Source organism: Rhodococcus sp. IEGM 1241 (assembly GCF_033142365.1).
Lineage (GTDB): Bacteria > Actinomycetota > Actinomycetes > Mycobacteriales > Mycobacteriaceae > Rhodococcus_F > Rhodococcus_F erythropolis.
Window position 1 is genome coordinate 480581 of sequence record NZ_JAWLSE010000001.1, and the last position, 166245, is coordinate 646825.

Annotated in this window: 173 protein-coding genes; 82 read left to right on the forward strand and 91 right to left on the reverse strand. The window is 61.5% G+C overall.

What is annotated here, in order from left to right:
- Positions 1–144: 144 nt before the first annotated feature.
- Positions 145–1521, reverse strand: coding sequence for a spinster family MFS transporter (locus tag R4P70_RS02205; protein WP_020971108.1), 1377 nt, complete (start codon positions 1519–1521; stop codon positions 145–147).
- A gap of 52 nt (positions 1522–1573) precedes the next feature.
- Positions 1574–2449 (reverse strand): SGNH/GDSL hydrolase family protein, encoded by an 876-nt coding sequence (locus R4P70_RS02210; RefSeq protein WP_053062030.1) that lies wholly within the window; start codon positions 2447–2449, stop codon positions 1574–1576.
- A gap of 137 nt (positions 2450–2586) precedes the next feature.
- Here R4P70_RS02210 and R4P70_RS02215 point away from each other — a divergent pair, with 137 nt between their 5' ends.
- Positions 2587–3870: a helix-turn-helix domain-containing protein gene (locus tag R4P70_RS02215; RefSeq protein WP_317830326.1), complete on the forward strand. Its 1284-nt coding sequence runs from the start codon at positions 2587–2589 to the stop codon at positions 3868–3870.
- A 465-nt stretch (positions 3871–4335) separates the two neighbouring features.
- Entirely contained in the window at positions 4336–4974 is a 639-nt protein-coding gene (locus R4P70_RS02220) for a YdcF family protein (protein ID WP_256063925.1), read from the forward strand.
- A 74-nt stretch (positions 4975–5048) separates the two neighbouring features.
- Here the strand turns inward: R4P70_RS02220 and R4P70_RS02225 are convergent, their stop codons facing one another.
- The 4 genes from R4P70_RS02225 to R4P70_RS02240 all read right to left on the reverse strand — a co-directional run bounded on the left by R4P70_RS02225 (position 5049) and on the right by R4P70_RS02240 (position 8537).
- Positions 5049–6713: a DHA2 family efflux MFS transporter permease subunit gene (locus tag R4P70_RS02225; RefSeq protein WP_411742455.1), complete on the reverse strand. Its 1665-nt coding sequence runs from the start codon at positions 6711–6713 to the stop codon at positions 5049–5051.
- Positions 6714–6761: 48 nt separating this feature from the next.
- A complete protein-coding gene (locus R4P70_RS02230) occupies positions 6762–7220 on the reverse strand; it encodes a MarR family winged helix-turn-helix transcriptional regulator (protein ID WP_317830327.1) in 459 nt (152 codons plus the stop codon).
- Positions 7221–7291: 71 nt separating this feature from the next.
- On the reverse strand, positions 7292–7723 hold the full coding sequence (locus R4P70_RS02235; protein WP_019745731.1) for a MarR family winged helix-turn-helix transcriptional regulator: 432 nt from the start codon (positions 7721–7723) through the stop codon (positions 7292–7294).
- Positions 7724–7868: 145 nt separating this feature from the next.
- Entirely contained in the window at positions 7869–8537 is a 669-nt protein-coding gene (locus tag R4P70_RS02240) for a DsbA family protein (RefSeq protein ID WP_317830328.1), read from the reverse strand.
- Positions 8538–8676: 139 nt separating this feature from the next.
- Between R4P70_RS02240 and R4P70_RS02245 the strand changes: the two genes are divergently transcribed.
- Positions 8677–9504, forward strand: a complete 828-nt coding sequence (locus R4P70_RS02245) for a helix-turn-helix domain-containing protein (RefSeq protein WP_020971101.1) — start codon at positions 8677–8679, stop codon at positions 9502–9504.
- Here the strand turns inward: R4P70_RS02245 and R4P70_RS02250 are convergent.
- On the reverse strand, positions 9491–10486 hold the full coding sequence (locus R4P70_RS02250; RefSeq protein WP_317559192.1) for an ABC transporter substrate-binding protein: 996 nt from the start codon (positions 10484–10486) through the stop codon (positions 9491–9493). The genes R4P70_RS02245 and R4P70_RS02250 overlap by 14 nt on opposite strands.
- 6 nt (positions 10487–10492) lie before the next feature.
- Entirely contained in the window at positions 10493–11887 is a 1395-nt protein-coding gene (locus R4P70_RS02255; protein ID WP_020971099.1) for an MFS transporter, read from the reverse strand.
- A gap of 119 nt (positions 11888–12006) precedes the next feature.
- Here R4P70_RS02255 and R4P70_RS02260 point away from each other — a divergent pair, with 119 nt between their 5' ends.
- Positions 12007–12669 (forward strand): TetR/AcrR family transcriptional regulator, encoded by a 663-nt coding sequence (locus tag R4P70_RS02260; protein ID WP_283384238.1) that lies wholly within the window; start codon positions 12007–12009, stop codon positions 12667–12669.
- Between the two features lie 6 nt (positions 12670–12675).
- On the opposite strand, the gene R4P70_RS02265 is transcribed toward R4P70_RS02260, so the two are convergent.
- On the reverse strand, positions 12676–13896 hold the full coding sequence (locus R4P70_RS02265) for an SfnB family sulfur acquisition oxidoreductase (protein WP_317830329.1): 1221 nt from the start codon (positions 13894–13896) through the stop codon (positions 12676–12678).
- Positions 13897–13994: 98 nt separating this feature from the next.
- Between R4P70_RS02265 and sfnG the strand changes: the two genes are divergently transcribed.
- On the forward strand, positions 13995–15119 hold the full coding sequence (sfnG, locus tag R4P70_RS02270) for a dimethylsulfone monooxygenase SfnG (RefSeq protein WP_020909446.1): 1125 nt from the start codon (positions 13995–13997) through the stop codon (positions 15117–15119).
- A 12-nt stretch (positions 15120–15131) separates the two neighbouring features.
- On the opposite strand, the gene R4P70_RS02275 is transcribed toward sfnG, so the two are convergent.
- Positions 15132–16658, reverse strand: coding sequence for an aldehyde dehydrogenase family protein (locus tag R4P70_RS02275; RefSeq protein WP_166655073.1), 1527 nt, complete (start codon positions 16656–16658; stop codon positions 15132–15134).
- Between the two features lie 127 nt (positions 16659–16785).
- Here R4P70_RS02275 and R4P70_RS02280 point away from each other — a divergent pair, with 127 nt between their 5' ends.
- Entirely contained in the window at positions 16786–17928 is a 1143-nt protein-coding gene (locus tag R4P70_RS02280) for an acyl-CoA dehydrogenase family protein (protein WP_007730792.1), read from the forward strand.
- A gap of 9 nt (positions 17929–17937) precedes the next feature.
- Positions 17938–18630: a GntR family transcriptional regulator gene (locus tag R4P70_RS02285; RefSeq protein WP_019745722.1), complete on the forward strand. Its 693-nt coding sequence runs from the start codon at positions 17938–17940 to the stop codon at positions 18628–18630.
- A gap of 9 nt (positions 18631–18639) precedes the next feature.
- Here R4P70_RS02285 and R4P70_RS02290 read toward each other — a convergent pair whose 3' ends face one another.
- Positions 18640–19260, reverse strand: a complete 621-nt coding sequence (locus R4P70_RS02290; protein ID WP_019745721.1) for a TetR/AcrR family transcriptional regulator — start codon at positions 19258–19260, stop codon at positions 18640–18642.
- Between the two features lie 116 nt (positions 19261–19376).
- On the opposite strand from R4P70_RS02290, the gene R4P70_RS02295 reads away from it, so the two are divergent.
- The 3 genes from R4P70_RS02295 (at position 19377) to R4P70_RS02305 (ending at position 22822) form a co-directional block, all read left to right on the forward strand.
- Positions 19377–20246, forward strand: coding sequence for an oxygenase MpaB family protein (locus tag R4P70_RS02295; RefSeq protein WP_317830732.1), 870 nt, complete (start codon positions 19377–19379; stop codon positions 20244–20246).
- Positions 20247–20350: 104 nt separating this feature from the next.
- Positions 20351–21490 carry a serine hydrolase domain-containing protein gene (locus R4P70_RS02300; RefSeq protein WP_020971091.1) on the forward strand — a complete coding sequence of 380 codons (1140 nt, stop codon included), beginning with the start codon at positions 20351–20353 and terminating at the stop codon, positions 21488–21490.
- A gap of 237 nt (positions 21491–21727) precedes the next feature.
- The gene (locus R4P70_RS02305) at positions 21728–22822 is read left to right on the forward strand and encodes a GGDEF domain-containing protein (RefSeq protein WP_021331750.1); all 1095 of its coding nucleotides are present in this window, start codon (positions 21728–21730) and stop codon (positions 22820–22822) included.
- A gap of 9 nt (positions 22823–22831) precedes the next feature.
- Here R4P70_RS02305 and R4P70_RS02310 read toward each other — a convergent pair whose 3' ends face one another.
- Together R4P70_RS02310 and R4P70_RS02315 are read right to left on the reverse strand one after the other, a co-directional pair.
- Complete coding sequence (locus R4P70_RS02310) at positions 22832–23044, reverse strand: hypothetical protein (protein ID WP_020971089.1); 213 nt, start codon at positions 23042–23044, stop codon at positions 22832–22834.
- A 32-nt stretch (positions 23045–23076) separates the two neighbouring features.
- A complete protein-coding gene (locus R4P70_RS02315; protein WP_317830330.1) occupies positions 23077–24507 on the reverse strand; it encodes an MFS transporter in 1431 nt (476 codons plus the stop codon).
- A 63-nt stretch (positions 24508–24570) separates the two neighbouring features.
- Here R4P70_RS02315 and soxR point away from each other — a divergent pair, with 63 nt between their 5' ends.
- Entirely contained in the window at positions 24571–25011 is a 441-nt protein-coding gene (gene soxR / locus R4P70_RS02320; protein ID WP_317830331.1) for a redox-sensitive transcriptional activator SoxR, read from the forward strand.
- Positions 25012–25023: 12 nt separating this feature from the next.
- Here the strand turns inward: soxR and R4P70_RS02325 are convergent, their stop codons facing one another.
- The 15 genes from R4P70_RS02325 to R4P70_RS02390 all read right to left on the reverse strand — a co-directional run bounded on the left by R4P70_RS02325 (position 25024) and on the right by R4P70_RS02390 (position 39013).
- Positions 25024–25830, reverse strand: coding sequence for an ABC transporter ATP-binding protein (locus tag R4P70_RS02325; protein WP_020909438.1), 807 nt, complete (start codon positions 25828–25830; stop codon positions 25024–25026).
- 15 nt (positions 25831–25845) lie between these two features.
- Positions 25846–26550, reverse strand: coding sequence for a FadR/GntR family transcriptional regulator (locus R4P70_RS02330; RefSeq protein ID WP_019745713.1), 705 nt, complete (start codon positions 26548–26550; stop codon positions 25846–25848).
- 86 nt (positions 26551–26636) lie between these two features.
- Positions 26637–27713, reverse strand: a complete 1077-nt coding sequence (locus R4P70_RS02335; protein WP_182261934.1) for an alcohol dehydrogenase catalytic domain-containing protein — start codon at positions 27711–27713, stop codon at positions 26637–26639.
- A 1-nt stretch (position 27714) separates the two neighbouring features.
- Positions 27715–29235 (reverse strand): aldehyde dehydrogenase family protein, encoded by a 1521-nt coding sequence (locus R4P70_RS02340; RefSeq protein ID WP_283567231.1) that lies wholly within the window; start codon positions 29233–29235, stop codon positions 27715–27717.
- A 2-nt stretch (positions 29236–29237) separates the two neighbouring features.
- Positions 29238–30038: an alpha/beta fold hydrolase gene (locus R4P70_RS02345; RefSeq protein WP_182261932.1), complete on the reverse strand. Its 801-nt coding sequence runs from the start codon at positions 30036–30038 to the stop codon at positions 29238–29240.
- Positions 30035–30757 carry an alpha/beta hydrolase gene (locus R4P70_RS02350; RefSeq protein ID WP_317830332.1) on the reverse strand — a complete coding sequence of 241 codons (723 nt, stop codon included), beginning with the start codon at positions 30755–30757 and terminating at the stop codon, positions 30035–30037. The genes R4P70_RS02345 and R4P70_RS02350 overlap by 4 nt, the downstream gene beginning before the upstream one ends.
- On the reverse strand, positions 30754–32259 hold the full coding sequence (locus tag R4P70_RS02355) for a carotenoid oxygenase family protein (RefSeq protein WP_182261930.1): 1506 nt from the start codon (positions 32257–32259) through the stop codon (positions 30754–30756). Before R4P70_RS02355 ends, R4P70_RS02350 begins: the two co-directional genes overlap by 4 nt.
- Positions 32252–33337, reverse strand: a complete 1086-nt coding sequence (locus R4P70_RS02360; RefSeq protein ID WP_182261929.1) for a branched-chain amino acid ABC transporter permease — start codon at positions 33335–33337, stop codon at positions 32252–32254. The genes R4P70_RS02355 and R4P70_RS02360 overlap by 8 nt, the downstream gene beginning before the upstream one ends.
- Positions 33334–34278: a branched-chain amino acid ABC transporter permease gene (locus R4P70_RS02365; protein WP_051730416.1), complete on the reverse strand. Its 945-nt coding sequence runs from the start codon at positions 34276–34278 to the stop codon at positions 33334–33336. Before R4P70_RS02365 ends, R4P70_RS02360 begins: the two co-directional genes overlap by 4 nt.
- Before the next feature lies 1 nt (position 34279).
- Complete coding sequence (locus R4P70_RS02370; RefSeq protein WP_317830333.1) at positions 34280–34993, reverse strand: ABC transporter ATP-binding protein; 714 nt, start codon at positions 34991–34993, stop codon at positions 34280–34282.
- Complete coding sequence (locus R4P70_RS02375; RefSeq protein ID WP_042446319.1) at positions 34990–35763, reverse strand: ABC transporter ATP-binding protein; 774 nt, start codon at positions 35761–35763, stop codon at positions 34990–34992. Before R4P70_RS02375 ends, R4P70_RS02370 begins: the two co-directional genes overlap by 4 nt.
- Before the next feature lie 25 nt (positions 35764–35788).
- The gene (locus tag R4P70_RS02380) at positions 35789–37129 is read right to left on the reverse strand and encodes an ABC transporter substrate-binding protein (protein ID WP_317830334.1); all 1341 of its coding nucleotides are present in this window, start codon (positions 37127–37129) and stop codon (positions 35789–35791) included.
- A 243-nt stretch (positions 37130–37372) separates the two neighbouring features.
- The gene (locus R4P70_RS02385; protein WP_051730415.1) at positions 37373–38074 is read right to left on the reverse strand and encodes a FadR/GntR family transcriptional regulator; all 702 of its coding nucleotides are present in this window, start codon (positions 38072–38074) and stop codon (positions 37373–37375) included.
- Positions 38075–38288: 214 nt separating this feature from the next.
- Positions 38289–38555, reverse strand: coding sequence for a helix-turn-helix domain-containing protein (locus tag R4P70_RS32675; protein WP_411742462.1), 267 nt, complete (start codon positions 38553–38555; stop codon positions 38289–38291).
- On the reverse strand, positions 38453–39013 hold the full coding sequence (locus R4P70_RS02390) for a QsdR family transcriptional regulator (protein WP_003943195.1): 561 nt from the start codon (positions 39011–39013) through the stop codon (positions 38453–38455). The genes R4P70_RS32675 and R4P70_RS02390 overlap by 103 nt, the downstream gene beginning before the upstream one ends.
- Positions 39014–39171: 158 nt before the next feature.
- Here R4P70_RS02390 and R4P70_RS02395 point away from each other — a divergent pair, with 158 nt between their 5' ends.
- From R4P70_RS02395 to R4P70_RS02420, 6 genes are all read left to right on the forward strand, one after another.
- The gene (locus R4P70_RS02395; RefSeq protein ID WP_317830335.1) at positions 39172–40143 is read left to right on the forward strand and encodes a phosphotriesterase-related protein; all 972 of its coding nucleotides are present in this window, start codon (positions 39172–39174) and stop codon (positions 40141–40143) included.
- 3 nt (positions 40144–40146) lie between these two features.
- Entirely contained in the window at positions 40147–41802 is a 1656-nt protein-coding gene (locus R4P70_RS02400; protein WP_317830336.1) for an AMP-binding protein, read from the forward strand.
- Between the two features lie 250 nt (positions 41803–42052).
- On the forward strand, positions 42053–43444 hold the full coding sequence (locus tag R4P70_RS02405) for an MFS transporter (protein WP_019745709.1): 1392 nt from the start codon (positions 42053–42055) through the stop codon (positions 43442–43444).
- A gap of 68 nt (positions 43445–43512) precedes the next feature.
- Entirely contained in the window at positions 43513–44187 is a 675-nt protein-coding gene (locus R4P70_RS02410) for a TetR/AcrR family transcriptional regulator (protein WP_019745708.1), read from the forward strand.
- Positions 44188–44225: 38 nt separating this feature from the next.
- On the forward strand, positions 44226–44858 hold the full coding sequence (locus R4P70_RS02415; protein ID WP_030243853.1) for an HAD family hydrolase: 633 nt from the start codon (positions 44226–44228) through the stop codon (positions 44856–44858).
- 56 nt (positions 44859–44914) lie between these two features.
- Positions 44915–45202, forward strand: a complete 288-nt coding sequence (locus R4P70_RS02420) for a putative quinol monooxygenase (RefSeq protein ID WP_019745706.1) — start codon at positions 44915–44917, stop codon at positions 45200–45202.
- Between the two features lie 52 nt (positions 45203–45254).
- Here R4P70_RS02420 and R4P70_RS02425 read toward each other — a convergent pair whose 3' ends face one another.
- Positions 45255–46775: an AMP-binding protein gene (locus R4P70_RS02425; RefSeq protein ID WP_019745705.1), complete on the reverse strand. Its 1521-nt coding sequence runs from the start codon at positions 46773–46775 to the stop codon at positions 45255–45257.
- A gap of 104 nt (positions 46776–46879) precedes the next feature.
- Here R4P70_RS02425 and R4P70_RS02430 point away from each other — a divergent pair, with 104 nt between their 5' ends.
- The gene (locus R4P70_RS02430) at positions 46880–47593 is read left to right on the forward strand and encodes a TetR/AcrR family transcriptional regulator (RefSeq protein ID WP_019745704.1); all 714 of its coding nucleotides are present in this window, start codon (positions 46880–46882) and stop codon (positions 47591–47593) included.
- A 90-nt stretch (positions 47594–47683) separates the two neighbouring features.
- Here the strand turns inward: R4P70_RS02430 and R4P70_RS02435 are convergent, their stop codons facing one another.
- On the reverse strand, positions 47684–48160 hold the full coding sequence (locus tag R4P70_RS02435) for a MaoC family dehydratase (RefSeq protein ID WP_097386738.1): 477 nt from the start codon (positions 48158–48160) through the stop codon (positions 47684–47686).
- A 158-nt stretch (positions 48161–48318) separates the two neighbouring features.
- Between R4P70_RS02435 and R4P70_RS02440 the strand changes: the two genes are divergently transcribed.
- The 12 genes from R4P70_RS02440 to R4P70_RS02495 all read left to right on the forward strand — a co-directional run bounded on the left by R4P70_RS02440 (position 48319) and on the right by R4P70_RS02495 (position 60531).
- Positions 48319–49140 (forward strand): SDR family oxidoreductase, encoded by an 822-nt coding sequence (locus R4P70_RS02440; protein WP_317830337.1) that lies wholly within the window; start codon positions 48319–48321, stop codon positions 49138–49140.
- On the forward strand, positions 49137–49940 hold the full coding sequence (locus R4P70_RS02445; RefSeq protein WP_019745702.1) for an enoyl-CoA hydratase-related protein: 804 nt from the start codon (positions 49137–49139) through the stop codon (positions 49938–49940). Before R4P70_RS02440 ends, R4P70_RS02445 begins: the two co-directional genes overlap by 4 nt.
- Positions 49927–51147 carry an acyl-CoA dehydrogenase family protein gene (locus R4P70_RS02450; protein WP_019745701.1) on the forward strand — a complete coding sequence of 407 codons (1221 nt, stop codon included), beginning with the start codon at positions 49927–49929 and terminating at the stop codon, positions 51145–51147. Before R4P70_RS02445 ends, R4P70_RS02450 begins: the two co-directional genes overlap by 14 nt.
- 1 nt (position 51148) lies before the next feature.
- Entirely contained in the window at positions 51149–51931 is a 783-nt protein-coding gene (locus R4P70_RS02455) for an SDR family oxidoreductase (protein ID WP_019745700.1), read from the forward strand.
- Positions 51924–52958, forward strand: a complete 1035-nt coding sequence (locus R4P70_RS02460) for a phosphotransferase family protein (protein WP_084325450.1) — start codon at positions 51924–51926, stop codon at positions 52956–52958. The genes R4P70_RS02455 and R4P70_RS02460 overlap by 8 nt, the downstream gene beginning before the upstream one ends.
- Positions 52959–53003: 45 nt before the next feature.
- Positions 53004–53762, forward strand: a complete 759-nt coding sequence (gene fabG / locus R4P70_RS02465; RefSeq protein WP_020909429.1) for a 3-oxoacyl-ACP reductase FabG — start codon at positions 53004–53006, stop codon at positions 53760–53762.
- A 34-nt stretch (positions 53763–53796) separates the two neighbouring features.
- Positions 53797–54990 carry an acyl-CoA dehydrogenase family protein gene (locus R4P70_RS02470; RefSeq protein WP_317830338.1) on the forward strand — a complete coding sequence of 398 codons (1194 nt, stop codon included), beginning with the start codon at positions 53797–53799 and terminating at the stop codon, positions 54988–54990.
- Positions 54987–56084 carry an acyl-CoA dehydrogenase family protein gene (locus R4P70_RS02475; RefSeq protein WP_317830339.1) on the forward strand — a complete coding sequence of 366 codons (1098 nt, stop codon included), beginning with the start codon at positions 54987–54989 and terminating at the stop codon, positions 56082–56084. Before R4P70_RS02470 ends, R4P70_RS02475 begins: the two co-directional genes overlap by 4 nt.
- Before the next feature lie 31 nt (positions 56085–56115).
- Positions 56116–57099 (forward strand): NADPH:quinone oxidoreductase family protein, encoded by a 984-nt coding sequence (locus tag R4P70_RS02480; protein ID WP_317830340.1) that lies wholly within the window; start codon positions 56116–56118, stop codon positions 57097–57099.
- Positions 57100–57179: 80 nt separating this feature from the next.
- Positions 57180–58379 (forward strand): acetyl-CoA C-acyltransferase, encoded by a 1200-nt coding sequence (locus R4P70_RS02485; RefSeq protein ID WP_029256469.1) that lies wholly within the window; start codon positions 57180–57182, stop codon positions 58377–58379.
- On the forward strand, positions 58376–59161 hold the full coding sequence (locus R4P70_RS02490) for a RhlG family 3-oxoacyl-ACP reductase (protein WP_020909426.1): 786 nt from the start codon (positions 58376–58378) through the stop codon (positions 59159–59161). The genes R4P70_RS02485 and R4P70_RS02490 overlap by 4 nt, the downstream gene beginning before the upstream one ends.
- Positions 59162–59331: 170 nt before the next feature.
- Positions 59332–60531, forward strand: coding sequence for a DUF4185 domain-containing protein (locus tag R4P70_RS02495; RefSeq protein ID WP_317830341.1), 1200 nt, complete (start codon positions 59332–59334; stop codon positions 60529–60531).
- A gap of 22 nt (positions 60532–60553) precedes the next feature.
- On the opposite strand, the gene R4P70_RS02500 is transcribed toward R4P70_RS02495, so the two are convergent.
- The 6 genes from R4P70_RS02500 to R4P70_RS02525 all read right to left on the reverse strand — a co-directional run bounded on the left by R4P70_RS02500 (position 60554) and on the right by R4P70_RS02525 (position 65889).
- A complete protein-coding gene (locus R4P70_RS02500) occupies positions 60554–62593 on the reverse strand; it encodes a YhgE/Pip domain-containing protein (protein WP_317830342.1) in 2040 nt (679 codons plus the stop codon).
- Between the two features lie 133 nt (positions 62594–62726).
- The gene (locus tag R4P70_RS02505; RefSeq protein WP_317830343.1) at positions 62727–63323 is read right to left on the reverse strand and encodes an SRPBCC domain-containing protein; all 597 of its coding nucleotides are present in this window, start codon (positions 63321–63323) and stop codon (positions 62727–62729) included.
- Positions 63320–63697, reverse strand: coding sequence for an ArsR/SmtB family transcription factor (locus tag R4P70_RS02510; protein WP_019745690.1), 378 nt, complete (start codon positions 63695–63697; stop codon positions 63320–63322). The genes R4P70_RS02505 and R4P70_RS02510 overlap by 4 nt, the downstream gene beginning before the upstream one ends.
- A gap of 62 nt (positions 63698–63759) precedes the next feature.
- On the reverse strand, positions 63760–64443 hold the full coding sequence (locus R4P70_RS02515) for a GntR family transcriptional regulator (RefSeq protein WP_019745689.1): 684 nt from the start codon (positions 64441–64443) through the stop codon (positions 63760–63762).
- Positions 64444–64479: 36 nt separating this feature from the next.
- Positions 64480–65256, reverse strand: a complete 777-nt coding sequence (locus R4P70_RS02520; RefSeq protein ID WP_317830344.1) for an aspartate/glutamate racemase family protein — start codon at positions 65254–65256, stop codon at positions 64480–64482.
- 129 nt (positions 65257–65385) lie between these two features.
- Positions 65386–65889: a PASTA domain-containing protein gene (locus R4P70_RS02525; protein WP_019745687.1), complete on the reverse strand. Its 504-nt coding sequence runs from the start codon at positions 65887–65889 to the stop codon at positions 65386–65388.
- Between the two features lie 130 nt (positions 65890–66019).
- On the opposite strand from R4P70_RS02525, the gene R4P70_RS02530 reads away from it, so the two are divergent.
- From R4P70_RS02530 to R4P70_RS02550, 5 genes are all read left to right on the forward strand, one after another.
- Positions 66020–66724 carry a type 1 glutamine amidotransferase gene (locus R4P70_RS02530; RefSeq protein ID WP_256063910.1) on the forward strand — a complete coding sequence of 235 codons (705 nt, stop codon included), beginning with the start codon at positions 66020–66022 and terminating at the stop codon, positions 66722–66724.
- A 119-nt stretch (positions 66725–66843) separates the two neighbouring features.
- A complete protein-coding gene (locus R4P70_RS02535; RefSeq protein WP_133727237.1) occupies positions 66844–68013 on the forward strand; it encodes a DUF4185 domain-containing protein in 1170 nt (389 codons plus the stop codon).
- A 22-nt stretch (positions 68014–68035) separates the two neighbouring features.
- Positions 68036–69298, forward strand: coding sequence for a response regulator transcription factor family protein (locus tag R4P70_RS02540; RefSeq protein WP_317830345.1), 1263 nt, complete (start codon positions 68036–68038; stop codon positions 69296–69298).
- Between the two features lie 148 nt (positions 69299–69446).
- Positions 69447–70535 (forward strand): S-(hydroxymethyl)mycothiol dehydrogenase, encoded by a 1089-nt coding sequence (locus R4P70_RS02545; protein WP_007730860.1) that lies wholly within the window; start codon positions 69447–69449, stop codon positions 70533–70535.
- On the forward strand, positions 70532–71158 hold the full coding sequence (locus tag R4P70_RS02550) for an MBL fold metallo-hydrolase (protein ID WP_060937852.1): 627 nt from the start codon (positions 70532–70534) through the stop codon (positions 71156–71158). The genes R4P70_RS02545 and R4P70_RS02550 overlap by 4 nt, the downstream gene beginning before the upstream one ends.
- Before the next feature lie 49 nt (positions 71159–71207).
- Here R4P70_RS02550 and R4P70_RS02555 read toward each other — a convergent pair whose 3' ends face one another.
- The 3 genes from R4P70_RS02555 to R4P70_RS02565 all read right to left on the reverse strand — a co-directional run bounded on the left by R4P70_RS02555 (position 71208) and on the right by R4P70_RS02565 (position 73224).
- Positions 71208–72200 (reverse strand): phosphotransferase enzyme family protein, encoded by a 993-nt coding sequence (locus R4P70_RS02555; protein WP_317830346.1) that lies wholly within the window; start codon positions 72198–72200, stop codon positions 71208–71210.
- Between the two features lie 34 nt (positions 72201–72234).
- On the reverse strand, positions 72235–72549 hold the full coding sequence (locus R4P70_RS02560; protein ID WP_139120551.1) for a hypothetical protein: 315 nt from the start codon (positions 72547–72549) through the stop codon (positions 72235–72237).
- 183 nt (positions 72550–72732) lie between these two features.
- Complete coding sequence (locus R4P70_RS02565; RefSeq protein ID WP_007730865.1) at positions 72733–73224, reverse strand: Lrp/AsnC family transcriptional regulator; 492 nt, start codon at positions 73222–73224, stop codon at positions 72733–72735.
- Between the two features lie 137 nt (positions 73225–73361).
- On the opposite strand from R4P70_RS02565, the gene kynB reads away from it, so the two are divergent.
- From kynB to R4P70_RS02580, 3 genes are read left to right on the forward strand one after another with little or no spacing between them, the layout of a single operon-like run.
- Positions 73362–74093, forward strand: coding sequence for an arylformamidase (kynB, locus tag R4P70_RS02570; protein ID WP_317830347.1), 732 nt, complete (start codon positions 73362–73364; stop codon positions 74091–74093).
- Entirely contained in the window at positions 74090–75355 is a 1266-nt protein-coding gene (gene kynU, locus R4P70_RS02575) for a kynureninase (RefSeq protein WP_317830348.1), read from the forward strand. The genes kynB and kynU overlap by 4 nt, the downstream gene beginning before the upstream one ends.
- A 52-nt stretch (positions 75356–75407) precedes the next feature.
- Positions 75408–76841 carry an amino acid permease gene (locus R4P70_RS02580; RefSeq protein ID WP_308371344.1) on the forward strand — a complete coding sequence of 478 codons (1434 nt, stop codon included), beginning with the start codon at positions 75408–75410 and terminating at the stop codon, positions 76839–76841.
- Between the two features lie 13 nt (positions 76842–76854).
- Here R4P70_RS02580 and R4P70_RS02585 read toward each other — a convergent pair whose 3' ends face one another.
- Positions 76855–77541, reverse strand: coding sequence for a dienelactone hydrolase family protein (locus R4P70_RS02585; RefSeq protein ID WP_317830349.1), 687 nt, complete (start codon positions 77539–77541; stop codon positions 76855–76857).
- Between the two features lie 73 nt (positions 77542–77614).
- On the opposite strand from R4P70_RS02585, the gene R4P70_RS02590 reads away from it, so the two are divergent.
- From R4P70_RS02590 to R4P70_RS02605, 4 genes are all read left to right on the forward strand, one after another.
- Positions 77615–78559, forward strand: coding sequence for a D-cysteine desulfhydrase family protein (locus R4P70_RS02590; protein ID WP_046379441.1), 945 nt, complete (start codon positions 77615–77617; stop codon positions 78557–78559).
- Positions 78556–79413 (forward strand): helix-turn-helix transcriptional regulator, encoded by an 858-nt coding sequence (locus R4P70_RS02595; protein ID WP_021331765.1) that lies wholly within the window; start codon positions 78556–78558, stop codon positions 79411–79413. The genes R4P70_RS02590 and R4P70_RS02595 overlap by 4 nt, the downstream gene beginning before the upstream one ends.
- 95 nt (positions 79414–79508) lie before the next feature.
- The gene (locus R4P70_RS02600; RefSeq protein WP_317830350.1) at positions 79509–80492 is read left to right on the forward strand and encodes an ABC transporter substrate-binding protein; all 984 of its coding nucleotides are present in this window, start codon (positions 79509–79511) and stop codon (positions 80490–80492) included.
- Positions 80493–80913: 421 nt separating this feature from the next.
- A complete protein-coding gene (locus R4P70_RS02605; protein WP_020971065.1) occupies positions 80914–82080 on the forward strand; it encodes an alkane 1-monooxygenase in 1167 nt (388 codons plus the stop codon).
- Positions 82081–82118: 38 nt separating this feature from the next.
- Here the strand turns inward: R4P70_RS02605 and R4P70_RS02610 are convergent, their stop codons facing one another.
- Both R4P70_RS02610 and R4P70_RS02615 read right to left on the reverse strand, forming a co-directional pair.
- Positions 82119–83066 carry a nuclear transport factor 2 family protein gene (locus R4P70_RS02610; RefSeq protein WP_317830351.1) on the reverse strand — a complete coding sequence of 316 codons (948 nt, stop codon included), beginning with the start codon at positions 83064–83066 and terminating at the stop codon, positions 82119–82121.
- A 2-nt stretch (positions 83067–83068) separates the two neighbouring features.
- Positions 83069–83707 (reverse strand): NAD(P)-dependent oxidoreductase, encoded by a 639-nt coding sequence (locus tag R4P70_RS02615; protein WP_113682681.1) that lies wholly within the window; start codon positions 83705–83707, stop codon positions 83069–83071.
- A gap of 167 nt (positions 83708–83874) precedes the next feature.
- On the opposite strand from R4P70_RS02615, the gene R4P70_RS02620 reads away from it, so the two are divergent.
- The 3 genes from R4P70_RS02620 to R4P70_RS02630 all read left to right on the forward strand — a co-directional run bounded on the left by R4P70_RS02620 (position 83875) and on the right by R4P70_RS02630 (position 86204).
- Entirely contained in the window at positions 83875–84846 is a 972-nt protein-coding gene (locus R4P70_RS02620; RefSeq protein ID WP_020909411.1) for a serine/threonine dehydratase, read from the forward strand.
- A 58-nt stretch (positions 84847–84904) separates the two neighbouring features.
- Positions 84905–85306 carry a hypothetical protein gene (locus R4P70_RS02625; protein ID WP_020971062.1) on the forward strand — a complete coding sequence of 134 codons (402 nt, stop codon included), beginning with the start codon at positions 84905–84907 and terminating at the stop codon, positions 85304–85306.
- A 61-nt stretch (positions 85307–85367) separates the two neighbouring features.
- The gene (locus tag R4P70_RS02630) at positions 85368–86204 is read left to right on the forward strand and encodes a DUF1206 domain-containing protein (protein WP_019745667.1); all 837 of its coding nucleotides are present in this window, start codon (positions 85368–85370) and stop codon (positions 86202–86204) included.
- 19 nt (positions 86205–86223) lie between these two features.
- On the opposite strand, the gene R4P70_RS02635 is transcribed toward R4P70_RS02630, so the two are convergent.
- From R4P70_RS02635 to R4P70_RS02645, 3 genes are all read right to left on the reverse strand, one after another.
- Positions 86224–87531 carry a serine hydrolase domain-containing protein gene (locus tag R4P70_RS02635; RefSeq protein ID WP_317830352.1) on the reverse strand — a complete coding sequence of 436 codons (1308 nt, stop codon included), beginning with the start codon at positions 87529–87531 and terminating at the stop codon, positions 86224–86226.
- Between the two features lie 82 nt (positions 87532–87613).
- Entirely contained in the window at positions 87614–88351 is a 738-nt protein-coding gene (locus R4P70_RS02640) for an SDR family oxidoreductase (protein ID WP_113682678.1), read from the reverse strand.
- On the reverse strand, positions 88344–89051 hold the full coding sequence (locus tag R4P70_RS02645; protein ID WP_113682677.1) for a TetR/AcrR family transcriptional regulator: 708 nt from the start codon (positions 89049–89051) through the stop codon (positions 88344–88346). The genes R4P70_RS02640 and R4P70_RS02645 overlap by 8 nt, the downstream gene beginning before the upstream one ends.
- Positions 89052–89226: 175 nt before the next feature.
- On the opposite strand from R4P70_RS02645, the gene R4P70_RS02650 reads away from it, so the two are divergent.
- Positions 89227–90000 carry a DUF4190 domain-containing protein gene (locus R4P70_RS02650; protein ID WP_317830353.1) on the forward strand — a complete coding sequence of 258 codons (774 nt, stop codon included), beginning with the start codon at positions 89227–89229 and terminating at the stop codon, positions 89998–90000.
- Between the two features lie 13 nt (positions 90001–90013).
- On the opposite strand, the gene R4P70_RS02655 is transcribed toward R4P70_RS02650, so the two are convergent.
- From R4P70_RS02655 to R4P70_RS02710, 12 genes are all read right to left on the reverse strand, one after another.
- Complete coding sequence (locus tag R4P70_RS02655; protein WP_024487502.1) at positions 90014–90490, reverse strand: hypothetical protein; 477 nt, start codon at positions 90488–90490, stop codon at positions 90014–90016.
- A 161-nt stretch (positions 90491–90651) separates the two neighbouring features.
- A complete protein-coding gene (locus R4P70_RS02660; protein WP_019745661.1) occupies positions 90652–91752 on the reverse strand; it encodes an alcohol dehydrogenase catalytic domain-containing protein in 1101 nt (366 codons plus the stop codon).
- 10 nt (positions 91753–91762) lie between these two features.
- Positions 91763–92725 carry an ROK family protein gene (locus R4P70_RS02665; protein WP_317830354.1) on the reverse strand — a complete coding sequence of 321 codons (963 nt, stop codon included), beginning with the start codon at positions 92723–92725 and terminating at the stop codon, positions 91763–91765.
- The gene (locus tag R4P70_RS02670) at positions 92722–93390 is read right to left on the reverse strand and encodes an HAD-IA family hydrolase (RefSeq protein WP_019745659.1); all 669 of its coding nucleotides are present in this window, start codon (positions 93388–93390) and stop codon (positions 92722–92724) included. Before R4P70_RS02670 ends, R4P70_RS02665 begins: the two co-directional genes overlap by 4 nt.
- Positions 93387–94271: a TIGR03619 family F420-dependent LLM class oxidoreductase gene (locus tag R4P70_RS02675; protein ID WP_020971055.1), complete on the reverse strand. Its 885-nt coding sequence runs from the start codon at positions 94269–94271 to the stop codon at positions 93387–93389. The genes R4P70_RS02670 and R4P70_RS02675 overlap by 4 nt, the downstream gene beginning before the upstream one ends.
- A complete protein-coding gene (locus R4P70_RS02680; protein ID WP_019745657.1) occupies positions 94268–95065 on the reverse strand; it encodes a VOC family protein in 798 nt (265 codons plus the stop codon). The genes R4P70_RS02675 and R4P70_RS02680 overlap by 4 nt, the downstream gene beginning before the upstream one ends.
- Positions 95062–95961 (reverse strand): NADP-dependent oxidoreductase, encoded by a 900-nt coding sequence (locus R4P70_RS02685; protein WP_317830355.1) that lies wholly within the window; start codon positions 95959–95961, stop codon positions 95062–95064. The genes R4P70_RS02680 and R4P70_RS02685 overlap by 4 nt, the downstream gene beginning before the upstream one ends.
- Complete coding sequence (locus R4P70_RS02690; protein WP_019745655.1) at positions 95958–96779, reverse strand: SDR family oxidoreductase; 822 nt, start codon at positions 96777–96779, stop codon at positions 95958–95960. The genes R4P70_RS02685 and R4P70_RS02690 overlap by 4 nt, the downstream gene beginning before the upstream one ends.
- The gene (locus tag R4P70_RS02695; protein WP_317830733.1) at positions 96772–97767 is read right to left on the reverse strand and encodes a zinc-dependent alcohol dehydrogenase; all 996 of its coding nucleotides are present in this window, start codon (positions 97765–97767) and stop codon (positions 96772–96774) included. The genes R4P70_RS02690 and R4P70_RS02695 overlap by 8 nt, the downstream gene beginning before the upstream one ends.
- A gap of 5 nt (positions 97768–97772) precedes the next feature.
- On the reverse strand, positions 97773–98975 hold the full coding sequence (locus R4P70_RS02700) for an MFS transporter (RefSeq protein ID WP_020971053.1): 1203 nt from the start codon (positions 98973–98975) through the stop codon (positions 97773–97775).
- A gap of 3 nt (positions 98976–98978) precedes the next feature.
- Positions 98979–100007 (reverse strand): 3-oxoacyl-ACP synthase III family protein, encoded by a 1029-nt coding sequence (locus tag R4P70_RS02705; protein ID WP_020971052.1) that lies wholly within the window; start codon positions 100005–100007, stop codon positions 98979–98981.
- Positions 100004–101239 (reverse strand): sedoheptulose 7-phosphate cyclase, encoded by a 1236-nt coding sequence (locus R4P70_RS02710; RefSeq protein ID WP_021345782.1) that lies wholly within the window; start codon positions 101237–101239, stop codon positions 100004–100006. The genes R4P70_RS02705 and R4P70_RS02710 overlap by 4 nt, the downstream gene beginning before the upstream one ends.
- 176 nt (positions 101240–101415) lie before the next feature.
- Here R4P70_RS02710 and R4P70_RS02715 point away from each other — a divergent pair, with 176 nt between their 5' ends.
- Positions 101416–102030: a TetR/AcrR family transcriptional regulator gene (locus tag R4P70_RS02715; RefSeq protein WP_020909395.1), complete on the forward strand. Its 615-nt coding sequence runs from the start codon at positions 101416–101418 to the stop codon at positions 102028–102030.
- A 93-nt stretch (positions 102031–102123) separates the two neighbouring features.
- Here R4P70_RS02715 and R4P70_RS02720 read toward each other — a convergent pair whose 3' ends face one another.
- From R4P70_RS02720 to R4P70_RS02735, 4 genes are all read right to left on the reverse strand, one after another.
- Entirely contained in the window at positions 102124–102567 is a 444-nt protein-coding gene (locus tag R4P70_RS02720; protein WP_020909394.1) for a hypothetical protein, read from the reverse strand.
- Positions 102568–102588: 21 nt separating this feature from the next.
- Positions 102589–103257 carry a FadR/GntR family transcriptional regulator gene (locus R4P70_RS02725; RefSeq protein ID WP_133727227.1) on the reverse strand — a complete coding sequence of 223 codons (669 nt, stop codon included), beginning with the start codon at positions 103255–103257 and terminating at the stop codon, positions 102589–102591.
- A gap of 102 nt (positions 103258–103359) precedes the next feature.
- Positions 103360–104568 carry an MFS transporter gene (locus R4P70_RS02730; RefSeq protein ID WP_020971048.1) on the reverse strand — a complete coding sequence of 403 codons (1209 nt, stop codon included), beginning with the start codon at positions 104566–104568 and terminating at the stop codon, positions 103360–103362.
- A 121-nt stretch (positions 104569–104689) separates the two neighbouring features.
- A complete protein-coding gene (locus tag R4P70_RS02735; protein ID WP_133727225.1) occupies positions 104690–105688 on the reverse strand; it encodes a helix-turn-helix transcriptional regulator in 999 nt (332 codons plus the stop codon).
- Positions 105689–105790: 102 nt separating this feature from the next.
- On the opposite strand from R4P70_RS02735, the gene R4P70_RS02740 reads away from it, so the two are divergent.
- Positions 105791–106258 carry a VOC family protein gene (locus R4P70_RS02740; protein WP_259118475.1) on the forward strand — a complete coding sequence of 156 codons (468 nt, stop codon included), beginning with the start codon at positions 105791–105793 and terminating at the stop codon, positions 106256–106258.
- Positions 106259–106643: 385 nt separating this feature from the next.
- Here the strand turns inward: R4P70_RS02740 and aztD are convergent, their stop codons facing one another.
- From aztD to R4P70_RS02755, 3 genes are all read right to left on the reverse strand, one after another.
- Positions 106644–107891: a zinc metallochaperone AztD gene (gene aztD, locus R4P70_RS02745; protein WP_317830356.1), complete on the reverse strand. Its 1248-nt coding sequence runs from the start codon at positions 107889–107891 to the stop codon at positions 106644–106646.
- 688 nt (positions 107892–108579) lie between these two features.
- Positions 108580–110037 (reverse strand): APC family permease, encoded by a 1458-nt coding sequence (locus tag R4P70_RS02750; protein WP_037136700.1) that lies wholly within the window; start codon positions 110035–110037, stop codon positions 108580–108582.
- 273 nt (positions 110038–110310) lie between these two features.
- Positions 110311–110904, reverse strand: a complete 594-nt coding sequence (locus R4P70_RS02755; protein ID WP_317830357.1) for a TetR/AcrR family transcriptional regulator — start codon at positions 110902–110904, stop codon at positions 110311–110313.
- A gap of 341 nt (positions 110905–111245) precedes the next feature.
- On the opposite strand from R4P70_RS02755, the gene R4P70_RS02760 reads away from it, so the two are divergent.
- Genes R4P70_RS02760 through R4P70_RS02800 form a run of 9 tightly spaced genes read left to right on the forward strand, consistent with a single transcriptional unit; the run spans position 111246 to position 121371 of the window.
- On the forward strand, positions 111246–111920 hold the full coding sequence (locus R4P70_RS02760) for a hypothetical protein (protein WP_019745641.1): 675 nt from the start codon (positions 111246–111248) through the stop codon (positions 111918–111920).
- Positions 111913–113292, forward strand: coding sequence for a glutamine synthetase family protein (locus R4P70_RS02765; protein WP_019745640.1), 1380 nt, complete (start codon positions 111913–111915; stop codon positions 113290–113292). The genes R4P70_RS02760 and R4P70_RS02765 overlap by 8 nt, the downstream gene beginning before the upstream one ends.
- 20 nt (positions 113293–113312) lie before the next feature.
- Positions 113313–114398 (forward strand): Zn-dependent alcohol dehydrogenase, encoded by a 1086-nt coding sequence (locus tag R4P70_RS02770; protein WP_019745639.1) that lies wholly within the window; start codon positions 113313–113315, stop codon positions 114396–114398.
- Complete coding sequence (locus R4P70_RS02775) at positions 114376–115134, forward strand: gamma-glutamyl-gamma-aminobutyrate hydrolase family protein (protein ID WP_029256441.1); 759 nt, start codon at positions 114376–114378, stop codon at positions 115132–115134. The genes R4P70_RS02770 and R4P70_RS02775 overlap by 23 nt, the downstream gene beginning before the upstream one ends.
- Positions 115121–116611 carry an amidase gene (locus R4P70_RS02780; protein WP_317830358.1) on the forward strand — a complete coding sequence of 497 codons (1491 nt, stop codon included), beginning with the start codon at positions 115121–115123 and terminating at the stop codon, positions 116609–116611. The genes R4P70_RS02775 and R4P70_RS02780 overlap by 14 nt, the downstream gene beginning before the upstream one ends.
- Entirely contained in the window at positions 116608–118092 is a 1485-nt protein-coding gene (locus R4P70_RS02785; RefSeq protein ID WP_317830359.1) for an aldehyde dehydrogenase family protein, read from the forward strand. Before R4P70_RS02780 ends, R4P70_RS02785 begins: the two co-directional genes overlap by 4 nt.
- Before the next feature lie 15 nt (positions 118093–118107).
- Positions 118108–119589, forward strand: a complete 1482-nt coding sequence (locus R4P70_RS02790; protein ID WP_029256439.1) for a flavin-containing monooxygenase — start codon at positions 118108–118110, stop codon at positions 119587–119589.
- Between the two features lie 5 nt (positions 119590–119594).
- The gene (locus tag R4P70_RS02795) at positions 119595–120470 is read left to right on the forward strand and encodes an NAD(P)-dependent oxidoreductase (RefSeq protein WP_037120596.1); all 876 of its coding nucleotides are present in this window, start codon (positions 119595–119597) and stop codon (positions 120468–120470) included.
- A 10-nt stretch (positions 120471–120480) separates the two neighbouring features.
- On the forward strand, positions 120481–121371 hold the full coding sequence (locus tag R4P70_RS02800; protein WP_020971037.1) for a phytanoyl-CoA dioxygenase family protein: 891 nt from the start codon (positions 120481–120483) through the stop codon (positions 121369–121371).
- 186 nt (positions 121372–121557) lie between these two features.
- Here R4P70_RS02800 and R4P70_RS02805 read toward each other — a convergent pair whose 3' ends face one another.
- Together R4P70_RS02805 and R4P70_RS02810 are read right to left on the reverse strand one after the other, a co-directional pair.
- Positions 121558–123186, reverse strand: coding sequence for a 4-hydroxyphenylacetate 3-hydroxylase family protein (locus R4P70_RS02805; protein WP_020971036.1), 1629 nt, complete (start codon positions 123184–123186; stop codon positions 121558–121560).
- An 11-nt stretch (positions 123187–123197) separates the two neighbouring features.
- Positions 123198–123767 carry a flavin reductase family protein gene (locus tag R4P70_RS02810; protein WP_019745631.1) on the reverse strand — a complete coding sequence of 190 codons (570 nt, stop codon included), beginning with the start codon at positions 123765–123767 and terminating at the stop codon, positions 123198–123200.
- 275 nt (positions 123768–124042) lie between these two features.
- On the opposite strand from R4P70_RS02810, the gene R4P70_RS02815 reads away from it, so the two are divergent.
- Positions 124043–124981, forward strand: coding sequence for an AraC family transcriptional regulator (locus R4P70_RS02815; RefSeq protein ID WP_317830360.1), 939 nt, complete (start codon positions 124043–124045; stop codon positions 124979–124981).
- Here R4P70_RS02815 and R4P70_RS02820 read toward each other — a convergent pair.
- Entirely contained in the window at positions 124978–125748 is a 771-nt protein-coding gene (locus R4P70_RS02820) for an IclR family transcriptional regulator (protein WP_317830362.1), read from the reverse strand. The two genes, R4P70_RS02815 and R4P70_RS02820, sit on opposite strands and share 4 nt — an antisense overlap.
- Positions 125749–125946: 198 nt before the next feature.
- Between R4P70_RS02820 and catA the strand changes: the two genes are divergently transcribed.
- From catA to catC, 3 genes are read left to right on the forward strand one after another with little or no spacing between them, the layout of a single operon-like run.
- Complete coding sequence (catA, locus tag R4P70_RS02825; RefSeq protein WP_029256437.1) at positions 125947–126786, forward strand: catechol 1,2-dioxygenase; 840 nt, start codon at positions 125947–125949, stop codon at positions 126784–126786.
- Positions 126787–126815: 29 nt separating this feature from the next.
- Positions 126816–127937 (forward strand): muconate/chloromuconate family cycloisomerase, encoded by a 1122-nt coding sequence (locus R4P70_RS02830; RefSeq protein ID WP_029256436.1) that lies wholly within the window; start codon positions 126816–126818, stop codon positions 127935–127937.
- Between the two features lie 13 nt (positions 127938–127950).
- On the forward strand, positions 127951–128232 hold the full coding sequence (gene catC, locus R4P70_RS02835) for a muconolactone Delta-isomerase (RefSeq protein WP_195790857.1): 282 nt from the start codon (positions 127951–127953) through the stop codon (positions 128230–128232).
- Between the two features lie 20 nt (positions 128233–128252).
- Here the strand turns inward: catC and R4P70_RS02840 are convergent, their stop codons facing one another.
- Together R4P70_RS02840 and R4P70_RS02845 are read right to left on the reverse strand one after the other, a co-directional pair.
- Positions 128253–128882 (reverse strand): response regulator, encoded by a 630-nt coding sequence (locus R4P70_RS02840; protein WP_007729766.1) that lies wholly within the window; start codon positions 128880–128882, stop codon positions 128253–128255.
- The gene (locus R4P70_RS02845) at positions 128879–130048 is read right to left on the reverse strand and encodes a sensor histidine kinase (RefSeq protein WP_195791041.1); all 1170 of its coding nucleotides are present in this window, start codon (positions 130046–130048) and stop codon (positions 128879–128881) included. Before R4P70_RS02845 ends, R4P70_RS02840 begins: the two co-directional genes overlap by 4 nt.
- Before the next feature lie 184 nt (positions 130049–130232).
- Between R4P70_RS02845 and R4P70_RS02850 the strand changes: the two genes are divergently transcribed.
- Complete coding sequence (locus R4P70_RS02850) at positions 130233–130823, forward strand: heme-binding protein (RefSeq protein ID WP_317830364.1); 591 nt, start codon at positions 130233–130235, stop codon at positions 130821–130823.
- 201 nt (positions 130824–131024) lie between these two features.
- Positions 131025–132020, forward strand: coding sequence for an alpha/beta hydrolase family protein (locus tag R4P70_RS02855; RefSeq protein ID WP_317830365.1), 996 nt, complete (start codon positions 131025–131027; stop codon positions 132018–132020).
- A 57-nt stretch (positions 132021–132077) separates the two neighbouring features.
- On the opposite strand, the gene R4P70_RS02860 is transcribed toward R4P70_RS02855, so the two are convergent.
- The 3 genes from R4P70_RS02860 to R4P70_RS02870 form a co-directional block, all read right to left on the reverse strand.
- Positions 132078–133193, reverse strand: a complete 1116-nt coding sequence (locus tag R4P70_RS02860) for an NDMA-dependent alcohol dehydrogenase (RefSeq protein ID WP_182262429.1) — start codon at positions 133191–133193, stop codon at positions 132078–132080.
- A 79-nt stretch (positions 133194–133272) separates the two neighbouring features.
- Positions 133273–135000 (reverse strand): PucR family transcriptional regulator, encoded by a 1728-nt coding sequence (locus R4P70_RS02865; RefSeq protein WP_317830366.1) that lies wholly within the window; start codon positions 134998–135000, stop codon positions 133273–133275.
- A gap of 77 nt (positions 135001–135077) precedes the next feature.
- Complete coding sequence (locus R4P70_RS02870) at positions 135078–136487, reverse strand: ABC1 kinase family protein (protein WP_019745620.1); 1410 nt, start codon at positions 136485–136487, stop codon at positions 135078–135080.
- Between the two features lie 132 nt (positions 136488–136619).
- On the opposite strand from R4P70_RS02870, the gene R4P70_RS02875 reads away from it, so the two are divergent.
- From R4P70_RS02875 to R4P70_RS02895, 5 genes are read left to right on the forward strand one after another with little or no spacing between them, the layout of a single operon-like run.
- A complete protein-coding gene (locus R4P70_RS02875) occupies positions 136620–137039 on the forward strand; it encodes a MerR family transcriptional regulator (protein WP_007729752.1) in 420 nt (139 codons plus the stop codon).
- A gap of 46 nt (positions 137040–137085) precedes the next feature.
- Complete coding sequence (locus R4P70_RS02880) at positions 137086–138462, forward strand: MFS transporter (protein WP_317830367.1); 1377 nt, start codon at positions 137086–137088, stop codon at positions 138460–138462.
- Positions 138459–139478, forward strand: coding sequence for an ABC transporter substrate-binding protein (locus R4P70_RS02885; RefSeq protein WP_019745618.1), 1020 nt, complete (start codon positions 138459–138461; stop codon positions 139476–139478). Before R4P70_RS02880 ends, R4P70_RS02885 begins: the two co-directional genes overlap by 4 nt.
- Positions 139479–139499: 21 nt before the next feature.
- Positions 139500–140219 (forward strand): 2OG-Fe(II) oxygenase, encoded by a 720-nt coding sequence (locus R4P70_RS02890; RefSeq protein WP_317830368.1) that lies wholly within the window; start codon positions 139500–139502, stop codon positions 140217–140219.
- Positions 140209–140502 carry an Ada metal-binding domain-containing protein gene (locus tag R4P70_RS02895; protein ID WP_020971022.1) on the forward strand — a complete coding sequence of 98 codons (294 nt, stop codon included), beginning with the start codon at positions 140209–140211 and terminating at the stop codon, positions 140500–140502. Before R4P70_RS02890 ends, R4P70_RS02895 begins: the two co-directional genes overlap by 11 nt.
- On the opposite strand, the gene R4P70_RS02900 is transcribed toward R4P70_RS02895, so the two are convergent.
- Genes R4P70_RS02900 through R4P70_RS02910 form a run of 3 tightly spaced genes read right to left on the reverse strand, consistent with a single transcriptional unit; the run spans position 140465 to position 141763 of the window.
- On the reverse strand, positions 140465–140893 hold the full coding sequence (locus tag R4P70_RS02900) for a VOC family protein (RefSeq protein ID WP_283308054.1): 429 nt from the start codon (positions 140891–140893) through the stop codon (positions 140465–140467). The two genes, R4P70_RS02895 and R4P70_RS02900, sit on opposite strands and share 38 nt — an antisense overlap.
- Positions 140894–140933: 40 nt before the next feature.
- A complete protein-coding gene (locus R4P70_RS02905) occupies positions 140934–141416 on the reverse strand; it encodes an SRPBCC family protein (protein ID WP_019745615.1) in 483 nt (160 codons plus the stop codon).
- A 2-nt stretch (positions 141417–141418) separates the two neighbouring features.
- Positions 141419–141763, reverse strand: a complete 345-nt coding sequence (locus R4P70_RS02910) for an ArsR/SmtB family transcription factor (protein ID WP_021331798.1) — start codon at positions 141761–141763, stop codon at positions 141419–141421.
- Between the two features lie 94 nt (positions 141764–141857).
- Between R4P70_RS02910 and R4P70_RS02915 the strand changes: the two genes are divergently transcribed.
- The gene (locus tag R4P70_RS02915) at positions 141858–142514 is read left to right on the forward strand and encodes an alpha-ketoglutarate-dependent dioxygenase AlkB family protein (RefSeq protein WP_031333828.1); all 657 of its coding nucleotides are present in this window, start codon (positions 141858–141860) and stop codon (positions 142512–142514) included.
- Positions 142515–142786: 272 nt separating this feature from the next.
- Positions 142787–143239, forward strand: coding sequence for a hypothetical protein (locus R4P70_RS02920; RefSeq protein WP_317830734.1), 453 nt, complete (start codon positions 142787–142789; stop codon positions 143237–143239).
- A gap of 217 nt (positions 143240–143456) precedes the next feature.
- Here the strand turns inward: R4P70_RS02920 and R4P70_RS02925 are convergent, their stop codons facing one another.
- Positions 143457–144299 carry an NAD-dependent epimerase/dehydratase family protein gene (locus tag R4P70_RS02925; RefSeq protein WP_283384205.1) on the reverse strand — a complete coding sequence of 281 codons (843 nt, stop codon included), beginning with the start codon at positions 144297–144299 and terminating at the stop codon, positions 143457–143459.
- Positions 144300–144385: 86 nt separating this feature from the next.
- Between R4P70_RS02925 and R4P70_RS02930 the strand changes: the two genes are divergently transcribed.
- Positions 144386–145030 (forward strand): ScbR family autoregulator-binding transcription factor, encoded by a 645-nt coding sequence (locus R4P70_RS02930; protein ID WP_003940238.1) that lies wholly within the window; start codon positions 144386–144388, stop codon positions 145028–145030.
- A 38-nt stretch (positions 145031–145068) separates the two neighbouring features.
- Here the strand turns inward: R4P70_RS02930 and R4P70_RS02935 are convergent, their stop codons facing one another.
- Together R4P70_RS02935 and R4P70_RS02940 are read right to left on the reverse strand one after the other, a co-directional pair.
- The gene (locus R4P70_RS02935) at positions 145069–145956 is read right to left on the reverse strand and encodes a ScbA/BarX family gamma-butyrolactone biosynthesis protein (RefSeq protein ID WP_317830369.1); all 888 of its coding nucleotides are present in this window, start codon (positions 145954–145956) and stop codon (positions 145069–145071) included.
- 167 nt (positions 145957–146123) lie between these two features.
- Positions 146124–146783 (reverse strand): helix-turn-helix transcriptional regulator, encoded by a 660-nt coding sequence (locus R4P70_RS02940; protein ID WP_029537113.1) that lies wholly within the window; start codon positions 146781–146783, stop codon positions 146124–146126.
- A gap of 578 nt (positions 146784–147361) precedes the next feature.
- Here R4P70_RS02940 and R4P70_RS02945 point away from each other — a divergent pair.
- Positions 147362–148861, forward strand: a complete 1500-nt coding sequence (locus R4P70_RS02945; protein WP_279217800.1) for a flavin-containing monooxygenase — start codon at positions 147362–147364, stop codon at positions 148859–148861.
- Between the two features lie 85 nt (positions 148862–148946).
- Here the strand turns inward: R4P70_RS02945 and R4P70_RS02950 are convergent, their stop codons facing one another.
- Positions 148947–149417: a hypothetical protein gene (locus tag R4P70_RS02950; RefSeq protein WP_070385227.1), complete on the reverse strand. Its 471-nt coding sequence runs from the start codon at positions 149415–149417 to the stop codon at positions 148947–148949.
- Between the two features lie 77 nt (positions 149418–149494).
- Here R4P70_RS02950 and lexA point away from each other — a divergent pair, with 77 nt between their 5' ends.
- Positions 149495–150184 carry a transcriptional repressor LexA gene (lexA, locus tag R4P70_RS02955; protein ID WP_211918713.1) on the forward strand — a complete coding sequence of 230 codons (690 nt, stop codon included), beginning with the start codon at positions 149495–149497 and terminating at the stop codon, positions 150182–150184.
- Between the two features lie 13 nt (positions 150185–150197).
- Here the strand turns inward: lexA and R4P70_RS02960 are convergent, their stop codons facing one another.
- The 4 genes from R4P70_RS02960 to R4P70_RS02975 are packed head-to-tail and all read right to left on the reverse strand — an operon-like array spanning position 150198 to position 153554.
- Entirely contained in the window at positions 150198–150611 is a 414-nt protein-coding gene (locus tag R4P70_RS02960; RefSeq protein ID WP_211918715.1) for a cupin domain-containing protein, read from the reverse strand.
- Positions 150612–150640: 29 nt separating this feature from the next.
- A complete protein-coding gene (locus R4P70_RS02965) occupies positions 150641–151027 on the reverse strand; it encodes a DUF2255 family protein (protein WP_020971008.1) in 387 nt (128 codons plus the stop codon).
- Positions 151002–152474 (reverse strand): MFS transporter, encoded by a 1473-nt coding sequence (locus tag R4P70_RS02970; protein ID WP_317830370.1) that lies wholly within the window; start codon positions 152472–152474, stop codon positions 151002–151004. The genes R4P70_RS02965 and R4P70_RS02970 overlap by 26 nt, the downstream gene beginning before the upstream one ends.
- 42 nt (positions 152475–152516) lie before the next feature.
- Complete coding sequence (locus tag R4P70_RS02975) at positions 152517–153554, reverse strand: zinc-dependent alcohol dehydrogenase family protein (protein WP_308371308.1); 1038 nt, start codon at positions 153552–153554, stop codon at positions 152517–152519.
- Between the two features lie 167 nt (positions 153555–153721).
- On the opposite strand from R4P70_RS02975, the gene R4P70_RS02980 reads away from it, so the two are divergent.
- A complete protein-coding gene (locus R4P70_RS02980) occupies positions 153722–154606 on the forward strand; it encodes a helix-turn-helix transcriptional regulator (protein WP_007729733.1) in 885 nt (294 codons plus the stop codon).
- Between the two features lie 26 nt (positions 154607–154632).
- Here R4P70_RS02980 and R4P70_RS02985 read toward each other — a convergent pair whose 3' ends face one another.
- The 5 genes from R4P70_RS02985 to R4P70_RS03005 form a co-directional block, all read right to left on the reverse strand.
- The gene (locus tag R4P70_RS02985) at positions 154633–155775 is read right to left on the reverse strand and encodes a sensor domain-containing diguanylate cyclase (RefSeq protein WP_020909360.1); all 1143 of its coding nucleotides are present in this window, start codon (positions 155773–155775) and stop codon (positions 154633–154635) included.
- Between the two features lie 118 nt (positions 155776–155893).
- The gene (locus R4P70_RS02990; protein ID WP_020909359.1) at positions 155894–156358 is read right to left on the reverse strand and encodes an RrF2 family transcriptional regulator; all 465 of its coding nucleotides are present in this window, start codon (positions 156356–156358) and stop codon (positions 155894–155896) included.
- Between the two features lie 62 nt (positions 156359–156420).
- Positions 156421–157170, reverse strand: a complete 750-nt coding sequence (locus tag R4P70_RS02995; protein WP_317830371.1) for an SDR family oxidoreductase — start codon at positions 157168–157170, stop codon at positions 156421–156423.
- A 75-nt stretch (positions 157171–157245) separates the two neighbouring features.
- Positions 157246–158094, reverse strand: coding sequence for an LLM class F420-dependent oxidoreductase (locus R4P70_RS03000; protein ID WP_024487511.1), 849 nt, complete (start codon positions 158092–158094; stop codon positions 157246–157248).
- A gap of 44 nt (positions 158095–158138) precedes the next feature.
- Entirely contained in the window at positions 158139–158459 is a 321-nt protein-coding gene (locus tag R4P70_RS03005; protein ID WP_007729728.1) for a GYD domain-containing protein, read from the reverse strand.
- An 81-nt stretch (positions 158460–158540) separates the two neighbouring features.
- On the opposite strand from R4P70_RS03005, the gene R4P70_RS03010 reads away from it, so the two are divergent.
- The 4 genes from R4P70_RS03010 (at position 158541) to R4P70_RS03025 (ending at position 160667) form a co-directional block, all read left to right on the forward strand.
- Entirely contained in the window at positions 158541–158723 is a 183-nt protein-coding gene (locus R4P70_RS03010; protein ID WP_007729726.1) for a hypothetical protein, read from the forward strand.
- Positions 158724–158767: 44 nt separating this feature from the next.
- On the forward strand, positions 158768–159583 hold the full coding sequence (locus R4P70_RS03015; RefSeq protein ID WP_153211492.1) for a DUF72 domain-containing protein: 816 nt from the start codon (positions 158768–158770) through the stop codon (positions 159581–159583).
- A 70-nt stretch (positions 159584–159653) separates the two neighbouring features.
- Positions 159654–160178, forward strand: a complete 525-nt coding sequence (locus tag R4P70_RS03020; protein ID WP_041815334.1) for a hypothetical protein — start codon at positions 159654–159656, stop codon at positions 160176–160178.
- A gap of 33 nt (positions 160179–160211) precedes the next feature.
- Positions 160212–160667 carry a PPOX class F420-dependent oxidoreductase gene (locus R4P70_RS03025; RefSeq protein WP_007729721.1) on the forward strand — a complete coding sequence of 152 codons (456 nt, stop codon included), beginning with the start codon at positions 160212–160214 and terminating at the stop codon, positions 160665–160667.
- Positions 160668–160669: 2 nt separating this feature from the next.
- Here R4P70_RS03025 and R4P70_RS03030 read toward each other — a convergent pair whose 3' ends face one another.
- Positions 160670–161113 carry a winged helix-turn-helix transcriptional regulator gene (locus R4P70_RS03030; RefSeq protein WP_084325423.1) on the reverse strand — a complete coding sequence of 148 codons (444 nt, stop codon included), beginning with the start codon at positions 161111–161113 and terminating at the stop codon, positions 160670–160672.
- 117 nt (positions 161114–161230) lie between these two features.
- Here R4P70_RS03030 and R4P70_RS03035 point away from each other — a divergent pair, with 117 nt between their 5' ends.
- Positions 161231–161635, forward strand: coding sequence for a PaaI family thioesterase (locus tag R4P70_RS03035; RefSeq protein WP_019745591.1), 405 nt, complete (start codon positions 161231–161233; stop codon positions 161633–161635).
- Between the two features lies 1 nt (position 161636).
- Here R4P70_RS03035 and R4P70_RS03040 read toward each other — a convergent pair whose 3' ends face one another.
- The gene (locus tag R4P70_RS03040; protein ID WP_019745590.1) at positions 161637–162152 is read right to left on the reverse strand and encodes a MarR family winged helix-turn-helix transcriptional regulator; all 516 of its coding nucleotides are present in this window, start codon (positions 162150–162152) and stop codon (positions 161637–161639) included.
- A gap of 58 nt (positions 162153–162210) precedes the next feature.
- Between R4P70_RS03040 and R4P70_RS03045 the strand changes: the two genes are divergently transcribed.
- Both R4P70_RS03045 and R4P70_RS03050 read left to right on the forward strand, forming a co-directional pair.
- A complete protein-coding gene (locus R4P70_RS03045) occupies positions 162211–163644 on the forward strand; it encodes an FUSC family protein (protein WP_019745589.1) in 1434 nt (477 codons plus the stop codon).
- Positions 163645–163685: 41 nt separating this feature from the next.
- Positions 163686–164285 carry a TetR/AcrR family transcriptional regulator gene (locus R4P70_RS03050; RefSeq protein WP_020970999.1) on the forward strand — a complete coding sequence of 200 codons (600 nt, stop codon included), beginning with the start codon at positions 163686–163688 and terminating at the stop codon, positions 164283–164285.
- A 21-nt stretch (positions 164286–164306) separates the two neighbouring features.
- Here R4P70_RS03050 and R4P70_RS03055 read toward each other — a convergent pair whose 3' ends face one another.
- The gene (locus R4P70_RS03055; protein ID WP_317830372.1) at positions 164307–164747 is read right to left on the reverse strand and encodes a VOC family protein; all 441 of its coding nucleotides are present in this window, start codon (positions 164745–164747) and stop codon (positions 164307–164309) included.
- A gap of 175 nt (positions 164748–164922) precedes the next feature.
- On the opposite strand from R4P70_RS03055, the gene R4P70_RS03060 reads away from it, so the two are divergent.
- A complete protein-coding gene (locus tag R4P70_RS03060; RefSeq protein WP_007729711.1) occupies positions 164923–166086 on the forward strand; it encodes an alpha/beta hydrolase family protein in 1164 nt (387 codons plus the stop codon).
- Positions 166087–166245: the final 159 nt, after the last annotated feature.

Genomic DNA, 166245 nt, shown 5'->3' on the forward strand with positions numbered 1-166245 from the left:
TGTTGTGGGGTGCTCTCTTTGTTGTGTGGGTGGGGGGGTGGGGGTTTGTGGGGGGTGGCGGTGGTGCGGCGGTCTGCCCGGGGGCGGGGGGGGGGGGGGGGGGGGGGGGCCCCCCCCCCCCCCCCACCGCCGTGAACTCCTGGGTCAGGCCTGGCTCAGCTCCGCTTGCATACGCGCGGCGTCCTTGCCGACAGTGCGAGTGGCCAGATAGATGAATACCGCAGTGAGCGCCAACATGATCGGCACGAGATACATGGCCGAGTTCAACCCGTCGCCGGCGTACTGAGCCAACTTCCCGGTACCGGCATCGGCAAGCGCACGCTTGGCGAACCAGTCCGAAATCGCGCCCACGGCAACTGGTCCCGAGAATCCGCCGAGAAGATACATGGCAGCGAAGAACAACGCCGTCGCAGTGCCTCGGAGCCTGGGAACCACGACGTCGTGAATGGCAGGGTAGACGCTGATGTAAAAGCCGTAGGCCAACAACCACCCGGCCGAGAACAAGAGCGTGAACATCACGACGTTCCCGCCGTGCTGCAACAGTGCCAGTGCCGTCAAAGGTGCTGCCAATGCCGAGGTTCCGACACCGATCATCAACCGTGCGCGCGGTGAGCGTGCGCTGGCCTTGTCAGCGTAGCGAGCGCCGAGAAGCAATCCGATCAGGCCCGTGATTCCGACGATGATGCCGGTGACCGATGCCGCAGCAGTCAGTTTCAGGTGGTACTGGCGCATCAGAAGCGGGACGACAAACGAATTCACTGCGTAGGCGGCGAAGTTGAACGTCAGTCCGGCAAGGATGAGCCAACGAAGCGTGGGAATTGCGAGCAGACGACGGATCGGACGGGTGATCGGTGCCTGTGAAACAGCGGCTGCGCGGGCCTCCGGACTTTCGGAACCACCACGAACCGGATCTGCCATGCGGTAGAGCACGACTGCCAGCAGGACACCGGGAATCGCCGCGAGGAAGAACGGTGCACGCCAGCTGTCGAATGCCTCGGCGATCTTGCCGACGGTGAAGTAGGCGAGCATGAGGCCAATCGGCAAACCGAGCATGAAGACACCAAGTGCGCGTGAGCGTCGTTCTGCCGGGTAGATATCACCGATCATCGAGTTGGCTGCGGGTGTAAAGGTCGCTTCGCCCACACCGACGCCTAGACGCGCGAGGATGAACAGCACATAGCTGCCGGCGGCACCGGTTGCTGCCGTCAGTCCGCTCCACACCAGGAGTCCGATTCCGATGATCTTGGGACGGTTCTTCGTGTCGGCCAACCGGCCCAGAGGCAGCCCTGCGACTGCGTAGACGAGGGTGAATGCAGAGGTGATCAATCCCAATTGCAAGTCGCTGAGCGAAAACTCGTTCTTGATCGGCTCGGCAACGACCGAGGGGATCGCCCGGTCGAAAAAGTTGAGCATGTTTGCGAGAAACAGTGCGACGAGTGTGCCGCCCAGAAGTTTGTCGCGTGTTCCGACAGGGGCGCCGTCGATGGACGGCAGCGGCGGAGCGTCTCGTTGAATTGACATGATTGTTCCACCCTTTTCGCGAGTGCTGAATGAATTGTGTTGGGGGAGAGGCTCAGGACAGAGCGTCGGCGACGGTTTTGCCGATCGCCTGCATCCCGGCCGCAGTGGGATGCAGTGGAACCGCCGGCTGGGTAGGGACGATTCCGGTGTAGTAAGCAGTGGCAGGGTCAGTGCAGATGTCATGCCCGGCAGTGGCTTCGGTGATGTCGATGTACTCGACGCCGTGACGGGCCGCCGTTGCTGCCATGACCGTGTTGCCGTAGTCGATCACACTCTGGAGATAGTCGGCGTCGCGCGGCCAGAACGGCTGGGTGCCGGGGCATCCGTCAGCGGCGATGTATGTTCCGTATCCGATCACGACGATGCGCGCCGAGGGCGCTCGGTCGCGAACCGATTCGAGCATGGAACTCCAACCTGCGGAGGCATTTTCGACCAACTGTCGCTGTTGGTCGACGCCGCCTGCGGTGAACTTGTCACGGCAGGACGTTCCGGTGGGTTCGGGGAGAGGATTTACGCAGCTCAGAACTGTCGGGAACAACGAGATGTCGTTGGCGCCGATTGTGATGGTGACGAGGTCGGTATCGGGCCCCAATGCTGTTTCCTGCGGCGGTACTTGACCGGAGAACGTCGTTTGTGCGGTGTCCGTGACGTTGGCGGATCGCGCCGACGAGCAGGTCACATCCGTGAGGTGAGCGCCGAGTCTTTGCGCCACCACGGAAGGGTAGTTGCCTAGTGATCGTAGGCAGCCCGGCGCCGATGAATCTTGTTCTGTGACCAGCGGGCCGGCCGCCGCGGAATCGCCGAGAGCGACGTATTGGATGGGGCTGGCATGCGTTTCGGCATGTGACACACCGGTCCCGAGTGCCGCGATCGAACCGGCAGCCACGACGCCTGCCAGAATGGCTGCGCTGTGCGTTTTCCACGTCACTCGAGGCTCCTATTTGGTCGAAGGTGGGACTTCCAGGTACGCCGCTGATTGTGAATTCGAGAGTGGCGTGGGTTACATAGTGATAGGAAAAAGGCAGGTCGGCCTTGTGGTGGCAATTCAATTCTGTGGAGGGTTTTGTGTCAGGAAACAAAGATCTGCCGTTCGAACCGATAGTGGTTGGCGGCAGATCTCTAGCCGACCGATTGGCGCAACGCACCCATCCGCTGGTCAATGCGACGGTCGATCTGGTCCACCGCGACGTCACCTTCTACCGGTTGCTTCCGGACGAGGCGTTGCGTAACGACGTGACGACCATCGTGAGGCGAAATTTGGAACTGTTCATTTCGATGCTCCGGACGGGCGCAGATCTGGCGCCCGAATTGCTCGCCGACATCAGCGAATCGGCTCGTCAACGGGCGCAGGAGTTGGTTCCGCTCAGTGAGGTACTGCGCGCATATCACCTGGCAGCAGGGTTGTGGTGGGAGACGATCAGCGAATGGGCGGTCCCGGAAGACGGTGTTGCACTTGCCCGCACCGGACGACTCCTGAATGCATACACCGCGGCCTCCACGTCCGCGGTTCTTGCCGGCTACGGTTCCGACCACGCCACCCAGACGGACGAGGATTCGGCGCGAAGGTCCCTGTTCGTAGCACTTTCGACGGGTGTCGACGTGGATCGGGTCTCCGACGAGGTGGGGATCAGGTTGGCGCGCCTGTACTGGGTGGTGGCTCTGCACGTCGAGCGGAATGACGACGAGTCCTCGACCGAGGTGGACACTGCCGTCGCCGAGCGGAGGAAGGTGCGCCACCTGCAACGAGAGCTCGATCAGGTGGGGCGTGACAAAGCCCTTGGGGTGCTCGGGAGCAGCGGCGGAGCCGTACTGATTCCCATTGTGGAATCGGAACCCGCAGAGGGAAACTGGGCGTCGAGTCCGCAGTATTGGTCATTGTGTCGACGTTTGGGTGATCTCGAGAAGGTCATCGGTGCATCGACGGTAGCCGCCGTACATGTCGCGGCACCGGCCGCAGTACCCGTAGCGGTCACGCAGGCGCGCGAGGTCCTGAACGTTGCCCGAAAGTACGGACGTACCAGTGGAGTCGTCCGTCTCGCGGACGTTGCGGTCGAGTATCAACTGACCCGCCCGAGCGCTGCGTTACCGATCCTCGCAGATGTGTTGTTGCCGTTGGAGTCCGATACTGCGGTGCTGGAGACACTCGAATCTTTCATCGACTCCGGATTCGATCGAGCCGCCACCGCCCGGCAGCTACACGTGCATCCGAACACAGTTGTGTATCGCCTACGTAAGGTGAGTTCCCTGACGGGACTTGACCTGTCGTCTCCGAAGGATCTTGTGCAAGTCACCATGGCGCTGGGTGCGCGTCGCGCAATCGGAATGGAGGCGGACTCTTCCCAAACGTGATGCGTCTGTGGTTCTCGGTGAACGAGCCGGAGGGCTGGCGATCCGGCCGGGAGACATGGCCAGGCGCCGTATGTCGGGCCACCCACACACGGTTCGGGTGGTCCGCTCGTCGACGACCCGGCAGAGCGGGTCGGTTTCGCGAACCCTGAATTGATCTTGACACCTTGGTCGGGACGGGGCGGGCGGGAACACCTAGATGCAACATCGTGATCTGTAACAACGAATTGTTGCCGTTCAGCGTTGTCAACCTTCTCGGTGACTCTGCTGCTCAGATAGGTAATGCGGCGGGCGCGTCGATTCGAGATGCTGGTAGATGAAGGTTTCGAAGCCGAATCGTTGTCAAAACTTCATGTTTAGTCTGTGTGACGGTAAGTCAACAGTAAAAGTCGCCCAAATCACACAATTCAGACAAAACGTTCGTTACCGTGTGCTGGACAACCGACGATTTTTTGGGGGTTCTGCCACATGGCAAATGTTCGCAGGTCTGTGACGAAGGGATTGATTGCTGCTTCGGTGATCGCCGCAGCTGGCGTGGGCATCTCGCCGGCGACAGCGAGCGCCGACATCACACCGACCACGGTCGTCAACGGTATCTTGTCGACTGTCGGCGGCTGCCAGACGCCGGTGCGGTCTCTCATCCTTGCGTGCACGGGTGCTGAGACGCTGACTCGCCAGTCGCCCGTGCTGCTCGACCTCAACCCGGTGGGTACAAACATCGTCGTCTTGGGCGCCGGCCTCTTCGACGACGGCACGATGCGTCCGATGCTGGTCGACCGACTTCAGGCGGCGCTGCAGCTGGCTCGTCAGTACCCGCAGTCTCCGATCATCACGAGCGGTGGGGCCCCGAAGGCCGGAGTGACGGAAGCCAGGGCGATGCGCGAATGGCTCGTCGCCAACGGCGTCGACCCGGGCCGGATCACCGAAGAAGGAACGTCGTGGTCCACGGTGGAGAACGCGCTCAACTCTGCGCGGATTCTCGCCGATCGAGGAGCAACGGGCGTGGTTGTGGTTTCGAGCGCCAATCACGTGGAACGCGCGATGGTGGACTTCCGGGTTGCAGTTCTCGGCCGGATCCCGGTCGCAGGCGTGATCGCTGCGACCTGACGCACCCAGCTGCCCATACAGTTCCGCGTACCGCCGGAATCACCCGGACGGTACGCGGAACTGTTTCTGGGTTGCTACTTTCGTCGTTGCAACTCGTCGTCACCTTCGGTCAGAAGCGCAAGTTCGGCATCGACGGTGTCGGAATCGATCTCACCGGGAACGGCGATCTTCGCCAGGAGTTGCTCGTCACCACTTTCCGTCCGAAGCGCCTTCTCCCTGATGAAGGCGATCGCGATCAGACTCAACAGAGCCAGGATTCCGGCGATGAGGAAGACCCGTGCGGTGGCATCGCCGTACGCAGCGCGGACCACATCCTGGATCGCTTCGGGTAGTTCGTTGAGGTTCGACAGCCCTGCGCCGGACCCTCCGGAGGCACTCAGATCGACCCCGATTGCGCTGAGGCCCTTGGTCGTCAGATCTGCAACGTGAGTAGAGAGCACTGCGCCGAGGACGGACACGCCTGCCGCGCCGCCGAGTGAGCGGAAGAACGAGACCGTCGAACTTGCGGTGCCGAGATCGCTAGGCGCGACGGTGTTCTGAACTGCGAGAACAAGATTCTGCATCACCATGCCCATCCCGGCGCCGAGCACGAAGAGGAACAGTCCGACCCAGAACATCGGCGTCGCGTGATCGATGGTCGATAGGAGGAAGAAGCCTGCCGACATTGCGACGGCACCGGCGATCAGGAAGCCCTTCCAGCGCCCGAACTTCGTGATCATTGCCCCGGACAGGCCGGCGGAGAGCATGGAACCGATCACCATGGGCAGTGTCAGAAGACCTGCGGCAGTGGGAGAGTAGCCGCGGGCAATCTGGAAGTACTGACCCAAGAACACTGCTCCGCCGAACATTGCGACGCCGACGGCGATGCTTGCCAGCGTCGCCAGCGTGGTAGTCCGATCTCGGAAGAGGCGGAGCGGAATGATGGGTTCCTTGACCTTGCTTTCCACCCACAGCGCTGCGGCGAGCAGCACCACGCCGAGTCCGACGAGGAAGAACGACATCGCAGAAGCCCACTCGAAGTTCTTACCTGCCAAAGTGACCCAGATCAAAAGAGTGCTGACACCGGTGGCAATGAGGGTTGCACCGACGTAGTCGATGCTGACGTCCTTCTTGACGATCGGGAGGTTCAACGTACGCTGCACGACGATCAATGCGATGACTGCCAGCGGCACGCCGACGAAGAACGTCCAGCGCCAGCCGAGCCAACTAGTGTCCACGATCAGGCCGCCGATCAGTGGGCCGGCGACTGTCGCGACGGACATGACGGCTGCGATCGGTCCCTGGTATCGGCCACGCTCACGCGGGCTGAACATCGCCGCGATCACGATGATCACGAGGGCTTGCAAGCCGCCGAGGCCCAGTCCCTGAACAGCGCGGAAACCGATCAGCATGCCGACCGATTGCGACATGCCCGCAAGGATCGAGCCGATCGTGAACAGCGTGATGGACAGCTGGACCAACAGCTTCTTACTCACCAGATCCGAGAACTTGCCCCAAATGGGAGTTGTTGCGGTGGAAGCCAACAGCGTTGCCGTCACGACCCAGGTGTACTGATCCTGGGTGCCGTGTAGTTCGGTGATGATGGTGGGGAGTGCATTCGAGACGATCGTCGATGACAGGAATGCGACGAACATGCCGAGTAGGAGCCCGACAAGTGCCTCGATCTTCTGCTTGTGGGTCATCGGCGCATCGGTCGATGACTGAGATGGTGGAACGTCGGTAGACGTGAAAGAACTCATGAATGTCCTTGCATCGGAGAATGATTCGATCTGATCGTGCAGCGTCGGTCAGTGCACCGCGTGGGACTCTGGGCAGGTCGATCGGCGTAGTCGATCGAGTGCGCATGCGACGTCGATGGCGTCGTCTTCGGTCCATCCGTCGAGATGGTCGATGAGTCGCTGCGCCTGGGCGCGGCGATGGAAGACCAGGGTCTGGACGCCGAGTGGAGTCAAGGACAGGAGCGATGCCCGTCCGTCGTCCGGGTCCGGTCGCCGCTGAATGTATCCACAAGATTCGGCGTGAGTGATCTGTCTGCTCAGCGTCGAGACTGTCACTCTCAACTTTTCCGCCAGATCCGTCGATCTCGTGGAATCTGCGGCCGACAGCTGCGAGAGGAGGGCGCCCAGTGGGTCCGGCAACATGTCGGGGGACGGTTGACGTGAGCCGGTCGACGAAACCTCGCGGTGGCGCCGGACGAGGGCGCGAAGGTTGTCGAGGATTGCCTCGGCACTGTCGTGAGTGATCACGGCCACCCCCTCGAATAGTTGATATTTGCAACTATAGATCAAGTTGGTTGCACTGCACAACTACTTTGTTGTCAGTCCTCGGAACTGCCCAGTCGGTGCAGCAAGGCCGTCAGCGTGGTGATGTCGTCAGTTTCCCATTTTGCGAGTCGGGCGCGCCAACGATCGATCTGATGATTGCGGATCGTCGTGAGCTTCGTCCGAGCCTCAGGGGTCAGGGTCACCAGCTTCGCGCGAGCGTCGTCGGGGTCGGGGATCCGTTCCACCAGGCCGAGCCGAGCTGCGGCATCAATTTGCCTGGTCAGGGTGGACTTCTCGATATCGAGCGTGGAGATCAGGTCGGACATCCGCACGGCATCGGAACGGTTCAGGATGACAAGAACCGGGTAGAGCGCCGGATCGAGTTTGGGATGAATTGCACGCGCATAGGTGCGCGCCTGGGCGCGTCCTCGTTGCCACATGTCGGCAAGTTCCATCTCCAGGCCCGTGATCGGATCTGAAACCACTGTCGTTCCCCTTTGGTGCGATTCGTTCGGTGTTCATCAAACCAGAAGGGGGGCCGGAGTGATTTGGGTGAAGTCACGCTGAGCGAAAGGTACGTTCGGCGTACTGAAGGCGCTGAACGTACCTTTCGCTCGGAAAGTGGGTGGGTCAAGCCACCGCATACGCCCGCACGCACGTGTTCAGGTCGCGGGTGAGATCGGCCGCTGTACTGGTCGGAGAACCGAATTTCACGACGGACCCGTCGCTCCCGTGGAACAACAGCGTCGGAAACGAAGTGGCGCCGAGCCTGCGTGCCCGGACGAAATCGGCGTGGGCGGCGTCCTTCGAATCTGCGGTGAACAGGGAAGACACTGCGGCAGATGGGTCGAGCCCGAGCGATTTCGCTATGGCGCGGTAGGTCTCGGGATCGGAGAGGCTGCGACCGTCTCGGTAGAACGCGGTCTGCATGGCCCCCGCGATGTCGAGTGCGCGAGTCGGATCTTGTGTGCGAAGCGCGGCGAGTCCGATCGCAGCATCCGTCGAATCCATGACGAACCGCCCGTCAGACACCAGTTGTGAATATCCGTCACCGAAAACGGCGCCGGTCTGGGCTGCGATGGTGGCGTTGGCCGATTTCAGGTACGGAGCCGAAGACATGGGTGCGACGCGTTCACCGGTGAACAGCCCGCCGCTGACCACGGACAAGTTGATGGAATCGGCATTTTGACGGACGAACTCCGTCAAAGCAGGGCCGAAGCCGAAACACCACCCGCAATAGGCGTCGAAGACGTAGGTGAGTTGCGTCGTGCCTGCTGTTTTCGAGCCTGTCGATTGCACTGTTGATTCCTATCCGAGCGCGAACTGATTGATACTCTGACGGTATGTCGCATTCGGGTATTCGGTCACGGTGAAGATGAGTCCCGAACTAGTGAAAAACAGACAAGTACCCGTCCGGGACGTCGGGTACGCGTCTTCGGTGGCTGACGCGACCGAGATCGAAGTACTCAGCCTGGACACCATTCGCATCAACGGGGGTAGTGCAGAGTTCGTCGGCCCCCAACGCCCGCAGTTTCACTTACTCGCGCTGGTGACCGAGGGCTCGGCGCTACACACCATCGACTTCGTCAACTACGCGGTGAGCCCGGGGACCGTGTTCTGGGTCAGACCGGGGCAGGTGCAACAGTGGGGGCGAATCCAGGATTTCGAGGCGATGGTTGTTCTGTTCACACCCTCGTCGCTCGATGCCGTCAGCCAGCAGTTGTTGGACGGGAACGCTCACAGTCGGCAGGCAGCGTGGCAGTTGTCCGGCGAGAACCTCGAGACCATCAGCGCAGGTATGAAACACCTGAACTTGAATTACGGTTGTCCGGATACTTCTGCGCCGGTCGTTCGCGCGGCCATTCTGCGGCACACGTTGACGGCAATTCTGTTGAAACTGACCCACCTCGGTGGACAGGAACAGAGTTCCGTGCTGGCACACAATGACGTGTTCGAAAGGTTTCATGCCGTTGTCGAACGTGACTTCGCCACGGTCCGTTCGGTTTCGGAGTACGCCAACAAGATCGGGTATTCCGAGAAGACTGTATTGCGAGCTACCCGAGCTGCTGCCGGAATGACGGCAAAGCAGTACATCGATCAGCGTGTGGTGCTCGAAGCGAAACGTCTGCTGTCTTTCGGCACGGACACGGTCACCCAGGTGGCGTCGAAGCTGGGGTTCGACGATTCTGCGAACTTCACAAAATTCTTCGCCACCCGGGTGGGTGTTTCTCCGCTGACCTTCCGTCAGGACGTCAGAGCGCGCTGAACGCCGCCCATCGTGCGTCGGCGCTGTCGAGGGTTCCGATGCTGTTCTGCCCCTTGCCATGTGCGATGCCGTCCAGATCCTGGATGATCCAGTAGATGGCAAAAGGATGGCTGCCGAACCAGAGATCACCGCTGACGTCCAGAGCGTGCGCCGGGTCGGGTGTCAGGTTGTCGAACAGTGGAGTGTTTCGCACGATGGATGCGTCGTACTGCTGCCCGGAAAGTACGGCGACGGTCTGCGCCGCATGCTCGGGTAGGAGTTCAGGTGAGACGGGCGAAATCGTGCCGGTGTCTTGATTGTTGGTCGCGTTGACTTCCGATGCCGGCCTGGTGAATCCGGCCTCGGTGACCAGTGTGGAGATGGGAGTGGTCGGTGGCACGGTGAACAGGTTTCCGCTGTAGCCGAGAAGGATCGCAAGGCTCTGGCCGGCAGCCGCGGACTTGACGTCTTCGAGGCCGGATTCCAGCTTTCCGATCATGGCGGTTGCTTCGCTGCCTCGATCGAGCTGTGCCCCAGCTTGTTCGAGCACATCACGCCACGGCGCCGAGTACGGGAGAACCAAGGTTGGCGCCACGGAATTGATCTGCGCGAACAGGCTCGGTAGTGGACCGGCATTGCTCATCAGGATCTCATCGGGTTCGACGGACGCGATCTCTTCGACTGCGGGGTTGGCGAAGAAAGTCGGCTTGTCGAGAACTTCGACGCCCTGCTCGCGCAGAATCGACTTGGCGACGTCCGATCGCAGGGTGCTGTAGACGACGGTGGGCTTCACGCCGAGTGCGAGTGCACTCAGCCCCGCGTACTCGTCGAGCGCGAGAATGCGCTGCGGTGAGGCCGGAACTTCGACGGTGCCGAGTTCGTGTGTGACGGAGCGAGTTGCAGAAGCGGTTTCGGACTCGGCGGAGCTGCTGCACGCGCTTGCGCCGGCAACGGTGAGGAGAAGCGCCGAGACGATGCCGAATGCGGTTCGGGTGGTGAACATCTGAGGTCAACGATCCATTCGTGGGAAGAAGAAGGACAGGAGGGTGCCGGCCAGCAGTAGGCCGGAGCAGACGAAGAGGGCTTGGGAGTATCCGGAAACCAGTGCTTCGGTCGGTGCGCTGTCCGAATGCGCCGTCGAGGAAGCGGCGACGCTCACGAGAACGGCTAGTCCGAGTGAACCGCCGATCTGACGCGATGTGCTCAGTAGCCCTGATGCCATGCCGACTTCTTCGGGGGGAGCGTCGGCGGTGGCGACGTTACTGAGCGGCATGAACGACAGACCGATGCCGATGCTTGCCAGAAGCGAAGGCACCAGGATGACGGCCCAGAAGGGACTGTCGAGGTTCATGGTCGAAAACATGAAGGTCCCGATTGCGGCGACTGCTGTTCCGACTACGAGCAGCGGTCGAACTCCGTAGCGCGGAAGGAGTTTGGTGGACGCGAGGATGCCGATCACCAGGCCGAAGCAGAAAGGCAGGAAAGCCAGACCGGTGGTGGTCGGTGAATAGCCCAGCCCGCGTTGCAGGAAGAGTGAGACGAAGAAGAACGCGCTGAACTGGGCCGCACACACCAGGCACATGATGGCGTTGGCCAGTCCGATTCGGGGTCGAAGCAGGGTGGACAGTCGTACCAGTGGTGTGGCGCAGCGGCTTTCGACTACGACAAAGGCAGTCAGCAGGACGACCGTGAGTGCGAATCCACCCAGCACGTAACCCGAAGTCCAGGAATGTGATTCCGTGGCGATCACTGTGCCGACAAGGGCGGTGATTCCGGCCGTCGCCAAGATGGCTCCGGGGAGATCGAGGGAGCCACCTCGGGCGGCTTGGCCGGCCGGCAGGCCACGGGCACCGGCGACCGCGGCGATCAGGGCCACCGGTGCGCCGGCGAACATCACCCATCGCCAACTGAGCCCTTCGGTCAAAATGCCGCTCAGGACGACACCGAGTGCGCCGCCCAGTGCTGACGACATTGCGCCGATGCCGAATGCCTTGGCTCTGGCGCGTCCGGTGGGAAAGGCCTGACTGAGGGCGGCGAGCCCGGCCGGCGCGATCAGTGCAGCGCCGACGCCTTGAAGCGCCCGAGCTCCGACAAGCATTTCGGCGGACACGGAGAAGGTGCCGACGATGCTGACGAGGGCGAACAGCAGAAGCCCGGAAACCAGAACTCGACGAGTGCCCATCACGTCGCACAGACGACCGCCGAGAAGCAGCAGTCCACCGAAGGCGAGGGCGTACGCGTTGACGACCCAGGACAACCCGGCGTCGGAAAAGTTCAGCGATTCCTGGATGTCTGGCAGCGCGACGTTGATGACCGACATGTCGAAGGCCACCAGGAACTGCGCTGCCGCGGCGGCTGTGAGGACCAAAGCCGGTGCGGCTACCGCTCGAGTTGTTGTTGTCATTGCAGGTACCTAATTTGTATACGCGTTCTCATAAGTAGTTAGGTTTACCTTGCTGACGACTGAGATGCAAGGGGTTCCCCGGGCGAGAGCGTCGTAGCAGGGGCGCGCACAATCGACACATGGCCGAAAAGATGGAACCGAGATCACCGCGGCTCGGACGTCCCCCGACGATCACGTCGGAGCAGATAGTCGACGAGGCGAAACGGCAACTCCAGTCCGGCGGCGCCGACGCGTTGAGCATGCGAGCGTTGGCGAAGTCGCTCGGCACCACGCCGATGGCGCTGTACCGGCACGTGGGCGACAAGGAACAGCTGATCAGCGCGGTTCTCGATGTGTACTCACAAGATCTCGGCGCGCTGGTCCTGCCGCAGGATCAGGTCGAACGGCTTCGCACGATCTTCACCGCGATCTTCGAAACGCTGGCATCGGAGCGCTGGATCATCGAGTTGCTTCAGCGAGGTGGGCGCGGCGGGAGCGGCGCTGTGGTCTTGGTCGATCGGGCCATGGCCGCGTGTGTCGAACTCGGGATGTCGCCGCGCCGCGCACTGTTGGTCTATCGAGCGCTGTGGAACTACACACTCGGTGCACTGCTCAACATCTACGACACCACCACACGACCGGAAGGCAGTGTGTCACCTCTCGCGGTGAAGATCCGAGAAATCGGTCCCGAGAAACTGCCGGTACTCAGTGAGGTGCTCGAGGACTGGCCGGGAGGGACGACGACTGAGAGTTACCTGGAAGGTCTCGAGGTCTTGATCAGTGGATACACAAATTCCGACTGAGAGTGTTTACAACAGCCCGTGCCTCGGTGGGATTGTCCCCGACAGCGTCCAGCGGCCGATGTGTTGGACCTTCCACCTCGTCGGATCGTGCAGAGTATGCGTGCGTGCGTCACGCCAGAATCGCGAGAGGTTCGCTGATTCGCCCGCGCTTCTCGTGCCACCGATCTCGAACAGCGTGCTCGTGGCCGCCAATGACGCCCTGGCACCGACCACTTTGGCAGTTGCAGCGTCGATGGATGCTCGGGCCGTGGAGTCCTCGGTGGGATTACGACGCGCCACGTCGATCGATCGCGCCGCTTCCGCCAAGAGGGATCTGGCAGCGCGAACCTCGATTGCCGCTTCGCCGGCGAGTTGAACGAGCAGTGGATCCTCCACCGCTGTATCGACTTTCGCCTCGAAGAAGGGCCGCGCCTTTGCCGCGAGTTTCACGGATTCATGCAATGCGGCCGACGCTATGCCCGTGTCGATCGCGGCGTGCAGAATCTGGGCCTGTGCCCCGTAGGTGGTCGGGTGAGTGAACAATGATGTGAAGGGTACGACGTTGAACCGCGGCACCGACACGGATTCGAGTGTCACGGTTCCGCTCGCAGTTGTCTTCTGCCCCATGCCGTCCCAGTCGTCGACGATCGACAGTCCGGGAGTATTCCGGGGTAGGTAGACCGCGGATTTCACCTGTGCGCCGGTCTCGGTGAACTGATCCGCATTGGCGGCACGCACCACGATCCAATCTGCGAAAAGCGCTCCTGTGCAATAGAATTTTCGACCTTCGAGCACAAAGTCTTCCCCGTCGGGTGTGAGAGTCGTGCCGTCGATGTCGATGGTCTTGTTGCCGCGCTCGCTCTGGGCGTTGGCGAACTGCTTACCCGACAACGCCTCGGCGTAGAAGAACTGCTTCTGCTCGTTAGACCCCTGGTACCGGAGCGCTTCCAGGAAAGTGAAGTGGCTGTGCGGAATCTGCGCGATGCTGGGATCGCCCTCGGCGAGTAGGCGGAAGACCTCGGCCAACGTCTCGGTGCTCGCGTCGATGCCACCGAACTCCTTCGGCACCGAGAGCCCCAGCAGACCGGACTGCGCCAGGGTGCGAACCTCGTCGTGGGGAAGGAGGCGCTGCGCATCGCGGACGCCGGCACCTGCCGCGAACTCGTCGGACAGCTGTGACGCTACCGAGAGCGCCTCGTCTTCACTGGTGATGCGGTGCGCGATCTCCTGAATGTCCACAGCAGTCATGCTGCCACCGTTTCACAGTCGCAGCACCCACCCAACACTTACAACCTGTGTGATCGCTACCCTGGAAACCCCCGGGAACTGCATGTTTGCTGGATTTCATGTCTACTGAACGTATCGCCGACGAGATCAAGTTCGCCTACTGGGTGCCCAATGTCAGTGGTGGTCTGGTCACCTCCGACATCGAGCAGCGGACCAGCTGGGACTACGAGTACAACAAGAAGTTGGCGCAGACCGCCGAGAACAACGGCTTCGAGTACGCCCTGAGTCAGGTTCGTTACGAGGCAAGTTACGGGGCCGAGTTCCAGCACGAATCCACGAGCTTCAGCCTTGCGCTTCTCTTGGCCACCGAGAAGCTCAAGGTCATCGCCGCCGTGCATCCCGGACTCTGGCAGCCGGCAGTGTTGGCAAAATTGGGCGCTACCGCTGACCACCTGTCGAACGGTCGATTCGCCGTCAACGTCGTCAGTGGTTGGTTCAAGGACGAGTTCACTCATCTGGGCGAGCCGTGGCTCGAGCACGACGAGCGCTATCGGCGTAGCGCCGAGTTCCTTCAGGTTCTTCGGAAGATCTGGACCGAGGACGACGTCGATTTCCGCGGCGACTTCTATCGCATTCACGACTTCACGTTGAAGCCTAAGCCTCTGAACACTCCGGAGCGCCCCAATCCCGAACTGTTCCAAGGCGGTAACTCGGCGGCAGCCCGTGTGAACGCCGGTCGCTATTCGGATTGGTACTTCAGTAACGGCAAGGACTACGACGGCGTCACCGAACAGTTGGTCGACGTCCGCCGTGTTGCTCGCGAGAACGATCGGGAGGTCAAGTTCGGACTCAACGGGTTCATCATCGCCCGCGACACCGAGGCCGAAGCAAAAGACACGCTGCGCGAGATCATCGCCAAGGCGAACCGTCCCGCAGTCGAGGGTTTCAAGAATGCAGTCCAACAAGCCGGCGCGTCGACCTCGTCCAAGGACGGGATGTGGGCAGATTCGACGTTCGAGGACTTGGTTCAGTACAACGACGGCTTCCGCTCACAACTGATCGGCACGCCGGAACAGATCGCCCATCGGATCGTCGAATATCGCCGTCGCGGTGTCGATCTGATTCTCGGCGGATTCCTGCACTTCCAGGAAGAGATCGAGTACTTCGGGGCCAAGGTGCTCCCGCTGGTTCGTGAACTCGAAGCAGCCGACAGTGACGAGCAGGTGCTCGTCACCGCCGGCTGATCGCCTGGCCTCTCAGGACTTTGCGTGGCGCTTCGCCAGCATCCAACGAGAGATCTTCATGTCCCGAGCTTTTCGTTCGATGGTCAGCAGGTCCAACGGAGCGCTGAATTTCTGAACGGCCAGTGATTTCACACTGCTGAACTCACGCAGCCCATCGGCTCCGTGGATACGCCCGAACCCGGAATCGCCGACCCCGCCGAACGGCAGGGCGGCGATTCCGGCGAATCCGAGAACCGAATTGACCGTGACGACGCCGCATTCGAGCTTCTCGGCAATCGCTCGACCCTTCGACGAACTCTTGGTGAACACCGAGGCGCCCAAGCCGTACTTCGACGCATTGGCACGCTCGATCCCCTCGTTCATGTCGGCGACCTTGTTCACCACGACGCTCGGGCCGAACGTTTCCTCGGTGATCGCCGTGGAATCCTCCGGAACATCCGTCAGGATGATCGGATCGATGAACGGACCGTTGAACGAATCAAGTCCGCCGAGTACAGCTTTCGCGCCGCGACCGAGAGCGTCTTCGATCTGGCCTCGGACTATCGCAGTCTGCTTTCCCAGCGTCATCGGCCCGTAGGTCGAGCTGTCGGTGGCGCCGGCGTGGGCGTCCTGAAGCGCGGCGGTGAGCTTGGACAAGAAGGCGTCGTACACGGGCGCTGCGACGTAGATTCGTTCGACGCCGGCACAGGTTTGTCCGCCGTTGCCCACTGCCCCGAATGCAGCGAAGCTCACGGCCGCATCGAGGTTGGCGTCGGAGTCCACCAGCATGGCGTCCTTGCCGCCGCATTCGGCGACCAGGGGAGTGAGGGTGTCCGCGCAGGCGGCCATCACGCGCTTTGCGGTAGCCGTCGAGCCGGTGAATGCGATCTTGTCGACACCGGACGAACACAGAAGTGCACCGGTTTTTCCGTCACCGGTAATGGTCTGCAGGACAGGGTGTCCGGGCGCGGCGATGTTCCACAGCCGGGCCAATTCGACGCCGACGCCTGGTGAGAGTTCGCTCGGTTTGAAGACGACGGCGTTGCCGGCGGCCAATGCGTAGCCGATCGACCCCATCGGTGTGTACAGCGGATAGTTCCAGGGGCCGATCACACCGACGACGCCCATCGGCCGGTAGCCGACGGATGCAGACTGGTTGGCGCTGATCAGTCCTGCACCGACGCGTCTGCGGCGCAACACTTTCTGTGCGTTGCGTGCCGCCCAGTCGAGATGTTCGACGGCCAGCATGACTTCGAGAAGGGCGTCGTCGCTGGGTTTTCCGGTCTCGGCGGAAATGATCGCCGCCATCGATTCGGCGTGAGTGGCGATCGCGGCGCGAAAATTACCGAGCACCTTCCGGCGGCCTTGGAATCCGAGTTGATCCCACCACTTCGACGCCGTGCGTGCTGAGGCGACCGCTTTCTCGATCTCTTGCTGATCTGCAATGGGGTGCTGCGCGACCACGGAATCGTTGCGAGGGTCGAGGCTCGCGAAGGTGTGATCGTCCGATTTCGGATCTGTCGACGTGGACGTGCTCTGGCGGCCGAGCTGTTCTGTCATGTTCTTCAGATCCTCCACATGTCGGTGCATCACATATATGTGATGTGATTTACTGTGCTGGTAGTCACAGTATGCGTCGGACCGAGCTCCGACAAGCCTCCAGCCTCATCTCACTCGGGAGTTTTCGATGTACATGGATTTCACGCAGGAGCAGTCTGATTTCGCCAAGTCGGTAGCGTCGTTCTGCAAGAAGGAAAGTGGTACCCGTGAGCAGCGAGACCTGCTGACCGATCATGGCGCCCATAACCACAACCAGGCGTTCTACGAGAAGATGGCGGAATTGGGTTGGCTCGGGCTGACTGTCCCGGAGGAATACGGCGGATCTGCCGGAAGTACGGTCGACCTGTGCATCTTCCTGGAGGAAGCAGCCAAGGGCATGGCGCCGATCGGTGGACTGGGCCCGACCGTCATCACCGGGGCTGCATACGAGAAGTTCGGCAGTCCGGCCCAGAAGGAGGCAGTGCTCGGCGGGATCGTCCGTGGCGCGTCGCAGTCGATCTCGATGTCCGAACCCGAAGCAGGCTCCGACGTGGGAAATTTGAGTTGCCGCGCCGAGAAGGTCGACGGTGGGTGGCTGATCAACGGCCAGAAGACGTGGTGTTCCAACGCGCACTTCGCCGAGAACATCCTTCTGGTGGCTCGCACATCCCGAGGTGAAGGCAAGCATGAGGGCCTGACGATGTTCCATGTCCCGGCCGACATCTCCGGATTGAAGATCAGTGGAATCGACACCATGGGCGGCAAGGAGGTCAACGATCTCTACTTCACCGACACATTCCTGCCCGAGGACGCGGTGGTTGGGGAAGTCGGCAACGGCTGGCGTCAACTCATGGCCGGACTCAACATCGAACGCCTCATCCTCGCGGCGATGATGCTCGGGACCGCGCAGCGCGCTTTCGACGACACCCTCGAATTCGTCACCACGCGTAAGCAGTTCGGCCGTCCGGTCGGATCGTTTCAGGCGCTTCGCCACCGGATCGCGGATCTCGCCACGGAGATCGAATGCGGCCGTCTGCTGGTCTACAGCGTTGCCCGAATGGTCGACGCCAACCCGACCAAGATGTTCCCGCGGGAAGCGTCGATGGCCAAGCTGAAGCTGACCGAGACCGCCAAGAAGGTCGCGCTCGAGGGGATGCAGATGATGGGTGGGTACGGTTACGCGACTGAGTTCGACATGGAGCACCATGTGCGAAAGACTCTTGTGTCCTCCATTTATGGTGGTACCAACGAGATTCAGCGAGACATCATCGGCAAAACGTACGGACTGTGAGGATCGGTTGTGGCAACGTCTGCACGCACTCGGAGGGCGACATCTGAGCTGAGGAGACGGCCACAGTTGTCGGAGGACGTGGCCAACCACGTTCGTAACCTGATCATGTCCGGCGCTGTGCGTCCGGGCGAGTTCGTCAGATTGGACGAAACCGCAGCCGACCTCGGTGTCAGCGTGACGCCGGTGCGAGAAGCCCTCGTCGCATTGCGCGGCGAGGGAATGGTCGAGTTGGTTCCGCATCGCGGCTATCTCGTCTCGCCCCTCAGTCGCCAAGACATCGAAGACATCTTCTGGTTGCAGGGGCAGATCGCAGTCAAGCTGGCTTTGCGGGCGATGGACACCATCACAGCTGATCAACTGGTGGAACTCACGGAACTCAACGCCGATTTGCGAGCGGCGGTGGACGCCTCGGATGCAGCTGCGATCGAGCAGTGCGAATTCGAATTCCACCGCTTGATCAATCGCGCTGCGGGTGGTGCGAAGCTGGCATGGTTCCTGTTCGGCGCGATTCGGTACACCCCTGCTCGTCTCTACGCGACGGATCCAGGCTGGGGTGAGCTTGCGGTATCGAGCCACGACGCTTTGATCGAGGCGTTCGAGAAGCACGATCGAGAACAGGTGGACGCGCAGATGAGTCTGCAGTTCTCCGACGGCGCTGCTCGACTTCTCGCTCACCTCGACAACATCGGGATCTGGGACTGAATCAGGAGCTCAAGACGGAGGTAGGGCGGGAGCGAGCAGGATCGCTGCACATTCGGCGACCAGTTCTTCTTCCGTCACGTCGATGTATCCGTCCAGCCATGCACTGAGGGTCTGCGCCAGGCCGCCGACCAGGAAGGTTGCCGTCAGCGTCAAGTGGCCGCTGTCGTTCAATCGGTAGAAGGTCTTGGCGTTGGCGGCCAGGAGACCGATGAATATCGTCGTCGACGCTCGTCGTTTCTCGGCCAGGACAGGGCTCGTCAGGGCGCTGGAGAACAGTAGACGTCCGCGACGGGGATCCTGCGCGATCGTGCGGACGATGTTCGCGATTCCGGCGAGCGCCTTGCCTCGTTCGGTCTCGGCGGCGTCCACCGCGGCCTGGGTTGAAACGGCGATGTCCGTGATGACGGTGTCGTAGACGGCCGACATCAGAGCATCACGATCGGTGAAGCTCTCGTAGAAGTACCGCGCCGCGACACCGGCCTTCTTGCACACTCCGCGGACCGTGAGTTCGGGCTCGGCGGAGCCCATGAGTTCCAGACCGGCCTCGATCAGCGTCTCTCGTCGTTGGGCTACGCGGAGCGCGCCGTCGACGCCACCGTACGAACGCGGTTGGTCATTCATGAAGACCATCTTTGCATCCCGAGATTGCTTGACATCTCGGCATTTCGGCGTTTCACTAATCTGAGAACATGCGTTCGCAGATGTCGACTCGAAGGGGTTCTGCCATGACGGTGAGTAGGGATTCGATGGACGGGCGCGAGGAAGCGGTGGCAGGCGGCATCGGAGCGGTCGGCGTCCAGGCGGTCGACATCGACGCCGAGGTCGAAAAGGCGATGTCCGGGCTCGGACTGTTGGCCGCAGGCGCCAACGTCATCATGCAGTTGGCGCACCCGGCGGTGGGGTACGGCGTGTACGAGAGCAAGGTCGAGACGGGTCGGTTGGATCGGCATCCGGTGAAGCGAACCCGGACGACGCTGACGTATCTCGCCGTCGCGAGCCTGGCGACGGACGAAGAAAAGAAGCTGTACCGACGCGCAGTCAACGGCTCTCACAAGCACGTTCGCTCCGATGAGAACAGCGCGGTCGAATACAACGCGTTCGATCCCGAGCTGCAGTTGTGGGTAGCCGCCTGCCTGTACCGAGGCTTCGAGGACGTCTACAGAATCTTGTACGGGGATCTCGATCCGGTCACCCAGGATGCGTTCTATCAGCGAAGCGCCACGTTCGGTACAACCCTTCAGATGCGACGCGACATGTGGCCGGCGGACCGGGATGCGTTCGAGGTCTACTGGAACGAGAACCTCGGCAAGGTGGCGATCGACGAGACGATTCGTGAGCATCTCTACGGGATCGCGTCGGCGACCTTCACGCCGAAGCTGTTGCATCCCGTGGTCGGTCCGCTCAACCGATTTGTCACCACCGGGTTCCTGCCCCAGGCCTTTCGTGACGAAATGCGGCTCCCGTGGTCAGCGCGTCAGCAGCGTAACTTCGACCGATCCATGCGCGTCGCCGCGCTGGTCAATCGGTTCAGCCCGAAGATTCTGCGGATGTTCCCCTATAACTTCTATCTCTGGGATCTGCGTCGGCGCATCGCCAAGGGAATCCCGTTGGTCTGAGCCGACTCTGACACTTGAAGTGATTGACACCACAGGTGAATCGGACACATACTCAACATAGTTGAAGTTGACGTCAAGTTTTAACTTTCCTGTGGAGGCTGTCAGTGGCGAACATCGAAGGCGTATGTGACCAGCGATTCTCTGGCTTGAAGGAGGCTCTGGCACGCAATCTCGATTCCGGCGAGGACGTCGGGGCAGCGATCGCACTGACGATCGACGGCGAATCCGTCGTCGACATGTGGGGCGGTTGGGTCGACGTCGAGCACACTGCTCCTTGGGCCCGCGACACCGTCACCAACGTCTGGTCCTGCAGTAAGACCGTGACCGCACTGGCCGCGCTCATGCTCGTCGACCGCGGGTTGCTGGATCTCGATGCCCCGGTCGCGCAGTACTGGCCCGAGTTCGCAGCAGCGGGCAAGGACCGTATTCAGGTCCGGCAACTGCTGTCGCACACATCAGGCGTTTCGGGGTGGGATCAACCGTTCACCTTGGAGAACATTTGCGACGACGCGTACGCCACAGCCCGGTTGGCGACGCAGGCTCCGTGGTGGGAGCCGGGTACTGCATCCGGATATCACGCCCTCAACTACGGCCACCTGATCGGCGAGGTCGTCAGGCGCATCGACGGTCGAACCCTCGGCCGCTTCATCGACGAGGAAATAGCCGGTCCGCTCGATGCTGATTTCCGCCTGGGCTTGCCGAAGTCGGAATACGGGCGAGTCTCGAATGTGATTGCGCCACCGCCTTTGCCGATCGACATCGCGGCACTCGGGATGGACAACATCATGGTGAAGACCTTCACCGCACCGCCGGCCGACGCGACAGGTTCGTGGACCGACGGGTGGCGAGCCGCCGAGATCGGTGCGGCCAACGGTCATTCGAATGCGAGGGCACTCGCAAGGATCCAATCGGTGATCGCGTGCGGTGGCAAGGTCGGTGACGTTCGCCTGCTGTCGGAGGAAACGATCGACAAGATCTTCGAGGAGCAGTCGTACGGGGTCGACCTCGTCCTCGGTGTGCCGGTCCGCTTCGGCGTCGGATTCGGATTGCCGACGCCGGAGTCCGTCCCGTTCATTCCGGAGGGGCGAATCTGCTTCTGGGGAGGTTGGGGTGGCTCGCAGATCATCATCGACACCGAGAAGCGCATGACCTTCTCGTACGTGATGAACAAGATGGGGCCGGGCCTGCTCGGTTCCGAGAGATCGGCGCAGTACGTATCGGCTGCCTACGACGCACTGAGCTGATCGATGTGACTGCGTTTGATCGATATGACAGGGAGGGCGAAGCGCTACTCAAATCCTTGCTGAGTAGTAGCCGACGGGGCTGGGTGTAGGCCCGATCGCTAATCCGGCGGAACGGTTGGTTTGTCTGCTGCAGCTGACTATGCTGCCGGATATGCCAGTGTGCTCCGGGGGGAAATCAGCTTGTCCGCTACGTCGAAGTGTGCCCGAAAGTTGCAGACCTGCATCGGCTGACCGGCGATGAAGGGTTTCGTCGAAGTTGTCATGCGCTGGTGGCAGTTGCCGGACCAGTTCCATAGTTTCAGCAGGTACCTCGAAGACCGCGGGTTCTTGACTTCCTGCCGGGCGCTGGTCGGCGGAACGGCACTCTGGATGGGGTTGGTGTTGCTGTCGGCGCGATTCAGTGACGTCGGTCCGCAAGGTACGTTCTGGCGAGCGGTCAATCTCATGGTCATCGTCCTGTGCGTCGGCGCGGCCCTGATCTGGTGGTTGTTTCCGCCGACGCCGCTGTGGTCGTACACCTTTGTCGTGGGTTCCGACGTTGCGATTGCGGCGGCCGCCGCAACCGACTCGGAACCGATGGGACGGCTCATCGCGTGCGTCGTGTTTGCGTCGATCGGCGGCTATATTGCGTTCTTCCACAATCCGAAACTCCAAGTCGGTCACTTGGTCTTCGCCTCGATTGTCACGGTGCTTTCGGGGTGGACTTTGTTGTTCGGACCAGCAGCGGACGTCGGCTTGGGGTTGGCGAAAATCGCGGTCGTGATGGCCACCATCATTGTGATTCCCGTGGTGTCCCAAATGGTTCTGGCAGTTCTGGGATCCGACGCCACTACTTCCGACATCGACCCGTTGACCGGTCTGCTCAACCGTCGCGGACTTTCGCGTCGTGTGAAGGATCTGATGGGGCCTCCGGTGACCGAGGCCGACGCGGTTCTCGTAGTGGTGATCGATCTCGACCGATTCAAGACGATCAACGACGTTTACGGCCACGACGTTGGGGACAGCACGATCCTGCGAACGGCGCTGCGTATTCGCCTGTGGACAACCAAAGCTGCACTGACCGCCCGTGTGGGCGGTGACGAGTTCGTCGTGGTCGAGCGGGTGCCGGTCAGCGTGATAGCGAGGCTGGAAGGACAGATCCGCTCGGCAATGGACGGGGCGACCGATGATCCACCGACGAGCGCGAGCATCGGAATGGCGGTCCGCACCGCGCCCCGGCATCCGGGTGAGTCCGTCGACGAAGCCTTTGCCGAACTCTTCCGCGTCGCGGACACGGTGATGTACGAAGCGAAGCGCGAAGGTGGCAACCAGGTTCGGGCGAGCCTGGTCTGATGTGAGAGCTCAGTCGGCGAAGCTCAGGCCGCGTTCGGCGAGTGCTTCACGCAGAATCCTCAGAGCCTTCGGTCCCATCCCGTGCAGAGCGCCGAGTTCCTTCTCGGACACGGACGTCAATTGCGCGAGGTGGGTGTAGCCCGCTCCGATCAGCGCGCGCTGTGCGGGAGCTCCCGTTTTCGGGAAGTCGGTTTCCACTGTGCCCGGATCCGGTTCTGTCACTGGCCAACTCCTCCGTGTGGGTTTTCCACAGTTTAGCGAGCGTCGTGAACGATTTCGGGGCTGTCGATTTTGTCGGGTGTTCGCGGAAGCGCGCGAGCTGCCACGACAATGCCGATGATCGCGATAGCGGCGAAGGTGAAGAGAAGCAATTGCGCAGAACGAAGCGTCGACGGTTCGCCGATGTTCACCAGCACTCCGGCCAGGGCTGCGCCGAAGGCATTGGCGATCAGCTGAACGGTGTTGATGGCAGCGGAGGCACGCGCACCTTCTCCGGGATCGGTGACCGCGGTCATCGCACCGACTGCAAGATGAGGCCAGGCGAGGCCGATTCCGACGCCGGCGACCAGCAGTCCGATCACCCACGCGACCATCGCACCGGCGCCGGCGTGTTCGGTGAGAAATGCTGCCATGATGCCCAACCCGATCGCGACGAGGATCGGACCGCTGACAACGATTCGTCGCACGATACGAGGGGTAGTCGCCGAGGCGCTCGGGATTTCGCCGAGAGTCCAGCCGAGAGCGAGTGCGGCCCCGAGGAATCCGGCCGCGAGCGGTGCCAGTCCGGCAAGTCGTTGGCCGAAGAGTGGAATGAACGTCTCGACGGTCGACGCAACAGCGAGGACGACGATGGTCAGGTACACCCACTTGAGGGACGACGCGTTGAACGTCGACGGCGGTAGTACGCCGTGGCGCGAGCGACGGTCAGCGGCGACAAAGGCGATCAGTAGCAGCACAGCGGCGAGAACCATTGCTGCGGTCACTGCGAGGTTGGACAGAATTCCGGCAACGCTGACCAGCAAAGCTGCCGCAGTCAGCAATGCCAGTGAGAGGACCGGCACCGGGCTACTGGTGGTGCTGCCCGGTTCATGTGCCGGTAGCGCGCTGGGGACGAGAGCTGCGACTGCGATCGTCGCGATGACCAGAACGCCGAAAGCCCATCGCCAGGCTCCGAATTGAGCAAAGACGCCGCCGATTGCAGGGCCGGCGAAGGTGCCGACTCCCCACATTGCCGAAACCAGCGCGGCCCCGCGGGTCCACAGATGTCTGGGGAGCGCGGCATTGATGACGGCGTAACCGAGACCAGCCAGCAGGCCACCTCCCGAACCCTGGATCGTGCGGCCGACCAACAGCAATTCCATGGTCGGGCTGACCGCACAGACGACGGTGCCGAGCGCGAAGATCGCGAGGCCGATCAGGTAGGCCCCGCGCGGTCCCCTGGCGGCGAGGACGTTGGTGACCAACATCGAGGAGATGACGGAAGCGATGAGGAAGACCGTCGCGGTCCAGGCGTAGTACTGCTGACCGCCGATGTCGTCGATGGCAGTCGGAAGCAGGCTGGTCGTCAGGTAGACGTTGGTCGCGTACAGCGCGACGCCGCCTGCGAGGACGGTAGCGGTGCCGAGGTATCGACCGCTCAGGAGCTGCCGCCAGGTTCCGGCGGGAGCATCGGTGGGGGAGTGCATGTTGTCGAAGGTAGAATCTCAAGTGCGCTTCAGGTCAATGTCGCGCAGCCATTGGGAGGCAGAATGATCCGTAAGAGTGACGAACTTCTCTCGATCGGTGAGGTATCGGCGCGCACCGGCGTCGCCGTGTCGGCGGTGCGCTACTACGAAACACTCGGTCTGGTTCCTGCAGAGCGGACGGCAGGAAATATGAGGAAGTTCCCGCGGCACTCGATCCGGCGGGTGTCGCTCATCCAGTTGGCAGTCAGGTTCGGGATACCTCTGGCCGAAGTTGCCGAAGTATTCGGGTCGTTGCCGCAGGGACGAACTCCGACGAAGAAGGACTGGCGCAAGATTTCGACGGAGTGGAATCAGCGCCTCGAGGATCGCAAGCAGGCCATCGGCCGGATGCAGGACGAACTGACGGGCTGTATCGGCTGTGGGTGTCTGTCACTCAAGACATGCAACCTGCTCAACCCTGGAGACGAACTGGGCCGGGAGGGACCCGGCGCCAGACGTCTCTGAAACTACTGTCGGTCACACTCTTTCGCGTGGCCGCGACTGAGCATTCCACCGACCACCACGACGCTCGATCTCGATGGGATGCGAGAAGCACTCGCTGATGTTCTGGGTGGTGATCACATTCTCGGCGAGGCCGCTGGCGGTCACGACGCCGTCCTTGATCAGGAGAGCATGTGTGGTGGTGCTCGGAATCTCTTCGATGTGATGCGTCACGAGGATGCTGGCAAGTGACGGGTTCTGATTGCGGAGATCGTCCAGAGCCGTCAAGAGCTGTTCGCGCGCAGCAAGATCGAGCCCGGTCGCCGGTTCGTCGAGCAGGAGCAGGCGTGGTTCCACCATGAGTGCACGGGCGATCAGGGCTCGCCCCCGTTCGCCCTGGGACAAGTTGGGCCACAGTGCGTCCGAACGCGGACTCATCCCGAGTAGATCGATCAGTGCGTCGGCATGAGCCTCTTGCTCCGGCGTCGGTGACCACCGCGGCATTACCTCGGTGGTGTTGGTGAGGCCGGTGATCACGACGTTGCGGACGGTGATCGGAATTCCGATCGTGTGACGCGGGTTCACGTGCCCGATGTCCATCCGCAGTTCCCTCATGTCGACTCGGCCCAGCTTGTGCCCGAGGACGTAGACGGAACCGCGAGTGGGGTGGGCGGTTGCTCCGAGAAGGCTCAGTAGGGTGCTCTTGCCTGCACCGTTCGCGCCGAGGAGTACCCAGTGTTGCCCGGGTTCGATCGAAATGTTGATGTCTTTCAACAAGTATCGGCCGTCGCGGACGAGATCCACGTGTTCGGTCGACAGAACGGTGCCATTGGGGTGTTGCACGAGAACTAACCTCTCTTAGGCGTCGAGCACACGCAACCGCCGTAAGACGGTGTCGATATTTGCTCGGGTTGCCGCTACCGCGGCTTCTGGGTCGGCGTCTTGAAGGGCCTCGACCAACTGATCATGGGCATGTGAGGTGTCGGGGACGCCGGCTTCGTGGGCCATCATCTCGACGAGGGATTCACGAAGGAGTGGACGCACCGACGTGAACAGCGAGAGCAGAACCGCGTTTCCGGACAACCGAACGACTTCGGTGTGGAAGTCGAGGTCGACGTCGACGAACTTTTCAACGTCACCCTCGAAATGACTGTGTCGCATGGTCAGTCGCCGCCGCAGGCCGTCGAGGTCCTCGGGTTGTACCCGCTCCGCGGCCAGTCTGGCGGCCTCGATCTCGAGTGCGCGACGGACTTCGAAGACCTCCAGGATGCGTGAGCGTCGAAGTAGCTTGGTGAATTCGTCGACGTGCTCGAGTTCGGACGCGGCAGCCACGAAGGTGCCGACGCCGTGTCTGACTTCGAGTAGTCCGTCGCGAGCGAGGAGGCGGATTGCCTCGCGAATCGAGGAACGCCCGACGCCGAGTTCGACGGCAAGGGCCGCCTCGCTCGGTATGCGCTCGGACGGCGCCCACGTTCCTTGCCTGATTCGCCCGCGAAGCAACTGTTCGAGTTGCGGCACCAGCGGACCACTGCGAAGTGTGAATCCTGTGTGGTCGTCGGACACGGCTCGCCTCTCGTGGGGGTACCGACAGCGTAACAACTCATCAGACGTCTGAAGACTAACCCCGGGTGACTGTGCCGGAAGCGCACTCACATCATCACGATGGATCGGAGGACTTCTCCCCGGCGTAGACGCTCGTAGGCCTCGGCTGCGCCGTCGAGATCGACAATTTCACTCCGATACTTCTCTAGTGGAAAGCTGCCCTCGGACACCAGCCGAGCGATCCTCGGAAAGTCGCGGCTCGGGACACAATCACCCCAGTGCGAGACGTGATATTCGAGTCGCTTGAGAAAGACAGGGCGCAACGCAACAGCGCTGATTTCGTCGGATCGAGGTGCCCCTGGCGCGACGATCCGACCGCCGGGACGCGTCAGCGCAATCGCCTGTTGTAGTGGTCCGTCGCCGCCGACCGCGTCGATGACGATGTCGAAGCTCGACAACAGCTCCGGTCGCCGGGCCCAGTGCGCACCGTCGACGGTGACATCGGCGCCGAACTCCGATGCAAATGCACGTTTGGCGGGTTCGAAGTCGAAGGCCGTGACGTGGGCGGCCCCGGCCGCCTGTGCGCCGGCGATCGCGCTGAGTCCGACCCCACCACAACCGATGACTGCGACCCTGTCACCGGCAGTGACCTCACCGGTGTTGACCGCTGCGCCGAATCCGGTTGGCACCCCACAGCCGAGAAGCGCACTCAAACCAGCATCGAGAGAGAGTGGGCGTAAGGCGACGTGCTGCCTGTTCATCAGGACCAACTCGGCGAGGCCGCCGGCCCCGAGGACCGGTGTCAGCTCTGTGCCGTCGGGTAGGCGGGGAGCCCGATGGCGCGGCATCTTGTTCACGCAGCGGACACCGCGACCTCGCTTGCAGTCGACACACTCGCCGCACGACACGATCAGCGCCACCACCACTTGATCGCCCACCGTGAGGTCCACGACTTCTGGACCGATCTCGTGGACCACGCCGCTGATCTCATGCCCCACGAGATACGGATAGTCCACCCCGGACGAGCCGTCCATGTAGTGAAGATCGCTGTGGCACAGCCCGCACGCGGTGACTTTGATCAGCACCTCGTCGGCCTGAGGTGCCGGCACCTCGATCTCGACGATTCGAAGTGGCTGATCGGGTCCGGTGGTGACTGCGCCTCGGCATCGGTGGTAGTGCGACATGTCAGCGGCCTCCCATGGGAATTACTGTTCCAGTTGATGATTCGGACATGATGACCGTTTTGATCGCCGTGTAGGCGAGCATTCCGTCCTCCCCCTTTTCAGTGCCGAATCCTGATGACTTGCGCCCACCGATAGTGGATTCCGGTCCGGCGGCGGCGGCATAGGAGTTGATCCAGAAGTAGCCCGTCTCGATGCGTCGGGCCACGGTGAGGGCCTTCGCGAGGTCGCTGGTCCAGCATCCACCGGCGAGGCCGTATTCGGACGTATTGGCGATATCTATCGCGTGGTTCGTGTCGGTGAATCTCTGCACCGTCACGACCGGACCGAAAGTCTCCTCCCGCAGGATCGCCAGATCGGTGAGGTCGCCGACGTCGATCACCGTCGGCAGAAAGTACCCAGACTCGGGAGTTGCTCCGGTGGGTGAATCGCCACCGCACAAGACTTTTGCACCTGCTTCTTCCGCGTCTCGCACGATGCTGCGGACTCGGGAGACGTCCTGGGCGGTGATCAACGATCCGATATCGCTGTTCGGGTCGAACGGATCACCGACTCGCAGTGAACGAGTCTTGGCCACAAGCGATTCGATGAAACGATCGGCGATATTCTCCTGTACGAGAATTCTCGATCCGGAGAAACATCGTTGTCCGGAGTTGCGGAAGATCGCGCCGACGGACCCCTCGACCGCACTGTCGAACGGTGCGTCGTCGAAGATGATGTTCGCAGACTTGCCGCCCAACTCGAGGAGAACGCGTTTGAGTCCGGCCACCGAATCGGATCCGACGCGCGCCCCGACGGTGCTGCTTCCGGTGAACGAGACCATGTCCACCTCCGGCGACGAGACCAATGCGGTCCCGACGTCCGCGAATCCCTGCACGATGTTGACCACTCCGTTCGGCAGGCCGGCCTCGACGAGGTATTCGGCAAATGCGATTGCAGCCAGCGGACTCTTCTCCGGCGACTTGACCACAACGGTGTTGCCCATCGCGATGGCGGCAGCGATCTTCATCGCGCAGAACATCAATGGTGCATTGAAGGGCATGAAGATGGCCACGACGCCCACAGGTTCACGCCATGTCATCTCCACGTACCCGTCACCGAGCGGCAGGGTGGAGCCCCTCATCCTGCTTGCCCACCCTGCCGCCGACTTGGTCAACGAGGTCGAATTGACCACGTCGAAACTTGCTTCCGGTGAGGTCTTTCCGTTGTCGAGGGTGACCAATGCCGTCAGCCGGTCCATGTCGCGAAGCATTGTGTCCGCGGCGCGGTCCAGGATGGCGGCACGTGTCGTCGCAGAACTGTCCGCCCAGGCAGGAAAGGCTTGACGCGCTGCGCTCACTGCATCCGATACCTGACCTGGTGACGAGGATCGGACTTCGGCGATCTGAGTGCCGGTTGCCGGAAACACGTCGGAGAATATCTGGCCGCCGCCGTCGACGAACATGCCGTCGATCAGCGTGTGCACGCGAGGGAGTCGGGCCGTTTCGACGGCGCGGGCGAAGACTGTCGGATCCGATTGCAGCATAGTCAGTTCTCCTTCGGGAGTCGTCTGCCCAAGAAGTCCAGTAGGTGCCCGTGGAATTCGTCGGGGCGTTCCGCGAAACCGTAGTGTCCAACGCCCTCGAGTTCGTGAATTTCGGAATCCTCGATGCGCTCGGCCATCGCCCGCATACCGGCGACCGGACAGGCCGTGTCCACGGTTCCCGCCAGGAGCAAGGTCGGGACCGCCAGATTGTCGAGAGCCTCACGGCCGTCGTACGACGCGATAGCGCGGATCGAATTGGCGAAGGTACCGGTTCGCATGGCGAGGATGGCTTCGCGGACCTTGTCCACGAGCGGTCCGGAGGCAGTCGGCCCCATCATCGAATCGAGCAATGGACGCACATACTCTGCGACGGTCTGTCCGTTCTCGATCGGTTCGAGCCGTTCGGCCAGGTATCGCTTCTGGTCTTCCGGAGTGCGCGAAGCAAAACCCGCTGATGCTCCGGACAGGACAACAGCATCGACGAGTGGTTCGTTGTTGGCGGTCAAGGGTGCGATGAGCGCGCCCATGGAGTGGCCGAGCAGGACGTTGACGGCCGTAGCTTCTGACTGAACCAGCGACGTCGCTGCTGCGGAGAACGTCGTGATGGACGGAGTCTGCGCTGGCGGGGTCATGCCGTATCCGGGACAATTCCAGACGACGACTCGGTAGCCTGCATCAGCGAGAACCGTTGCAGTATTAGCGAAATAGCTGCCGTCGCCGTAGGCTCCGTGAAGCATGAATACGGTGGTTGTCCCGCTTCCGTGGACGGTGTAGTCGATGGTGCCGGTGTATGCGGCGATCATTTCTCTCCTGGGTGTGTGTCGGTGGTATCCACGGAGTCGATCCACTTCGTCAGTGCCCGGGCGAGCGCCTCGGGTTCCTCCGCGGGCAACATGTGGGCAGCGTGGGGAATGCCGGCGAAGGTCGCCCCTACTCGATCGGCAAGAGCCTGCTGTTCGCCTGGTGGTACAACAAGGTCGGATTCTGCGGCAATCACGGCAAGCGGAACTTCAGTGGCGAGTAGCAGCTCAGTCCGGTCGGGGCGAGAGGCTATCGCGGCACTGTGCGCGCTGTATCGCTGAGGACCGTAAGCACGCACTCCGCGGAGCCGTTCCGTCAAGACATCGGGATCTTCGGCGTTGTCCGCGTGGAATACGAGATCGACGCGGCCCATCGCGAAGTTCTCGAATTCACCGGCCAACGCACGTTCTGCCTTGTCCAATCGGGCCGTTGCGGTGGCTTCGTCATCGGTTCCCTGTGGCGTGTTCACCAGTGCCACCCCGGAAATGCGCTCCGGGCAGTACTCGAGAAGCGCCATGGCGACCACTCCTCCGAAGGAATGCCCGACAAGGAAGAACTGATCGGGTAGATCGACTGCGAGTGCTGCGGCGATCTTGTCGACATCACCGATTGCGGGAACATTCACGGCTGTTGCGCGCAGTGTTGTCGGAAGTGCGTTGATTACACGGTCCCAGACCAAGGCGTCGTTATTGAGCCCCGGGACAAAAACGATGTCTGTCATCGTGCTGCGCGCCCTTCGCCGGCGATACGGTCACCTTCGACCCAGCAGGAATGGGTGCCCACTGAAATCCGTTCGGGGAGAATGACCGTGCACACCGGATCGCCGGTCAGATCGTCTGCACGATAGATAACGCATTCGGAGCGATCCTGAATCAAGTCGGTGATGAAAACTATGCAGTAGCCGTCGTCTTCTGCGCTAGAACCTGCCGGACGCGCGATTGCGGGCTCACTGCCCCATCGGCCAGGCCCGAATTCCAGGCGGACGGCATTTCCGGTGTGCAGGTCGTAACGTTTGAGGCCGTTCAGATGCCATTCGCCCTTTTCGAACAAGGCGTTGTACGAGTACCGGTACGGGCGTCCGACCACGTCGTTGCTGATGACGGGGAACTCACTCACTTCGTCGTCGAGGGGAAACTCTCTGACCTCTCCGGTGACCATGTTGAACATCCAGCGATAGAGATGCGCGCCGGTGGGATGCATGTCGACGTTTCTACGGATACGGGCGTAGATCGCGTGGGCATCTTCTTCAACTCCGACAGGAGGTTTCACAAGGTTGTCCCAGATGCATCCATCCTGTACTACCCAGTCGCCGTCTTCGAAACAATTGGACAGATGCATGACCCAGCAGGGCTTTGCTTCGAACCAACGAACATCGGCGCTGGTTCCGTAGCGGGGGATAACACCGAATCGCGCTGGAATGTCGTCGTGGAACGAACCTTTGTGGATTCCTTTCTTCAGTAGTTCCTCGTCGAAGAAGTACGGCAGGTCGTGGAGAATCGAATAGTGCTCGGTCATACCGAGGTCGTGGGGCCATCGTGGGCCGGGTAGTTCGATCGGCACGTAGTGAACGAGATTGTCTGCCTTGTTGACTACTCCGTAGTTCATGAACGGAGCCTTCTGTGGATAATTGAAGAACGTCATCTCGCCGGTGGCGTTGTCCACCTTGTAGTGCGACGACAATCCGTCGGGGACAAGTTTCGCCCAATTCTTGTTTGGACCAAGGGTTTCCAGGGTGTCCGGGCTCAAACACCAAGGCTCACTTCCTTGCGACATCGTGGCAATCAGATGACCGGCGTGGGCGATGACGTCGGTACCGGCATTGTCCTTCATCGACCCCATCGATCCCCAGCCTCGACGTTGGTACTCCTGAGGCTGGAGAATTCCCGGCCACAGAGCCTTCTTTGCCCCCTGCTCGGCCAAGAACCCTGTGGTACGGACGAAGGCGTTCCGGTACTCGCATGTGCCGTCACGAAAGCGAATGGCGTGAAGCATGCCGTCGCCGTCGAATGGATGATAGATCCCGGTAGGTGTGGTTGCGTTGTTGTGTGTGTTGCGGACGTAGATGCCATCCAATTCTTCCGGGATGGAACCGATGATCGTCAGTTCGTCGCCGCTGACGGCGTATTCCTTGCCCTGTGGTCTCCACGCGCCGCGGAGCCACGGATTCTCTTGGTCTTCTTCGGCAGGAACGCTGATGAACAGTGTGTCGTTGACGTCATACATGAGCGCCTCCTCGGGACTCGGTCGGTACGGTAGCGGGGGCGATGCCAGGCCGTGTGGAATCGTGATCGGCGGGTATGGGACGGCGTCGCTTCGTGATTCGTGAGTACAGAGCCGCTGCGCCGCCGGCGATACCGGTGGGCATCAAGAACATCAAGGCCACGAGCAGGGCGCCATAGATCATGTTCGCGCCCGATCCGCCGATCAGGTCTGCGGTGTACGTCGGTAGGAAAGCGAGAACCAGGCCGCCGATCAACGGTCCGATCAGCGTGCCGGATCCGCCGATTAGCAGACCGGTCAAGAGCTGAATTCCCAAGAAGACACCAAACGTCTCGGGCGCGACGACACCGGTGACGAGCACGAACATGGACCCACCCACCGCCGCGAATGCGGCGCTGACGGCAAATGCGATGGTCTTCTGTCGGGAAAGATTGATTCCACTTGTGGCTGCTGCTGTTTCGTTGTCACGGATGGCCGTCAGTGTTCGGGCCGGTCCGTACTTTGCAAAGTTGCGGCAGATGAGAATGCCGATGCCTGTCACTGCCGCGACAACAACAAAATTGATCGAAGTCTGTGTGATGAAGTCGGGTACGCCGTCGGGAATGACCCAGGCAGAGTGAAGCAGTTTGCCGTTCACTCCACCGGTCAGCGATCCGAATCGTGTGATCAGCAAGGGAAATACCACCGCGAAGCTCAGGGTGACTAGTCCGAGGTAGTGCCCTTTCAGTCGAAGGGCTGGAAGGCCGGCGACTATTCCGACGACAAATCCGATGAGTGCGCCGACGGGTAGGGTAGCGATAATCGACAGTCCGTGATCGGTCACCAAGATGGTGCTGGTGTAAGCGCCGATACCGAAGAATGCGCTGTGGCCCAAGGAAATTTGCCCGGCATATCCGGAGACAAGGTTGAGTCCGAGGATGGCCAATGCATATGCCAGCGCAGTCGCCAACTGGAGTATCTTTGCGTCGGGGACGAACACCACCGCGCCCAGTACTGCGATGAGGTAGACGAGAGTCCCGACGATCAGTGTCCGTCGTGAACTCGGTGCGCGCAATGACGAGGGAAATGCGGTCGCGGTCATACTCGCGCAACCTCCTTGCGGCCGAAGAGGCCTTGTGGGCGAACAGTGAGGACCACCAGGAGCATGACCAGCGCAAGTGCCAATCCGGACTGGGCTCCGATAGCGGGAAATATCGAAGGCACAACGGATTCCACAAGTCCAACCAGCAATCCACCCACCACGGCCCCGCCAAAGCTGTCGAAGCCGCCGACACATGCCGCAGTGAATCCGTAGATCAGGACGTTGGCCATCATCGTGAAACTCAGCGCGCTTGCAGCTTGTGACGTCATAACGCCTGCAAGAGTTCCCGGCACAGCGGCTAGAGCCCACCCGAGTGCGAAGGTTGCAGCCACGGGAATTCCCACGAGGGCGGCAGACGATCGGTTCGAGATGACGGCGCGATATGCCAATCCGAGTTTGGTCTTGGAGAGCAACAGCCAGAGGAACACCAGCAGAGCAGCCAGCGTCAGCCAGATGCCTATGGTGATGTAGCTCAGTGTGAATGGTGGAGTTCCATCGAGAACGGTGATCCGGTCGTCGACACCGTCGGGGAACGGAGCAAGTGGCGTTTTGTTGTCGACGCCCCACACCACCCCGCCGAAAGCGTTGGCAAAGAGGAAGAGTCCGAGGACAGCGATCAATGCCGCTGCGTGTCCGCGCTTTTCGAGTGGCCGCATGATGAAGTACTGAATCGCCGCACTGGCAACTGCGGAGATCACCATCGAGGCGATGATCGCGACCCAGATCGGAAGTCCAGCAGCGATCAAACTGAACGACAGCAATGCCGAGAGCATTGCAAATTCACCTTGCGCGAAGTTGAGGTGGCCGGTGGTGCGAAACACTGTGACCAGTGCTATGGCCAACAGTGCGTACAAAGCTCCGTTGGACAATCCGGTCGACACCGTTGTCAAGATGCTTGCCGGATCACTTCCGGCCGCGAGAATGCTTGTGGAAGTAGTCATGTCATAACCCCAGATAGGCTTGGCGGACACCGTCGTGGCTCTGCAGTTCGGTGGCCGATCCGGACAGCACGGTGTGACCGGCTTCGAGGACGTAGCCGCGGTCTGCGATTGCAAGGGCCAGTTCCGCGCTTTGTTCGACCACAAGCATCGACGTGTTCAAATCCTTGTTGATCGTGGAGAGGAGATTGAAGAGCTCTTGGACGACCAGCGGTGCGAGCCCGAGAGACGGTTCGTCTAGTAGGAGCAAGCGGGGGCGGGACATCATTGCCCTGGCGACAGCGAGCATCTGTTGCTCGCCTCCGCTCAACGTTCCGGATTTCTGCTCACGACGCTCGGCCAACCGTGGAAACCGTTCGAACCACATCGCGATGTCGGCACTGATCTCGGCTCGGCCTTTTCGCAGATACGCGCCGGCGTACAGGTTGTCGAGAACCGTCAGGTCCTTGAAAGTCCCTCGGCCTTGCGGAACCATCGCAACGCCGCGGCGAACGATGCTGCGAGTCGACTTTCCGACTAGTTCTGTGCCGTCGAAAATTGCGCTGCCAGAGGTCGACACGAGGCTGCACAGCGCACGCAACGTGGTTGTCTTCCCGGCGCCGTTTGCGCCGAGTAGAATGACGATCTCACCCTGCTCGACAGAAAGATCGACGCCGTGCAGTACCGGTAACTGTCCGTATCGTGCAGAGAGTCCACGAACTTCGAGAAAGCTGCTCATTGTCCCCACTTTCCTAGATACGCTTCGATCACGCGCGGGTCGCTTGTGACGTCCTTCGGAAGGCCGTCGGCGATCTTTCGGCCACGATCGAGCACGACAACGTGGTCACACACGCTTGTCACCATTCCCATGTGGTGCTCGACGAGAAGCACTGTGAGGTCGAGTCGCTCCTTGATCTGCGACAGATCAGCTGCAAGTTCGTGAACTTCGCTGTGGATCAACCCGTTTGCAGGCTCGTCCAGTAGCAAAATTCTCGGATCGGACGCCAACGCTCGAGCAAGCTCAACCCGTTTCAGTGTTCCGATCGGCAGATCTGCTGCCATGGACCCTGCCAGATGTGACAGTCCCAAATCTTCGAGGATTGCGAAGGCCTTTTCCTGAGATTGCATTTCGCGTGCCCTGGCACCGATTCCGACCGCTGTGCGGATCCAGCTTGCTTTCTGCTCGAGGCGCACGCCGACAGTGACGTTGTCGAGTACGGACAGTGAAGGAAATAATGCAATTTCCTGGAACGTGCGGGCGACGCCGAGTTCCGGAATCCTGTGAACGGGTACGGCGAGGAGGTCCAGTTCGCCGAACAATTCGATGGAACCGCTACTGGGTTGATAAATGCGGCTCATGATGTTGAATGCGCTGGTCTTGCCGGCCCCGTTTGGGCCGATGAGACCGCAAATACTCTGGGGCGCAACGTCGAAGGAGAGCTTGTCCAAAGCCTGGATTCCACCGAACGACAGTGAGAGGTCGGTAATGGCGAGGGCGGGAGCGTTCATGGCATGTCCTGAAATTCCGGTGGGATCAGGGTGCAGACGCGGTGACGTCTACACCGGTCGGCTCCCACGATTTGGTGGACGCGTCGTACGCGAGCATCGAACCGTCCCCGACGGGGAATGGAACGTCACCGTTGATGACCGTTCGGGAGTCGGGGAAGTTCAGTGGCAGTACCGTGTCAGTGGACCAGACTGCATTGATCAGATTGATCCGGTTCAAACCACCCTCTGCGGATGCCGCGCGCTGGAGTTGCTCGACGAGGAGCGCCGCGAACCGGTATCCGTCTGCCACGTAGGTCGAGCGTGGATCGTAGGAGGGTTGGTACTTATGCATGGCCTCCAAGTACTCCCTCATGCTGGGTTCTGTTGCAGCAGTAGGATCGGCCGGGTCGAGAGAGCTCCGTACGGTCAGCAATCCGTCCGCGAGTTCACCCAGTGGCTCAAAGAATTGTGTGGTGTCGCGGCAGGAGGGCGGCACCACGATCGGTCCGCCGAATCCTGCTCGACGGGCGGCAGAGACGAGTTGGTTGCAGAATGCCCCACTTGTTGCCGCAACGATGGCATCAGGCGATTTCGCCAACATTTCGGTTACCTGATTGCTCATGGAGACGGCAGTCGAGTCGTGTGACTGCGAAGCGACGATCTCCACGGATGTTCCCTCGATGCCCCGAGTGAATGCTTCGTCGAGGGCCTTGCCGGTGTCCGAATTCCATACCAGTTCTGCAACTTTTGCACCGGAAGGAAACTTCTTGTCGATGAACTCAGCGGTGGCTTCGCCCCAGGCGTCGTACGGGAGGAAGCTCGATGTCGACCACGGGTGGTTAGCGGGATCGTAGAACGAATGATCGCCTGTTGATGCGTAAAGTTGTGGTACGCAATTTGTTTCATACATTTGTCGGGTGGCGAGGTTCTGTGGGGTGCCCAGCTGAAAGATCGTGGCGAACACGTTGTCCTGTTCGATCAAGGCTTTCACGTTGGCCACCGCACGGGCGGGGTCGAGCGCGTCGTCCTTGGCGTTGAGCGTTACCTTGTGCCCGTCGACACCGCCGTCGGCATTGATCTTGTCGAAGTAGGCATTGATTCCACCGAGCGACAGCGCGGACGAGGCGCCGGAACCTGATTGGGCGAGTGAGGTTCCGATTACGATGTCGGCTCCAGTGGAGAGTGATTCACTAGCTCCTGCAGGGCATTTCGTCGTGTCGATCGTCACCTTGCCGGCGGTGATCTCGCCGCCGCCCGACGTTGCCTGCGTGCCGCTTGTCGAGCAGCCTGTGAGGGCCAGACCGAGGACAACAGGAGCGGCGAAGTACGAGATCCGTCGACGGGACGCACCTCGTCGAGTGTTCGAGAATGAGGATGAAATGGGCATGAAAAGTCTCGCTTTCACTGATTCGCGGGAGATGACGCGACGTCGGCAGATGAAGGCGCCAGGACGCTCCCGGTGACCGCACAACTGCTGCGGGTGCAACGGGTAATCGGGTGACCGCGAATTCAGGCGCGGATACCGAGTTTCGAGCGGGAGAGCTACAGGGGCGACCTGCTCAGATCTGGCAGATGTGGTCGAACCCTCGCGCGGCTGGCTTGGATTATCTTCTCGTGTAGTGCTTCTGAACTAGATCTGATCGGTTTCGGAGGTATCTGCGGCTCGGGCGAGACGCAGGATCGAGAGAATATGGTCGGTCATCAATCGGCTGGCCTCTGTGCCGTCGCCGGATTCGATTGCTGCATAGATCCGTTCGTGGTCCAGGTGCCACCACGGATTGGTTTCGGGATCGTGTTCATTGAGCCTGGTGATCCCTCGCGGGCCCGTGGTCAGAGATCGCATGATGCCGCTGAGGACCGGGTTCTTGGTCATTCGAACCAGTTCCTCGTGAAACCCGAAGACATCTTCGGTTTCACCGTCTGCTGTGTGTGCGTGCATTGCTCGGTGCAGAGAGGCAAGGTCGCGTTCTGTGCGCCTCTCAGCTGCTGTCGAGGCGATGAAGGGTTCGATACCCAGTCTGGCTTCGACAACGTCGGTCAGCGAGCGGTTTCCTTCGAACAGCATGTCGGATACGCGAATGACTGCCGCATCCGACGGCCGTTCGGTGAGAAATACTCCTGAGCCGTGTCTTGTTTCGATCATTCCGACCGCTTCGAGTGACGAAAGAGCTTGTCGCAGTGAATGGCGTGACACGCCCAACGTGGCGGCAAGTTCTCTCTCGGGCGGCAGAGCGGTGCCTGGCGAGAAGCGTCCTCCCCGGATCATGTCCTGGAGGTGATCGCGAACCTGGTCATGTACCGGGATGCGCTTGATCTCGAACGGCTTGCTCATCTTCGTATTGTCTCCGATCGCGGTGAACCGGTGGGCGCACGGTGGACCCGAGGCGAGTGTTTGATTGGTTGAACCAATCTGAAATGAGATTAGGCTCACAGATGGACCCAGTCAAGGGTTGGCTCGAATTTCGTCCGTCAGTGGCGGTTATCGACTGGTCGGAAGGTGTAGACGACGCCGGGTATTCGCATTGTTCATCGAGTCATGGTGCAGGCTAGGTACAGCGAGATTGCGGTGCTCGATCGTCGATGGCGCGTTCCATCTTCTGCAGTCGGTAGGTCAAAGTGTTGCGGTGGATATGAACGCGCTGTGCTGCGGAGGTGCTGTTGAACGCAGATTCTCGCCAATTCGATCGCGGCGGCGTTGACCTGGCATGGGTCAGTTGCGGGTGACGCCGAGGAGCAGTGCGATCAGGTCGAGGGCCGTCTCGATCTCCGCCTTTTCCCGTCCGAGTAGAGGGGCGTAGAGGTGTACGTCGCAGATGCGAACGAGAGCTTCGCCCAGCACTTGCGGCGAGAGCGTGATCGTCAGTTGGCCGGCGTCGACCTGGGACTGCAAGATTTCGGCGGTGATGGAGGCGGAGATCGATTCGATGGAGCCGGGCATCATCGCGAGTTTGATGAACACCATCGGTTCGCGTTTGGTCAGCGCTCGCAGTTCGGTCGACGATTCCACCGACCGCATGACGCGTCCGAAGACGTCGAGGATGTATTCCGGACCTTGCCCCGACGCCTGCGACATCGCCTTCCGGTATGTCCGTTCGGTGGCCTCGGCCAGCACTGTTCCGAGCAGTTCGTCGCGATTGCCGACCCAGCGGTAGAGCGTCGCGCGGCCTACTCCGAGACGTTCGGCGAGCAGTGACATGTCGAGTGGTTCCTCCGCGAGGTACATGCTCGCGGCGGTGTCGATCGCGCGTCGGCGTTCGAGGTCGGTAGGCATCGGGACATTCTCTCCGGTTGTCCGGTACTGCACAATTTCGGCGGTCGAACAGAGGTGGGCTTCGGGTGGGTCGAACCTATTGACGAACCAAGCGACGTGAGACACACTAGCTCATTGTCTCATGTTAGTGATGGCGATCACAGTCAGGGGTTCGATCGATGAGTTCAGTACAAACCGTTCGTGGGCAGGTGGACACAGCCGATCTGGGAAAGGTGTTGATGCACGAGCATGTCTTCGTTCTGGGGGAGGAGATGCGTCAGAACTATCCCGACTACCCGGAGCCTTGGGACGAGGAGGCTCGAGTAGCCGATGCGGTGACCAAGCTGTCCGAACTGAAGTCGCGAGGGATCAGCACGATCGTCGATCCCACGGTCATCGGACTCGGTCGCTACATCCCGCGTATTGCGCGGATCAACGAGCAGGTCGATCTCAACATCATCGTCGCCACCGGCGTCTACACGTACAACGACATTCCGTTCCAATTCCATTACACCGGTCCAGGTTTGCTGTTCGACGTGCGCGAGCCGATGGTTGATCTATTTGTGAAGGACATCAAGGACGGCATTGCCGGCACAGACATCCGCGCGTCATTCCTCAAGTGCGCCATCGAAGAACCTGGTCTGACTCCCGGTGTCGAGCGTGTGATGCGAGCGGTCGGTCAGGCGCAGGTCGAAACCGGGGTACCGATCACGGTTCACACGAACCCGCACACGGAATCGGGCCTCGTTGCGCAGAAGGTTCTGGCCGAGGAAGGTGCAGATCTGAGCAAGGTCGTCATCGGGCACTCGGGTGATTCGACCGACCTGGACTACCTGTGTGCACTTGCCGATGCGGGTTCGCTACTCGGGATGGACCGTTTCGGTCTCGATGTTCTGCTGCCGTTCGAGGAGCGGGTGAACACTGTCGTGGAACTGGCCCGCCGTGGCTATGCCGAGAAAATGGTTCTGGCACATGATGCCTCGTGCTTCATCGACTGGTTCTCGAGTGAGGCCAAGGCAGCCGCAGTGCCGAACTGGAATTTCACCCACATCAGCGATCAGGTCATTCCCACGCTGCTCGAGCGCGGCGTCACCGAGGATCAGATCAACACCATGCTGGTGGATAATCCGCGTCGGTACTTCGAGAGCTGAGTTATGACCAACGTGTACGAGAGCAAGCCGTGGCTCGCCAACTACGACGCCGACACTCCGCCGAACGTGGACATCGAGCATGCCAACGCCCTCGCGATGTTCCGTGCGTCGCTGGAGCGCGATCGCACCGCCCCGATCATCAGGTACTTCGACAGGACCGTCAGCTTTGCCGAGCTCGACGAGATGTCGGATGCGCTTGCCGTAGCCCTCGCCGTGGACGGAATCGGGTTCGGCGACAGAGTTTCCTTTGTCCTGCAGAATGTTCCGCAGTTCGTCATCGCGACGGTCGCAGTCTGGAAACTCGGCGCTGTCGTCGTTCCGGTCAATCCGATGTACCGGGACCGTGAGCTGTCCACCGTACTCGCGGACAGCGGCGCGGTAGCAGTCATCTGTCTCGAGTCCTCGGCCGAGACCGTGGCGACTGCGTCCGAGGGCACCGAAGTGCGACGGGTCATCACCACGTCGGAACGGGATTTTCAGTCGCGCGACGATGAACGGATCTTCGGTTCGGCGTCCAGGATTCGTCATGATGGATTTCCGGACCTATTGGAACTGATCGAGGCACATCGAGGACAGAAGCCCGAGAAGGTCGATCTGTCCCCGCAAGACCTTGCCTACCTTCCTTATACGTCGGGGACGACCGGCCCGCCGAAGGGGTCGATGAACACGCACGCAAATGTCGTGTTCGCAGCGCAGATCTATCGGGACTGGTTGGGGCTGCGCCCCGGCGGCGCGATGTTCGCGGTGGCGCCACTGTTCCATATCACCGGGTTGATCGGGCACGTCGCGGCTCCACTCCTGGCCGGCGCGCCCACGATTCTGACCCGCCGATTCCATCCCATCGTCGCAGCGGAGTCGATTTCGGAGCATCGGGCTACCGCGATCATCGGAGCGATCACCGTATTCATCGCGTGGACGGACAGCGCCGCAGTCTCGAAGGAATCGTTGAGCTCTCTCGAGTCGGTGTATTCAGGTGGCGCGCCGATCCCGCACGCGGCGTTGGAAGCGTTCCGGGCGAAGTTCGGTCACTACATTCACAACGGCTACGGGCTGACCGAGACGAACAGCCCGGCGATCGTGGTGCCGAATTCGCGTGAAGCGCCGGTAGATCCGGCGTCGGGGGCCGTTGCTGTCGGCGTTCCGGTATCGAATACGTACGCCGAGGTGGTGGACGAGAACGACAAGTCGGTACAGATCGGGGAGTACGGCGAGATCGTGGTCTCCGGTCCCCAGGTTGCACTCGGATACTGGAACAAGCCGGACGAGACCGCACATGCCATGCCGGACGGGCGTTTTCACACCGGCGACATCGGATTCATGGACGGTGACGGTTGGTTTTACATCGTCGACCGGATGAAGGATCAGATAAATGCCTCTGGCTTCAAAGTGTGGCCACGCGAAGTGGAAGATGTTCTCTACGAACACCCTGCCGTACGAGAGGCTGCCGTCGTCGGTGTCATGGATCCGTATCGCGGCGAAACCGTGAAGGCCTTCGTGTCCTTCAAGGACGGTGCCGAGGCGACCACCGAGGATCTGGTCGAGTTCTGCAAGGAAAGGCTTGCAGCATACAAGTATCCACGCATCGTCGAGGTCATGAATGACCTGCCGAAAACAGTGAGCGGCAAGATTCTTCGTCGTGAACTGCGGGTACCGAACTAGATCTGCCTGACAAACGAATTGCCGGCCGCCGACAAGGTGAGCCGGCCATTCGTCGTGGTGATCGGCGAGCATCGATAGGGGATTTAGTCCCTTATGCGGCAATGCATTTCAGTGATTGACATCACTCTTTTTGTATCGCAGACTGATCGCAACGCCACAGAGTTGAAGTTGGTGTCAGTTTCTACTTCTGGCCCGGTTTCACTTCTCAACTCCCGGCGCGACGAGCGTCCGACCCATCGAGGAGTAACCCATGACGAGATCGGCAGTGGATTCGAACACGCAGGCAGGGGGCCTGTCCGATCAGGAACGGAAGAAGAAGAAAGCGCACCGCAAACTTCTCGGCGCGGGACTGCTCGGCAGTTCCATCGAGTGGTACGACTTCTTCTTGTACGGAACGGCTGCGGCACTGGTCTTTCCGCATGTGTTCTTCCCCGATTCATCCGCACTGATGGGCACATTGCTCTCGTTCAGTACGTTCTGGGCCGGCTTCGTTGCCCGCCCCATCGGCGGTTTGGTCGCCGGACACTTCGGCGACAAGTACGGACGCAAGCCCGCCGTCGTCACCTGCCTGTTGCTGATGGCTGTCGCGACATTCCTGATCGGCGCGATTCCGAGTGCGTCGGCAATCGGCGTCGTCGCTCCGATTCTTCTGGTGACACTGCGATTCATCCAAGGTCTCGCCTGCGGTGGCCAGTGGGGCGGAATCGTCCTTCTCCTCACCGAATCCGCGAGTCCCAAGAAGCGTGGATTCTCAGGCACTTTCGGTCAGATGGGTGTCTCGTTCGGTGTAGTGCTGGGCAACCTGGTCTTCCTCGTCGCGACCGCGACCATTTCCAACGAAGCATTCCTGAGCTGGGGTTGGCGGGTTCCGTTCTTCGCCAGCGCGCTGCTCTTCCCTGTGGTTCTGTACATCCAGACGAAGGTCGAGGACACGCCGGAATTCCTCGAGTTGCAGGAAGACGCCAAGAAGAACCAAAAGGATGTCGTCGTTCAGGCTCCACTGGCGCAGGCGCTCAAGGATCACTGGCGCAAGATTCTGCTCGGTTGCGGACTTCTGGCCGCCACCAATGCACTGTTCTACATCAGCATCGCCGGCGTGCTCAGCTACGGCACAACCGAACTGGGGTTGAAGCGGAACTCACTGCTCATCATCTCGCTCCTGAGCGCGTTGCTGACAGTCGGCGTGGTGCTGTGGTCCGGGAAGATGTCCGACAAGATCGGTCGTCGTCCGATGATCCTGATCGGCGCCGCGGCGATCGTGGTCTGGGCATTCCCGTACTTCTGGTTGATCAACACCAAGTCCCTGCCGCTGTTCTTCATCGCAGTCACGGTCGGCAGCGTGTTCCAGTCGATGACCTACGGGCCTATCGCGGCATACATGGGTGAACTGTTCGCACCCAACGTGCGCTACTCGGCAGCATCGTTGGCCTACCAGTTGGCTGCGATCACGGTCAGCGGCGGCACCCCGTTCATCATGACAGCACTTATCGCTAAGACCGGAACCACGACATGGGTTGCCGTGTTCGTAGCACTCATGGGCTTGGTGACCTTCTTCAGCGCTTGGGTGCTGAAAGAGACCAACCCGAAGGAAGTTCGGGACGATCCGAACGCAATTCCGGGCGCGCACCTCTACGCCAGGTAATACCTTCGGTCTCGAACAGACGCCCGCTATCGGTCACCGGTAGCGGGCGTCTGACGTATAACTGGAGCATGGCTGCAGCACGCACAGGCTCCGAAGATGCTTCGTCGACAGTGTCACGGGAACTCCCCTCCACTCAGCGTGGTTTGCGTACGCGTCGAGCGTTGATCGATGCGGCTCGCACCGTCTTCGAACGGACCGGTTATCTGGACTCGCGTCTGATCGACATCACGGTGGAGGCGCAGTGCTCGGCCGGTACGTTCTACACCTACTTCGCAAGCAAGGAGGAGATCTTCGCGGCTGTGATGGAGCTGGCGCGCGAAGACATGATGCATCCGGGCATGCCGCACACTCCGAAAGGAGCGGATCCCGCTGAGGTCATCGCGGCGAGCAACCGCGCGTACCTCGAGGCGTACCGACGCAACGCGAAGCTGATGGGACTGCTCGAGCAGGTCGCAAGTATCGATCCGGAGTTCCGGGTTCTCCGCCTCGAGCGTGCTGACGCGTTTGTTCGACGCAACGCGCGCAGTATCGAGAAGCTGCAGAAAGCCGGTCTGGCGGACGCGAACCTGGATCCGTTACTGACGTCTCGGGCACTCTCCGGGATGATCAGTCGACTTGCGTTCGGGTACTTCGTATCCCGCGGCGGCGAGGACGGCGCCGCCGGAGTGACCTTCGATGGTCTGCTCGATACGGTCAACCGGTTGTGGATCAACACTTTACAATTCTCGCTGCGCCAAAACTGATGTTGACGCCGGGTTCATGTTTGGTGTCTGATGGAGCAATGACACCTACGCGTACGGCAGTGCTCGTCGATTTCGGTGGAGTTCTCACCTCCAGTGTTCTTCAGGCCTTCGAAGATTTCGGGGCCTCGCTTGGGGGAGACCCACGGCTTCCGTTGACCCTGCTCTCCCGCGACGACGTCTCGAAGAGGCTGCTCTCCGATCACGAATCCGGAAAGATCGACCAGGAGGCCTTCGAGGCCGGATTCGGAGAACGTCTACGAGCGCACGGCGCAGTCGTCGACAGTGCTGGATTGGTCGACCGTATGCAAGCCGGGCTGATTCGAGACGAGGAGATGGTGCGTCTGCTCGCAGACGTGCGGGCGGCGGGACACCCTGTTGCGCTCGTGTCCAATGCTTTCGGGCGTGATTGTTATGCGGGATTTGTCCTCGAGGACCTGGCCGACGAAGTGGTGATCTCCTCGGAAGTCGGGATTCGTAAGCCCTCTCGTCAGATCTATACCATCGCGTGTGAGCGCCTGGGCGTCGCGCCCGAAGATGCCGTCATGATCGACGATCTGCAACAGAATCTCGACGGTGCGGCACGATTGGGGATCGCCGGCATTCTCCACACCGACGCGGAAAGCACTCGCAGGCAATTGGCATCGACGTTCGGACTACTGCCCACGCAGTGAAACTGTAGGTTTCTCGGTAACACTCGAATACTGCTGGAACACTTTTGGAGGAACGAATGATTGCTGTCATCGCGGATATCACCGTCAAGGACGGAAGCGGCGAGCAGTTCGAAGCCGTAATCGCCGAACTTGCGGAGAAGGTGCGCACGGAGGAGCCCGGAACGGTTCTGTATCAACTGATCCGATCGAAAACGGATGCGAATTCCTACAAGTTCATGGAGCTGTATCAGGACGGTGCTGCCATCAAGGCTCACGGAACGTCCGAGCATTTCCAGGCTGCAGGAAAGGCGATGGCGCCCTTCCTCGCCGGCGCCCCGCAGATCGAGTACTTCGACGCTCTCTGAGCGAGTGAACAGGTGAGCCCCGGCGAAATCTGGCCGGGGCTCACCTGTGTTTTCAGTTCTGCTTCTGGGCGAGGAGTTCGGTTCGGTCGATCGATCGCTTGAGGATCTTTCCTGTCGAACCCTTTGGGAGTGCGTCGATGAACTGGACGACTCGGGGAATCTTGTAGGCGGAGAGACGTTCCCGAGCCCACGAAGTGACGGCGTCTGCTTCGAGGTCGGAGCCTGGACGCACGGCCACCACTGCGGCAACTTCCTCCCCGTAGTAGTCGTCGGGTATGCCGATCACTGCGGCTTCGATGATGTCGGGGTGCTGGTAGAGCACCTCTTCGACCTCGCCCGGATAGACGTTGTATCCACCACGGATGATGAGGTCCTTCACTCGGTCGACGATGCGAAGGTCCCCGTCGGGATCGGTCTCACCGAGGTCTCCGGTGCGGAACCATCCGTCGTCGGAAAGAACGGCGGCAGTGTCTTCAGGGCGCTTCCAGTAACCCTTCATGACCGTCGGTCCTTTGATGAACACCTCGCCCACTGTGCCTGCCTCGCAAACATTTCCGTCGTGATCACGCACCTCGACCTCGGTGCGCGGTACGGCGCGGCCGGTGTATCCGATCTTTGCGACGCGGTCGATGCTGTTGAAAGTCCCGAACGCGCTCGTCTCGGTGAGGCCGTAGCCCTCGAGGATCGTGCAGTTGAACCGTGCTTCGAAGGCACGAGCGACTTCACCGGGAAGTGATGCGCCACCGGAGATTGCGATCCTGAGTTGTTCGAAGTCGGAGCTGTCCACATCGGCGGCGGCGTGCAGCATGGCATTCCACATGGTGGGGACACCGGCCATGATGGTGAGCTTGTCCCGGCGGACCAGGTCGAGCATGGCAGCGGGGTCGAACCGGGCGAGCAGGGACAGTGATCCGCCGCCGGTGAAGGTTGCCATCATGACCGAACCCTGGCCGAAGATGTGAAAGAGCGGCAGTCCGGTTCCGGTGCGGTCCGAGGGGTTTCCGCGGCTGCTCTCGGCGCCGATCTCACCGGCGGACAACAAATTCCCGACGGTCAGCTGAGCGCCCTTCGGGCGTCCGGTGGTGCCGGAGGTATAGAGAATCGCCGTGGTGTCTGTTGCTTCACGGTCGACCACAGTTGCGGGTGCATGATCGGCCTTCGCCGACTCTTCGGTGAGTGTCCACACCGGGACGCCGCGCGCGCTCCCTGCATCCTGGACTGCGGGACCGAGCTGATGCCACGCGATGGCCAGGGAAATCTCCGCGTCGTCCAGAACGTACTCGACTTCGGGTTGCGCCGACATCGTGTTGATCGGTACCACGACACAACCTGCGGCCTGAATTCCCATGTACGCCACGACGAATTCCGCTACCGACGGTGCCGCTAGGAGAACCCGATCGCCTACGCTCAACCCGGCGTCGCGAATGCGGCCGGCGAACGCCAGGGATGCGTCGTGGAGCTGCCGGTAAGTCCAGTGTTCATCCGTGCCGCGGATCGCAATGCTGTTTCGAATTGCGATGTTGTCCGGTGTGACTTCCGCGTGACGGGTCACCGGGTCGAGAACGCTAACCATGGTTCTGCCTTTCGGGAGGAATCGACCGATTGTGTGTCCTGGGTCTCACCAGAGCGTACACTTGAATCCGGCGTCAACATCGAGTCTGCTGGGATTGTCCCGAAATGATGTTGGCTCGGAAGGATGGGGAGCGCACCGTGCTCGATGACGAATCGCGAATTGCCGCCCTGCCGGTGGCTCCGCCTGCGCTGCTCCGAGATCGGCCCACCACCGAGCGGGGAACCCGCACGCGCGCAGCGCTGATTGCCGCTGCCCGCACGGTATTCGAGCGTAGTGGCTATCTCGATGCCCGTCTGATCGACATCGCCAAAGAAGCCGGCTGCGCGACGGGATCGTTCTACACCTACTTCGCGAACAAGGAAGAGGTCTTCGCCGCCGTCCTCGAGGTCGCGCGAGACGACATGATGCACCCGGGCATGGGACGCGTGGCGGGCGCAGACGATCCGTACGCCGTGCTCGAGGCAAGTAATCGAGCGTATCTGGCGGCGTATCAACGCAATGCGAAATTGATGGGGCTGATGGAGCAGGTTGCTCACATCGACCCGGAGTTCCGAAAGTTCCGCAGCGAGCGTGCCAATGCGTTCATACGCCGTAATGCCCGCGGGATTGCAGATCTGCAGAGTCGTGGTATCGCGGACACGACGCTGGATCCAATGACAGCGTCAATTGCTCTGTCCGGCATGGTGAGTCGGCTCGCCTACAGTCTGTTCACCCTCCATGAGGGTGAGGTGGACGGGCGTTCGCCGGAGTTCGATCAGATTGTCGCCACGGTGACAGACCTGTGGGCTAACGCGCTGAAGTTCCCTGACCGATCCTGAAGCGGCAGGTCGCCCCGGCCGTATCGACGTTCGAGCGGCCGGGACGTGCCGAGTCTTGTTTCAGCTTTTCTCTAGTCAGCTTTTCTCTGTTCAGCCTTTCTCGACGACGCGAGCGACGGATTCGGCCACGACGACTGGCTTGTCGGAACCTTCGCGCTCAACCACCTGGCTCATCTTCACCTGGATTCCGCCGGGCAACTGCTCCGCGGACACAACGGTTGCACGCATGCGGACCCGGGATCCCACGGGAACCGGAGCGGGGAAGCGAACCTTGTCGTAGCCGTAATTGAGGCTGTGCGCGAAGCCGTCGAAGTGGATGAGTTGGTAGGAGAACTGTGGGCCCAGCGAGAGGCTGAAGAGTCCGTGCGCGATGGTGCTGCCGAGCGGGCTCGATGCGGCTCGTTCCGGGTCGACGTGAATCCACTGATGATCGTTTGTGGCCTCGGCGAACGCGTTGATGCGCTCCTGGGTGATGTCGTACCACTCCGTCGGGCCAAGTTCCTGGCCGATGAGCTTCTCGAGCTCGGCGAAGGTGGACGGGCGGACGGGCAATTGGTTTTCAGTCATCGTTGATCCCTTTACTCGCAGTTCAGGAGGACGGAACGGGCCGTTCGGGTGACCGTCGCGATTCGACGGTTGAAACTGACGCCGGATTCAACTATACATGAGGGGAGACGTGGATCACTGTCAGCGCGTAGGTATGACGCAAGCGAGAGGAATCGCTCATGAAGGTTGCCCAGACGGTAGCAATTGTCACCGGTGGCGGCGGGGGGATCGGCGGTGCGTTGGCGCAGCGACTGGCCGCAGAGGGCGCTCGCGTCGTAGTAGCCGACCTCGACGGGGCGGCAGCTTCGGCAGTGGCAGAGGCGATCAACATGGAGCATCCCGGCGCAGCAGTGTCTGCGGGTGGCGACGTCTCCGACGAGACGGTCATTGCGGGCCTCATCGCGCAGGCGGAAAAGGAATTCGGCCCGGTCGACCTCTACTTCGCCAATGCCGGCGTCACCGGTGGCATGGGCCTCGACATCAGTGAGGACGTCTGGGATACGACGATCGACGTCAACGTTCGCGCCCACATTCGTGCCGCCAGGCTCCTCGTCCCTGGTTGGACCGAGCGCGGGGAAGGCTACTTCATCAGCACTGCCTCTGCTGCCGGCTTGCTCAGTCAGGTTGGGTCCGCCGCGTACTCGGTGACCAAACATGCCGCGGTCGCGTTTGCCGAGTGGCTCTCGATCACATACGGAGATCAGGGCGTTCGCGTCAGTTGCCTGTGTCCGATGGGTGTCAACACCAAGCTTCTCTACGAAGGCGAGAACTCCGGCGATCCGGTCGGCAAGGCCGCAACCGGGGCCGTGCTTGCGGCAGGCAATGTTCTCGAGCCTGCTGAATGCGCCGAAATCGTTCTTGCCGCAGTAGATGCCGAGGAATTCCTCATCCTTCCGCACAAGAACGTTCTGGACATGTACCGGCAGAAGGGCGCCGACTACGACCGTTGGCTGCGCGGGATGCGCCGGTACCAGGCGTCGCTGCTCGCGGGAACGCGATGACCGAGGAACTCGTCCTCTCCGAGCAGAGAGGAGCGGTGCTGGTCCTGACATTCAATCGGCCCCGCGTTCTCAACGCGTGGACCAACGAGCTCGAAGATCAGTATTACGACCTTTTGGCCGCAGCAGACGAAGATCCCAGTGTCCGAGCAATTGTTGTCACCGGCTCCGGTCGAGGATTCTGCTCGGGGGCTGACCTCGGCAATTTGAAGAACGTCGGCGACGTCTCCGAAAGTGATCTTGTCCGACCACGGGACCGTGATTTCCCGACCACCGTTCGCAAGCCGCTGATCGCTGCCGTCAACGGCGTCGCCGCAGGGCTCGGAATGGTCGAGGCTCTGTACTGTGACGTTCGTTTCGGTTCGAGCGCAACGCGATTCACTACCGCGTTCGCGCGTCGAGGCCTGATTGCGGAGTACGGCATCTCCTGGATGTTGCCCCGCTTGGTCGGTCACAGTCGAGCAGTCGATCTTCTGCTTTCCAGCCGGATGGTGGATGCCGACGAGGCGTACCGTATCGGTTTGATCGACCACCTGGTCAGCGGCGGTGACGTTCTGGATGCGGCGATTGCTTACGCCGAGGACATCGCGGCCAACTGCTCGCCGACGTCCCTCTCCGTCATCAAGTCTCAGATGAGTGCCGACGCGCACTCGACCTTCACCGATTCCGCCAGGCGTGCGGAATCACTGATGCTGAATGCATTTCACGGCCCGGATGTCGTCGAGGGCGTCAACAGCCATCTCGAACATCGAGCCCCCAATTTTCCTTCCCTCTCTGTCAGGAGTTCACATGTCAGTGTTTGAGTTCTCGGATCGCACCAAGAAGTACCAGGCCGAACTGCTCGATTTCATGGACAAGCACGTTTACCCGGCCGAAGCGGTCTACGAAGAGCAGATGCGTGAGTCCGGTAACCCGCACTTCCAGCCGCCGATCATCGACGACTTGAAGAAGGAAGCCAAGGCGCGCGGGCTGTGGAACCTCTTTCACCCGCATCCCGAATGGGGCCCCGGCCTGACCAACCTGGAATACGCACCGCTCGCGGAGATCATGGGTCGCAGCCACCTGGCTTCCGAAGCCACCAACTGCGCCGCTCCGGACACGGGAAACATGGAGGTGCTCACGCTCTTCGGCACCGACGAGCACAAGGAGAAGTACCTCAAGCCGCTTCTCGAAGGCGAAATCCGTTCTGCTTTCGCGATGACCGAGCCCGAGGTTGCCAGTTCCGACGCCACCAACATCCAGCTTCGCATGGACCGTGACGGCGACGAGTACGTACTGAACGGCCGTAAGTGGTTCGCTTCCAACGCTTTGCACCAGAACTGCAAGGTTCTGATCGTCATGGGCAAGACCGACTTCAATGCCGCCACCCACCGTCAGCAGTCGATGATGGTCGTTCCGATCGATGCTCCCGGCGTCACGATCCTACGCAACCTGCCGGTCTTCGGCTACCAGGACCGCGAAGGACACGGCGAGATCACTTTCGAGGACGTGCGCGTCCCGGCCAAGGACATTCTCGCCGGCGAGGGCGAAGGATTCGCGATCAGCCAGGCCCGCCTCGGCCCCGGCCGCATCCACCACTGCATGCGTGCAATCGGAATGGCCGAGCGCGCACTGGAACTGATGTGCAAGCGCGCATCCACCCGCATCACCTTCGGAAAGCCTGTCAGTGACAACGCGAATATCCAGGACTGGATCGCCGAGGCTCGTATCGACATCGAGATGGTTCGACTCCTCACGCTCAAGGCCGCTCACATGATGGACACGGTGGGCAACAAGGAAGCGCGCACCGAGATCGCAGCCATCAAGGTTGCAGCGCCGAACATCGCGCTCAAGATCATCGACCGCGCCATCCAGGTTCACGGCGGCGGCGGCGTCACGGACGACTTCCCGCTCGCGATGGCTTACGCCCACATGCGCACCCTTCGCCTGGCTGACGGCCCGGACGAGGTGCACAAGCGCGCCATCGCCAAGCAGGAACTGCGCAAGTACCGCGAAGTCAAGGCGAACTGACATGGCAGGACTGGATCTCACCGGTAAGACGGCAATCGTCACAGGCGCATCGCGGGGCATCGGCCTCGCGACCGCGCAGGCGATTGCGGCGGCGGGCGGAAACGTCGTACTGACCTCGCGCTCACAGGAATCCGCAGATGCGGCTGCCGCGCAGGTGAACGGCAACGCGATCGGCGTCGGCGCTCACGCGACGGACGAGGATGCTGCCAGCAAGTGCGTCGAGCAGACGATCGAGCGTTTCGGCAGTCTCGACATCTTGGTGAACAACGCGGGCACCAACCCGTCGTTCGGGCCGATCATCAACCAGGATCACTCGCGCTTCGCCAAGACCTTCGACGTCAACGTGTGGGCTCCAGTCCTGTGGACCGGCCTGGCAGCGCGGGCCTGGATGGGCGAGCACGGTGGTTCCGTGGTCAACACCGCCTCGATCGGCGGCATGGCGTTCGAGGCCGGGATCGGTACGTACAACGCGTCGAAGGCTGCTCTGATCCACATCACCAAGCAGTTGGCGCTCGAGTTGTCACCGAAGATTCGTGTCAACGCCGTTGCTCCGGGAGTGGTGAGAACCAAACTCGCCGAAGCTCTGTGGAAAGAACATGAAGAAGCGGTGTCCGCGTCGACCGCTCTCGGACGCATCGGTGAACCCGAGGACGTGGCCGCTGCCATCGCCTTCCTGGTTTCGGATGCAGCCCAGTGGATCACCGGCGAGATCATGACCATTGACGGTGGCCAGTTGTTGGGTGACGCACTCCCGTTCCGGCAGGGAGCGTCCGTCGGTGGCTAGCGTCGGAGTAGTGGGACTCGATACCGAAGCGGTCACCGGGTGGATAGCAGGCCTGGGGATCGACTTCACCGGGCCGTTGTCCTTCGATCGAATCGGCCTGGGGCAGTCGAATCTCACGTACCTGGTTCGCGATCAAGACGGCAATCGCTGGGTGCTACGACGCCCACCTCTGGGGCACCTGCTGGCCTCGGCTCACGACGTGGCGCGCGAAGCTCGAATCCTGAGCGCTCTCGAATCCACCGACGTGCCTTCGCCGCGAGTATTCGGGTTGACCGAGGATCCAGCCGTCACCGAAGTTCCGCTGCTCCTCATGGAATTCGTGGACGGCGAAGTGGTGGACCGAATGCCTCTTGCGGAGGCGTTGTCGGAAGATCGTCGCCGGGCAATCGGAATCTCGCTCGCTCAGACGCTGGCGAAGATACACGCCGTCGACCTCGAACAGGCCGGTCTCGACGACCTGGCAAGCCACAAGCCCTACGCTGCACGGCAGCTGAAGCGCTGGGGCGGACAGTGGGAACAGTCGAAGACGCGGGAATGCCCTGACCTGGACGATCTCACCCGACGTCTCATTGCAGCTCAGCCGGCTCACACCGAAACCACGTTGGTGCACGGCGACTTTCACCTACGCAACGTGATCACCTCCGCTGAGAACGGCGAAGTTGTCGCGGCCCTCGACTGGGAACTCTGCACACTCGGTGATCCGTTGGCCGATGTCGGAAGCTTGTTGGCGTACTGGCCGGCGGCCGGGGAGGACACTGGTGGCGATTTCCCGGCGTCAGCGCTCCCGGGATTCCCTTCGCGAGAGGAGATCTCCCGGATCTATCTCGAGGCCACCGGACGGGATCCGGCTGCGCTGAAGTTCTGGCACACCTTGGGGCTGTGGAAGATCGCCGTGATCGCCGAGGGCGTGATGCGTCGCGCCCGCGACGAACCGCAGAATGCCGCCGAGAGCGGAACTCCCACCGTGGAACGTATTGACGCCTTGGTAGCCAAAGCCAGGGAAATTGCAGATCAGGCCGGGATCTGACGAGATCGTCCGGTGTCCGTCGAATCACGAAATTATGGAGGGCCAGTGAGCCAGGAACGTAGAACCGCAATTGTCACGGGTGCAGCACGCGGAATCGGTGCGGCAGTGGCCAAGCGACTGTCGGAAGACGGCTTTGCCGTTGCCGTGCTGGACCTCGACGAAGCAGCGTGTGCCGGAACCGTCGACGCGATCAAGGCCGCAGGCGGCCAGGCATTGGCCGTCGGCGCTGACGTCTCCGACGAGGCTTCGGTTGCTGCAGCGGTGGATCGTGTTGCCGCGGAACTCGGTGCACCTACCGTGCTGATCAACAATGCCGGCATCACTCGCGACAACCTTCTGTTCAAGATGAGCGTTGCCGAGTGGGATTCGGTGATGAACGTCCATCTGCGCGGAGCGTTCCTCATGTCGCGCGCGGTGCAGAAGTACATGGTGGAAGCGAAGTTCGGCCGCATCGTGAACCTCTCGAGCACGTCGGCTCTCGGCAACCGCGGACAGGTCAATTACTCCGCAGCCAAGGCCGGCATGCAGGGATTCACCAAGACATTGGCCTTCGAATTGGGCAAGTTCGGCGTCACCGCCAACGCCATTGCCCCCGGATTCATCGAAACCGAGATGACCGCCGCAACGGCAGAGCGCATGGGAGTCGGCTTCGAGGACTTCAAGACCGCTGCCGCTTCGCAGATTCCGGTCAACCGCGTCGGTCAGCCCGAGGACATCGCGCACACCGCGTCGTTCTTCGTCAGTGAAGGCGCGGGCTTCGTTTCCGGTCAGGTCGTCTACGTCGCCGGTGGACCCAAGGACTGACCGTCCGCTCACCGCTCGAACCGAAGGAATGGGCATGGCTTTCGACGAAGAGGCAGTATCGCGTGATCTCACCGAAAAGGTGAACACGCTTCTCGCGGAGAATGATCCGAACCGTGTGTCGGTGTCGGATTTCCTCGGCGCACGATTCGACGCCGGACTGGCGTGGGTTCATTTCCCCGAAGGTCATGGGGGACTCGGTGTACCGCAGAGCTTTCAGCGTCAGGTGAACGCTCAGCTGGAGGCCGCCGGCGCACCCGGCCCGGCCACCGGCAAGAACGGCATCGGACTCGGCATGGCGGCACCGACCATCGCCGCCTTCGGTACCGAGGAGCAGAAGCAGAAGTTCCTGCGCCCGTTGTGGACTGCGGAGACGGTCTACTGCCAGCTGTTCAGTGAACCGGGCGCAGGGTCGGACCTCGCGGCCGTCGCTACCCGCGCCGTCCGCGACGGCGACGACTGGATAGTCAACGGGCAGAAGGTATGGACGTCGGGCGCGCAGAATGCGCAGCTGGCGATTCTCGTGGCCAGGACCGATCCGTCACGTTCCAAGCATGCGGGTCTGAGCTACTTCATCTGCGACATGACCGACCCGGGCGTCGATGTCCGGCCGCTGCGTCAGATCACCGGCGAGGCCGAATTCAACGAGGTATTCCTCACGGACGTCAGGATTCCGGACGCCAATCGCCTCGGAGCCGAAGGCCAGGGGTGGAAGGTTGCGACCACCACCCTGAACAACGAGCGTGTTGCCATCGGTTCGGGCGCACCGCGTGAGGGAGGCATGATCGGAAAGGTCGTTCAGGCCTGGCGTGACGAGCCCGAGCTGCGTAATCCGGCGATGCACGACGAGTTGATGCGGCTCTGGACCGAATCCGAAGTTGCGCGTCTGACCGGTGAGCGACTGCGCCAGCAGCTCGCCGCCGGCCAGCCCGGCCCCGAAGGCTCGGGAATGAAGCTCGCGTTTGCCGGTTTGGCTCAGCAGATTTCGGGTTTCGACCTCGAGCTGCACGGCGAAGCCGGTCTGCGCTACGACGACTGGACGCTGCGTCGACCGGATTCCGTCGACTTCACCGGGCGTGAACCCGGATACCGGTACCTGCGAGCCAAGGGCAATTCGATCGAGGGCGGAACGTCGGAGATCCTGCGCAACGTCATCGCAGAACGTGTACTCGGGTTGCCGCCCGAGCATCGCGTCGACAAGGACATCGCCTGGAAGGACCTACCCCGATGAGCGCCGATCTGCTGTACTCCGAGACCGAACAAGATCTGCGAGCCAGCGTCAGACGACTGCTGAGCGAGCGGGCCGGCGCCGACACCGTGGTCACGGCGTACGACGACGTGTCCGCCGACTTCACCGGGCTGTGGAAGTCGCTGGCGTCGGAACTCGGTTTGGCGGGACTGCTGGTACCCGAGGAACTGGGCGGTGCAGGTGCGTCGACGCGTGAGGCGGCGGTCGTGATGGAGGAGATCGGACGTGCGGTCGCTCCCGTTCCGTTCTTCTCCAGCGCGGTGCTGGCGACGACGGCGTTGCTGAAGGCCGGCGAGACCGATGTGCTCGGTCAATTGGCAGCGGGGGATTCGACGGCTGCTCTGGTCGTCCCGTTGTCCACTGCACCAGGAACTTTCACACCTACTGTCAAGGTAACGGCGAGTGGACTCGTCGGCAGCGTCACGACGGTTGCCGGCGTCGCCGAGTCCGATGTTCTTGTTGTTCCGGTTGCCGGTGAGAGCGGCCTGGAGCTGCACACCGTTCGGATCGCCGACGCTACCGTCACGCCGGTTCTGTCCCTGGACATGACGCGCCGATTGGCGGACGTCGAGTTCTCGGGTTCGTCGTCGGTCCGTGTCGACAGCGGCAATGCGGCGCAAGCGGTTGAGGAAGCGTTGCTCTGCGGAAGCGCACTTTTGGCGTCCGAACAGTTCGCTGTAGCTCAGTGGTGCCTCGAAACGACTCTCGCGTATGTCAAGGAGCGCAAGCAGTTCGGCCGGGCGATCGGTTCGTACCAGGCGATCAAGCACCGCCTCGCCGATCTCTGGCTCGAAGTCAGCTCTTCGGGAGCGGCAGCACGATATGCGGCGGACACCTATGCACGCGGCGACGCCGATGCGGCGATCGCAGCGACGGTGGCCCAGGCATTCTGCAGCGGCGTCGCGGTTCATGCTGCGGAGGAATGCGTCCAACTTCATGGTGGTATCGGAATGACGTGGGAGTATCCGGCGCACCTGTACCTCAAACGGGCGAAGAGCGATCAGCTGTCGCTGGGAACCGCGTATCAGCATCGGGCACGCCTCGCCGAGTTGGTCGACCTCCCGATCTCGTCCTGAAACTCACCCACTATCTGTCTGGAGAATTGCTGTGAAGGCTTGGCGCGTCAACGAACTCGGTCAACCCCGCGATGTGCTCGCGTTGGAGGAGACCGCGGATCCCACCCCGAATGCGACGGAGATGTTGGTCAAGGTGCTGGCGGCTCCGGCCAACTTCCCCGACGTCCTCATGTGCCGGGGTGAGTACCAGATCAAGCCGCCGCTGCCCTTCACACCCGGTGTCGAACTGTGTGGTGAAGTGGTCTCGGTCGGTGAATCGGTGACCAAGTTCGCAGTGGGGGCCCGGGTGATCGGTAATCCGAGTCTGCCGTCCGGCGGATTCGCCGAGTACTCGGTACTGGATCAGAACAACACGTTCCCGGCGCCGTCGGCTCTCGACGACGCGGAAGCATCCGCTCTGAGCATCGGCTATCAGACAGCGTGGTTCGCTCTGCATCGCCGCACCCAACTGCTCGAGGGTGAGACGTTGTTGGTCCACGCTGCTGCGGGTGGTGTCGGTAGTGCGGCAGTGCAACTCGGCAAGGCGGCAGGCGCCAAGGTCATCGGCGTCGTCGGCGGCCCGGACAAGGCCGAGTACGCGCGCAAGCTCGGCGCAGACCTCGTCGTCGACCGTCACAGTGAGGACTTCGTGGCAGCGGTCAAGGAGTTCACCGGCGGCAAGGGCGCCGACGTGGTCTTCGATCCGGTCGGCGGCGACGCCTACGCGAAGTCCACCAAGTGCATCGCCTTCGAGGGACGGATCGTCATCATCGGCTTCGCTGGTGGCACGATCCCGCAGCCGGCACTCAATCACGCTCTCATCAAGAACTATTCGATCATCGGACTGCACTGGGGGCTGTACAAGGCCTACAACCAGCAGGCCATCGACGACTGCCACGTCGAGCTCACCAGGCTCGCCGATGCCGGCTTGGTCAAACCACTGATCAGTGAGCGGTTGTCGTTGACGGACGTTGCCGACGGTATCGGTCGCCTCGGCGACGGCACCACTGTCGGTCGCGTCGTGTTCCAGCCCTGATTCTTTGCTGTGCGCCTTTATTAACCCCCGGCGGTTAATAAAGGCGCACAGCACTTCGTGTTCGACGAAAGGTTTCCCCGATGAGGCAAGCTGTCATCGTTTCCACCGCCCGTACCCCGATCGGTAAGGCGTACCGCGGCGCGTTCAACAACACTCAGGCTCAAGAGCTTGCTGCACATGCTATTTCGAATGCAGTTCAGCGCGCGGGCCTCGAGGGCGGCGAGGTCGAGGACGTCATCCTCGGCGCCGCGCTGCAGCAGGGATCTTCCGGCGGCAACGTCGCACGGCAAGCGGTGCTGCGGGCCGGGCTTCCGGACTCGGTTTCCGGAATGACGATCGATCGTCAGTGCTCGTCCGGGCTCATGGCCATCGCGACCGCAGCAAAGCAGATCGTGGACGACGGAATGCAGATCGCGGTCGGCGGCGGAGTCGAATCGATCTCGTTGGTCCAGAACGATCATATGAACAACTTCCGCGCGGCTGATCCGTGGCTGAAGGAAAACAAGCCGTCGATCTACATGCCGATGCTGCACACGGCCGAGATCGTCGCCGAGCGCTACGGAGTGACCCGCGAGCAGCAGGACGAGTTCGCGCTCGTCTCGCAGCAGCGAACCGCAGCAGCTCAGAACGCAGGTCGGTTCGATCTCGAGATCGTCCCGCTGCCCTCGATCAAGCAGGTGCAGGACAAGGAGACGGGTGAGATCCGCAGCGAGTCCGTGACGCTGACCCTGGACGAAGGCAACCGCGCTTCCACCACGTTGGAAGGGCTGTCGAGTCTGCGACCGGTTCTGGCCGACGGGACTGTCAGTGCGCATTCCTCCATCACTGCGGGCAACTCGTCTCAGCTCTCGGACGGTGCCTCCGCTTCGGTGCTGATGGAGGCGGGCGAGGCGGAACGCCGCGGGTTGGCTCCTCTCGGTATCTACCGTGGGATGGCTGTCGCGGGTTGTGCTCCCGACGAGATGGGCATCGGACCGGTGTTCGCGATTCCGCGTCTGCTGGATCTTCACGGACTGAAGGTCGACGACATCGATCTCTGGGAACTCAACGAGGCCTTCGCCTCTCAGGCCCTGTACTGCCGCGACAAGCTCGGGATCGATCCCGAGAAGTACAACGTCGACGGCGGCGGTATCTCCGTCGGCCATCCGTACGGAATGACGGGTGCTCGTCTGGTCGGCCATGCTCTTCTGGAAGGAAAACGGCGCGGAGCCAAGCTCGTGGTGGTGACCATGTGCATCGGCGGCGGCATGGGTGCTGCCGGGCTTTTCGAGGTCGCATGAGCTTGATCGAGGGACTGTTCGACGTCAGTGGCAAGACCGTTGTGGTCACCGGTGGATCACGCGGCATCGGATACATGATCGCTCGCGGATTTGTCGAAGGCGGAGCGACGGTCGTCATTTCGGCCCGAAAAGCCGAAGCCTGTGACGAAGCCGCGCGAGAGCTTTCGGAGTTCGGCACCTGCATTTCGCATCCGGCCGATCTGTCCACGGACGAGGGGATCGAGAGCCTCGCTGCGAAGGTCGCCGAGATTTCGCCGACGCTCGACGTACTGGTCAACAACGCCGGTGCCACGTGGGGAGCTCCCGTCGACGATTTTCCGGCCGCCGGCTTCGACAAGATTTTCGACATCAATGTCAAGGCAATCTTCCTCTTGACGCAGAAGCTGTTGCCGCAGTTGCGTTCTGCGGCCACTGCGGAAGATCCCGCGCGCGTGATCAATATCGGATCGATCGACGGACTCGTGGTGTCGGGTTCGGAGAACTTCTCGTACGGAGCCAGTAAGGCTGCGGTGCACATGTTGACGCGCAAGCTCGCGGCAACGCTTGCGGGGGAACAGATCACGGTCAATGCCATTGCGCCGGGCCCGTTCCCGTCGAAGATGATGGCATTCCTCCTCGAGGACGAGCAGAGTGCAAAGGCTGTGGCGGACTCGGTCCCGTTGGGCAGGGTCGGAACTCCCCAGGATGCTGCAGGTCTTGCCATCTTCCTGGCTTCACGTGCCGGGGCTTATCTGACCGGCGCGGTGATTCCACTCGACGGCGGTGCGAGCGGAGCGCGCTGACCTACTGACTGATCTTCTCTGTCCGAAAAGGCCTGAAAGTCTGAACTACTATGACTTTCAGGTCTTTTCGCGTCTTTGTCTGATTGGGTTATCTGTGACTGCAGTTGCTAGATTGTCCGAGGTTCGGGGGGAACGACGACAACACCAACAATCCCGGCCATGGGGGAGTCATGTTTCGCGCGGGGAGATCGTTGGGGGTGTTCGGGGTAGTTGCTGCTCTGGCAGCTGCTGCCGTCACGGCGGTGGCTTCGCCGGCGATGGCTGCGCCGGGATGCGTCGGAGTCAGTGGCGTCGGTAGTAGTGGAGGTCCGGCCAATGCGGCGCCGTGGCTCAACGGCAACACCGGAGGGTTGCCAGGTCTGTCCGGTCGTACTACCGCGATCGAAAAAGTCACCGGCACATACAGTCCCAACAAGACAGTTGATCGCTTCAATGTCCTGGGCACCGACCTGGGCATCATGTGGGACAACGGTGCGGGGCAGATTCTGACCGCTTTCGGCGATACCACCGGGCTCAGTCGTAACCCCACCTGCGACGGTTTGGTGGGCGAGTGGCGAAGTAATGTGCTCTTCCGCAGCTCGGATCGGGTACTTGCCGACGGGATGCGCATCGACAGCGCGCCGAAGGACGGTACCGGTCAGGCGCGTGAGATCATCTCCGGTCTGAAGATTCCGGGCGTCGAGGCTTCCAGTATCCCCACGAGCGGCATAGCAGTGAACGGTGTGCAGTATCTGAGCTACATGTCGGTGCGCAACTGGGGCGAGGCCGGGCAGTGGAGTACAAACTACTCACAGATTGCCACCTCCTCGGACAACGGCGAGACGTGGACCACGCGTCCGGAGACGCTGCGCCCCAACATCGGTGGGGCTCTTCCCGCGGGTGTCGCCCCCGTCGCCGGTAGCGAGAACTTCCAGATGAGCTCGATGGTGAAGGACGGCGGGTTCGTCTACAACTACGGAACCCCCGCGGGACGATCCGGCGAGGTTCGACTTTCTCGCGCGCCCGAGGGGGCGATCCTCGATCTTTCCGCCTACGAGTACTGGAACGGAAACGGCTGGATCCGTGCCGATCCCGCTGCGGCCGTACCCGTCATGGACGGCCGCATCGGGGAGATCTCCGTTCAGTACAACGAGTTCCTCGGCAAGTTCGTGGCGATGTACGCCGACGCGTTCAGTTCGATCGTGATGCGAACCGCTCCCAGTCCGGTCGGTCCGTGGACGGCACCGGAAACATTGGTCAATCTGGTCGAGGTTCCCGGTATCTACGCTGCATACATCCACCCGTGGTCCAGTGGTTCGGATCTGTACTTCCTTGCCACCACGTGGGCCGACTACAACGTCATGTTGATGCGCACGACGCTCGTTCGCTGATCCGACTCACGTTTGCGCAGATTTACATTTGCGTTGGTTGGAGGTACACGATCTCCTCGGTGATCGGCGCGTCGTCATCGGCGTCGGTCGGCGGTTCTTGTCGGCGGCGCCACCAGATGGTGAACAGGACGGCTCCGATCACCAAGGCAGCCAGAGCGATTACCGCCACCCAGAATTTCGGGCCGTAGTATCCGACAAGGACCATACGCATGGCGTTGCGCGCCCACGTGAGTGGCATCAGGGCGTGCAGCCACTGCAGAACCGTCGGCATCTGTTCGATGGGGTACACCGCGCCGAAGGCGAAGATCTGAATCATCAAGGCGCCCAGAGCGATGAAGGTTCCGTTGACGGCTCCGAACACAACGGTGAAGAGCCTGCCCGAGCTGACCGCGGCGGCACCCACCAGGATCATCACTGCGATCATCGCCAGAACACTAGGTGGTTCGACGTTTGCCACGGTCAGTGACACCACCGACAACACGAGCGCCGCGACCAAGGTGACCAGGGCGGGAATGCGGTAGCGGCGCAGCCCCTCACGCACCACGCTGGTGTGCGAGTTCAGTGAACGTCCGCGTCGTGGACGGACGACGAACCACGTGAGAATTCCGCACAGGAACAGTGCCACCGAGATCACGGCAGGGACGGCTCCCGGTCCGAAACCGGCTGCGGGATAGTTGTTCCGCGCGTCGACGGCAACCGGGGACGAGAGCAGATTGGCTGTGGTGGCGCGTTCGTCGTCCGAGAACTGCGGCACCTGGGCGGCGCCGTCGGACAAACCGGTGGCGAGTTCTGCGCTGCCCGCGTCGAGCTCGCCGACGCCGGCCGATAGCTGCCCGAGACCGTCACGGAGCGCAATACTTCCGGTGTCCAACTGCCCGAGGCCGGTGGAGAGTTGCTGTGCGCCGGTAGCGAGTTGGCCTGCGCCGTCGGACAGTTGGCCTAGTCCCGTGTTGAGTTCACCTGCACCGGCCGCCGCGGCAAGAAGCCCGCCACGGTAGTCGCTGCTCGGATCAGTGAGTTGGCGCGAGATCTCCCGCGCACCGTCGCGAAGCTGGCCGAGCTGACCGATCACGTCGTCGTCCGACGGTTGTGCAGCCAGGGAAGCCCGCAGTCCACCCAGGGCTTCGACGAGTCCGGCGGAGACCGGATCAGCCGAGTTTCGAAGCATCGACGTGAGGGCGTCGATCTGACCGACGACGGCGTCCGAGGACCCCGCGAGGTCGAGTACCGGGGTGGTGACCATGTCGACCACTTCGCTGATCTGAAGGGCTCCTGCGCCGAGTTCGTCGGTTCCCCCGACCAACTGGTTGAGTCCGCTGCTCAGCTCGCCCGAGCCTGCAGCAGCTTCGTTCGCTCCAGCAGCCAGCTCGCCGGCTCCGGCGGCCAGCTCCTTGCCGCCTTGATTCGCTTCACCCATGCCGGTGGCGAGTTCCTTGCTTCCCGCGTAGAGCTCGTTGGTTCCGGCGAGTGCTTCGGAGGATCCGTCGGAGAGTTGTTGCGCGCCAGCGGCTGCTTCACCGAATCCTGTTCCGAGTTCACCCAACCCGACCAGCACCTGGTCGATGGACTGCTCGCCGATCGACTCGGAGACCGCCGAGCGCACCTGAGCGATGATGCTTTCACCGACCGGGCCGGCGACCAGACTGTTGTAATCGTTGTACAAGACGTCGAGTTCGGCCTTGCGGCCCGAACCCGATGCGGCACTGGCCACGTCTGCGCTGAAAGTCTTGGGAATGACGACCGAGAAGTAGTAGGTGCCGTCGTTGACGCCGTCGGCGGCTTCCTGTTCCGAGACGACCTTCCATGCAACGTCTCCGCTCTCGACGAGCGCGGCAACAACTTCATCGCCGGCTTGCAGACGTGTTCCGTCGAGTTCTGTGCCGGCATCGGCGTTGACGATGGCGACGGGCAAGCGGTTGACCGTGTCGCCCGGATCCCACAGTGCCCACATGTAGAACGCCGCAATCGACAGCGGTGCGATGACGAGGACAGCGAGAACTGTCCGGATGATGTGCGTGCGTCGCGTCGTGGCCGCGTTGTCGACTACGGGTTGTGGCGCCATGTGGAGCTCTCTTCTCGTGGACCGAAGCAGTTGTGGCACGAAAGAAAGCCACCAAAACTGCTGGACATACGTCCAGCTCGGTCACGATACAAAGCAAACGGCCATCCTGTGACCGTTTTCGAAGAATTGGGCGTTATCGGCCGCCGTGCTCTGCCTCGATCTTTGCCCACTCCCACCCGCGGAAGTTGGCGAGACGAAGCTCCTCTGCTTCGTCGAAGGTGTACCACTCGGTGCTCGGCGCATCAGGGAGAGTGCCGCGCAAGTATTCGCCCAGGTAGTGAAGTGGGCCTTCCCAGCCGGTTCCGACGCCGTAGCAGCCGGTGTCAGGGTCGTTGCGGAAGACATCGGCGACGGAGGCGTGCTCCAACTCGAGCCAGGTGGCGTCGGGGCCGTCTGCAGTCAGCCGGATCTCGACCTGATCGCTGTATCCGCGATCGCCGGGCGGCGTCCACTGCAGTCGCAGCAGGTGTGGGGCGTCGCAGGCCAGGATCTCGCCACTTGCCTGGCCTTCGAAGGCGTACGAGCCGCCCACCTGGAAGTCTCCGCTCACCGGAAGGAAGAAACGGTTGATGCGGTCAGGGGTCGTGATGGCGTCCCAGACGTCGTCGACCGACGCGTTGTAGCGGCGCTTGAGTACGGCAGTTCGAGCCACACCTTCTGCGATGTCGCGGTTGCCCATGCTCCGCTCTACCGCGGTGAGGCTGGTGTCCTGGTTCGCGATCTCGGTCATTGTGAGTCTCCTTCGTCGGAAGAATTCGATTGTGAAGATCTGCTCCGCTCGGAGCCGCGTCGTTTCCCTCGTGCGAGTTCTGTGGCCAATGCGTCGAGAGGACCGCTCCAGAACTGCCGGAATCCGTCGAGCCATTGGTCCACTTCTTGCAATGGCGCGGGCTCGACGGCATAGAGACGCCTGGTGCCTTCGCTGCGGACTGTGGCGAATCCGTTTTCTCGGAGCACTCGCAGGTGCCCGGACGCGGTCGGTTGCGAGATTCCGAACTCCGCTGCCACGACTTCGGCGATCTGACCCGCCGAGCGCTCGCCGCTGGACAGGATTTCCATGATTCTTCGCCGAACTGGGTCTCCGAGAACGTCGAACGCATGCACCAGTCATTTATATCGGTAATGGCCAATATAGGCAAGCGCCGAAACTTGTATTCGGGCGTCGGTCAGTCCGAGAGCGCGAACTCGTCGGCGTCGAAGAGTTCACCGATCAGCCCGCCGAGATGGCGTCGATGTTCGGCCGACAGTGTCGCTGCCGCCTCGGCATCGTGGTCTGCGCACAGCTCGATCAGCTTGTTGTGATGGTCGACGGAGTCCTGGCTGCCGAGAAGGCTCGAGAACTTGCGGTAGTAGATGCGGTGAATTTGTGGGTGAACCTGGTGAATCAGCTTCTTCAACAGCGGATTTGCCGCAGCGTCGATGATGACGCTGTGTAGGCGATCGTCCGCGGTCAGCGCTCGGCCTATGTCGTTTCGCTTGACGGCAGCGGCGAAGTCTTTGTTGGCGGAGCGCATCGCCCCGATCATCTCGTCGGTGAGGTTCGGTACAGCGGTGACGACGGCCAGTTGGTCGAGAGCTTCGATGACTGCGAGTGTTGCCTCGACGTCGCCGCGGTCGAGGGTGGTGATGCGCGTGTACGCACCGGGCTTCGCTTCCACGAGTCCGGTGTCGACCAGCCTTGCGAGCGCTTCGCGGACCGGAGTTCTGCTCAATCCCAGATACTCGGCGAGTTCGCTGTCCTTGATCTTCGAGCCCGGCGCCAGTTCACCGGTGACGATCGCTTCGCGAATGCGTTCGAGAGCGATGTCGCTCATTCGTGCTCGCTCAACCGGTTTACCGCCACGCAACATACTGGATATCGTACTCTGCACGTTGCTTGTCGCAGGTCAGCCCAGGTCGGCCAACGACGCGTGTTTCCGGGCATCCGCAACGCGTAGGAGCAGCGCGCGGGCGAGAATTGTTGCCGGATCGATGATCTGACAGGTTGTGGCGTCGGCGGGCAGTCCGAGCGGAATCTCGGTGCATCCGGCCACGACGACCTGCGCGCCCGATTCGACGAGAAGATCAGCGGCCCTGACGAGTTTGTCGGTGGTCTCGTCTCCGACGTTGCCACTCTTGATTGCTCGGATCGCCGGCATCACCAGTTCGTCCTGGATCGCAGGTCCTGGCACCAGGACGTCAATCGAGTATTCCGACAGCCATTGTTGATACAACCCGGTGCGGACCGTCCCCGTGGTGGCCAACAGTCCGACGGATGTGACGGCGGGTGAGAGCGTCCGGATGTGCCGAGCAACTTCGTCGATCATGTGGACGACGGGAAGTCCCAGTTGGGATGAGATGGCGGGCAGGAAGGCGTGGGCGGTATTGCATGGGATGGCGAGCGTCGTTGCGCCCGACTCTCGGAGGACGCGCGCGCCTCGGATCAGCCAGGGGGTGGGGTCCGGGCCGTCCTCGGTGAGTGCCAATGTCCGGTCGGGAACCGTGGGATCGGCCCAGATGACAACTTTGGGGTGCTCTTGATCCGTCGAACCTGGCGTCAGGGCAACGAGTTTGGAGTAGAAGTCCGCAGTAGCGGCCGGCCCCATGCCTCCGAGTACTCCGATGACGGGTTCGCTCATGCCCGCCGGAGAGTTGGCGCTCTGCCGTATTCGTTGCACCTTCATGTTGCAATCCAACCTTTCGCATCCAATATATTGGATACTCGTAATGTTGACTACAGTGAAGGAGGTTGAAGGTAGTTGTCAAGTAGGGCGCGGCGTTCCCGGAATTGCGAAGTTCGAGATCTCGCTCGATCAACAGGGGTTGGGTTCGCCGATCTTGACGGCTGAGAGCACGGCTTCGATTTCACCGAAAGGGCTTCCGGCAGAAGGTGTCTGATCGACAACAATCCAGTTGGAATCGACCAGTTGGCGTCGACCCGCGCCAGTTGCGTCAGCACTTCTGGAGAAGAAGACTCCGGCCGACTGAATGGTGTCCTGCGCGTCTTGAAGATTCATGCACACGACGTTGGGCATGATCGCAGGAGTTGCAGGGGGCGTCACTTCTGCGGTGACTGGGGTGGTGGCCAGTGGAGTATTCGTCGGACCGGCCACCGAGGTGGTCAATGGAGCCTGAGTCGTCGTGGGTTGAGTTGTCGAGGTTGCAGTGGTGGTCGCGGTGGATGTTGATTCGGCCTCGCTGTCGGTGCTTGTTCCTGAGCATGCGGCAAGTGACGCCAAGGCGAATGCGCTGAGTCCGATGCGAACGGCAGTTGAGGACGGGCGAATCGATGTCGAAAAGAGTTGTGGTGCGCGCACAGACGTTCCTTGTCGGTAAAGGGGCGATGAAAAGGGGAGATTCGAGTCAGAGCACATCCGACGCCGTCGATGTGCCTTATGTCGAATAGAACCATAGGCTTTCGGCACCGGATTCGAGAGGAATTGCCTAATGCATTTTCTGGAACTACGACACGCGCAGTGTGAACCCCCAGCGGCGTATTCGCCTGTCCTGGAGAGCTACGGAGATGTGCAGACCGTTCTTCTGGGTACCGACCCGCTTCCCGCCCATCGACGGTTCGACGCCGTGATCGTGATGGGCGGGCCGATGGGCGTCGGCGATCAGGGCGAGGTCGAGTGGTTGGCATCCGAGATCGAATACATTCGCGATCTGGTCGAGAACGATGTCCCGGTGTGGGGAGTGTGTCTGGGTTCGCAGTTGCTCGCCGCGGCGCTGGGTGCTCGCGTCTACACGGGCGCTGTGCCCGAAGTGGGAGTTGAGGAGATCACCTTGACTGTCGAGGGTCGGCGAGATCCCGTGTGGGGAGATCTGCCCTCCACATTTCCTGCAATGCAATGGCATTCGGATACCTTCGACATTCCGAACGGCGCGGTGCGGCTCGCTGGTTCTGCCAAGTATCCGAATCAACTCTTCCGATACAAGCAGAGTTACGCCGTTCAGTTTCACCTCGAAGCGTCCTCCGAGGTGGCGCGCGAATGGATGGAACTGGCCGAGTACCGCGACTCGCTGCATGCTTCGCTGGGAGCGGACGGTCCGCGCATCTTCATGCAGCAGTTGAGTGCTGCCGAGTCGCAGGGTCTCGAGATTGCCGCAGCGGTGATGGAGAAGTGGTTGAAATCGATCTCTGTTGAATAAGGCCGTTTTGTCCTGATTTACCGATTTACCTGTTACCTTGTGTTGTCGTGGGTGGATGAACCGATCCGGTCGAGCAAGACACCTCGTAGAGTCCGGATCTCCCCCGCGAAAGGGGAGCGATGCGCCGGATACGGAAGATATCGACAGCTGCAGTGACGTGTGTACTCGCGTCGACCGCGGTCTTGGGGGCGACCCAGGCTCATGCATCCCCGTGGGATTGCAACGTCACCGGCAGCTTGGATCAATCAGGTGGGCCGACCAATCCGATTCCCTGGCTCAACGGAACGGACGGGAAACTTCCGGAACTGCAGGGCCGCACCTCGGCGGTCGAGTACATCACCGGCGCGCTCAGCCCCAACCAAACCGTCGAGCGTTTCAACGTTCTCGGCACGGATCTCGGCATCATGTGGGACAACGGCGCAGGTCAGGTCCTGACAGCCTTCGGCGACACCGTCGGCATCGGATCTGACCCCCTGTGTTCCGGGGTGGTCGGTGACTGGCGCAGCAACGTCCTGTTCCGTAGCTCGGACGGAAATCTGTCCGACGGCATGAACATCGACTCCTCGCCGACCGACCGGCCGAATCACTCGCGCGAGATCATCGGAAGTCTGAAAGTAACCGGTGTCGAAACCAGCAGCATTCCGACGACGGGTATCTCGGTGGGCGGCGTTCAATACGTCAATTACATGTCGATCCGCTCGTGGGGAGGGTCGGGCGAGTGGGTCACCAACTTCTCGCAGATCGCGTCCTCACACGACAACGGTGAGACCTGGCAGGTCGAACCGGCCTCGTCCCGGCCCAATCTGCCGTTGACGGGTAACGACAACTTCCAGATGGGTTCCTTCGTCAAAGACGGTGGTTACGTCTACAACTTCGGTACCCCCGCGGGACGTTTCGGCGAGGGGCGCCTCTCGCGGGTCAAGGAAGCCTCCATCGCGGACGTCGCGGCGTACGAATACTGGGACGGAAAAGCATGGGTCCCCAACAATCCCGCTGCCGCTGCAGTAGTTCTCGACGGGGATGTCAGCGAACTGTCGGTGCAGTACAACAACTATCTCGGCAAGTTCGTCGCGATGTACTCCAACGAGTGGGGAGCGCTGGTGCTGCGGACGGCGTCGGACCTGACCGGCCCGTGGAGTGCGCCCGACGTAGTGATCGGCACCGACGAGGTTCCGGGACTCTACGGCGCGTACATGCACCCCTGGTCACAGGGGCAGGACCTCTACTTTCTCGCCACCACCTGGTCCGACTACAACGTGATGCTCATGAAGACCACGCTGCACCAGTGAACCGGATGGTTATCGTTGAACGGTGAGCACCACCGACAATGCGCTACTGATCACCGCCCTTCGAGACGTGTTGGTGGGACCACTACCCGAAATCGGCCGACGATTTTCGACGTTGATCGCGGACATGGCGCCGCACACTTCCCTGGTGATCTTCACTCGTGAATGCACCGGTAGGCCGCGCAAGGTCGCCGGGGATTCAGCCGTCGTCGATCGTGTGACCATCGCCGAACTCGACCGTATCCGTACGGATCTCACTGTCGGACAGATCTTTCGGGGAAAATGCGCTGTCGCCGGCCGGGACCGTGAGGTGCTCGCGATGCTTGATCGAACCGATACGCTTCTCGTTCTGACGCCGCACCCCGTACCGGTGAAGACAGCATCCCTCGAATTGATCCAGGCATTGTTCGCAGTGACTGCAACCGGAATTCAACTCCAGGTCCGGAATGCGAGCCCGGCATATCTCGCCGAGTCGCGGGCAGCGTCGTCCGAGCGTGCGCGCACCGTGGCAGAGATGACGGAGGTGCATGCGGCCACCCTCGAGACGATGCTGGCGACGCTGCGCTCGGCGGATCTCGACGACACACGTGCGCGAACCTCGGCCAGGGAGACTGCGGCCTCGGCTCTGATCGGCCTGCGTTCAGCCGTCGACGTGCACCGCGAGTTGGCCGAAGAGTCGACCACCACGGCTTTTGCACGGATGCGTGGGGAATTGCGTTCGCTGCTCAAGCATCGGGAAATCGCGTTGGAGTTGGTGGAGCCACCCGTCGACGGGCGTGGGTTACCCGGTGAAGTGGCGCACGGCGCGCGCGCGGTCGTCCGCGGCGCGGTCTTGGCGTTGTCGGATCAGCAGATGCTCTCGCGTATCCGGGTGGCCTGGACGCTCGACGCGGCTTCACTCTCGATCGACATTCGCGACGACGGCGGTGGTGAAGCCGACGTGGTTGACGTGGAACGCCAATTACGTTCGAGGGTAGAGACTTTGGGTGGAACCGTCGAATCCGAGTCGACGCCCGGGTGGGGGAACCGGATCAGCGCAACCATCCCGCTCGACGCCCCCGTCGCCCTACCGAACCGCGACGTCCTCACCGAACTGGCTCCGCGGGAGTTCGAGGTACTCGAGCATCTGGTGGCCGGACGGCGCAACAAGGCGATTTCGGAGCGCCTCGGCGTCAGCGAGAGCACAGTCAAGTTTCATGTTGCCGGGGTCCTGCGGAAATTGGGCGTCGAGAGTCGGGGTGCGGCGGCCGCTGCGGGCGCGGAGGCCGGCGTGAAGCCTGCACCCTAGTCCTTTCGGCCAGGTCGGTCAGTCAGTTCGACCAGGGTTGCGGGCACCTGCTTCGGGCTAACCTTTCAACGAGTGCACATATCGCAATGTGAAAACACGGCGCCATGTGACGACACGTCCTCAATCGCACGAAGCCAGGAGCAAAGCCATGCCACAGCAGGTACGCGGCGTCATCGCCCGATCCAAGGGTGCCCCCGTCGAAATCGTCCCCATCACGATTCCCGATCCCGGCGCCAACGAGGTAGTGGTCGCCATTGCAGCGTGCGGTGTGTGCCACACCGACCTGACCTACCGCGACGGCGGAATCAACGACGAGTACCCGTTCCTGCTCGGGCACGAGGCGTCGGGCATCGTCGAGAGCGTCGGCCCCGGTGTCACTCACGTCGAGGTGGGCGACTTCGTCGTCCTCAACTGGCGTGCAGTCTGCGGGCAGTGTCGTGCGTGTAAGCGTGGCCGCCCGCAGTACTGCTTCGACACGTTCAACGCCGAGCAGAAGATGACGCTCGAAGACGGCACCGAACTGACGCCGGCACTCGGTATCGGCGCATTCGCAGACAAGACGCTGGTTCACGAAGGCCAGTGCACCAAGGTCGACGCCTCGGCCGATCCGGCTGTGGTCGGACTGCTCGGTTGCGGTGTCATGGCCGGCATGGGTGCCGCGATGAACACCGGCAACGTCGGACGCGGTGATTCAGTGGCCGTGATCGGGTGTGGTGGTGTCGGCGACGCAGCGATCATGGGTTCACGCCTGGCCGGTGCCAATACCATCATCGCCATCGACCGGGATCCGCGAAAGCTGGAGTGGGCGACGGAACTTGGTGCCACGCACACGATCAATGCCACCGAGGTCGACGACGTCGTCGAGGCAGTCCAGGAGCTGACCGGAGGTTTCGGTGCCGACGTGGTTGTCGACGCAGTCGGTCGCCCGGAGACCTGGAAGCAGGCGTTCTACGCCCGCGACCTCGCGGGAACTGTAGTGCTGGTGGGTGTTCCGACGCCGGACATGAAGCTGGAAATGCCGCTGGTGGACTTCTTCTCGCGCGGCGGAGCCCTCAAGTCGTCGTGGTACGGCGATTGCCTGCCCGAGCGTGACTTCCCCGTTCTGGTCGACCTGTACCAGCAGGGGCGTCTGCCGCTCGAGAAGTTCGTCAGTGAGCGCATCAAGCTCGACGAGGTGGAGAAGGCCTTCGAGACGATGCACCGCGGCGAGGTCCTCCGTTCGGTGGTGGTCCTGTGACATTGCGAGTCGATCGTGTCGTCACCTCGGGCACGTTCAGCCTCGACGGCGGAACGTGGGACGTCGACAACAACATCTGGCTGATCGGTGACGACAACGAAGTGGTAATCGTCGACGCAGCTCACACCGCGCAGCCGATCATCGACGCTGTCGGCGGACGCAAGGTGATCGGAATCGTCTGCACCCACGGTCACAACGATCACGTCACCGTTGCGCCGGAGCTGGCCGAGAAGCTCGACGCTCCGATCTACCTGAACCCGGCCGACGATGTCCTCTGGGAGATGACTCACCCCGGGGTGAAGCATCTGAGCTTGGAAGATGATCAGCGTATTGCTGTGGCGGGCACGGATATTCTGGCCGTCCACACACCCGGCCATTCGCCGGGGTCGACGTGCCTCTACCTGCCGGAGGCCGGCGAACTGTTCAGCGGCGACACCTTGTTCTCCGGTGGACCCGGTGCTACCGGGCGGTCGTACTCCGACTTCCCGACCATCATCGGGTCCATTCGCGACAAGCTGTTCGCGCTCCCCGCCGAGACCAAGGTTCACACCGGTCACGGCGACGGCACGACGATCGGTACCGAGGCGCCGCACCTCGAGGAATGGATCCGCGCCGGATCCTGATGTGAGCAGAAGCGAAGTGGGGACGCCGGTACCGGCGTCCCCACTTTTGTCACAACGCTGATGCCCAACCGGCGGTGTCGTTCTCACCCGGGATTGCCATCAGGCCGTGCCACAGTTCGAGGATCTCGAACCATTCTGTCTCGGATCGGCTGAGGGGACGTACAGATTCGTAGCCGGCGCGCAGGCTCTGCCGTACCGCGATCGGTGTCGGTCGCCAATCGGTGAACAGGGTGCCCAGATAGACGCTTGCCTTGGCCAGGTCGCTCACCCGGTGGTCGATCACCACGTCGTCGAAGTCGAGTACTCCGGTGGTCCGAGAGTTTCGAGTCAAGATGTTGGCTGCACGGAAGTCGTTGTGTACCAGTTGTGTTTGGTCATCGAGCGCGGGCACCCGCGCAAGGAGGTCCACGAGCCTACGCGTTGCCTCAGGCGCGAACCCGCGGTCGAAATTCTCGAGCCAACCACCGATGCGCTCCTTCAACCCGGTGCTGCGCGACGAGAAAACCGATCCGTCGACATGGGTGGCGCCGAGCGTTCGGTGTATTTCTGCCAGACATGCTCCTGCCGAACGGACCGCCGCGTGGTCCTGTACGTTCAACCACTCTCCCGCCAACTCCGGCAGTACGGTGAACGACACTGCGCACGAAGGCCCTTCCAGTGTTTCCCGGTCCAGCAGTATTTCCCGGACCAGCAGTGTTTCCCGGTCCAATCCGTTCAGGGATGTGATCGGCGACGGAACGGCCACGCCCTGCGCGGCGAGTGCGCTCAGCAGGCGCGTCGACGCCTCCAGGTTCGCGAAGCGCTCTGTGGCTCGCGACCACTTCACCACCAGCCCACCTCGGTCGCTCGCAACCCACACAATCGCGTTCTGGTCACTGATCGCCATTCGCGAGCACTCGAGGGCCGTCAATCCCCAAGCCTGCTCGAGTGCCGCCGAGACCCAATGGGTGGCTGCGCCAAAGCTGTTGAATCCGAATCGCTCCTCCAGAGCGGCTTCCGGCTCCACCGACTCCCAGAGCATGGACAACCCGAGTGGCAACATGCTGTTCGACTCTAGTGGGATGAACACAGTCATCTCATGCGTCAGGAGCAGGTTTGCCCGATTGTGTAGCTGCGTTTTCGAGCATCTCGATTCGGTTGTTGAGCCGCTCGATCGTCATACGCACACTCCAGATGAGTTCGACGAGGCTTTCCTGCATGACGGGGATGCCCATGATGTCCGACAACTGGCGCCACAGCGCCATAGTCGACTTTCGATGGGAATCGTATGTGACTTGTAGCGCCGCCAACTGCACCTCTGCGGGTACTTGATCCTTGACATGCGAACCGAAGGGTGGGGGTTCCTGGTCAACCCACGGCGACCATCGCGATTGGACTTCTGCCTCCGTCATCTTGGACAGTCTTTCCAGTATCTCGCGGCATGCGGCGGGTGAGGAGAACACCGTTTCGAGGCATCGGTGGTAGTCCGGGGGTTGCATTTGCTTGTGTTCCGACATTGATCAGCGCTCCGCGTACTCCGTCCGGAGACGAAGGTTACGAGAGTACACCGAATCGGCCTTGGCGACAGCTGCAGTTCAGCCGCCTTGACTCAGTTCGCTGAAGATCAGGTTGGTCTGTGTATTGGCGATAGCCGGATCGTTGAGGTGTGCGCTGACGAAATCGCGAAGCCGAGTGGGGGATTCACACGACACGTGCACCAGGAGATCACGGTCTCCACTCATCAGGAACACTCGCTGAACCGAATCCAATCCACTCAGGTGCTCGGCAATTTCCGTCATCCGGCTCCTGGCGTGGGAGTGAATCAGAATCGACACCATCGCCGAGATCTCGAGGCCGAGTAGCTCGAGGTCTATGTCTGCATGAAACCCCTTGATGACGCCCGATTCGCGTAGAGCGCGCATCCGCGCCAGAGCGGTCGACGGCGCTATCCCGACCTTCTCGGCGAGTGCATTGTTGGGGATGCGTGCATCCCGGACGAGTTCGCGGAGAATCGCCGTATCGACGTCGTCGAGCCGAACATGATTCGGCCGAGCTGCGGCAGCTGCCCGTTCGATCGCATTTATCATCCGATTTCTCCCTGCCGTCGCGAAAATATTCAGCATCTATTGACCGCGCCCGTCGATGATCCTAGCTTTTGCCAAACACATCGAATTATCAAACGGTCGAGATCGATACAGTCGACTGTTGCGACGAAGGGGTCTGGATGCTTCCGAGGATCGGCCGACACACGGGCGACGGACACACGGGCGACTGGAGGGCACGGTTGATCGACATCAGCCCGCCGATCTCCGAATCGACGCCCGTGTGGCCAGGCGATACCGCCTTCACCCGCGCTGTCACGTCAGACCTCGGCGGCAGTGACGCCGTCACCATCAACCGAATCACCACCACTCCTCATATCGGTGCTCACGCCGATGCGCCGGCGCACACCCGCATCGGCGGTGCGCCCATCGGTTCTGTCCCCCTCGAGCCCTATCTCGGCGAAGCAATGGTGGTCGACATGACGGGCGTCGACGGTGCCGCATGCATCAGGCCCGTCGAAGAGACGGTGGAGCGACTCGGCGGCCATCTGCCGCAGCGGCTGATTCTGAGGACTTACCCGAAGTACCCGCGCGAGTGGGACAACGACTTCGCCGGCGTTTCTCCGGAGCTGACCCACTGGTTCGCCGACCACGGTGGAGTTCTGATCGGAATCGACGGCGCCTCGTTCGATCCGATGGACAGCAAGACCATGGACGGGCACCACGCGGCAGGCGATCGTGGCGTCGCGATCCTCGAAGGACTTTGCCTCGACGAGGTCGACGAAGGCTACTACGAGTTGATCGCACTGCCGCTGAAGTTCCTCGACCTCGATGCCAGCCCGGTACGCGCCGTGCTCCGGACTCTGCCTTCATCACTTTCAACGCCGACACATGCAGGAGAAGAATCGTCATGACATCGACAACCACCCCTTCGTTGGAAGACTGCGTCAAGGCCGACGCAGTGGATCCCCTGAGGGAGTTCCGCCGCGAGTTCGCGATTCCGGAGGGCGTTCTCTACTTCGACGGAAACTCGCTCGGCGCGCGTCCCATTGCCGCACAGGAATGCGCCGCGAGAGTGATCGGCGACGAGTGGGGCAACGGCTTGGTTCGCAGTTGGAACGAGGCTGGATGGTTCGACCTCCCGGTCCGCCTCGGTGACAAACTTGCCCCGTTGCTGGGAGCAGGTGAAGGCGAAGTGGTAGTGACGGATTCGACGTCGATCAACCTGTTCAAGGCATTGGCCTCCGCACTGTCCATCGCGGCTGCTCAGGATCCCAGCCGGAAGGTGATCGTCTCCGAGCGCGACAATTTCCCCACTGACCTCTACATTGCGGAGGGCATCATCTCGCTGCTCGATCAGGGATACGAACTACGCCTGATCGACCAACCGGGCGACCTCACCGAAGCAGTAGGACCAGACACCGCCGTAGTGATGTTGTCGCACGTCAACTACCGCACCGGAAACCTGTATGCGATGACGGAAGTCACTGCAGCAGTGCAGGAACGTGGCGCCCTCATGATCTGGGATCTCGCACACTCGGCCGGCGCCGTCACTGTCGATCTGAGCGGCGCCGACGCCGACTTCGCGGTCGGGTGTACGTACAAGTACCTCAATGGTGGTCCGGGTTCGCCTGCATTCATCTGGGTCAACCGTCGCCATCAGAACACCGGAATCCAGCCACTGTCCGGGTGGTGGGGGCACGCGCGACCGTTCGCGATGGAGTCGGCCTACGAACCGGGCGCAGGAATACGACGGTTTCTGAGTGGTACTCAACCCATCACGTCGTTGTCACTCGTCGAGTGTGGTCTCGACGTCATGCTCAAAGCTGACATGGCCGACATCCGCAGCAAGTCGCTCGCACTGGCCGATCTCTTCATCAACCTCGTCGAGGAGCGTTGCGCTGCCTACGGTTTGGAGTTGATCACGCCGCGCGAGCACGAGCGTCGTGGCTCGCACGTGAGTTTTGTTCATCCCGAGGGCTATTCCATCATGAAGGCTCTCATCGCGCGGGGCGTGATCGGCGACTACCGCGAACCAGGAGTGCTGAGGTTCGGTATCACTCCGCTCTATCTCGGATATGCCGACGTGTGGAACGCCGTCGACGTGTTGCGAGACATCCTCGAGAACAAGTCCTGGGATCGCCCCGAATTCCGCGAGCGCGACGCAGTCACCTGATTCTTCCAAGTTTCCGCGGACCGGGAGGTACCGCCTTTCGCAAGGAGCTTTCATGAGTGATTTCAAAAACATTCAGCAGCGAGAATCAGGTCTCAAACGCGAACTCGGCCCCAAGCAGATGAGCATGATCGCGCTCGGCGGTGCAATCGGCACCGGACTCTTCCTCGGCAGTAAGTTCGCCATCGGATTTGCCGGCCCGAGCGTCATCATCAGTTACGCGATCGGCGGGTTGATCGCCCTCCTGCTGATGGGTGCCCTCGCCGAAATGACCGTCGCACATGCGACATCAGGTTCGTTCGGTGCGTACGCAGAGTTCTACGTCGGACCGTTGATCGGCTTCCTCGTTCGCTATCTCTACTGGTCATGCATCGTCCTCGCGGTCGGGACCGAGGTCACCGCGATCGGTGAATACATGCAGTTCTGGTTCGCCGACGTACCGTCGTGGCTGTGGATCGTGTTGTTCTCCGGAGTGCTGATCGGCGTGAACATGTTCAACGTCAAGGCCTTCGGAACGATGGAGTACTGGTTCTCGACGATCAAGGTCTTCGCGATCGTGGCGTTCATCGTGATGGCAGCGTACGTCGTGTTCGGTAGCGGGAACCCGGACTACGGATTTCACAATTACACGGCCGGTGGCGGATTCTTTCCGAATGGTTTGTCCGGCATGTGGTTTGCCGTGATCGTATCGATCTTCAGCTACTTGAGCATCGAGATGATCGCCATTGCGGCCGGTGAGGCGGAGAACCCGGCGGTGGCGGTGAAGAAGGCGTTCCGTGTGACGATCGTCCGGCTGTTCGTCTTCTACATCGCAACCCTTGCTTTGATTCTGGCAATTGCTCCGATGGACAAGATCTTGAGCGGCGGAAGCCCTTTCGTCACGGTGATGCAGGTCGTGAAGATTCCGGGCGCAGACAGTGTGTTGAACTTCGTGGTGATCATTGCCGCGCTGTCCGCGATGAACAGTCAGTTGTACGTGTCTTCGCGAATGATGTTCTCGCTCTCCCGTGCTGGTGACGCGCCGGCCGTTCTCGGCAAGGTCAGGGCCAACGGCTCGCCGGTCAACGCCCTGTTGCTGTCGACATCGGGTATCGCCGTCGCCACAATCGTCTACGTGCTTTTTCCCGAGCAGGCATTCACGTTGATGATCTCGTTGTCGATGTTCGGAGCGATGGCGACGTGGCTGCTGATCTTCTTGACGCACTGGTTCTTTCGCAAGCGGATGGCAAGCGAAGGACGAACCCTCTCGTTCACGATTCCGTTCTTCCCGGTGGGGACGATACTGGGTGGTGTCCTCATGGTCGCGATCCTCGTCACGACATTGTGGGTCGAGGATTTCAAGATGACCTTGGTGTTCGGGGTGCCGTTTGTTCTTGCCGTGATCGGCATCTACTACTTCACCCGATCACGTCGGGCGCAGAGTCGAGCGGTAACGGCTGAACAGGTTCAGGACGAGATCACCGGCACGGTGGTCAAGCGGGTGCCCTGACTCGCATTGGGAATCACAGGGTTTCGGCCATGAACTCCATAGTGCGGGTCCAGGCGAGGGCAGCAGAATCCGGGGCGTAGTGGCTGGTCGAAGTGTCGTTGTTGAACGCGTGGCCGGCGTCGGCATAGCGGTACACCCGGGCGAGATCGGACGCGGTTGCGCGCAATTGCTCGACGCTCTCCGGCGGGATACTCGGATCGAGGTCGCCGTAGTGACCGAGCCACGGGACCTGCAGTTGCGCTGCAAGTTCGGTGCCTGCCGCGATTCCGTCCCATCGGGCCTCGGCGACACCGCCGCCGTAGTACGTGACAGCGGAATCGACGAGGGGTACCGCGGCACACCACAGTGACGCGGTGCCGCCCATGCAGAATCCGAGGGAGCCGACTCTGTCTGCTCCCTCGGATCGGCTGTAGTCGACAGCGGCACGTACGTCGTGGCCGATGCTTGTGCTGTCGAGTGCCATGAGCGCATCCTTCGCGGACGGGAAGTCGGTGAAGGAGGTCTGTGCGCCGCGGTGGTAGAGATGCGGGGCGACGGCAAGGTAGCCGGCGTCGGCGAGGCGTTCGAGGATGCTCTCGATGTGTTGGTTCACGCCCCACGCTTCTTGGAGAACTACTACCGCATGTCTCGGTTCACTCGGCGAATCCGGTCGGCTGACGGTCAGCGGTACGTCACGTGTGGTCGTCGTGAAAGTTCCCATGTCCCGACTGTATGCGAGTACGGACTGTATTCGAGCACAGCCTGTAGGTGCACGGTCGAACTAGACTCGTCGAATGTTCAGTTCCGACGTTCCGCCGATCAGCCTGGGCAGTTGGCCGACGCCCGTCGAACCTTTGGCGCGTTGCGCGAAGGCACTCGGATTGGGGCCGGAAGACCTGTGGATCAAACGTGACGATGTCACCGGACTAGGCGGTGGCGGCAACAAGATCCGAAAGCTGCAGTACACCTGCGCTCAGGCTTTGGCCGTCGGCGCGACGACTTTGATTACTACCGGTGCACCGCAAAGCAATCACGCTCGGTTGACTGCATCCGCAGCAGCCCGTTTGGGATTGCGTTGTGTGCTGGTGCTCGGTGGTGCCGAGCCGGAATCCGCGCAGGGAAATCTCGTTCTGGATGCACTCGCGGGCGCTGAGATCGTCTGGGCCGGTGGGGACACGGCATCCGCGGTCGACGCCGCGGTGCAGGCCGTCGCTGACTCGGGCGGAGTTCCTTTTGTCATTCCCTTCGGTGGTACCAGCGCTGTGGCCGCGCAGGGTTACGTCGACTGCGCACGCGAGATCGAGCAGCAACTCCCCGGAGTGGAACGCGTCGTGGTTGCACTCGGATCGGGAGGAACGATGGCTGGACTTGTCGCGCATCTGGGCGTCGACAGAGTTGTCGGCGTCGATGTCGGGGCTGTTGCCGATCCAGTGTCGACCCTCGCTGGGTTATTGGACGAGATGCCTGGTCCGATCGTGCGAGCCGCAGATCTTCAGATCCTGCGAAACCAAGTTGGACAAGGATATTCGACGCTCACGGAAGCATCAGCCGGCGCGATCCGATGTTTGGCTCGTACGGAGGGCATCTTCCTCGACCCGACGTACACCGGCCGAGCCTTTGCGGGATTGATCCAACTCGTGAAGGACAAAGCCATCACGGCGGGATCAAAAACGGTCTTCCTGCACACCGGTGGGTTACCTGGCCTGTTCGGACATCCCGAACTGTCGACGCTGCGGTGAGCGAGCAGATCGACTACCCGCTCAGCAGCCCGCTCGACGAGCTGTCCGAGTGGCAACGCGTCGTGCGACCGCTGCGCGTCAGTGCCGACGGGTATCTGCGTTTGGCGACCAATCGGCTGTCAGTCGACTCCGACTACACGTGGGAGATGCACCGCCACAGCGATCACGAATTGCTGTGGGCGATCGACGGTGTTCTCGAGGTCCGTACTCCGGAGACTGTGTACACGGTGCCGAGCGGGGTCAGTCTGTGGATCCCGTCCTATGTTCCCCACGAGGTGACGGCGCGTAGCGGCACAGAATTGTCGTGCACGTGGTTGGTGGCATCCGATGTGACCGGGTTGGATCGTGTGGTGGCCTTGTCCACCCCTCCGCTGCTCGAACAAGTACTCGATCACCTCACCCGAGACGACTTGACCGACGCGGCTCGTCGACGAGCCGAGGCGTTTGCCATCGACCTCGTCGAACCCGTTCCGCGACTGATTTTCGATGTGCCGCTGCCGACGACGCCGTGGCTTCGGCAGATCGCAGATCAGTTGGTTGCCAGCCCGGCCGACACCCGATCGGTCGAGGAGTGGGCCACCGACGCGAAGGTCAGTACGAGGACTCTCACACGAAGGTTTCCGGCCGAAACCGGATTGACCTTCTCGGAATGGCGTATGCGACTGCGGGCTCATCACGCGATGCAACTTCTGGCACTCGGTCGAAGCATCTCGTTTGTATCGAGGAGGACGGGTTTCCGTTCCGAAAGCGCGTTCGGTGCGGCTTTTCGTCGAACGATGGGTGTGACCCCGGGGGAGTTCGCAAGCCTGATCGATCATCCGCGCGCGCCAATGACCGATTGGCTACAGGACTAGTCCGAACAGCGACTCAAAGCGCCTCGATCGGACTTGTGTCGTGCCACAGAATGAACTTAGGGTTGGCTAAACAATCACCTCTGTAGGAGTTCTGCGTGCGCGCAATTCGATCATTTTCTTTCGGTTCCAGAGTCATCGCAGCGGCGGCAGCTGCCGTTGTCGGTGCGATGGTGGTGACTGGCTGTTCCTCGTCATCGGCCGACTCCGAGCCGACGGACGTCCGGACCGTTGCCTCGGCATACGGGGACATCGAGGTTCCCGCCTCGCCGGAGCGCGTCGTCGCCGCGTCGTACGACACTCCTTGGCAGCTCATGTCCCTCGGAGTGAAACCGGCTGCTGTGCAGGACTACGGCAAGTGGATCAGTGAATTCTCGCCCGAGCAGCAGGCCTTCGTCGACGGGCTCCCGACCATCGGGCCCTACGGGGAAATGAACTTCGAAGCGATCGCTGCGGCAGATCCCGACATCATCGTCGGCGACGCCGACGAGGTGGACCAAGCGGCGTTCGACCGTCTGTCTGGCATTGCGCCCACTGTCATCGTCAAGGGCGAGAGTCGAGGCGACTGGAAGACGATCACCACGGAGATCGCCGAGGCGATCGGCAAGACGGACGTGCTCGAGTCGACGCGCACTGCTTACGAAGAGAATCTCGAACGTGTTCGTGGCGAGTACGCGGACGTGATCGCGAACAACAAGTGGATTCACATTTCGCTCGGAGACGCACCCGGCGCTTTCTCGGTTCAGCAGCCCACTGGTGCGATCGGCAATTTGGTCGTCAACGAACTCGGATTGGCGTACGGGCCCGGTGTTCCGACCAATTACACCGATGCCGGATACGAGTCCTACCCGATGGAGCAGTTGGCCGACATCATGAACGGTGTGACGGTCGTGCTGTATCCGCTGAACGCGGACGGGTCGACCAGTGCGGCGGTTCAGGCGGTCCTCGACGACAACCTCTTCACGAGGCTGCCGGCGGCGCAGGCTGGCCACGTCTTCGGATTGCAGTCGAGTGTCACAGATTTCGTGACCGCGAACGGTTGGCTGAACGAAGTGAAAACGAAGGTGTTTGCAACGCTCTGACGCTTGCTCACCTTTTGACTGCGCGCCCGCAACTGACCAGTTGAGGGCGCGCAGTCTTTTTGGTTGCCGCTCCGGGTGAGAATCCTGTCCTCTGCTTATGATTTCTGTCACGGCTGGTTACCGTTACTTCGTTGAACCGGACCAGGGCTGGTCTTGCCAGACCCTTGACGTTTCGAGGCGCGGCAAAAGGTTGATGCGGTGTCCATTGCCGCAGATCGATGGGGTATTTTGTCCGAATCAGCTGTCGGGGTGAACAGTGGCTACTCGGGGGAGAGCGCGTGCCGGACATGTGTCCCGGTCGGGTTTCCAGTAGGGCGTCGTGCGTTCACGGCCACATCCGTCAGCGCGCGAGTCGTGGTTTGCTGAGCGTGAACGGTGCGTGGGGCGAATCGTTCGAGGGGACGAAAGGCGAGATCGGCGAATGACAGCGACTTCCGACGCACGGCATACCGAATCGAAGGCTGTCCAGAACACCGACTCGCCGTCTGGCGAAAACCCGCGCTGGCGCGACCGCAAAAGGTACCTGTGGCCGCTCGGATTGCTGATTCCACTCAGCCCGTTCATCTCCTGGTTTCTCGTCGACAACCTTCGTCTCGGATTGTTCTGGGCGACCGGCGCGTGGCTGCTGGTCATCGTCATCCCGATCATCGACATGTTGGCTGGTGAAGACGGCGAAAGTCCGCCGGACGATGCGATCCCACGACTGCAGAAGGACCGCTACTACCGCTGGTGCACTTACGCGTTCCTCCCCTTGCAATACGCCGGTCTGGTCTTCGCCTGCTGGTGCTGGATCAACGCTCCGATGGGAATCGCGGAGAAGATCGCGATGTCGTTCACGGTGGGTGTCGTCGCCGGCGTCGGTATCAACGCGGCCCACGAGCTCGGCCACAAGAGCGAGAAGGTCGAACAGTGGCTCGCGAAAGTGGCGCTTGCGCAATCTCTCTACGGGCACTTCTACGTGGAACACAATTTCGGCCACCATGTGCGTGTAGCTACTCCGCAGGACCCGGCCAGCTCACGGTTCGGTGAGAGCTTCTGGAGGTTCTTGCCACGAAGTGTGTTCGGCGGGCTGCGGTCGGCATGGCGCATCGAGAGCGCTCGACTCCAGAGGAAAGGCAAACGAACCTGGAGCTTCGAGAACAATATTCTCAACGCTTGGGCGATGAGTGTTGTCCTCTTCGCGACGCTGATCGGTATCTTCGGTTGGGAGGTCGCGCCCTGGCTCCTGCTGCAGGCAGTTGCCGGATTCACCTTCCTCGAAGCGGCGAACTACCTCGAGCATTACGGTCTGCTGCGTGGCAAGCGTGCTGACGGCTCGTACGTTCGCTGCAGCCCCGCTGACAGTTGGAACAGCGATCACGTCGTGAGCAATCTGTTTCTCTACCAACTGCAGCGGCACAGCGATCACCACGCCAACCCGAAGCTGCGGTACCAAAGTCTGCGTAGCGCGGCCGAAGCGCCGCAACTTCCGGCCGGCTACGCAGTGATGATCGTGATCGCGTGGATTCCACCACTGTGGCGCCGGGTGATGGATCAGAGATTGTTGGACTACTACGACGGCGACACAGAACGAATCAACGTCGGCTGATCACGTAGCCGTCCGCTGAACTGTTCGGAGTTGTCGTCTCAGCGACCGTCATCCCACACGGTGTTACCGCTTGCGGTCGTCGAAGGGTAGTCCTGGACCGCGTCCCAGTGTTCGACAATTTTGCCGTTCTCGTCGAATCGGAAGATGTCCATCGAGCCGCTGCCGGCCGTTCCCTCACCGGACGAAGCGAAGGTCTGAACAAAGACGAAGTCGCCCTCGGCTACCGTCCGTGGAAACTTGGTGGCCTTGTCTCCGGTAACGGGTTCGATCCCGGCCAGTGCGGTGACAAATGCGTCCTTGCCGTCAGCGAACGAGGGGTTGTGCTGGGTGTAGGTCGGACCGACCAGCTGGTCGGCAGCCTCGGCGGCTTTGCCTTCGTTGAAGGCGAGCTGCAGGAACGTCAACGCGTTGGCCGTGTTGCGCTCCAAGACTTCTGACGACTTGGACGGCGACGAGGTGGGTCCGTCGAACATCGTGTTCGGATTTGCGGACGTTTCCGGCACGTCTTGAATGGCATTCCAGTGTTCGACGATCTTGCCGTTGTCGACGCGGAAGATGTCGAACACGGCCTGGCCGCGGTCGCCGGGTGCAGACGTGGTGTGAGACTGGAGGGCAACCAGATCGCCCTCGGCGAAAACACGAGTGATCTCGGCGTGCAATCCGGGTGTGGCCTCGACGTAACCGCCTATGCCGCTGACAAATCCGGCTGCCCCGTCGGCGGCGGTGGGGTTGTGTTGGATGTAGACGTCGCCAAGGTATCGGTCGGCGGCCTGCTGTACCTGACGGCCGTTGAACGCCAGTTCGTAGAAGTCCGTGACGACGGTCTTGTTGGATTCGAGTTGATCGCCCTGCTGGGCGACAACGCTCGTGGACGTCGTAGAACTGCTGGGCGTTGCGGATTCCGCGTCGTTGGAGCACGCGGTGAGCAGGAGAGCGGCGGCAGCGGGAACAGTGATCCAGGCTGCGCGCCTACGGAGGTTGCTCATGTTCAGTGTGCGACGGTGAAACGCTGGCGACGGTGGGCCGGAGTCTCGATCTCGTCGACAAAAGCGTGGGCGTAGTCTTCGCCCGCGATGGCGGAGTTACCCTCGGCGTCCGTCAGCAGAATGTCGCCACCCACCTGGAAGGACCCCTTCGGAGCGACGCCGGCATGGGCGCCGAATGCTGCGCCCGGGCTCACGTAGAACCAGTCGACATTGCTGTCGGTCGCGCGGAGCGCGTCGAGGACGTCGGCGTGAGCGAGCGCCTCACCCTTGTATGCGTCCGGGAAGTCGGGGGTGTCGACGACGCGCGGCCCACCCTCGGCGACCAACAGGCTGCCGGCGCCACCGACTACGGCAATGCGAGCACCGTTGCGTGCGGCGGCATCGGCGAGGGGAGTGACGGCGTCGAGCAGGCGCTTGCCGTCGATCTCGCGAGCGGGGATGGCAACGACAACGACGTCGTTGTCTGCCGTGATCTGCTCCACGATCGTGTTGTCGTGAACCGAACCCTGCACGACATTCGTGTCGGTTCCGGACTGCGCGCTGCGAGCGACGACGGTTACCTCGTGGCCGCGTGAAGCGGCTTCCTTCGCGATTGCGCTTCCTGCAAAACCGTTTCCACCGAATACTGCGATCTTCGACATGGCGTGTGCCTTTCCTTGATGTCGTCGTTGTGCTTGTAGTAGTAAATTTATTCACCTGGAAGGTCGATGTCTCGGTCAGATGCGGGCAGTAATTGGTGAAAAACAGACATCTTGATGACGATGGGCCGACTGCTTCGGGTCGAAGTTGCGAACCGTAGGGTTGGTACATGACTCTCACCGCCGACAACAACGCAGGTCCGCTGGCAATCGAGCGCTCGGACGTCGAAGCTGCGCGGACTCGTATCGCAGGACTGGCGCGGCGTACTCCCATCTTTCGAACTGCGGTGCCGACACCACACGGTGAGGTGCCGGTTCTGTTCAAGCTCGAGTACCTCCAACACGGCGGCTCCTTCAAGGTGCGCGGCAGTCTCAATGCCGTGGAACGAGCGGTCGCCGACGGCACCATGCCTGACGCAGGCGTGGTGATCGCGTCCGGCGGCAACGCTGCGATCGGCGCTGCGTGGGCCGCGCGGCGCCGAGGGCTCACCTGCACAGTGGTGGTGCCGGAGACAGCGCCCGAAGCGAAGGTGAAGGCACTTGGGGAGTTGGGTGCAACCGTTCACAAGGTCGGCGACCGGTATGCACTCGCTGCTGCCGCTGCGGCGGACATCGCACGCTCGAGCGGTGCGCTCGAACTGCACGCCTACGACCTGCCCGACATCGTCAGCGGAGCCGGGACCATTGCTCTCGAGATCGAGGACGACGCATCCGGACCGATCACGTATTGCGTTGCAGTCGGTGGCGGCGGCTTGGTCTCTGGAATCGTCGCGGCGGCTCGTCCCGAAGATCAAGTGGTAGCCGTCGAGCCGACCGGGGCTGCCACCTTGCGCACCTCGCTCGATGCGGGGCGTCCGGCCGATATCGAAGTGAACAGTATCGCCGGGGACTCATTGGGGGCCACACGGATTGGCGCCATCGCCTGGGAGACGCTGCATGAGAGTTCGGTTAACAGCGTTGTGGTCGACGATGATTCGATCCGGCAGGCGCGGGCGTTCCTGTGGCGGGAGTTCCGGATCCTGGTGGAGTTGGGAACCGCGGCAGCAATGGTTCCGGTTCTGAACGGAACGGTGACGCCGCCGTCCGACGGTGAATTGTGCGTCGTTTTGTGCGGCGCCAACACGCATCCGACCGACCTGTAATTTTCGCGTATTTCTTTGCCTGCGTGTGAGAAAGTCCCAGGTGGGTACCTCTCGCAGTATGAGTACCAGCAGCATTATCTGGATAATTGTTGCCGTGGTCGTGGTGATAGCGATCGTGGCCGCACTCCTGTGGGTGGCGCGAAACAGGCGCGACGAGCGTCGTCACATCGAGGCAGAACAGATCCGCGAAGACGTCGCAGACAAGTCGCTGCAAGTAGGCGAGCGCGAGGCGCGGGCAGAAGAGACAGCAGCCAAAGCGCGCATGGTGCAGGCTGAGGCCGACGCCAAAGCGGCGGAAGCGTCTGCGCTGCAACATCATGCAGCGCAACATCGGAAAGAGGCGACGAGCTCTCGCGAGGAACTGAACCAGCAACGAGATCATGCAGACACGATCGACCCCAAGGTTCCCAACCCCGAAGAACCGCGGTCGACGCCGGATCAGAACCCTCGAAACCCTTGATCTCGAAACACTTGGTGCAGGCGTTCGAGGGAAGCGTCTGCCCGTATATGGTTCGACGATCATGATGAACAAAGAATCGTCACCGCAGGACCAGAAAAGTGTCACGTCCACGGCGGCTGACGTCGCACAGAACAATGTCTTCGAGCGCTTTGCCCGCGCAGGATTTGTCGTCAGCGGCGTGGTTCATCTGCTGATCGGATATATCGCGATCCGCCTTGCTCTCGGTGGATCCGGGTCTGCGGACCAATCGGGTGCGATGGCCGAGTTGGCAGGAAAACCAGGGGGTGTCTTTGCTCTGTGGGTCGGCGTCGTGGCCTTCCTTGCCATGGCGTTGTGGAGATTGGCCGAAGCTGCGTTGGGGAGCTCGTCGTCGCCGTCCTCGGACGACAAGAAGAAGGAGTTCTTCAACCGCGCAAAGGCTCTGGGCATTTCGCTCGTCTATTTCGGTTTTGCTTTCACTGCATTCGGATTCGCCCGCGGAAGCGGGAAGTCCAGCAGCGGTCAGAGTGCGGGAATCACGGCGCGTTTGATGGAGAACACGCTGGGGACTATCGCATTGGTGATCGGTGGGATCGCGATCATCGCTGTTGGTGTTTACCACGTGTACAAGGGCGCGAGCCAGAACTTCCTGGATGATTTGAAAGGCACACCCAGCAACTTCGTGCGCCGACTCGGAACCGTCGGGTACGTCGCCAAGGGCTTGGCCATCGCGGCTGTCGGCGTTCTGGTTCTTCTCGCGGTCAACAGTTCCGAACCCGGCAAGTCCTCCGGACTCGACGGAGCGTTCAAGACGCTGGGTGCGCAGCCGTACGGAGTGGCCCTGCTGATCCTTGCCGGATTGGGCATCATCACCTACGGGCTCTACTGCTTCGTGATGGCACGCTCGACGAAGATGTAGCGCCCGCGGGTAAGTGGGTCTATCCGAATGACCCGGTCTGGAAACCGACGTCGCTGCCCGACGAACTTCCCGTCGAGCTACCGAATATCGGTCGTCTCGGAACCAGATCATGCATCAGGTTCACTGCTGCAGGGTCGATCATCGCCGCATTTCCACCGTTCGCAAGAATCGTGATCGACCAACCGCTGTCGGGAACCAACAGGGTGATGCAGTTGGATCCCGAGCTGTCTCCGTTCTTCTTGGCGAACCGTTGTGGGAAGTTCGGCGTCGGGGGTTGGAGCTGCCACGCCATTCCCATTCCGAATGCAGGATTCTCCGGAGCTTGCGTGTCGATCTGCTCGAGCATCGAGGTCAGGACCGGTTTGAGCGGATTGTTGCCATAGCCGAGAGTTGTTGCGGCCCAGATCGACATATCCTCGGCGGTGCTGACGAGGCCACCCCCGCCTGCGATCGCACCCGTGTTGTTCCACAGAGGGGCTCTTGTGCCGTCGAGGTAGTACGGAACGGCCAGGTCGGTTGCTTTGGTCTCGATCACGGTACCCATCATCCCGAGCGGGTCGGTGATTTCGCGGGCAACTGCTGCCGCGAAAGGCGGCTTCTCCTGTCCCGGAATGATCTTGTCTGCCATGAGTGTGCCGAGCAGTCCGAACCCGAAGTCCGAGTACAGCCAGTGGCTACCGGGGGCGAACTCCAAGGCCCCGGGAGCCCGGAGTCCTTCCCAGAGCATGTCTCTCGTGTACTTCGCTTTCTCGTCCACGCACGACTGTGTGGGATCTGCGCACCCAGCCGAGAGATTGGGTGGGTCGTCGCTAAGACCGGAACGGTGGGTGACCAATTGGCGAAGCGTGATCTCCTCGCCACTGCTGCCTTTTGGCAGCGGGTTGCCGTCCGAATACTTGCTCGCCAGGTCGTCCAATCCGACTTCTCCCCGAGCGATCAGTTTCGCCAGTAGTGCAGCGGTGAAGGTCTTGGTCTCCGAGGCGATCTCGAATTGCGTTCGTGGAGTGACTCTCACGCCGTTTTCGACGTCGGCCTGGCCGTAGTGGTACGTAGTGGTGACACTCGCATTGCGGTTCTTCTCATCCGGTTTGACGATGGCGAAGGCAAGACCGGGGACTCCGCTGTTCAGCAGTGTCTCTGCGACGCGCTGTACCGCTTGGGCTTCCGCAGGATCGCCGACCCGCGAACCTGGATTGGGTGCCGTGGGGCCGGCGGCGCTGGCGGTCGAGGAGGTCGCGAGGGTTATGACGGCGGTTGCCGCCAGCCCTGCAACGCTGATGAACTGTCGTCGTGACGTCCGGGCGGACCCTCGATCCTGGTTTTCCATTGTTTGCACATTACAACCAAAGTCGACTAGTTTGACTGTTTTGTCGGAATTGCCAAGGTGTGGTCCTTAGACGATGGATTTGCTAAATTACGCCGCCGTTGACGTAGATGACCTGGCCGTTGACCCAACGAGCTGGGCCGGCGAGAAACGCGACAGCCTCCGCGATGTCCACCGGTGTGCCGAGGCGTTCCAGGGGAGCCAGCTTGGACAGGTTCTCCACTGTAGCTTCGTCTTTCCCGTCCAGGAACAGATCGGTGGCCGTGGGGCCCGGAGCTACGGCGTTGACCGTGATATCGCGTCCCCGTAGCTCTTTCGCGAGAACCAGAGTGATCGCGTCGACAGCACCTTTGGTGGCGGCGTACGCGGCATAAGTCGGAAACGCCAGCTTCTTCACGGAGGTGGAGAAATTGATGATCGCACCACCGGTCCGGACACGTCTGGCTGCCTGCTGGTCGACCACGAAGGTCCCTCGGACGTTGGTCCGATGCATCCGATCGAAATCGTCGAAGTTCAGTTCTGCGACGGTGGAGAGAATCATGATTCCGGCTGCATGGACGACGACGTCGATGCCCCCGAACTCCTCCTCGACCGTATCGAACAGGGTCGCGACTTCACCTTCGTCGGCGACGTCGGCATGCACCGCGATGGCGCGACCGCCCGCTGCGACGATGGTGTCAACTGTTTCCTGGGCGCGTTGCAGGTTTCCTGAATAGTGCACGGCGACAGCCATTCCGTCGGCGGCGAGCTTCTCGGCAGTCTCTCGCCCGATGCCGCCGGAAGCTCCGGTGACGATGGCGACGCGGATGGTGGTGTCAGTCATGATGTAACTCCTGAACTGGTTTGGGTGCATCGGACAGCTTGCGGAGCCACTCCCGTAGTAGGCCGACTTCGTTGGTGGAGAGGGAAGTTGAATCTGCGGCGGCGAGTTGAGCGTCGAGAGTGGATGCAACTCTGTTGAGGGAGGCGTCCGGGTGGGCGTCGGACTCGTCGATGATGGACGCGATGATTCCGTCGCGAACTCGCTGTGACAGTGTCGGATCGGGGTACTGTTCCGGCCTTACGACGAGCATCAGAGCGACACCCGCATTGGCGGACATCACCATCTGCGTAGCCACGTCGACCGATACGGTCAGAACGCCTGCCGCAGCGCATCGTTCGAGAACGGATCGAAGTAGCGCCTGGGCTTGCAAGGCGGTGTCGGCACTCTGGGCGGAAGGTGAGTGCATCAGTCGGTAATGAGCGGGATGTGCGAGCGCGAAGGCTGTATGCGCATCCCAGCCGGCCCGTAGATCGGCGACGGGGTCATCGGAAGGTGTCGCAGCGCGTTTGCCTTCGAGGTATTCGGAGAATCCTGCCTCGACGACGGCTGCGAGCAGTCCGTCCTTGTCGCCGAACTGACGGTAGAGCGCGGGGGCGCCGACGCCGGCCATCTCGCACACGGCGCGGGTGGAGATGTCACCGTTGGGGGAGGTGTTGAGCAACTCGGTTGCTGCTGCCAGAATCTTTGCTCTCGAACTCATGAAAACAACGCTAACATAAATGTGTAATCGTTGCTATCGCGGGTTTGGTCGTGCGAACGAACTACAGACACAGGCACCAGAACTTGATCAGATGAGTGAGCCGGTCCGGCCACGGTTCTGTGTGGAGTGACGGCTAGAGCCGTTCTGTTGTCGCACTCTGAACGAAGGAATCCTGGTGATCGACTCGGAAACTACTGTTGCGCCGAATAATTCGCATTCCGGTTATCTGGGGTGGATTCTGCGGGTCATCAGTGTCGTGGCGTGTGTTGCGGTTGCAACGGTCGTTGCCTCGCTGACGCTCGGGCCGCCATTCGCACGGGCCTGGGCACAGGGGGTTGCTCGTCATCTAGGTGGGGACTTCGAGACGGGAGTCGTTGTCGGATTTGTGACTGGGCTTTTAGGCATTGCTGTGACTTTGTTCGTAGCGCTGATGAGTTCGTTGGCGTGGCGGCGCCGAGGTGGCCCGGCATTGTCGCTTGGTATCGGTGCTATTGCCTTGCTTGCCGTTCTTCCTGGCGCAGTGAATTTGAGTATCGCGGTCGGTGCAGCAGGATCCGGGGTAAGGGCGGCGGGGAGGATCCTCGACGTCGACGGGCCGGCGTTTCGTGGAGCCTGGGTAGCCGGATCAGTGGCGGGACTGTCGCTGTATATGGTCGGGGCGCTGCTGTTAGGGAGGAGCCTTCGTTCGGCATTCGGGCCTGTCAGGCAGGTGGTGTCGCCGCCGCCAGGGGTGGTCGGCGGTACGAATGCCTTGGCCATCGTCGCACTGATACTTGGAATCTTCGGTGGGGTTCTTGCTATTCCCGTGGGCCATGTGTCGCTGAACCAGATTCGCCGTTCCGGCGAAAGTGGGCGCGGATTGGCAGTGGCCGGCCTCGTTCTCGGCTATCTGTCGCTGGTCGTCATCGTAGGTGTCGTACTAGTGGCTGTGCCCGCGGCCTTTCGATAATTTGGGTCGCGCGTCAGAGTTGGGTGGGCTGGAGTGGCTCGATGTCGTAGGCGCGGGGTCCGAACAGGCTCGCCGTCCGGGTGCGAATGGACGGAAGTGCTTCGTAGAGGCTCCCGCCGAGGCGGTGGAGGGAGTTGAACGATCGCGATTCCCAAACCGGAAACTCTCCGTCGGTGTCGCGTGATGCTGTGTCCCACAGGAGGGCGTCACCGTTTTCGCTCCATCCGAAAACCTGCAGCGAGTCGGGGAGTGACCAATCGCCGTCGGGTTCGATCATCCAATCGAACTCGTCATCCTGTCCTTCTGTGTAGACCGAATGAAGATGAGCGGTGAGGTTGCGGGCGCGCCCTTGCCAGCCGTCGGCAAATCCGGGAAGGACGGGCGGATAGATGAGCCAGAGTCCGAAGGTCCGCGCCCACCCTGCGTGCCGGATGAATGCGCGATATGAATCGGGGAAGCCCTGCCGGTCGGGAAATCGAAAAGAATCCAAAAAGGTGAAATCTATGTGTTGAAGCGTCGGTTGGCCTTTTACCGTCAGCGCGTTGGGTCCCGTGGCAAACACGTCATCAACACTAGCAATGCGAGTCCGTGGGGGATCTCGGGCGGGAGGTCTTGGCTGGTTGTTCCCCGAGTTCGTCGGATCAAATACCTTCAATGACCCGCAAGATTCACCACCAATCGAATCACCAACTCGCCGTCCACCTCTCGGGTCCGTTTCTCGCAGATCACGTTCATCAATGCGGTGCCCTCATCGATGCCGAGTTGGTGTGTGAGTAGCGTGTCGATCGTGTCGTCGGCGCTCGTCAATGCAGCTGCAGCGGAGGCGAGTTGGTGGTTCGTGACTCCTCTGTTGCCCGTCAAGGCAACGCGCAGAGAGCCCCTGGTGAACGTCGTGATCGCGGGTGGTGTCGGTCCACCCGTGTTGGCTTGTCGCACCCCGGCGATGTCCACCCCGGGTAACAAATCGGACGTGGCCTTGGCCGGCACTCCACCAATCGGATGCACGGAGACAACTCGATCGCCGAGGCGTTCCAGAGCGGTGTCGATCGACGCTACTGTGCCGGCGCGGTGAGTCGCGACCAGCACGGCGACCGAGCCTGTGGTTTCGCGTACCCAGTTCTCGGTAGCGAGCGAGTTGACCACGGATGGAAAGTGATTTGTCGTCCACTCCATGCCGAGTTCGGTGCGGTGGACCATTACTACTCGGACGGTTGGGAAGAGAACGGAGGGTGCGAGGGCCGCAGCCAGATTTCCGATGAGACCGTCGCCGAAAATGAGCAGCGTCCCCGGTGACTCACGGGAGAGGCAGGAGAGCGCATACCTGACGACGGCGTACGGTTCGACGAGAGTAGCGCGTGCGCTGGAAAGTTCCAGTGGCAACGGCGTGACCAACCCTCCACTCACCGCGGGCACGCCGATGATGACGCGTTGTTGAAACAACCCCTCGACGTTGTGGCCGAGAAGAAACGATGAATCATGCGGATGCGTCGGGTTGACCACGACTCGATCACCTACCTCGAAGCCGGTGACGCCGTCGCCCACTTCGACGACGCGGGTAGCGCCTTCGTGGCCGACGATGGGCGAGGGGTCGTCCCTGTCTCCGCGCACAATCTGAATGTCAGTCCCGCACAGGCTGACTTTCTCGGGGGCGACGAGAAGTTCGCCGGGTCCGGGAGTTGGAGTCGGCCGCTTTTCGACGCTCGACCGACTGCCCCTTCTCACGATTGCGCGATGGGTGAGTTGCGTTGTCATGAATCCTCTTTCACAGCTTGCTTACGCGGAGGCGACCGGCGGCAATATCGTCGGCACCGGACAGGGTGTCGATGTCGTGAGGACGGCACAGGTATATCGTCTTACGGATTCTCTCGGGAGTCAGTGACGTGTCCGCGTACGATCGCACCGAGGCGAGTTGGGAACAAAGTTCCCTCTCGTACATCTCGGACAGACCTTCGGCGAGCCCGCCACCGATCCCGATGCGATCCAGTCGTGGATCGAGGGCGATCATCGTTCTGACCAGCTCGGCGATCGGCTCGACGACCACGCTCAACAGAAGTGATGCACCAGGGGCGCCTGACTCGAGTGCTGGACCGAACGAATCTCTGTCATAGGGCAATTCGAGAGCCGAGGCGACAGCAGCCAACGCCGAGCCGGACGAGATCGCCGCGACATGTCCGATGCCTCCACATGCGCAGGGCAACTGTCGCACTGTATCCGGCCCCGACGTCACTGCACGAAGGTGGCCGACCTCACCTTGCAACCCCAATGCGTCCACTGGAATCACTCCCTCTCTTGCATCAGCTATCCGCAGTGCGATCCCGCTGCTGATGGTGAGGTAGGCGATGCGCCGATCGGTGGGACGTGTAAACCCACGAGCGAATGACGCCAACCCTGCCGTCACGTCGTTCACGAGTGTCCATCGAACGTCCGGGCGGTGGGATTCGAGGAGGCGCAGCAACGGAATCTCACCGGCAGGAGTGCCGCCCCACAATGGGCCGGATCCATGGGCGACGCCCTTCTGTTCGTCGAGCGCGGCCCCGCACGCCATGTTCACTGCGGCACCCGGCGGTAGATATCGATCCAGTGTCTCGATCAGCTCGCGCAGGAGTTGATCGGGAGTGGCAGACGGTTGTCGGAGCACGCTGGGCGATGACAGCCGTTCGGTTCGCTCACCGCTGCGGATGCGTAGCCACGTACCTCCCAGATCGACCGATACGGTATCCGTCATAGTTCCGGTACCACGTCGATTACGAGCTCCGATCTCTCTCGGGAGAGTCGTAGTGAAGTAAAATTATTCACTCTCAAAAGGTTTCGTCCGGGCTCGGCTCCGATTGCAACGCATGATGCGCCGGAATCGGCCGCAGCAGCCATGCCGGCCGAGGAGTCTTCGAATACGGTGCAGGAGTCGGCGGAAACCTTCAAGCGCGCCGCCGCTGCAAGAAAGCCCTCGGGATCTGGCTTGCCGGCGCGCACGTCCTCAGCGCATACCGACGCGTGTGGAAGCGGGAGGCCCGCTTCAGTGAGCCTTCGCACCATCATCGATCGAGGGGCCGACGTGACAATCGCCCATTGCTCCCGGGGCACAGACGCCAGAAAGTCCTTGGCGCCGGCGATGGCGCGAACTGGATGCGAGTTCTGCTCTTCGCTTTGCCTGATCCAGTTCAGTTCGGATTCGACGTTTGCTCGATTACCGAGAACCCGAACGATGATGTCGGAAGCGATGCGGCCTGGAAGTGCCTGCGCTACCACCGCCCGATCAACGCCGTGCCGGTCCGCGAATTCGAACCAGACAGCCTCGATCGACGCCTGCGAATCGACGAGGGTTCCGTCCATGTCGAACAGCAGTGCCGAGGTCGAAATGGATTGTCGAATCAAGCTGGGCCGCAGAGTCATAAGACGGCCACCCGACTCATTCCCAAACTTTCGCCGGCAATGCGAATCAGATCGAGATCGTGGTCGGTTGAGCGACGCAGTCGCTGGTCGCCAGGATCGGTATCGAGCACAATCGTCTGTGCACCGATCTCAGACAGAAAATCGATGTCGGCACGTATCTGGTTGATGGTTCCGTACCCGAGTGGACGGTCTGGTGATTCGACAGATCTTTCGGTGGGGAGAAAGTAGATGCGGGGGACGAACTCACGCCCGGGGGCGAGTGAAGCGACTCCAGCGATGCATAGGCCCCGGGTAGGGTGCAATGGGTGCCATGCAGTGCCTAATCTGTTGGTTCGGTCGATCGCAGCGGGTCCGTTGCCGCCGATCCACAACGGAGGGTGTGGTTGCTGCAGCGGTAGAGGTCCGTTGTGCACGCGATGTGTTCCGGCCGAGCCCGGTGCGTCGTATGTCTCCGACGTCCACGCTGCGATCAGGGTTTCGAGAGTGGTATCCGTCAGTCGGCCTCGACGTGTGAACGGAACGCCGAGGACGTCGAAAGCCTGTGCAGTCCAGCCGACCCCGATGCCCACGATCAACCGTCCGCCGCTGAGTCGATCAATCGTCGCGGTCGCGTGGGCGAGGTGGGCCGGGTGTCGGTGACTGCCGATCAGCACGCCGCTGCCCAGGCGAATCGACTCGGTACCCGCTGCGAGCCAGGACAGCGTGGCCAGGCACTCGTAAAACGGAGCGGGAGAGCGGCGATTCGCGTCGTCGGTCAACACCACGTGATCCGAGAGTAGGACATTGTCGAATCCGGCAGCTTCCGCTGTCCGGGCCCACGCGAGAATCCCCTCGGGGTCGATCTGCGGCCCGAAGTTGGGGAGATTGATTCCGTACTTCACAGCGAACTCGGAATCAGTCGCGCGGCGCCCCCGTGGCGGAACGTCAGGAAGTTTCCCCCGTTGGCGGTCAAAGGGCGAGGGGCCTCCTGCCGGCCGATGTGGTGCTCGAACAACTCGATGTTCAAGTCGCCGACGGATACCATCGCCATCCGGGACGTTCCTTCGACGTCGAGATCGAACTGTGCCGTCATGAACCCGCGATCCGCTGCGATGTCGGTGCGGAGCACCTCGGTTCCCGAATGGGCGGTCACCAGACGCGCTATCGCGGCGTCGAGGTCCGGGACGCTGTAGCCCGTGTGATCCAAACCGCGGCAGGTCGGGAGAAGGGCTGACGCGATGTCCTCGCGTCTGTGGTGGAGTCGGGCCTGGGTCTCGTGGAAGTATCCCGGCTCCTCGGGCCACTGCTGAAGTTCGAAGAGATCGCCCCACGGCGACCGGAAGTACACCCACTTGTTGCCCGCAATCGGACCCTCGGGTACCTCGATCACGTCGCCGAGGACTGTCACGTCGCTTCGCGAATCAAGGTAGCTCACAGCGAGTTCGATATCGCCGACAGTGAAGCAGAGATGGTTGGTACCGATGTCGACCAACCGCGGTGGGGGTTGATGGGGCCAATCCGCTGATACGAAATCCACGACCCCCGACAATCCGATCGGTACGGAGACACGTCCGGGGTATCTTACGACGCGGTTCGCACCCAGGAGTGAAGCGAAGAAGTTGGCGGCGGCGTCCGCATCGGGAACGGTGACACCGACTGTGGACAAGGCATCTTCGACATTCGCGGTCACGGTCATGGGATCAGCAGTACCTTTCCTCGGGTTCCGCCCGCGGCCAGCAGAGCGTGGGCTTGGGGTGCTTCGTCGAACCGGAATGTTCGGGCGACAGGGACGGTGACCGAACCGGTCGATACCAGTTCGGCGAATGATTCGAGGCCCGAGCCGTCCTCGTCGACATAGCTTTTCGCCGGTGTGATTCCACGTTGCGGTGCGGGTTGCTCGTTGTCGTCGATGGAGATGAAGGCGCCGTCGTCTCGCACACTGTCGACGGATTCGGCAATACCCGCCGTGTCGACGATGGCGTCGTACTCCTTCTGCGGCAGGTCGACGGGACTCGCTATGACCCGGCTGAGGCTGAGGGCCAAGAGTTCGTCAGTGTCGCTCTCGCGAGCGAGGGCTTCGACGCGGTGTCCCCGCGAGATCAGCAGCGCCGACGCTATTCGGCCCACCGCGCCGGCAGCACCGGTCACCAACACCGTGGATTCTGGTGCAAGGTCGAGTTTCTCGAGGCATTGCACAGCGGTGAGCGCTGCGAGTGGGATCGCAGCAGCGTGCTCGAGGGTGACGTTCGACGGAGCGGGTGCGAACAAGGACTGGTCGGCGGTGACGCGTTCGGCATAGGTTCCGTAGCGGTGTGCCGGTTGCGCGATCATTCCGATGACGCGGTCTCCTGGCGTGAAGCGTGTTACCGCGGATCCGACTGCGATAACAGTTCCGGAGACGTCCCATCCCAATACGGCTGGGAAGTGCAACTCGATGGGCAAGAACCCCGAACGGGTCTTCAGATCGACAGGGTTGACGGCAGCGGCTGCAACGGAAACAGTGACGTCTCCGGGGCCGGATGTCGGCTCGTCAACCTCGGTGAGAGTGAGAACGCTTGGGGCGCCGGTGGCTTCGATTGCGATGGCTTTCATGCGATTCCTTTCATGAGACCTTGCGTTGGAGAATGATCGACGGCGTAGCGGGCATTCGCTTCGGCTGCAGTCAGAACCAGTCCGCCGTCGACGGTAACGGTGGTCCCCGTGAGATAGCTCGAACCGGACCCGGCGAGGAACGCCGCGGCTGCTGCGACCTCGTGCACACCGGCCGGACGCCCCAACGGGATAGCGGGGCGATCGATGTCCGCATACGAGGATTCGTCATCGATGCCGTTCATCGCGGTGGCGGTTTCTCCCGGTGCGACGGAATTGACGCGCACTCCGTGGGGCGCGAATTCGAGGGCGAGGACACGACTCGACGCCGCCAATGCGGCCTTGCTGGCGCAGTAGATTGCACCGCCGGTGATGGGGACCGTGTCATGGATCGATGTGATGTTGACGATCGATCCTGCGATACCTCGCGCGATCATCCGGCGCCCCACCGACGAGGCCAACGCAAGTGGGGTGATCGAATTGACGGCCATGACCTCGCGCATTCGATCGATGGCGAGTGCATCTGCGGGTGATCGATCGTTGATTCCGGCATTGTTTACCAGGCAGTGGATCTCACCCAGTTCATCTGTGCATCTCAGAACGGCGTCGACTGTCGATTCGGCATTGCGCAGGTCCAGTTGCAGGGGAACGACGTCGATGCGGAACTGCGCATTTAGTTCGCTCACCAACCGTGCGATGCGATCGAGACCATTGCCGTATCCGAGGACGAGGTTGTGACCCTCTTTCGCAAGCGCGAGCGCGATTGCCCGGCCGATACCACTACTCGCTCCGGTTATCACTGTGTATTCGAGCTCACTCAACAGAGATCACCACCTTCGGCCGTGTCCTGTGGCCTTCGAGACGATCGAATGCGGACTGTGCTTCGGTCAGAGGAACCACACTGTCGATCAATGCGGTCAATGCCGGGCGAATCAGCGGGAACAGTTCCGCGGCTCGGCGGTAGTGATCTACCCCGTGACGTACTCCGATGATCGAAATGCCGGCCAGCGCAACAGCTCCGGGATCGATCGATTCCGTGTGCGCCGCGACGCCTACGAGGATGCACTTGCCTCCCGGACGGAGAACGCCTACGGCGGTACCCAGCGCACCGGCGCCGCCAGACGCCTCCACGACCACGTCGTACTGCCCGGTCAGGTGTGTGGCATCGGTGAAACTGTGTGTGACGGTGCCGGAGTCGAGGTGTTCGATCGACCGGGGTTCGAGAACGTCGACGGTGATCGGGTATCGACTCAGCATGGCGATGGACAAGCTGCCGATCGTGCCCGCGCCGACGACGAGAACCCGATCACCCGGCGACATCGAAGCAGCGTCGAGCGCCTCGAGCACCGTCACGAGCGGCTCGATGAGAACGTGCTCCGGTTCGACTGTGACGCGACCGAGTGAAACGACCGTGCGCCGCGGCATGCGGAGGAATTCGGCTGCGGCACCAGGATGTTCGTATAGCCCGACCTCACGCAGATCGGAGCACTGGTTGCGTCGTCCGGCCCCGCAGGCCGAACACGCCTGGCAGAAAATCATCGTGCTCCCGGTGACTACGTCACCCGCCGACAGATCGTGAATATTCGGGCCGGTCTGCTCTACGGTGCCCACCCATTCGTGCCCGAAGTGATGCGGAAACGACGTAAGGCCATCAGTGAGGTATGACGACGTGCCGTGCAACAACTCCAGATCCGTACCGCACAGACCGACATAGGCAACCTTGACGACGACATCGTCAGGCCCGCAGTTGGGACGGTCGATCGTCACGATCGACACGGAACGGGGAGCGTCGATCATCGCAGCTCTCATGGCTTTCACGTCACGCTCCGAGCAGTGCGCCGACTGACGAACAGCAGCAGTACTGCGCCCGCCGCGAGGACTGCCCCGATAGCAGGCAGGACTGCAACGCTGTTGCCGCCGGACAGAGCGATCGAGCCGATCCACGCGCCGGCAGCATTCGCAAGTTGGAATCCTGCAATGTTGACCGTGGCAGCAAGGTGCGGGGCTTCGCTTGCAGCACCGATGAGTTTCGAGGCGAGCGGCGGAATAATGGAAAAACCGGTAGCACCGAGTACGAACATCCAGGCGAAGGCAAACCAAGACGTTCCGCCGAAGACGAAGAGAGCGAGAAGTGCCAACGCGAGCGCGGTCAACGCGATGTACAGCGTTTTGTCCAGGTCCTTGTCTGCGTAGTAACCACCGAGTTGATTGCCGACAACAGACCCGACGCCGAATACGAACAACACCACCGTCACCGTCGACACCGAGATGCCGGCATGCTCGGTGAGATACGGCGAGATGTAGGTGAACACCACGAAAAGCGCTGCCTGACTGAGAGCGGTCAGCCCGATCGCCCACAGAACTGGGCCCCGGGTGAACACCCGTAGCTCTGAGCTGACGTTGCCGGTCTGGTGCGAGGGAGCGGCGTTGCGCGTCGAGGCGATCAGCGCAGCGGTGACCAGCAGTTGGAAAACGGCGATGATCGCAAAAGACCAGCGCCAACCCAGTTGTGTACCGATGAGAGTTCCCAAGGGGACGCCGAGGACCGTCGCCAGGTTCAGTCCGAGGGTGACGCGGGCGATCACACGCCCTTGGAATTCAGGCGCCACCAACGACGTCGCCAGCACCAGGCACAGAGCGAAGAACGTCGCGTGTGGCAGAGCAGTGATGATCCGAAATATCACCATGGTTGCGAAGTTCGGTGCCAGCGCAGTTCCGATGTTGCCGATGACGAAGAGAGCCATCAGAGCCGCGATGAGAGGTGTCCGCGGCACCCTGGTGGTAGCGATCGTCAGTAGAGGGCCACCGATGACCACTGTGACGGCATAGATGGTGACGAGCAGTCCGGCTGTGGAGGTGCTGACCCCGAGGTCGGTGGAGATGTCCGGAAGTACGCCGGCCACAAGGTATTCGACAGTGCCGACGCCGAACACTGCCAGGAGCATCCAGATTATTGCGGCATTCGCGTTGGTAGAGCGAGCCGTTGTCGTCAATTCGTGCGGAGTTTCGACCACCATGGCCTATCCCTTCTCGTATCCGGTGTATTCGACGACTGCGCATCCCCATGTGAACCCGACGCCGATGCCGGTGAGCATGATCCGGTCTCCGGGGTGCAGGGCCTTGCTGCGGCGGAGCAGGTCGAGGCCCAGTAGTGGGTCGGCAGCACCGGTGTGGCCGATGGTTCTGCCGAGTTCGACCAAGGTCTGCTCGGCGCGGATCTTCAGCGGCTCGAAACATTGTTTGCGGAGTAGGACGTTGCCGAAATTCGGTACGATCCAGGTGGCGATGTCACCGTGATGAGTGGCGGCATCACCCAAAGCTGTTTCAGCGCATCGAGACAGAGCGGCCGCGTTGCGTGACCAGAACTCGTCGATGGAGTGAGTCTCGGTGAAGCCCCCCACCCGTGCTCGGAGATCGATCGGGTCGGCGGTGCCGTAGACAGGCATGCTTGTGCGCTCGTGCCCGCGGTGCATCTGCTCGAGGTGTGCATCAGTGACTACGGAAGTCGAAAGAATACGAAAGGGACCCGGATCCGGGCCGATGACAGCAGCGGCCGCGCCGTCTCCGTAGGCGAGACCGCTGTCGGAATTCCACCGGTCGAACAGGGGGAGACGCCAAGCGTCGGATGCAGTTACCAGGCCTTTGCCGTGTCCGTCGAACCAGCGGCCGATCAGTTCGATTCCGACGATTGCTCCGGCGCAGGCTGTTCGGATCTCGATCGGCAGGCAGTCGTCGATGCCAAGTTCGTTCTGAATGTAGGCGCCGCAGTTCCACGCCTCCAGGCCGTTGTGCAGAACCACTGCATGCACGAGTAGGTCGATTTCGTTGCTGCTGATTCCGCTGTCGGCCAACGCAGCTCTGCCTGCGAAGACTGCCATCTCCGGCGCGGATTCGCCGATATCAGGGTCCGACACTGCAACCGAAGTCTGTCCGGTCTTCTGCTGTTCGACGGGATCGAACCGTCCTTCGGTCACCATGTCGGAGGCTTGTTCCCGCCTGTCCGGTAGGTATGAGCCGAAGCCTTCGATGTAGAGGCCGCCCCACCTCATGACGCGACCTTCGTCACCGACGTCTCACGGACGCGTAGCTCGTCGCTCTTCCTGTTCAAAAGGGCGGAGGCAGAGTTGATTCCGTCGATCGTGACATCATTGACGAAGTGGTGTCCACCGATCCCGACCGGCAAAGGCAGCCGTTGCCGCCCGTCCCGATGACGCACTGTGTCGGCCAATGCGGCGCCGAGGACGCCCGGTGTGGACAAGACGTCGTTCCAGGTGGGAAGGCCGAGGCGCCTCATTACAGTCAGGACGCGATCAAGTTCAGCTTCACTGATACTTCCCCGCAAATAACCCAGTGCAGACGTCAATGCCATGTCGACAGCTACGGCTTCACCGTGCAGAAGTTCCGGTAGTGCTTCCATCTCGAGCGTGGGCGAGAATGTGTGGCCGTAGTCGACGCAGCGTTCGAGGCAGGATTCCCACAGATTGGGCTGCAGTTCCTCGAGCATCAGGTGGATCGACTCGGCGATGACTTGTGTTGCTGCTGTGTCGAGTTCGTCGGAAGAGCCCTGAAACCTGTCATCGATCAATCGTTCCCCGAAGATTTCCAGCAGTTCGAAGAGGTCGAGGGATTTGATCAAGGCCATCTTGAGTATCTCGGCAAGGCCGTTGGACAAGTGTCGGTTGTCGAGGGTACGCAGGAATGCTCGGTCGACAAAAGTTGCCAGGGCCGGTGCATACGTCCCCAGTCGATTCTTGCCCATGCCGTAGTTGACTCCGGTCTTGACGCCGACCCCGGCGTCGACGAGGCCGATCAGTGTGGTGGGGACCCGGATGTACGGCGTTCCGCGGCGGTAGACGCTCGCGGCGAAACCGACAATGTCGAGTAGAACACCCCCGCCGATCGCGATTACCGGCTCCCTGCGTCGGTCGATGCCGAATCCGTTCATCGCGTCGACCACCCGCACCGCAGAACCCCACTCTTTGACCGTCTCGTCGGCTCGCATCGGTACGAAGGATGCTCGTATTCCGTGGTGTTCGAAGTAGCCTCGAATTCTATCCCCGTGAATTCGGTCGACGTTCGCGTCGATGATGATCAAGCGTCGGTCTCCGCGGTGTAGCGACGCTGCGCTGCACCCGTCGAGTAGTCGAGTGCTGTCCTTGGCGAACAGATTTCGTGCGGCAATCACGTGATACTCGACCTGTTTGACCGCTTCGACCTTCCATGTCGAATCGGTGGCCGCGCTGTGGCTGAGACCCAGTTTGAATGAAGCGGCACTACGCATGTCGATCCCCCTAGACGGTGTGAAAGAGCGTTCGCGAGCTGTGTCAGCAGTACGGCGGTACTTCAGTGAACGAAATGAACTTTCGAGGAGAACAGTAGGACATTCGCATAGTGATCGCTACAAGAGTAGAATAGATCACATTTGGATCGGTAGATGCTGCGGAATTGGGAGGTTGCATGGCCGGGGTGCCGGGACAAGGGCGGAAGTTCGACGTAGACGCGGCCTTGGACAAGGCGATGTATGCCTTCTGGGAGCACGGCTACGAGGGGACATCCGTTGCCATGTTGACTGCTGCGATGCAGATAAATCCACCGAGTCTCTACAGTGCTTTCGGCGGCAAGGAAGGAGTGTTCTTTGCCGCCGTCGATCACTACAACGCGACTCGCGGCGACTTCATGGACCGGGCGTTCGCCGAAGAGCGCGAGGCATCCGAATTGATTCGCCGCCTCTTGAACGACGCGGCGTCCCATTACACCGACGAGTCTTGTCCGGGTGGTTGTCTGATCATCAGCGCGGCGGTCAGCGTGACCGACGCCAACAGTCACATAGCAAACCGATTGCGCGACATGCGAAATGCCAACGTGGTGTTGCTGTCGCAGAGGATCGCAGCCGATATCGCCAACGGACTCATGCCCGCTGACTCCGATCCCGAGGACCTTGCCGAGTTCATCGGTGTAGTCATCCAAGGCATGTCTCAGCGCGCCCGAGACGGTGCAACACAGAGGCAATTGGAACTCGTAGCGAACAGGTCTTTCGACTCGCTGAACTTCTCGAAAGACCTCATCGGCTGAACAGATTTCAGTTGACGGTCGGGGGTCGAGCTGGATTGGGCGATGGAGAGCATCGAGGTCGGTCCTAGTGACCTTCTATCCCAATGTAATTCGTCACTGACCGTGATGGCTGTCGGTTCGTTGGAGGAAGGGGCGGGGCCAGGCGCCGAGTGCGAGAACGGCGAGGATCGTCTGGGCCAATCCAGTGGTGAAGAAGATGCCTTGCAGCGGCGACCAGACGAGGATCATGGCGATTTCGACGAAGATCCAGATCATCATCGTCAGGCCGGCGGCGGCGTGCAGGCCCCATGCCAGGCGGAACCTGTTGTGCTGAGCGAAGAGCGCGGCGGCTTGGATGCCTCCGACGACAACGCCGAGGAGGATTCCGGGCCAGAAATATGAAGGGAAGACGGTTCCCTCGATCCACTCAGGAGGCAGGCCCATCCCGCCGCCGATCGTCAGGCCCGCCATTCCTACGAGCGCAGAGAGCAGGTTTAGCCACGCGATGGCGGACAGACCGATCCGGAGACCCCGTGGAGGGAGCGATGTGGACGTCATGCCTGACAACGATAGAGAGGGTCAGTCGAGCCCGTCCATGTTCCTGCGCGTCGCCGCGCTGGCAGCGTCGGCATCACCCGCGACGATGGCTTCCACTAGATCTCGGTGGGCAGCGGCTTCGTCGTTGATCGATTCGGGGTCTCGCGCCGCGACGTCGGTGATCACGTCCAGGGCCGAGTTGCGGAGCGTTTCGATGAATGAATCGAATACCATCGACAACACGCTGTTGTGCGCAGCATTCACCACGGCGCGATGTAGTTCCATGTCAGCGTCGACAAATTCTGTTGGTGTCGAGGCATTTTCACGGGCTTTGAGTGCTGCCCGTAACAGGTCGACGTCGGCAGAGGTCCGACGCATCGCAGCCAGGCGGCCAGCTTCCACTTCCAGAAGTCGGCGTACTTCGTAGACTTCGCGGCGGTCCGAGCGTTTGAGTTCTCGCTCGAGTTCTGTGACCGGAGTCGAGGACATGACGTAGGTGCCGGATCCTTGATGAGAGTAGAGCTGTCCCGACGCGATCAGTGCACGCACGGCTTCCCTGCCGGTCGAACGCCCGACTCCGAGAAGCGTGCTCAGATCCTGCTCGTTCGGGATTTTCGTCCCGACCGGCCATTCGCCGTCGCCGATGAGGCGCGCAAGTTCGTCTGCGGCTTTCTGTACCAGTGACTGCTGCTTGACCTGGCGCACTGCCATGTGTCTGCTCCTGACTGACTCGGTGAACCGCCGTGGAGCGGCCCACCGAGTGACACTTCATGTCCTCCGATGAATCTTCAGACTACGGTGCAGTCTGTCGGGTTATCGAAGGGCGATGACGTCCAGTTCGCGCTCCGTCTCGTCTTCCGGGTCGAGGCGTCGATCGCGCAAGGTGAATGCGATGACGGCTCCGACCAACAGCACTGCAGTTGTCGCCCCGATCGCCATGCGCGGTCCGAAGTGATCTGCCAGGTAACCGAACAGCGGAGAGGCGATGCCTCCCACTGACATTGCGAGTCCGAGTGTCACCCCACTTGCCGTGCCTGGGCGGTTCGGTAGGTAGTCCTGCGCCAACGTCACCTGTGGCGCGAAGGGCAAGAACATCGCGAATCCGAGACACACGATTCCAAGTTCGGCAATTGCCACGTTCGGAGCCGCGGCGAGCAATGCCAGTGATGGTACGGCAAGCAGGTAACCGAGTCGGATGGATGCACGTCGACCACGACGGTCCGCGAGGACTCCGCCCAGTAGCGTGCCGGCCGCGCCCGCCAAGGTGAAGGAGGACAACACGATTGCTGCACTCGAGGACGATCCGTTCAGTCCGTTGAGTACGTACGGTGAGACCAACGACAGCGTGGTCACATATGGAATTGACCAACACACCGTTACCAGCACGAGTCGGGTGAACGAGCGCCAATCATCTGACACGGGACCGTTCGCTGCTAGCTGCGAACTCAACGACTGGGCTGATTCGGCGTCCGTGCCCGTGCCGGCCGATCGTGATTGGGCGACGATCCACCAAATAGCCGCTACCACTGCAGGAACTGCGAGCAGGTAGCCGCCGGACAATCCGAGCGAACCGACCACGAGCGTGACGAACGGTGGCGCCAGTGAGGCTCCCAACGTGCCGCCCACGGAGAACACGCTCATGGCCTTCTGCGAGTGACCTCCAGCTGCGCGTGCCAAATTTGTGGCGGGCGGATGGTATGCGGCAATGCCGATGCCGGCCAAAGCAATTGCCAGCCAAGTAACGATGTAGGTGGTGCTCATCGCGGCCACGACAATTCCCGTTGCGGCCGTCACAAAACCTGTGGGTACCAGCCAATTCCGGCTCTTTCGATCGACCAGCATGCCGAATGCGGGTTGCACGACACTGGATAGTCCGGTCGCGGCGAGCGTGATTCCGGCAACCGCGGAGTAGGAATATCCGCGTTCCAGCATCATGAACGGCAACAGTGCAGGCACAGCCCCCTGGTACAGATCGTTCACGACGTGTGTGCCGGTGAGAAACGCAACTTGCCCCTTCTTCATCTCCTTGGGCATCCCTTCGTTCAGGTCTTCAAGTCCTCAGGTCCTCTGAGGACTTGAAACCTACATGAACCCACGGACGCACGGTTGTGTTGGAGACCTGGATCTCATTCGCGACGACTGCCTAGCTCGCAGCAGTCGCGGCATTGCGGGCGGCGAGTTGTGCGAAAGCGTGGGTCAGTTCTGCCGGGCCGACGACATCGATGTCGGTGTCGAATCGGTTGAAGGAGGCTGCCAGCGCCGTCCAGGACCATGATCCGGCTTCGAGGCTGCACTGGTCGGGGCCAAGATCTTCGACGGCGCCGTCCTCGACAAAGGGAAGAACATAACTGGCTGGTCGATGGAGAACGACCTTGCCGTGGCACGGCCATTTGACCTTGCCGTGGCACGGCCATTTGTTGATATGTTCCGATCCCTTGAAGCGCGCGGCCACGTATTCGCTCACGTCACCGCCGGGGATCCCCTTCGGTGTGAACCGCGGGCCGTTCGGGGTGCGTGGAGTGATGCGATCGGCGCGGAAGATTCGCCAGTCGTCTCGCTCGAGATCCCACGCGACGAGGTACCAGCGACGCTTGGAGGTCACCAGATGATGTGGCTCCACGCGGCGTGGGGGTGTTATTTCGATGTTGTCAGTTGAGCGGCCGTTCGAGTAGTCGAAGCGGAGCACCTCGCGAGCGCGCACCGCTGCGGAAATCGCTACGAGCACCTCAGGGGACACCGAGTCTGCGTCGCTGGAATCGGTCGAAATCGTGGTGAACGTGAGTGCGTCGAGGCGATGACGCAGGCGCGACGGCATCACTTGTCGCACGGTGGTCAGCGCACGCACTGCGTCCTCTTCGATGCCGACGCCGGTCAGCGTCGCCGCCTGCAGGGCGACTGCCAAGGCGATGACCTGATCGTCGTCGAACAGCAGGGGTGGTAGCTCGCTGCCGGCGTCGAGTCGGTATCCGCCGTCCGGGCCCATGGTCGCCGCAATGCTGTAACCCATCTCCCGGAGCCGGTCGATGTCGCGGCGGACCGTGCGGTGGCTGATGTCGAGCCGCTCGGCGAGTAGAGCGCCCGGCCAGTCGCGCCTCGTCTGCAAGAGGGACAGCAGATTCAAGAGCCGAGTGGTGGTCGCCATGTCGTGAGACTACGACGAGTCTAGGACGAAAACAGTCCTATACGGCTGTGAGAGTCGACGTTGTCAGGGAAAACCCGGGCGACGTTCGTACTAGGAGCAGACATGAGCATCAAGACAACGACCCACCTCAACTTCCGCGGAGACGCCCGCGCGGCTCTGGAGTTCTACCAGTCCGTCTTCGGTGGCCAGGTCACGATCGCAACCTACGGCGACTTCGGAATGCTCAAGGATGTGCCTGGCGCTGAGAACATTGTGTTCGGCCAAGTCGAAACCGCGGACGGCTTCAGCGTGATGGCGTACGACATCCCAGGACAGTCGGGCGGTTCGACCGCCAATGCCGGCACGACGCACCGTGAGAACGGCACCACGATCACCGACCAACCGTTCTTCGTCTCGGTTCGCGGTGAATCGCTCGAAGAGGTGCAGGGTTATTGGGCCAAACTCTCTGTCGGTGGATCCATCATCGAGGGTCTTGCCGCGGCGGCGTGGAGCCCCGGTTTCGGCATGCTCACCGACGCGTTCGGGGTGACGTGGATCCTCGACGTCGCTGCCGGCGAAAAGCCGGCCTGATCATTCAGACGACAAAGCCGCTGGCACGGAAAGGTGTCCAGCGGCTCCAGCGCGTCGGTGCCCGTCTTGCGCCTCTCGGCAAGTGGCCACTCGAAGTGGCAATTCTGGGGTGGTACCCGGGGCAAAGAACCGAACACCGACACCATCTACAACGAACCTCTGCGGAGAGTTATTCCACGCTGACTTGTGCCGCGGTCAGTCGTGGCCGTGCCCACCGCTCAGCTCCGGCGGAGCCGGGCGACAACGGCTTCGATTGGCTGAGGGGCGCGTCGTAGCACCTCGAGGATTGCCTGGGTATCGAGATTCCCTGGTCAGTAGGCGAAGCACGAGAACGGCTCAGGCCCTCATCTCGGTGTGAGATGGGGGCCTGAGATGAGGATCTGAATCAGCCGGTGACACCGGTCAATTCGTTGGGGGCGTGATCGAGGGTGGTCTCGGTCAGGATGCTGCCGTCTTCGAGGTCGACGGCGATCAGCTTCTTCGACGTGGGATCGGTGACGTACGCGGTGTGGTCTTCCACGAAGAGTGCCGGCCTGGGCTCTTGCCACTTGGTGGGCTCGGTCCATGCGTCGATGACGGCGATCTTCTTGGTGACGACGCCGGTGTTCGGGTCGATGACGTGGATGGCGCCGTCGGTGCCGAGCACCAGTGCCTCTCCGTGCGGTCCGCGGCCGAGTGAGCGGAAGGTGTAGCTGGTGCCGAGGTCGACGAGCTTGAGTTCGGACGTCGTCGTGTTGGTCAGCGAGACCCGTTGCGGACGTTCGAGTTCGGCGTCCTTGTCAGTCTTGTAATCACCCAGGACGATGTCCGACTCCTCCGAGCCTGCTTGATTTCCGATGCGGCCGTATGCATCCGGACTCTGGACCTTGGTGATCGCTCCGTTCTTGTACACGAGCAACCCGTCCTGGCAGCCCAGCACGATGGCTTCGCCGGCAGCGACTGCTTCGCTGTGGACACCGGGGCACTGTTCGTTGCGCAGGATTTCCTTGCGGTCGGCATCGAGGATGGCAATGCCGTTGCGGGACTCCGAATTTCCGATGGTCGTCAACAGGCTGCCGTCGGCAAGTGCGACCGCAACGCCGTGATGGGGTTCTGGCGTGGTGTACGTCTCGACGCGAGGTTGGCGCTTTGCCAGTTGCGCCGGATCGAAGATCTCGACGAGTCCCGAGCCGTCGTTGAAGAGGACAGTCTTTCCGGCATGGCGTACAACGTGTCCGGGTTCGTTGGCTGCGAACTCGACCTCGGACATCGCGGGATCGGCTGTGTAGTAGTGGGAATGGTCGCCGTGGGCCGAGGACCACGTGCCGGTGTCGAGCACCTTGAACGCCTCACCCGACGAGATCATGACGTGGCGACCGTCGCCGGCCGGGTTGAGTCGCGTGAAGCCGTCGATCTTGGTCTCGCCGACCACGTCGAGCGACGTTGCATCCAGCACCAGGACGCCACCGTCGTAGGAGACTGCGAGACGTGGTGTTGCCGAGGCTTGTTCGGTGGGTGCGGACGCGGTTGTCGTGGTGGTCTCCGACGGGGCCGAGTCCTTGTTGTCGGACGAGCAGCCCGTAACGAGGGCGAGTGAGAGGCCAACTGATGTGGCAAGGGTGAGGCGCCGCGACATGCGGGTGTTGAGGTGCATGGGTATAGATCTACTGCTTAATGTAAATGATTGTCAAAGTCGAGTATGCGAATGTTCGCATGTCGGGCGTGGGCACCGCGCTCGAGCATTCGCGAGCCGATGACCCCGAACACGAGTTCCCAGAAAGGGCGTTCCGATATTGAGCGGTTGAGAACATGCCTGCGATTCTTTTGCCGCGTACGGAATCAGCCGCGTCGAACGCCTCGACATTGGATCATGGCCGTCTGCGTCAGTCATGACCCAGGATTCCAGGGCTGGCAGCAGGCCTGGGCATAGTGTGTATTCCCGCCCAGGTCGGCCGGTGTTCGAGTATGTGGGTCCTGATGTCGGCCTGATGCCGAGGACTCCGAATTCGGTGTTGATCAGGAATCCGGAATCGCTCAGTATCGATCCGAGGGTCTCCGTCAGCGAGTGCATGGTCGAAGGGCATTCCATGCGCCACAGCGTTGTTGGCTGCCGCGCACGCGTAGTAGCCGAAGGGGCTGCGTCCGAAGGATGACGCGTACGCGACGTAGCGACGGCTTCAAGGACCATGTCTTTGGCCCACTGATCCAACTCGAGCAAATTGGCGCCGACGGCGCTTCCGCTTTTAGTTCCAGTGCAGGTTAGGTGGCGTGGTCTTCACGCACCGGTGGGCCCGTGCCTCGCGACGGGGAAGCCGGTTTGGTGGCTTGAATTTGAGGTTCGTCTACTGCTCTCGGGCCGTCGCTCGTTCCGAGTTCAGGTGAGGTGGCGGCTGGGAGGCGTCAGCGTGGCTTCGACGCCCCATCAGGTAAAAGGCGATAGTGGCCGGCGTGATGGTTGCGAGCGCAACGTAGGACATGGCACTGACTGGAGACGGTGCGGGGAAGAAGATTCCGTTGAGATAGATCCATGAGGTTGCGACGGCACCGGCGATCAGTGCTGCGATTGTCACGGCGGTGGCTGCGCGCTCGCGGAAGAGGAGCATCACGGCGCCGATGCTGATGACGACGTATGGGCTCACCCAGAAATAGACGACCAGAGTTGACACTGCATTATAGATGGAAGGAAGTGGGCCCGTGGCGCCGATCACCAAAGTGCAAATGCCGAAGAGGCCACCGAGAATGATCAGCAGGATTGCGGAAACAGGGCTGTGAAATCGGGAGTGTATGCGTGTGAACCTTTGTGGTAGAAGCTTTTCGGCTGACAGAGTGGCGACGAAGCGGGATCCGTAGTTGACGAATCCGATCAGTGCGGCGAAGGTCGCTACGGCGACAACGAGGTCCGTCATTTGTCCCATTGCGGTCGGTAAGCCCGCATTCTCGGCCAGGGCGGCGGGGGATGATGTGCCGGAAAGGATTTGGTCGGACGTCTCCGTGATTCCTGGTGCCTGTAGGAAGGTTGCGATCACGTACAAGGTTCCAAGCACGATGGGAACACTCATCACGGCGGCCGGCACATTCTTCTTCGGGTCGCGGGTCTCCGCGGCCAGGGCCGCGCTCCCCTCGAAACCGACCAGGAACGCAGTTCCGGATGCGATGCCGGCCACGATCCCGCTGACGGACGCGCCCTGAAGAGTCAGTTGTTCCTGCAGATGTAGACCAGTGTGAATCGCACTCGCCCCGGTAATGGCCAGCAACAGTGGAAGACAAATCGCAGTGAGTAGGACCGCGATTACGATCGAAACATCTAGGCCGCGACAGGTGATCGCCGCGACAATTGCTGCGGAGGCGAGGTAGATCGCGATTTGTGCAGGGCGATCGAGGCCGCCGTTGATGCCGATAGATTGCAGGAAGCTACCGCTGTACGCGCCGATGACCAGCAAAATGCTTGCGACCATCGCCAGATACCCGAGAAACAACGAGGCTGCGATCAGTGACTGTGCCCATCGCCCGAATACTTCGCCGGCGTAGGAGTAGAGCGATCCGGAGGCGACATACCGGCTAGCGAAGACGGTTACTGCTCTGCCGACGCAGATGACTGTCAGCGCTGCGAGCAGAGCAGCGACCCAACCACCGAGTCCTGCGTTGAGTACCAGCAGCATTGGAAACGACGCCATGCCGACGGCAGGGATCATTGACGAGATGGCCAGCGAGGTCAGTTGAAGGCGGCTGAGATGGCCGGATTCAAGGTTGATGGACTCCGTATCAGTCTGTGCTACAGCATTATTCGACGAGTGATTCATGTGTGCGTCCTTGAATTTGTGCACTGTCGAGTGCGGGCAGGGGCTATATGCCGGGATCGGCCGCGATCGCGCGTGTGAGGATCGGGATAGCCCTCAGGAGATGGTGATGTCAGTCACATGACTGAGTCGATCGACTGAGATTAGCTTCGCCCTTGCTGTTCGTCAATGAGTTCCGGGAAATTCCTTGAATGCAGCTGCGGGATTCGGATGATGACGGGCACGACTGCGGCCCGGCGCTGTCGATTGCAACGCCGGGCGGGAAACGGGAAAACTCTAGTGGGGCGGGTGGATCGAATCGATGATGCCGACGATTGCGGACGAGATGGCGTCGAGTTCGGGTGCGCTCACTCCGGTCGCGCCAGTTGCGAGATTTTGCATGTAGATTCCGTCGATTGCGCCGATCGTGTAGCGGGCGAGCAGTGTGGCGTCGCTGCCGGCGATGTCGGTTGCGTGCCGAAGTTCATCGGCGAAGGCGGAGATGTACGTCGTGTAGCTGGCTCTGGCGAGTTCGGCCTTGTCCGGATTGCGCAGCGCCCACAGCAGCAGCTCGTATTGGGCGATCGGGACGTCCCGATCGGCGTGGAGAAGAGCTTGGAAGCGTTCGAGCAATGAACGGATGATCTCTTGACGTGTCCAGCCAGTTGTCGGTACCAGGCGTGATCCCACTGTGGTGGCACGAAACATGTCGTCCACGGCGGTATAGATCTCTCCTTTGCCGTCGAAACTGTAGTGCAACGCAGCGAGGTTGACACCGGCTTCGTCGGCGATGCGGCGGGTGGTCGCCGCGGCCAGTCCGTCGCGAATGATGACTCGGGCGGCGGCCTTGACGATCGCAGTCCGCCGCTCGGATGCTGTCAGATACGCCATTCGCTTTACCGTTCACCTTCTCGTTGTCGTGGGACTCCAGGGGTCGAGCGTATCGATGTCACTCAGCGTGCGTGACACCCTGGTCGATCCTTTATCTGCCCGGTGCGTTCCGGGTGCGTCGTTGCCGCTCTTCGGGATCTCTTGCAGTTTGCCTATTGACGCTAGCTCCGATCCGCCATAATCTCAGTCGCATGAGTTAGTCATGTGACTGACTTCATTGCTCGACTATAGCGCTTGGCAGATCACACCAGGGCGAGAGCTGCGACATCGCACAAAACCGCGTCTCTCTGACGCGCAACCAAATCGCTTGCCCCATGCCCCGAAACTGGAGGGACCACCCCATGACCGACATCCGAGAGCGGGTGGATACAGATCCACCGCGACCCGATGAATCCCATACCCGGTGTGCGCCCGACGTCGCCGTCACGATGGAGTTCGACCCACCCCCGTTGGTACGAGCTGTCGTGACCCGCCTGCGCGTTGCTCTCGATTCCGACTCAGGCAGGAAAGCTCTCGAGGCAATGCCCCCCGAGGTCGACCTGCAGTCGACCAGTGATCCGCAAAGCGCGCGATTGACTCGAACAGCAACCGGCGTGCACGTCAGTAGCCCCGAGGGGTCGACAGTTCCTGTTGTCGGAATCAGCGTCGACGAACTGGCGATATCCGAGGACGAGCCCCTGGCGGGCACTGCGAATGTTGCCGCGTTAACCCCTCTTATCGAACCAGAGCCACCGACGCTGGACATCGCAGCGTGTGAATTCTGGGAGAAAGCTTCGGGCCTGCCTGGAATGCCCGGATTGTCATTGGCTGCTCTCGACACGGGCGCAGCCGTGCACGTGGGGCCGACAACGGATGCGTATGAAATTCACGGGCTCGAGATGGATCTACGTCGACTGCTAGCGGGTTTCGAGTTGTTCGTCTATTCCCTGCGCGCAGGGAAGTTCTACATCAAAGGCACGAACCGACAATTGTCGGTCGTCGCGGGAGCATCAATGAAGGCGGTCCTCCATGTCTGACACGACGAACCTCGGTGAATGGATCGGCAACAATTCCGTTCGCACGATTCGCGCACAAACCGTGACGTTGGATGGTGCCTTGGTCGGAAAACATCTGTCACCCAAAAAGTTTGAGTCCGGAGCGCAATCGGGCTGGGGATTCGCTGATATCGCCCTCGCAGTCGATCTCGGGAACACCGCTCAGCTCGGATTCGATTTCGGTGATTGGCGCGGTGAGATGCACGACGTCTTCCTTCGTCCCGACCTTACGACTCTGTCAACCGACGCATCACTACCAGGCCTCGCCACGGTGATGTGTGATCTGGTCGATCAACACGGGGCACCGCTTCCGGTGTGTTCGCGATCCACGCTCGCACGTGTGGTCAAAGAGCTTGCCGAGCTTGGATTTACAGGTAAGGCGGCCGTGGAGATCGAGGCCACGGTGTTCGAAGAGTCGATCGAGCAGGCCCGCGAACAGCGTTTCACGAACCTGCATCCACTCGGCGGTACCCAGGGCGCGATCTACCTGTTGAGCAGATCACGGGACTACACGACGCTCATGGACGCAATAGCTGACCGCATCGAACGGGCCGGAATCCCTTGGGAAGGCTGGGCAGACGAGTCCGCGCACGGCCAAATCGAAGTAAATCTCCCACCGACCGACATTCTCACCGCAGCGGACTGGTACGTACGAACGAAGCAGATCATGCGGGAAGTCGCCTACGAGCACGGTCGCACCATCACCTTCATGGCTCGGTGGTCGCCGGACCAGTTCGGGCAGGGCGCTCACATCAACCTTTCGCTTCAACAGGACGGACGGAACGCCTTCTTCGATGAAGTTGAGCCCTCGCGCCCGTCGGAGACGATGCGGAACTTCATCGGTGGCGTCCTCGACACAATGGCGGCGGCCAGTTCTTTCCAGTATCCGACCGTGAACTCATACCGCAGAATCGCAGAATTCGACGGACCTCCCACCACCGTCACGTGGGGTGTTGACAACAAGAGTGCGGCCGTTCGAGCCGTCTGCACGACCGAGAAGCTCTCTCGTGTCGAGTATCGCGTCCCGTCGGCGGACGTGAACATCTATCTGTCGATGGCATCGTTCCTTGCCGGCGGTCTGATCGGTCTGCGCGATCACAGCGATCCTGGCCTCGAATGCACCGTCATGGCCTGGGGATTGCCGCCGGGAACCCCGAAGTTGCCAGCCAGCCTCTCTCGAGCGATCGCGGAATTGAGTGGCGATGTAAACCTGACGGAGGTTTTGGGGCGAGAGCTGGTGGAGTACTGGATCGGCACGCGCCGGTGGGAATGGTTGCAGTTCTTCACCACTGGGGGAGACCCGGCCGCAGGAGTCTCCGACTGGGAGCTCGAACGCTACTTCGAGCACGTCTGACAACGAGGACAGGTCTGAAGATGAAAGCAGCAATACTGAACGCTGCCCCTGGTCGGCTCGAGTTCGAAGAACTCGACATCGACGTGGCCGGACCTCGAGAAGTTCGCATACGTACAGCAGCCGTCGGGCTGTGTCATACCGATCTGCACTACGTGGACGCGCTCTGGCGAACAGAACTTCCGGAGGTGCTCGGTCACGAGGCATCGGGCATCGTCGAATCGGTTGGGTCAGACGTCACGGCTGTAGCGCCTGGCGACCACGTCGTGACGTGCATGACAGCTTTTTGTGGCCGATGCCGATACTGCATTGCAGGTCGACTCACCCTCTGCTCCAATCATTCCCGCCTCCGCTCGCGGCCCCAGCCGGCGTTGACGACCAAGGCCGGGCGCGCAGTGGGACGAATGGGTGGCATCGGTGGATTCGCCGAACAGATGCTCGTGCACGAGAACAGCGTCGTCCGCGTCGACGATTCGGTACCTCTCGATCGCGCGAGTTTGCTCGGGTGCGCCACCATCACCGGCGTCGGGGCGGTCTGGCACAGTGCTCGCATCGAACCAGGGTCGTCGGTTGCCGTCATCGGTTGTGGAGGCGTGGGGCTTTCGGTAATTCAGGGCGCCCGGCTAGCCGGCGCGGCCCGGATCATCGCGATCGATGTGGACCAGCGAAGTATCGATCAGGCTCTTCGAGTCGGGGCGACTGCGTCAGTGAACGCGGCTGAGATCGAACCAGTCGACGCCGTACGCGCGTTGTGTCCGGGTGGGGTGGACTACTCATTCGAGGCGATCGGCCGCAGAGTCACTGTCGAGCAGGCATTCTCGATGCTCGCTCCCGGCGGAGTGGCCACGGTCCTCGGCATGGTTCCTGATGACGAGCCGCTGCGGATCACAGCGTCGGAATTGTTTTTCCAGGAGAAGCGATTGCAAGGCTCCCTCCTCGGGTCGAACCAATTCCCGACCGATATTCCGCGATTGGCCGAGCTGTACGTCCAGGGCCGACTCGAACTCGACGAGATGATCTCGTTGCGAGTCCCCTTCGGCGAGATCAACACAGGAATCGCAGCGCTTCGTGAAGGAGGGGTGAATCGTGTCGTCGTCGAATTCGCCTGAGCGTGCGCGTCGCCCATTGATCGGAGTGACCGGTCGGCGCTCGAGCGCGGAACGCCTGGCCGTCGAACCTCGGTACCGCCATCTCGAGTTCGACATGCACTACTCCGATTTTCCCACCCGGCTGTCGTCCGAAGGCGCCCTGGTCGTCCAAATTCCCTATGAGGCAAGCGGAATCGACCTGATTGAGCGGCTCGACGGAATAGTCATCTCTGGTGGGCAGGATGTTCACCCCGAAACACTGGGTATCGACGCCGCGCCCACCGACCCGGACAGTGACCCGCGTCGAGATGCGTATGAGATCGAATTAATATCGGGTGCAGTAGAACTCGGTACTCCACTGCTGGGTGTCTGTCGCGGGATGCAGATGCTGAATGTGGCATTGGGAGGCACGCTCGTGCCTGATCTTCCGACCATAGACATCAACCACAAGTCACCAGGACTGGGCATAGCCGAGGAGACCCACCCCGTACGGATCGCCACTGATTCGACGGTGTTCGAGATATACGGCGCACACGTAGAGGTCAACTCCTTGCACCACCAAGCAGTGGACCGGCTCGGCCCGGGCCTCACTCCCAGCGGGTGGGCTCCGGACGGTGTCGTCGAAGCGGTGGAGATGCGCGGGAGACCGATCGTCGGCGTCCAATGGCATCCGGAATGGCGCCGGAAGGACCCCGTCTTCGCATGGTTGGTCCAGGTCGCTCTCGCGCGAAAGGAAGTGCTCGATGGAGTTGCATGAATACTCGGACATGGACGCCACGGATCTGAAATGTCGACTCGACCGGAAAGAAGTAACCCCTGCTGAAGTGCGCGAAGCCGCACTGGCTGCAATCTCCCACGTCGACACGCACCTCGGTGCCACCGTCGGTCCTCCACTCGACCCACCACCGACGTATTCCACATCCGGTCCTTTCAGCGGAGTTCCGTTCGCGCTCAAAGATCTCCTGTGCACTGCGGCGGGGATAGCGAACGAGAACGGTAGCGCAGCAACCGCAGGCTATATCGCCACACGTGACTCCGATCTGATGGCTAGGTGGCGCGCTGCCGGACTGTCCGTGACCTGTCGCACTGCCACACCAGAATTCGGATTCAGCGCGACGACGGAATCGGCAGTGAACGGTCCTACCCGCAACCCCTGGAACCCACAGCGGGTCGCCGGTGGATCCAGCGGTGGCTCCGCGGCGCTCGTTGCCGCCGGGGCCTTGCCGTGGGCGCACGCCAACGACGCCGGCGGATCCATAAGAATCCCTGCCGCACTGTGCGGGGTGGTGGGACTCAAACCGACCCGCGGGCTCGTTCCACCCGGCCCGGATTCGGATGAACCGCTCTTCGGCCTCACGACTGAGTTCGCGGTCACCCGGACAGTTCGCGACGCCGCCGCGTTGATGGACGTAGTGCACGGCAGCGCACCGGGGGACCGGTACTTTCAGCCGCGTCGAAGCCCCGGCCACTACAGCCGAGCAGTCGGCCGGCGACCGAAAGGCCTCCGGATCGCTGTGTCGACCGAATCACCTGGCAGTCGTCACGCTGCGGACCCCGCCGTGACAGCCGAGGTGATGCGCATCGCGCGCTTGCTCGAACAGTTCGGCGGCCACGTCGAGAATGCGGCACCAGATGTTGACCCCGAACTGTTTCGGGATCTCAATCTCACTTTCTGGTCTGCGTCGATCGCAGAGTCCATGCGCGCACTGACCGGAGTACGCGCCATCGAGGACATGTACTCCTTGCTGGAGAGCTCGACTGCCGCCATGGTTCGTCACGGATTCACCGTGGAATGGGCGGACATCGCCCGCGCCCGCCGCTACCAGAATCACCTGACCCGTGGCACGGCGAGCTTCTTCGAATTCTTCGACCTCACTCTCACGCCCACCACACCGACGACCGCCTGGCACGTCGGCGAACTCGACTCCAACCGGCGGGGTATCACCGCCGGCGAGTGGGTGGACACCTTGGCGAAGTACTCGCCCTTTACTGCCATCTACAACGTCACGGGCCAACCGGCTATCTCCATCCCCACAGGAATGTGTGACGGACTGCCGATCGGAGTGCAGCTCGCCGCAGCTCCCGGCCGTGACGATCTGTTGCTTGCCGTGGCCGCGCAACTCGAGGAAGCCGTCCCATGGGCAGGCCGCGTCCCACCGATTCATGCCGGCAAGCCGCTCCTCCCAGAAACGGAAAAAATGCCGACCCTCTACTCGGAAACGGAACGCACATGAACACCCGCGAGGAATGGACACGATTCGCGACGTCAATCGAAGCGCCATCGGCTATGTGGCTGAACGGTCAATGGTTCAACGGTGACGGGAGTGAGCGCCACCATGTCTTATCCCCGCATGACGACACCGTCGTAACCAGTGTCCCGCTGGCCACTCACGCCGACGTCGACAGAGCCGTCGAAGGTGCTCGCGCGGCGTTTCTCGATGGCCGGTGGGCGAGGATCAGTGCGCGCGAGCGTGGTGCGGTACTGCAGCGGTGGGCAGAGCTCGTCTACGAGCACCGCGACGAACTCGCTGCGCTCATCACACTCGAGATGGGTAAGCCGATCCAGATGGCACGTGATATCGAGCTGCGCGCCGTCGAGAACACCTTCTGCTGGTATGGAGAACTGGCTGACAAACTCTACGACGAGTCGCCACGCGGCCTGATCGATGCGGTCGCGTTGGTGAGCCGTGAGCCGGTGGGGGTGGTCGCGGCGATCACCCCATGGAACTTCCCACTCACTCTCAGTAGTTGGAAAATCGCCCCTGCGTTGCTTGCAGGCAACAGCATGGTCATCAAGCCCGCTACACAGTCACCGTTGTCCTTGCTTCGCTTGGCTCAGCTGGGTTCGGCTGCAGGACTTCCCGACGGCGTGCTGCAAGTTGTCACAGGTAGCGGTGGACAGGCCGGAGCTGCCCTTGCTCGCCACAACGGCGTCGACTGTCTCACCTTCACCGGATCACCGGACGTCGGCAAACAGCTGCTGATCTACGCGGGTGAGTCGAATGCGAAACCCGTGCATCTCGAACTCGGCGGCAAGAGCCCACAGTTGGTATTCGCCGATGCTCCGGACCTCGCCGTTGCAGCGCGCACCGTGGCGTGGGCAATTACCTTCAACGCCGGACAGATGTGCACTGCAGGTGCTCGCTTGTTGGTCGAGGAAACGATCGCGGATCAATTCGTCGCCGAGGTCGTTTCGGAAATCAAGCGCTGCACTGTCGGTGACCCTTTCGATCCCGATACCCACATCGGGCCCGTCGCGAGTCGGGCGCATCGCGCGGACGTCCTCGAACACGCGAGAACTGCTCACACAGAAGGCGCAACGCTCGCCCACGGTTCGCTGCAGGAACGAGCAGGTTCGGGGGCGTACCTGGATCCGATCGTGTTCACCGATGTTCAGGCCGAGCACCGCCTGTTCCTCGAAGAAGTTTTCGGACCGATCCTCGCAGTCACCCGTTTCACTGACGACGCTGACGCCGTCAGGTTGGCTAACGCCACACCGTTCGGTCTCGGAGCGGGGGTGTGGACGTCGAATCTCACACGAGCCCATCGGCTCACGCGCGAAATCGACGCAGGTCTTGTCTGGGTGAACTGCTACGAGGAAGGGGATCTCTCCGTCCCCTTCGGCGGTCGCAAACTCTCAGGCCACAGTGTGGACAAGAGCATCCATGCACTCGACAAATTCACGTCGACGAAGTCGACGTGGATCCATCTCTGAACAAAGGCACAGCACATGTCATCACGGGTCAACGACGGCCACATCGCGATCATCGGAACCGGGTTTTCCGGGCTGTGCATGGCGATCGAACTGAAGAAGAAGGGCATCGACGACTTCGTCCTGTACGAACGCGCCGACGATGTCGGCGGAACCTGGCGCGACAACACATACCCAGGGGCAGCCTGCGATGTGCCCAGCGTGTTGTATTCCTACTCCTTCGCTCAGAACCCGAACTGGACCCGTATCTTCCCGCCATGGTCGGAACTGCTCGACTATCTCAGATCTGTTGCTGCGCAGTATGATTTGCTGCCGCACATCCGCTTCGGTGTCGAGGTCTCCGAAATGCGGTTCGACGAGGACCGGCTCCGGTGGAACATCCAGTTCGCATCCGGCGAATCAGTGACGGCGGCCGTTGTCGTCAACGGCTCAGGGGGCTTGAGTAATCCGTACATCCCGCAGCTACCCGGACTGGAATCATTCGAGGGTGCCGCATTCCACTCCGCCAAGTGGCGACATGACCTCGACATGTCGGGAAGGCGTGTCGCGGTGATAGGTTCCGGCGCCAGTGCGATCCAGTTCGTCCCCGAAATCGCCCCGCACACCGAGACCCTGCATGTGTTTCAGCGATCACCCAACTGGGTCATGCCACGTGGTGATGCCGCGCTGTCGCCCGCCACCCGCGAAAGATTCTCACGGCGTCCTTATCGTCAACGGTGGCTGCGATGGCGGACCTACTGGGCATTCGAAAAGCTCGCCAGCGCCTTCCTCGGAAATCGCAAACTCGTCGAACAGTACCGATCCCAGGCGCTCGCCAATCTTCAACAGCAAGTGCCGGATTCGGACTTGAGGCAGAAGGTCACCCCAGATTACGATCCCGGCTGTAAACGTCGCTTGATATCCGACGACTGGTACCCCGCGCTGCAACGGGAAAATGTGCACTTGAACACCTCGGGGGTTTCCGAGATCCGCCCGCATTCGATCATTGACTCAGAGGGAGCGGAACACGAAGTCGACACCCTGATCTTCGCGACGGGATTCCAGGCAACCAGCTTCCTGGCACCGATGAAAGTATTCGGCCGCGAAGGAGTCGAACTCTCCGACAGTTGGCGCGAGGGCGCCGCAACAAAGCTCGGGCTTGCATCCGCCGCGTTCCCGAACCTGTGGTTCCTCAACGGCCCGAATACCGGTCTCGGTCACAACTCGATCATCTTCATGATCGAAGCACAAGCCAGATACATCGCTTCGGCAGTGCAGTACATGCGCCGAAAGAGTATCTCTGCCCTCGAACTCGATCGCACCGTCCAGACAGGCAGCTACGCCGCCACCCAAGAACGCATGCGCCGAACTGTATGGGCATCGGGTGGCTGCGACAGCTGGTATCAATCCGCTGACGGTCGAATCGACACCCTGTGGCCGGCCAGCACAATCGAATACTGGTTGCGCACCAGGCTATTCCGCAAGTCCGACTTCCGTGCACTGACGACAGGCAAAGGATGAACAACATGGACGTATCAATACTCGGCACCGGCTTGATGGGAACAGCTCTCGCTCAGGCGCTCATACGCAGCGGGACAAAGGTGACGGTGTGGAATCGAACCGCCGACAGAGCGTTACCCCTCGCTGCGACTGGAGCTACAGTCGCCGAATCTCCACAATCTGCGATTGCGGCCAGCCCGCTAATCGTCATCAGTCTCCTGAACTACGAGATCGCCAAAGATGTCGTTACAGAAGCAGATTCGATTGCCGGAAAAATCATCGTCAACACCGCAACCGGTACGCCGGAGGAAGCGAACCAGTTCGCCGAGTGGATCGCAGGGCGAGGCGCTCGGTACCTCGACGGAGCCATAGCTGCATACCCGGAGGACATCGGAACCGAAAGTTCAGGGATCAACTATTCCGGAGACGAGGACGTGTGGGAGGACGTCCAGAGCCTTCTGACACCCATCGCCGCCCAATCACGATATGTCGGAGCCCGTCCCGGTGCCGCCAACGTGATCGACGCGGCCATGGCAGGCGCATTCTTCAACGTCGCGCTCGGTGCCTTCCACGAAGCAGCAGCGTACGTGCGGTCCGAGGACGTCGCGATCGCGGAGATGCGCCACAGTTTGCACCTGTGGACCGACAAACTTCTCGAACTCCTTCACGAAGCACTCAAAGCGTTCGAATCTGGAGAGTACGAGACCGATCAGGCAACCTTGAACGTATACGCAGCCGCAGTAGAAGCCTGGCAACAATCGATGCAGCGAGCAGGCCAACGCGCCGCTCTGATGACGGCGAATCTCGACAACTTGCAACGTGCATGCGCAGCCGGGCACGGGGACAAGGGCATCTTCGCCCAAATCGAAACACTCTCCGCCAACCCTCAATCCGCAATCTAAGGAGACATCAATGACAACCATGGCCAATCACCTCACCGCCCTGCCCTCGACAACAACAGTCGACGAGATCGTCGACGTGATCCACCGTGACGGCGGTGTCATCGTCGAAGATTTCCTCGACACCCCCCAGCTCGACGAGCTGCGCGCCCAACTTGGCCCCGTCCTTGAAAGCACCGGCTACGGAGAAGACGAATTCTTCGCCGGAACCCAAACGCGAAGAGCAGGAGGGCTGTTCGGTCGGATCGACCTCATGCCCCAGATCGCGCTCCACCCGCTCTACTACGGGGCCGCCAAGAAGATCCTTCAGGTGCCCCTGTCCGTCTGGGTCGGAGACGACCAGATCGAAATCACGCCTGATATCCAGATCGGTGTCACTCAGGCAATCGAAATCCACCCAGGGCAGGGTGCCCAGCGTCTCCATCGAGACGACACGAGCTTTCTGTGGCGCCACCCCGACTACGGACGCGAGGGCCGACTGCAGATCATGGTGGCGGTCAGCGATTTCACAGCAGAAAACGGCGGCACCCTCGTCATACCCGGAAGCCATCGGTGGGACGACCAACGAGGCCCGAAACAAGCCGAAGCGGCGCCGACCGTGATGCGGGCCGGTGCTGCCCTCATCTGGACCGGTTCTACGTACCACGGCGGTGGTAACAACTCGTCCGAGGCGCCACGGACCGGCTTGACGATGGCATTCGACCTCGCCTGCTTACGTCAGGAAGAGAACCAATACCTGTCAATCCCGCGTGAAAAACTGCTTGATCTTTCCGAAGAGGTACAGCGACTGCTCGGCTGGGGGTCCGGAGCGAACCTGATGGGTTACGTCGAACGGGGCGGTCAGATGATCGACGCACACGTTCTCCTCGAAAACGGCGCCGTCGAACTCCCGACTGCCCGCTGAACCCTCGATCCTGCACGTCGCTTGCCACCCGCAACCCAACTCGCACAGTAGTTTCTGGGTTTCGAATCGAGAAACATATCCGTCATGGGCGTACTCCAGCTGATTCACCTTGACATCGTGTGTCTCAGGTCAGGACTAGGCAATTGCCTAGTCCTGACCAAGGGTGCAGTGTTCGTACCGCGTGAGCTACCGGTTCTTGAAGAACGAGACGTCGTCGTTGCCGATAAGGTCAGGAACCGTCCAGCCGTCGAGGTCGTATTCACTCAGGCACTGCTCGGCAAGTCCCTTCATGGAACTTGCGTGTCCACGATTCTGGGCTGCGAACAGCAGTTCCGCTTTGACGTTCTCGTGATTGCCGGAGTAGTTGCGCTCGTAGAGCTCGTGGCGCCCGCCGAACTCGGTACCGATCGAATCCCACAGCGCCTTCATGACTTTCACGCGGTCTACGGCGGTGATGCCGTCCGAACCACGAACGTACTTGTCGAGGTACGGACGCACGTCCGGGCTCTTGAAGTCGAGTGAACTCGAAGGCAGGTAGATCAGGCCTGACGCCACGTCCTGTTCGATGATCTCCTTGATCCGCGGGTACCCCTGGATCATGAACATTCGATAGGTCAGGCCGTACTCGAGCTTCGGGATCACCGAATCGCCGACCCACTGTTCGGGATCGCGTGCCATCGATTCGGTCAACGACCAGAAGAGGTTTCGCCACCCGATCACCTCGCCGACACGGGTCTGAACTCCGCGGAAGCCGCCCGCGCCGGTGGCTTCGAGTGCTTTCATCAACAGGCCGGCGATGAAGTCGAGCTTGACGGCCAGGCGAGTGCAGCCCTGAAAGGTGAAGCGCGGCAGGAAACCCGATTGAGGGAAGAATGCGTTGATCCGGTCGACGTCGCCGTACATGAAGACGTTCTCCCATGGAACCAACACCTTGTCGAAGACGAAGATGGTGTCGTTCTCGTCCATGCGGCTCGACAGCGGGTAATCGAACGGACTGCCCATCACCGCAGCATGTTCGGTGTACGAGGTGCGGCAGATCAGCTTCACACCCGGAGCGTCCATCGGTACCGTGCAGATCAAGGCGAACTGCTTCTTCTTGATCGGCAGACCGTAGTGAGCGATGAAGTTGTAGTTTGTGATCGCCGATCCGGTGGCGACCACCTTGGCGCCGCTGACGATCAAACCGGCGTCGGTTTCCTTCTCCACCTTCATGAAGACGTCGCCGACTTCGTCCGGTGGAAGTTGGCGATCCACCGGGGGATTGATGATCGCGTGGTTCCAGTACAGAACCTTCTCCTGCGATTCGCGGTACCAGCGCTCGGCGTTGTCCTGGAACGGTGCGTACAACTCCTTGTTGGCGTGGAGGGTTCCCAGGAAACTTGCCTTGTAGTCGGGGGAGCGGCCCATCCAGCCGTAGGTCATACGTGCCCACGTCGCGATGGCGTCGCGTTCCTTGAGTAGATCAGCCGACGACGTCGGAGTGCGGAAGAACGGCATGGTGACACCGCCGTTGCCCGTGTCCGTCGGAACGGTCAAGGCGTCCACGTGCTCGCCCGTGTGCAGAGCGTCGTACAGCCTTGCGGTCATGCGGATCGGATTCCGGAACGCGGGGTGCGTCGTGACGTCCTTGACGCGATCACCGTGAAGCCAGATCTCGCGACCGTCCTGCAGGCTCGAGATGTACTCGTCACCCGTCATCGGCCGGGTGGCGAAGTTCTTCGTGCGGTTGGCTTCGCTGTCGGCGGCCGGATTGACCTGTGGCGCTCCGGAATCTGCGGGGTCGACGCCGGTGGGAGGAATTTCGGTGGTCGTCATGGCAAAGCCTTTCAGATCGTTTGGGGTGCGGGCTGAAGATGAATCGGGGTGAAGGAAGTGGTGGCGTCGAACCATCCGCTGTGGGGGTCGTCCTGACTGCCGTTCCAGACTGTGGTCGACGAGGTGGCGCCTAGGTCGTGAAAAGTGCTTCGGTAGAACAGAAGCGGATCCTTGCCACTCGACTGCGCATCGACGATCTCACCGATGAAGATGATGTGGTCACCACCGTCGTACTCCTTCCACGGGACGCACGAGATAGTTGCTGCGGCGCCGTCGAGCAGGGGAGCGGTCGGCCCGTCGATCCACTTCGGTTCGGTGCGCTGCGGTCGGCCGGCAAAATGCATGGCCGTGTCCACTTGGTCGGCGGCAAGGATGTTGACGGCAAACGGCGCGTTGCCGAGGTAGCCGCACGCTTTGGACTTTCGCGTCATCGTGATCTGGCACAGGCGTGGTTCCAGGGAGATTGCCGTGAATGCGGTGACCGTGGCCCCATGTGGCTGACCGTCGGCGTTGGTGCAGGTGATGACGGTGACGCCGCTGGCGAATTGGCCGAAGATGCCTCGAAGCTGATTTTGTTCCATGACCGGACCTCCTTGTCGGATGGCTGGTGAGTGAGGGTGCCGCGAAGTGCGGGAGGCGGAGGTGCTGGACGACTCGCGCCGGGAGTGAAGACGAACGTACGGCGAGCGCGGCGTTCGGTCGATCCGTACAGCGCGGTGTCTATCCGGATTGCGCACCCGATCGAAGTCTGTATCCGTTTCCTCTTGGAAGTGACCGGGGACACAGTGTTCAATGATGTTCAGCGCTCATGCTCGGCAATGTGGCTGGTCACGGGTTTGGAAGGTGAAGAAGGGCGATGGTCGACTCCATGATCGGTACAGCTCCCCGCGACTGGGACGAGGCGTGTGATGCGGTTTCGGACGCCTATTTTCCGCACACGCTCACGCCGTTGTCACGGCACGCGGCCAGCGGCGTCGGGGTGTGCACCGCCGAGTTGGGTCCACTGCGGATCGCTCATATTCGATGGGGAGCAGACGTCGCGGTCGAATCCGAGCATCCCGGTGCCTACGGGGTGAACATCCCGCTCTCGGGCGAGCTCGAGTCGGTGTTCGCGGGCTCGCACGTGCTCTCGACGGAGGGCGTTGCGACGGTGTGTCCGCCCGACATCACCACAAGAATCACGCGGTGGAGCGCGGACTGCGAAATTGTCGGAGTCCGGATGGACCGTCAGTACCTCGACCGCGAGATGGAGAAGGTACTTGGCCGGCCCGGAATGCACTTGCCTGATCAGGTGGATCTTCGGGGAGACGACGGAGCCAGATGGCTGAAATTTGTTCGCTCACTGTCGGATCAGATACTCGGCCCGGTCGGCGTGCTGCACAACGAACTGGTGGCAGCTCAGCTCTCCGGTGCCGTGGTCACGGCATTCGTCCTCGCTGCAATGCCCGAAAGTGAGGACGCGATGCGACATGCCAGGCCACGCATCGTCAAGCGGGTGCTCGACGAGATGCACGACGACCCGGCCCGCGTGTGGACCGCAGCAGAGATGGCCGAGGTGGCGGGCGTCAGCGTACGGAGATTGCAGGAGGGATTTCGGCAGTACGTGGGCCGGAGTCCGTCGGAATGCCTGCTCGACATCCGCCTCGGGCGGGTCCACGCAGATCTGGTGGATGCCGACGACTCGACGACGGTCACCGATGTCGCTGTGAGATGGGGTTTTACGCACACCGGACGATTCGCGTCGTCTTTTCGGCGTAAGTACGGTGTGTTGCCTTCCGAAGTATTGAGAAGTTAGCTCCGGTACCCCATGTCCGCGCTGAGCTGATTCGCCTTCTCGACAAGGAAAGGCGCGACGTCGGTGCGGAAAGCTTCCGGGGTTGTCCTGCCTGCCGAGGTCGAACACGCTGCCACGCCGACGACGCTTCCGCCGGCGTCGCGGACGGGGGCGGCGAGGGAAATCAGGCCGTCTTCCAGTTCCTCGGACGTGAGTGCGTAACCCTGCTCACGCACCACTCGAAGTGCGGTGTGGAATGTGCCTTCGTCGGTGATCGTGGTGGGTGTGAGGGCGTCGAACGTGGAGTTCGCGATGACGTTGTCGACGATTTCGGTTGGCGCCCAGGCTAGCAGGGCGCGGCCCATGGAGGTCGCATATGCAGGCACTCTGGTACCGACGCTGACGTTGATGCTCATGATCCGGCGTACGGGTACTCGCGCGGCGTAGACCACGTCGACGCCGTCGAGGACCCCGAGCGACGCCGACTCGTGGGTGTGTTCTGCGATCTCCAACAGGCGGGGGAGCGCCGCCTCGGTCAAGGCATGTGATGCCGAGAAGTGCTGCCCGATGCTCAGAACGCGTGGGGTGAGCGACCACCGACTGTTGTTGCCGGTGACGTATCCGAGTTTCTGCAGGGTGAGGAGGATACGTCGGACCGCGGGGCGGGAGAGCCCCGTTTCGGCGGCAAGATCTGCGAGCGACGGGTTGGGGTTCTTCTCGTCGAAGGCCATCAGCACAGCGAATCCACGCTCGATGCTCTGGATGTAATCGCGATCGTTCTCGCTCACGAAATGACCTTTCATCTGCAGGTATGTCTGATCAGTGCCCTCGAAGGTTGACAAACCCTGTGACTGGGCGCACAGTACAAGCGTACGCAGAGCGTAACAGATGTACGCAGAGCGTACAACCAGACTTGGGAAGCCGACTCAGCCCAGCAGTACGGCACCCACCCGGTAACAGCCACATACGGCCCCGAGGAGGACCACATGACCACTTCCGAGAGCCCCACCGCAGTAGGTTCGGGCACGGCCGCCACCGACAAGTTCCTCCAGGAACGAGTCAGCGCGGACACCCCGCCCGAGCGCGTCTCGGCCATCGCCAAGGACGTGCTCGAGGCACTTGCCGGCGTCATCGACAAGCACGGCATCACCTACCCCGAGTACCGCGTACTCAAGCAGTGGCTCATCGACATCGGCCAGTTCGGCGAGTGGCCCCTGTGGCTGGACGTCTTCCTCGAGCACAACGTCGAGGAGGTTGCGTACCGCGGCCAGCACGGCACCAAGGGAAGCATCGAGGGCCCCTACTACGTCGCCGACGCCAAGACGTTGCCATCCAAGTGTGAACTTCCGATGCGTGACAACGAGGTTGGATCGAAGCTGGTCTTCGAGGGCCAGGTTCGCGATCTCGACGGCAAGGGGTTGGGCGGTGCAACCGTCGAACTCTGGCACGCGGACGACGAAGGCTACTACTCCCATTTCGCGCCGCACATCCCCGACGGCAACCTCCGCGGAACGATCGTCGCCGACGACGAGGGACGCTTCGAGATCACCACGATTCAGCCTGCGCCGTACCAGATCCCGACCGACGGCCCCACCGGCTGGTTCATCGAGAAGGCCGGCTGGCACCCGTGGCGTCCGGCTCACCTGCACCTCATGGTGAAGGCTCCCGGTAAGCGCACGATCACTACCCAGCTCTATTTCAAGGACGGTGAGTGGATCGAGAACGACGTGGCAACTGCCACGAAGCCCGAACTGATTCTCGATCCGAAGCCGGGTGCCGATGGAATCAACCGGGTCACGTACGACTTCGTGCTCGACCCGGCCTGATCCACAACTGTTCGAAAGAAAGTGATTTGATGACAGACCTGTCGATCGTCTCCATCGAGACGACCATCCTCGACGTTCCGCTGGTTCGCCCCCACAAGTTCGCCACCACGTCGATGACGGCGCAGCCGTTGTTGCTGGTCGCGATTCGCACATCCGACGGTGTTATCGGATATGGCGAAGGTGTCGTTCCGGGCGGTCCGTGGTGGGGCGGCGAATCGGTGGAGACGATGCAGGTCATCATCGAGAAGTACATCGCGCCGGTGGTGGTCGGCAGGCGCGTGGATCAGATCACCGCGATCATGGCCGACATCGAAAAAGTTGTTGCCAATGCACGATTCGCGAAGGCCGCCGTCGACGTGGCGTTGCACGACGCCTGGGCACGTAGCCTGGGAGTCCCCGTGCACACGCTCCTCGGCGGGGCTTTCCGCGAGAGTGTCGACGTCACGTGGGCACTGGGTGCTGCGCCGGCGGACGAGATCATCGAAGAAGCTCACGAAAAGCTCGAATCCCGGCTCAATTTCACCTTCAAACTGAAAATGGGAGCACTCGACCCGGCGGTCGACGTCGCGCGCATCGTCAGCATCGCGCAGGCGCTCGACGGCCACGCCGGCGTCCGCGTCGACGTCAACGCGCGGTGGGATCGCTTCACGGCGCTGCGGTACCTGCCACAACTCGCAGACGGTGGAGTCGAACTGATCGAACAGCCCACTCCGGCAGACCAAATCGAGGTCCTCGCCGAACTCAGCAGGCTACTACCGATTCCGATCATGGCCGACGAGAGTGTGCAGACCCCACACGACGCTCTCGAAATCGCCCGCCGGAGCGCCGCCGATGTCATCGCCCTCAAGACCACCAAGTGTGGTGGCCTCCAGCGCAGCCGCGACATCGTCGCAATTGCCAAGGCCGCCGGTATCGCGTGCCACGGTGCGACGTCCATCGAGGGTCCGATCGGTACCGCGGCTTCGTTGCACTTCGCGTGCGCCGAGCCCGGAATCAACTTCGGAACAGAGCTTTTCGGCCCACTGCTCTTCAGTGAAGAGTTGCTTCAGGAACCCCTGAAGTATTCCGAGGGTCAGTTGCACCTCCCCGCCGGACCTGGCCTGGGAGTCGAACTCAACATGGACGCCGTCAAAACCTGGACCAGGAACTAGAGGATAGAAGAACATGGCACTCTTTCACGTTCGAATGGACGTCGATATTCCGCGCGACCTGGATCCGGAAGTACGCGCCGATACCGTCGCAACGGAGAAGGCGTACTCGCAAGACCTTCAGCGACAGGGCAAGTGGGTGCATCTGTGGCGAATTGTGGGACAGTTCAGCAACATCAGCATCTTCGATGTCGAGTCGGCTGACGAACTCCATGACATTCTCTGGAATCTCCCCTTGTTCCCGTACATGACCATCGAGGTCATGCCGTTGACGCAGCACGGATCTTCGATCAAGTAGAGCCTGCGCGGGCGGGCGGGTCAGCGTATTCCGTCGCGGCGCAATGCGACGGACACTGCGGCAGAGCGGGTATCGACGCCGAGCTTGGCGTAGATGTGCCCAAGATGGGTCTTCACCGTCGCTTCGCTGATGAAGAGTGCCTTACCCAGCTCGCGGTTGGTCATCCCCTCGGCGAGCAGGCTGAGCAGTTCGGACTCACGGGCGGTAAGCGCTTCCTGCGGGCGCTGCATCTGCTGGACAAGACGAGAGGCCACAGTGGGAGAGAGAACGCTGCGCCCGGCTACCGCGCCGCGCACCGCGCCGAAGATCTCGTCGGGCGTTGAGTCCTTGAGTAGGTAACCGATGGCACCGGCGTCCACGGCCCGCACGACGTCGGCGTCGGTGTCATACGTCGTGAAAACCAGTACGGGAACATCGACACCGTCGCTTCGCAGGCGTTTGATCGCTTCTGCACCGTGCATGCCGGTGCCCATGTCCAGATCCATCATCACCAGATCCGGTGAGGCCGACGGTATCGCCGTGGCCGCTTCCTCGCCGGACGATGCTTCGCCGACTACTTCGACGTCCGGCTGAGTGTTCAGCAGCGCTCTCAGCCCGGCTCGCACGACCAGATGATCGTCGACGAGGAACACGCGAATGGTGGTGGTCACCGGATCCTCCGTTCGAGAGGGAACTGGGCCGCGACGACGGTGCCGTCTCCCGGTGCACTTTCCACGGTGAACGATCCGCCGAGCTGTGCGATGCGACTTCGCATCGCACGTAGGCCGTATCCACCGTACCGAGAATGGTCGGCGAGCTTTCCCAGATCGAAGCCGACGCCGTCGTCGAAGATGTCCACGGAGACGGAGTCGTCGAGATACGTGATCGTCACGCCCGCCGTTTCGGCGCGAGCGTGGCGGGCGATGTTGGAGGACGCGCTCGAGACCACTCGCACGATGGCATGAGCTACGTCCGAGGGCAGGATGACGGCTTCACCGACGGTGCGGATCCGAACGGCCGGGACGAACTGGCGGGCGGCGGCCACGACCAAGGCATCGAAGTCGCCCGTACCGCCCTTGGCCGGCGCCAGATCGTGGACGAGGTCGCGACTCTGCATCAAGCTCGTTCGGATGTTCTCTGCTGCGGCATCGACATCGGCTCGAGACGGCGAACCCGTTGTATTCCAAGTTTGTTCGGCTGCCTCGAGTCGTAGAAGAGCGCTCGCCAGTCCCTGAGTAACGGTGTCGTGGATTTCGCGCGCGAGGCGCTCTCGCTCAGCGGCAACGCCGGCAGCACGTTCGGTATCTGCCAATGCAGATTGCGCTTCTGCTACCTGACGTAGAAGCCGAAGGCGTTCTCGGGCATCTCGTTCCATCTGCCCGTACGCCGCCGCGACCAGTGCCGCGGTGCACAGAGGTCCGAGCAGTGTCACCAATTCGGCACGACCGGTGACTCGGTAGAACGCGATTCCGGCGAGGACGCCCAGGATCCCGACGAGGGCGTAGGCGATCTTGCTCGGGTACAGACGAATACAGAGGAAGAGAACGGGGAACGCACACCACGCGAAACTCGGCGCAAGCCAGACCAGCGCTGCCCAGGTGCTCAGTACCGGCCACATCCACAGTCGTTGGCGAACCACATCTCGCGAAGACACCGTAGCCATGACGGCGTAGAGCAAGGCGAGGACCAAGGCAAGGACGAGTACCACCCCGAACCGACCGCTGGTCCCGTGGACTGTGACGTACCGGACTCCTGACGTGGACAGCAGTACGAAGAACGACGCGTGGATCGCATATGCCAACGGGCCGCGCAGGCCGAGTTCGGCGTCGGCGTTCATGGCTCCGTTACTCATCCCTCGAATATTACGGAGGGCGCCAGGCCGTCGTATCAACCATTCGGATGATATCTGCACAACCAGACGGGGCACGGTTCGTCACCCGAGCGCCCGATGTGCGCACCCGCACTCGGACGCGACGCTGTAGTGGACGGTTTCGAACCATTCGACTGAAAGTGTGCCCGACATGAACCACCGCATTTACACACGACTTCCCCGTACGCTCGCTGTCGCCGTTCCGGTTGTCGCAATCCTTGCCAGCGCCGCGTGCTCGACCACCGACACACCGGTGGCGAACGCATCGAGCACGACGTCGATTTCTGCCACGCAGCAGCCTGCTGCGACCGGCGATTCGGCGATTGTCACTCAGAATCGACTCAGCGCCGACGCAGCAGTGAAGGCTGCTGGTGAGGCCCTGGCAAAATGCCGGGCGGACGGGCTCGGATTTGTCACCGTCTCCGTCGTCGACCGTGCGGGAAATGTCATCGCCATGGTGCGCGGCGACAACGCAGCCCAGCACACGGTGGAGGCCTCACGTGAGAAGGCGTACACCTCTGCAGCTTTCGGAGCCGACACCAGTGACCTCTCGCAGCGTACCAAAGGCGAGGGATCGACCATCGCCGACCTCCCCGGCACTCTCTTCCTTGCAGGTGGAGTCACTGTGAAGGCTGGATCCGCGTCGATCGCCGGCATCGGTGTCGGTGGTGCACCGGACGGAATGCAGGACCAAGCGTGTGCTGCAGCAGGTCGTGATGCGATCGCTTCGTCACTCGGCTGAGTGAGCGCATTCAGCGTGCTTCGTGAATTGTGCTTTTCGCCACCTGGATTCGCTCGGCACGACAGTTGTCCGATTGTTGCGATGACCTCGACTTTGTAACACCGGAGCCCCCGGAAAGGGACAAACACGTCGACAGTGGAACCGACGATGCACTTACCGAAGCGAGTTTCTTGATGCGCAGTTTCGGGGAAAGACACAACCTTGCAGAGAATCAGATTCAGGTTGCCCGAACGCAATACACGGCGGGCGCGGGTGCTCGTAGCGGCGTTGTTGTCGATATTCCTCCTCGGCGGCATGTTCGGTCCGACCGCCGCGAGCGCTACTCCGGCGCACACGGCGCCATGGGGTGGTTACGACGAGTTGTGGGTCCCGTCTTCGATGGGAAACATCAAGGTTCAGGTGCAGTGGGCCGCGCGGGGCGGCAACGCCGCGTTGTACCTACTTGACGGTCTTCGCGCGCAAAACGACAGGAATGCTTGGAGTTTCGAAACCAACGCACTCGATCAGTACCGCAACGACAACATCACGTTGGTGATGCCGGTCGGCGGTGAGTCGAGTTTCTACACGGACTGGTACGCGCCGTCCAATTTCAATGCTCAGCCCATAACGTACAGGTGGGAAACATTTCTCACACGCGAGCTTCCGGACTTCCTTGCAGGGTATGGTGTTTCACCAACCAACAATGCGATCATCGGGTTGTCGATGGGCGGCAGTGCCGCGTTGAACCTGGCGGGGCATCATCGGGATCAGTTCAAGTTCGCGGGCTCGCTGTCCGGCTACATCAATATCTCGGGCCCGGGTATGCGTGAGGCGATCCGCGTAGCCATGTTCGACGCCGGCCGGTACAACGTCGATTCGATGTGGGGCCCGCCGTGGTCATCCGGGTGGCTTCGCAACGACCCGTTCGTCAACGCGGAATCGCTTCGCGGACTGTCGATGTATATTTCGTCGTCCAACGGCATCCCGGGACCGTACGATCATCCGTCTGCGCCGATCGATTACTTCCACACGGCGACGGGTATGGGGCTGGAGGCGCTCTCGTGGGTGCATGCGCGTGCATTCGAGATTCGTCTGAGATCCATGGGAATCCCAGCGACGTACAGCTTTCCGCCCGCCGGGATTCACTCCTGGCCGTATTGGTCTGCTGAATTGTGGATGGCCAGAGGACAAATTCTCGACACCATGAACGCCTGGTGACGCAGATGTGAGGATCTCTCCGGACTGGCGTATGCGTCAAGTCCGGAGAGAACTCGCTCAGAAGGTGATGATTCCGCGCAGGTTGCGACCGGCATGCATGTCGGCGAAACCGTCGTTGATCTGGTCGAGGCTGTACCGGTTGGTGATGAGTCCGTCGAGTTCGAGCTTGCCGCTGGTATAGAGATCGATCATCCAGGGAATGTCGGCCGTGGGATTGGATGCGCCGAACAAGGATCCTTGAATTCTCTTCTGGTACAAGGTGAGTTCCATCAGGCTCACGGGAATGCCGATGTCCGTCATCTTCCCGAGACCGGTGACGACGCAAGTTCCTGCCTTGCGGATTGACGAGAACGCCTGTGCGACATGTTCTCCGGTGGTGACTCCGACGGTGACGATGGCGGAATCCGCGCCCTGGCCGTTGGTGAACGAGCGCGCGATGTCCGTGGCTTCGTCCATGGTGGCCACGGCATGGGTCGCCCCCAATTTCAATGCACTGTCGCGCTTGAACGCAACCGGGTCCACCGCGATCACGTGGGCGGCGCCGGCATGCGAGGCGCCCTGTACCGCGTTGATTCCGATTCCGCCGACTCCCATGACGATGACGGTCTGCCCGGGGTACACCTGAGCGGAGTTGACCGCGGCGCCCCAACCGGTTCCGACGCCGCAGCCGAGCAGACACAAAGCGTCGAGCGGCAGGTGCTTGTCGACTTTCACGGCCGAGAGAGTGCTGACCGTGGTGTATTCACTGAATGTGGACAGGCCGCAGGTTTGTGCGACTGGCTGACCGTCGAGAGACATTCTGTAACTGGAGGTTTCGCCGGGCCTGCTGCCGGTCATGATGGCAGCACCGTTGTCGCAGAGGTTCTGGATTCCGCTTGCGCACCAACGGCAGCGGCCGCAGGCGGCGAGGAACGAGAACACGACATGATCGCCCTCGGACCATCCTTCGGTGTTCGGCCCGACCTCGACGACGATTCCGGCGCCTTCGTGTCCACCGCAGATGGGATAGCGGCCGACTCCGTGGTCGCCGCTGGCGATGTGATCGTCCGAGTGGCACAGGCCGGAGGCGACCATCTTGACAGTGAGTTCGCCGCTGCGGGGTGAATCGAGTTCGAGATCGACCACCTCGTATGTGCCTGGTGCTTGGCGAATGACGGCTCCACGAGTGCGCAAGTTGTCTCCTGAGGTGAGAGTTGTTCTTCGGCTACCTCAGTTGTCTACTCGAGAGTTCAGGACGGGCTCGAGGCCCATCTCACTGATCGGACGTTTCGTATTTTTCGGATTCGTCCGGGGTTCGTCCCAAGATGGCGAGTTGCAGTTCGGTGAGCAGTCGCGTGTCCGGCTCGTCCAACGAAATGCCCATGATCTGTTCAGCGCGCCGAATGCGGTAGCGCAGCGTGTTCGGATGTACTTTCAGAGACGAGGCGGCCTTCTTCACATCCCCGAAAGCTGTCAGGTAGGCCGTGAGCGTGAACTGCATGTCAGAGGTGTTCTTGTCGTCGTAGGAGACGAGTCTGTCGATACGAGGGTCTCGCAATCGCTCGTGATCAGCAACGAGGTCGAGTATCTCGCCCAGCAATACCGCGGTGCGTGACGCCGCGAGTGTGGTGACCTTCGAGGTTTCGTGATCATCGGTGGTATCGAGCACGCGGTCCACCTCTCGACGCGCCTCGGGTACGCCGTGCAACCGCGCGATCGGGACCGCGACTGCGGCGCGCACGCTGATGCCTGCACGGTCCTCGACTACTCGCACGGTGTCGTAAGCCCAGTCGCTGACCGCGACCTCGTGGTCGGCCTGAGGGAACAATACGTAGATCCGGTTGTCGATGATCGTCGTGACCGCGTCGCTGCGGAATGCGCTGGCGCGCAGGCGCAAGGCGTTGGTGATTCGATCGAGATTCGATCCGGGTGAGAGTGATGTCGCAAATCCGATGACCGCAGACGGTCCGTCGGTGTTGATGCCGAAAGAACCGGCCAGCGAGTGCATGTCGACCCCGCCGGAGCGAACGCCGAACAGCCTTTGCACTTGGGCATTCTCGCGGCTGGAGGCGTCCAAGGTCCGCATGAGAATGCGTGCGGCGACCGCCGCTGCACCCCGCAATACCGCTTGGGCGTCGTGGGAAAGAGGTTCAGAGGCGCGCTGCACCCAGATGCTGCCGAGATTGTGTTGGTGTGCAACAGAACCCGTCGGCGCTGACAGGTCCGGGCGGGTGATGCTCACAGCCAGCCTCTGCGCGGCTCCGATGCTCGGCTCGGAGGGCAGACTGATGACCTCGTCCGATCGCCTGAGATGCTCGAACACGCCTCTGCTCTCTATCCATTCGGTGTATTCGATCGGCCACTCCCGGCCGAGTATGGAGAGCTGACGGAGTTCGTCTTCGCCTTCGTGAGCAGAGGAATATGCGATGACATGGAGTGCCGTGTCGTCGATCGTCACGAGTCCGCCAGTCAATTCGGCGATCGTTTCCGAGAGCGCGAACAGATCCGAATCACCACCGGCCACAGCTCCTGCGACGGCCCGCGAACGGTACATGCTCTGTGTCAGAAGCCGTAGTACGAGCGAATAGACGTGCCCGGAACTAGCCTGCGGATGTACCGCGGCCACTGCGATCCCGATGTTACGTGCGGCGGTGAGAACCGTCGTCGCCTCGCGAGCATTCTTGACGAGCAGAAGCTTCGGACGACGCCTCGCCGGCCTGCCTTCGAACTTTCGCAGCCACTGCGTCAACGTCGATTCGGGAACCCCCACGGGGAGGTAGATGTCGGAGATCGCACCACGGCTGTCGGTGCCGTCGATATCGGAGGACTCGACGAGGGCGATCGAACGGATTTCGACATCGAGTCCATCCGGGCTTTCCAGAAGTTCGATCACGGACTTGTCCGTGGAATGCATGAGGGCGCCGAGGGTGGTGCCGACACTCGGCCCGTTACTCCTCGGACCTGTCGACGCTTGCGGGAGGGCTACAGAAAGTGGCTGCACATTTGCTCCTCGGCCGGTGGGTCATTACAGGCTAACCCCGACAGACGAAATGCAGAATAAGGAAATAGGGGACAAATTTATTCGTCAGGCATGGTGATGCCGAGTTCCTGCACCTTTTCGGCGACTGCCTCTGGAAAAACGTTCTTGAACAGATAAAGGTCTTGTCCGATCACCCAACCAGGTGCCAACGCCGTCGCATATCGCTCGAAGTATCCGAGTTGTTTACCGAAAAGAACCAATTCCTCGGGACTCGCAACACCCCACTGCTTGCCCAACTGAATTAGTGCCATGATCAATTCACTGAGCTTGAGTTCACCGAGGTCACGGCCGAGAATCGGGGCCAGGGCCGTTGCGACCTGCATGCCGAGCTGATCGTCGTCGACTTCGTAGTCAGTTGCATATCCCAAGGATCGAATTCCGCGGGCGACACGGGCGAAATCACCGTCGATGAGGGTGGCTCGGAACATGTCGGAAAGGATGGATCTCCAGGTCTCGGGAAGGACGCCGACGATGCCGAAGTCGAGCATCGCTATCCGGCCGTCGTCGAGGACCCACAAATTTCCCGCGTGGACATCTCCGTGGAATGGACCGTGAACGATGACTGATTCGAGCCAGACCTTCACTCCGCGCCGGATCAGCATGCGGGCTTCGTCGATGCCGTCCGGACCGGCGACGAACCGATCCAGTGGAACGCCGCGCATGCGTTCCATACAGATGACGCGGGGACCACAGTAGTCCCAGTACACCTCCGGTGTCGTGACTCCTTTGTTGTCACCGAATGCGCTGATGTTGTTCCGGAATGTGGTCTGCCGGTCGGCCTCGACCGCGCTGTTCAACTCCGTCATCGTTGCGTTGTGCAGATCGCGAATGATGGCGGTGGCATTGGCAATTCGAAGGAACTCGACAAACTTCTCGAGGATGTTCGCGCCCCAGTACGCCGCCCTCAGGTCGATCAGCATCCGCGCATAGATGTCCGGACGCTGGATCTTGATGACGGCCTCGCGGCCATCGTGCAGAACGCACGCGTGTACCTGCGCTACCGACGCGGCCGCGAGAGGTACGTCGTCGAATTTCGCGAACAGGTCGTCTACGGAGTATCCGAGGTCTTCGTGTACGACGCTTCTGGCCTGCTCGGCAGGAAATGACGGAACGTCGTCGAGGCAACGTAGGCATGCATTGGCGACGGGGGCCGGGAACAGGCCGGACGACGACGCGACCAGTTGACCGAGCTTGACGAAGGTGGGACCCAGCGCGATGAAGCCGTCGACCATCCCGTCGGATGCAGCGTCAGCCCACGTGCGTCCACGCTTGCGGAAAGGCCACACGATCAGTGCCAGCATGATCGACGTCGACAACACGACGGCGATGATCGCGGAACGCCACAACTGGGCGAGGCCGAAGCGTTCGAGGTCCGGCATGTGGACTTCGAGGGCAGTGGCGGGCACTCCTGACGAGTACGGCCCGACAGGTCGCGTTGGATCCAGCACAGCTCTCCCTCGTTCTACGAGCGCATCCAGCATTTTGCCGTGAGATCACTTACGCGACCCCTTCCGTTAGTCAGTATGCCAAGTCACACATAACTGCCGGAACCGCCTACGCGTTCAGCCTACGATCGGTGAATGCGTGAGCACTTGATCCCGATCGGCGAGGTTGCAAAATCGTTCGGAATTGCGGCGTCGACCTTGCGCTACTACGAGGATGAAGGACTGCTGTCCGCGCGGTCGCGAACTGGCGGCAAACGCTGGTACGGGCAGCGTGAGCTGCGCCGGCTGGCATTGATCCGGATGTACACCGAGACGGGAATGTCCTTGGAACAGGTGCGGTCCTTCATCGAAACCGACACGACGTCCGACCAGTTCTCGACGGTTCTCGCAGATCAAGTGTCGACACTCGAGGCACAGATCGCCGCTGCTACGCGAGCGAAGCTGATTCTCGAGCATCACCTGACGTGTCGGCAAGAGCGTCCGATGCAGTGCCCGTGGTTGCTCGAGCAGCTCGACATACGCGTCGAAGCGGCGCTTGACTTCAAGTTGACTTGAACCTTCATAGTTAGGGCGCACTTACCGCCCTATCCGGAGGTTGACCATGTCGGCACGACGATGGCTGCCGCTCATCGCCGCATGCATCGGAACTTTCCTGTTACTGACGTACGCCACCATCACGACAATCGCAGTGCCGGCCATCGCAGTCGGTTTGGACGGCAGTACGGGCGCGATGTCCTGGGTCGTCGACGCCTACACGCTGGCTCTTGCTGCGCTTCTGGTGGGCATGGGCGCACTCGGCGATGCGTGGGGACGTAAACGCCTCTACATCTGCGGACTGGTCGTGTTCCTGGTTGCAACGGCCGTGTGCGCGATTGCTCCGGACGTCACGGTTCTGGTCGTTGCTCGCGGTGCGCAAGGAATTGCCGGTGCGGCGATGTTCGCGACGCTCCTGCCTCTGCTCGGCGACGCATATTCGGGCCGCGATCGTCACGTCGCCTTTGCCGCGTGGGGCGCCGTCGCTGGATTGGCGGCGGGAATCGGGAACGTTGCGGGAGGACTGCTGACGCAGTTCTTCGACTGGCGTGCGGTCTTCTATTTCGGAATCCCCGTGGCCGCAGTAGCGCTCGCAATGGCTGTGTTCTGTTTCGCCGACAGTGAGCGCGGCGACGACAACATCGACTGGGCCGGAATCGTTTTGTTCACCCTCGCTGCCGTTGCCGCGGTTCTCGGCGTGACGTGGGGCGGCGACATCGGGTGGGCTTCGTCGTCGACAGTTTTTGCCTTCCTGATCGCAATCGGTGCACTGACGGCGTTTGTGTCCTGGCAGCGTCGAGGCAGCAGTCCGATGCTCGATCCGGCATTGTTCCGATCCCTGAAATTCGATGGCGTCCTCGTCGCTGCGTTCGGGTACTACCTCGCGGCCTACGGCCCGCTCGTAGTCCTTTCATTGTGGCTGCAGAACGGGCTGGAACTGTCGGCATCGGCGGCCGCACTCGTGCTCTCGATTCAACCGCTCGCTTTTGTCTTCGTGTCGGCGCTGTGTGGATCACGGCTTCAGCGAGTCGACCTTCGACTGTCGCTCGGATTCGGGACGGTTCTCTGCGGAATCGGTTGCGTGGCCATGCTGTACGTTCTCGCCGAGCCGGTCTGGCCCGCGCTGATCGCCGGGCTGATTCTGACCGGTGTCGGGTCCGCGATGGTGTCGCCGGTGCTGCCGGGTGCCGCGATGTCGGACGCCCCGCCAGAGCGCGCCGGGACGGCTTCGGCGACAGCCAACTCGTCGCGTCAATTCGGGCTTGCCGTCGGAATTGCGTTGTGCGGCTCTCTCTTCGCCGGTCCGGACGAGTTCGCCTTGCTGTGGCCGTTGGTCTTCTGCGCCGGCGTCGGAATGCTCACGGGTTTGGTATCGATCCTTCTCTTTTCTCGTTCGTCAACTCCTGCAACAGTTCAACCAATCGCCGAAAGGGCACACACATGACCACGCTGTTCACTCCACGACCGCACCGGCGTCTCGAGATGGACTGGAATCGCCGCAGGTTCCTCGGCGCTGCAGCAGGATTGGCTGCTGCGCTGGCAGCGGCCGGTTGCTCGCGTTCGGGCGCAGACGCCGGGGGTGAGGGCGATGCAGGCTGGTCCTTCACCGATGATCGCGGCAACCTGATCGAATTGGATTCACCGCCAAGGACATTTGTCACCTACACCGGTATCGCGGGTGCTCTCTGGGATTACGGACTGGTGCCTGTCGGTGTTTTCGGGGCGCTGACACGATCACCGGGATCAACAGACACCAGCATCTCCGGCAACTTGGATTTCTCGAAGACCGACATGGTCGGGCAGCTCTGGGGACAAGTGGAACTCGAGAAGATCGCTGCGCTGGAGCCGGACGTCGTCATCGTCCCTCAGTTGCGTGGTTCGGCACTACTAGACGAGGCGAACTTGGATGCGGTGAAAGGCTTGTCGACAGTACTGTTCGTGGAAACGGCAGCAGGAACCATCGACCGAACCGTGCAAGAGATCGTGGAACTGGCCGTGGAACTCGGAGCGGACCAGGATATGGAGGCTCAGCGAAAAGACTACGACGCTGCGCGTGCGCGGATCTCCGAAGTTGCTTCTTCGCTGAATAATTCACAGGTTTTGTTCGCGTCCGCAGATCCGGACACGATTCGTGTCAGTCTTTCGGGATTCCCGATCCTCGCAGACCTGGCGGGATTGGGACTTGCCGTCGTCGATCCGGCCGAGGGATCGTCGGTCTACGTCGAGAAACTGGCTTGGGAGATGGCGGACCACTATCCGGCCGACATGATCTTCCTCGACGATCGCCCGTCCAGTTTGCAACTGGATACGCTCGGAACCAATCCTGCGTGGTCCAACTTGCCCGCGGTGAAGGCGGGAAAGATCGGGACCTGGAATCCGGAACCCGTGCTCAGTTATGCCGGGATCGCCCGTACGTACAACAATCTGGCTGACCAGCTGCTGGCATTCTCACATTCCTGACCGCCGCGTCGTCTACGACGTATGGACCTCTTCACCGATCTGTCTGCTCGAGTTGATTCCCTCGATTGGCCTGCGCTGATCGAGGGAATCAACTCCAGTGGGTGTGCCCAGACGGTGCCGATACTCGACGAGTCGGAGTGCCGCGAAATTGCTTCCTGGTACTCGGACGTCGGCCGGTTCCGGAGCACCGTCGACATGGCTCGATACCGCTTCGGCCAGGGGGAGTACCGGTACTTCGGCGATCCCGTACCGGAGCCGATCACGGCTATGCGATCCGCCTTCTACCGACACCTGCTGCCCGTGGCGCGGGAGTGGGCGTTCAAGCTGGGCGAGGGTGCACCGTGGCCGGATTCATTCGAAGAATGGATCGATCAGTGTCACGACGCCGGTCAGAATCGCCCTACCCCGATCCTTCTGTCCTACGGACCTGGTGACTGGAATGCATTGCATCGGGACTTGTACGGAGAGTTGGTGTTTCCCTTGCAAGTCGTGATCGGGCTCGACAGACCTCGCATCGACCACGCCGGCGGCGAGTTCTTGCTCGTGGAACAGCGGCCGCGCGCCCAGTCGAAAGGGACGGTGACAGTTCTCGAGCAAGGTCACGCGTTGATCTTCACCACGCGGGATCGACCGGTGCAGAGTTCGCGGGGGTGGTCGAGAGCCCCTGTGCGACATGGTGTCAGTGTGGTGCAATCCGGCACGCGTCGAACATTGGGATTGGTGCTTCATGATGCTGAGTAAGACGTACATTCTCCGCGACGCTCGCAACAAACCCTACGAGAGTTCGACGCCCGGTGTGCTTGGCGGACATCGGAAAACGAAGATCTACGGTCGACTCGACTGTCGAGGGGCTGCGCAGGCAATCGCGCGTGGTGGGTATGTCGCCAGTCGGGTGTTCTTCGCGGACGAGCCGACCGCGATTGCGGCCGGCTATCGCCCCTGTGCCGTCTGCATGCCCGAAGGTTACGCAGCCTGGAAGGCAGTTGCTACTCGCCGAAGCGGTCGCGGTACTCCTTCGGAATGAGCGGCTTGTCGCCGCGGACCTTCAGCTGCTGGACAGCCCAGGTATTGCCGTCCGGGTCGGCGAATCCGAAGAAGGTGCCCCCGTCGCGCTCGTCGAAGACGGTGACCTCACTGGCATCGACGCCGCGGTCGATGAGCTCTTGGCGAGCCGTTGCAGCGTCGGCCACGACCAACTGCAATCCCTTCAACGAACCAGGGGCCATCTCGGTCTGCGACGGCAGGTTGCCGATGACGATCGAGCAGCCCGAACCACGCGGAGTGAGCTGGGCGACCGTCATGTGTTCGTTGACGGTGTGGTGGTCGAGATCGAAACCGACCTTGTCACGGTAGAACTCGATGGAGCGGCCGAGGTCACTGACGGGAACGATGACTACTTCGAGGGTCCAGTCCATGAAACTGCCTTTCGCTGAAGAGGTTCGGGCAAACAGGTGGTCAGAGTTGCGCGACGATCTTGTCCAGGCGTTCGTAACCTTCGGTGACGCCGAGCTCCATATTGCTCTCGATCATTCCGTCTCGCGCTTCGAGGCTCGGATATACGGAATGGCCGGAGAGACGGGTGCGTCCGTTGCCCAGGTCCTCGAACGTGATCGATTCGATGCTGACGACGTCGGGAAATCCCTCGTATTCGAAGGTTTGGATGGCAAAGTCGTTCTCGCGAACAACGTGAAATACACCGTTGAACCGGAACTCTTCGCCCTCGGGGTTGCGATGGACGTACTTGTATCGACCGCCGCTCACGAACTCGTATTCGTCGATCTCCATCTCGTAACCGTTGGGGCCGAGCCACTGCTTGACCAGTTCGGGATTCGAATGAGCTGCGAAGACGGCGCTGACGGGTGCGTCGAATTCGCGGGTGATGTCGATGTACGGCACGCCCTCAGGAGCCGTGATGGTGACGGGATTGGTGGTAGCCATGGCTAAGTCTCCTTCTGTGTGGTGCTGAGTAGGTGATCGAGCTTGCGGAACTGTTGTTCGTGGATCAGTCGATAGCGGTCGATCCAGGCGGTCAAAGCCTCGAGAGTTGCGGCGTTGAGATGTACCGGCCGCCTCTGGGCTTCGCGGCTGCGAGTGACCAAACCCGCGGCTTCGAGTACCTGAATATGTTTGGAGACGGCCTGTTTCGTGATCTCGAATGGCTCGGCCAACTCGTTGACCGTTTGGGGACCGGTGCTCAGGCGGGCGATGATCCGCCGTCGTACCGGGTCGGCAAGCGCCATGAACGCTTTGTCGAGACGCTCGTCTGCCCCTGGATCCACGATCACTTGTCAACCATCTCCTTTATCAACCAATCTGTTGATTACGATACGAGTCCATGCGGAGGGTGTCAATGCTTCGAAACCGATTAGCGTGGATTTCATGAACGCTCTGATTCCTCGGCCACGAATGGAAGTGGCGCCAGGGGCGATTCTCGTTCCGGATTGGCTCAGCATCGAACAACAGCGCACCTTGGTGGCCGAGTGCCGACGGTGGGCGACCGCGCCCGTACCGATGCGCTCGGCCGTCGTCCCTGGTGGGCACAAGATGTCGGTGCAAACAGTCTGTCTCGGTTGGCACTGGCAGCCGTACAAATACACGCGCACCGCCGACGACGTGAACGGTGAACCGGTTGCCGCTGTGCCCGACTGGCTCGTTGGCCTCGGCCGTAGCGCAGTTGCCGCGGCCTATGATGATCCGACTGTGGGGGAGCGGTACACGCCGGACACTGCGCTGATCAATTTCTACGACGAGGGCGCTCGGATGGGTATGCATCAGGACAAGGACGAGCGCTGCGACGCTCCCGTCGTCTCACTGAGCGTCGGGCAGAGTTGTGTCTTTCGGTTCGGGAATTCCGAGAATCGGAACAAGCCGTACACCGACGTCGAACTCCATTCGGGTGATCTCTTCGTCTTCGGTGGGGAGTCTCGGTTCGCGTATCACGGAGTGCCGAAAGTTATTGCGGGAAGTGCAAGTCCCGACATCGGTCTGCCGTCCGGGCGGCTGAACATCACCCTGCGGGATACCGGAATGTCGTGAGTCTCAGGCTGATTTCGGCCTCGCGAATCGAGGGGATCGGTGGGCAGCACTCGAAGAAGAAACGGGCATTCAATTTATCGACATCCCAGGTCATTCTGAAATAGCCACCAACTGCGGTCTTTAGCTAAGACATCAATCTACGTTGAATCCGTCCAATTGGTCTCGTTTCATGTCAAGATCAATTGACGACCTTTCAGGCTGAACGAGATGGAGATTCGACGCATTCGATCACACGAGCGGCCCTCATCGGTGCTGCCGCTCTTCCGTTGGCAATGGCTGCTCCCTCGCTGGCCTCAGCTTCCACAGCTGCCGACGTCACCTTCGCTTACAGTGCTTCTGGCTCGACCGTGAGCAACACCATCACCAACAATTCGGGTGGAGCTCTGCAATGCAGCACCTCGCTCGCGAACGCGCCCGGCGGAGTGCTGCCACCAATCGAAGCCACGATCGGTCCAGGACAGACGATCTACGAGAGCGGCGTGATCCCCACCGGTACAACAGTTCAGACGATCAACGATATCCCGGACGGCTCCTACGTCGTCCTGGCATCCTGCGGCAGCGTCGATGAACCGACGAGTATGTGGGTATCGGACTACCCAGGACTCGAGCCCTACCTGGCGATGTTCCCGTACACCACATACGCGGTGCAACAGGCATCCTGGGTGGTCTCACTGCCCAGCGCTGGTGCGCCCACATCAACCCCTGGCATGAACTTCGGGAGCTGACACCGGTAGTGGAACTGTGGATCGCCATCTGCCTGAGAGAATCGGTGTCGGGCGCGACCACTGCCGTCATTGTGCAGCCATTGTTTCGTCCATCAGAGCTCGCACTGTTCGTCTGTAGTGACAGCGCAATAGGTCCTGTTCATTGCGCAGGATGATCCCGAATGAGAACTGAAAAGTTTGGGAGGCAGTTGTTTTGGCGAGAGCAACCTTTGTGTCATCAGTACAGTCTTGACCGAAACCAGTGATCGAGACTGATCATGTCTATCTTGTGCATGTCGAGACCCAGCTGGGCAGCAGCTTTCACTGCGTCGGCGCGGGGGATAGAGCCTTGGGGCAGAGTCCAATTGGTCTCCCGCGCATGATGCTCGATAAGGTCGATGACTGTCCGCGGGACAGGTTCGTTGACGTGAAGTGTTGAGCCGTAGCGAAATTGCTGTTCTGTCGACAGTTTGTAGATAGATCGGGCGAGTAGGTTTACGTCGACTACTGACAGGATCGCGCTACCATTGTCGATGATCGAGTCGAGTCGAGAGACGATTCGCGTCAGTGTCGGCAGAAACCATCTGTCGCCGGGTCCGTACACGAGATGGGGCCGGACGACGAGGCCTCCGGCGTCGCGCACGAACTCCTCGGCGAGGGCGCGCGTGCGGCTGGCAGGTGAGAGGGGTTTGAGAGGTGCGCCGTTGACGGGCAGGTCTCGAAACGGGCCTGGCCCGTACACCGCGGCGGTGCTGACGTAGAGCAGCCGTTCGACGCCGACGGCGGCGGCGATCGACGCAACGTTTCGTATGCCGAGTTCGTTGACGTGAACACACTGTTGTTCGTCGTCGCCCACGTACGACACGCAGCAGATGACGGTGGACGCCTGGCTCATTGCAACTCGTAGAGAGGCGCTTTCGTTGATGTCGCCGATAGTGGCGGCAATTCCGTTGCGGCTGAGTTGTTTGGCTGCGCTGTCCGTGCGAACGAAACCGATTGCAGCGTTTCCGTCCCGGGAAACCAGCTGGTTCATCACTGCTGAGCCGATGAAACCAGTGGCTCCGAGTACCAGAGTCGTCATGGTGTGTCCGTGTCGAGGGCGTTGCTGCCGGGTCTTTCGACGTATCGTTGAGATTCATTCCGTCGGCAACGAGAGCTGGGTAGATCATGCAGGAGCGTGCGGTCCTCACGCGCCAGGCCGTCATTTTGGGTGCTGCGAAGAGCTTCGAGAAGTTCGGGTACTCCGCCAGTCTGGGCACGATCTTGCAACACGGGGGCGTGTCCAAGGGTGCGATGTATTTTCATTTCGCGTCGAAGGAGGAGCTTGCGCACGCGGTCATCGCAGCGCAGCACGGAATGGCGATGGAAGGTACCCGGAGGGTTGCTGCGCATTCCGACATCGCGGTCGAAACCCTGGTGCTCGTTTCGCAGGAGATGGCTCGGCAGCTTGTGACCGAGCCCATCGCGCGAGGTGGCATGCGGTTGACGATGGAGATCGGCAGTATTCAAGGTCCCATCGAACAGCCGTACCTCGATTGGATCGAGGCTATCAAGCAGGTGGCAACCCAAGCCGCCGAAGCCGGCGATATCGTCCCGGGCACCGATATCGACGCGTTGGCTCGATTTGTGGTGGGGTCGTTCACCGGAGTGCAGATTCTCTCGGAAATGCTTACGGGCAGAACCGATCTGTACGAGCGGTTGAGTCAGATGTGGAACTTGGTGCTGCCAACGATTGTCCGCGAGGACAAGTTGGCGCACGTCATGCAACTGGCGGCGCTTGCACCGAGAGAGTGGGAAGCACCGAGCGCTTGACGTGGAAGACGCGACGAGAAGAACGTGTTCGTTCCCTCTCATGATTGGTCCGCAACTGTAAGTTCAAGTTCCGCGGTGGTTTCCAGTTCTTGAGTGAACCGAACTCGGTGCACATGGCCTGACGCGTCAAGGGGGGTCGTTGACACCTCACACGGCGTTTCCCATTCAGTGAACCTCGGAAAGACCGCCGAGAGTGAGGCGATCTTGGTTGCTGGGTTGCCGATGTGGAATCGGACCGCTTGTCGGGCGGCCTCGAAAAGAATCATTCCTGGGATGTGGTCGACGGGGTGGTCGAAAAGGGAGTGGTTGCGCGGATCGGGAGTGCAGAACATCGTGTGCCGAGCAGGATCAGTGCTGATGAGCACATCTCCATCGGTTAGGCGTCCGACTCGCTCCGATCCGACCACCGCGGTTCCGGAAGGAAGGATGCGCCGGCTCGGGCGGTGGTCTTCTCGTCCTTGCCGAATTCGACGGTATCCCTCGGGGTTGACTCCTCGCGCAACAGCTTTGCATCTGGCGACGTGCCGGTTGCCCTCTCTGAGGATCCCCGACACTTCGACCCCCGAGACCGCTCCGTCGCGATGAGTGAGGTTGTCCGCTGTCATCGAGAAACTCAACGGCTCCGCGACTGGTTGCACGTCGAGCGCATCCAACATCTCGAAGCTGAATGTTTCCATGAGGAACTTGTAGTGCAGTGGAATCTCGTATCGGGTGTGGCAGAGAAGCACCACTGCCTGTCGAAATGCTTCTGCCACCCCGAGTGGATCGTGTTGCTCGCTCGATACGTCGAATATCCGGTGCGAGACCGGGAGTTGCACAGCAACCTGGTACGCCGAGTCCGATTCGATCCGGTAGTCCGTCAAGAAAACCTCGGCAACAGCATGTCTGTGGACGAGATGCCGCGGCACTGTGCGTGTGTATTCCATTGATTGAATGCACCTTTCGATGTTCGCTCGTGTCTTCGGTGTCGTGTAGGAACCAATTTTCGACGTCCGGACACGTCGTCGAATCGTCAAAATTGACGATCTTTGCGAAGGTCGAGTTCGATCAGGGGTAGCACCCATCTCAACGAGTGTGTCTGGGGCACTTCCTGCTAGAAGCGTCCGATCCGAAGTTCCAGCGGGTGTCTGCGTGCGTCGTGACCAGAGCGGCGGAGCATCGCGCATGCCTCCAGTTGGGAGTGCACCCCCAGTTTCTGCAGGATGCTTCGGACGTGGGCGCGAACCGTGGTCGGTGCGATGTGGGCGGTTCGAGCAATCGAGTCGACATTCGAACCGCCGTAGAGAAGACCCACGATCTCGAATTCGCGATCGGTGAGACTGCCGATTCGTGCGGATTCTTCGGTGCGCAACCGGATGCGTTGTACGAGCGAGGACTTCTCGTGTGCAGGTTGAGTGGAATTGGGGTTGAGTGCGGCCTGCAGCTCATCGAGCAGCGATGCGAACGGGAGTTGAGAGTTGAGCGCGGAGTGGGCGCCCGCAGCAAGCCCCCGAATCATGGAGCGGCCGCTACTGAGATCGCCGACCAGGACCGATCCCTCGAGTGCGGAAAGCTCCTTCACGTGCCAATCGACGCCCCCGAGTGGTAGGAGAACAAGCGCTCTACCGTGATCGCTGGTGTGGTGCCTTAACAGGCTCATGTCTGCGGTTTGTGGCGCGGAATAGGCCCTGGTGCTGATTCCGGCAGCGATTGCATTGGCGAACCCTCGATCGCTATGAGTGGTGTACACCGTGACTGTGCTGGAGTGTGTCATAGCGACTACATCACCGGCGGAGGTCCAGTCCGCCCGTTTTCCGCGTTGCGAATCCAAAACCGTTGGTTTCAGCGTGGTTTCGTCAGCGGGCTCGTTATCGGAGTGACCTCTCCACTGATGCGCACGAAGGGTGACAGCGATAGCGCAGTTGTCCGTCCGCCCATGGAGACTCGTGCGTTCGACGCGTCATCCAGGCGAATAGAGTGTGGCGCCTCCGATGTCACGTAAAAGCTCGCGTAGACACCTGATTGTGTGCCCGCGAATTATGCCAGGGCGCTGAATATTTGGGCGATGAGTATCCCGCGTAGACGAGCCATTGGACGTTCCGTCGACGACGTGAACGACTCTCCAGTGGCTGGCGGCATTCAGTCGTCTCGATCGAGTTTCCGCGAGCCGGTGCGTCGCACTCTCAATGTTCTGTACCCAGTCGGGTCGAGATATTGACTGTTACCGTCAGTTGCACATACCCTGTACATTGGCGCTGACCTTAGGGAACCCGGCCTGAACCGGCCGATCGTTCTCGGCCACTGCCGACACCAGATGTAGCTTCGCGACGACCTACGAAATGAGTTTCCTCCATGACACAGCATGTCGACGTACTGATCATCGGCGCTGGCTTGTCCGGAATCGGCGCGGCTTGCCACCTCATTCGTGAGAAGACCGGAAGCACTTACGCGATCCTCGAGCGTCGCGAGAACATCGGTGGCACCTGGGACCTGTTCAAGTACCCGGGCATCCGTTCGGACTCCGACATGCTCACCTTCGGATTCGGTTTCCGTCCTTGGATCGGCACCAAAGTGCTCGCAGACGGCGCCAGTATCCGTGACTACGTCGAGGAAACCGCCAAGGAATACGGCGTCACCGACCACATCAACTTCGGCCGCAAGGTCGTGTCTATGGACTTCGACCGTACCGCCGCGCAGTGGACCGTGACCGTCCTGGTCGAGGCGACGGGGGAGACCGAGACGTGGACCGCGAACGTCCTCGTCGGCGCCTGTGGTTACTACAACTACGACAAGGGTTACCGCCCCGCCTTCCCCGGTGAGGACGACTTCCGCGGTCAGATCGTGCACCCGCAGCACTGGCCGGAGGATCTCGATTACACCGGAAAGAAGGTAGTGGTCATCGGTTCCGGCGCCACCGCGATCACGCTGATCCCGTCGATGGCCCCCACCGCTGGTCACGTCACCATGCTGCAGCGCTCGCCCACGTGGATCCAGGCGCTTCCGTCCGAGGACCCTGTTGCCAAGGGTCTCAAGCTCGCACGTGTTCCCGACCAGATTGCTTACAAGATTGGTCGAGCCCGCAATATCGCACTACAACGCGCCAGCTTTCAGCTTTCTCGCACCAACCCGAAGCTGGCCAAGAAGCTGTTCCTCGCCCAGATCCGCCTGCAGCTCGGCAAGAATGTGGACCTGCGTCACTTCACTCCCAGTTACAACCCGTGGGATCAGCGCCTGTGCGTGGTTCCCAACGGGGACCTGTTCAAGGTGCTCAAGAGCGGCAAGGCCGACATCGTCACCGACCGTATCGCCACGTTCACCGAGAAGGGCATCGTGACCGAGTCGGGCCGCGAAATCGAGGCCGACGTCATCGTCACGGCGACCGGCTTGAACGTACAGATTCTGGGCGGCGCGACCATGAGCATCGACGGCGAGCCGGTCAAGCTCAACGAGACTGTGGCCTACAAGAGCGTGCTCTACTCCGACATCCCGAACTTCCTGATGATCCTCGGCTACACCAACGCGTCGTGGACGCTCAAGGCTGACCTGGCCGCGTCCTATCTGTGTCGCGTGCTCAAGATCATGCGCGATCGCAGCTACACGACTTTCGAGGTTCACGCCGAACCCGAGGACTTCGCCGAAGAATCTCTCATGGGCGGAGCCCTGACCTCGGGCTACATCCAGCGCGGCGACGGAGAAATGCCGCGTCAGGGTGCCCGCGGCGCGTGGAAAGTGGTCAACAATTACTACCGCGACCGCAAGCTGATGCACGACGCCGAGATCGAAGACGGTGTGCTGCAGTTCAGCAAGGTCGATATTGCTGTCGTGCCTGATAGCAAGGTCGCCAGCGCATAGTCGACTCCACCGGGGGTGAACCGGTCGCACCACTAGGGACGTCGGTGAATGGGCTGGTGATGTTGCGTCGACGTCCCCGAGCGCGTCACGGGGTTTGTGATCGGTGAGTTCGCTTCCGCGTTCGTCGGTTGTGCACAACCACGGGAAGAACATAGACAGCAACCATGATCACGGCAAGCAGTCCGAGGTAGAGATAGGGCCAGGTCCAGCCCGCTGCTCGAATGGCCAGCAACGATCCGCCCATGATCAAGGGCATCCCGGCCGCGGCGAGCAGGTCGACGTCACGGGGCGAGACGGGTGGGGTTCCGAGCAGAGGTACGCGGCTGCCCGAGTTTTCTCTGATCGTGCGCATCACTGACATGCAGTAGAGGGCGGCGCCGGCGATCGCGATCACCGCACCAAGTGCAACTTCGACGACGCCGGTTCTCGTGGACATCAATGCGTAGGCAAACACGCCCACCGTTGCCAAGGTGACCGGCGCCGACTTCCAGATCGGCGTCGACGCATAAGTGTCGGCGGGAACGCTCACCGAGCGCATCGGTTCGAGAGGCTCCATGAGCTCAGCGTGCCATGCGCCCCTCGGGAAACAAACTGCCTGTGCCGTTTCTGGCAGGCTGCGGCTGCCCGGATTGGATGTCGGGACCCCTCACTACGATTCTCGTCGTGACCGATTACGACGATCTCGACATGTTCGGTGGCCTCGACGCCTCCTCCCTGCCGCTCCGCCAGCAGCAGATTCTGATGACCATCCGGGATCTCGTGGCTGCCAACGGGTGCACGCCGAGCACACGGCAGATTGGAGACGCGGTTGGTCTGCGCTCGACGTCGACGGTATCCAAGCACCTCAAGAGCCTCGAAGAGAAGGGCTTCCTCCGTAGGGGAGCGGCCATGGCTCGGCAGTTGGACGTGCGGCCGTTCCTCGTGGGAGCGAAGGAACAGTCGTCGTCGAACACCGTGACGGTTCCGGTCGTCGGTGACATTGCGGCCGGCGCGCCGATCCTCGCGGAGGAGCACGCCGACGAGGTGCTGGCGCTTCCCCGCGAGCTCGTCGGCTCCGGCACGGTGTTCGGACTTCGGGTGCGCGGTGAGTCGATGGTCGACGCAGCAATCTGCGACGGCGACGTCGTCGTGGTGCGGCGCCAGGACGAGGCGCATTCCGGCGAGATCGTCGCCGCGATGATCGACGGCGAGGCCACCGTGAAGGTGCTCCGACGTCGCGACGGTCACGTGTACCTCGAGCCTCGTAATCCCGCATACAGCGTCATCGACGGCGATCACGCGGCCATCTTGGGCAAGGTTGTTTCGGTGATGCGACGTATCTGAGTGGTGTCCGGTCTCAGCGATGGTTGGCGCGGGGACCGTTGTATTCCTCATCGGTGACTTTGTCGCCCCATGTCGTTTCGGTGCCTCCCTCGCCGGGTCCTTCCCACAGAGCAAGGTGGGTCATGAAACGGTCGGGTGCCGCGCCGTGCCAGTGTTCCTCTCCTGCCGGGGTATAGATGGTCTCGCCCGGGTGAACTTCGACGATCTCGCCGCCGCGAGCTTGAACCAGCGCGGTCCCGGAGACGATGTGGAGGGTCTGCCCGAGGACATGGGAATGCCAGTCGGTTCGCGCACAAGGTGCAAAGCGAACCATGTTGGCGCGCATCCTCGACGGCTCCTGGCCGGCGTAGATGACGTCCCACCAGACGTCGCCGGTGAACCAGTCGCTGGGTGCTTTGCTGGTGGGCTGGGGCTTCAAGATTTCCATGAGGTCTCCTCGGAATCGAAAGGGGCGGTTCAGTTCTGCGTCAGCGGAACAAGTCGAATGGTGTTGGGTGCGGCGGCGCGGCCGGTGACGGAGCCGACGATCTGCGGGCCGTAGCGGTCGTACTTGGTGTGGTAGGCGGAGTCGATCGCCGAGTGCGCATCCGGTGCGGCGGACTCGAACACCACGTCCCGCTCAATTCCTCCTGCGCGGATTCGGCCCCTTCCACAACCCGTTGCTCGGACGAACCACGGGTTGTCGGTTCCGTATGCCGAGCGCACGTACAGTTGGTTGTCGGCACGGACGACCCAAATCGTGACGCACGGCCTTGCGGTGCCGTCGCGGCGGTTAGAGGAGATCTGCAATTCCTCGGCACCACCGATCTTGGTCAGTTCAGCCTCGGTCCACGAGTGCGACATCTCGGCTTCCTTTCTCCTGTTCGAATTGCTTTGTGGTACTTCGCGTTCTCGTAGCCGGGACGATCAGTGCGAGGACGATGACGAGACAAGCGGCCAGCAGGGCGGTGCCTGCGGTGAGAGCCGTTGATACGTGATCGGTGAGTGCCGTTGTAGCGTCGTCGGCAGAGGCTCCGGCGCCCGCGGAAACTGCGACGAGGATGCCGAGTCCGAGAGCACTGCCCAGTTGGTGTGCAGTGTTGACCAATCCTGATGCGGCACCGGCATCCTCGGCCTCTACCCCGGAGATACCGGCAGAAGTCAGCGGAGCGAAAGCCAACCCCTGCCCGGCGCCGATCAATATCATCGGAAGTGCTATCGCAGTGAGATACGTGCTACCGGGATGGACCAGACTGAGCCACGCCATCCCGGCGAGGGTGACGGCAATGCCAACCGACAGAATTGCGGAATTTCCGAATCGTGGTGTCAGTCGCGGAATCAGCATCGCCACAGCAAAATTGACGATCGTCATCGGGAAGAAGGCGATGCCAGCTTGGAACGCGCTGAAGCCCATGACGCCTTGGAGTAGCTGAGTCGTGAAGTAGAAAAATCCGATCATGGCACCCAGATAGAGCATTCGGGCGGCGTACGCGCCGGATCGCTCCCGGCTGCGGAACAACCTCAGTGGCATGATCGGCTGCTCCGCTCTCGCTTCGTTGAGGAAGAGCAAGGTCAGTAGTATCGCCCCGGCCGCCAGTGTCGCAACAGTGATCGGTGAGGTCCACCCCGCTTCGGCCGAGTTGACGGTGCCGAAGACGAGTGCGGTCATGCCGAGTGTGGCGAGAACAGCGCCCGCCACATCGAAACGTCCGGAGTTGGGTTCGGTTTCCGGAATGAACCGGGGAGCGAGCGCGATCATCGCGATTCCGATCGGAACGTTGATGAAAAAGCCTGCGCGCCATGACACCCAGTCGGCAAGGGCGCCGCCGATCACGAGTCCGAGGCTGGCGCCTATTCCTGCGGCAGCGCCGTACCAGTCAACAGCGCGCGTTCGCTCCGGCCCGGGCGGGAAACTGGCGGTCAGCAGTGACAGCGACGCCGGGGCCACCACTGCGGCTCCGACGCCTTGGAGAGCGCGCGCCGCGATGAGCCACCAACCGTTCGGCGCGACCCCGACGAGAAACGACGCAATCGCGAAAATTGCGAGACCGGAGACGAATACGCGACGACGGCCGAAGATATCCCCGAGACGAGCGCCCAGCAGGAGAAGGCCGCCGAACACCAGGGTGTAGGCGTCCTGGACCCAGGACAGCCCGGTTGCCGAGTAACCCAAGCTGCTTTGGATGCTGGGTAGCCCGGTGAAGATGATCGAATTGTCTAGCAGGATCATGAAATAGCTGATCAGAATGATCGCCAGGATCGCGGTGGAATTGATGCGACCGGCAACGGGACGGTTGGCAGTGTGGGTCACGCGCTTCTTCTTCGCAAGTGGTGGACGTTCGCAAGTGGTGGATTACGGGCGGACGAGGACCTTCAACGATTCACGGGAGTCCATGGCTCGATAGCCTTCCGCTACGTCGTCGAGCCCGACGGTGTGGTCGAAGACCTTGCCCGGCTCGATCTTTCCGTCGAGCACATCCGGCATCAGCTCTTCGATGTACGCGCGCACCGGAGCCGGTCCACCGGTGAGCGTGATGTTGGGTCCGAAGAGCGTCCCGAATCCGATTGGAGCTTCTTCGTATTGGGGTACTCCGACTCGGCTGATGACGCCGCCCGGTCGGACAACTCCGAGTGACTGCTCATAGGCAGGCATGTGACCTACCGCTTCGAGGACGACATGAGTGCCGTCGCCTCCGGTCAGTTCGCGGACTTTCTCGATGCCCTCGTCCCCACGTTCGGCAACTACATCGGTGGCTCCGAACTCGAGACCGAGATCCGTGCGGGTCTTGTGGCGCCCCATGAGGATGATGCGCTCGGCGCCGAGGCGTTTGGCGGAGAGCACTGCTATCAGCCCCACGGCTCCATCGCCGATGACCGTGACCGTCGTGCGTTGGTTGACGCCACCCTTGACCGCCGCGTGATAGCCGGTGCCGAAGACGTCGGAGAGCGTGAGCAGTGACGGTAGGAGTTCGGAGTCCTCACCGACCGGCGCCTTGACCAGGGTGCCGTCTGCCAACGGCACTCGGATGGCCTCCGCCTGCCCGCCTCCGATCCCGTTTCCGGCCCAGAATCCGCCGTGGCGGCAGGACGTCTGCAAGCCTTCGCGGCAGAAGTCGCACGTCCCGTCGGACCAGGCGAAGGGCGCGATGACGAAGTCGCCCTTCTTCAACGTGGACACCTCGCGACCGGTCTCTTCGACCACTCCGACAAATTCGTGGCCCATCGGGGAACCACCGGGTGTTGCCGGCATGTTGTGGTAAGGGTGCAGGTCAGAGCCGCAAACGCAGGCCCTGACGACCCGCACGATCGCGTCCGTCGGCTGCTGCAGTACCGGATCGGGCACGGTCTCGACCCGAACGTCTCCGGCGCCGTACATGATGGTTGCTCGCATGGTGTCCCCTCTTGCTTCTGGTGTCGCGTGCTTGGAAGTCGACGTTTCTGCGTGAACCGGTCGACTGCAATCAGTCAACGCGGCGCCTCGCGAGCGCGGGAGTGTCTGTTGTTCCAGGTAACGGCAGTACCTCCCTCGGTCTTCGCCGCTCGAGTAACGTGAACTGCATGGACAACCGAGCCGAGATCCGCGAATTCCTCAGCTCCCGTCGTGCTCGCATCACACCCGAGCAGGCAGGGCTCCCGGCTTACGGCGGAAACCGTCGCGTCAAGGGGTTGCGCCGTGAGGAAGTCGCTCTGCTCGCCGGTGTGAGCATCGACTACTACGTGCGCATGGAACGCGGAAATCTGGCGGGAGCGTCGGATTCGGTACTCGAAAGCCTTTCCCGAGCACTGCAACTCGACGAAGCCGAAACTGCCCATTTGTACGACCTCGCGAAGGCCGCCAGTGCAGGCGCACCGAGTAGAAAGCGGCCCGCCCCCAAGGGCGTGAGCCCGGCGATTCAGCAGATACTCGACGCCATCACCGACGCGCCGGCGTGGGTACGCAATGCCAGGCACGACATGCTGGCGGCCAATCGCATGGCGCGCGCGTTGTATTCGCCAGTCTTGGCTGATCCGCGTAGGCCGGCGAACAACGCCCGCTTCGTGTACCTGGACCCGGCGTCGCAGGACTTCTTCGTAGATTGGGAGCGCGCGGCAGACGACATCGCCGCGATGCTCCGTTCGGAAGCGGGGCGCAATCCCCATGACAAGGCGCTGACCGAGCTCATCGGTGAACTTGCCACTCGCAGTGAGGTATTCCGCACCCGGTGGGCGAAGCACAATGTGCGCTTTCATCGGACGGGATTCAAGAAGGTTCGTCACCCCGTCGTCGGCGACCTGGAGCTGAACTTCGAGGCGATGGAACTGCCGTCCAATCCCGGGCTGACGCTGCTGGTCTACACAGCGGCGCCGGGGACGCCCACGGCTGACGCACTCAAACTCTTGGCGAGTTGGGCGGCAACCCAGGATCAGTTGGATCCGGCGAACGACAGCGAAGCGGCGCTCTGAGTTCGGTCGGCAAGTAGACCTGTCGATCAGCTCAGATGCGTTACCGCCCAGGCCACCTGGTCTCCACCCCGTCGTTTGGCTCGATACATCGCGTTGTCGGCGTCGGCAAGTATCCGATCGATGGTTCCTGAAGCGTCCGGGATTGTCGAGGACAGCCACACGCTGGCTCCGACGCTCACGGAAATCGACTGCCGACCGGCGGGCCGCGATATCGAATTGTGAATGTCGACCACGGTTTGTTCGATGCGACGTGGCTCCACGGGCATGAGAATCACGAACTCGTCGCCGCCTGTCCGGGCAACCAGCCCGACCTCTCCGACCGCTGAGTTCAGACGCCGACCGACTGTCACCAGCATCCGATCACCTTCTGCGTGACCCAGTTTGTCGTTGACGCTCTTGAACGAATCGACATCGATCACCACCGCGAGGACAACGTGTCCTTGGAGTTCGCCGACACCGAACAGTTGTTGCCAGACGTTGTGCAGCCCACGTCGGTTCAGAGCAGCGGTGAGTGGATCGCGCCAAGAGTGTCGTGCATCGTCGGTCAGGTACAAGACGAGGAAATGCACGGTCATCGCGGCGGACGCGATAACACACCCGATGACGAATCCAGTGGACACCGACAGCGAAGAATCGGTATCCGGATCGGTTACAGCGCGAATTGTCAGTAGGGCAACGACGAACAGCGCGCCGACGATCTGTGCCGTGACTATTCGAGGGCTGTGGAATACCGACGAATAGTTCGCGACGACCACGAACAGAACGGCGCCGGTCAACGCCAGGAAGCTCGAATGGATTCCGGCGAGAAGTATCAAGGACAAGCAGATATTGGTGAGCGAAATGAAACGAACGGATTGGTGGTGGCTCGGCCAAGACCGTCCGAGTGACCAGCGAATCATGCAGTAGAGCGCGATCATGCATGCTGTGCCCGCCGCGAGCCGTTCAGGGAGGTCGGTTGCGCCACCCTTCACGAATTGAGCCAGTACGGCGAGTGCCACGAACACAGCGCACCAAAAGGTGACGACCACTCTGGCTGTCCCCAACATCGATCGAGCAGCCAGAAACCGAGGGAACCATTCACCGTCGTACGCAAGAGACCACCAGCGACGCAACAGTCCAGTTGTTTGACGAATGTTCTGCCCCAACCCCGCAGCGCCACTGACTCCCATGAAACCCCCTCCGAGATCTTGCGAAAATTCCCGGAAGATTCTTCGTCAAGATTTGATCCCCGAACAAGGTACCCGATAGTTGAACGATGGATTGATGCCTCGTGAGGTGTGGGCCGCTCTAAGGTGCGATCGGTGTGGTCAGGATCTTTCTGAGTGCCGGAAGATCCAGGGTTGCAGCAAGATCTGCAATCGTGACTCCCGACAGCGATGCGCGCCAGGCTTTTTCGGCGTCGGCCATGACTTTGGCAATTCCGCAGGCGGAACGGCACTGCTCCGGTGGAGCGGCGAGGATTCCTTGCTGTCGAATCTCCGTGCACCGGAACGCAGGTTCGGTGCCGTCAACGGCCTGGACGACGTCGAGAACGGTGATTTTCTCGGGAGCCCGGGTGAGGACGTACCCACCGTCTCGGCCCTCGGTCGGATTGACCAGACCAGCGTGCGCGAGCGCTCGCAGGTGCTTCGCCAGGTATGTCTTCGACACCCCGTGAAGTTCGGCGAGTCTGGCTGTGGGTACCGGCCCCTCGGCCTGGCTGAGAACCACACAGCAGTGGAGTGACCACTCCACGCCTCCGGAAAGCTTCATGGTTGAACTCTATCGACGTGGTGGAACGTGATGCGGGCCGGACGTCGCTCGAGTGGTCGACGTCAGGCCTTCTCGGCAAGCCACGCGTCGTACGTTGTCGGCGCGATCCATGCGTCGGCGCCGGGTGTCGGGGTGAGTGCCGAGTTGTCGAGTTTCGCACCGAAGTACCCGGCCTCGGGGTCGGAGATCACCGAGCGCTTGTCGCCGGTGACGACGAACAGGCGCCGGACCAGTTCGTCGATGCCCAGTGGTTCGGGCCCGGCGATCTCGACCGTGCCGTTACGCGGCGCACCGGTCACTACCTCGGCGACGTGAGAAACGACGTCCCGTGATGCGATGGGCTGCAGATGTGCCTGTGTTGCATGGACCGTGCCGTCGGTGGTTCCGGCGTCGGCGATTCCGGCGACGAACTCGAAGAACTGGGTCGATCGGACGATCGTGTATGGGGTCGGGCCGGCTTTGACCAGGTCTTCCTGGGCGATTTCGGCTCGCATGTACCCGGAATCGGGCAGTCGATCGGCGCCGACGATGGACAGGATGACGTGGTGACCGACGCCCGCCTTCTCTTCTGCGGCGAGGATATGGCTGGTTCCGTCACGGAAGAAGGCCAAGACGTCTTCGTCCGACCACGACGGAGAATTGGTCAGATCCACGACGACGTCGGCACCATCGACTGCTTCGGCGATTCCTGCGCCGGTGGTGATGTCGATCCCGTCTGCCCGACCGAGCGCCTTCACGTCGTGCCCGGCGTCAGCGAGCTCGGCGGCGACCTGGCTTCCGATCAGTCCGCTTCCGAAAATGACGATCTTCATGATTTTCTCCTTTACTCGGATAAGTCGTGTCCAAGTATACTCGGACACAACTTATCCAAGTCAAGGGTTGTCTGATCAGCCGAAGAGTTCGGCTGCGAGTGCTTCGTAGGTCGCGAGCGGATCACCCTCGGCGGGAAGTGCTTGGATCGCAACGTGATCGGCACCTGCCGCGACATGCTCCCGAAGTCGATCCGCGATGGACTTCGCGGTACCGCGCGCAACCAGAGCGTCGATGACGCGATCGTTTCCTTCGTTCGCCAACTCTTCGGGCGCAAAACCGAGGCGCTCGAGATTGCTCGTGTAGTTGCGCAGATACAGATACGGGTTGGCGACGGCGGGGCGACCGATTGCTCTGGCCTTCTCCGGATCGGTTTCCAGAACAACCTTGTGCTCAGGGGCAAGAATCTTCGAAGGGCCGAGGATTTCACGAGCTTCGGCGGTGTGTTCGGGGATGGTCAGGTACGGATGCGCGCCGGCAGCGCGATCTGCGGACAGTTTCAACACCTTCGGTCCCAGTGCGGCGAGGACGCGCCGCGATTCCGGGACCTGGGCCTCGTCGAGTTCGTCGAGGTACGACACGAGCGAGGCGTACGGCTTGGTGTAGTCGCCGGTCGCCTCCGGATGTCCGACGCCTACGCCGAGCAGGAATCGCCCCGGATGCGCGGCTTCGAGTCGGTGATAGGACTCCGCCACCTCGGCCGCAGGTGAGGACCAGATGTTGACGATTCCGGTCGCCACGGTGATGTGCTCGGTCGCGTCGAGAAGTTTCTCGGCGATCCGTAGATCGGCGCGTGGTGAGCCGCCGATCCAGATGGTGCCGAAACCGAGTTTCTCGATCGCTGTTCCCAGTTCGGGCGGCAAACCAGCCGCTCCTCGCCAGATTCCGTAGGTGCCCAGGTCAGGTGTTTTCGTAGTCTCCGTCACAGCGGGTGCAACTCGGCTGCTGCCGGGATCTATTCCTTCCGTCGTCATTTGCCCGGCGCGCGGTAGTCGGTCGGTCGCTTGACTGCCTCGTCGATCTGCTCCGGCGTGAGCAGCGTGATCGACTCCGAGCGTGCTGCACCTGCCGCAGCCGTGCGAATGCTCAATGCGGCTGCCGCGACGTCGTCCGGCAGGTTGCCGATGACGAACATGTCGTGACCGCCCAGCGCGAAGTGGCAGGATTCGACTGTGCCACCGATGCTTTCGACCATTCGCGTTATCGCGTCGCGCCGCGCAGTGCCTCCCTCCTGCTGTAGGCCGGCGGCGCCGGAGGGTGAGTATGTCACTTGCCAGAGGTATTTCGGCATTTCCACTCCTTGCTCGGGATGGGTACTTCGATCGTGTACCCGTAGGGCGCTCGGTGGCAATGGGTAGGGGACAATCACGGCATGGTTGGAACTCCGGTGATCGTGACTATCGTGTCCGTGTGTGTAGGTTTTGTGATCTTCATGCTGGCTGCCAGTGGTGCACGCGGAAAGTGGGACCGTCGCCTCGTGATCGCGTTGTTCGTCGGTGCGGTGGTGTGCCTGACCGTCGTACCGGTATCCGTCGCGCTCAGTGCCGGAGTTTGAAACACGGAGTGTCAAAACGCTCGAGTGCCGCTTAGTCTGAATCGATGGCAGATATTCGGGTAGGTATCTCCGGGTGGACGTATCCCGCGTGGCGCGGAGATTTCTATCCGAAAGGTCTTGCTCACCGCAAAGAATTATCTTATGCCGCAGAGAGATTGACGTCGATCGAGATCAATGGCTCGTTCTATGCCCTGCAGAAGCCGGAAAGCTACACCAAATGGCGCAGTGAAACTCCCGAAGATTTTGTGTTCGCGATCAAGGGCGGCCGGTACATCACGCACATGAAACGACTGCTCGACGCCCGTGACGGACTCGCCAACTTTTTCGCCGCCGGAACACTCGCCCTCGGTCCCAAGCTCGGACCGATCCTGTGGCAACTACCTCCGACGCTGCAGTTCGAACCGCAGCGGTTGACCGACTTCTTCGACGGTCTTCCCCGCACCACCCGGGCTGCCGCCGATCTGGCAGCACAGCACGACGACAAACTCACCGAAGACCGAGTGTTTGCCCAGACCGAGAGGGATGTGCCGATTCGCTACGCGGTGGAAGCGCGGCACGCCAGCTTCGAGACCGACGAAGCCGTGGACCTGATGCGCGAGCACTCCATCGGTTTTGTCGTCGCAGACACCGCCGGCAGATATCCCCGCATCACCACTCCGACTACCGATTTTGTCTACGTGCGGATGCACGGGGACAAGGAACTGTATGCGAGTGGGTACACCGACGAAGCTCTGGACAAGTGGTCCAAGCGCTTTCGGGATTGGATGGACGAAGGCCTCGACGTGTACGTCTACTTCGACAACGACATGAAAGGCTTTGCGCCGCACAACGCAATGTCCTTGTTGGAGCGGCTGCGCTGACGGATCGCCTGGCCTGTCGGTGGGATGTGGAAGGCTTCCGCATGAACGCGAGGACCGAGGAGATACCACGATGACGCCAGAACAGCGGACGCCGGAACAGCGGACGCCAGAACAGAGCTGGCCGACGCATTGGCCGAAGGTCGCCCGTGACATCGCCGATGCCACGGCCGACGCACTCGCCGCGGTGCGGGCGGCAAATCGTGACGGACTGCTCGTGGCTGTCGAGGAACTGCGCGGGCTCTCGTTCGAGCAGGTCAGCTCGGTTCACGCGGCGATCGTGCGCGAATTGCTCGAGGACACGCATCCGGACGGCTTGTCCAGCGAGGACGTGCAGGATGCGCTTACTGCCTGCGCCAAGTCCACAATCGTGTGGCTGCCGGATCTGGACGTGCAGGCGCTCGCTGCGGTCTACACCGGGGCGCTCGGGATTTCGGATTTGGAGGACGATTCGTTTCGCATCGGGCACGGCGCGTACCTGCGTTCGGCGGTTCTGGTCATCGGAAGTCTGTCGACCGGAGTGAAGAAAGCTCAGAGCGCGTACGTCATTCGTGCAATCGACGAAATCGCACGTGCTCAGACCATCGAGATGCCCTGAGCGTCAGCTCGTAAATCGAATTAGGCTGAGGTCATGTCCAAGATCGCCAGCGCAGATCGTGTTTCGTTTGCCGAACTCCTCGAGTTCATCAGGCCGCGTCATCGGGCCACGTTCGTCACGGTGAAGAAATCCGGCGAGTTGCAGATCTCTCCGGTGACGTGCGGGGTCGACGACGAGGGCCGGATCGTCATCTCCACGTACCCGGAACGGGCCAAGGCCGCGAACGTTCGCCGCACCCCGGCGGTGTCTCTGTGTATCCACTCCGACGAGTGGAACGGTCCGTACGTCCAGGTGAACGGAACCGCGGAGTTGATCGACCTCCCGGACTCGGTGGAACCGTTGGTCGACTACTACCGATCCATCGCCGGTGATCATCCCGACTGGGACGAGTACCGCGAAGCCATGCGCAAGCAGGGTAAGAGCCTGATCCGCGTCACCGTCGACTCCTGGGGTCCGATCGCAACAGGCGGGTTTCCGCCCGGACGCTGACGCTATCGAGCAGGTGGCGAGAGTTCGACTACGTGCGCATCTCTGGCGGCCAGCGGTTCTTTGCAGTGTGCGCACACAACTTGGGCGTGCAGGATCTCACCGCAACGATGCTCGACGACGGTAGGCGGCGGACCCGTCGTCGCAAAGGTATCTCCCCATTCCATGAGTGCCATCAGGATCGGGTAGAGCGCCTTCCCTGATTCGGTGGCGACGTATTCGTAGCGCGGTGGATGGTCTTCGTAGCGACGCTTCGTGAGGACGTCGGCGTCGACGAGGGTGCGCAGACGCGCGGCGAGGATGTCGCGGCTCGCACCCGTGCCCGCGGCGATCTCGTCGAACCGTCGTTGTCCGAGGACGATTTCTCGGAGCACCAACAGTGACCACTTCTCGCCGACGACCTCCAAGGCGTTGGCGATGGAGCAGTTGCGTCCTTTTGTCGCCGTCATCTCTGGGCCCCTGTTAGTTGGAGAAGTTAGTTGGGAATTCCAACTTAGCACTTGACGGTATGTATTCGAGGGCGGAAGGTAGGTCGAGAAATCCAACGGAGCAGATGAGGGGTCGTCATGACGGAATTGAATCTCGAGGCAGCAAGCGGATTTGTCAGCGCTGCCGGATTGCAACTGGACGAGGTGTCCGGCACGAAGGTCGTCGGGCACATCGATCTGTCCGAGGCGCATCACACGCCGTGGGGTGTCGTCCACGGAGGTGTCTACACGACCGCCGTCGAGTCGGCCGCGAGCATCGGAGCCAGCACTGCAGTGGCGGATCGTGGCGAATTCGCCGTCGGCGTCCACAACGGAACGGATTTCCTGCGGGCGCGTACGGGTGGGCGCGTGGATGTCGTGGCTGTGCCGATTCAGCAGGGACGCGTTCAGCAGTTGTGGTCGGTGGTCATCACCGATCCGGAATCGGGCAAAGAGGTGGCGCGCGGTCAGGTGCGATTGCAGAACGTACCGCTGCCGAAGTAGATCAGTCCCAGATCCCCGAGTCGATGTTGCGTGAGATTCGTTTGAGCAGTGCCGTCAACTGGGCACGTTCGTCCTCGTCGAGTCCGGTCAGTACTTGACGGTCTCGCTCGACGCGTCGGGGAAACTCTGCCTCGACCAATGCGCGACCGGCATCGGTGAGTTGAAGCAGAACCACCCGTCCGTCGTGTTCGAAACGCTGACGCTCGACAAAGCCCAGCTTGGCCAGACGGTCCGCGTGTTTTGTGGTGGCGGCGCCGCTGACCATCGTGACGGCGGTGACTTCGCTCGCTCGCAGGGGGCGGTCACTGCGAGCGAGTGCACTCATCACGTCGAATTCGGCGCGAGAGACCCCGCTGGACGCCAGGGCGCGGTCGAGCTGGTGAAGAGACTGAGCGTTGATGCGGGCGATCCGGCCCATCACTTCGACGGGGGCGGTGTCGAACTCCGGGTAGGCGCGCTTCCATTCGCGACGGACTTTGTCGATGAAGTCGTCTTCGGATCTGTCAGTCGCACCCATGGCCCCATCTTAGCGACAGAATTCACATTACTTCACAAGTAATTTACTGGTGAAATAAATGTATGCTGAGTCGGTGACCCGAACCGAAACCGCAGCCAGGACGCCCAGCCGTCTCACTCATTCGAGTGAGGCCATTGCACATACGGTCTCCGGGGCGACGTGGCGAGCGGCTTTTCGCGTCGGATCCGCCGACGCGACCATCGCCCCCGCGATCAGGGTCGGGCTCGCCACCGCCGTAGTCCTCGTGGTCGGCGGACTGCTCGGGCATCGGGAGTTGGCCGGCTTCGCGGCCTTGGGTGCGCTGTGCGCCGCGTTCGGTAGGTACGAGCCGTATCCCCGGTTGGCGGGCAAGCTGGCGATGGTCGGTGCCGCATTGGTGGTTTCCATCGCTTTCGGCAGCGCAATGGGTGTTGTGGGCGTTCCGATGTGGTTGCAGATCGGCATCCTGTCGTTGCTGGCCGGTGCGTCGTACTGCTTCATGTCGGGCTTCCGGATCACCGGACCAGGGCCCGTCATCCTCGTCTTCGCGGCGACCGGTGCAGCCGGATATGCCTCCAGTGTCGATGATCTGGCGAGGCTGGTGACTGCCGGTGCGCTCGGAGTTGTGGTCGGTTGGGTGGCCGCGATGCTCCCAGCGCTCGTACTGCCGATGGGGCCTGCCCGTCTGGCAGTTGCTCGTGCAGTCTCCGCGGTGGGGCGTCTCGAACAGTCCGGCACAGACGCAGTGGAACCGGCGCTCGGATCGATTGCCAACGCCCGCTTGGTCATTGCGTCGAGCGGTCGGATCAAATCGACCGTCGATCACGGACGCGAACTGGTGGCAGTGCTCGACGAAGCAGAAGCGGCAGTACAGCAATGGCAGTTGCACGGCGACGCGACTTTGATCCGGAGTATTGCTCAGCACGAGAAGGAACTTCGGAAGCTCAAGCGCTCCAGCATGATCGAACACGACCTCGCGCCGGCGCCCACGCTTGCCGCACCCGAGGGCTATTTTTTCGAAGGATTGCGCCGACTGTATTCGCGCCCGGTGCGGATGAATGCTCTCCGCATCGTGGCGGCCTCGGCTCTGGCCGGTTGGCTCGCGGCAGGAGCCGGGTTGGAGCATCCGCTGTGGGCGTCGATGGGTGCCATCGCCGCGATGCAGGGACTGAACTACAAGCAGACCGTCCAGCGCGGGATTCAGCGGTTGGTGGGAAATGTCGGTGGCGCCGTCGTGGCCGCTGGGCTCATCGCTTTGACACTCGGCTACTGGCAAGCCGTTGCCGTGATCGTGATTCTGCAGACTGCTGCGGAGCTGCTCGTCATCAAGAACTATGCGCTGACGTCACTCGCCGTCACTCCGATGGCACTGCTTCTCATCGGTTTCAGTGCCCCGATCGGGACCGAAGCGGCAGTGGCTCGCGTCGCAGACACTCTCATCGGCGTGGTGATCGGTATCGTCGTCGCTGCTGTCACGATCAGTCGATCGGATCGCCACCACGTCACCGTGTAACCGGTACTGCTGTGTTTCCGGTACTGCGTAGGCTCCTGCAGGTGGAGGACAGCACGCCGATCGACGGCCGGAAACTGCGTTACCAGCATCGCCGTGCCGAATTGCTCGAGCAGGTAACCGCGTATGTCACGGCGAACGGCGTCGGTGAACTGTCCATGCGGCCGTTGGCCAAGGACCTGGGGATCAGCCATGCGACACTCATCCACCATTTCGGTTCGAAGGAACAACTACTCACTGAAGTAGTCGCCACCCTGCGAGACAGCTCTTCTCTCGACATCTCTTCCGGGACCGACATCGTCGAGATGTTGACGAGTTACTGGAATGGGCGCACATCAGCGGAATCGTTGCCGAACTTTCGCTTGATGTTCGAGATCTACGGACAGGCGTTGTTGCATCCGGAGCGGTATCGCGAGTTTCTCGATCATGTGGTGGGGGACTGGTTGGGTGGTTTGACGGAAGCTGCGCTCGCGCATGGATGTCCGCCCGATCGCGCTGATCGCTACGCGACGATCGTGTTGGCGCAGATTCGGGGGTTGACGCTCGATCTCGTGACGACCGGTGACCGCGTCAGAATCGACGCGGCGTTTGCCGAATTCGCGGCCGCGATGGGCGCTCTGGTCAGCTCGTGGAAGGCGATCTGACGGTCCGATTGCCGTGACGCTTCAGGCGATCTGCTCGAACAGGGACACGATGATCCCTTCCGGCCCACGCACGTAGGCCATGCGCACGCTGTTCTCGTACTCGCCGATCCCGCCGATGAGCCCGTAACCGTCCGCAGCCACCGCGTCGACCGCCGCCCGGAGATCGCCCACCTCGAAAGACACGTTGCGCAGACCGATCTCGTTGGCCATCGGAGCAGGCGATCCGGGTACGTGGTCGGGCGTGACGAAGGACGAGAGCTCGAGCCGTGACCCTTCGCCCGGAGGGCGCAGCATGGCGATTTCACACTTGGCTCCAGGGATACCGCAGACGGTTTCCACGAACTCGCCCTCCACGGATCCGGTGCCCTCCACCTCGAGACCCAGAACGACGAAGAACGCCGTCGCTGATTCGAGGTCCGCGACGGTGATGCCGATGTGGTCGAAACGCTGTACGTGTGCCATGGACACATCCTCCTACTGTTTCTTCGTGCCGGTTCGATACTGGGTCGGAGTCGGGGCCGGGATCTCGACATGTACGTGTCGCAAAGCTGCAAGATTTTGCTTGACCGATCGGTTAAACAAAATCTACGATAACGTCCAACGAGGTCGCCCACCGCACGAACCGGAGTCGTCAGACGTGAAATTCCAGTCGAAGTCGTTTGCCCGCATATCCATCGCAGCCCTCTGTGCTGCAACGATCGGCTCCGCCGTTGCTGCGCCCATCGCGTCCGCGCAGGCGCCGAGCGCGTCGCAAGCCACCGGCACTGTGGTGTCGAGTGAGCCGCTACCGAAGGATCTGTGGATTCCGGGTACCGCCGACGCCAAGCGATTCACGTACTGGACCATCGGTTCCAACGGCGGGCCCGCGCTGAGCAGTGGCGCGTACTACGTCCCGGCCGGCCCGGCACCGGAAGGTGGTTGGCCCGTCATCGCCTGGGCGCACGGCACCACTGGACTCGACGATTCCTGTGCCCCTTCGCTGGTCGGTCCCGGCCTGCCCGAACGTGACTACCCGTACCTGGGGCGCTGGCTCTCGGAGGGCTACGCCGTCGTCGCCACCGACTACGTCGGTCTGGGTACACCAGGGCTGATGCCGTACCTCGACGGAAAGGTGGAGGCGCACAGCGTAGTCGACTCGGTCAAGGCGGCCCGGGTCATCGACTCCTCCATCTCGAATCGTTGGGCAGTGGTCGGACAGTCGCAGGGCGGCGGTGCGGCCATCACGACGGCCCGCTACGCAACCGAGTACGGAGGGGATTCGCTCGACTACCGCGGTGGCGTGGGTACCGGAGTGCCGGCCAACATCGAGTTGACCCTCCTGCCTGCCGGTCCGGGCTTCCCTCCCATCGCCCTCGGCGGCGGGTTGACGTCGTACGCGCTCTACATCCTCGCGGGCTTGCGGGAAGCGCACCCCGAGATCGACTTGAATTCCTACCTGAACGACTTGGGAAGGGAAAAGGTCGACTCGGCCGAAAAGCTCTGCGCCGCAGACCTGGACGAGGCATCCAAGGATCTGGTCCTCGGTGACATCTTCTCCCGCCCGCTCAGTCAGATCCCGAACTTCCAGGGTCTGCTGAACGATTACATGGGTGTACCGACCAGTGGATACGACCGCCCTATCTTTATCGGCCAGGGCCTGCTTGACGTGGATGTCCCTGCACCGTCTGCACTTTCGCTGGTTGCAGCGTTGGTCGCCAACGGTGAACCGGTCACGTTCAAGACCTACAACACCGATCACAGCGGCGCTTTGGTCGAATCACAGGCTGACACGATTCCGTTCGTCGCGAACCTGTTCCGCTAGGCATACCGAGAATCCAGATCATCCGCGGGGGGGGGGGGGGGGGGGGGGGGGGCGGGCCGGGGGGGGGGGGGGGCGGGGGGGGGCGGCGGCGGAGGGGGGGGGGGGGGGGCGGGGGCGCCTGGGGTGTGGGGGTCTGGGGGGGGGGGTCGGGGGCGGCGG

Excerpts from the sequence above, each read along its gene's own strand:
- R4P70_RS02450 (WP_019745701.1), top strand. The coding sequence starts at position 49,927 with ATGTCAGTGTTTGAGTTCTCGGATCGCACCAAGAAGTACCAGGCCGAA.
- R4P70_RS02755 (WP_317830357.1), bottom strand. The coding sequence starts at position 110,904 with ATGGCGTATCTGACAGCATCCGAGCGGCGGACTGCGATCGTCAAGGCC.
- R4P70_RS02485 (WP_029256469.1), top strand. The coding sequence starts at position 57,180 with ATGAGGCAAGCTGTCATCGTTTCCACCGCCCGTACCCCGATCGGTAAG.
- R4P70_RS02780 (WP_317830358.1), top strand. The coding sequence starts at position 115,121 with ATGGAGTTGCATGAATACTCGGACATGGACGCCACGGATCTGAAATGT.
- R4P70_RS02945 (WP_279217800.1), top strand. The coding sequence starts at position 147,362 with ATGACACAGCATGTCGACGTACTGATCATCGGCGCTGGCTTGTCCGGA.
- R4P70_RS02405 (WP_019745709.1), top strand. The coding sequence starts at position 42,053 with ATGACGAGATCGGCAGTGGATTCGAACACGCAGGCAGGGGGCCTGTCC.
- R4P70_RS02960 (WP_211918715.1), bottom strand. The coding sequence starts at position 150,611 with ATGGAAATCTTGAAGCCCCAGCCCACCAGCAAAGCACCCAGCGACTGG.
- R4P70_RS02890 (WP_317830368.1), top strand. The coding sequence starts at position 139,500 with ATGGACCTCTTCACCGATCTGTCTGCTCGAGTTGATTCCCTCGATTGG.
- R4P70_RS02315 (WP_317830330.1), bottom strand. The coding sequence starts at position 24,507 with ATGCACTCCCCCACCGATGCTCCCGCCGGAACCTGGCGGCAGCTCCTG.
- R4P70_RS03020 (WP_041815334.1), top strand. The coding sequence starts at position 159,654 with ATGACGCCAGAACAGCGGACGCCGGAACAGCGGACGCCAGAACAGAGC.
- R4P70_RS02695 (WP_317830733.1), bottom strand. The coding sequence starts at position 97,767 with ATGAGAGCTGCGATGATCGACGCTCCCCGTTCCGTGTCGATCGTGACG.
- R4P70_RS03005 (WP_007729728.1), bottom strand. The coding sequence starts at position 158,459 with ATGCCGAAATACCTCTGGCAAGTGACATACTCACCCTCCGGCGCCGCC.
- R4P70_RS02850 (WP_317830364.1), top strand. The coding sequence starts at position 130,233 with ATGAACCACCGCATTTACACACGACTTCCCCGTACGCTCGCTGTCGCC.
- R4P70_RS02345 (WP_182261932.1), bottom strand. The coding sequence starts at position 30,038 with ATGATCGCCGCATACACCGGCACCATCGACTACACCGTCCACGGAAGC.
- R4P70_RS02515 (WP_019745689.1), bottom strand. The coding sequence starts at position 64,443 with ATGTTGCGTGGCGGTAAACCGGTTGAGCGAGCACGAATGAGCGACATC.
- R4P70_RS02700 (WP_020971053.1), bottom strand. The coding sequence starts at position 98,975 with ATGGTGGTCGAAACTCCGCACGAATTGACGACAACGGCTCGCTCTACC.
- aztD (WP_317830356.1), bottom strand. The coding sequence starts at position 107,891 with ATGCACCTCAACACCCGCATGTCGCGGCGCCTCACCCTTGCCACATCA.
- R4P70_RS02725 (WP_133727227.1), bottom strand. The coding sequence starts at position 103,257 with ATGGCAGTGCGCCAGGTCAAGCAGCAGTCACTGGTACAGAAAGCCGCA.
- R4P70_RS02275 (WP_166655073.1), bottom strand. The coding sequence starts at position 16,658 with ATGACAGAACAGCTCGGCCGCCAGAGCACGTCCACGTCGACAGATCCG.
- R4P70_RS02905 (WP_019745615.1), bottom strand. The coding sequence starts at position 141,416 with ATGGCTACCACCAATCCCGTCACCATCACGGCTCCTGAGGGCGTGCCG.
- R4P70_RS02730 (WP_020971048.1), bottom strand. The coding sequence starts at position 104,568 with ATGAAGAAGGGGCAAGTTGCGTTTCTCACCGGCACACACGTCGTGAAC.
- catC (WP_195790857.1), top strand. The coding sequence starts at position 127,951 with ATGGCACTCTTTCACGTTCGAATGGACGTCGATATTCCGCGCGACCTG.
- R4P70_RS02290 (WP_019745721.1), bottom strand. The coding sequence starts at position 19,260 with ATGGTCTTCATGAATGACCAACCGCGTTCGTACGGTGGCGTCGACGGC.
- R4P70_RS02470 (WP_317830338.1), top strand. The coding sequence starts at position 53,797 with ATGGCTTTCGACGAAGAGGCAGTATCGCGTGATCTCACCGAAAAGGTG.
- R4P70_RS02995 (WP_317830371.1), bottom strand. The coding sequence starts at position 157,170 with ATGAAGATCGTCATTTTCGGAAGCGGACTGATCGGAAGCCAGGTCGCC.
- R4P70_RS02445 (WP_019745702.1), top strand. The coding sequence starts at position 49,137 with ATGACCGAGGAACTCGTCCTCTCCGAGCAGAGAGGAGCGGTGCTGGTC.
- R4P70_RS02685 (WP_317830355.1), bottom strand. The coding sequence starts at position 95,961 with ATGAAAGCCATCGCAATCGAAGCCACCGGCGCCCCAAGCGTTCTCACT.
- R4P70_RS03035 (WP_019745591.1), top strand. The coding sequence starts at position 161,231 with ATGACGGAATTGAATCTCGAGGCAGCAAGCGGATTTGTCAGCGCTGCC.
- R4P70_RS02985 (WP_020909360.1), bottom strand. The coding sequence starts at position 155,775 with ATGGGAGTCAGTGGCGCTGCGGGGTTGGGGCAGAACATTCGTCAAACA.
- R4P70_RS02665 (WP_317830354.1), bottom strand. The coding sequence starts at position 92,725 with ATGACGGATACCGTATCGGTCGATCTGGGAGGTACGTGGCTACGCATC.
- R4P70_RS02295 (WP_317830732.1), top strand. The coding sequence starts at position 19,377 with ATGGACGGGCGCGAGGAAGCGGTGGCAGGCGGCATCGGAGCGGTCGGC.
- R4P70_RS02430 (WP_019745704.1), top strand. The coding sequence starts at position 46,880 with ATGATGTTGGCTCGGAAGGATGGGGAGCGCACCGTGCTCGATGACGAA.
- R4P70_RS02420 (WP_019745706.1), top strand. The coding sequence starts at position 44,915 with ATGATTGCTGTCATCGCGGATATCACCGTCAAGGACGGAAGCGGCGAG.
- sfnG (WP_020909446.1), top strand. The coding sequence starts at position 13,995 with ATGTCTACTGAACGTATCGCCGACGAGATCAAGTTCGCCTACTGGGTG.
- R4P70_RS02930 (WP_003940238.1), top strand. The coding sequence starts at position 144,386 with ATGCAGGAGCGTGCGGTCCTCACGCGCCAGGCCGTCATTTTGGGTGCT.
- R4P70_RS02750 (WP_037136700.1), bottom strand. The coding sequence starts at position 110,037 with ATGAATCACTCGTCGAATAATGCTGTAGCACAGACTGATACGGAGTCC.
- R4P70_RS02810 (WP_019745631.1), bottom strand. The coding sequence starts at position 123,767 with ATGGAACAAAATCAGCTTCGAGGCATCTTCGGCCAATTCGCCAGCGGC.
- R4P70_RS02770 (WP_019745639.1), top strand. The coding sequence starts at position 113,313 with ATGAAAGCAGCAATACTGAACGCTGCCCCTGGTCGGCTCGAGTTCGAA.
- R4P70_RS02895 (WP_020971022.1), top strand. The coding sequence starts at position 140,209 with ATGCTGAGTAAGACGTACATTCTCCGCGACGCTCGCAACAAACCCTAC.
- R4P70_RS02260 (WP_283384238.1), top strand. The coding sequence starts at position 12,007 with ATGGCCGAAAAGATGGAACCGAGATCACCGCGGCTCGGACGTCCCCCG.
- R4P70_RS02370 (WP_317830333.1), bottom strand. The coding sequence starts at position 34,993 with ATGAGCAGCTTTCTCGAAGTTCGTGGACTCTCTGCACGATACGGACAG.
- R4P70_RS02765 (WP_019745640.1), top strand. The coding sequence starts at position 111,913 with ATGTCTGACACGACGAACCTCGGTGAATGGATCGGCAACAATTCCGTT.
- R4P70_RS02645 (WP_113682677.1), bottom strand. The coding sequence starts at position 89,051 with ATGAGTTCGAGAGCAAAGATTCTGGCAGCAGCAACCGAGTTGCTCAAC.
- R4P70_RS02255 (WP_020971099.1), bottom strand. The coding sequence starts at position 11,887 with ATGACAACAACAACTCGAGCGGTAGCCGCACCGGCTTTGGTCCTCACA.
- R4P70_RS03045 (WP_019745589.1), top strand. The coding sequence starts at position 162,211 with ATGTATGCTGAGTCGGTGACCCGAACCGAAACCGCAGCCAGGACGCCC.
- R4P70_RS02680 (WP_019745657.1), bottom strand. The coding sequence starts at position 95,065 with ATGACCGTGACCGCGAATGTCGAAGATGCCTTGTCCACAGTCGGTGTC.
- R4P70_RS02205 (WP_020971108.1), bottom strand. The coding sequence starts at position 1,521 with ATGTCAATTCAACGAGACGCTCCGCCGCTGCCGTCCATCGACGGCGCC.
- R4P70_RS02605 (WP_020971065.1), top strand. The coding sequence starts at position 80,914 with ATGACAGCGACTTCCGACGCACGGCATACCGAATCGAAGGCTGTCCAG.
- R4P70_RS02555 (WP_317830346.1), bottom strand. The coding sequence starts at position 72,200 with ATGTTGCCACTCGGGTTGTCCATGCTCTGGGAGTCGGTGGAGCCGGAA.
- R4P70_RS02225 (WP_411742455.1), bottom strand. The coding sequence starts at position 6,713 with ATGAGTTCTTTCACGTCTACCGACGTTCCACCATCTCAGTCATCGACC.
- R4P70_RS02790 (WP_029256439.1), top strand. The coding sequence starts at position 118,108 with ATGTCATCACGGGTCAACGACGGCCACATCGCGATCATCGGAACCGGG.
- R4P70_RS02800 (WP_020971037.1), top strand. The coding sequence starts at position 120,481 with ATGACAACCATGGCCAATCACCTCACCGCCCTGCCCTCGACAACAACA.
- soxR (WP_317830331.1), top strand. The coding sequence starts at position 24,571 with ATGATCCGTAAGAGTGACGAACTTCTCTCGATCGGTGAGGTATCGGCG.
- R4P70_RS02760 (WP_019745641.1), top strand. The coding sequence starts at position 111,246 with ATGACCGACATCCGAGAGCGGGTGGATACAGATCCACCGCGACCCGAT.
- R4P70_RS02375 (WP_042446319.1), bottom strand. The coding sequence starts at position 35,763 with ATGAACGCTCCCGCCCTCGCCATTACCGACCTCTCACTGTCGTTCGGT.
- R4P70_RS02435 (WP_097386738.1), bottom strand. The coding sequence starts at position 48,160 with ATGACTGAAAACCAATTGCCCGTCCGCCCGTCCACCTTCGCCGAGCTC.
- R4P70_RS03025 (WP_007729721.1), top strand. The coding sequence starts at position 160,212 with ATGTCCAAGATCGCCAGCGCAGATCGTGTTTCGTTTGCCGAACTCCTC.
- R4P70_RS03010 (WP_007729726.1), top strand. The coding sequence starts at position 158,541 with ATGGTTGGAACTCCGGTGATCGTGACTATCGTGTCCGTGTGTGTAGGT.
- R4P70_RS02520 (WP_317830344.1), bottom strand. The coding sequence starts at position 65,256 with ATGAAGGTGCAACGAATACGGCAGAGCGCCAACTCTCCGGCGGGCATG.
- R4P70_RS02500 (WP_317830342.1), bottom strand. The coding sequence starts at position 62,593 with ATGGCGCCACAACCCGTAGTCGACAACGCGGCCACGACGCGACGCACG.
- R4P70_RS02630 (WP_019745667.1), top strand. The coding sequence starts at position 85,368 with ATGATGAACAAAGAATCGTCACCGCAGGACCAGAAAAGTGTCACGTCC.
- R4P70_RS02660 (WP_019745661.1), bottom strand. The coding sequence starts at position 91,752 with ATGACAACGCAACTCACCCATCGCGCAATCGTGAGAAGGGGCAGTCGG.
- R4P70_RS02915 (WP_031333828.1), top strand. The coding sequence starts at position 141,858 with ATGAACGCTCTGATTCCTCGGCCACGAATGGAAGTGGCGCCAGGGGCG.
- R4P70_RS02950 (WP_070385227.1), bottom strand. The coding sequence starts at position 149,417 with ATGGAGCCTCTCGAACCGATGCGCTCGGTGAGCGTTCCCGCCGACACT.
- R4P70_RS02355 (WP_182261930.1), bottom strand. The coding sequence starts at position 32,259 with ATGTATGACGTCAACGACACACTGTTCATCAGCGTTCCTGCCGAAGAA.
- R4P70_RS03055 (WP_317830372.1), bottom strand. The coding sequence starts at position 164,747 with ATGGCACACGTACAGCGTTTCGACCACATCGGCATCACCGTCGCGGAC.
- R4P70_RS02415 (WP_030243853.1), top strand. The coding sequence starts at position 44,226 with ATGACACCTACGCGTACGGCAGTGCTCGTCGATTTCGGTGGAGTTCTC.
- R4P70_RS02625 (WP_020971062.1), top strand. The coding sequence starts at position 84,905 with ATGAGTACCAGCAGCATTATCTGGATAATTGTTGCCGTGGTCGTGGTG.
- R4P70_RS02900 (WP_283308054.1), bottom strand. The coding sequence starts at position 140,893 with ATGGACTGGACCCTCGAAGTAGTCATCGTTCCCGTCAGTGACCTCGGC.
- R4P70_RS02785 (WP_317830359.1), top strand. The coding sequence starts at position 116,608 with ATGAACACCCGCGAGGAATGGACACGATTCGCGACGTCAATCGAAGCG.
- R4P70_RS02710 (WP_021345782.1), bottom strand. The coding sequence starts at position 101,239 with ATGCGTAGTGCCGCTTCATTCAAACTGGGTCTCAGCCACAGCGCGGCC.
- R4P70_RS02505 (WP_317830343.1), bottom strand. The coding sequence starts at position 63,323 with ATGACCGAGATCGCGAACCAGGACACCAGCCTCACCGCGGTAGAGCGG.
- R4P70_RS02885 (WP_019745618.1), top strand. The coding sequence starts at position 138,459 with ATGACCACGCTGTTCACTCCACGACCGCACCGGCGTCTCGAGATGGAC.
- R4P70_RS02920 (WP_317830734.1), top strand. The coding sequence starts at position 142,787 with ATGGCTGCTCCCTCGCTGGCCTCAGCTTCCACAGCTGCCGACGTCACC.
- R4P70_RS02530 (WP_256063910.1), top strand. The coding sequence starts at position 66,020 with ATGCATTTTCTGGAACTACGACACGCGCAGTGTGAACCCCCAGCGGCG.
- R4P70_RS02410 (WP_019745708.1), top strand. The coding sequence starts at position 43,513 with ATGGCTGCAGCACGCACAGGCTCCGAAGATGCTTCGTCGACAGTGTCA.
- R4P70_RS02380 (WP_317830334.1), bottom strand. The coding sequence starts at position 37,129 with ATGCCCATTTCATCCTCATTCTCGAACACTCGACGAGGTGCGTCCCGT.
- R4P70_RS02495 (WP_317830341.1), top strand. The coding sequence starts at position 59,332 with ATGTTTCGCGCGGGGAGATCGTTGGGGGTGTTCGGGGTAGTTGCTGCT.
- R4P70_RS03015 (WP_153211492.1), top strand. The coding sequence starts at position 158,768 with ATGGCAGATATTCGGGTAGGTATCTCCGGGTGGACGTATCCCGCGTGG.
- R4P70_RS02715 (WP_020909395.1), top strand. The coding sequence starts at position 101,416 with ATGGCCGGGGTGCCGGGACAAGGGCGGAAGTTCGACGTAGACGCGGCC.
- kynU (WP_317830348.1), top strand. The coding sequence starts at position 74,090 with ATGACATCGACAACCACCCCTTCGTTGGAAGACTGCGTCAAGGCCGAC.
- R4P70_RS02545 (WP_007730860.1), top strand. The coding sequence starts at position 69,447 with ATGCCACAGCAGGTACGCGGCGTCATCGCCCGATCCAAGGGTGCCCCC.
- R4P70_RS02640 (WP_113682678.1), bottom strand. The coding sequence starts at position 88,351 with ATGACTGACACCACCATCCGCGTCGCCATCGTCACCGGAGCTTCCGGC.
- R4P70_RS02265 (WP_317830329.1), bottom strand. The coding sequence starts at position 13,896 with ATGACTGCTGTGGACATTCAGGAGATCGCGCACCGCATCACCAGTGAA.
- R4P70_RS02670 (WP_019745659.1), bottom strand. The coding sequence starts at position 93,390 with ATGACTCTGCGGCCCAGCTTGATTCGACAATCCATTTCGACCTCGGCA.
- R4P70_RS02560 (WP_139120551.1), bottom strand. The coding sequence starts at position 72,549 with ATGACGGAGGCAGAAGTCCAATCGCGATGGTCGCCGTGGGTTGACCAG.
- R4P70_RS02965 (WP_020971008.1), bottom strand. The coding sequence starts at position 151,027 with ATGTCGCACTCGTGGACCGAGGCTGAACTGACCAAGATCGGTGGTGCC.
- R4P70_RS02795 (WP_037120596.1), top strand. The coding sequence starts at position 119,595 with ATGGACGTATCAATACTCGGCACCGGCTTGATGGGAACAGCTCTCGCT.
- lexA (WP_211918713.1), top strand. The coding sequence starts at position 149,495 with ATGTCGGGACCCCTCACTACGATTCTCGTCGTGACCGATTACGACGAT.
- R4P70_RS02830 (WP_029256436.1), top strand. The coding sequence starts at position 126,816 with ATGACAGACCTGTCGATCGTCTCCATCGAGACGACCATCCTCGACGTT.
- R4P70_RS02815 (WP_317830360.1), top strand. The coding sequence starts at position 124,043 with ATGGTCGACTCCATGATCGGTACAGCTCCCCGCGACTGGGACGAGGCG.
- R4P70_RS02845 (WP_195791041.1), bottom strand. The coding sequence starts at position 130,048 with ATGAACGCCGACGCCGAACTCGGCCTGCGCGGCCCGTTGGCATATGCG.
- R4P70_RS02565 (WP_007730865.1), bottom strand. The coding sequence starts at position 73,224 with ATGATAAATGCGATCGAACGGGCAGCTGCCGCAGCTCGGCCGAATCAT.
- R4P70_RS02610 (WP_317830351.1), bottom strand. The coding sequence starts at position 83,066 with ATGAGCAACCTCCGTAGGCGCGCAGCCTGGATCACTGTTCCCGCTGCC.
- R4P70_RS02620 (WP_020909411.1), top strand. The coding sequence starts at position 83,875 with ATGACTCTCACCGCCGACAACAACGCAGGTCCGCTGGCAATCGAGCGC.
- R4P70_RS02935 (WP_317830369.1), bottom strand. The coding sequence starts at position 145,956 with ATGGAATACACACGCACAGTGCCGCGGCATCTCGTCCACAGACATGCT.
- R4P70_RS02360 (WP_182261929.1), bottom strand. The coding sequence starts at position 33,337 with ATGACCGCGACCGCATTTCCCTCGTCATTGCGCGCACCGAGTTCACGA.
- R4P70_RS02615 (WP_113682681.1), bottom strand. The coding sequence starts at position 83,707 with ATGTCGAAGATCGCAGTATTCGGTGGAAACGGTTTTGCAGGAAGCGCA.
- R4P70_RS02425 (WP_019745705.1), bottom strand. The coding sequence starts at position 46,775 with ATGGTTAGCGTTCTCGACCCGGTGACCCGTCACGCGGAAGTCACACCG.
- R4P70_RS02440 (WP_317830337.1), top strand. The coding sequence starts at position 48,319 with ATGAAGGTTGCCCAGACGGTAGCAATTGTCACCGGTGGCGGCGGGGGG.
- R4P70_RS02975 (WP_308371308.1), bottom strand. The coding sequence starts at position 153,554 with ATGCGAGCAACCATCATGTACGGCGCCGGAGACGTTCGGGTCGAGACC.
- R4P70_RS02335 (WP_182261934.1), bottom strand. The coding sequence starts at position 27,713 with ATGTCGCACTACCACCGATGCCGAGGCGCAGTCACCACCGGACCCGAT.
- R4P70_RS02720 (WP_020909394.1), bottom strand. The coding sequence starts at position 102,567 with ATGACGTCCACATCGCTCCCTCCACGGGGTCTCCGGATCGGTCTGTCC.
- R4P70_RS02980 (WP_007729733.1), top strand. The coding sequence starts at position 153,722 with ATGGACAACCGAGCCGAGATCCGCGAATTCCTCAGCTCCCGTCGTGCT.
- R4P70_RS02990 (WP_020909359.1), bottom strand. The coding sequence starts at position 156,358 with ATGAAGCTTTCCGGAGGCGTGGAGTGGTCACTCCACTGCTGTGTGGTT.
- R4P70_RS02805 (WP_020971036.1), bottom strand. The coding sequence starts at position 123,186 with ATGACGACCACCGAAATTCCTCCCACCGGCGTCGACCCCGCAGATTCC.
- R4P70_RS03030 (WP_084325423.1), bottom strand. The coding sequence starts at position 161,113 with ATGACGGCGACAAAAGGACGCAACTGCTCCATCGCCAACGCCTTGGAG.
- R4P70_RS02365 (WP_051730416.1), bottom strand. The coding sequence starts at position 34,278 with ATGACTACTTCCACAAGCATTCTCGCGGCCGGAAGTGATCCGGCAAGC.
- R4P70_RS02455 (WP_019745700.1), top strand. The coding sequence starts at position 51,149 with ATGGCAGGACTGGATCTCACCGGTAAGACGGCAATCGTCACAGGCGCA.
- R4P70_RS02535 (WP_133727237.1), top strand. The coding sequence starts at position 66,844 with ATGCGCCGGATACGGAAGATATCGACAGCTGCAGTGACGTGTGTACTC.
- R4P70_RS03040 (WP_019745590.1), bottom strand. The coding sequence starts at position 162,152 with ATGGGTGCGACTGACAGATCCGAAGACGACTTCATCGACAAAGTCCGT.
- R4P70_RS02635 (WP_317830352.1), bottom strand. The coding sequence starts at position 87,531 with ATGGAAAACCAGGATCGAGGGTCCGCCCGGACGTCACGACGACAGTTC.
- R4P70_RS02580 (WP_308371344.1), top strand. The coding sequence starts at position 75,408 with ATGAGTGATTTCAAAAACATTCAGCAGCGAGAATCAGGTCTCAAACGC.
- R4P70_RS02490 (WP_020909426.1), top strand. The coding sequence starts at position 58,376 with ATGAGCTTGATCGAGGGACTGTTCGACGTCAGTGGCAAGACCGTTGTG.
- catA (WP_029256437.1), top strand. The coding sequence starts at position 125,947 with ATGACCACTTCCGAGAGCCCCACCGCAGTAGGTTCGGGCACGGCCGCC.
- R4P70_RS02280 (WP_007730792.1), top strand. The coding sequence starts at position 16,786 with ATGTACATGGATTTCACGCAGGAGCAGTCTGATTTCGCCAAGTCGGTA.
- R4P70_RS02740 (WP_259118475.1), top strand. The coding sequence starts at position 105,791 with ATGAGCATCAAGACAACGACCCACCTCAACTTCCGCGGAGACGCCCGC.
- R4P70_RS02385 (WP_051730415.1), bottom strand. The coding sequence starts at position 38,074 with ATGAGCAAGCCGTTCGAGATCAAGCGCATCCCGGTACATGACCAGGTT.
- R4P70_RS02705 (WP_020971052.1), bottom strand. The coding sequence starts at position 100,007 with ATGAGGTGGGGCGGCCTCTACATCGAAGGCTTCGGCTCATACCTACCG.
- R4P70_RS02880 (WP_317830367.1), top strand. The coding sequence starts at position 137,086 with ATGTCGGCACGACGATGGCTGCCGCTCATCGCCGCATGCATCGGAACT.
- R4P70_RS02940 (WP_029537113.1), bottom strand. The coding sequence starts at position 146,783 with ATGACACACTCCAGCACAGTCACGGTGTACACCACTCATAGCGATCGA.
- R4P70_RS02590 (WP_046379441.1), top strand. The coding sequence starts at position 77,615 with ATGTTCAGTTCCGACGTTCCGCCGATCAGCCTGGGCAGTTGGCCGACG.
- R4P70_RS02875 (WP_007729752.1), top strand. The coding sequence starts at position 136,620 with ATGCGTGAGCACTTGATCCCGATCGGCGAGGTTGCAAAATCGTTCGGA.
- R4P70_RS02250 (WP_317559192.1), bottom strand. The coding sequence starts at position 10,486 with ATGTTCACCACCCGAACCGCATTCGGCATCGTCTCGGCGCTTCTCCTC.
- R4P70_RS02585 (WP_317830349.1), bottom strand. The coding sequence starts at position 77,541 with ATGGGAACTTTCACGACGACCACACGTGACGTACCGCTGACCGTCAGC.
- R4P70_RS02395 (WP_317830335.1), top strand. The coding sequence starts at position 39,172 with ATGAGTTCAGTACAAACCGTTCGTGGGCAGGTGGACACAGCCGATCTG.
- R4P70_RS02390 (WP_003943195.1), bottom strand. The coding sequence starts at position 39,013 with ATGCCTACCGACCTCGAACGCCGACGCGCGATCGACACCGCCGCGAGC.
- kynB (WP_317830347.1), top strand. The coding sequence starts at position 73,362 with ATGCTTCCGAGGATCGGCCGACACACGGGCGACGGACACACGGGCGAC.
- R4P70_RS02475 (WP_317830339.1), top strand. The coding sequence starts at position 54,987 with ATGAGCGCCGATCTGCTGTACTCCGAGACCGAACAAGATCTGCGAGCC.
- R4P70_RS02350 (WP_317830332.1), bottom strand. The coding sequence starts at position 30,757 with ATGACAGACATCGTTTTTGTCCCGGGGCTCAATAACGACGCCTTGGTC.
- R4P70_RS02735 (WP_133727225.1), bottom strand. The coding sequence starts at position 105,688 with ATGGCGACCACCACTCGGCTCTTGAATCTGCTGTCCCTCTTGCAGACG.
- R4P70_RS02925 (WP_283384205.1), bottom strand. The coding sequence starts at position 144,299 with ATGACGACTCTGGTACTCGGAGCCACTGGTTTCATCGGCTCAGCAGTG.
- R4P70_RS02340 (WP_283567231.1), bottom strand. The coding sequence starts at position 29,235 with ATGCTGCAATCGGATCCGACAGTCTTCGCCCGCGCCGTCGAAACGGCC.
- R4P70_RS02400 (WP_317830336.1), top strand. The coding sequence starts at position 40,147 with ATGACCAACGTGTACGAGAGCAAGCCGTGGCTCGCCAACTACGACGCC.
- R4P70_RS02220 (WP_256063925.1), top strand. The coding sequence starts at position 4,336 with ATGGCAAATGTTCGCAGGTCTGTGACGAAGGGATTGATTGCTGCTTCG.
- R4P70_RS02305 (WP_021331750.1), top strand. The coding sequence starts at position 21,728 with ATGAAGGGTTTCGTCGAAGTTGTCATGCGCTGGTGGCAGTTGCCGGAC.